Origin of the sequence: Lysobacter sp. ESA13C, from assembly GCF_019970005.1 — a bacterium.
Taxonomy (GTDB): domain Bacteria; phylum Pseudomonadota; class Gammaproteobacteria; order Xanthomonadales; family Xanthomonadaceae; genus Lysobacter; species Lysobacter antibioticus_B.
Genome location: NZ_JAHXYK010000006.1, coordinates 1 through 230,686, shown reverse-complemented (window position 1 = coordinate 230,686; position 230,686 = coordinate 1). Strand labels below are relative to the sequence as shown.

The 230,686-nt window shown below is 65.9% G+C and carries 146 protein-coding genes, 4 tRNA genes, 1 pseudogene and 1 riboswitch (1 of these 152 cut by a window edge); of the genes and pseudogenes, 73 read left to right on the top strand and 78 right to left on the bottom strand.

Annotation, left to right across the window (positions count from 1 at the left end; genetic code table 11):
• Nucleotides 1-810, bottom strand: the 5' portion of a protein-coding gene (locus LC490_RS14425; protein WP_223620607.1) for a TRZ/ATZ family hydrolase. The gene continues 531 nt to the left of window position 1, outside the view; the window shows 810 of its 1,341 coding nt (coding positions 1-810); the start codon lies at nt 808-810; its stop codon lies beyond the left edge, outside the window.
• A gap of 257 nt (nt 811-1,067) precedes the next feature.
• Nucleotides 1,068-1,634, bottom strand: coding sequence for an elongation factor P (gene efp, locus LC490_RS14420; RefSeq protein ID WP_031370552.1), 567 nt, complete (start codon nt 1,632-1,634; stop codon nt 1,068-1,070).
• 259 nt (nt 1,635-1,893) lie between these two features.
• On the opposite strand from efp, the gene epmB reads away from it, so the two are divergent.
• The gene (gene epmB, locus LC490_RS14415; RefSeq protein ID WP_223620606.1) at nt 1,894-2,949 is read left to right on the top strand and encodes an EF-P beta-lysylation protein EpmB; all 1,056 of its coding nucleotides are present in this window, start codon (nt 1,894-1,896) and stop codon (nt 2,947-2,949) included.
• Between the two features lie 176 nt (nt 2,950-3,125).
• The gene (locus LC490_RS14410; RefSeq protein WP_031370554.1) at nt 3,126-5,219 is read left to right on the top strand and encodes an EAL domain-containing protein; all 2,094 of its coding nucleotides are present in this window, start codon (nt 3,126-3,128) and stop codon (nt 5,217-5,219) included.
• Nucleotides 5,220-5,493: 274 nt separating this feature from the next.
• Here LC490_RS14410 and htpX read toward each other — a convergent pair whose 3' ends face one another.
• Entirely contained in the window at nt 5,494-6,405 is a 912-nt protein-coding gene (htpX, locus tag LC490_RS14405) for a protease HtpX (protein WP_223620605.1), read from the bottom strand.
• A gap of 222 nt (nt 6,406-6,627) precedes the next feature.
• On the opposite strand from htpX, the gene gluQRS reads away from it, so the two are divergent.
• From gluQRS to phbB (LC490_RS14385), 4 genes are all read left to right on the top strand, one after another.
• Complete coding sequence (gene gluQRS / locus LC490_RS14400; protein ID WP_223620604.1) at nt 6,628-7,545, top strand: tRNA glutamyl-Q(34) synthetase GluQRS; 918 nt, start codon at nt 6,628-6,630, stop codon at nt 7,543-7,545.
• A 42-nt stretch (nt 7,546-7,587) separates the two neighbouring features.
• On the top strand, nt 7,588-8,328 hold the full coding sequence (phbB, locus tag LC490_RS14395) for an acetoacetyl-CoA reductase (protein ID WP_031370557.1): 741 nt from the start codon (nt 7,588-7,590) through the stop codon (nt 8,326-8,328).
• Between the two features lie 332 nt (nt 8,329-8,660).
• Nucleotides 8,661-9,146, top strand: coding sequence for a polyhydroxyalkanoate synthesis repressor PhaR (phaR, locus tag LC490_RS14390; RefSeq protein ID WP_036147922.1), 486 nt, complete (start codon nt 8,661-8,663; stop codon nt 9,144-9,146).
• 127 nt (nt 9,147-9,273) lie between these two features.
• Nucleotides 9,274-10,014 carry an acetoacetyl-CoA reductase gene (phbB, locus tag LC490_RS14385; RefSeq protein ID WP_223620603.1) on the top strand — a complete coding sequence of 247 codons (741 nt, stop codon included), beginning with the start codon at nt 9,274-9,276 and terminating at the stop codon, nt 10,012-10,014.
• Nucleotides 10,015-10,284: 270 nt separating this feature from the next.
• Here phbB (LC490_RS14385) and LC490_RS14380 read toward each other — a convergent pair whose 3' ends face one another.
• A complete protein-coding gene (locus tag LC490_RS14380) occupies nt 10,285-11,208 on the bottom strand; it encodes a M48 family metallopeptidase (RefSeq protein ID WP_223620602.1) in 924 nt (307 codons plus the stop codon).
• A gap of 186 nt (nt 11,209-11,394) precedes the next feature.
• Entirely contained in the window at nt 11,395-13,215 is a 1,821-nt protein-coding gene (locus LC490_RS14375; protein WP_223620601.1) for a formylglycine-generating enzyme family protein, read from the bottom strand.
• 261 nt (nt 13,216-13,476) lie between these two features.
• Here LC490_RS14375 and rnd point away from each other — a divergent pair, with 261 nt between their 5' ends.
• Both rnd and LC490_RS14365 read left to right on the top strand, forming a co-directional pair.
• Nucleotides 13,477-14,580, top strand: a complete 1,104-nt coding sequence (rnd, locus tag LC490_RS14370; RefSeq protein WP_223620600.1) for a ribonuclease D — start codon at nt 13,477-13,479, stop codon at nt 14,578-14,580.
• Nucleotides 14,581-14,645: 65 nt separating this feature from the next.
• A tRNA-Ala gene (locus tag LC490_RS14365) sits at nt 14,646-14,721 on the top strand.
• Between the two features lie 1,438 nt (nt 14,722-16,159).
• On the opposite strand, the gene LC490_RS14355 is transcribed toward LC490_RS14365, so the two are convergent.
• From LC490_RS14355 to LC490_RS14305, 9 genes are all read right to left on the bottom strand, one after another.
• On the bottom strand, nt 16,160-17,506 hold the full coding sequence (locus LC490_RS14355; protein ID WP_223620598.1) for an ATP-binding protein: 1,347 nt from the start codon (nt 17,504-17,506) through the stop codon (nt 16,160-16,162).
• A 118-nt stretch (nt 17,507-17,624) separates the two neighbouring features.
• The gene (locus LC490_RS14350) at nt 17,625-18,092 is read right to left on the bottom strand and encodes a restriction endonuclease (RefSeq protein WP_223620597.1); all 468 of its coding nucleotides are present in this window, start codon (nt 18,090-18,092) and stop codon (nt 17,625-17,627) included.
• Nucleotides 18,093-18,107: 15 nt separating this feature from the next.
• The gene (locus LC490_RS14345) at nt 18,108-18,830 is read right to left on the bottom strand and encodes a hypothetical protein (protein ID WP_223620596.1); all 723 of its coding nucleotides are present in this window, start codon (nt 18,828-18,830) and stop codon (nt 18,108-18,110) included.
• 1,212 nt (nt 18,831-20,042) lie between these two features.
• Nucleotides 20,043-26,129 carry a DEAD/DEAH box helicase gene (locus LC490_RS14335; protein WP_223620594.1) on the bottom strand — a complete coding sequence of 2,029 codons (6,087 nt, stop codon included), beginning with the start codon at nt 26,127-26,129 and terminating at the stop codon, nt 20,043-20,045.
• A complete protein-coding gene (locus LC490_RS14330; protein WP_223620593.1) occupies nt 26,122-29,106 on the bottom strand; it encodes a hypothetical protein in 2,985 nt (994 codons plus the stop codon). The genes LC490_RS14335 and LC490_RS14330 overlap by 8 nt, the downstream gene beginning before the upstream one ends.
• A 26-nt stretch (nt 29,107-29,132) precedes the next feature.
• Nucleotides 29,133-29,585 (bottom strand): very short patch repair endonuclease, encoded by a 453-nt coding sequence (locus LC490_RS14325; protein WP_255610914.1) that lies wholly within the window; start codon nt 29,583-29,585, stop codon nt 29,133-29,135.
• A gap of 16 nt (nt 29,586-29,601) precedes the next feature.
• The gene (locus LC490_RS14320) at nt 29,602-30,639 is read right to left on the bottom strand and encodes a DNA cytosine methyltransferase (protein WP_223620591.1); all 1,038 of its coding nucleotides are present in this window, start codon (nt 30,637-30,639) and stop codon (nt 29,602-29,604) included.
• A 965-nt stretch (nt 30,640-31,604) separates the two neighbouring features.
• Nucleotides 31,605-32,099, bottom strand: coding sequence for a hypothetical protein (locus tag LC490_RS14310; RefSeq protein ID WP_223620589.1), 495 nt, complete (start codon nt 32,097-32,099; stop codon nt 31,605-31,607).
• Nucleotides 32,092-32,286 (bottom strand): hypothetical protein, encoded by a 195-nt coding sequence (locus tag LC490_RS14305; protein ID WP_223620588.1) that lies wholly within the window; start codon nt 32,284-32,286, stop codon nt 32,092-32,094. Before LC490_RS14305 ends, LC490_RS14310 begins: the two co-directional genes overlap by 8 nt.
• A gap of 217 nt (nt 32,287-32,503) precedes the next feature.
• On the opposite strand from LC490_RS14305, the gene LC490_RS14300 reads away from it, so the two are divergent.
• Complete coding sequence (locus tag LC490_RS14300; protein WP_305067583.1) at nt 32,504-32,854, top strand: hypothetical protein; 351 nt, start codon at nt 32,504-32,506, stop codon at nt 32,852-32,854.
• 145 nt (nt 32,855-32,999) lie between these two features.
• On the opposite strand, the gene LC490_RS14295 is transcribed toward LC490_RS14300, so the two are convergent.
• The gene (locus LC490_RS14295) at nt 33,000-33,281 is read right to left on the bottom strand and encodes a DUF5676 family membrane protein (protein ID WP_223620587.1); all 282 of its coding nucleotides are present in this window, start codon (nt 33,279-33,281) and stop codon (nt 33,000-33,002) included.
• Between the two features lie 130 nt (nt 33,282-33,411).
• Between LC490_RS14295 and LC490_RS14290 the strand changes: the two genes are divergently transcribed.
• Both LC490_RS14290 and LC490_RS14285 read left to right on the top strand, forming a co-directional pair.
• The gene (locus LC490_RS14290; RefSeq protein ID WP_343223018.1) at nt 33,412-33,630 is read left to right on the top strand and encodes a DUF2933 domain-containing protein; all 219 of its coding nucleotides are present in this window, start codon (nt 33,412-33,414) and stop codon (nt 33,628-33,630) included.
• Entirely contained in the window at nt 33,627-35,777 is a 2,151-nt protein-coding gene (locus LC490_RS14285) for a copper-translocating P-type ATPase (RefSeq protein WP_255610913.1), read from the top strand. The genes LC490_RS14290 and LC490_RS14285 overlap by 4 nt, the downstream gene beginning before the upstream one ends.
• A gap of 197 nt (nt 35,778-35,974) precedes the next feature.
• Here the strand turns inward: LC490_RS14285 and LC490_RS14280 are convergent, their stop codons facing one another.
• From LC490_RS14280 to LC490_RS14235, 10 genes are all read right to left on the bottom strand, one after another.
• On the bottom strand, nt 35,975-38,746 hold the full coding sequence (locus tag LC490_RS14280) for a type 2 lanthipeptide synthetase LanM family protein (protein WP_223620585.1): 2,772 nt from the start codon (nt 38,744-38,746) through the stop codon (nt 35,975-35,977).
• Between the two features lies 1 nt (nt 38,747).
• Nucleotides 38,748-39,383 (bottom strand): thioredoxin domain-containing protein, encoded by a 636-nt coding sequence (locus LC490_RS14275; RefSeq protein WP_223620584.1) that lies wholly within the window; start codon nt 39,381-39,383, stop codon nt 38,748-38,750.
• A gap of 9 nt (nt 39,384-39,392) precedes the next feature.
• Nucleotides 39,393-40,703 (bottom strand): ABC transporter permease, encoded by a 1,311-nt coding sequence (locus LC490_RS14270; RefSeq protein ID WP_223620583.1) that lies wholly within the window; start codon nt 40,701-40,703, stop codon nt 39,393-39,395.
• Nucleotides 40,700-41,902, bottom strand: a complete 1,203-nt coding sequence (locus LC490_RS14265) for an ABC transporter permease (protein WP_223620582.1) — start codon at nt 41,900-41,902, stop codon at nt 40,700-40,702. The genes LC490_RS14270 and LC490_RS14265 overlap by 4 nt, the downstream gene beginning before the upstream one ends.
• Nucleotides 41,903-41,913: 11 nt before the next feature.
• The gene (locus LC490_RS14260) at nt 41,914-42,603 is read right to left on the bottom strand and encodes an ABC transporter ATP-binding protein (RefSeq protein ID WP_223620581.1); all 690 of its coding nucleotides are present in this window, start codon (nt 42,601-42,603) and stop codon (nt 41,914-41,916) included.
• Nucleotides 42,590-43,825: an efflux RND transporter periplasmic adaptor subunit gene (locus tag LC490_RS14255; protein WP_223620580.1), complete on the bottom strand. Its 1,236-nt coding sequence runs from the start codon at nt 43,823-43,825 to the stop codon at nt 42,590-42,592. The genes LC490_RS14260 and LC490_RS14255 overlap by 14 nt, the downstream gene beginning before the upstream one ends.
• Nucleotides 43,803-45,932, bottom strand: coding sequence for a cysteine peptidase family C39 domain-containing protein (locus LC490_RS14250; protein ID WP_223620579.1), 2,130 nt, complete (start codon nt 45,930-45,932; stop codon nt 43,803-43,805). Before LC490_RS14250 ends, LC490_RS14255 begins: the two co-directional genes overlap by 23 nt.
• Before the next feature lie 891 nt (nt 45,933-46,823).
• Entirely contained in the window at nt 46,824-48,188 is a 1,365-nt protein-coding gene (locus LC490_RS14245) for a DUF1552 domain-containing protein (RefSeq protein ID WP_031370570.1), read from the bottom strand.
• Nucleotides 48,189-48,190: 2 nt separating this feature from the next.
• The gene (locus LC490_RS14240; RefSeq protein WP_223620578.1) at nt 48,191-52,324 is read right to left on the bottom strand and encodes a DUF1592 domain-containing protein; all 4,134 of its coding nucleotides are present in this window, start codon (nt 52,322-52,324) and stop codon (nt 48,191-48,193) included.
• Between the two features lie 557 nt (nt 52,325-52,881).
• Nucleotides 52,882-53,853 (bottom strand): alpha/beta hydrolase, encoded by a 972-nt coding sequence (locus LC490_RS14235; RefSeq protein WP_031370572.1) that lies wholly within the window; start codon nt 53,851-53,853, stop codon nt 52,882-52,884.
• Between the two features lie 142 nt (nt 53,854-53,995).
• On the opposite strand from LC490_RS14235, the gene LC490_RS14230 reads away from it, so the two are divergent.
• Entirely contained in the window at nt 53,996-54,868 is an 873-nt protein-coding gene (locus LC490_RS14230) for an AraC family transcriptional regulator (RefSeq protein ID WP_223620577.1), read from the top strand.
• A gap of 122 nt (nt 54,869-54,990) precedes the next feature.
• Here LC490_RS14230 and LC490_RS14225 read toward each other — a convergent pair whose 3' ends face one another.
• Both LC490_RS14225 and LC490_RS14220 read right to left on the bottom strand, forming a co-directional pair.
• On the bottom strand, nt 54,991-57,102 hold the full coding sequence (locus tag LC490_RS14225) for a S8 family serine peptidase (protein WP_223620576.1): 2,112 nt from the start codon (nt 57,100-57,102) through the stop codon (nt 54,991-54,993).
• A gap of 440 nt (nt 57,103-57,542) precedes the next feature.
• Nucleotides 57,543-59,642, bottom strand: coding sequence for a S8 family serine peptidase (locus tag LC490_RS14220; RefSeq protein WP_152566075.1), 2,100 nt, complete (start codon nt 59,640-59,642; stop codon nt 57,543-57,545).
• Between the two features lie 302 nt (nt 59,643-59,944).
• Here LC490_RS14220 and LC490_RS14215 point away from each other — a divergent pair, with 302 nt between their 5' ends.
• The gene (locus LC490_RS14215; protein WP_223620575.1) at nt 59,945-62,884 is read left to right on the top strand and encodes a winged helix-turn-helix domain-containing protein; all 2,940 of its coding nucleotides are present in this window, start codon (nt 59,945-59,947) and stop codon (nt 62,882-62,884) included.
• 410 nt (nt 62,885-63,294) lie between these two features.
• On the opposite strand, the gene LC490_RS14210 is transcribed toward LC490_RS14215, so the two are convergent.
• From LC490_RS14210 to LC490_RS14180, 7 genes are all read right to left on the bottom strand, one after another.
• Nucleotides 63,295-63,786, bottom strand: a complete 492-nt coding sequence (locus tag LC490_RS14210) for a PhzA/PhzB family protein (protein WP_031370577.1) — start codon at nt 63,784-63,786, stop codon at nt 63,295-63,297.
• A gap of 69 nt (nt 63,787-63,855) precedes the next feature.
• Nucleotides 63,856-64,710 (bottom strand): PhzF family phenazine biosynthesis protein, encoded by an 855-nt coding sequence (locus LC490_RS14205; RefSeq protein WP_031370578.1) that lies wholly within the window; start codon nt 64,708-64,710, stop codon nt 63,856-63,858.
• Nucleotides 64,711-64,723: 13 nt separating this feature from the next.
• On the bottom strand, nt 64,724-65,353 hold the full coding sequence (locus tag LC490_RS14200) for a pyridoxal 5'-phosphate synthase (protein WP_031370579.1): 630 nt from the start codon (nt 65,351-65,353) through the stop codon (nt 64,724-64,726).
• A 305-nt stretch (nt 65,354-65,658) separates the two neighbouring features.
• Nucleotides 65,659-65,997, bottom strand: a complete 339-nt coding sequence (locus tag LC490_RS14195; protein WP_036147925.1) for a hypothetical protein — start codon at nt 65,995-65,997, stop codon at nt 65,659-65,661.
• Complete coding sequence (locus LC490_RS14190) at nt 65,994-67,865, bottom strand: anthranilate synthase family protein (RefSeq protein WP_223620574.1); 1,872 nt, start codon at nt 67,863-67,865, stop codon at nt 65,994-65,996. Before LC490_RS14190 ends, LC490_RS14195 begins: the two co-directional genes overlap by 4 nt.
• The gene (locus tag LC490_RS14185) at nt 67,862-68,488 is read right to left on the bottom strand and encodes an isochorismatase family protein (protein WP_057918506.1); all 627 of its coding nucleotides are present in this window, start codon (nt 68,486-68,488) and stop codon (nt 67,862-67,864) included. Before LC490_RS14185 ends, LC490_RS14190 begins: the two co-directional genes overlap by 4 nt.
• A gap of 218 nt (nt 68,489-68,706) precedes the next feature.
• Nucleotides 68,707-70,125: a 3-deoxy-7-phosphoheptulonate synthase class II gene (locus tag LC490_RS14180; RefSeq protein ID WP_223620573.1), complete on the bottom strand. Its 1,419-nt coding sequence runs from the start codon at nt 70,123-70,125 to the stop codon at nt 68,707-68,709.
• Nucleotides 70,126-70,750: 625 nt separating this feature from the next.
• On the opposite strand from LC490_RS14180, the gene LC490_RS14175 reads away from it, so the two are divergent.
• The 6 genes from LC490_RS14175 (at nt 70,751) to LC490_RS14150 (ending at nt 79,023) form a co-directional block, all read left to right on the top strand.
• Nucleotides 70,751-71,776 (top strand): acetylserotonin O-methyltransferase, encoded by a 1,026-nt coding sequence (locus tag LC490_RS14175; RefSeq protein ID WP_223620572.1) that lies wholly within the window; start codon nt 70,751-70,753, stop codon nt 71,774-71,776.
• A 1,739-nt stretch (nt 71,777-73,515) separates the two neighbouring features.
• Nucleotides 73,516-73,842 (top strand): antibiotic biosynthesis monooxygenase, encoded by a 327-nt coding sequence (locus LC490_RS14170; protein ID WP_223620571.1) that lies wholly within the window; start codon nt 73,516-73,518, stop codon nt 73,840-73,842.
• Between the two features lie 249 nt (nt 73,843-74,091).
• A complete protein-coding gene (locus LC490_RS14165) occupies nt 74,092-75,315 on the top strand; it encodes a flavin-dependent oxidoreductase (RefSeq protein WP_223620570.1) in 1,224 nt (407 codons plus the stop codon).
• An 80-nt stretch (nt 75,316-75,395) separates the two neighbouring features.
• Nucleotides 75,396-77,021, top strand: coding sequence for an NAD(P)/FAD-dependent oxidoreductase (locus tag LC490_RS14160; protein WP_223620569.1), 1,626 nt, complete (start codon nt 75,396-75,398; stop codon nt 77,019-77,021).
• 346 nt (nt 77,022-77,367) lie between these two features.
• Complete coding sequence (locus tag LC490_RS14155; protein WP_223620568.1) at nt 77,368-77,646, top strand: hypothetical protein; 279 nt, start codon at nt 77,368-77,370, stop codon at nt 77,644-77,646.
• Nucleotides 77,647-78,240: 594 nt separating this feature from the next.
• The gene (locus tag LC490_RS14150; protein WP_223620567.1) at nt 78,241-79,023 is read left to right on the top strand and encodes a PAS domain-containing protein; all 783 of its coding nucleotides are present in this window, start codon (nt 78,241-78,243) and stop codon (nt 79,021-79,023) included.
• An 88-nt stretch (nt 79,024-79,111) separates the two neighbouring features.
• Here the strand turns inward: LC490_RS14150 and LC490_RS14145 are convergent, their stop codons facing one another.
• Complete coding sequence (locus LC490_RS14145) at nt 79,112-80,974, bottom strand: XVIPCD domain-containing protein (RefSeq protein WP_223620566.1); 1,863 nt, start codon at nt 80,972-80,974, stop codon at nt 79,112-79,114.
• A gap of 327 nt (nt 80,975-81,301) precedes the next feature.
• Here LC490_RS14145 and LC490_RS14140 point away from each other — a divergent pair, with 327 nt between their 5' ends.
• The 4 genes from LC490_RS14140 to LC490_RS14125 are packed head-to-tail and all read left to right on the top strand — an operon-like array spanning nt 81,302 to nt 87,209.
• On the top strand, nt 81,302-82,621 hold the full coding sequence (locus LC490_RS14140) for an alpha/beta hydrolase (protein WP_031373227.1): 1,320 nt from the start codon (nt 81,302-81,304) through the stop codon (nt 82,619-82,621).
• A 16-nt stretch (nt 82,622-82,637) separates the two neighbouring features.
• Nucleotides 82,638-84,425 (top strand): hypothetical protein, encoded by a 1,788-nt coding sequence (locus tag LC490_RS14135; RefSeq protein ID WP_223620565.1) that lies wholly within the window; start codon nt 82,638-82,640, stop codon nt 84,423-84,425.
• Nucleotides 84,422-85,828, top strand: a complete 1,407-nt coding sequence (locus LC490_RS14130; protein ID WP_223620564.1) for a CHAT domain-containing protein — start codon at nt 84,422-84,424, stop codon at nt 85,826-85,828. The genes LC490_RS14135 and LC490_RS14130 overlap by 4 nt, the downstream gene beginning before the upstream one ends.
• On the top strand, nt 85,812-87,209 hold the full coding sequence (locus LC490_RS14125; protein WP_223620563.1) for a hypothetical protein: 1,398 nt from the start codon (nt 85,812-85,814) through the stop codon (nt 87,207-87,209). Before LC490_RS14130 ends, LC490_RS14125 begins: the two co-directional genes overlap by 17 nt.
• Nucleotides 87,210-87,235: 26 nt before the next feature.
• Here the strand turns inward: LC490_RS14125 and LC490_RS14120 are convergent, their stop codons facing one another.
• The 7 genes from LC490_RS14120 to LC490_RS14090 all read right to left on the bottom strand — a co-directional run bounded on the left by LC490_RS14120 (nt 87,236) and on the right by LC490_RS14090 (nt 94,597).
• Complete coding sequence (locus LC490_RS14120; protein ID WP_223620562.1) at nt 87,236-88,756, bottom strand: serine hydrolase; 1,521 nt, start codon at nt 88,754-88,756, stop codon at nt 87,236-87,238.
• A 163-nt stretch (nt 88,757-88,919) separates the two neighbouring features.
• Nucleotides 88,920-89,756 carry a hypothetical protein gene (locus LC490_RS14115; RefSeq protein WP_223620561.1) on the bottom strand — a complete coding sequence of 279 codons (837 nt, stop codon included), beginning with the start codon at nt 89,754-89,756 and terminating at the stop codon, nt 88,920-88,922.
• A 209-nt stretch (nt 89,757-89,965) separates the two neighbouring features.
• Nucleotides 89,966-91,966: a carboxypeptidase-like regulatory domain-containing protein gene (locus LC490_RS14110; protein WP_223620560.1), complete on the bottom strand. Its 2,001-nt coding sequence runs from the start codon at nt 91,964-91,966 to the stop codon at nt 89,966-89,968.
• Nucleotides 91,963-92,775, bottom strand: coding sequence for a hypothetical protein (locus LC490_RS14105; RefSeq protein ID WP_223620559.1), 813 nt, complete (start codon nt 92,773-92,775; stop codon nt 91,963-91,965). The genes LC490_RS14110 and LC490_RS14105 overlap by 4 nt, the downstream gene beginning before the upstream one ends.
• Nucleotides 92,775-93,233: a hypothetical protein gene (locus LC490_RS14100; RefSeq protein ID WP_031373234.1), complete on the bottom strand. Its 459-nt coding sequence runs from the start codon at nt 93,231-93,233 to the stop codon at nt 92,775-92,777. The genes LC490_RS14105 and LC490_RS14100 overlap by 1 nt, the downstream gene beginning before the upstream one ends.
• Entirely contained in the window at nt 93,230-93,862 is a 633-nt protein-coding gene (locus tag LC490_RS14095; protein ID WP_223620558.1) for a hypothetical protein, read from the bottom strand. Before LC490_RS14095 ends, LC490_RS14100 begins: the two co-directional genes overlap by 4 nt.
• A 108-nt stretch (nt 93,863-93,970) precedes the next feature.
• The gene (locus LC490_RS14090; RefSeq protein WP_223620557.1) at nt 93,971-94,597 is read right to left on the bottom strand and encodes a hypothetical protein; all 627 of its coding nucleotides are present in this window, start codon (nt 94,595-94,597) and stop codon (nt 93,971-93,973) included.
• Between the two features lie 493 nt (nt 94,598-95,090).
• Here LC490_RS14090 and LC490_RS14085 point away from each other — a divergent pair, with 493 nt between their 5' ends.
• The gene (locus tag LC490_RS14085; protein WP_031373237.1) at nt 95,091-96,038 is read left to right on the top strand and encodes a Vps62-related protein; all 948 of its coding nucleotides are present in this window, start codon (nt 95,091-95,093) and stop codon (nt 96,036-96,038) included.
• A 1,168-nt stretch (nt 96,039-97,206) separates the two neighbouring features.
• On the opposite strand, the gene LC490_RS14080 is transcribed toward LC490_RS14085, so the two are convergent.
• On the bottom strand, nt 97,207-97,455 hold the full coding sequence (locus tag LC490_RS14080; RefSeq protein ID WP_031372798.1) for a hypothetical protein: 249 nt from the start codon (nt 97,453-97,455) through the stop codon (nt 97,207-97,209).
• A 503-nt stretch (nt 97,456-97,958) separates the two neighbouring features.
• Nucleotides 97,959-98,180: riboswitch (cobalamin riboswitch) on the top strand.
• A gap of 138 nt (nt 98,181-98,318) precedes the next feature.
• Between LC490_RS14080 and LC490_RS14075 the strand changes: the two genes are divergently transcribed.
• The 6 genes from LC490_RS14075 to LC490_RS14050 are packed head-to-tail and all read left to right on the top strand — an operon-like array spanning nt 98,319 to nt 104,553.
• Nucleotides 98,319-99,833, top strand: a complete 1,515-nt coding sequence (locus LC490_RS14075) for a CoA-acylating methylmalonate-semialdehyde dehydrogenase (RefSeq protein ID WP_223620691.1) — start codon at nt 98,319-98,321, stop codon at nt 99,831-99,833.
• Between the two features lie 11 nt (nt 99,834-99,844).
• Nucleotides 99,845-101,023 (top strand): acyl-CoA dehydrogenase family protein, encoded by a 1,179-nt coding sequence (locus tag LC490_RS14070; protein ID WP_223620690.1) that lies wholly within the window; start codon nt 99,845-99,847, stop codon nt 101,021-101,023.
• Complete coding sequence (locus tag LC490_RS14065) at nt 101,020-101,829, top strand: enoyl-CoA hydratase (RefSeq protein ID WP_223620556.1); 810 nt, start codon at nt 101,020-101,022, stop codon at nt 101,827-101,829. The genes LC490_RS14070 and LC490_RS14065 overlap by 4 nt, the downstream gene beginning before the upstream one ends.
• Complete coding sequence (locus tag LC490_RS14060; RefSeq protein WP_223620555.1) at nt 101,826-102,998, top strand: enoyl-CoA hydratase/isomerase family protein; 1,173 nt, start codon at nt 101,826-101,828, stop codon at nt 102,996-102,998. Before LC490_RS14065 ends, LC490_RS14060 begins: the two co-directional genes overlap by 4 nt.
• A complete protein-coding gene (mmsB, locus tag LC490_RS14055; protein ID WP_223620554.1) occupies nt 102,995-103,885 on the top strand; it encodes a 3-hydroxyisobutyrate dehydrogenase in 891 nt (296 codons plus the stop codon). The genes LC490_RS14060 and mmsB overlap by 4 nt, the downstream gene beginning before the upstream one ends.
• Nucleotides 103,882-104,553: an epoxyqueuosine reductase QueH gene (locus LC490_RS14050; protein WP_223620553.1), complete on the top strand. Its 672-nt coding sequence runs from the start codon at nt 103,882-103,884 to the stop codon at nt 104,551-104,553. Before mmsB ends, LC490_RS14050 begins: the two co-directional genes overlap by 4 nt.
• Nucleotides 104,554-104,601: 48 nt before the next feature.
• Here LC490_RS14050 and LC490_RS14045 read toward each other — a convergent pair whose 3' ends face one another.
• The 3 genes from LC490_RS14045 to LC490_RS14035 all read right to left on the bottom strand — a co-directional run bounded on the left by LC490_RS14045 (nt 104,602) and on the right by LC490_RS14035 (nt 109,056).
• Nucleotides 104,602-106,938 (bottom strand): YjbH domain-containing protein, encoded by a 2,337-nt coding sequence (locus tag LC490_RS14045; RefSeq protein WP_223620689.1) that lies wholly within the window; start codon nt 106,936-106,938, stop codon nt 104,602-104,604.
• 56 nt (nt 106,939-106,994) lie between these two features.
• A complete protein-coding gene (locus LC490_RS14040; protein ID WP_161786132.1) occupies nt 106,995-107,750 on the bottom strand; it encodes a capsule biosynthesis GfcC family protein in 756 nt (251 codons plus the stop codon).
• A 199-nt stretch (nt 107,751-107,949) separates the two neighbouring features.
• A complete protein-coding gene (locus LC490_RS14035; RefSeq protein WP_031372790.1) occupies nt 107,950-109,056 on the bottom strand; it encodes a polysaccharide biosynthesis/export family protein in 1,107 nt (368 codons plus the stop codon).
• Between the two features lie 1,069 nt (nt 109,057-110,125).
• On the opposite strand from LC490_RS14035, the gene LC490_RS14030 reads away from it, so the two are divergent.
• The 13 genes from LC490_RS14030 (at nt 110,126) to LC490_RS13965 (ending at nt 128,055) form a co-directional block, all read left to right on the top strand.
• A complete protein-coding gene (locus LC490_RS14030) occupies nt 110,126-110,560 on the top strand; it encodes a low molecular weight protein-tyrosine-phosphatase (protein WP_031372789.1) in 435 nt (144 codons plus the stop codon).
• Between the two features lie 36 nt (nt 110,561-110,596).
• On the top strand, nt 110,597-112,822 hold the full coding sequence (locus LC490_RS14025; protein ID WP_223620552.1) for a polysaccharide biosynthesis tyrosine autokinase: 2,226 nt from the start codon (nt 110,597-110,599) through the stop codon (nt 112,820-112,822).
• A gap of 121 nt (nt 112,823-112,943) precedes the next feature.
• On the top strand, nt 112,944-113,438 hold the full coding sequence (locus LC490_RS14020) for a hypothetical protein (RefSeq protein ID WP_223620551.1): 495 nt from the start codon (nt 112,944-112,946) through the stop codon (nt 113,436-113,438).
• A gap of 474 nt (nt 113,439-113,912) precedes the next feature.
• Nucleotides 113,913-116,174, top strand: a complete 2,262-nt coding sequence (gene wecB / locus LC490_RS24585) for a UDP-N-acetylglucosamine 2-epimerase (non-hydrolyzing) (RefSeq protein ID WP_161786131.1) — start codon at nt 113,913-113,915, stop codon at nt 116,172-116,174.
• Nucleotides 116,175-116,346: 172 nt separating this feature from the next.
• Nucleotides 116,347-117,603 carry a UDP-N-acetyl-D-mannosamine dehydrogenase gene (gene wecC, locus LC490_RS14005; RefSeq protein WP_031372786.1) on the top strand — a complete coding sequence of 419 codons (1,257 nt, stop codon included), beginning with the start codon at nt 116,347-116,349 and terminating at the stop codon, nt 117,601-117,603.
• Nucleotides 117,604-117,640: 37 nt separating this feature from the next.
• Nucleotides 117,641-118,927 (top strand): oligosaccharide flippase family protein, encoded by a 1,287-nt coding sequence (locus LC490_RS14000; protein WP_223620550.1) that lies wholly within the window; start codon nt 117,641-117,643, stop codon nt 118,925-118,927.
• Nucleotides 118,924-119,514 (top strand): acyltransferase, encoded by a 591-nt coding sequence (locus LC490_RS13995; protein ID WP_051885147.1) that lies wholly within the window; start codon nt 118,924-118,926, stop codon nt 119,512-119,514. The genes LC490_RS14000 and LC490_RS13995 overlap by 4 nt, the downstream gene beginning before the upstream one ends.
• Nucleotides 119,515-119,579: 65 nt before the next feature.
• A complete protein-coding gene (locus LC490_RS13990; RefSeq protein WP_031372783.1) occupies nt 119,580-120,911 on the top strand; it encodes a hypothetical protein in 1,332 nt (443 codons plus the stop codon).
• The gene (locus tag LC490_RS13985; RefSeq protein ID WP_223620549.1) at nt 120,908-122,005 is read left to right on the top strand and encodes a hypothetical protein; all 1,098 of its coding nucleotides are present in this window, start codon (nt 120,908-120,910) and stop codon (nt 122,003-122,005) included. Before LC490_RS13990 ends, LC490_RS13985 begins: the two co-directional genes overlap by 4 nt.
• Nucleotides 122,006-122,122: 117 nt before the next feature.
• Nucleotides 122,123-124,276, top strand: a complete 2,154-nt coding sequence (locus tag LC490_RS13980; RefSeq protein WP_223620548.1) for a bi-domain-containing oxidoreductase — start codon at nt 122,123-122,125, stop codon at nt 124,274-124,276.
• A 43-nt stretch (nt 124,277-124,319) separates the two neighbouring features.
• Nucleotides 124,320-126,002 (top strand): alginate lyase family protein, encoded by a 1,683-nt coding sequence (locus LC490_RS13975; protein ID WP_223620547.1) that lies wholly within the window; start codon nt 124,320-124,322, stop codon nt 126,000-126,002.
• Nucleotides 126,003-126,008: 6 nt separating this feature from the next.
• Nucleotides 126,009-127,262 carry a glycosyltransferase family 4 protein gene (locus LC490_RS13970; protein WP_223620546.1) on the top strand — a complete coding sequence of 418 codons (1,254 nt, stop codon included), beginning with the start codon at nt 126,009-126,011 and terminating at the stop codon, nt 127,260-127,262.
• A 10-nt stretch (nt 127,263-127,272) separates the two neighbouring features.
• On the top strand, nt 127,273-128,055 hold the full coding sequence (locus tag LC490_RS13965; RefSeq protein ID WP_223620545.1) for a YdcF family protein: 783 nt from the start codon (nt 127,273-127,275) through the stop codon (nt 128,053-128,055).
• A gap of 28 nt (nt 128,056-128,083) precedes the next feature.
• Here LC490_RS13965 and LC490_RS13960 read toward each other — a convergent pair whose 3' ends face one another.
• Nucleotides 128,084-128,773, bottom strand: coding sequence for a helix-turn-helix domain-containing protein (locus LC490_RS13960; protein WP_223620544.1), 690 nt, complete (start codon nt 128,771-128,773; stop codon nt 128,084-128,086).
• 104 nt (nt 128,774-128,877) lie between these two features.
• Between LC490_RS13960 and LC490_RS13955 the strand changes: the two genes are divergently transcribed.
• The 4 genes from LC490_RS13955 (at nt 128,878) to LC490_RS13940 (ending at nt 139,784) form a co-directional block, all read left to right on the top strand.
• The gene (locus LC490_RS13955) at nt 128,878-129,222 is read left to right on the top strand and encodes an NIPSNAP family protein (protein ID WP_031372776.1); all 345 of its coding nucleotides are present in this window, start codon (nt 128,878-128,880) and stop codon (nt 129,220-129,222) included.
• Nucleotides 129,219-129,566, top strand: a complete 348-nt coding sequence (locus LC490_RS13950; RefSeq protein ID WP_223620543.1) for an antibiotic biosynthesis monooxygenase — start codon at nt 129,219-129,221, stop codon at nt 129,564-129,566. Before LC490_RS13955 ends, LC490_RS13950 begins: the two co-directional genes overlap by 4 nt.
• Nucleotides 129,567-130,965: 1,399 nt before the next feature.
• The gene (locus LC490_RS13945) at nt 130,966-139,575 is read left to right on the top strand and encodes a glucoamylase family protein (protein ID WP_343223017.1); all 8,610 of its coding nucleotides are present in this window, start codon (nt 130,966-130,968) and stop codon (nt 139,573-139,575) included.
• On the top strand, nt 139,572-139,784 hold the full coding sequence (locus tag LC490_RS13940) for a hypothetical protein (RefSeq protein ID WP_223620541.1): 213 nt from the start codon (nt 139,572-139,574) through the stop codon (nt 139,782-139,784). The genes LC490_RS13945 and LC490_RS13940 overlap by 4 nt, the downstream gene beginning before the upstream one ends.
• Nucleotides 139,785-140,751: 967 nt before the next feature.
• Here LC490_RS13940 and LC490_RS13935 read toward each other — a convergent pair.
• Both LC490_RS13935 and LC490_RS13930 read right to left on the bottom strand, forming a co-directional pair.
• Complete coding sequence (locus LC490_RS13935) at nt 140,752-141,774, bottom strand: FecR domain-containing protein (protein ID WP_051885436.1); 1,023 nt, start codon at nt 141,772-141,774, stop codon at nt 140,752-140,754.
• Nucleotides 141,771-142,322: an RNA polymerase sigma factor gene (locus LC490_RS13930; RefSeq protein ID WP_223620540.1), complete on the bottom strand. Its 552-nt coding sequence runs from the start codon at nt 142,320-142,322 to the stop codon at nt 141,771-141,773. The genes LC490_RS13935 and LC490_RS13930 overlap by 4 nt, the downstream gene beginning before the upstream one ends.
• Before the next feature lie 304 nt (nt 142,323-142,626).
• Here LC490_RS13930 and LC490_RS13925 point away from each other — a divergent pair, with 304 nt between their 5' ends.
• Together LC490_RS13925 and LC490_RS13920 are read left to right on the top strand one after the other, a co-directional pair.
• On the top strand, nt 142,627-145,683 hold the full coding sequence (locus LC490_RS13925; RefSeq protein WP_223620539.1) for a TonB-dependent receptor: 3,057 nt from the start codon (nt 142,627-142,629) through the stop codon (nt 145,681-145,683).
• Nucleotides 145,684-146,478: 795 nt separating this feature from the next.
• Nucleotides 146,479-147,630, top strand: a complete 1,152-nt coding sequence (locus tag LC490_RS13920) for a metallophosphoesterase (protein WP_223620538.1) — start codon at nt 146,479-146,481, stop codon at nt 147,628-147,630.
• 57 nt (nt 147,631-147,687) lie between these two features.
• Here the strand turns inward: LC490_RS13920 and LC490_RS13915 are convergent, their stop codons facing one another.
• On the bottom strand, nt 147,688-148,422 hold the full coding sequence (locus LC490_RS13915; protein ID WP_051885418.1) for an FKBP-type peptidyl-prolyl cis-trans isomerase: 735 nt from the start codon (nt 148,420-148,422) through the stop codon (nt 147,688-147,690).
• A gap of 50 nt (nt 148,423-148,472) precedes the next feature.
• Nucleotides 148,473-150,134, bottom strand: a complete 1,662-nt coding sequence (locus tag LC490_RS13910) for a multicopper oxidase domain-containing protein (RefSeq protein ID WP_223620537.1) — start codon at nt 150,132-150,134, stop codon at nt 148,473-148,475.
• A 910-nt stretch (nt 150,135-151,044) separates the two neighbouring features.
• Between LC490_RS13910 and LC490_RS13905 the strand changes: the two genes are divergently transcribed.
• The 3 genes from LC490_RS13905 to pip all read left to right on the top strand — a co-directional run bounded on the left by LC490_RS13905 (nt 151,045) and on the right by pip (nt 156,420).
• Nucleotides 151,045-153,738, top strand: a complete 2,694-nt coding sequence (locus LC490_RS13905; RefSeq protein ID WP_223620536.1) for a PKD domain-containing protein — start codon at nt 151,045-151,047, stop codon at nt 153,736-153,738.
• Nucleotides 153,739-153,887: 149 nt separating this feature from the next.
• Entirely contained in the window at nt 153,888-154,394 is a 507-nt protein-coding gene (locus LC490_RS13900) for a hypothetical protein (protein WP_223620535.1), read from the top strand.
• 1,072 nt (nt 154,395-155,466) lie between these two features.
• On the top strand, nt 155,467-156,420 hold the full coding sequence (pip, locus tag LC490_RS13895; RefSeq protein ID WP_223620534.1) for a prolyl aminopeptidase: 954 nt from the start codon (nt 155,467-155,469) through the stop codon (nt 156,418-156,420).
• Nucleotides 156,421-156,459: 39 nt separating this feature from the next.
• On the opposite strand, the gene idi is transcribed toward pip, so the two are convergent.
• The 3 genes from idi to LC490_RS13880 form a co-directional block, all read right to left on the bottom strand.
• Nucleotides 156,460-156,999, bottom strand: a complete 540-nt coding sequence (gene idi, locus LC490_RS13890; protein ID WP_031373766.1) for an isopentenyl-diphosphate Delta-isomerase — start codon at nt 156,997-156,999, stop codon at nt 156,460-156,462.
• A gap of 228 nt (nt 157,000-157,227) precedes the next feature.
• Nucleotides 157,228-157,569 (bottom strand): hypothetical protein, encoded by a 342-nt coding sequence (locus LC490_RS13885; RefSeq protein WP_031373767.1) that lies wholly within the window; start codon nt 157,567-157,569, stop codon nt 157,228-157,230.
• A gap of 608 nt (nt 157,570-158,177) precedes the next feature.
• A tRNA-Leu gene (locus tag LC490_RS13880) sits at nt 158,178-158,262 on the bottom strand.
• Nucleotides 158,263-158,669: 407 nt separating this feature from the next.
• On the opposite strand from LC490_RS13880, the gene rnk reads away from it, so the two are divergent.
• Entirely contained in the window at nt 158,670-159,107 is a 438-nt protein-coding gene (gene rnk / locus LC490_RS13875) for a nucleoside diphosphate kinase regulator (protein ID WP_223620533.1), read from the top strand.
• 290 nt (nt 159,108-159,397) lie between these two features.
• Here rnk and LC490_RS13870 read toward each other — a convergent pair whose 3' ends face one another.
• The 5 genes from LC490_RS13870 to LC490_RS13850 form a co-directional block, all read right to left on the bottom strand.
• The gene (locus LC490_RS13870) at nt 159,398-160,801 is read right to left on the bottom strand and encodes a heavy metal sensor histidine kinase (RefSeq protein ID WP_223620532.1); all 1,404 of its coding nucleotides are present in this window, start codon (nt 160,799-160,801) and stop codon (nt 159,398-159,400) included.
• Entirely contained in the window at nt 160,798-161,514 is a 717-nt protein-coding gene (locus LC490_RS13865; protein WP_223620531.1) for a heavy metal response regulator transcription factor, read from the bottom strand. The genes LC490_RS13870 and LC490_RS13865 overlap by 4 nt, the downstream gene beginning before the upstream one ends.
• A gap of 49 nt (nt 161,515-161,563) precedes the next feature.
• Complete coding sequence (locus LC490_RS13860; RefSeq protein WP_223620530.1) at nt 161,564-164,710, bottom strand: multidrug efflux RND transporter permease subunit; 3,147 nt, start codon at nt 164,708-164,710, stop codon at nt 161,564-161,566.
• A complete protein-coding gene (locus LC490_RS13855; RefSeq protein WP_051885355.1) occupies nt 164,707-165,906 on the bottom strand; it encodes an efflux RND transporter periplasmic adaptor subunit in 1,200 nt (399 codons plus the stop codon). Before LC490_RS13855 ends, LC490_RS13860 begins: the two co-directional genes overlap by 4 nt.
• A 344-nt stretch (nt 165,907-166,250) precedes the next feature.
• Complete coding sequence (locus LC490_RS13850) at nt 166,251-167,075, bottom strand: glutaminyl-peptide cyclotransferase (RefSeq protein WP_081931280.1); 825 nt, start codon at nt 167,073-167,075, stop codon at nt 166,251-166,253.
• Between the two features lie 195 nt (nt 167,076-167,270).
• Between LC490_RS13850 and parC the strand changes: the two genes are divergently transcribed.
• Nucleotides 167,271-169,514 (top strand): DNA topoisomerase IV subunit A, encoded by a 2,244-nt coding sequence (gene parC, locus LC490_RS13845; protein ID WP_223620529.1) that lies wholly within the window; start codon nt 167,271-167,273, stop codon nt 169,512-169,514.
• 533 nt (nt 169,515-170,047) lie between these two features.
• Here parC and LC490_RS13840 read toward each other — a convergent pair.
• On the bottom strand, nt 170,048-174,289 hold the full coding sequence (locus LC490_RS13840) for an autotransporter domain-containing protein (protein WP_305067582.1): 4,242 nt from the start codon (nt 174,287-174,289) through the stop codon (nt 170,048-170,050).
• A 624-nt stretch (nt 174,290-174,913) separates the two neighbouring features.
• On the opposite strand from LC490_RS13840, the gene LC490_RS13830 reads away from it, so the two are divergent.
• From LC490_RS13830 to LC490_RS13775, 12 genes are all read left to right on the top strand, one after another.
• A tRNA-Arg gene (locus LC490_RS13830) sits at nt 174,914-174,990 on the top strand.
• A gap of 527 nt (nt 174,991-175,517) precedes the next feature.
• Nucleotides 175,518-177,605: a DUF11 domain-containing protein gene (locus LC490_RS13825; protein ID WP_223620528.1), complete on the top strand. Its 2,088-nt coding sequence runs from the start codon at nt 175,518-175,520 to the stop codon at nt 177,603-177,605.
• Nucleotides 177,606-177,726: 121 nt separating this feature from the next.
• A tRNA-Arg gene (locus LC490_RS13820) sits at nt 177,727-177,851 on the top strand.
• A 98-nt stretch (nt 177,852-177,949) separates the two neighbouring features.
• Nucleotides 177,950-179,482 (top strand): aldehyde dehydrogenase family protein, encoded by a 1,533-nt coding sequence (locus tag LC490_RS13815; protein ID WP_031373777.1) that lies wholly within the window; start codon nt 177,950-177,952, stop codon nt 179,480-179,482.
• A 123-nt stretch (nt 179,483-179,605) separates the two neighbouring features.
• On the top strand, nt 179,606-179,797 hold the full coding sequence (locus tag LC490_RS13810) for a hypothetical protein (RefSeq protein ID WP_031373778.1): 192 nt from the start codon (nt 179,606-179,608) through the stop codon (nt 179,795-179,797).
• A gap of 157 nt (nt 179,798-179,954) precedes the next feature.
• Nucleotides 179,955-180,176 (top strand): hypothetical protein, encoded by a 222-nt coding sequence (locus LC490_RS13805; RefSeq protein WP_223620527.1) that lies wholly within the window; start codon nt 179,955-179,957, stop codon nt 180,174-180,176.
• A 174-nt stretch (nt 180,177-180,350) separates the two neighbouring features.
• Nucleotides 180,351-180,641, top strand: coding sequence for a DUF4190 domain-containing protein (locus tag LC490_RS13800; protein ID WP_223620526.1), 291 nt, complete (start codon nt 180,351-180,353; stop codon nt 180,639-180,641).
• A 165-nt stretch (nt 180,642-180,806) separates the two neighbouring features.
• Nucleotides 180,807-181,865 carry a quinone-dependent dihydroorotate dehydrogenase gene (locus LC490_RS13795; protein ID WP_031373781.1) on the top strand — a complete coding sequence of 353 codons (1,059 nt, stop codon included), beginning with the start codon at nt 180,807-180,809 and terminating at the stop codon, nt 181,863-181,865.
• Between the two features lie 56 nt (nt 181,866-181,921).
• A complete protein-coding gene (gene murB / locus LC490_RS13790) occupies nt 181,922-182,962 on the top strand; it encodes a UDP-N-acetylmuramate dehydrogenase (protein WP_223620525.1) in 1,041 nt (346 codons plus the stop codon).
• A gap of 20 nt (nt 182,963-182,982) precedes the next feature.
• A complete protein-coding gene (locus LC490_RS13785) occupies nt 182,983-183,870 on the top strand; it encodes a DMT family transporter (RefSeq protein ID WP_223620686.1) in 888 nt (295 codons plus the stop codon).
• A gap of 419 nt (nt 183,871-184,289) precedes the next feature.
• Complete coding sequence (locus LC490_RS13780) at nt 184,290-185,693, top strand: pectin acetylesterase-family hydrolase (RefSeq protein WP_031373784.1); 1,404 nt, start codon at nt 184,290-184,292, stop codon at nt 185,691-185,693.
• Nucleotides 185,694-185,723: 30 nt separating this feature from the next.
• Nucleotides 185,724-186,338, top strand: coding sequence for a hypothetical protein (locus LC490_RS13775; RefSeq protein ID WP_223620524.1), 615 nt, complete (start codon nt 185,724-185,726; stop codon nt 186,336-186,338).
• Nucleotides 186,339-186,368: 30 nt separating this feature from the next.
• On the opposite strand, the gene LC490_RS13770 is transcribed toward LC490_RS13775, so the two are convergent.
• Nucleotides 186,369-187,439: a sensor domain-containing diguanylate cyclase gene (locus LC490_RS13770; protein WP_031373786.1), complete on the bottom strand. Its 1,071-nt coding sequence runs from the start codon at nt 187,437-187,439 to the stop codon at nt 186,369-186,371.
• A gap of 346 nt (nt 187,440-187,785) precedes the next feature.
• Between LC490_RS13770 and LC490_RS13765 the strand changes: the two genes are divergently transcribed.
• On the top strand, nt 187,786-188,154 hold the full coding sequence (locus LC490_RS13765; protein WP_223620523.1) for a hypothetical protein: 369 nt from the start codon (nt 187,786-187,788) through the stop codon (nt 188,152-188,154).
• 244 nt (nt 188,155-188,398) lie between these two features.
• Here LC490_RS13765 and LC490_RS13760 read toward each other — a convergent pair whose 3' ends face one another.
• The 16 genes from LC490_RS13760 to ispG all read right to left on the bottom strand — a co-directional run bounded on the left by LC490_RS13760 (nt 188,399) and on the right by ispG (nt 218,504).
• A complete protein-coding gene (locus LC490_RS13760; protein ID WP_223620522.1) occupies nt 188,399-188,737 on the bottom strand; it encodes a hypothetical protein in 339 nt (112 codons plus the stop codon).
• A gap of 326 nt (nt 188,738-189,063) precedes the next feature.
• Complete coding sequence (locus LC490_RS13755; RefSeq protein ID WP_223620521.1) at nt 189,064-189,591, bottom strand: hypothetical protein; 528 nt, start codon at nt 189,589-189,591, stop codon at nt 189,064-189,066.
• Between the two features lie 505 nt (nt 189,592-190,096).
• Nucleotides 190,097-190,465, bottom strand: coding sequence for an OmpA family protein (locus LC490_RS13750; protein WP_223620520.1), 369 nt, complete (start codon nt 190,463-190,465; stop codon nt 190,097-190,099).
• A gap of 138 nt (nt 190,466-190,603) precedes the next feature.
• Nucleotides 190,604-191,131, bottom strand: coding sequence for a hypothetical protein (locus LC490_RS13745; RefSeq protein WP_223620519.1), 528 nt, complete (start codon nt 191,129-191,131; stop codon nt 190,604-190,606).
• Nucleotides 191,132-191,518: 387 nt separating this feature from the next.
• A complete protein-coding gene (locus LC490_RS13740) occupies nt 191,519-192,139 on the bottom strand; it encodes a hypothetical protein (RefSeq protein WP_223620518.1) in 621 nt (206 codons plus the stop codon).
• Entirely contained in the window at nt 192,133-192,594 is a 462-nt protein-coding gene (locus LC490_RS13735) for a hypothetical protein (protein ID WP_223620517.1), read from the bottom strand. The genes LC490_RS13740 and LC490_RS13735 overlap by 7 nt, the downstream gene beginning before the upstream one ends.
• 262 nt (nt 192,595-192,856) lie before the next feature.
• The gene (locus tag LC490_RS13730; protein ID WP_223620516.1) at nt 192,857-193,168 is read right to left on the bottom strand and encodes a DUF5076 domain-containing protein; all 312 of its coding nucleotides are present in this window, start codon (nt 193,166-193,168) and stop codon (nt 192,857-192,859) included.
• Entirely contained in the window at nt 193,161-194,048 is an 888-nt protein-coding gene (locus LC490_RS13725; protein ID WP_223620515.1) for an RHS repeat-associated core domain-containing protein, read from the bottom strand. The genes LC490_RS13730 and LC490_RS13725 overlap by 8 nt, the downstream gene beginning before the upstream one ends.
• Nucleotides 194,049-194,063: 15 nt before the next feature.
• A complete protein-coding gene (locus LC490_RS13720; protein WP_223620514.1) occupies nt 194,064-199,397 on the bottom strand; it encodes an RHS repeat domain-containing protein in 5,334 nt (1,777 codons plus the stop codon).
• 344 nt (nt 199,398-199,741) lie between these two features.
• Nucleotides 199,742-203,056: a S8 family serine peptidase gene (locus LC490_RS13715; RefSeq protein WP_223620513.1), complete on the bottom strand. Its 3,315-nt coding sequence runs from the start codon at nt 203,054-203,056 to the stop codon at nt 199,742-199,744.
• Between the two features lie 496 nt (nt 203,057-203,552).
• Nucleotides 203,553-206,837, bottom strand: a complete 3,285-nt coding sequence (locus LC490_RS13710) for a S8 family serine peptidase (RefSeq protein WP_223620512.1) — start codon at nt 206,835-206,837, stop codon at nt 203,553-203,555.
• Nucleotides 206,838-207,133: 296 nt separating this feature from the next.
• A complete protein-coding gene (locus tag LC490_RS13705) occupies nt 207,134-208,402 on the bottom strand; it encodes a YadA-like family protein (RefSeq protein WP_223620511.1) in 1,269 nt (422 codons plus the stop codon).
• Between the two features lie 143 nt (nt 208,403-208,545).
• Nucleotides 208,546-211,824 carry a S8 family serine peptidase gene (locus tag LC490_RS13700; RefSeq protein ID WP_223620510.1) on the bottom strand — a complete coding sequence of 1,093 codons (3,279 nt, stop codon included), beginning with the start codon at nt 211,822-211,824 and terminating at the stop codon, nt 208,546-208,548.
• Between the two features lie 541 nt (nt 211,825-212,365).
• On the bottom strand, nt 212,366-215,665 hold the full coding sequence (locus LC490_RS13695) for a S8 family serine peptidase (RefSeq protein WP_223620509.1): 3,300 nt from the start codon (nt 215,663-215,665) through the stop codon (nt 212,366-212,368).
• Between the two features lie 852 nt (nt 215,666-216,517).
• Complete coding sequence (locus tag LC490_RS13690) at nt 216,518-217,258, bottom strand: phosphatase PAP2 family protein (RefSeq protein ID WP_223620508.1); 741 nt, start codon at nt 217,256-217,258, stop codon at nt 216,518-216,520.
• Entirely contained in the window at nt 217,233-218,504 is a 1,272-nt protein-coding gene (gene ispG, locus LC490_RS13685; RefSeq protein ID WP_036149614.1) for a flavodoxin-dependent (E)-4-hydroxy-3-methylbut-2-enyl-diphosphate synthase, read from the bottom strand. The genes LC490_RS13690 and ispG overlap by 26 nt, the downstream gene beginning before the upstream one ends.
• A gap of 208 nt (nt 218,505-218,712) precedes the next feature.
• Here ispG and xseA point away from each other — a divergent pair, with 208 nt between their 5' ends.
• The 4 genes from xseA (at nt 218,713) to LC490_RS13665 (ending at nt 226,488) form a co-directional block, all read left to right on the top strand.
• Nucleotides 218,713-220,074 carry an exodeoxyribonuclease VII large subunit gene (gene xseA, locus LC490_RS13680; RefSeq protein ID WP_223620507.1) on the top strand — a complete coding sequence of 454 codons (1,362 nt, stop codon included), beginning with the start codon at nt 218,713-218,715 and terminating at the stop codon, nt 220,072-220,074.
• 1,053 nt (nt 220,075-221,127) lie between these two features.
• Nucleotides 221,128-222,774 carry an acetolactate synthase large subunit gene (locus LC490_RS13675; RefSeq protein ID WP_031373723.1) on the top strand — a complete coding sequence of 549 codons (1,647 nt, stop codon included), beginning with the start codon at nt 221,128-221,130 and terminating at the stop codon, nt 222,772-222,774.
• Between the two features lie 38 nt (nt 222,775-222,812).
• Entirely contained in the window at nt 222,813-224,318 is a 1,506-nt protein-coding gene (locus LC490_RS13670; protein WP_223620506.1) for an aldehyde dehydrogenase family protein, read from the top strand.
• Nucleotides 224,319-224,523: 205 nt separating this feature from the next.
• Nucleotides 224,524-226,488 carry a VWA domain-containing protein gene (locus LC490_RS13665; RefSeq protein ID WP_223620505.1) on the top strand — a complete coding sequence of 655 codons (1,965 nt, stop codon included), beginning with the start codon at nt 224,524-224,526 and terminating at the stop codon, nt 226,486-226,488.
• Here LC490_RS13665 and LC490_RS13660 read toward each other — a convergent pair.
• A complete protein-coding gene (locus LC490_RS13660) occupies nt 226,478-229,525 on the bottom strand; it encodes an EAL domain-containing protein (protein ID WP_223620504.1) in 3,048 nt (1,015 codons plus the stop codon). The two genes, LC490_RS13665 and LC490_RS13660, sit on opposite strands and share 11 nt — an antisense overlap.
• Nucleotides 229,526-229,742: 217 nt before the next feature.
• Between LC490_RS13660 and LC490_RS13655 the strand changes: the two genes are divergently transcribed.
• Entirely contained in the window at nt 229,743-230,297 is a 555-nt protein-coding gene (locus LC490_RS13655) for an RNA polymerase sigma factor (protein ID WP_036149572.1), read from the top strand.
• Nucleotides 230,294-230,686: pseudogene (locus LC490_RS13650) on the top strand (hypothetical protein); the annotation flags it as partial. The gene LC490_RS13655 and the pseudogene LC490_RS13650, both read left to right, overlap by 4 nt.

The following is a 230,686-nucleotide window of genomic DNA, read 5'->3' as shown; positions in this document are numbered from 1 at the left end:
GATCTCGGCGTCGGTGAGCTGGGTCATGTGCACCGCGATCAGGCGGTCGGTGACCAGGCCGAGCCGGTCCAGGCGCGCCAGCGGACGCTGGCCGTGCAGCTTGATCGAGTCGGCGACTTCCTGCGCGGTCTCGTGGGTGTGCAGGTGGATCGGCAGGTCCAACTGGTCGGCGAGCATGCGGATGCGCTCGAAGTTCGCATCGCTCACCGTGTACGGCGCATGCGGCGCGAACGTGGTCGCGACCAGCGCATCGTCGCGCCACAGGTCGTGCACTTCGCCGGCGCGGTCGAAATATTCGTCGGAGCTCTTGGCCCAGGCGGTCGGGAAATCGATCACCGGCAGGCCGACCCGCGCGCGGAAGCCGTGGCGCTTGTAGACCGCGGCCTGCACATCGGGGAAGAAATAGTTTTCGTTGGCGCAGGTGGTGCCGCCGCGCAGCATCTCGGCGATCGCCAGGGTGATGCCGTCCTCGACGAACTCCGGCCCGATCACCGCGCCTTCGACCGGCCAGATGTGGCCCTGCAGCCATTCCATCAGCGGCAGATCGTCGGCGATCCCGCGCAGCAGGGTCATCGGGTTGTGGGTATGGGCGTTGACCAGGCCCGGGATCAGCGCTGCCTCGGGCCGCGACACCGTCTGCGCGGCGGCGTAGCGCGTGCGCGCTTCGGCGCTCGGCAGCAGGCCGACGATGACGCCGTCCTTGATCGCCACGGCATGGTCTTCGAGCACCACCGCATGCGGTTCGACCGGCACCACCCAGCCCGCTTCGATCAACAGGTCGCAGGCGATGGGCGGATGTTCGTGGGTCATATGCGCTCGCTCGTGAGGCTGTGGGCACCGGCCCGGCAGGCTCCGGTGGTGGCCGCCAGGCCGGCGGCATGGCGCCGATCGGGGTCGCTGCGCGGCCCGCGGTTGCGGCTGTACCGGCACCGATTGTGGGCCGGCGGGGTTACATCACGCTTTCTTTACCGATGACGACCGCAAGCGGCCGGCCCGGCGCCTGGCCGGCGCCGGAAGGCGCCGCGGCCAGACCGCGGCCGCCGCAGCGGCCACGGTTCGCAACAGGCTTACTTCGCGCGGCTGAAATACTCGCCCGAGCGCGTGTCGACCTTGATGATCTCGTCCTGGCTGACGAACAACGGCACGCGCACCACCGCACCGGTTTCCAGGGTCGCCGGCTTGCCGCCGCCGCCCGAGGTGTCGCCGCGCACGCCCGGGTCGGTCTCGACGATCTTCAGTTCGACGAAGTTCGGCGGCTGGACCATGATCGGCACGCCGTTCCACAAGGTCACCACGCAGGCTTCCTCGCCCTTGAGCCACTTTTCCGCGCCGCCCATGCCGGACTTGTCGGCCTGGACCTGCTCGAAGCTTTCCTGGTTCATGAAGTGCCAGTACTCGCCGTCGCTGTAGAGGTACTGCATGTCGGTGTCGATGACGTCGGCGGCTTCGAGGTCGTCGGTCGCCTTCATGGTCATTTCGACCACGCGGCCGGTCTTGATGTTGCGGTACTTCACGCGGGTGAAGGCCTGGCCCTTGCCCGGCTTGACGTACTCGGTATCGGTGATGACGCAAGGCTCGTTGTTGACGAGGATCTTCATCCCGTTCTTGACGTCGTTCATGCCATAGCTGGCCATGCTGAAACTCCTGCGAATAATGAGTGTGGCGTTGCGATTGGGTTCCGGCCACCCCCGCACCGGGCGGGTCGGCGGTGGCCGCGGCCGTCGTCCGGCGCGATCCCGGGCCGGCCTGCGACGGGCCCAGGGGTCCGCGAAACCGGGACCTGCCTGTGGCGGCGGAAGGCTAGAATGTCGGGCTGCGCCGGCCCATCCGCTGCGATTCACCGCGGCGGCGGGACCCGGGCGCCGTAATCGGAACCCTGAAGGCTAGCCCCGCATGATACCCGCTGCTCAAGCCTCCTTACAGCAGGCCCCCTCGCCCGCATCCGCAGCCGTCGGCCAGACCCCGCCGGTCGCCGGCGCGCGCTGGCAGGCGCTGTGGCGCGACGCCGTGCGCGACCCGCGCGAGCTGCTGGCCCTGCTCGGCCTGTCCGATGCGGCCCTGGCGCTGTCGGACGCCGCCACCGCGCAGTTCCCGCTGCGGGTGCCGCGCGGCTTCGTCGCCCGCATGCGCCACGGCGACCCGAACGACCCCCTGCTGCGCCAGGTCCTGCCGCTGGACGAGGAAATGCGGCCGATGCCGGGCTTCAGCCTCGACGCGGTCGGCGATGGCGCGGCCAAGGCCGGGCATGGCGTGATCCGCAAGTACAACGGCCGCGCCCTGCTGATCGCCACCGGCAGTTGCGCGATCCACTGCCGCTACTGCTTCCGCCGTCACTTTCCCTATGCCGAGGAAACCGCCGCGGCCGGGGGCTGGCGCGACGCGGTCGCCGCGATCGGCGCCGACGCCGGCATCGACGAGGTCATCCTGTCCGGCGGCGACCCCTGGTCGCTGGCCACGCCGAAGCTCGAAGAACTGACCGAGGCCCTGGCCCAGGTCCCGCACCTCAAGCGCCTGCGCATCCACACCCGCCTGCCGGTGGTCCTGCCCGAGCGCGTCGACACGGCGCTGCAGGCCTGGCTCGAACGCCTGCCGTGGCCGGTCGCGGTGGTGCTGCACGCCAACCACGCCAACGAATTCGACGCCGAGGTCGAGGCGGCCGCGCGCCGCCTGCGCGCCAGCGGCGCGACCTTGCTCAATCAGGCGGTGTTGCTACGCGGCGTCAACGACAGCGTCGAGGCCCTGGCCGCGCTGAGCGAGCGCAGCTACGCCGCCGGCGTGTTGCCCTACTACCTGCACCAGCTCGACCGGGTACAGGGTTCGGCCCATTTCGAGGTCGGCGACGAGCGCGCCCGCGCCCTGCACCGGCAGCTGGCCGCGCGCCTGTCGGGCTACCTGGTGCCCAAGTTGGTGCGAGAAGTGGCAGGCGACCCGGGCAAGCGTCCGTTGTAAGGTTGTAATCTGGTTGGGGTTTGATTGGGGAACGCCGAGGAACCGTACGCGGACGCAGATGCGCCCGCGGCGTACGTCCGCGGCGCGATCGAACTCCTCAACGGGTCACAGATTCTCGACCTTGCATGGACGAGGCCGGCGCTTCATGTCATAAAACCGGCCCACGGAGGTGGTCAATGCAATTCGGCAAAGACATGGTGCTGCGCTTGTTGATCGTCGACGACAGCGTCGAGGCGGCGGAGGCCATCGTCAGCGGGCTACGCAACAGCGGCATCGCGGTACGGCCGACACGGCCGGAAAACGAACAGGAAGTCGCCGCACTGATCCTGCAGCATCCACCGGACCTGGTGCTGGCGGCGCGCAACTCGCGCAACGTCTCGCTGGCCAAGTTGATGCAGAGCGTCGACGCCAGCGGCAAAGACCTGCCGGTGCTGGTGCTGTTGGAATCGATCGACGACGCCGCCCTGCTCGGCGCGTTGGAGATCGGTGCGCGCGGCGTGGTGCTGCGCTCGAACGTCGCCCACGTCCAGAATGCGGTGCGCGCCGAATGGGCCGACCTGGAAGCGCGCCGCTCGCTGCGGCGCCTCGAGGCCCAGGTGCGCGAGACCGAACGCCGCTGCGACGCGCTGATCGATTCCTCGCGCGACCCGATCGCCTACATCCACGAAGGCATGCACATCCGTGCCAATGCCGCGTACCTGGAAATCTTCGGTTTCGAGTCCTTCGACGACATCGAAGGCATGTCCCTGCTCGACCTGGTCGCGCCGTCCCAGGTCGACGGCTTCAAGCAATTGCTCAAGCAGCTCAGCAAGGGCGAACCGCCGCCGCCGAGCTACGAGACCCAGGCCCGCGCGCTCGACGGCAACGCCTTCCCGGCGGTCATGGAATTCACCGCGGCCACTTATGAGGGCGAACACTGCCTGCAGGTGGTGCTGCGGCGCCAGGAGATCGACCCCGAGCTCGCCCGCGAAGTGGAAGCGCTGCGCCAGCGCGACCAGGTCACCGGCCTGCTCAACCGCGCCACCTTCCTGCGCGCGCTCGAAGACGCGGTGTCGGATGCGGCGCAGAACTCGGCCCACCACGGCCTGCTGCTGCTCGAACCCGACCATTACAACCAGCTGCTGCAGGAAATCGGCCTGGACCAGGCCGACCAGCTCATCGCCGCCTGCGGCGAGCGTCTGCGCGCGGCGATCGGCCCGGACGACATCGCCGCGCGGTTCGGCGAGCACCAGTTCGCGGTGCTGACCCGGCACAGCGACCACATGCACACCTCCAACCTGGCCGAAGGCATCCGCGCGGCGTTCGCCGACCACGTGCTGGAGACCGACAGCCTGTCGCTGAGCGCCACCGCCAGCGTCGGCGGCGTGCAGATCGGCGAGAAGATCGCCAGCATCACCGCAGTGCTCGGCAAGGCCAGCCAGTGCCTGCAGTCGGCCAGCGACGTCGGCGGCAACCGCACCGAGTTGTTCGACCCGGGCGCAGCCGACCGCGCCGAGGAAGAGCGCATCGCCGCCTGGGTCGGACGCATCCGCGACGCCCTGGACGCCGACCGCTTCGTCATGAACTACCAGCCGCTGATCAATCTGCACGGCGAGCCGATGGAAATGTACGAGGCCTATCTGCGCATGCAGAACAGCCCCTCGGGCGAAGTCGGCGGCGAACTGGTGCAGCCGCTGTCGTTCCTGCAGATCGCCGAAGAACACGGCCTGCTGTGGGAGATCGACCGTTGGGTGGTCGGCAAGGCCATCCAGGTCATCGGCGAACGCATGCGCCAGGGCCGCCGCACCACCTTGCTGGTCAAGATCACCCAGGCCTCGCTGCAGGACGAAAGCCTGATCCAGCACGTGGTCGAACAACTGGCCAAGTACGGCGCCGACGGCAAGCTGCTGGTGCTGCAATTGCCCGAGTCCAAGGTCTTCACCAACCTGCGCGCCGCGCAGGAACTGCAGTCGCGCATCTCCCAGTACGGCGTACGCGTCGGCCTGGAGCAGTTCGGCGCCGGCCTCAACTCGTTCCAGCTGCTCAACCATTTCGACGCCGCCTTCCTCAAGATCGACCGCGGCTACATGATCGACCTCACCTCCAACCCCGACCACCAGCAGCGCGTGCGCGAAATCGCCGAAAAGGCGCGCGAACTGGGCCGGCAGACCATCGCCGAATTCGTCCAGGACGCCGCCAGCATGAGCCTGCTGTTCGGCGCCGGCATCGACTACGCCCAGGGCCACTTCCTGGCCGCCGCCGGGCCGGACATGGATTACGACTTCCAGTAATTCGGGAACCGGGAATCGGGAATCGGGAATCGGGAATCGGGAATCGGGAATCGGGAATCGGGAATCGGGAATCGGGAATCGGGAATCGGGAATCGGGAAAGGCTGAAGAACCGACCTCTCCGCCGCAACAAAAAACCGCCGAAAGGCGGCTTTTTGTTGGTGGCACCAGCCAACAGCGCCCTGCCTTTGCCGTTCCCCCCTTTGAAAAAGGGGGGCCAGGGGGGATTTGCTTCTGCTCTCAGCCGCGCAATTGCGGCCTATCGCACCGACGACCTCAACGCATCACCACACCCGACGAACGCTGCTCCGGCGCATTGCGCAGCGCCTCGATGCGCTCCTCCAGCGGCGGATGGCTGCGCATCAGGCGCGACAACCCATGCCCCACCGCGCCGCTGATGCCGAAGGCCTGCACCTGGTTCGGCAAGGTGCTCTGGCCGTAGGTCTGCGACAGACGCTGCAGCGCCGCGATCATCTTGTGGCGGCCGGCGAGCTGGGCGCCGCCGGCGTCGGCGCGGAATTCGCGGTAACGCGAGAACGCCATCGCGATCATGCTGGCGATCATGCCGAACACCACGTCCAGCACCATCACCACCACGAAATAGAAGATGCCCGGGCCGCGCGACTCGCGCTGGCCGCCGAGCATCGCGTCGATCCAACCGCCGACGATGCGCGCGGCGAACAGCACGAAGGTGTTCAGCACGCCCTGGATCAAGGCCATCGTCACCATGTCGCCGTTGGCGACGTGGCTGACCTCGTGGGCGAGCACCGCTTCGGCTTCGTCGCGGCTCATCGCCCGTATCAGCCCGGTCGACACCGCGACCAGGGCTGCGTTGCGGTTGGCGCCGGTGGCGAAGGCGTTGATCTCCGGGGCGTCGTAGACCGCCACCTCGGGCATGCCGATGCCGGCCGCCTCGGCCTGGCGGCGCACGGTCGCGAGCAGCCACTGCTCGGTCTCGGTGCGCGGCTGTTCGATCACCTGGGCGCCGGTGGTGCGTTTGGCGATCCACTTCGACATCAGCAGCGAAATCAGCGAGCCGCCAAAACCGAACACGGCCGCCATCACCAGGATGCCGCCGTTGTTGCCCAGGCGGATGCCGAAGACGTTCTGCAGCACCGACATGACGATGCCGAGCAGGATCAGCACGGCCAGGTTGGTGGCCAGGAAAAGGGCTATGCGTTTGAACATGGTCGTACGGCTCTGTCTTGCCGCGCACCGTGCGCGGCTTCAGTCGACGTCCCTGTCCAATGCGGCGTGGTCGCCGCCTGTCCTCGTGTGCGGCGCGATCGCCGCACTGGTCAAATGTGGCGAAACCACCGTTAATTCAACGAGAATCCCGCCATAACCCGTCCCAGCCGGAGCGCTCGTTCATTGTCCGGACATCCTTCACCGACCGCTTCGCCTGAGCGGATGCAGACGCCGTACCGGGGCCGCTTCGCGCCCTCGCCGACCGGCGACCTGCATCCGGGTTCGCTGCTGGCCGCGTTCGGCAGTTGGCTGCTCGCACGCCATCACCGCGGCACCTGGCTGGTCCGTATCGAAGACCTCGACCCGCCGCGCGAAGTTCCCGGCGCGGCCGAGCGGCAGCTACGCACCTTGGCTGCGTTCGGCCTGCACAGCGACGAGCCGATCGTGCGCCAAAGCGCGCGCGGCGCCCTCTACCAAGCTGCGCTCGACCGCCTGCTCGACGAGGGCCGCGCCTTCTTCTGCCATTGCAGCCGCAGCGACCTGGCGGCGAACCACGGCATCCATCGCCGCTGCGTCGCCCACGCAGCGCGCCACGGCCGCGCTGCGCCGCAGGCGGCGGTACGCCTGCGCGTCGCCGACGGCGCCGTCGCCGGCTTCGACGACGCCCTGCTCGGCGCGCAGTCGCAGGACGTCGCCCGCGACGTCGGCGACTTCGTCCTGCGCCGCGCCGACGGCTACTGGGCCTACCAACTCGCGGTCGTGGTCGACGACGCCGCGCAAGCCATCAGCGACGTCGTGCGCGGCGCCGACCTGCTCGACTCGACGCCGCGCCAGATCCTGCTGCAGGCCGCGCTCGGCCTGCCGACGCCGCGCTATGCGCATTTGCCACTGCTGCTCGACGCGCAGGGCCGCAAGCTGTCCAAGTCCGATGCCGCCCAGCCGGTCGACGCGGCCGATCCCCTGCCCGCGCTGCGCGCCGCCTGGCGCGGCCTCGGCCAGGATCCGCAGGCCCTGGACGCGGTAGCGACTGTCACGGAACTGCTCGAACGCGCACAGGTTTCGTTTAGTCCGGCACAGATTCCGAAATGTGCTAAGGCTCTCGCCGCGATGCACAACGATCCTTTGACGAATGCTGTCTAGAATCGGTCCGAGACCGCGCGGTCGCGGTCAAGGAGAGTACAGATGCAGTCACGCGTTGCACTCGTCACCGGCGGTACCGGTGGCATCGGCACCTCGATCGTCCAACGCCTCGCCAAGATGGGCCACAAGGTAGCGACCAATTTTCGAGACGAAGCCAAGGGGCGCGCCTGGCAGGCGCAGATGAAGGAATTGGGCATCGACGTGGCGATCGCCAGCGGCGACGTGTCCTCTCCCGAGCAGGCCGAAGCCCTGGTCCGCGACGTCGAGCGCCAGATCGGCCCGGTCGACATTCTGGTCAACAACGCCGGCATCACCCGCGACTCCACCTTCCACCGCATGACCTCGCAGCAATGGAGCGACGTCATCGGCACCAACCTCAACTCCTGCTTCAACGTCACCCGCCCGGTGATCGAGGGCATGCGAGAGCGCAAGTGGGGCCGGATCGTGCAGATCAGCTCGATCAATGGCCAGAAGGGCCAGTACGGCCAGGCCAACTACGCCGCGGCCAAGGCCGGCATGCACGGTTTCACGATTTCGCTGGCGCAGGAAAACGCGAAGTTCGGTATCACCGTCAACACCGTCTCGCCGGGCTACATCGGCACCGACATGGTGATGGCCGTGCCCGAGGACGTGCGCAACAAGATCGTCGCCCAGATCCCGACCGGCCGCCTCGGCACGCCGGAGGAAATCGCCTACGCGGTCAGCTTCTTCATCCCCGACGAAGCCAGCTGGATCACCGGCGCCAACCTGTCCGCCAACGGCGGCCAGTACATGGGCTGGTAAAACCCGAGGGCCGGTAACAGCCCGGCTTGGTAAAAAACCGGGCTGATGAAGCCTTCGCCTCACCGGAGACCTGTTCAGGGTCTCCGGTTCCGGCGCGCGATCGGCCCAGCCTGCCCGCTTCGACGCAACACCGCCGCGGCCGCGCCGCGCACTCGCCGTAGCCGACAGCCTTCGCCGCCCCTGCAACCGGCGTCCGCGGCTACGCCCAGGCCGCCGAAACCTCGCGCGCGCAGGCTCCGCGACGGCCGGTCGACGCCGGAGCGCCGTACCTGTTGCAAGCCCTTGCGCCCTGAGCCATGCTGCAAGGCACCACGTTTTAGAGCCAAAGCTCCATGGCCTCGACCCGAATTATCAAGAAGTATCCGAACCGTCGTCTGTACGACACGGAGATCTCCAGCTACATCACCATCGAAGACGTACGGCAGTTGATCGTCGATGGCGAAGAATTCGAAGTCCGCGATGCGCGCTCCGGCGACGACCTGACCCGTCAGGTCCTGCTGCAGATCATTTCCGAACACGAGCAAGACGGCGAGCCGGTGCTCTCCACCCAGTTGCTGAGCCAGATCATCCGGTTCTACGGCGACTCGCTGCAGGGCTTCATGGGCAACTACCTGGAACGCTCGATGCAGGTGTTCCTCGATCAGCAGCAACAGTTCCGCAACCAGATGGGCGGCATGCTCGGGCAGACGCCCTGGGCGATGATGAACCAGCTCACCGAACGCAATCTGACCTTGTGGAAAGAGTTCCAGCAGAACCTGTCCGGCAACGTAGGCCAGCCCACGACGCCGAAGCAGAAGACCGACAAGCGCGAGCGTTGAGCCGCGCTTTTTTGTTGCGCGCCGCCTGACCGCCTGTCGCGGTGGTGGCGCGTGGTTTCTTGTCGGGCCGTCGGGGGACGGCCCAGGCGCGTGCATGCACCGCGCCTTTCGCATGAGATGAAACTCCATGAATAAACGCATCGCCGTCGTCAGTGGCGGCATCGGCGGTCTCGGCACCGAGATCTGCCTGTCGCTGGCCCGTGCCGGCCGCCGCGTCGTCGCCCTCGACCTGGGCACGCGCGAGGAACGCATCGCCGAATTCGCCGACCTCACCCGCAAGCTCGACATCCGCTTCGAAGCGGCCAACGTCGCCGACTACGACGACTGCGGCGCGGCCATCGAACGCATCGTCGGCGACGACGGCGGCATCGACATCCTGGTCAACGCCGCCGGCATCACCCGCGACGGCAGCCTGCGCAAGATGGACAAACGCGCCTGGGACGACGTGCTCGGGGTCAACCTCAACGGCGTGTTCAACCTGTGCCGTCACGCCGTCGACGGCATGACCGAGCGCGGCTTCGGCCGCATCGTCAACATCAGTTCGGTCAACGGCCAGACCGGCCAGTTCGGCCAGACCAACTACTCGGCGGCGAAGGCCGGCATGCACGGCTTCACCATGGCGTTGGCGCGCGAAGTGGCGCGCAAGGGCGTCACCGTCAACTCGGTCTCGCCCGGCTACTGCGAGACCGCGATGGTCATGGCCGTGCCCGAAGACATCCGCAGCCGCATCGTCGACAGCGTCCCCGTCGGCCGCCTGGGCAAACCCAGCGAAATCGCCCGCACCGTCGAGTTCCTGACCGCCGACGACGCCGGCTTCATCACCGGCGCCAACATCCCGGTCAACGGCGGGCTGTTCATGAGTTTCTGAGGCGCTGGGAATCGGGAATCGGGAATCGGGAATTCGGGAATTCGGGAATCGGGAATCGGGAATCGGGAATCGGGAATCGGGAATCGGGAATCGGGAATCGGGAAAGGCTGCAGACCCGAAGCTGGCGCCGCAACAAAAAAACCGCCTCTCGGCGGTTTTTTTATGGCTGGCGAAGTCGCAGCAAACAACCCCTCTTCGCCCGTGCTGTTCCCCCCTTTGTAAAAGGGGGGGCCAGGGGGATTTGCTGTTGCTGTTGCTGTTGCTCTTCCCTCAACGCAACGGCCGATTAGCGCAATTGGCCTGATAGAACTGCAGCGCCTTCGGCATCAACGCCTGCAAGGTCTGGATGCGGTTGGCCGGGTCCGGATGGGTCGAGGCGAACTCCGCCGGGCGCTGGCCGCCGCCGAGCTGCGCCATGCGCTCCCACAACGGTATCGCCTGACGCGGGTCGTAACAGGCCGCCGCGGCCAACATCAAACCTACCTGATCGGCCTGGGTTTCGTGATTGCGCCCGTACGGCAGCACCAGCCCGTACTGCGCACCGGCGCCGAGCGCGCCCATCACCATCTGCTGCTGTTGCGGGTCCATGCCGCCGACCGCCATGCCCGCAGCGATCTGGCCCATCTGCACCAGCTTCTGCTGGGCCATGCGTTGCGAGCCGTGGCGCAACAGCGCGTGGGCGATCTCATGCCCCATCACCACCGCCAAGGCATCGTTGTTCTGGGTCACCGGGAACAAACCGGTGTAGACCGCCATCTTGCCGCCGGGCAGGCAGAAGGCGTTGGCCTCCTGCGAATTGATCACCGCCACGTTCCACTGGAAGTTGCGGTAGTCGGTCGGCGCGGTCTGGCCGTTGCTCGCCGCCAAGGACTCGGTTACCTGCGGCACCTTGCTGATCAGGCGCTGGGCGATCTCGCGCACGCCCTGGCTCTGCGGCGCGTTGTCCGGCAGTAACGCGCGCTGCGCATTGGCATCGCCGAGCACCTGCTGGAACGCCTGCGCGCCGAGCTGTATTTCTTCGTCGGCGCTGGCGCCGTAATGGGCCTTTTCGCCGGTGTAAGGGTCGGTCTGGGCGCTGCCGAACCACGACCACGCCGCGTAGATCGCGAACAGCACCAGGATCCACCAACGGAACCCGCCGAAGCCGCGCCGCCCTTGCGCGCGACTCGCGCCACCCATGGGATCGATCCTCATGTCCACACTCCCCACTGCCACGGGCCCAGGCCCGATCCGTTGATTGCCGGCCGCGGCCGAAGCCGCAACCACCGTACCCGCCTGCCTCCTGCGAGCGGCGCGATTCCATCATGAACCCTGTCGCGGGTCCGCGCCCACCCAACTCAAACCCATAAACTCAAACCGAACAACTCGAACCGACCCGACTCAAATTTCCCGCACGATCCGGAACCCGAGCCGCCCGTTGGTGGTGTCCGCGCTGGTGCCTTGCCGCCACGCCGCGCGCGACTGCGCCGGCGAGCTCGACCAAGAACCGCCGCGCAACACCCGCGTGCGGCAGCCCGGATTGAACCAGGCCGCGCCGTCGCGCGGGGCGCGGCGGTAGTTGTCGTGCCAGCAATCGGCCACCCACTCGCTGACATTGCCGGCCATGTCGTGAAGACCGAATGCATTGGGCGCATAGCTGCCGACCGGCATCGGCCCCCAGGCGCCGTCGCCGAAGCCCTGGAAGGCGTTGCGCCAATGGCGCCGGCTCGGCGACGCGTCGAGGCTGCCGGTGAGGTTGCCGACCCGCGCCGGCGGCGAGCCGTCGCCCCAGGGATAGGCGCCCTGGCTGCCGGCGCGCAGCGCGTACTCGAACTCGGCCTCGCTCGGCAGCCGATAACGCTGGCCGGTGATCGCCGACAACCATTCGACATAGGCCACCGCGTCCTTGGCGCTGACGTGCACCACCGGCAGGTTGTCGGCCGCCGGGTTGCCGGCGTAGTCGGAGCGCCAGTCGACCCCGCCGCGCCGCACCAGGTTGCCGCTGCGTTCGTCGTAGGCGGTGGAATAGCCGCGCCGCGCCGCGCGCGCCCGGTGCTTGGTCGAATTCATGAAACGGCGGAACTCGCCGACGGTGATCTCGTAGCGCGACATCGCCACGCCGCGCTCGAAGCGGATGTTGCGGGTCGGCCGCTCGGCGTCGCTGGACCCGGCCTCGCTGGGCTCAGCGCCCATGCGGAAGGCGCCGTGCGGGATCACCACCATCGCCGGCCCGCGCCCGCCCAGGTTCATCGCATCGGTGAACACCTGGCCGGGGCGGAACAAGCCGTAATGGGTCGCCAGCTCGATGCGCTCGCGCAGCTCGGCCGCGGCCGGGTCGCCGGCCGGGGCGATCCGCAGCAGAGTCGCCAGATGCCCGCGGGCGACGTCGATGCCGCCGAACTTCGGCAGCGCGGCGATGCCCTGGTCGCGCAGGCCGCCGATCCGCGCCCGCCGCTGCGCCGCAATGCGCCCCTGGGCGGTGGACGCCGTATCGAACTTGGGCCGGACCTGCGCCGCCGCCGCGAGCCAGCGCGCGGCGCCGGCGTAATCGTCGCGGTCGGCGGCGAGTTCGGCGCGCCGGATCAGCGCACTCTCGGCTGCGGCGATGCCCTGCAAGGCGCGCGCATCGTTCGGCCGCAGCTCCAAGGCCTCGCGGAACCGCGCCAGCGCCCCGCCCTTGCCGTTATCGCCGACGCGGCCGGCGTTCAAGTCTTCCTCGCCCAGGCGGTTGGCCTCCTGGGCCTGGTCGGCGCGGTCGACGCGTTCCAGATAGGCCACCACCTTGCGGTGCTCGGGCGCGGCCACCCGCGCCACCGCCGCCGCCTCGTGGGCGCCGCGCAGGGACAAGGGCTCGTCGTCGATGCCTTTCAACGCCGTGTCGCCTTCGACGAGCAACAGCGCCACGGCCTTATCCAGCCCCTTGGCGAAACGGCGGTCGTCCGGTGCGTAGGCGCGCAGGGCCAGATAGATCGGTATCGCCGAATCGGCGTCGGCATGCAGCCGGCCGGCGGCCAGCGCCGCCTCGCCGCGCTTGTTCAAGTCGTCCAGGTTCTCGGCCGTGACCGCGATGACCGGCGCCCGCCACGGCGGCACCGGCGACACCGCCTGGTCGGCGCTGATCGTCACGATCGGCGCACGCGCGCCGCCATCCTGCGACGACGCCTTACCGCCCCGATCGGTGCATCCGACCAGCAGCCCTATCGCGGCGATGCCTGACCACATCAATGCGCGCAACCTGCAACCTCTCCGGAACCGTCTTGGCGATCGATGGGACGCAGCATATCGCTTCGACCGCGGCGCCATGTTCAGGCAATGTGGTGATCCTGCAGAGGGCGGTTCGTCCCGGGCTTCGTCTTGTCCATGGCTTGCCTGCTCTGGCCGGCCTAAGCCGCCGCGCACCCGCCGCGACGCGTCGCCGCGAAAAGTAGGCTATTGTCGCCCGCCCCGGCAACCTCGACGCCGGCCACGCGAAAGAACCGAAACATGCCCGTCTGGATCAACACCCCCGCCGCGCTGCAAGCGCATTTCGAGGTCAAGCCCGAGCGCATCGGGCTGGACACCGAATTCATCCGCGAACGCACCTACTGGCCGCAATTGGCCTTGGTGCAGATCGCGATCGAGCGCGCCGACGGGGACGAACCGACAATCCTGCTGGTCGACCCATTGCGCCCCGGCATCGCCGAAGCGCTGGCGCCGATCCTCGCCGACGAGGCCATCCTCAAGATCGTGCACAGCCCGAGCGAGGACCTGGTCGCCTTCAAGCATGCCTGCGGCGTGGTGCCCAAGCCGCTGTTCGACACCCAGCAAGCCGCGGCCCTGGCCGGCATCGGCAGCGGCCTGGGCTATCAGAAGCTGGTCGAACAACTGACCGGCGTCGCCCTGGCCAAGGGCGAGACCCGCTCGGACTGGATGCGCCGCCCGCTGTCGCCGTCGCAGCTCGAATACGCCGCCGACGACGTGCGCCACCTGTTCGCCATGCTCGACGCCCTCGACGGCCTGCTCGCCCCACTCGGCCGCCGCGCCTGGCTCGACGAAGACGCCGCCCGCACCGTCTTCAACGCCGAGAACGAAGCCCCGGAACGCTGGCCGCATTTGTCCATGCGCAGCGCCCAGTTCCTCGACCTGCCCGCGCAGCGCCGCCTGGTGCGCCTGCTGCGCTGGCGCGACGCCTATGCGCGCGACAGCGACCGCCCGCGCAGTTGGATCCTCGACAACGAACTCGCCGTCTCGATCGCGCGCCAGGTCCCGGCCGACCGCGACGCCCTGCAGCGCCAGCTCGACGCCCACCCCAAGGCCCCGCGCAAACTCGGCGACGCCGTCTGGGCCGCACTGAGCACCGAGCTGGCCGACGAAGACCAGACCCCCGACGCCGGCGTCGCCGAAACCCGCGACAAACAACGCCTGCGCCAGCTGCAGGAAGCCGTAGCCACCCGCAGCGCCGCCCTCGGCCTGCCCGACGGCGTACTCGCTTCGCGCCGCTGGCTCGAAGCCCTGCTCGACCACGGCGACTGGCCCGACGCCCTGTCCGGCTGGCGCCGCGCCGCGCTGGAGCCAGACCTCGCCCCCTTGCTGGCCCAACAGAACTGAGCCGAGGAACCGAGCGCAAGGACTAGCGCCCCCCAGCCCGGCCCGCTACACTCGATCCCCGAAGTGGGGCGGTAGCTCAGCTGGGAGAGCGTCGCGTTCGCAATGCGAAGGTCGGGAGTTCGATCCTCCTCCGCTCCACCAATAAATTCAGTGATTTACGACGAAGCCGGCCTAGAGCCGGCTTATTCGTAACTGCACGGTAACAGCAGATTTAACCTTGGGCTGCCACTGCTGCCCAGCCCATGAAGTCTCGCGTAGACCACGGCGAAGCCGGTCAACTCCCTACGCCTAGCTTGGTTTTCACTGAAAGCCTAGCCACCATCCCTACGGCTTCATGCTGCCCAAGGGTATGGCTATCTAGACGAGTCAGCGGCGAAGTGTAGACAGTGACGTTTACGCCCAGGTCGCGACGCAGCGGCGAAAAAACAGTCAAGGCATCGCAGTAACCGATGCTGCCCCTAGGAGCCTTCGAGCGAAGGCGATAGCCCTGCTACCAGGCGCCGAGCTGGCGGCCGGAACAAGGCCGAACGCGTTCTGGCGCTACGGGGGGCTTCCTGCGCGACGCCTGCGGGCCGTGGGTTCGGGCGGAGGGGAAGTCCGGGAAGGCGACGGAGGGCGTTCGCTGCATTCCTTGAGCCGCCGGTTGGCCCTCGGCAAGACCGAATGGGGTGCCAGCCGCAGACCCGGTGGCCGTCGTCGCTCCAACAACTAACGCCCCCGACAAGTGTCCCTTTCCGACTCAGGTCATCGCGAAACCGCATCCAAATCGAGCTCCGCCGCTCGATTGGAAGACCGTATTAGCCAGAGTCTTCCGGCCCGCCGAACAGCCTACGCAGAGCGTAGAAACCTACCGACGGCCCTGAGTTCGCCGTCGACGAAGCTCTCTTGCGACGGCGATACAGACGTCCCGTGCCTGGTTATCGTTCAATTCCCCCAACGCTCCCACGATCAAGGCGAGACCGCCCGTCCTTGCCGTCATACGCTCCTCAAGTGCGCGTCGCTCAAGCTGGGCAAGCGCATTTAGCTCGAGGCCGCGAACAGTTCGAAAGCCCTTCCCGCTGACCGCACTAAAAAACCAACCTCGCTGAACGGTTATGTGCGCGCTGTACTGGTCAAAGTGCGGATGAACCCAACGATAAGCGCTCGGAACCACGGGAAAGGGGGAACGAGTTGGGATCGATGCTGACAAAGTAGGGCACCGTCGAACAGCAACCTTTGATGTCGCCTTCTTGCTAGCGCGCTTGCTGAGCGCGCCGCACAGGCGCAGAAAGTGGGCGTTCTTCCTTGAATTACACGTCACGCATGAAAGTGCCAGATTCCGAATTTCAAACGTAAACTCGGGGTGCACAGACTTCTCAACGATGTGTTCAATATGCGTCGCCATCGAATCAGGCAACATTCGTCGGCAATAACAGCAACGGCCTAATTGAACTTTCCGCAAGTCGCTTTTAAGACATTGCTTGAATGTCACTACATCCGCAGCCTTGCTAGCCCATGCATAAATGGACAATGCAGTAGCGTCGAGTCCAGCGGGGTATAGCGGCGCCGGATGTATGCTTTGAAATCCAATGTTCATCGTTTAACGATCCACTTCAAGCATTGCGTCAATCACATCAACAAGCGGATCGTTATCGCGTAGGCGCTCTCTTAGTACCCTCAAATCGCCTTCCATCTCCTCGAAATCCACGCTGTTCCGTTGTCCGCGCTCAATCAGATCCACGCCGCGCTGGACGACATCAATGATTTTTCGGTTCCTGCTTGATGCAATTCCGAACTGCTCAAATAGAATGTCATCGGCAGACGCGCCATAGAGATCAGCAGTAACCGCCTCTGGTTCGTCCGCACGCGCAAGATCCACAACCGTGCTTCCAGGGCGGACTGAACTCACAATCAGCGGCGAGTGCGTGGATATAACCACATGACCATCTCTTATGAAGTCGCATATCTCAAACAGCGCACCCATGAATTCCTGTTGCCATTGAGGATGAAGACTGTTCTCAGGCTCGTCTATCAAAACCACTGCTTCTGGCTTAACTGAGAAACCCAATCCTACAATTGTCGTGAGCATGTGATATTCGCCCGAGCTCAAATCAAATGCAGAAAAGGTCTTTTTGTGGCCGTTTGAGCTAACTCGAGCGTCTTGCAAACTCAGTACGTTGGCCAACAGCCCTAGCCTAATGGCGCCTAAACCACCGCTTTGGGATTCGGGGCCGCCCTCACCGAGGATCAACCTTATTCGACCCGATGTTCTACCCCGCACGATCTGCTCGAGTTCCATGAAATCTTCACGCGGGAATTCATTCAACAGATAACGGGCGACCGCTGGCGAGAGAGAGCGCCCATGCTTAGGCCCTTCTGCATTGGACCAGTCAGCTGCAGCAACACTGCTAATCACCCCCCAAAGATCGCCGGCCTGCTTTGCGGATGCCTTTGTCAAAAAGGTCAGATCTAGTCGCGGCTTGATCCCTGCAAATCGGCATGCCCTCGAATAGAAGGGCCAGTGAAAACGATCGCGAACGCTTTTGTCGAGAGCAAATGCTACCGCCGTCTCTAACGGTTGCTTCTTGCTTAGAAGGTTGGTCCCTACACGCTGCCCAAGGTAGACGTAACTTGGCACGGAAAATTCGGTATAACGGCCGCCGCTCTCTTTTGGAGGAAAGCGATCAGCGACTGAGCCTGATGCACAGATAACGTTGACAGGGTGTCCCGCGCGACTGAACCCAGTAGCGAGCTGCAAGCGGCCGCTGTGCTGAGGAACGGCTAGCTCCGAAACCAGCTCGCGGAGAATCGTGCTTTTGTGCGACCCGTTTCTGCCAGTCAGTATCGTGGTATGGAACCCCTGCTCGAGCGGCAGCGAGCCGATGAAGTCCAAGACCTGCTCGTCCCCATCCCATGTTCGATAGTTGAGCTTGTCTAATTTAGGCATGCCGCGTCGTTCTCCACCGTTGTTGAGCATATTCCAACCAGAACCGGCGCCGGGGGTTAATAGCACCTCCAAAACCCGATCGACCCTACCTTCATAGCGTATCGAGCAAGGCCACCAATCACAGCATGTTGAACTCTTGATTGAGGAGAGCTCGAACTCGCTCGACGGTATTGAAACCCCGCTTGATCATTATCTCGGCAATGTCGCGGCCACAAATAAAGACGATCGGATGTTTGTCTTCTCGAACTTCCTCGTAAGCCTGCCTTGCTATCGCCGACGTCGTGACAAGAACTCCAAACTGCCTGTGCCTGATTCGCGAAATTAGCCGGGAAACTTCCTTGACTCCGACGGTATTCGGTGATTTTCCGTCCAGGGCTGGCCGGTAACACTTTGCTTCCAGCGAGAATTCCGCATACACCGGATCTTCTGATAGACCAAGCAGATACCGCCCGACGGCATCTCTTCCGCCATCCACAGCTCCTCTGGTGACCTCGTCCACGATGACTCTAGAATCGATCATCTGAAAGATGCGCGCAGCAAAGGCCTCAAATTCGATCGGCGCGTCTTTGAAATGATTCCAGACCAATCGCAAAACCGTACTTTACAGCAGGGCATCTGGTACCTGCTGCTCAGTAGTGCGAATGATCGTATTAGGCGCGGCCGCCAGAGGCAGATACTTTCCAGAATGCTTCCAGGCCAGCCAAGCACCTGGCGCGTTCTCTGAAGACGGTTCACCGCCAGCGAGATCTGCAATCCACGCTCGTTTTACGACTGGGACATTAAGGATCGTGAATGTCGCGCGGTAATTCTGGAAGCGCTGTCCTGCAGACGACTTCCATACAGCCGTCAAATCTTCCGTCGCAGATAGCGCAGGGTATCCAGGAACTGCCAGTCCCTTGAACTGCACTGAACGCGCGCCAGTGGAAGTTGGATATTTCTTGAACACAAAAAACGGAGCAATCGCAGACCTGGCCCCGTCGTCAGCATGAAGATTGGCAAATGCGTGGCGTAGCACCTTATTTCCACCTGCACGGGTCTCGTGCAGTTCGTGTCCGGGCTCGCGGTTATCGCCGTAGTAATCGAACTTCCCCGTACTGAGGTCCAGAGTGTCTGGCCAGTCTGGATCCTCTCCCGTTGTAAACAAGACTACCCAGCTTCTAGAGCTGCCGCGGCCTGCGACACGAAAGCCCCCCATGTTTCCAGATCCAGGTAGCAACTTTGAAATCGGCTCCCCCGACAGCCGACCACCAAGGTCGCTCTCATAAACGGCATCAACAGTTAGGTCTGCTAGTGGAAGTTGATTGAAAGGCACAACTCTTGGCATCGCATTTGTCCTTTCAATGCTCAGGGGACTTAAGAACGCCTGGCACGTTTGCCACGTCACCGGTCTCTAAAAATATGTTCAACGACCAGGCTCGACGATCCAATCGATCCCTAGGCAGCTCATGAAAAGAGCGCGGGTGGTAACGCGCGCCATCGAATCCGCGAGTCAAACCGGAAGATTCAAGCCCAAAAAAAAAGGCACGTTCCCCAGGACTGATCACGCCATGTCGAGCATCGATACAGCTGATTCGAACCCGTCGATCTGCGAAATCCCTCAAGACAACCGTCCCACTCTCCGAGGACTCGATAACAGTGCCCCATGTGTCGCTCGGAAGCCTGTCGATGTCTGAGGGTTGCCGCTTCCACCAGTGAGGAGCGATCTCTCGGTAGGAGGAACAGACATGGCGCACCGGGCACCCCCAACAACTTTGACCAGCCCGGGCGACGGACGCCGCCGAGACTTGGCCGGCCCGCGGCATGCTGCCGGTTATTCGCTCAAGCCTAGCTCTTGCTTCACTCCTCGAATTATTGTCGAACGGGATCTCTCGTTCCGTCCCATCGTCGACAACCAGGCGAACCTCGAAACCCGGCCTTTGCTCAAGCACGAGAAGACCATACGCTTGTAGCTGCAGGACGATATCTTCCTTAATTGTGCCGTCTTCTGTAAGCGTAACTCCTGACTTGAAGTCGCGCACTTCGATTTGTCTATGCCCAACCAGCCGCACTCGATCTGCGCTACCACGAAGACGCAAAGATTGACTTTCGAGAGTGACTTCAGCCCCAGTGACAGACGGCATACCCCCTTTTGTCAACCCGACATTGCCAACGTTCGACGTAGGGCGAACAGAACGAGCTCGAGCAAGAACCCACGCCCGCTTCCTGATCCACTCGGCTAGTGGCTTCGTGGACGACAGATCCGCGAAGTGGGCTTTCCGCGGATCACGCCTCAACGCGGTAACGGCCTTCGCCAACTCATCCTCAAAAATATCTTCCTCACTAGACTCAGTCTCCCGCCCAGCACGCTCAAGAACACGATGGAGCAAAATTCCGATTGCAGCATCTGGTCCGACACTCAGCCGCTCCATATGCTCGCTGGTACGCGACGACATGACGATGAGCTTTAGTGCGCAACCCTGAGCCGATCCAATAGCAGAGGGAGAAAAAACGTCTGGCACCGTCACGTTGACTAGAGGAGGTGGAAGTAGATTCAAGGTCACCTCAGCTCTAGCAGAGCGCTCCGAATGGTCCATGGCCGTCGCGCCAAACTGAAGGAATCCGCGATTACATGCGGTTCACCATCAAGCGAATCTACAGCCTCCAAAAGTAAACCTGCCGGCTGCGTAGGATCCCAAAGCGGGTGAGATATCAGGCACCAACTTGGCACACCATCGAACTTCACCCCCCAAACCTGACCGAACTGCTTTGCTTGCATCCTTGGAAACTGGCGGCGCAGGCGCATCACATCTTGCTCGACCAGAGTCGGCCAGGTGCGGAGCGCGGCGCTAGCGAAGTCACCATCTAGTCCACACTTATAGGTGCCGACTTCCAATGCATGTAGAAACGACATGCCGAGCCGCCAATCCAACAGCCCATGATAAGGCTGGTTGCGATACCGCAACAGGCATCGATAACAAGCCTGCTCGCATGATTTCTCGTGATCGTCGCGGAGAAAGTCTATGAGTGGGTACTGGTCACCATCGTTCAAAACCGACGCAAGCAGTGAGCCAATGAGTGATTTCCCCGTTTCCTGATCGCGACGTTCAAGCGCCACACAAAATCCAGCGCCATTGACCAGATGGTCAGCGATCTGCAAAACCGGAACGGCTGCACCTCCCGCGATCCGCATCAGCCTTGGTTCGATAACATCGAATTCTTCTGGATCGACGTCCAGTGCCAGAGCAGCTCGATTTACCAATATGAAAGTCGCCGAAAGTGCCGACGCTCGAACCGCGGTTCTACCGAGTGCGTCTAACACCTCCAGGCCGTGACGACCGTCCAACGTACGCGGTCCTACGACCCGCTCGATGCTCAGGCCTGGCGGGACGACTGAGGGCGCGAAATAGAGCGAATCCGTTGTCTTAGGCGCAGCTAGCCACACTCCATTGATGGCCTGAGCGTTCGCGCCACCGTACGGCGAAAAATCATTTGGCGCCTCTGTCGTACCAATGAATTCGTCCGCAATCATTTGATTGTTGAGAAATGCTTCTCTCGGCCGACGCCGCAGAACTTGCTCGCCAAGCGAGGCGGAGTACCCGAGCCATTTGCCCGGGGTGTTCGTATCCAATGCCCCTCGATTTAGCCGATACGTTCGTACTGGGGAGCCAATCTTTAGGCTCAAATTGGACCCAGAACTTTCGCCAAAATTGAGATTGATGGTCTCTGACTGGATAGAGCGATGTCGACCGCTTGGCCCATCACTGTTCGCATCGGTGGAAGGCCGGAAGTTCGTGCGAAAACCAAGCGGCTCCCTACACTCGTTTGAACGCTCGGGTGAAAGTGGCTCGCCGCAAGAGTCGCAGTCGCCAATGTCGTCGACTGGCTTTGTGTCATGCCGAAACCAAGAACCACAGCTCACGCACTCAAGCATCCAGAATGGATCACCGAAGGCCGGTGACATGGGATCCACATGAATTCCTGGCGGCTTTTTGAAGAGAAAACTACGCAGTGGACCTGTGAACCCGACGCACAAGTGCTCGTGCTTGTCCTTGACAAGAACCGATCCTGGGGCGAACTCATACACCGCGAGATCCAAGTCTCTATCGATCGCCGTCCACTCAGTCTGGCGCGAAGCCCTGGCATCACGAGTGTTTACGTAAAGATTTCGAACGCGAGTTGGCATCCCGTACATTGGAAGATTGCCCTGCTCCGCAAGAGAATGCGCCAGCCCATCTCGTCTCGACTCCTTCCGCAATTCAAGTTGAGCAATTTCCTCAAGCAAGCATTTTGAATCCGCCCAAACATCAGCGGCACGTAGTACAGAGCCCTCACACATTAGGTCGACAAAAGCCCGCGCATCTTGCTCGGTACTGTCTAGGGCAACCTGCAAGGATTCGGACCAGCCATCTGCAAAATAGACATCCGTGGGCATGAACTCGCCATGGATATCTGGCGGACTCATTTGATCCGCCGGCCAAGGCGAGCTAGCGGCTCGCATAGTAGCAAATGCCGAGTTCAGCCACCACTTGCGCAGAAACCGGCGGGCAATTGTTGGCAGGTCCTTGGTAAGAAATGGCGGTGGCGGCACATCGCCTGTGATCTTTTCTGGCTCTCGAAAGTAGTAGAGGTCGTGGCTCTTCGTCCGACAAACCGTCAAGACAAAGGAAAACGCCTGACGTCTACGTCCGGCACGACCGACACGCTGTTGATAATTGAATCTTTGCGGCGGCATGTTCGCCTGAAGCACAGCCTGGAGGGGGCCGATATCAATGCCCACTTCCATAGTCGTCGTAACGGTTAAGATGTCGATCTCCTCCTTCTGCGGGAGGAAATGAGGGTCGTGCGCAACAAGAATTTCGTTGCCGTCTTCGTCCAGGATCTTCTTTCGACTTGCGTCAAGTAGCGGTTGAAACCTGGGGAACAGGATTCCGCGGAACTTTCGCTGACGATCAGGGCCGTCTTCGGTTTGCCCAGTTAGCTCTTCACAATGCAACCGGAAAGCACCTGACCCCGCTCGGACAAGTCGTTTAGAAAGGAAATTCCCTGACCAGAGCTCTCTAACGAGCCCGCTGGATTCGGTTGGCAATGGTGCGAAGCATCGCGTGCAAATCTCTGCGCCTCTGTGCAGGTGAACGCGTCCGCACTTGACGCAACGCCAGAACCTGTCCTCTCCGGAGGTCAGCTTGACCCTAAGGGCAGCCGTGGCTAGCAGCCCGCCTCGGTGACCGGCATCCCCCAAATGCTTGAGAACACCCGCCAGCTTCTTACGCGCATCGCCCCCCCACAGGGCTGTCGCAAACCGCATTACCTTGTTGGTTGGAAATATTGCGTTCTCATCCTGCCACGGGTCAGGCGGACGGTCATACGGGCTGTCTAAAAGACGATATGCATCTCCAAATACTCGGATAAAAGCGTTGATCTGTTCGAACTCACCCGCGACATTTCCGTGCGGCGCCTTTGAGACACAGAGATATCCTAGCCCTGCCTCTTCCAAGGAAAAATATGTGCGATTGAGGACAACCTCCGTGACTAGCTTTTGCATCTGTGATACGAGACGTTTTCTCGCATCGTCTAAGTGCTTTTGATCTCGCGCATCATCACGCCAGTCATAGGCATCGCCTCTCATCTCAAACAATTCATTCCAGGAGAACCATCTTGTTTCTCCATCAACGTCAGCCTTGAATCTCTGCGTTCCCGCGGGATGGACCGGATGTATGCCAAGCCGGACGAATTCCCGGATCAGCGGCCGGAGTGACGAGCGGTTTTCTAGCGGACCGGAGAACTCCCCAGATTTCATGGGGTTCTCGAGGATTTCACTAACGAGAACAGTCCCCTCCTCGGCATCCGTCTTCAGGGAGCGGACTCGTTGGATATCGCTTGAGATTCTGGCAATTTCATCGTCGCGATTTTGATCAACAGCTTCGACCATTTGTCGTCGCAGATCTGTCAGCTGATCATCGTATTGGCTAGTTGAACCCAGAGTCTCCGCAAAAATTCGAAGGGCATTCACCAAGACATCGCGGCGGACGTCGTCATGGTGACGACTCTCCACATCCAGGGCCGCTTTCGCAGCGTCTTGACGACTATCCGAGAACGAGACAAGTTTTGGCGAGTCCGCATGCAGCTTTAGCAAGTGAAAAAGATCGCTTGCTAGTAGCTGAGTTGTTTTGGCAAAGCCAGCTCGAAAGTGACGAACCGGCGAGAGACGAGCGCTGCCGTCACCTCGTCTAGGTGAATAGTCCGTTTCGCATGCGGGGCATGCGTACGGAACATTGGTGCCTGCGATTTGATTTGTCCGCCTGTGTCGATCCTGGCTATTGTTTCTTTGAAAGAGCCAGCCTCGCACGTGGTCATCTGGCGGAGTGCGCCCCGGGCCGATCACTTTAACGACGCCGGTAATAGGATCGAGGCTTGCTGCTGCCCAATCCTCGGGGCTGTTCCCTCGGGTAGCTGCGACGGAGGGTTTGGCCCGATCCGTCGGCCAGAAAACGCAGTATTTCTCGAAAGAAAGATCTTCAAATCTTTGGCCCGTAGCAGCATCGGGAAGACCATCCAGATCTGCTTCGGTCGGTAACAGCTCAGACTCACTGTTGCTACGTTTCCGCCGCATGCCGCCGACGTAGAGCTCTCCGCAGCACTCGCAGTAAAGCAGTTCAAGTAGGCGGTACGGTGGCTTCGCTACCCCTGCCGAAGCGCTATCAACTCCGGTGCTAGCTGCCCGCTCAATGGACAATTGGCCGATTTTCCTTGCTTCGCTTTGAAACGCTGCCTCGGAGCTAATGCCACCGTCAAGCGGCGCGTACATGCCCTCAATGCTGCGAAAGAAGGTATGAAGCCGAAAGGATGGCGAAGCAATTGGCGGGGAATTCTTGAACCATCGAGGAAATGCATCACCTAACCCGCGCGCCAGCAGAAGGCCGCGAATCGCATCGATATTCGGCCTTTCAGTGGCGAACAAGTCCAACGCCAACTTATCGATAGCAACGGCTCGCGGGCGGCCGTCCGCCGGGGACCAGCAAGCCGCGGCGAGCCTGCGACCAGATTCTTCGATCGACTCACGGATAACGAGATCTATCTCGCCGTCGTCCGCTAATCCCAGTTCTGCCGCGACAGCTCTCCATGCACCCTCAATGATCGGAGGGTCACCGACGAATGTCGAACAGGCAGGCTCCGCTGCCCTCCCACCATATGCCTGAAGAAAATCAACGAAGGGCTGGATTGCCAGGGGCGCGCGACTCTTTGGATGTTCTGGCTCTGGCGCACCTTGCACGATGGCTGCCTTCCAGCCCTCCTGATCTGTAGCACGCGTTTCAGAGTTTTCCCACGTACCAAAGTCTCCGAACATGTCCCAAAGATACTGCTGGCTTCGCGCCCCCTCCTCGCCCTCCACAGGTAGCGAAGCACTTGAGGCCAAGATTCGTAGTTTGTGGCGATGCTTTGGTTCACTCAGGCCGAGCCGGTGCAGCAAGAGTCTGACAAGGTAGGCGACCTCTGTTCCCGCGGCACCGCGTTGTAGGTGAAGCTCGTCCAAGACGAGGTAAAAATACGCATCATCGTTTGATGTCAACCATTGCCTTGTTTTCTCAAACAATGGTTCGTCAACCTCTCGATTCAGCATTGCGCCGAGCATGCTGACGTTCGAAATCAATATGTCCGGCGGATAAGCCTGCATGTCCCATCTTGATAGCAGCTCCGCACCATCAGCTGCAGGGAACAGAAACCTGCTGTCCCTCGATCCGTCATCGGTGAAGTCCTCGCGAGCTTTACGTTGCGTTCGCTCGAACTCGACCATCGACTCGAATAGCTTTTCCAGCTGCCCACCACGGCGCTCGCTATCGGCTGCTGGCGCGTTGCGGGGATGGACATTGAAGCCCGTTACTGGCGTCTCACTGGTATATCTGCCGAAGAAGATCCTGTTTCCGGAGAGTTCCTCCTCTAAGACGGCTCTGGCTTCGTCGGAATCCAAAGCCTTCCTTAGCCTTGATAGCTGGTCCTCAACCAATGCGTTCATCGGATAGAGCACTAGACAGCGTATGGCAGCATCCCGGCGCTCACCATCGCGATGCGGCACGAATGGATTAGCATTAGGGTTGCGTTTCAGCGGACGGTCTTGCGAGGGAATGGCCGTGTAGGACTCGAAGGGCTTCCCATTGCTGTCGTGCCACCATCTTCTCTTCAGATAGGAATCGCTTGGCGCATTCCATTCCTTTGCTTCGCGAACGATTTCTGCAAGCACAGGAAGGAGGAAAGACTCAGTCTTGCCAGAGCCTGTACCGGAGGTGACGACACCGGGTTGACCGCGGTGAGTACCTCGCTGAAGCATCGTCGCCTGATGCTCATACAGGTGAACCTCGTCGCTATCGAATAAACCAGCTGCAGCGAGCCGGCAGAATGTCTGACGTACTTCTTTCGGAAAGTGAGATAACGGACCTTCACTTAACGCAGGTAGATCGCGCAGCTCCCATGGCACTGATTTGTACCTAGGCATCGGTTCCAATAATGGATTTGTGCAAAGCGTACCCGGACTTTCAAGGAGTGCGCGGCGTTCCCGGCTCACACCATCGTCGCGAATGCGAAACGCCGTTTCCAGGTACGTGATGTAGAACTCACGAACTCGAAGAAAGCCACCGATCGGATCAAACATGAATCACCCTGTGGCCCGTAATGAACGTTGCAGTGGATACGGTTGATAGGTCAAAAGCATTGAACAACGTCTCAGCCACAAATTGATGCAGGAGCGGAGATCCAATTGGATAGCGGTAGCTACCGCCAGAACAGGGTCCAGACCTGCCCATACCCATGACGCCAATTGCTCGAGCCAACCGAAGGGGCATAAAGGCGTGATTCGCCTCGAAAGAATGACCTGCGGAATCTCGAAGCACGGAATCGCCGGTCATCACAGCAGCCCAAGACCTTGCGACGTTTAGACTGTATGACCAGGCGGTCGCTCCATTGCTTGATGCCACCCAGAAATCTGGTTTGTCTTTGTCTTTCCGAACGAAGTGTCGAAATTCAATGTCGGCAACTTCGCCTCGGGTCAATGACCATCGAGGCCACCGCGTATTGGCTTCGTAGTGTTCTGGAGGCAAGGAAGCCACAGAATGCTGATGAATCTTCTGGCCGAAAACACCTTCCAGATCGAGCCAACGGACCGCAAACCCAAGGGTGTTCCCGAGAGCCTCTAAGTCCTCGACGCTATGTAGTCGCAGTGCGACCGTGCTCGGTACAAATTCCGAAACAGAGCGGCGTTCTTCTACGAGGGCTCCTCGTTTCGCCGCGGCTCTGCGCACCTCGTCTTGGGTAGCAGGCAGCACCAGGCCGGCCAGACTAGCTCCTGTAAATTCGCCCACCTTGAATCCGACGAACACCGGGCGCCTCGCAAAGACAGCCTGGTGCCTCCATCTCGCGGAAGATGCGACATCAATCAGCCCTGCTTCTTCCCAAGCGCGCGTGAGTAGTTCCATTCTGGACTGGTCGACCTGCAATACCCGCAGCGCAAGTTCCGTCCATTCTCGCCAGGGCACTCCACTGCGTGACGACGCTCGGCCGGCCAAAACTTTCACGAGCCGATTGGCTCGGTCTGATGGGACCGGAAGAATCAGCGGGCTCATCTCGGGGACGACCTGCTCAAGGTCTACTTTCGGTAGGTCTTGGCTGATCGCTCTTCCCTTAATGCTGCGCCGCGCGCGGTCAAACCCTGGATCCAAGCGGGAAGGCGCACTCTTGAAGAGCATTGTCCGCCAGCGACTTCGCGTGTTGGCGTCAGAGACCTGTGTTTTCGGATGAATTTCCGATGTGTAGCCAGTTCCTCGCGCTCCAATGAACTGGTTACCGAAATGGATTACGCGCCAAGTAGCCAGATCTGGATTCACACAAAACGTACCGACATCTGCGCCCAGATAAGCTACTCGCTCTGCTAATACAACTTGGTCTTTTGCGCAGAAGTCGTCGGCGTATGGGTACGAGCTTGACAAGGTTGTCGTCGCCCCAGCGCCCTCAACGATCCACGCATCTGGCTCAACTGGGCCCTTAAACGCTTCGCTCCCGGGCGCTGAAACGAGCTGAATGGAGCGTCGTGCTTCCGCATGACCATCCCGCAAGGCGACGAGCGTGATTTCTCCGCTCATATCACGACTCGGCAATTTCCAACTTGACTCATCAACTTTCTCGAGCGTCTCGCGGCCTTTTTCTCCGTCCATGAGCATGTCTGACACACCAATTGCGACAACCCTTGGGAGGACTTCGCGCACCCCAAGCCAGCCGTCGTCTGCGCGAACGCCACCCGCAAGGCGAATGGACACCGGCGCCAATGACTCTTGAAGTATCCACGCTCGCTCAAGAGACGTTCCGCTCAGTTCTGCGAACGAAAGGATTGGTATCGATGAACACCTGACTTGTACCCACCCCTCGTAGTGGGACTTGCTAACGCGCCCATTGGGGCATACGAGGCGACCAAAGTCGCTGAGCAAGTCCTGCCGAACTAGAACTAATGTGGCCTCGCCGAGCTGCTCTCTGGCTGCCAACTCCCAGAATCCGTGGGCCTCTTCGACAAAAGGGAGAAGCCCCTGATCGACCTGGCTTGACACTTTTGGCAGTCTTGTCGTTCCACTCAAGATAGATGTCGCCGTTTTTGACAGCCCCTCTTCATCTACGCTGTCTCTTGCGCTTGGTACCAGGCCGAATGCCCAAGAGCCGTAAGCGAACGGCAAATCCAAGAAGTTGACCGTATCGATCGCCCCGCGGGCATCCGCATCCGCCACGGCAAAAATCGAGAGAGTGTCATCTTGCTCGTCAGCCAGGAGCGAGATTCGAACAGCGGTAGTCAAATCATCAGAATGGCCGCGCCCCCGGAGCGCGGCTTCGCGAACGGCAGTCCAGAACCGATGATCAAACAACGACTGCGTGTGCACACCACTTTTTTGAAATTGCAACCTGAACTCATCGAACGCGGCTTGGAATGCTGGCCGAAACTTGGCTCGATCCAACGCAACGGCGGAGAGAACTCGACCAACTGGGGGTTCGACGCCAGCCAACCCGGCCCGATCCAAAAGATCTGACAACTGCTTTTGATCTCGTCTATCTGGAAATGCGAGTTTTACGGTGTGTCCAATACGCGTGAAAGAACCCGGATTTGGCAACAGAAGCCGACGATATCTATCCTCATTTCCCTCCAACCACCGGGCTAGATTCGCCCATAGACGAGGAAGATCCTGAAGTGAGTTCCCAGGAAGTTGGTTTTCGGTCAACTCCCGCAGTCGGGCGATGAAGGAATCTTCGTTACCGAGGTCATCGGATGACTCCGACGCAGCAACGCAGGTGAAGAGCAAATGAGCTACAAACCGTGGCGTTGAGCCCCTGGGTGGCGGATTTGGCCACCCTTGGTAGTTCGAGGCGTTCTCTAGAAGGCTCTTCGGGGTCCGAATGCCGTTTCGGACTGCATTGATGAACGCATCGCGCGCTCCTTCAGGATCGGCGCCCGAATCACCGGTGACGCGAGCGAGCGTTTCCGACGTAACCAGCAGCGTTGTCACGGGAGCCTGCTGATCCTCGCGACGCTCGAAGAAGTATGACAGTAGCCTTTCGTTCCATGCCTGAAGCCCCCATCCCTGCCAATCGCTCATTCACTCCCCCCCGGGCGAATTTCAACTCAGCTAATTTTTCTGCCTACAGCAGCATCGTCTCGTCTTTCCTTAGCGGCACAGACTATACGAGCTACGACAGTTGCCACATCCATCGGTGACTCGTGCCCCCAGAAGCGCAGCACCGACCAACCCGCTTCACGAAGCCTCATATCCGTGTCCCGGTCACGGAGGCGATTCGCTTCAATCTTCTCTCGCCAAAAATCAGAATTTTGACTCGGCCAGGTGGCGTGTTCAGGGCATCCGTGCCAGAAACAGCCGTCTACAAAAACCGCTATCTTGAATCTTGTGAACGCAATATCCGCAATGCGGCGCGGCCTGCGTAACACTTGGTAGCTAACTCTATAGCGAAGCCCTCTCCGAAATAGCTCCCTTCGCAAGGCCAGCTCAATGTCGGTGTCCTTCTGCCGAACCCTCGCCATGCGGCGACTGGTTTGCGTGGTCGGAGGGAGAGAGCCCATTGGCATGACCCGTCGCTCAGCCCACGATCGATGCCAAATGTGAGTGGATGCTTCTTGCAATCGCCCGACCGAGGTTCACCGGAACCGCATTGCCAATCAGCCGCCCCAGAACCTTGAATTGCACCTCGCCATCCTTTGGCACGAAAGCATATTCGCGCGGAAAGCTTTGCAGGATTGCCGCCTCCCTCAACGAGATTGCGCGGTCTTGCTCCGGGTGTCCAAAGCGGCCACTGCCGAATCCGTAGCATTGGGTCGTCATGGTAGGCGCAGGCTTGTCCCACTCCATACGCCCATAAACCCCGGAGTAGGTGCGGCCTGTCGCTGCCTTATGACAATCAGCTACGAGATGCCGCGGCCAGTCTCGCCAGGTTCCTCCCGGTCTGGACGCCCTTATGCGGCGAAGGTTCTTTTCCGAAAGCGCCGAGGAGGCATGCAGCCTATCGTTCGTAGCAGTCTCGCCGGCGGCCAACGCACGCAATCGACCAATTGCCTGCCGGACGGTCTTTGGTTTGAACTTTTCTGGCTGAACTAGCTCGATAGGACCATGCTTCGATGCAAGTAAGACCATTCGTCGCCGCGTTTGTGGGACATCAAACCGAGCACTGTCGATTACACCAAACCAGACGTTGTAACCCAGGCGCTCAAGTGCGTCGACAAAGTCTGTGAAGACGCCATGCTTCGCAACAGTCGGGACGTTCTCCATCGTGATGACGTCAGGGCTGACCCCTTCTGCCAATCGAGCAAATTCGTACAAGAGCCCCCACTTCCCATCGTTGCCGTCTTGCTCATAGCGTTGCGCGTACGTGGAAAAAGGTTGACATGGCGCGCATCCCGCCAGGATCTTCAGTTCTACATCACCGAAAAGACGATTCAACTCGTCCGCGGTTACCGTACTAATGTCGCGCTCAAGAAACCGTGCTTTATTGTTGGTCTCATACGCGTAACGACATGCGGGATCGAAGTCGATTCCCGCAATAACCGGAATTCCCTCTTGTTCCAGACCGTGAGTTAGCCCCCCGGCTCCGCAAAACAGGTCGACGGCCGCAATTCTCATTCGCTTCCTACTGCCCACGCCTACGCCCCCTTTCCCGCTTGAGTCGGATTGTGCCATGTGCAGCCGAGCTCAGCTATCCAGCCGGATAGCCATAGGTCACAGGGATTTTTTAGCCACCATGGGTTGAAAGGCAAACCGCTTGATCCTCGGGGCTTTCGTCGCTCTTTTCGAGCCGCCGGATGTGCGATCAATGGTTTGAGCCACGTCGACCAGGGTGCGCTCGAGCGCCAACCTAACCGTCAAGAATGACCATCACGACGCGGGGACTATTGGAGGCACTTTTGCACGCCGAAATTGCGCGAAGGCGCTGTCGGGAGTTGTGCTTGATGATTGGACCGGGCTCCGGCCACGGCTTGAGGGAGTGAACCCAAGTTCTGCGGCGACCTTAATGATTATCTGGGCCTGCTTGTTTGCTATGGCCAAGTGCATATTTTGGATTTTCTGCTTCCTCGTCGATGAAAGCGCACCAGAGCCTTGCTGTACAGACGCCTCGATGGATTGACGATACAGGTCCTCGGCTACGACGAAGATCGTGAGCAAGGATCGGTCTATAAGTTTCAGTGAACCCGGTTGGGCATAGAGGACCGCGTAGGTCCATCCATCCCGTTGGGCGTCAGAGAGCCATATTGGTGCTGCGTGGAGATCGCCTGGCGTTAATAGGTCGGCTCGATTGATGCGCCTCTTGCCGGGGTTGCCGTCAAGAAGCTTGAGGTGCGTTGGCTGGGGTTTCCTGCCTCTCATGTCCTGTCCAGCAGTTGGTTTTAGCGTTCGTCGTCGTGCCCCCCCTTCTCAATTTCGCGGGTGCGCAATTAGCTGTAGGGGCACGTGTCATAGGTCAGAGAGGCTGAACTTTTACCCACCCCCTGCCCGCTTGTCTTGAACCATGCCCTTGGTAGAACTAAAGAGGTGTGCTGATTTCGGAGCAATCCAGCCTGGAAACGAGCCTGACTACTCCTGTTATCGGATCAATCAACTTCTTGCGACCACGGTATCTGGTCGGGTTGCTCCGATTTTGGGAGCAGTTGATTCCGGAATTCGGAACAAGGTTTGCGCCAGAGATGAGAGGCGACCTGCTGCGCCGCAACCTCAAGTTGCACGGCCTGGCATCGGTCGATCGGCTCCCACGTGATGGCATAAAGAGAGCAACGGTTTTTACCGCCATGCCGTGTGCATGCAAGAAAACCCGATGACAGCAGTTCGTGCTTGGCCCGGTGCGCCGTTCCCTGGCTGACCCACCCTCTTTGTGAAAGCCGGCTCCAGGCAAGGTTGAGATTGCCGTTGTTGCTGCCCTTGAATTCCGTGGCAGCATCGAGGAGCAGCTTGATCGCATTTCCAGAAAGGCGGGAAAACTCCGCAGAGTCGAGCAGGAAATGCGGCAGCCGGAGGATGCTGTGACCCTTTCCTCGACCGGTGAGTTTCGCCCGTTTACGCTCCGGGATGCGGTTACCACGCTCATTCATGGCCATCTTGCCGAAGCAATTCGCCGAGGTGCATGACATGCCTTGCTGCGCCCTGCAGTCGAATCGCCAACATCTCGCACGCAGCCGCATCGGGCCCGTTGTAGAGGGTCACAAAGGCACCGGCGAGCCCATCGCCCATGTCGGGAAGTTGCACCCTCAGGTGCTCAGCTGCGGTATTAAGGCTCATCCCTGCGCCCTCCGCTCGCCACAACGTGCGCGATACATAACCGGCCTGCCAGCGTTGCTCTGGGCTTCCAAGTAGTCGACCCAACGTTGCACTGCAGACGGCTTGGCGAATCTGCGGCGACCTACCAGAAACGTGTCGAGATGACCGGCCTTGATCGCGTCATGGATCACAGGAAGGCATTCCCCTGGTCCAACCGGGCACCCATGCCCGCACCGGCTTGCCCCAGTGGATCAGCGAGGCGGTTGCCACCTTCGGTTTGCTGCTGACCATTCTGTTGGGCATTCGCCACCGCCCCACGGCGGTTCCAGCCCTGGTGGCGAGCTATATCTTCGCTGCGTACTGGTTCACCGCCAGCACCTCGTTCGCCAATCCTGCGGTGACGCTGGCGCGCTCGCTGACCGAGACCTTCGCCGGTATCCGTCCCGAGGATGTGCTGGGGTTTGTACTGGCGCAGCTGCTTGGCATGCTCGCCGGCCGCACCGTGGCCGGCTGGCTCAACCCGGGCGACGCCGGTCTATCGGTTCAGGGAAAGTCCGGCGAAGGGGCTGCGGATATTCTGCCTCGATAACGATGCGCCGTCGGCGCGGGGCCCGCCCCGGTTCGATCGGGCGGCCTGCAAGGTCAGCGGACAACACCTGGATGGGCGATTCAGCCTGTCCTGTCCACACGCAGCCGCCCTGCTTCGCAGCGGCAGCGAGTTCAAGGCATCGAGCTCAGGGCAGCTTTCTGGAGACCAGGTTGGCCACCACGGCGAACAGGAATCCGACGAGGAACGCGAACGCGCTGATCGTGATCAAGCCGACGGCGACGCTTTGCGGCGTGACAGGAGGTGCGGTGCGGGCGAGCGTCGTCACATCCAGGCCATGCCACCAGCTCTGGAAGACGGCCAGCGTCTGCTCGGGCGCAATGGCTACCGATACGGCGCATAGGATGCTCATCACTGCCGCGGTGATGGCGAAGGTCAGGCCCAGGCCCAGGGGATTGATCGGTTTCATGGCTGCCTCCACAGGCCATCGCCCTGTTTGAAGCATGCGGCGAGCGCGAACGCGCATATTGATCTCGATCAATACCGCGCGCACGGGCCGGACGACGATACAGCCCATCCGCATGCGTAATGGCGTCGTCATGGCTACTCCCTCTGCGCCCATCGGAAAACGGATCTGGCGCGCCGCCGCGTTCACGATCGCGGTCATGGCGGTCTATTACCTGTTGACGCGTCATGCCGCCCACGCTTTCGGCGTTCTGCCCTATCTGTTGATCCTGGCATGCCCGCTCATGCACCTGTTCGGGCATCGCCGGCACGGCAAGCCCGAACATCGCGATAGCGGAAACCACAAGCAATGATCGCCAAGGACGGCTCCCGCCCGGCAACGCCCCCGCCTGCCGCGACGGGTACGACGGTGTACACCTGCCCCATGCATCCCCAGATTCGCCAGGCCCAGCCGGGCCAATGCCCGATCTGCGGAATGACGCTGGAGCCGGTCGTGCCCACCCTCGACAGCGAAGAAGACCCGGAACTGAGCGACTTCCGCCGGCGTTTCCGCTGGACCCTGCCTCTCACCCTGGCGGTGCTCGGCCTGGCGATGTTCGCCGACCGGCTCGCCGGCCTCGCCCCGTCCATCCGCTCGGGGCTGGAGCTGGCGCTGGCCACCCCGGTCATCGTCTGGGGAGGATGGCCGTTCTTCGTCCGCGCGGTGCGATCGGTGCGGCATCTTCGTCCGAACATGTGGACGCTGATCGGCATGGGGGTGGCCGTGGCCTACGCCTACAGCGTCGCCGCGACCTTGGTGCCGCAGCGGTTTCCGGCTTCTCTCATGCACGACGGCCGGCCGGGCCTGTATTTCGAAGCCGCCGCCGTGATCGTTTCCCTGACCCTGTTGGGGCAAGTGCTGGAACTCAAGGCCCGCTCGCAAACCTCGATGGCGCTCCGGCAGTTGCTGGGGCTCGCGCCGAAAACGGCGCGCCGCCTCGGCCACGACGGCAGCGAGCAAGACGTGCCGCTCGCCGATGTGCATGTGGGGGACCGCCTTCGCGTGCGTCCCGGCGAAAAGGTGCCCGTCGACGGGACCGTCCTGGAGGGCGAAAGCGCCGTCGACGAGTCCATGCTGACCGGGGAGCCCATGCCGGTGGGCAAACGCGTGGACGACAAGGTCACCGGCGCGACGCTCAACACTTCCGGTGCCTTCGTCATGCGCGCCGAACGGGTGGGCAGCGAGACGATGCTCGCCCAGATCGTGCAGCTCGTGGCCCAGGCGCAACGCTCGCGCGCGCCCATGCAGCGCATGGCCGATGCGGTGTCGGGTTGGTTCGTTCTGGCGGTCATCGCAGTCGCGGTCGCGACCTTCTTCTTGTGGGGGCTGTTCGGTCCCGAACCGCGCTGGACTTTCGCCCTGCTCAATGCCCTGGCGGTATTGATCATCGCCTGCCCTTGCGCGCTGGGGCTGGCCACGCCCATGTCGATCATGGTGGCGACCGGTCGCGGCGCGAAATCGGGGATTCTGTTCCGAGATGCGGCCGCCATCGAATCGATGTGTCGGGTGGACACCCTGGTGGTCGACAAGACCGGCACTCTCACCGAGGGTCGCCCGAGGTTCGAGCGGGTCATCGCCGCCGGAAGCCACCAGGCCGACGCCGTGCTCGGCCAGGCCGCCAGCCTGGACCAGGTCTCCGAGCATCCGCTGGCCCGCGCCATCGTGGACGAAGCGCGGCGGCGCGAAATCGCATTGCACGAACCGGAAGCGTTCGATTCGATACGCGGCTCCGGCGTTCGCGGCAGCGTGCAAGGCCGGCGCGTGCTGCTCGGCAATACTTCGCTTATGGATGACGCGGGCATCGACTGGGCGTCGTTGGAAGCGCAAGCCTCGCCGCTGCGCGAGAAAGGCGCGAGCGTGGTGCTGGTAGCCATCGACGATCGCCTCGCCGGGGCGGTGGCGGTATCGGACCCGGTCAAGCCGACCACGCCCGCGGCGATGGCGACGCTGCGCGCGGCCGGCGTCGAAGTGATTATGGCCACCGGCGACGGTTGGGCGACCGCGCACGCGGTCGCCGGCCCGCTCGGCATCAGCAGAGTCGTCGGCGAAGCCACGCCCGCGGGCAAGGTGGAATTGATCGAAGCGCTCAAGCGCGAAGGCCGCGTGGTCGCGATGGCCGGCGACGGCATCAACGACGCACCGGCGCTGGCGCGAGCCGATGTCGGCATCGCCATGGGGACAGGCACCGATGTGGCGATGAACAGCGGCCACATAACGCTGGTGAAGGGCGACCTGCGCGCCATCGCGCACGCACGCGAGCTGTCGGCGCAAACGGTGCGCAACATGCGGCAGAACCTGGGCTTCGCCTTCGTCTATAACGCACTCGGCATCCCGATCGCCGCCGGACTGCTCTACCCGTTCACCGGGATGCTGCTGTCGCCCCTGATCGCGGCGCTCGCGATGAGCCTCAGTTCGGTCTCGGTGATCGGCAACGCGCTGAGGCTGCGCTACCGTCCTTAGCCGGGGTGCTTCCCGGCAATCGCCCGGGTGATCGACCGGAACGACGGACGAACGAGTGCTGGATTTTCGCCGGTTCTCGACGCCCGTCTTTATCGCCTCCCGGGTTTCGCGCCCTGCGCGGTTGCGGGGTCGAAAACCGTACGGAAACCCAAGCTTCGACCTGGATCTCCAGCGGCCGCATGAGCCGCAAAGCCGCGCTAGCTCAAAGTCAGCGGGCAGAACCGGTGCGTCGCGCCGTCGCCATGACGATGCCCTTGCAACGGCGCCAGCCCGGCACCGGACAGCCCCACCATCAGCCCCAGATTGCCGCCGTCGTGGTTCCAGCCGGCGCAGTAGACGTTTTCGGCTGCCGCCGGCCCGGGCGGCGGCTCGAAAGCGAACCCGCGCCTGTCCGCGACCTTGGCCAAAGCCAGCCGAACCCCCGCGGTGCCATGGCACAACGAATCGTCCTGCAACCGTCCGAACCACTCGACGCTGCGCGCGAACGCGGTGCGCACATGCTCGCGCTGCCAGGCTTCAAGGTCACCCCAAACTTCAGCCCGCGCCAACAAAAACCCAGCGGCGCCATTGCACCAACCGAGCGAGTACTGCGGTTCGTCCATGCGGGTGTCCGGCCATAGGCCGATCTCAGAATTGAATAGCCGATCTTCGCGTCGCAATGCGTGCAAGGCGAGTTCGTGCAGGTTCGGGTCGCCGAGTGCGCGCGCGAGCTGGATCAGGGCGAAGGCGATGCCGCTGCCGCCATGAGCGAAGCCGGTGACGCAGCGGTCGACACCGTGCAGCCACCATTCGGGGCCGTCTTCGGTGTCGCGGGCGGCTTCGGTCAGGCGGTCGGCGAGTCTCCGGGCGACACCTAACAGGCGGGGGTCCGGGTGTTGGCGACGCAACGCGAGGGCCACCAGGGCGATGCCGGCGGCGCCGTCGATGAGGTCGTGGCGGGCGGGCTCCCATTGCGGTTCGCGGGCGAGGAAGGTTTCGAGCGCGAGCGAGGACAGTTCGTGGTCGCCGCGTTCGCCGGCGGCTTCACTCAGGCTGAGGATCAAGCCTTCCATGCCGGAGTAGGCGCCGCTGCCGAGCATGGGGCTGCGTTCGACCAGGATGCGGCGGCCGGTGGCGATGAGCCGTTCGGTCAGGGCTTGGTCGTCGGTGCTGGCGCCGTGCGCGCAGCGGCGCGATAGGAACAGCAGCAGGCCGGCGAGGCCGGTGTAGAGGTCGGGACCCATCGGCATGATCGCGAACTCGCCGCCGGGCGTGCCGACCGGCGGGCTATAGGTCCACAGCACGCTGCCGTCGCCCTCCCCTGGCACTGCACGCTCGGCGAGTACGGTGGCCACGGCGTCGGCGATGTCGGTTTGTTGCAGGCCGGGAGCGTCTTCGCAACCGAGCGCGGTGGCGACATAGCTCAGTTGTCGCGCTATCCAGCGCTCGTCGGCGAAACGCGTGAGGCGTTCGCGCACTTGCTCCAGCGCCGAGCGCTCGAAGAAGCCTTCGACGTTGCCGCAGGGGCTGAGCAGGTCACGGCTATCGAGCTGGGCTTCGAAGTACGGGATGTCGAACTGCAGCATCTGTTCGCGTTCACTGGCGTAGAGATGGCGCAGGAACGGCTTGCTGGCTTCCTCGCGGCGCAGCTTGAGCAACAAGGCGTCGGTCTTGGCCGGGTCGGCCAGCGCCGGATGGGTGGTCTCGGCCAGGAACAGGCCGTACAGATAGGTGTGGCGCAGGATCTGCCGCGAACGCAGTGCGGCGTTGTCGCGCAGCAGGGCTTCGATGTCGTCCGCATGTTCGACCATGGCCGCGGCGGCGCGGCGATAGCCGTCGCTGAAGCCGTGGAAATGCGCGGCGAATGCGGCCGGCTCGCCGTCGACCCGCGGCACTGGGCTGTCGATCCGGATCGCTTCCTGCACCCGCGACAGGCGCATGGTCGCGGTCTTGGCGTCCACCGCGACCTCGCGCGACACCGGCGCGGCGACCTTGTCGCCTTGCGCAGCGCCGGAGAACACGCCTTCGCGGGTGCGGCGCAATGACACCACGCCGACCGACAGCACCGACTCGCCGAGGCGCCGGTCGAGCTCGCGCTCGGCATCGAGCAGGGGCACGCCCGACGGTGGCTGCCGGTCGATGCGCGCGGTGTTGGTGAACAAGGCTTCGACGTCGACGAAGAACGGCTGCCCCTGCGCGTCGGTGACGATGTTCTCGAAGTGCAGGTCCGAGCCGCACAGCGCATGCGCAACCGCGGTGCAGACGCCGAGCGAACGGTAGAAGCGTTCGGCCGCCGCCCTGCCCTGGGCGCCGCCGCCACGCACGCCGAGTTGCCAGCCGTAATGGCCTCGGTCGATCGAGGCCAACACCGCCATGTCTTCGTCGACCAGGCGCTGCAAGCGTGCGAACAGCAGGTCCAGGCCTAACCCGCGCGGTTTGTAGTACAGGTCGATGCGCTCAAAGCGATAACGGACCGTGGCACGCGCGCTGCGATGCGGATCGCCCTGGCCGAACTCGACCCGCAAGGGCGCGTCGCCGGAGTGCAAGCCGAAGGCCGCCAAGGCGGGAAGATCGTCGGTCAAATGAGCCAGGTGCTCGCCGAAGAAGTCGATGAAGCCGGCGCAGAACCACTGCGCACGCTGGTACAGAAACCCGTAGCGTTCGCGCAGTTCGCGCGCCGCGTCGCCGCCGGCGATGGCCTGCACGAAGGCGACGAACACCGGGTCGCCGACCGCGGTCGGCGCCACCGCTGCGCCGTCGTGCTTCGGCGCGGCCGCGGCGTAGCGGTTGAGTTCGAACACGAACACCTTCTGGAACATCCAGCAAAGCCGTTGCATCAGATAGTCGCTGGCGCCGTCGGCGATCGGCGTGTGGAACGCCGCCGGCAAACCGCTTGCGGCGACGCAGGCGGCGACCTCGCCGCGCAAGGCCTCGGCTTCCGCGCGGCAGATCGCGGCGATGTAGTAACGATCGAAATCCAGGCTGCTCATGTCATCGGGCTTCCGTGGCGGCGGCGTTCATCGCCGCCTCGTAGTGGGCGAAGGTCCAGGGTTCGCTCAGGGCGACGCGGTCGATGACCACGGTCGGCACCGAGGAAATGCCGTGGACGATGGCGCGATAGCGTTGCTGCTCGACCCGGCGGGCGATGTCGGGGCGTTGCATGCAGGCGTTGAGTTCGGCGGCATCGAGGCCTTCCGTTGGCGCAAGGCGCTGGGCCAGTTCCATGCCGGCGATGCCGGTGAGGTCTTGTCCGTAGACGCGGTCGTACAAGGCCCTCGTGTCGCTGCCGGGGCGTTGTTGCAAACAGGTCACCGCATGCGCGAGTTCGGTCGAGCCTTCGCGGATCGGAAACGCCAGCACCCGGATCTTGGCGCCGCCGTTGTCGACGAAGCGCGCCATCAGCCGCGGCAGCATCTCGGCATGGAAGCGCTTGCACGCCGGGCAGCCGTAATCGGTGACCAGGACGATCTCGTGCGGCGCATCGCCGCGACCGAGCATCGGCAAGTCGTCGACCTGCATCCCCTGCAAGGGCTCGGAACGGCCCGCGGCCATCAGCACGAAGCCCAGTGATACCGCGAGCACCGCCACCAGGGCCGATGCCCCTATCCAGACCCACGGTCCTTTCACGTCTTCACCTCAGTGATGATGCAAACCGGCCACGGGGTCCAGGCGCGCCGCGCGCGCCGCCGGCCATACCCCGGTCGACAAACCGACCAGCAGCGCGGTGACGACCCCGAACAGACAACCCGACCAGGAAACGGTCGGCTCGCCGAAATAGCTGGAACCGGAGGTGATCGCCAGCGCCGCGGCGGCGCCCAGGACCACGCCGAGCACGCCGCCGAAGCCGGTCAGGATCACCGCCTCCAGCAGGAATTCGAGGAAGACGTTGGCGCGCGAGGCGCCGATGGCGCGCTTGATCGCGATCTCGCGGCGGCGCGCGTTGACGCCGGACGCCATGACGTTGCCGATGCCCAACGCGGCAACTGCGAACACCACCGCCATCAACAGAAACAGGCCGGCGCGCACGCTGGCCAGGGTGTCATCGAGATAGCCGCGCAGGCGTTGCGCGGTAACGACGATGAAGTCGTCCTCGCCGCCGACGACATGGCGCTGCTTGCGCAACTGCGACGACAAGCGCCGGCCGATGGCCTCGATGTCGTCCGCATCGGAGAAACCGGCGTGGATTTCCAGATCGCTGAGGCTGCCGTCGGCGTCCATCGCTCGTACCAGGCCGATCGGCGCGATTACCAGGCGCTCGGCATCGAAACCGAGCGCGCTGCCGGCGCCCTTGACCACGCCGACCACGCGACAGGAGCGTGCGGCCAGGCTGAGGTCGCGGCCGAGCACCGCGGCCGTACCGCCCAGTTCTTCGGCCAGGCTGCGCCCGAGCAGGCATTGCCGGCCGCTGCCACGCCAGTCCTGCCGCGACGGCCAGGCGCCGGCGATCAGCTCGACTTCGCCGAGCCGGAAGTACTCGACGGTGGTGCCGTAGATCGCTGCGCTGCCCTTGCGCGTGCCCAGGGCCACCGGGTTGTTGAACGCGCCGTAGCGCAGCAAGGGCGCGACCGGCCGCTGGGCGAAGGCCGTGGCGACCACGCGCAGGTCGCGCTCGGACAAACGGTTGGCGCGGCCTAGCACCAAGGATTCGTAAGACGGATCGGAGCGCACGATCAGCACCTGCCGCCCCATCGATTCGAACGAACGCACCAGGGTGCGCGACAGGCCCTCCGACAACGACGCCACCGAGACGATGCCGGCCACGCCCAAGGCCACGCTGAGCATCGCCACCGCAGTGCGCACCGGGAAGCTACGCAACTGGCGCAAGGCCGCCTGGAAGGCTTCGCTGAGCACGAACCACGCGCTCGGCGCCGCTTCCACGGCCGATGCGGCAGCGCGCTGCGGTGCGCGCACCGAACTCGTGTCAGCGGGGCGCGTGGTCGCGTTCATTCGGCGCGCAACACCCGCTTCGGGTCTTTGCGCGCGGCCTGCCACGCCGGCGCCAGCGAAAACACCAGCACCAGCGCGGTGGTCGCCAGCGCGACCAGCGCGCAGGCCTGCCCGCTCAACACCGGCGCGGAGTCCAAGCGCAACACGCCCTGGAGCAAACCGGCGGCCATGCGGCCCAGCACCAGTCCCAACGGAATCGACGCCAGGCACAGAAGCAAGGCCTCGCATAGGAACAACGCCGCGATGTCGGCGCGGGTCGCGCCGATCGCGCGGCGCAGGCCGATCTCGCCGGATCGCTCGTCGGCGCTGAGGAACATCATGTTCATCACGCCCAGGGCCGCGACCAGCGAGGCCAGCAGCGAGATCCACGCCACCGTGCGGCCTTGGCTCTCGGTCGCCGCGCGCGCACTCTGCAACAACGCCTGCTTGGCTTCGATGCGGAAGTCGTCGGCGTCGTAGCGACCGCCGTACTTGCGCAGCAGCAGCGCCTGCAGCTTCGTTCGCAATGCCTCCATGTCGACGCCCGGCGCGGCCTTGACCACCAGGCGGCCGCCGTCGTCGCCGGGCCGGACCAGGCCGCTGGCGCCGGCCAAGGGCAGGAACACCGCATCGTCGTTGGAGACGAACTTGCCCGGCTCGTCGGTCGCCGCGAGCACGCCGCCGACCGCATACCACTGTCCGCCGATGCGCAGGAACTTGCCCAACGGCGCTTGCCCGGGAAACAAACGGCCGGCGATGCGCGCGCCGAGCACGCACCGCTTGACCGAGGCTCCGCGCCCGCTCAACGCCTGGCCCTGCCCGATCGCGACCCGGTCGATGGCGAAGTAGTCCTCGCTCACCGCCAACACCTGCGCGACCTGGCGCGTGCCCGCGCCTTCCAACAAGGTGGCCGCGCCCGACAACTCCTGCACCAGCGCCGCGCGCGCGATCCACTGCGGCATCCGCTGCATATCGTCGAGATCGCCGCGGCCGGGCACGAAGCCGCCGCTGGCGGTGGACTGGCCGCGGATCACCAGGGTGTCGTCGCCCAGGCTCTCGAAGCGGCGGCCGAGCACCTGCGCCATGCCGTCGGCGATGCTGACCACGGTCGAATACGCCATCACCGCCAACACGATGGCGCTCGCGCACAGCAGGGTCTGGCGCGGACTGCGCGCCAGCGAGCGTGCGGCGTCCCACAGGTTGGCCAGCCAGCGGCGCATGCCGGTCGTGCTCAGGCGGCCGCGGACGCGGCGGCGTCGATCACCTGGCCGTCGCAGACCCGGATCGTGCGTTGGCAGCGTTCGGCGACTTGCGGCGCATGGGTCACCACGATCAGGGTTCGGCCCTTGGCATGGATGCGCGCGAATACGTCCAGCACCTCGTCGGATGTCTTCGAGTCCAGGTTCCCGGTCGGCTCGTCGGCCAGGATGATCTCGGGCTCGCCGACGATGGCGCGGGCGATCGCCACGCGCTGGCGTTCGCCGCCGGACAATTCGTCGGGGCGGTGCGCGCCGCGATGGGCCATGCCGACTTCTTCCAGCGCAGCCAGGGCGCGGCGCCCGGCGGCGGCACGCGCTTCGCCGCGATAACGCAGCGGCAGCATCACGTTCTCAAGCGCCGAGCAATTGCCGAGCAGATGAAAACTCTGGAACACGAAGCCGATGGTGCGGTTGCGGAAACCCGACAGGGCCGCGTCGTCCTGGCGCTGCACCGGCGCGCCTTGGATGCGGATCTCGCCGGCATCCGGCGTGTCGAGAAAACCGATGATGTTCAACAAGGTCGACTTGCCCGAACCCGAGGCGCCCATCACCGCGACGTACTCGTGTTGGGCCACGTGCAGGTCGACCCCGCGCAGCACCGGCACTTCGGTCGCACCGAGGCGATAACTCTTGCGGATGCCGCTGAGCTCAACCGCGTTCATACGAGATCACCCGCACCCGGGTGCCCGGTTTCAAGGACGGTTGGCCGCTCGCCGGCACCACGACCAAGTCGTCGGCATCGAGCCCGCCACGGATTTCCTGATGGGTCTCGTTGACGTCGCCCAGGCGCACGCGGCGCAGGCTGGCGACGCCGTCGCGCACCACCAACACTGCGCCGCTCGCGCCCTGCCCGGCTTCGGCAGCCAGTTCGGCCGGGTCGTCGCGCAGCGCGGCGATGGGCACGGTCAACACCGGCGCGGCCTTGCGGCTGGGGAACTCAACCCGGCAGGTCATACCGGTACGCAGGCTCGCGCGGCGGGTGTTGCGGATCTCGATCAGCACCTCGTAGTTCGCCGCACCGACTGCCGGCGCACCGGTGCCGGTGGTCGAACGCGCCGGCGCCATCGACACCGAGCGCACCGTGCCGGGCAAGGGCGTCTCGTCGAAAGCCGGCACCACCACGTTGGCGACGGCGCCGGGGCGGATCTTCCAGACGTCGTACTCGCCGAGCTTGGCGGTGGCGACCAGCACGCTGGTGTCGGCGATACGCGCGACGGTCGAGCCGCTGAAGCTCAAGGCGCTCGGCACCGCGGTTTCGCCGGCGGATACGTCGATCGACAACACCGTGCCGTCGATCGGCGAACGCAGGATGGATTTGTGCAGGCTGTCCTGCACCTCGTCGACCAAGGCGCGCTGGTTCTGGATGCGCGCATGGCCTTCGCGATAGGCCGCATCGGCCTGGCGGTAGGCCGCCTCGGCCTCGTCCAGGCCTTCCTCGCTGACCAATTGCTGCTTGCGCAACTCGGTGAACCTGCGCAGCTTGGCCGCGGCCAGTTCGCGGCTGGCGCGCTTGACTTCGAGCGAAGCCATCTCGCCGTCGCGCCCGGCCTCGCGCTGGGCCAACTGCGCCTGGTACTGCTGCGAACGCAGCTTCATCAACGGCTGCCCGCGCTTGACCTCGTCGCCCTGGCGCACGTAGATCTCCTCGACTGCGCCGAGCACTTCCGAGGTCATCGCCAGCTCGTTGCGATACGACAAGGTGCCGTCGGCGAAGACCGTGGTCGGCAAGGCGTCCAACGCCGGCTTCACGACCGCCACCGGCGCCACCGAGGCGACGGTGTTGCGCACCATCAACAAGCCGACCGCCAGCACCCCGAGCGACACCGCGCCGACAGCAAACGCGAGGCGTCGCGGGCGCCGCTCACGCATAGACGGGACGTTCATGACGTTGTCCTCCTTGCGCGATTTGGCCCAGGTCGTGGACGCGATCGCCCGGCTGGATCCATTGGGTACGGTGGGTGACGATGATCTTCATGCCCGGCCACAACCGCAGATGGCGCAGGATCGCGCCTTCGGTGGCGGCGTCGATATCGCTGGTGAATTCGTCCAGCAGCATGATCGGTGCGTGGCTGTACAGCAGGCGCGCCAGGGCGATGCGCTGGCACTGGCCCGACGATAGGCTCTGCCCGACCGCGACCACCGGCGTGCGATAAGCCAGCGGCCAGGCGACGATCTCGTCGTGGATACAGGCCGCCCGCGCGCAGCGTTCGATGCGCTCGATATCGGCCTGCGGGTCGAACATCGCGATGTTCTCGGCGACGGTGCCGGCGAACAAGGCCGGATGCTGGTTGAGATAGGCCACCGAGGCCGCGCCGGCCCCGGTTCCGCCGGCGCGCTCGCCGTGCACGCGCACCTGGATGCTGCCGGCATCGGGCAAAAGCAAACCGCCGATCAACTTGAGCAAGGTGCTCTTGCCGCAGCCCGAAGGCCCGACGATGACGTTGAGGCCGCGGTCGTCGAAGTTCGCCGACACGTCCTCCAGCACCGGCGTGCCGGTGCCGAGATAGGAAAAGCCGACGCCGCTGACCGCGACCTGGCTCGGCCCGGCCCACGGCGGCGCCTGCGCATCGGTGGCGGGTGCGGCATCTTCGAGGCTCATCAGGCCCTGGATCGACTCGATGCGGTCGGCATTGATCCGCACCACCACCAGTTGCATGAAGAACATCTGGATCGCACGTACCGACGGTCCGGTCCAACCGAGCAGGAAGTAGCAATAGAACGCGGTCTGGTCGGACAGGTCGATGCTCGGGAAGGCTACGAACAACAGCAACAAGGCCGCGATCGGCACGACCTTGTCCTGATAGGCGTACAAGGCCTCGAACACGGCGTTGAGTTTGCCGCGCGCCTCCAACCACTTCTGGTGCTCGCCGAAGCGGTCCATCAGCCGGTCGGCGAACACCTGTTCCTTGCGGTTGACCTTGACGTCGACCGCCATGGTCAGGGTTTCGGCCAGGGTGCTGTAGTAGCCGGAATACGCCAGCACCTCGCCGCCGGTGAGGCGCAGCAGGCGCTTCCAGCACAGGATCAACACCACCGTCGACAGCAGGGTCAGGGCGAGGAACAGCAAGGCCACCGGCGCGCTCTGGAAGGCCAGCACCGCCAGGGTCGCCATGAGCACCCCGGAGTCGAGAATCAGGCCGGTGATGCGCGCCGACAGGAAGTCGCGCACGCCCGACACCGAGTTGACCCGTGCGATCAGGTCGCCGGCCGGCAGCAACGAGAAGATCCGCAGCGGCAGCTTCAACAAGCGGTCGACGAACCGGGTGATCAGCGATCTGTCCAAACGCAACTGGATCAATAACGACACTCGCGCGCGCATCCAGTGCGCGACCACGAAGGCGAGCGACAACACCAGCAAGCCCATGCCGAGACCGGTCGCGCTGCCGCTGCCGCCGTAGGCCAGGAAGGTCACCGCCCGGCTCAGCAGCCAGGGGAAAGAAATGGTCGTGGCCACGGTCAGTGCGATCACGCTGAGCAGGAACAGCCACAGCGACCAGTTCTCGCCCAGGAATTCCTTGAACAGCTGTCCCAGCGGCGAGGTCGAGACCTGCGAGCGCGCGGTTTCGTCGCGTTCGGCGCAGATGAATACGCCGCTCCACATCGCCTCGAATTCGGCGTGGGCCATGCGGCTCTCGCCGGTGGCCGGGTCCAGCACCGCCACGGTCTTGTCGTCGACCGCGCCGACCACGACGAAATGCTCGTGCCGCAGATGCACGATGGCCGGCAAGGCGGCGTGCCGCAGCGCCTGCACGGTGCCGTCGGTGGCCCGCAGCGCCTTGGGTTTGACCCCGCACATGCGCAACACGTCGAGCATTTCCTTGGCCGACATGCCGCGCTGGCTGACCGGATAACGCGCCGCCAGCGCCAGCATCGGCATGCGCAAGCCCAGGCCCGACAGCAGCATCGAGATGCAGGCGTGGCCGCAATCGGCGGCCGAGGTCTGGCTGACGAACTTGGTTTTCGTGGTACCGCGCCGCGATGGCTTGTTCACGCGCTGTCCGTCCAGGCAAGACGCCCCGAGATTGGGAAGCAGCAGACCTTGCAAGCGAGTTCCGGCAACGCAGGGGCAAGCATCGGCGACACGCGCCCGCCGGCACACGCGACGCGCGTTCGCGCCCCGTCCGACGATGCGTGCACAACCCGACGCACGATGCCTGAAGCACCGCTGCGGGATTCGCTGTAAGGGCCGTACTTGAAAGGAGCCGCCCGTTACCGCCAGGCGGCTCCGGTTAACGGATCAGCAGTGGCCGACACATACCGAGTGGCCGTTGGAACAGCCGCACTCGCCAGTGAACGAACAAAGCCAACCGCAACCGCATACCACGGGTTTGCCACCGAACAAGGCTTCGAGATTGTCGTCCGAGAGTTCCTCGGCGAACGGCACGGCAGTCGTACTTGGATCCTGGACGAGATCGTGTTGCTGCAACATGGGGAAGTCCTCAGATTTGACCACCAGCGATGCGCTGAGTGGGTCGATGCCCCCTGACTTTCGACGTTGCACTTGTTATCACGATGCATCGTGCGGTTCCGTGGTCCGCGTCAAGATTCGTTTCGTATCGAACCCGGCCTCTTCGTTGCGGCTTGCACGCATGGCATTTGGCTATTTTTCTCGCATTGCGAAAACGGCATAACGAGCCGTTTAATCGTGAACTCGACACGATTCCGCGCGGACTTGGCGGTCGATCGGACGCGTTCGCCAGCAATCATTGCAAACACGACCGTTCAACGCCGATGCGAGCATGCGTCGTTCCATCCACCGTTGAATACTCACCCGTCCGGTAACCAGGCGAGCGCGTCGCGATGCAGACGCTATCGGCGCAGAACCGCCAGCCGCGCACACGCACAGCGCCGACCCACTGCGGCGCTGATCGAGGCAGAGCGGTCAGCCGACGTTGCTGAAGATGCCGGTCACCGGCGCGATATTGCCGGCGTACGGCACCTCGACACCGGCGGCCTTGCCGACGGTCGCCCAGATCCGTTGCATGTCGACGAAACGCTTGCCGATCACCGGGTTGCCGGTGTGATGGTCGCGATCGGCCTGTCCGGTAATCTTGAGATAGCGCCCTTGGCCGTCGCCGCTCTTCAGCAGGCCCGAAGCCCCGCCCAGCATCACCAAGGGCATGTCGAGCATGTGCTCCGGCGCCCCATCGGCCATCTCGCTGGTGAAGATCACCAACGTGTGTTGCAGCAGGTTGTCACTCGGCACGTCCGGGTCGGCGTGTTTGGCCAACTCGTCGAGGAACAGTTTGACTTGGCGCGTATACCACTGCCGCGTGCCTTTCCACGGCCCCTCGCCGGTATAGCGATGGGCGCAATCGTGCGGATTGCGGTCGTTGGTGACGTCGAGGATGTTCAACGACTCGGCCGAGCGGCCGACTTGAATCGTCGCCACCCGCACCACGCCGCAGGCCAGTGCGGTCGCGACGACCTGATGGTGAGCGGCCTGGACCTGGTTGCGGAACTCGGCCGAGTTGATCGGGTTGTGTTCCGGCCGCTGCGGATCGCATTCGAGCGGCGGCCGGGTGTCTTCGAGATCCTTGACCACTTTGTTGACCGCGTCGAGGTGGGTGGCGAGCTTCTCGCGTTGCGAACCGGCCAGTCGCGCGTTCAATTCCTGGATGTCGGCGAACACCGGAGCGAACACATCCTTGCTGCGGACTTGCTGGCCCCGGCCGGATCTCGCGGCGGATCGGAAAATGCTTTCGAACAGCAGCCCGGGGTCGTTCTGCGGAATGCGCATGCGGTTGTCGATCCACGAGACGTCCCAATGGGTGCCGTCGATACCGGCATGGGGGCCCGCGAATACCGCGCCGAGCGATGGGTCGGTGCCGGGCATCGCCGCGGCGAGCAGATTGTCGATCGAGGTCTTGCTCTCGGCGGAATCGCGCAGCACCCATTTCCAGCCGCTGTGGCCGACGTTGGCCGGCCCGAGGATGGTGCCGCGCAGGTACAGCGATTGATGACGGTAGGCCTCCAGCTCGCGGCTGACCTCGCCGAGGGTGAAGTCGCCGGTATCGTCGCCCTGCGCGTCCGGATGCCACAGACCGCGGCCGTCGCCGAACCCGCCGCCGGTGAACGAATCCACGGCCAGGCCGTCGGGCGTGACGAAGAACACCACCTTCAGGTTCGGCGCTTGGGTCTCGCCGCTAACGGCCATGCGCGCCAGACCGTACAGGCTCAAGGGCGCGAGCACGCCGGCGGCGGTCAGGCCGGCAAGGAAACGACGGCGATGCTTGAGAATGTCCATGGTCAATCCCGCTCTTTCTTGTAGAGGGTGGCGTTCGAGGTAGCCAGTTCGTGCAGCATCTTGCGCAGCGATCCGGAACTCTTCAGCTCGTCGCCCATCGCCTTGATGGTGCCCGCGGTCAAGGCGTCGGAATGGTTGCCGAACGCATAGCGGAAATAGCTGTCGGCCATGCAGGTCAATGCGGTCGAGTTTCCGGGTATGAACCTGGCGATGTCGCGCACGTCCTTGATCTGCGCCCACTCGCCGTGGCCGACGTTGTCGACGAAGGGGCCAGCGGCATTGATGTCGACGTCCACTGGGAACAGTTCGTGGTTGTAGGCGCGTTCCTTGAGCCGATAGCGCCCGGCGGCGTCGTAGTGCTCCATCGACGCGCCGGTGTCGTTCATGAACTGATGGCACTGCCAGCAACGGCCGCCGGAGGCATGCTCGCCATTGACCAGGTCCCAGCGTTCGCGCGTGGTGATCGGGCGGTTCGGGAAGGTCGGCGTTTCCGGGTCGGCTTCGACGGGCTCGCCGAACTCGCGGCACAGCAGCTGCTCACGGATCATGATGCCGCGCTTCACCAGCGAGGTCGCCATATAGTCCGAGGTCGCCGCCTGGGTCAGGCCGTGATGCAGCAGGCCGCCGCGCTTCTCATCCACCTCGACCTTGCGCATCGCCTCGCCGGAGACGCCGGCGATACCGTAGTGCTGGGCCAGGGTGTGGTTTAGGAAGGTGTAGCGCGGATCGAATAACTCGGTCATCGTGCTTTCGCCGTCCAACAGCACGTGGCGCACGAACGCCGACTGCTCTTCGCGCATGGCCTGGATCACCGGGTCGCTCAGGCCCGGTTTTTCCTGCAGGTCGCCGGCAGTCTTGGTGTAGTGACGGATGAAACGGACGAACTGCGCGACCCCGCGGTCGGTCGCGATCATCGCCGCGGCCTCCGCGCCGATCTGCTCCGGCGTCGACAGCCCTCCCGCTTCGGCCTTCTGCAACAATTCCAGGCTGGGCGTGGTGCCGAGGAAGGTGAACGACAGCGCCGTCGCCACTTCGCTCGGGGTGAGCTTGTAGGCGTTGATCCGGCCATAGCTGTCGTTGCCCAGCTCGGAGCGATAGAGGAAGTGCGGCGACAACAACATGCCCGCGACCATGTCCTGAAGGCCGTGCGCATCGAGCAAGGCGGTGTAGCGCTCGACTTCCTGCGCCGTCATCGGGCGACGGAACAGCTTGTGGCCCAGCTCGCCGACGAAGGATGCGGCCTGGGCTGTCTTGCGATAGCCCAGCGACTGCGGTTCGACCTGCCCGGCCACTTCCAGCGCGGCATCGTAGTAACGCTTGACGTCTTCGGCCTGGAGGACGCCGAGGTCGGCTTCGCCGGGATACTTGAATTGCTTGGCGGATTTGTCGGCAGGCAGTTTGGCCGGGTTGATCGTCACCCCGAACAGATCTCGCACGCTGTTGGCGTATTCGTTCGGCGTCAACTGGCGGATCTGGCGCTTGCCGAACGGGGTCTGCGGCCGCAGATACACGCTCCACACGGTGTCGAACAGGTAATCGGAGATCGACCCGGCGCAGACGCCGTCGCAGTGTCCCTCGATGTTCATGCTCTGGATCTTCTTGACCAGGGCAACGCGGCCGGCCTCGTCCCAGTTATGCGCCTTGTTCGGGTCGTCGAAGTATTTGGAGTCGTGGCAGCCGCTGCAACTGCTCTCCAATACGGCCAGGCCGAGGTTGGCCTCATAGACATAGCTCATCGCAGGCAGGTCGATGCGCTCGCTCTCTTCGTTGACGTCCACGCCATGCATGCTCGGCTGTGGGCGATAGGTGGGGTAATAGGGATAGACCACCCGGTGCTTGCCGTAGTCGAGCATGACCTCCACCTGGCCGCCCCAGGGCACCGATACCTCGCGCACCGCCTCCTTGGCATCGATCAACTTGACCACCCAATGTTCGCGGGCCGCCCCGCCGGGCTTGGCCGGCGCATGGATCGTCATCGGCACTTCGATGTGTTCGGGGCGCTCCCAATACGTCAGGTCGATGGCGTGAGTCGGTTGCCCGGCCGAGAGGGTGAAACGATTCGTGCGCTTGATCGGAATCCAGTTACCGACGTCGTTGAGCCGCACCTGGTAATCGCCATAGGCCAAGCCGGCGATCGCCATGGATTCGCTGCCCCAGGCCGCATGGAACAGGCGCTTGTGGCCGAGTGCATCGATCAGATGCCCGCTGACCCGCTCGTCGGCGATATCCGGCGAAGGCGCCGGAGCGGGCGTGAGCGTCAATGCCGTGGCCGGCACCAGTGCCGGGTCGTAGGGGCGGATCCGGTAGATAGCCCCGGCCACGTCATCGGACACCAGCAGGCTGTGATCGGGCAGTTCCAGGAAATCCACCGGACGGCCGATGCAGCCGCCCCGCAGGCAGTTCGGGTCCGCGTTCGCGCGATCCTGCAGCCAACCGTCGACCAACGGGATTTCATGGATCACCTTGCCGTTCTTGATCGTCAGCATGCGCAACTGCAGGCCGGGCTCATCGTTCGTGCCGAGAGCATGCGTCGCCACCAACAAGCGTTGCGTCCCGGCCGGCGGTGGATAGCCGCTCCAGAACTTGACCCCCAGCGGCGCGGAGTTGGAAGCGATTTCGAAGGCCGGCGGGGTGTAGCGCGAAACATCGATCTGCCCCAAAGGGATGTCCGACAGCCGCAAGCCCTCCAGCCATTTACCGTCGTTGGCCGACCTGGGGTTTTTCTCTTCCTCGACGGTGAAGCCGAGCGTGCTCCGGCCGAACACGTACGGCACGCCGAAGTGTTCGTCGTCCTTGCCGATGCGATTGACTTCTTCCGAGTTGGGGAAGAGTTGGCGGTTGTTGTCGCTGAACCAGATCTCTCCGCTGGCCGGGTTCCAATCGAACCCCAGCGAGTTGCGCACGCCCTTGGCGACGATAGTCGCCTGCTTGGTGGCCAGGTCGTAACGCAGGATGGTGCCGTAGCGCGGGTCCGCCGGCACCATGCACAGATTGCAGGGGATGCCGACCGCGGTGTACAGCCCCTTGTCGTTGGCATCGTGCGGGTTGAATCGCAACGGGTGCTTCTGATGCCAATAGAGCCAGTCGACCGTGACGTCGACGGGGGGCAAGGGAAACGGCGTGTCGCCGCCCGGCAACTTCAACAGCAGTTCCGGCTTTGCCTCTGCGTAACTGTTGTCCGCATCCGGAACACGATAGATCGCATCGGCGGTGGAGTAGAACAAGCTGCCGTCGCGATAGGCGACGCCATGCGGCTCCAACTGGCCCGATGCGACGACGTGGACACTCGTGGGTTTTCCCGAAGCGCCGTCCAAGGGCAAAGCGTAGATCTGCTTGGAGATCGGCGGCGGAAACACGCCCCCTACCCAACCGGAGCCGACGTAGAGTACGCCGTTGCCGAGCGCCATCTGCCTGGGCTGCGATATCCCCTCGGCGAACAGCTCGATCTTGACCCCGGGCAAGGGGCGCAGCTTGGCGACGTCCACACGCGGCCGGTAACGCACGACGCGCGTCTGGTGCTCGCCTTCTTCGGCCTCGAACGACACCGTCATCGGCGAGTTCATCGGCGCGAAACCTTCGGCGACGTCCATGATCAACGCATAGTCGCAGCGTTTAAGTTCGTCGATCTTGAGGCTTTCGCCCCATACCGCCCGGATCGGTATGGCTTCGCTGCCGCAACGCAGAACGCCGCTCATCGTCGCCGGGTGCTTTCCGGCCGATCTGGTCCTGGAGTCGTCGCTTTCCGGCTCGGCGAATTCCACGGTCAGGCGATTGCCCTCGAACCCGCCCTCGTCGCAGGGGCCGAGGTCTTTCCAGGCCTCCGGCCAGTTCACCGCGCCGCTGTCGGCCGGCAGACCGGGGTTATAGACCTGTAACGCGCACCAGGCCCAACTGCCCGGCCCCAACGGCGCTTCCTCGTCCTTCCAACACTGGTACTGATGCCCCAGGTTGGTGACCTCCTCGCCGGCTTGGTAATTAGTACCGGCCTGGTATTGCGGAGCCGCGCAAGCGCCCGCCCCTGCCGCCCTCGCCGATCCCTTTCCTCCGGGCCCGTCGCCATCGCGCGAGCAGGCCGCGAGGGTGAGGGCGAGCACTACCGCCGCCAACGACCACGAAACCGCCTTGGATGCCTTCATGCTTCCTTTCTCCCAAACGCTAGCGATGCAAAGACGCGTCGTCAGGCCAGGCTTCGATCGGCGATGTTTTCGAGAACAGGGGCGCGCGCTTGCACGCCCCAGGATCGTGCGAGGCCAAGCCGGTTGGATACGGGGTGGGGGCGATGCTGTGCGCAACGACGGCCATGCGCAGCCGTCGCCTCGATGGTGCTTATCGATACATCGATAGGTGTTCGAATATCGCTGCGGCTAGCCGCGTTCGCAGCGCGAAACTATCAGCATGAATCGCAGGCAACCGTGATTAGCATCGTGGATTGGGCATGCGTGAGTCAGCGGCCGGTCGGTGTCGATTCGGCCGCGGTTCGATGCTCGATTCGCGGGGCGATTGCGCAGCCCGCTTCCACTACCTGGGCTGCATTACGAATGTGACCCAATAGGGAATGCGCCGGGCGCGAAGGCCGGCAACATCACATTCTTCCTCATCGCATCCACGCGATGTCCGTGGATACGACCGCGCTGGACTTACCCCGCATGGCCCAGCGCGCGGCGGGCGTGCGCTCCGCCCGCCGCCGTTCGGTTCAGACCTTCCACAACCGCCGCGCCTCCTCGGCGATGACCTCGGGGAATTCTTCCGGGAAGAACAGCTTCGCCCCGGGCACGCGGCGCACGCCGCGCGAGTTCGGAAACACGCGGTCGAGATACTCGGCGTCGCTCTGGGCGAAGATATCGTCGGCCGCCCCCCAGACCACACGCAGCGGCACCGTGCTGCGCCTGAGCTCGGCTTCGATGCCGGCCAGGGGATTCGGCTCGAAGGCGGCATGGAAGGCGTTGTACTGGGCCCGGCGCAGCGGCGTGCTCAGCAAGGGTGCGATGTAGTACTCGATGGTCTCGTCGGCGAAACCGGCGGGGTCGCGAAACACCGCCGCGCCGAAGGTCGAACGCGCCAGCGACTTGTCGGTCAGCCACTGCGCGGTCATCTCGTCGAGGGTTCCGGCGCGCGCCATCTCGACGATCGGCTTGACCTTGGCCGGCGGGCTGTCGGGTTCGACGTCGCAATTGGTCAACAGCAGGCTGCGTACGCGCCCGGGATGGCGCAACAGGAACAACTGCGCGACCGCGCCACCGCTGTCGCTGGCGACGATGTCGACCGTGCCGATCGCCAGCGAGTCGAGCAAGGACGCCAGCATCTCGGCCTGGGCGTCGGCGGCCAGCGACTGATGCTCGGGAATCTGCGAATACCCCAGCCCCATGAAGTCGGGTGCGAGGCAGCGCCGATACGGCGAAAGCCGGTCGATGGCGCCGCGCCACTGGTAGCCGTTGAGCGGCGCTCCGTGCAGGAACAAGGCCGCCTCGCCGGAACCGCGCTCGACATAGGCGATGCGACCGAAGCCGAGTTCGGCGTAGCGCCTCGCCGCGGCGAACGCGACGACGCCGGTGGCCGGCCTCGCCGCGGCGGCGGCGCGGCGAGTCGATGCCAGCGGCGCGCAGGCCCCGGCCACGCCGGCGGCGACCACGGCTGCGGTCATCGCCATGAACTGTCTACGTTTCATTACAAAGTCTCCGTGCGACGGATGTCGTTGCGCCATGCTGGCGACGCGGCCGCAGGCGCGCGCGCACATACGGCCGACGCGCAGCACGCAGGGATGATTTTCGGCACTGTTGCGCGGCCGAGGCGCGTATGAGCATCCGCCCATGACCGACCGCCCCTCCTGCTATCCCGGCCCTTCGGCCGCGCTGCTCGCCAGTGCCGGCCCCGGCCGCGCGCCGCTGCTCGACGTGCTCAGCAAACCGGTGCCGTCGGGCCTGTTCGATTCCCCGCTGGATACCCGCCACGTGCTATGCCTGCACGAAGGCCATCCTGTGCCGGTGTCCTATCGCGTCCAGGGCCACGAGCGCCAGGGCGTGCGCATCCACGGCCAGTTCTGCGTGGTGCCGGCCGGGTCGAGCACGCGCTGGATCGTGTCGAAGCCGGCGCGTTCGCTGCTGCTTAGGCTGACGCCGTCGTTGCTGCGCGAAAGCGCGGATGCGATGGGTTTGGGTGCCTACGATGCCGACCTCGCGCCGTCGATCCACATCCGCGACCCGCAGGTCGAACGCATCGGCTGGATGATGCAGGCCGAAGACAACGACGCGTATCCGGGCGGCCGCCTGTTCAGCGACAGTCTCGCCTCCGCGCTCGCGGCACGCTTGCTGGCGCTGCAATCGCGCAAGGCGCTGACAGCGGCCAAGCCCGGACGCGCCCTGCCCGCCTGGCGCCTGCGTCACGTGGTCGAGTACATCGAGGCGCACCTCGACGAGGATCTGAGCCTGGCCGAGCTGGCGAGCGTGGCCGGCTTCAGCCTGTCCCACTTCAAGCCGCTGTTCAAACAGGCGGTGGGCATGCCGGTGCACCGCTTCGTGCTCGAGCGGCGCGTCGAGCGCGCACGTACGCTGTTGCTGCAAGGCGGCAAGAGCATGAGCGAGATCGCGCTCGAAGCCGGCTTCGCCCATCCCAGCCACATGGCCCGTTGCATGCGGCGCTTGCTCGGTGTCGGCCCCAGACAGATCGTGGACTCGCTGCACTGAGTGGACGGCGAGTATCACGGGCACACCCTGCAGCCTTGTCCGGAACGCGAATACAAACAAAAACAGCCCCGGCCAAAGCCGGGGCTGTTCGTTTTAACGGGCTGACGATGGCTAAACCTCGATCAGAACCTGATGCTCCAGCTTTCGAGCGTACCGGTGTCGCTGGCGTAATTGTCGCGCACGCGCAGCTTCCAGGTGCCGTTCAAGTCCTCGGTCGACAGATTCAGCGCCTGCGAGAGCCTGACGTCGTCGGCGCTGTCGCTGGTGTTATAGCTCTTCACCAGGTAAGTCGTACCGTCCGGCGCGACCAGGTCGATGCGCAGGTCGCCGCGGTAGCTGTGGTCGATCGCCACCGTCACCGTCGCATTGCTCGGCGCCTTGCCGGCGCGGCCGGCGACCGTGACCGGGCTTTCCAGCGTGGCGACGTCCTTGATCGCGAAGTCGGTGTCGTTGCTGTAGGTCTGCACGCCGGCAGGCGCGGCCACCGTGACCGAAGCGGTCTTGGTGTGGGTAGCCCCGGCGTTGTCGGTAACGGTCAGGCTGACGTTGTAGGTGCCGGCCGCGGCGTAGGTGCGACTGGGATTGGTCGCGGCCGACAGCGCGCTGCCGTCGCCGAAGTTCCAACTGCGCGAGACGATGTTGCCGTCGTTGTCGGTCGAAGCATCGGTGAAGGTCACCGTCAAACCGTTGACCTGGCTGTTGAAATTCGCCACCGGATTGAGATTGCCGCCGGCCGCGCCGCCGATACGGATCGCCTCGACAATGGCCGCGTTGGCGTCGACCAGGCCGGCGCCGCAACCACCCGGGCAAGCGGCCAGAGCAATCGCACGGCTGGAGTCCTTCAAGGCCTGTTCCACCTGCGCCGGGGTCAGCGGGGCGGCGACGGCCGACTGCATCAGCGCCGCGATGCCGGCGACGTGCGGGGCGGCCATCGAGGTGCCGTGATTGAACTTGTAGTCTGCGACGCCCTGCGCTCGCAGACCGGTATTGCCGAGCGACAGAACCCCCTGCTCGAGATGATTGACGTCGCAGTAAGGTTCCCGACCGAGCGCGAGGAAGCGCAAATTCGGGCTGCAGATTTCGCCGCCCGGGGCGGAGACGTCGATGGTTCCGCCGTAGTTCGAGTAGAACGCGCGGTCGCCGTTGCGGTCGGTCGCCGCCACCGCGATCACGCGGTTGCAGTTGGCCGGAGTGAAGCCGGACACGTCGATGTTGCTGTTGCCGGCCGCGACCACGACTGTGGCGCCGGCGTCGGCGGCGCGGTCGATCGCGGCTTGATAGGCCGGGTCGCATTGCGCTGACGGGCCGCCCAGGCTCAGGTTGATGATCTCGGCGGGATTCGGGTTGTCCGGCACGCCATCGACATGCAGGCCCGCGGCCCACATGATTGCATCGGAGATGTCCACGGTGGTGCCGCCGCATCGGCCGAGCACGCGGATCGGGACCACGCGTGCGGCGTGCGCTACGCCGGCCACGCCGGCGGCGTTGTTGGTCGCCGCGCCGATGGTGCCGGCGACGTGACTGCCGTGCCAGCTGGAGTTCTTCGCTTTCGACAGGGCATTGCACTCGCGATCCAGCGCCAGCCAGTCGCCCTCGTCGTTCGGATTATTGTCCCGGCCGTCGTTGTCGCGCGAACGTACCGGGTCGGTGATGAAATCGTAGCCGGGCAACAGGTTGTTGGCGGCACTGAGCTCGGCGTGCGGGGTGATGCCGGTATCGATCACCGCGACCACGGTGCCGGCGCCGCGCGCACGGTCCCAGGCGGTGTTGATGCGCGCGCCGGCGACGCCGGAGTAGTGCCACTGCTCGCCGTAACGGGTGTCGTTCGGCTCCATCGTGTGGTTCCACACGCGGTTGACCTGCACCGACTCGACGTTCGGGTCGGCGGCCAGTTGCCGCATCAGCGTCTCGGCGTCGACCCGGTCGAGCTTGGTTTCGGCGCGCACCAGGTCGGAACCGACCGCCAGGCGTCGCACGTGCTTCATGGCGATCAGCCGGCCGGCGATCTTGGCGCGCACGGCCTCGCGCAGGGAGGACGCCACCTTGGCGGTGTCTCGGCGCTGTAGCGAGCCGTTGCGATACTTGACGATGAAGCCGTCGTAGCCTTGCGGCGCCTGCAGGCCATCCAGATGAACCTGGCCGGCGAAGGCCGGGGCAGCCAAGGCGGACAAGGCCAATACCGTGGCGGCGGCCAGCGCGTTCTTGCGAATGCCGTTGTTCGTTGCAGTGGACATCTGGAACCCCTCTGAGCTAACGGAATATCGAGTCCCGGAGGACTCGCTGATGTCCGGCCTTCGTCGGCGGGCGACGCCATGAGACCGGTGTCTCAGGTGTAGTGGGATCGAGTCCCGCGCGGCTTCTAAGGAGATATCTCTTTTTCCTCATTTGTCGCGCGACGGTGGGTTTGCGCGGATGAATGGCCTTGGGCCGTGCCGTGGACGCGCGCGCAGCGGGCCGCCGCCACGGGCCGGGCGAAGCTTGGGCCGCGTGACGGGGGCTTGCGCGGACAGGAGCCAATCCCCCTGCCCCCCTTTTTCAAAGGGGGGGAATGGCCGAAACCGCAAACAAAACCGAAGCCGAGGCAGGGGCCGGAGCCCATGCCGCCGAAAACAAAACAGCCCCGGCCGGGGCCGGGGCTGTTTCGTCGTTACGGACTATCGGTGAGCTGTATCGATTAGAACTTGATGCTCCAGCTGTCGATCTTGCCGGTGTCGTTGGCGTAGTTGTCGCGTGCGCGCAGTTTCCAGGTGCCGTTCAGAGTCTCGGTCGACAGGTTCAGGGTCACCGTACCGCGGATGTCGTTGGCGCTGTCGCTGGTGTTGTAGTTCTTCAGCAGATAGGTCGAGCCGTCCGGTGCGACCAGGTCGACGCGCACGTCGCCGCGGAAGCTGTGCTCGATCGCCACCGTCACCGTCGCGTTGCTCGGTGCATTGCCGCTGCGACCCGACACCGTGATCGGGCTTTCGGTCGTGTTGAGGTCGGTGATCGCGTAGTCGGCGGTGTTGCTGTAGGTCTGCACGCCGCCGCCCGGCGCGGTCACCGTGACCGAGGCGGTCTTGGTGTGGGTGCCGCCGGCGTTGTCGGTGACGGTCAGGCTGACGTTATAGGTACCGGCCGCCGCATACGCATGGCTGGGGTTGGTGGCGGTCGAAGCCGCAGTGCCGTCGCCGAAGTTCCAGCTGCGCGAGACGATGTTGCCGTCGCTGTCGGTCGAGCTGTCGGTGAAGGTCGCGGTCAGGCCGTTGACGGCGGAGCTGAAGTTCGCCACCGGCTTGACGTTGCCGCCCACCCCGCCCTGCGCCGCCAACACCGCGGCCGCGGCGTCGATCAGGCCGGGACCGCAGCCGCCGGGGCACTTGGCTGCGGTGATCGGGCGAGCGGTCTGGCCGAGGATCGCAAGCACTTGCGCGGTGGTCTTCGGCACCGGTGCCACGGCCTGCATCAGCGCGACCACGCCGGCGACGTGCGGCGTCGCCATCGAGGTGCCCTGCATGAAGCCGTAGCCGTTGCCGTTGACTGTCGACAGGACGCCCTGGTTGTCATGACTCCGGGCGCAGCTGGGCGCTTGCCCCAGCGGCAGGAATTCGGCCAAGGGCGAACAGGTCTCGCCGCCCGGCGCGGTGATGTCGATGCCGGCGCCGTAGCTCGAGTAGAAGGCGCGATTGCCGCCGAGGTCGCTGGCGGCGACGGTCACCACGTTGTTGCAGCTCGCCGGGGTCGCGCCGGAGACGTTGATGTTGCTGTTGCCTGCAGCCGCGACCACGATCGCGCCGGCAGCGGTGGCGCGATCGATCGCGTCCTGGTAGCTCGGGGTCTCGCTGCAGGGTTGGTCTCCGCCGAGCGAAAGGTTGATCACTTCGGCGGGATTCGCATTGGCCGGCACGCCCGGAACCGCGATGCCTGCCGCCCAGAGGATGCCGTCGACGATGTCCGAGGTTGCGCCCAGGCCGTCCTTGCCCATCGAACGAATCGGCACGACCTTCGCGCCATAAGCCACGCCGGCGACGCCGGCGGCGTTGTTGGTCAGCGCGGCGATGGTGCCGGCGACGTGGGTACCATGCTTGATGTTCGAGGAGTCGGTCGCATTGGCGTCGCGGCCGTCGCCGTCGTCGGAACGACCGCAGCCTGCGGTCGCGCCGACCGTGGCGCACTCGGCGGCGCTGTAGCCCACCGCCGAGGTGACCATGTCGTAGCCGGGCAGGATATTGGCGCTCAGATCGGTGTGCGCCAGGATGCCGCTGTCGACCACCGCCACGACCACACCGTTGCCGTTGCTGCTGTCCCAGGCGGCCGCCACGTTGGCGCCGACGGCGCTGTTGGCGTAATGCCATTGCTCGTTGTAGCGGGTATCGTTCGGTTGCATCAGCAACCGCATCGGCAGGTCGGGCTCGATCGAGACCACATTAGGGTCGGCCGCGATCTGGCGCATCAGCGCCTCCGCCTCGATCCGGCCCAGCTTGCGGTCGGCACGGACGACGTCGGCGCCGAGCGCCATACGACGGAAATGCTGAAGGCCGAACTTCTTGCCGCCGGCGCGGCTCGCCTCTATCCGGGCTACGGCCTTGCTCAGCGAGGAACTCAAGGCGGTCGTACTGGTGCGCGGCGCGCTGCCATCGCGATACTTGACGATGAACTGGCCGTACTCGCCCCCCTGCTTGAGGCCTCCCAGGTGCGCCTGCCCGGCGAATGCCGGAGCGGCCAGTGCGGACAGGGCCAACACCGTGGCGGTGGCCAATACGTTCATGCGAATGCCGTTATTCGATACAGTGGACATCTAAAGAATCCCCTCTGAGCTATCGGAATATCGAGTCCTGGGACGGACTCGCTGAATCCGGTCTTCGTCGGTGGCGGACGCTGCGAGACCGGTGTCCCAGGTGTAGTGCGCTCAGATGCCCTTTGACCTCTGACGAGAGATCACTTTTTTCTCATTTGTGCTCTGAAACGGTAGTACTGTCACATTAATAGGGCGGCGCTCCCTCGCGGAGACGCCTGCCCCCAGCGATAGGCATGCGGCAGGATGTTGCGGCCTGGCGATCAACCGCCAGCATCGACTTCGTAAAGCGGCTGAGGCTACCGATGACAGACACGCGCACGCCGCCCTGGCCCCCCGATTCGCGCTATCTGCGAACCGGCGACCTCGTGATCGACCTGCGCTACCGCCGGGTCTGTTGCGGCAGCGTCGAGGTCGAGCTGCCGCAGCGTCTGTTCGACTTGCTGGTGCTGCTGATGGCCGAGCCGCACACCCTGCATGGCCGCGCCGAGCTGTTCGCACGCCTGTGGCCGGGCCTGGTGGTCGAAGACGCCAACCTCTCGCAGAACATGTGGCTGCTGCGCAAGGCGCTCGGCGAACCGCGCAAGGCCTGGATCCGCACGGTGGCTAAGGGCGGTTACGTATTCGAACCTCCCGAACCGGTCGAATGGTTCGCCGAACTGCCGGCGCCGGCCGAACCTGCACCGGCTGTCGCAGCGTCGGCCGATACCGGCGATACCGTCGAATCGGCCGGGGCCCTCGAAGCGCGACTGGCCGAGGAACCGAGCGCACCGGCGACGGCCGCCGCGCTCGAACCTGAACCCACGTCGGAACCGGCAGTACGCCGAAGTACGTCGGCGGTGCCGCGCTGGAAGCGTTGGGCGCGTCCGCTCGCCTGGGCCGCTGCGGTACTGGCCATCGTCGCCATCGCCGGCTCGCTGCTGTGGTTGCGCGATTCCAAGTCGCCCCCCTCGTCGGTTGGCACGCTCCCGTTGACGGTGGCCCTGATCGAAGTGGAAGACCGCGCCAATGCCGCGCGCTGGCCGGTGAAGCTGTTGCGTGAATGGTTGCGTTGGAAACTCGGCAGCCTGCCGGAAGTGACGCTGCTGACCGAGGCCGACCTCGCCGCCGATGGCGAGACGAGCTCGCCGAAGGTGATCTTTCTGTCGTCCGGCGTGGCCAGCGGCGATGCCTCGCAAATACTCATCAGGGCCCGCTTCCACGACGAAGGCCAGGAACAGCGACTTGAAGTCACCGGACCGATCTCGCAGGTGCCGGCGATGGTCGACACGCTGTCGCAGCAGGTGATGGCCAAGCTCGTCCCGGGCCGCGCCGACGGCTGGCCGGCGCTGAACCTGGCTGCGCCGGCCGCGCGCCGCTACGCCGATGCGGTCGAAGCCATCGATCGGCGCGACTGGATCGCCGCGGCGGCGATCTCCAACGAAGTCGTCCGCCAGGCCCCCCGCTTCGGTCTGGCGCGAATGCAGCTGGCGCGCGCGCAATCGCGCCTGGCCCAGGCCACCGCGGCGATCGAGCAGATGCAGATCGCCATCGAGTCGACCAAGCCGGTGCCGGCCGAAGTCGAGGAATCGATGCGCGCCGAAGCCCTGGCGATGGACCCGCGGCGCCATCAGCAGGCACGCGAGGCGTTCGCGAAACTGGTCGCGCGTTATCCCGCGCAGTCGAACTACGCCCTTCAATACGCCCATTTGCTGTCGCAAACCGGCGAGCTGCAGCAGGCCTTGAAGATGCTGTCGGCGCCCGAATGGGAACGCAAGCCGATGGGTACGCGCATCGCCCGTCTGCTGCAGATCAGCGAAATCCACCAGTTGATGGGCGATCCCGAGCGCATGCGCGAATACGCGCGCAGCGCCGAGCGCATCACCCGCGAGGCCGGCGCCGGTTGGGAACTGGAACACGGCAACGCCCTGCTGATGATCGCGGTGGCCGACACCATGCAATATAAGGAGCGCGCCGACGTCGGCCAGTACGAGCAGGCGGCCCAGCGATTGGAAGCGGCCGGCAACCGCACCCGGGCGCTGTTCGCGCGCTTCCTCGCCGAAGCCACCGCCGCGCCGGACGCGGCCTCCGCCGCGCGCATGCAGACCTTGTTGGCCCAGGCCCGCGCAGGCGGCTACCGCCGTCTCGAGATCGATATCCTCGCGCGCGCCGCCGGCCAGCACTACAAGGCGGGCGACTGGCCCGGTTATCGCAAGCTGCTCGAAGAAGCCTTGATGGTCACCCACGATTCCGGCGACGTGCTGATCGGCAACCGGCTCGCGATGGCCCTGCTCGTCGAGGACATCGTCGGCGCCCGCTTCGACAGCGCCGCCGAGCGCTTGCGCCAGTTGCGCAAGGCCGGCTTGCAGGGCCGCTGGGTCGTCGATCTGGCGCATTTCGAAGCGGCGCTGAGCTCGATCCACGGCCGCTACGCCTATGCCGTCGCGGTGCTGGACGGTGCCGAGCGCGAGCTGGCCAAGCTGCCGGACGGCGGCGCTGGCGAATTGCGCGCCCGCATCGCTTGCCTGCGCGCCGAGGCCCGCCTGCCGCTGGGCGATCTGCAAGCCGCGCGCAGCGACTGGTTGCGCTGCGGCGCCTCCGAGCAGCAATCCAACCAGGTCTCGCCCCTGGTCGGCCGTGCCCGCACCGAATGGCTCGGTGGCGACGAGCAAGCCGCGACAGAACTGCTGCGACATGCGCAAACCGAGCTGGCGAAGCTGGGCGATTCGCCCGAGGGCTCGGAAGCGGCGATCGAGATCGCCACGCTGTTGACGCGTACCGGCGCGCTCGCCGAATCCGATCGTCTCTACCAACGCGCCCTGCCCTTGATGCGCACGGCGCAATACCAGTGGTTGGTCGCCAGCGCCGAGACCGGCCTGGCCGAGAACGCCGCCGCACGCGGCGATTGGGCCGCCAGCCGTCGCCTAGTCGCCGATGCACGCAGCAAGATACCCGCCGATGCCTGGCCGTTGACCAGCCGCCTGGACTTGCTCGACATCGTCGCCGCCTTGGCCGGCGACGATAAGCAACGCGCGACGGCCTTGGCCTCGGCGCTGCACGCGAAAGCGCAGCGCAGCGGCGACCGCGTGACCCAGATGGAATTGCACAGCCTGATGCCGCACGGTGTGGTGGCCGCCGATTGCAGCCGCAACCATCGCGACAGCATGACCGCCAGCACCGGCATGCGCGGTGCAGGCCTGCTGTGGTTGAAGCCTAAATCGCAAGTGCTGGCGGCGGAACCGGCGCTAGAAACGCTGTCGCCTTGACCTCCAAAGCCTTCGCCGACAACGGCCAAAACAAATCCCCCGGCGCAGTTGCTCTATCCCGGCCTCGATATACGTGGGCGCCTGCCCCCTTTGTCAAAGGGGGCGAAATAACGTGTGCCTCCAAATCTTGTTCGCACAGTGCAAGGACCCCTGGGCCGCCCCTCCCGTGGGAGAGGGGCGAGCCGGTTCGCTGGAGGCCACGATGCTGCCGTCGCCCCCCATTTGGAAAATTGGGGGATGGGGGGTTGGCTCCTCGCAGCAACGGCCGAAGCAATCCCCCGGTATAACCGCTCTCCCCTTGCCGCCGTTCACGCGGGCGTCTGCCCACTTCTTCAACCCGGTCACGGCGACCGCGATCTTGCATCGTGCTGGGTGTTGCTACGTCGTACGGCGCCCTGGAACGAACAACCTCAAGCCGGAATGCCTTCGCGCTTGATCGCCGGAATCGGAATGCCGAGCGCGCGCATCTGCTGGTAGGGGTTCATGAACTCGCGGTTCTGCTTGATCTTTCCATTCTCCAGCAGGAAGGAATGGATGAAGTGGTTGCTGTAATAGCCCGGCGGATAACCGGGGAACAGGATCTGCCCTTCGCCGTCGCACTCGACCCAGAAACGGTTCGGGTCCTGGGTCTCGAAGATCTGCACGTTCTTCCATTCCCAATCCGGGAAGCACTTCAGCGACCAGGCGCCGTGCGCCTTCAGGCCTTCGTGGCCGCGCGAAACGATGGGCTCGCCGGTGTCGTTGGTCCACAGGCCGCCGCTGCCGTCGGGCGTGAACAACAGATAGCGAGTCAGCCGCGTCTCGCCCTTGCGGCTCATATAGTCCTCGACCACCGCCCGGTGCCTGCGACGCAGATCGTCGTCGCTGCTGGCCTCGGAAGTCTTGAATGCATGTTCAATCATGATGCCGTCCTCTGTGTATGGCATGAGTCGATCGGTACAAACTGCTTGCCGGCCGGATGCCGCCGGGCCTCAGACTTTCCAGCGCGTAAGTTCGCCGCGCGCGACCACGGTCGCGCTGCCGGAGACGCGGATCGGCCCGATCTGCGCCAGCGAACCTTCGACCACCGCGTGCATGACCGAGCGGCGGCCCATCTCGACGCCCTGGCAAATCTCGATCGGCTGGCCGAAACCGAGTTGGCCGTGACGGATCAGGTGCAAGGCCAGCGGCCCCGCCGCCGAACCGGTCGCGGCGTCCTCGGCCACGCCGTAAGCCGGCGAGAACATGCGCATGCGCCATTGCGAGCCCGAGCCGGCGAAGCAGTTCGCGGCCATGTCGGGCAAGGTGGCGAGGATGCGCAGGTCGGGTTTCACCGCCGACAGCGCCGGGATGCTCGGCAAACCCACGAAGACATGGCGCGGCCCGTTGCGGTAGATCTCCACCGGCAAGGTCGACGAGGCCAGGCCGAGGCCTTCGAGCAATACATCGGCGAGTTCGTACGGTTCCCAGGCCGGAATCGGCTGCTGCATGCTCGCAGTGAGGATGCTGCCGTCGTCGCTGCGCTGGAAGGTGAAAGGCACCGTGCCCATCGCGGTTTCCAGGCCGAACCCGGCGGCATCGCATTGCTCGCCGAGCACGATGGCGGTACCGAGCGTCGGGTGGCCGGCGAACGGAAGCTCGTTGACCGGGGTGAAGATGCGCACGTGGAAATCGCCGTCGGCGCCGGGCGGGAACACGAACGTGGTCTCGGAAAGATTCATCTCCCGCGCGATGCGTTGCATGTCCGCCGCTTCCAGGCCGAACGCGTTGGTGAACACCGCGACCGGGTTGCCTTCCAGCGGCCGGTCGGTGAATACATCGGCCACTACATACTTGCCTGCCGTCATGATCAGCACATCCTTATGGTTGAAGCCTGCGATGAGTCCAGCCCGACGGCGCGGCGTCGTAGCGCAAACGGCTGTGCAGCCGGTCGTCGGAGGCCTGCCAGAACTCGACGATGGTCGGACGCAGGGCATAGCCGTGCCAGCCCTCCGGCCGCACCAGCGGAATCGCCGAGCGGGTCAGGCGCTGGGCCTGCAGACGCAGCGCCTTCTCGTCTTCCAGCAAGGCGCTCTGGCGCGACACGGTCGACATGGAATTGGCCTCGGGCGGCCGCTTGGTCCACAGCAGGTCCGACTCCGCGCCCGACAGCGGCCCGATCGGGCCTGACAACACGATCTGCTGCTTGGTCTCGCGCCAATACAACACGCCCGAGGCCCAGCCGTTGAAGGCGATTTCGCGGCCTTTCTGGCTTTTCGCATGGGTGGTGAACACCAGCGAATCGCCGGTGATCTCGAGCAGATGGACCATGCGGTTGGAGGCGCGGCCGTCGATGCCGGTGGTCGCCAGGGCCAAGGTGCCGGGATCGCGCACACGATTGTCGATGGCCTGGTTGAACCATTCGCGCAGCAGCGGGATCGGTAGCTCGGGTGGAACATCGAAGATGGAAATCTCCATCGCCTCGGCTTGTGTGTGGTTGAGTTGACTCATGTCGGTTCGTCCGTTGAATGGGGGCTTGCGTGTTCGCATCGGCGTCCGCATCGCTGATCGCTCTGACGATGGCCGTCGATGCCCGCGCCGAACGCCAGGCGCGGCGATTGCTCGTTTTGTTGCCGGCGCAGCTGGCGCGGCCGGCGCCGGCTCCGATACGCCCGGCGCCGGTTCCGGCGCAACCGGGCGCCGGTTCCGGCGCAGCCGGGCGCGCGTACCGGTCCGTCGCCTGCACCGACGAACCCTGCGCGCTGCCCGGCTGCGCCGGCGGCCGAACGCCCGGCCATGCGCTTTGAAGCGATGTTTCAGGCGTGCTCTTCCTCCAACGCGTCGCCAACCAGCCAGGGGCCGGCGCGGCCGTTCTCGATCAACACCTCCATGTCGAAGGTCGTGCGCATGCTCGGCGGATAGCCGATCAGCTCGGTCGCGCGGTTCGGCGGCAGCGGCTGGCTCATCGCGTCGCTCGACTCCCACACCACCACCGCGCCCCACAGGTTGTTGGCCGGGTCGGAGATCCAGAACTTGGAATGCATGCCGCGCACGTCTTCCCAGGGCGCAACGCCCTCCTCCCTCAGGTAGTCGCGCATCGACTCTATGGTCTGGCTCGATTTGTCCAGGTTCCACCAACTGATCGTCGTTTTCATGTGGTCAACACTCTCTTTACGCTCGAAGCGATGATGTCCACGCCGCGGTGGGTCAGCAGGGACTCGGCATGGAACTGGATCGAGGCGAAGCTGGCGCCGCGCAGCGCGTGCACTTCGTTCGACTCGGCGTCGCGGCTGACCTCGATCAGGCTGTGGTCGCCGCGGGCGAACTGGCTGCTGTCGCACTTGGCGACATAGGTGTTGTAGAAGCCCACCAATTCGGGGCTGCCGAAGAAATCGATCTCGCGCTGCACGCCCTGGTTCGGCGAGGCGCGCTGGATCAGCTCCAGACCCAGTTCCAGGCACAGGATCTGGTGGCTCAGACACACCGCCAGGAACGATTTCTTCTCGGCGAGCAGATGGCTCATCGCGCGGCGGATGCTGGCGATGCGCGGGTCGTCCATATTGCGCGGGTCGCCCGGGCCGGGGCCCATCACCGCCAGGTCCCAGTCGCCCTTGAACAGCGCCGGTTCGTCGAAGCGGCACATGGTGACGTCCAGGCCGATCGACTTGAGCTGTTGCGCCAGCATCGCGGTGAACGCGTCCTCGGCGTCGACCATCAACACCTTGCGCCCGCTCAACGCCGGGTCGATGCGAATGCGGTCGTCGGCATCGGACAGCCAGAAGTCGGCGATGCCGCCGTTGCGCTGCTTCAGCGCCGCCTGCACGTCCGGGTCGAGCCCGAAGCTGGACTTGCGGCCGTGGCCGAGCGCGGCCAGCAAGGCCTTGGCCTTGGCGCGGGTTTCCGCGGCTTCCGAGGCCGGGTCGGAATGGCGCACGATGGTCGCGCCGACGCCGATGCGCATGCGCCCGCCGGCATCGATGTCGGCGGTGCGGATCAGGATCGCCGAGTCCATCATCGCCTGGCCGTTCGCATCGCGGCCGATGAGCGCGGCCACGCCGCCGTAGTAACCGCGGCCTTCCGGCTCGTGACGGGCGATGATCCGGCAGGCGTTCTCGATCGGGCTGCCGGTGACGGTCGGCGCGAGCAAGGTGTGGCGCAGGATGGTGCGCGGGTCGCTGCTGGTGCGCCCTTCGATGAAATACTCGGTGTGGGCGAGCCGCGACATTTCCTTCAGATAAGGCCCGACCACCTTGCCGCCTTGCGGGCAGAAGTGGGCCATCATCTTCAGCTCCTCGTCGACCACCATGTACAGCTCGTCTTTCTCCTTGGCATCGGCGAGGAAACCCATCACCCCCGACAACGACGGCCCCGATGGCGGATAGCGGTAGGTGCCGCTGATCGGGTTCATCGTCGCCACGCCGTCGCGCAGGCTGACCTGGCGCTCCGGGCTGGCGCCGATGAAGGTGCGCTCGCCGGTGTGGACGATGAAGGTCCAGTAGGCGCCGACTTCCTCCTGCACCAGGCGGCGGAACGCAGCCAGCGCGACGCGCAGCGAATAGCCGCTGATGTCGGCGATGAAAGTCCGTTTGAGCACAAAGTTGGAGCCCTCGCCGCGGCCGATCTCGTCGGCGACGATCCGCCGCACCTTGTCGGCGTAGGCCTCGTCGTCAATGTCGAACTCGCCGCCGGCCAGCTCGATCGGGGCGGCGGCGATGGTCTTCAGGGCTTCTTCGACGGAAACGCGCTCACGCTGATGGATCGTCATGACTTGCAGACGCTGGCCATCGTCGACGGACGCGAAACCGCGCTCGCGCAATTGTCCGTAGGGAATCAGTACCAACACTTCCTCGCCGACGGTTCCCGCGTCGGCCAGCGGAATCGATTCGAGCGTATCGAACTGGCCCATCTCGCCGGCGAACACGTCCAGCATGTCCTGGACGTCCGACTGCGGACGGAACAGCAGCGCGAACGCGGCTTTGCCGGTATTACCCGCGACGATGTCGCGCAGCAATGGGGTAGTCATGCGGCCACCTGTTCCGAGGTCACCACGACGGCGCAGCAGCGCGCGGCGTACTCGAGCGCCATCAGGTGACGTTCCAGGGAGAAATCGGCGACGGCGTCGCCGACCACGAAGGTTTCGATATCGTTGGAAAAGGCTTCGACCGCGGTCATCAGCACGCCGATGTGGGCGTAGACGCCGCAGATGATCAGTTGGTCGCGGCCGGCTTCGCGCATGCGCTTGAGCAGGTCCGACTTCCAGAACGCGCTGTAGCGCCACTTGGTCAGCGACCAGTCGCCCTCGATCGGGCTGAGCTCGTCCACCACGTTGCGGTCGACCGGGTCGACTTGCATGCCGCTGCCCCAGAAGTCCTTGAGCAGTCCGCGCTCTTCGGCGGTCATGCCGCCCGGCTGCGCGGTATAGGCCACCGGAATGCCGAGCGCCTGGCAGCGCCTGCGGATCGAAGCGGCATTCTTGACCAGCACCGAGCCCAGCCCTTCGGACGGGATCGGACGCAGGAAATAACGTTGCATGTCGTGCACCAGCAGCACCGCGCGATCGGGATCGATCTTCCAGCTCGCGATGTTGGCGGGAAGCTGGGCGGAGGTCGGCATCGCATAAGGCTGGATCTTGGGAATACCGGTCATGGTTGCTTCCATCGTCTCGGGCGTAACACCCTTCGTGGCGGTTGCCGCGGCGGAGCGAGCGCTGCCGCAGCTTGGGATTCGTAGCCCGCGCGCAGCCGCCGCCGACGGCGCGCGGGCGCGGTACGCGAGGACACGGCGGTCGTTCGCGGCGTTCGGGTTGGGCAGTGCGTGCTAGCTGCTGCGAGGGGCGGTCGCGCGGACGCGACCGCCCCTCGCGCTCACAGCGAACCGCCCATCGCCTGCAAGCGCGGCGCGATCGGCCGCGCCGACGGCGTGGCGCGGCTGGCGGAGACGATCAGCATCGACAGCTCCAGGGACTGTTCGTAGTTCAGGCGTGGATCGACCGCTGTCTTGTAGGCGCGGCTGAGGTCGGCCTCGGCCAGGTCGCGCGCGCCGCCCAGGCATTCGGTCACGTCCTCGCCGGTCAGTTCCAGATGCACACCGCCCAGGCGCGTGCCTTCGGCGGCGTGGATATCGAAGGCCAGGTCCAGCTCGCCGCGGATATTGTCGAAACGGCGGGTCTTGTAGCCGTTGCCCACACTCTCGGTGTTGCCGTGCATCGGATCGGCGACCCACAGCACCCGGCGACCGGCCTGCCGCACCGCCTTGAGCAGGCCCGGCAAGGCATCGGCGATGCGGCTCTTGCCCATGCGCGTGATCAGGGTCAAACGACCCGGTTCTTCGTAGGGATTGAGCACGTCGATCAGGCGCAGCAACTCGTCGGGCTTGGTGGTCGGGCCGACTTTCACCGCGATCGGGTTGCCGATGCCGCGGAACAGCTCGACGTGGGCGCCGTCGAGCGCGGCGGTGCGCATGCCGATCCAGGGCAAATGCGTCGACAGATTGAACCAACCGCCGCGTTGCGGAACGCGCCGGGTCAAGGCGGCCTCGTAGTGCAGCAGCAAGGCTTCGTGCGAGGTGTAGAAGCCGGTATGCATGCGGCTGTCGACGAACTGCCCGCCGACGGTTTTCATGAAGCGCAGCGAGTCGGCGATTTCCTCGACTACGCGCTTGTATTCGATGGCGCGTGGCGAGTGCTCGACCCAATCGAGTTTCCAGTACTCCGGATGATGGATGTCGCCGAAGCCGCCATCGACCATGGCGCGAGTAAAATTCAGGGTCAGCGCCGAGTGGGCATAAGCCTCGAACATGCGGTTCGGATCGGGGCGGCGAGAGGCCTCGTCGAAATCGGCGCCGTTGACGATGTCGCCGCGGAAGCTCGGCAGCGACACGCCGTCGCGCGTTTCCTCGTCGCTGGATCGCGGCTTGGCATATTGGCCGGCGAAACGGCCGACCCGGATCACCGGCTGCTTCAGGCCGTGCGCCAGGACGATGCTCATCTGCAACAGCACCTTGAGGCGGTTGGCGATGATCTCGCTGGTGCAGTCGACGAAGCTCTCGGCGCAATCGCCTCCGTGCAGCAGGAAGCGGCGCCCTTCCTGCGCTTCGGCCAGCGCCCTCTTCAACTTCAGCACTTCCAGCGAGGTCACCAGCGGCGGCAATCGCGCCAGCCGGTCGGTCGCCTTGGTCAGTTCCCCATCCGCCGCGTACTGGGGTTGCTGCTGCGCCGGACGCTGTTGCCAGGTCTGCGGCGACCAATCGTCCTCGTTTCTGACTACGCTCAACGGTCGAAACATGGATTCATCTCCCCACTAGGTTTGAGTGCCGGCACGCGATCAGTTCGCGTCGATCCCTGCATGCGAGCTTCTGTATCTGGCGCTGCACGCCATGGCGCCGATTGCGACGCGCCGTATATCGAGTGCGCGCCGAATCCGTCGCCCCATCCGTGTCGATGGGAATGCCACAAACCCCGCTGCTCGAACCGCGTCTTTCCTCGCTCGAATACAGCTCGCGACTTCCAGCAGTGAAGGCAAATTATCAGATGGAAAATGAGGGTTTAACCGTAGAAAGTACGTAACCGACATCGATGCGATCGATGTAGATTTGCAGCCGCCGGGCAGACTCATCGCGCGGTATGTACGGCACTTCATCGCAGTTTCCGATTTAGTGTGAGCGTTATCGGTTTTTTATTTTGATCAACGCACCGACGTTGTCCGGACCGCGCCTTGATAGCGTCCGCAAAGTCTCATAAACGAATCCGATGTTCGCAGGGGGGCGGTCATACATCGGACTTGTTGCGGCGTTTCAATCAACGGCTGAGCGGTTCCGCGCGTCGCATCGACTATCCCATCCCGGTTGGGCGATTCGCCCTTCGCCAGTGCCATCCGCGCTTGTTTGCGCATAACCACTCCAGGAGTGCATATGACTGAGAATAACCGTGCCGGCGCCGTACCCTTGTCGTCGATCCTGCTGCAGATGATCACCGGCTATTGGGTGACTCAATCGCTCTACGTCGCCGCCAAGCTCGGCATCGCCGACCTGGTCGCCGATGCGCCGAAGTCCATCGAAGAGCTGGCGGCGAAGACCGGCGCCAAGGCACCGCTGCTCAAGCGCGTCCTGCGCACCATCGCCAGCATCGGCGTGTTCACCGAAACCCAGCCGGGCATCTTCGGCATCACTCCGCTGGCCGCGTTGCTGCGCAGCGGCACCCCGGACTCGATGCGCCCGCAGGCGATCATGCACGGCGAGGAGCAGTACCGCGCCTGGGCCGACGTGCTGCACAACGTGCAGACCGGCGAGACCGCGTTCGAAAAGGAGTTCGGCACCAGCTACTTCGGCTATCTGGCCAAGCATCCGGAGGCCGACCGCGTCTTCAACGAAGCCCAGGCCGGCTACACCAAGCAAGTCGCCCATGCCGTCGTCGATGCTTACGACTTCTCGCCGTTCAAGACCGTCATCGACATCGGCGCCGGCTACGGCCCGCTGCTGTCGGCGATCCTGCGCAGCCAGCCCGAGGCCCGCGGCATCCTGTTCGATCAACCGCACGTGGCCGAAGCCGCCGGCAAGCGCCTGTCCGAAGCCGGCGTCGGCGATCGCTGCGGCACGGTCGGCGGCGACTTCTTCGTCGAAGTGCCCGCGGACGGCGACGTCTACATCCTGTCGCTGCTGCTGCACGATTGGGACGACGAGCGCAGCATCGAGATCCTGCGCAATTGCCGGCGCGCGATGCCGGCTCACGGCAAGCTGCTGATCGTCGAACTGGTGCTGCCCGAAGGCGAAGAACCCTTCTTCGGCAAGTGGCTCGACCTGCACATGCTGGTCCTGCTCGGCGCCCAGGAACGCACCGCCGACGAGTTCAAGACGCTGTTCGCCGCGTCGGGCTTCGCCCTGGAGCGCGTCCTGCCGACCGCATCCGGCCTGAGCATCGTCGAAGCGCGTCCGATCTGATCGCATCGTCCGGCCAAGCGCCGGATTACTCGCATGCAGCCGGCCGCCGATGCGGCCGGCTGCATGTCGTTACAGTTGCTACCCAATCGCATCTTGACCGACTTAGTGCCGCATGTTTGGACCGCCGTGCGCAACGCCCTGTCTGCATAGCGATCGCGCTGCGACGGGCTTGCAAGGTTTCGTTCAAGCAAGATCCAGATCCACATCCAGATCAAACGCCAAGAGCTTCCGCCACTAAAGCGGCGGGTTACTTTCTTTTGTCATAAGCAACAAAAGTCCGTCTGGATTCCCTTCGGTCAAAGGTAACCAAAGAAAAATGCTTTTCTTTGAATCAAGGGCCCGCACGAGCGATGCCTCCGCAGGGATTTTTCATACGGGACATCCCTGTCCCGATGAAAAACGGCCCGCATCCATGCGGGCCGCCCTCCGGGTCTTCTACTGCCTTCGCGAGCGCTCGGCGACGCCAAGCCAGAGCCATAGAAAAGGGCACGGGTGCGGTGAGGCCATCCCCTGTAGGAGCGGCGTGAGCCGCGACCACGAGACGCGCTGAGGCAGAAATGCCTATGTCGCCGATCGCAGCGGCGTGCTGTCGCCGGGTAGGAACGGCGTCCGACTGGGTTTCCTTCGGTCACAAGCCGCGACCGCGAATTTGCGGTTGCCGGCGCGGGTGGTCGAAGCTGCTTGGTCGCGGCTCGCGCCGCTCCTACCCAAGAGCAGACCGGAAGCCACCAATCGTTGCCGTTGCCGTTGCCGTTGCCGAGATTTTGATCTGCTTTGCCGCTTTGCCGGTCAAGTGGATACCCGGAGGGCGCCGCACAGGACGTGCGGCGTTTTTCGATAGGACAAGGATGTCCTATCGAAAAATCCCGGCGCGCGCATCGCACTCGTGGCCTGTGCCCTTGCAAGGAAAGCCCTTTTCTTTGGTTAGCTTTGACCGAAGGGAATCCAGACGGACTTTTGGGCTTAGCAAAAGAAAGTAACCCGGCCGCGTCAGCGGACGGAAGCTTTAGACCTTAATGTTACTTCACCGCTCTGCGACAAGACAAACCGCCACGGCAAGCAGCAGGGTCGCGGCTCACGCCGCTCCTACACAGGTTACGGCGAGATGCAGCGCGAGATTGAAAAGGCGCGGTCGCGACTTGCGTCGCTCCTACCCGTAGTCAAAGGGCGTCGCGACACGAATGTTAGGCAACGCGGCCGCAGCTCGCACCGCTCCCGCCAACCGCCGATCACCGCCTCGAACGGCGGCCGTCATCGATGCGTCATGGCCGCCTCACTTCTCATTCAGCGGCTTGCAGCGACTTGTTCTGGCGTTGATTTCTGCGAGGCCGCAGATCATGACGACATACTGATTGTTTATATGACAGATAACACTTGCATCGATTACCGCACAATTTCAGCACACCCACTAACCTAACCAATACCGCTGTTTTCAAGTGATTTTCCGGCAATCGGCGAACCCCTCAGATTCGGCACATTCACCCCGATGTCGCATTTCACAGCGAATGTCATCTTCGCCCGGCCGCCAAAATCTCCGCGCCGACATTCTCTATCCGTAGAAAATACAGATGTGCCGGCGATGGGCTCTCATTACTTTATCGATCGAAGCCCGACTGCGAGTTTCACTCGCGGCAAACGGACACAGGGTCTTCGAGATGCACGGCATGGCTCCCTGGCGAGTTTGCCGTGACCCCACCGACTGGCGTAGTCCACGCCAGATTAAAGACGAGAATCACATCATGGCCAAGAACGAACAGGTAATCCGCGCCGACGACACGGTGACCTTCATCAACGTTTTCGACGTCGAGCCCGCCAAGCAGCAGGAGCTGGTCAACCTTCTCAACGAAGGCGCCGACAAGGTGATCCGCCATCGCCCCGGCTTCATCTCGGTGAGCATCCTCGCCAGCAAGGACGGCAGCCGCGTCGTCAACTACGCCCAGTGGCGCAGCGCCGAAGACATCAAGGCCACCCGCGAAGACCCCGCCGCGCAGGACTACGGCAAGCGCAGCGCCGAACTCGCGCGCGCTACCCCGCACGTCTACTCGGTGGCTTCGGTCCATCGTTGATGTGCGCCGCCCGTCGCGGCGGCCCGGCGCGCGACCCGCTGTCGTGAGCCCGGCACCGCCGCCGACGGGTTGAAGGTGATGAGGGGTCGGGACGCTCTCGCGGGCGGCCCGGCCCCTCTGCTCGGTAGGTCTGCAGTCCAGCACTCGCTCGCCCTCGCCGACACCGTTGCATGAGCCTCGGGCGTCCTCGATCGAGCGGCTGCTGGAACCGGCAGTCCGACTACACAAGGTCGAGGAGCTTCCGCCGTTATGACCACCGCTACGCAAACCGACATAGTCATCGCCGGCGCAGGGATCGGCGGCCTGACGACCGCGCTGGCCTTGCACGCGCAGGGCATCGAACGAGTCGTGGTGCTCGAGAGCGCCAACGAGATACGCCCGCTCGGCGTCGGCATCAATGTCCAACCCGCCGCCATCGCCCAGTTGTTCGCGCTCGGCCTCGGCGAGGCGATCGCCGCGACCGGCATCGCCACCCGCGAGCTGCGTTATCTCGACCACGCCGGCACCACGCTGTGGACCGAACCGCGAGGCCTGGCCGCCGGCGATCCGTATCCGCAATACGCTATCCACAGAGGCGAGCTGCAGATGCTGCTGCTCGCGGCCGTGCGCGAACGGCTCGGCGCCGACACCGTCCGCACCGGCCTGCGCCTGCAGGACTTCGAACACACCCGCACCGGCATCCGTGTCCACGCCCAGGATCGCGGCAACGGCGGCTCGACGGTTTCCTTCGAGGCCACCGCCCTGGTCGGCGCCGACGGTCTGCACTCGGCCGTGCGCGCCCGTCTGCATCCCGACCGCTGCGAGTTGCTGCCCGCCAGGATCCAGATGTGGCGCGGCCTGACCGAAGTCGACGAATTTCTCGACGGCCGCAGCATGATCGTCGCCAACGACGACCGCTCCACCCGCCTGATCGCCTACCCCTGCTCGGCGCGCCATGCCCAGCACGGCCGGGCGCTGATCAACTGGGTCTGCATGGTGCCCGACGTCGCCCAGGACCTCACCCGCGAGGCGAGCTGGGACTGCTCGGGCCAGCTCAAGGACGTATTGCCCTACTTCGCCGACTGGAAGTTCGGTTGGCTCGATGTGCCCGATCTGCTTTCGCGCAGCACCCAGATCCTCGAGTACCCGATGGTCGATCGCGACCCGCTGCCGCGCTGGGGCATCGGCCGGGCGACCCTGCTCGGCGACGCCGCCCATCTGATGTACCCGGTCGGCGCGAACGGCGCTTCGCAGGCCATCCTCGATGCGGTCAGCCTGGCCAACGAACTCGGCGACAACAGCGACACGGTCGAGGCGTTGCAGCGCTACGAAGCGGTCCGGCGCCCGCCGACCACCGCGATCGTCCAGGCCAATCGCGACCGCGATACCGCCGAACGCGCCATCGCCACCCGCCCCGACCCGGAAAAAACCGCCGCGCTTGCCGCGATTACGAGCTCTTACCGCAGCATCGTCGATCGCTCGCACGTGCGGTGAAAACGTGGTTTCCCGAAACTACTCCAACGCCAGGCCTTCCGAGTGATCGGGGACGCTGAGGAGCACCAAGGAGTCAATCCGTGATCGACAATGACAAGACCCACTTCGATGCGATCGTAATCGGCACCGGCTTCGCAGGCATTTACATGCTGCATAAGCTGCGCAACGAGCTAGGCCTCAAGGTCCGCGCCTTCGACAAGGCGAGCGGCGTCGGCGGCACCTGGTACTGGAACAAGTACCCGGGCGCGCGCGCCGACACCGAAAGCTTCGTCTACCGTTATTCCTTCGACAAGGAAACCTCGGAAGGCTGGGACTGGCGCAACCGCTATGTCGACCAGCCCGAAATGCTCGGCTACCTGCAGGCGGTGGTCGATCGCCATGGCCTGGCCAAGGACATCCAGTTGAAGACCGGCATCGACAGCGCCGTGTTCGACGAGATCCACCATATATGGACCCTGACCACCAGCACCGGCGAACTGTTCACGGCCCGTTACCTGGTCAACGCGGTCGGCGTGCTGTCCAAGATCGTGATCCCGCAGATCCCCGGGCGCGACAAGTTCCAGGGCCAGATTGTGCACACCGGCGCGTGGCCGGCGGATCTGTCGCTGGAGGGCAAGCGCGTCGGCGTGATCGGCACCGGCTCGACCGGCGTGCAGTTCATCTGCGCCGCCTCCAAGCTCGCCCGGCACCTGACCGTGTTCCAGCGTTCGGCGCAGTTCTGCGTGCCCGCCGGCAGCCGCCAGGTCAGCGAGGCCTATGTCGCCGAGTACAAGAACAACTTCGAGCAGATCTGGGACGGCATCCGCAACTCGCGCATCGCCTGCGGCTTCGAGGAAAGCGGCGTCTCGGCCATGAGCGTGTCGGAAGAAGAACGCCAGAAGGTGTTCGAGCATCATTGGGAGATCGGCAACGGCTTCCGCTTCATGTTCGGCACCTTCTCCGACATCGCCGTCGACCCGGCCGCCAACCAGGCCGCCTCGGACTTCATCCGCGCCAAGATCCGCCAGATCGTCAAGGACCCGGAGACCGCCCGCAAGCTGTGTCCGACCGACCTCTACGCCAAGCGCCCGGTCTGCACCAACGACTATTACGAGACCTACAACCTGCCGAACGTGAGCCTGGTCAGCCTGCCGGAGAACCCGATCAAGGAACTCACCGCGAACGGAGTGCTGACCGAGGACGGCGTCGAGCACAAACTGGACCTGCTGGTGTTCGCGACCGGCTTCGAGACGGTCGAAGGCAGCTACAACCAGATGGAGATCCGCGGCCGCGGCGGCGAAACCCTGCAGCACCATTGGAGGGACGCGCCGAGCAGCTACCTGGGCGTCGCCACCGCCGGCTTCCCGAACATGTTCATGGTGCTCGGCCCGAACAGCGCCTTCAGCAACCTGCCGCCTAGCATCGAAAGCCAGGTCGAGTGGATCGGCGAGCTGATCGGTTGGGCCGAAGGCGAGTCCACGCCGGTCATCGAGACCACCCGCGAGGCCGAGGAGGCCTGGACCGCGACCTGCAAGGAGATCGCCGCCTACACGTTGTTCCCGAAGGTCAAGTCGTGGATCTTCGGCGAGAACATCGACGGTCGGAGCAGCCGCGTGCTGTTCTACTTCGGCGGCCTCGCCGGCTATCGCGCCAAGCTGCGCGAAGTGGCCGACGCCGACTACGAGGGCTTCATCCTGCACAGCGATCCCTCGTCGATGGTCGCCTGACGCGGCTGCGAATGCCGCGCGGCATTCGCGTAGCCATCGTTCGATCCAAGGCCGGCCCCATCGTTCGCGATGGGGCCGGCTTCGTTATGAAGAGTTATTCTTTTCCCATTTACTTTTTACCAAGTTATTCCTTATGCGCTGATGCCGCACAAGCATCAGCTGCGGCGACCTGATGCGCCTCGTAGCGACTCGCGCATAGGCACGACAGCACGCGCGACACGCGGCCCCACACGCGCGACGCGGTCGCCCGCCTGCGCGCAGAACGGCTTGTCGCCGCCGATGCCACCGATGTCATGCGCGAACGAGCGCAATCGCGAACCCCAACGCGATGACGATGGCGAAGCGGATGAATATGCTGAATCGATTGGCGTCGTCGGCAACCGGCTTTCAAACTCCCCACAAAACTATCGATGCAGACGATGAAATTCGTTCGTCGAAACCGATCGAGTTCACGCTCTTCGACTTTGTGTCATTTGTCACTAGCCAAGCGAATCCGATTGCTGTCGAGATTTCTAGACGCGACGCAATTTCCCTTGTTTCAAGGGATATTTATCGTCTTCACACGATCGTTCATTCGATTCTGAAAGCGTCATTGCGATCACAGACCGGTAACGAAATAGATTGATACTCGGCTTGCGCTGCACGATTCCCAATGCTTATCACACAATAAATCCATGCATCACGTTTAAATAGGTCGGCACGATTCCGAAGCAGCCACACCCTCGGAAGGTGCGCAATAGTCAGCCTGAAGTCCGGCTCAAGACGTGCAAGCCTGTCGCGCGATGTTCGATTGAACCAAGACTCGCGGACACGGTCGGATCCTTGCAGCGGCTCGCAAGGAACGGTCCCCGGCAGATTGCACGAACCAGCGGGAACTCAACCTGGATCACGCCGGTCCCGCATTGCGGGCAGGCCGCGCCCATCACTCGACCCATAAAAACCAGTGGGCGCGCGGATGGTGATCGGCAGGGAGCGTAGCGGCTGGCGGTACCGACGCGTCGACGGCAGGACGGACCACAGGACATACGCCGAAGTCGCCCAGCAGTGACCTGCCTCGGCCCCGCTGCGTTACGGCGGACCGAGGCTGCGAACGGCCCAATCCAGGCAACAAGGGTCTCCCTTGCTGCGTGGATCCCTGCGAACCGCGTTATCGAGGAAGTCCAACCTACTCGTTCCGGAAAGATTCGGAATTGCTGCCCTTCAACAAGGATGTCTCCCCATGGCAATCGCAATCAGTTCGGCGCTTTCTTCCATGATCGAGCAAATGCCCGGACCTTGCGCCTGCAAGGACCAGGATTCGAAATTCCTCTACGCCAACACCGAGTTCAAGGCGCTGGTCGGCCTGGAGCCCGACGAGGACGTGGACGGGCTTTCGGATTTCGACCTGCCCTGCGAAGTCGCTTCGCACGGCAAAACCTTTCGCGAACAGGACAAGTACGTGATGGAGCGGCAGATCTCCATCACCACCTTGAACGTGCATCGCTTCAAGTGCGCGAAATGGAGGGCGTTCCTGATCGTCAAGAAGCCGTTCTTCGACCAGGAGACCAACATCCGCGGTGTGCTGTTCCACGGCACCGACATCACCGCGATCAACGCCGGCGCGCTCGGCTCCTATTTCGGCAACCTCGGGCCGCACCAGGCCTCGATCAGCAACCTGCCGCAATCGGGACAGGCCCATGCCGATTCGGACGCCGACATCGACATGACCCGCCGCGAGTACGAGGTGTTGTTCTTCCTGCTGCGCGGCGGCACCTCCAAGCGCATCGCCGAGCTGCTGTCGATCTCTTCGCGCACGGTCGAGCAATACATCGACGTGCTGAAGGACAAGTTCGAGGTGCTGACCAAGCCCGACCTGATCGAGAAGGCCATCTGCAAGGGCTATCTGTACGTCGTCCCGGACACTTTGTTCATGAAGTGCTCGTCGAAGATCATCTTCCAGGGCACCCCGCCGCTGTCGCTGATGCAGCCCTCGAACGCCCCGTCCTACCTGCCCGCCAACTGAAATGCGCGGGTCGCCGGCGCCTCCGGGCGGCGGCGACCCGCCACGCTGCGGCCGGGTCAGTGCGGCTGCACGCCTGCCGGCACCGCGCCTACTTGGTCATGCCGGAGTTCTGCATCGGGCCGTGGCTCGACAGCGAGGCCACCGCGGTCGGCTTGCTCAAGGCTTCGCTGCTTTGTTCGATGGATTGCGCGATCGCCTGCTGGGTCGGCACTTCCGCCCAGCGCTGGAACGGCGAATGCGGCGAACCGGACACGGCGAACAACTTCGCGCCGTTGTCGCTGCGGGCGATGTAGTCGATACCCGGCAGCTGATTGTCGCGAGCGGCGCACATCAGGGCCCCGGCGGCATTGTGTTGCTGCTGCGACGACAGCCCCCCACCCGATTTCGCGACCAGGTCCCCGAGCTTCGCCACCGTGTCGCGAAACACCGCGTTGTGCGGGCTCGCCGACTCGTTGATCAGAGGCGCCTTCGCGACCGGCAGCGACGGCGTGGCGAACGCCGAGAACGGCGCGCTCGGCGAACCGAACGGCGAGGCGCCGAAGCCCGTGCTGCCAAAACCCGTGCCGCCGAAACCCTGGCTGGCCAGAGCGGGACTGCCCAATGCCGACGGCGATGGAGCCGACGTGCCGTGCGCACTCGGGTTCGAGCCGCCCAAGCCCGAGGCTTGTGAGGGAGCGAACGCGGAACCGCCGCTGTTCTTGGCCGGCACGCTCGCCGCCGGCGAATCCGACTGGTCCATCGGCGAGGCGCTCGAACTCTGCGAACCGCCGCCGAAACCCTTGGGCGCGGCGCTGGCCTGCGGCATCGATACGCTCGCGCCGTCGCCCTTGCGGCGTATGCCCGGCTGATGCACCGGGCCTTCTTCGCGCGTGTCCATCGCCGAACTCGGCGAGGCCTTCGGCGTGGTGTCGAAATGCGCGCTGATCAGCGAACTCACCCCACTGACGCCGGTGTTCTTGCCGACCATGAAACCGTCGAACTCGCCCGGGACTTCCGGCGCTTCGTCGTCGCGGTATTCGCCGGAGACGTTGAGTTCCCATTCGTGCGAGCTGTTGGCGCCGCGGCCCACCAGGCGCAGGTTCGAGGTGTCGTTGTAAGCGTCGAGCGCATTGGCCTTGGTCAGGCCGCCGGGCCCGGCGTGCTTGACCATCTCCTGGGCGACGATCTCGAACGGAATCCGGTGGTCGATATCGAGGGCGTCGCGGGTGACCAGCTGTTGGGTGGCGGCGCAGCGGAACAAGGGCACGTTCTGCTTGGAGCCGTCGATCGGGCTGGTCGCCACCACCGTGCCCACGTAGCTCTCCTTGAGCTGCTGCTCGAACCACTTGCCGCGCACGCCGGCATCGAAGGCCAGGCCTTTGCGCCCGTCCTCGGGCGACCAAGCCTGGCCCAGGGTGGCGCCGGTACGCCGGGCGATGTCGCGCTCGGGATCGAATTTCGGCGGCTCGGCGGAAGGGTCGAAGCCGCAGCGTTCTTTGGTCCAGGCCTTCCATTGGCTGGAGTCGGGGCCATGCAACAGTATCCGGTCGGCGCTGTCGCGCGCCCGGTTGTATACGGAAGGCAACAGGCGCAAGTTGCCGACGTCGTTGTAAGCGCGATGAGCGTCGGCGTAGTTATTGACGCCCAGGCCGGTCAGGTGCGCCTTCCACGGCTTGACGTGGTCGACGTCGAGAGCGTCGGCGGAATGCCAGGTCTTGGTGCCCGCGCTGTAGAACAGCAGCAGGTTTTCGCGCCCCAGCGAAACGTGCTCTCCGGGCATGTGCTTCTGCGCCCAGTCGTTGCGCATGTAGTGCACGGTCGAGTCGTAGAACGCCATGCCGTCGCGCGCGCTCGCGGCGGTCCAGCGCTTGTTCTGCAGGCCGTCTCCGTGCACGGGCGGTTTGTACTCGTCCCATTCGGCCAGGACGACCTGGCGACCGCTACGCAGACTGACCTTCACTTCGCCGCCCATCCCGCTTCTCCCCGCCAACGGCGTTCGACTCGTAGCACCGCAGGGCCGGAACGGCGCTCCCCCTGCGGCATCCTCGGTCGGCACCCTGACCGAGTGGTCAAACGCATTCCCTGCACGGTGCAGGCCATGGCCGATGCCCGCGACACCGACACGCCGCCCCGACACGAATGAATGCGCCCGTCCCACATTGATCGCACCGGCACCGACGGCCGGCACGCTGCCCCGCCCGCAATGGCCGCCCCGCAAGGCTTTCGCCGTTTCTTTGATCAGGCTAGGGAGTCAGCCCGGCGCCGTCGGCGCCGCTCCCTTCGAGAAGGGGGACTCGGAATGCCATCGCTGATACCGGTTGGACCGTACAAGCAATTCACCACCGCCGAAGGCACGGTGTTTCCTTACTACATCGTGCCGTTCGACAAGAACGGCACCTGCGAAGGGCCGTTGACGCGCCAGCATGTGCTCGACCATCTGGATGGGCACAGCGACATCTTTTTGTTCTCGCACGGTTGGAACAACGACTGGGAAGCCGCGAGCGAGCGCTATGCGAGCTTCGTCAACGGCTATATCGAGCAGCGCCGGCAACTCGGCCTGCCCGCGCCGGCCGGCTACCGGCCGCTGTTGATCGGCATCTTCTGGCCCAGCCAGGCCTTGACGTGGTTCGACAGCGAAACCGGTCCCGGCTTCGCCGGCGCCAGCGACGATGTCGAAAGCGGCCGCCAACAGATGGCCGACATCGCCGCGATGCTGGCGCCCGAACAACGCGAACGCTTCCACGCGCTCAGCCAGACCCCGGCCTTGTCCGAAGCCGAATCGCGCGAACTCGCCGACCTGCTGGCCAGCGTGCTGTCGCCCGACGACGAGGGCCACGACGACGCCCCCGCCTCCGCCGACGACCTGCTCGCCGCGGCCGCCTCCTTGACCGAGGCGCCGCCGGATTTCGACGACGTCGGCGCCGTGGCGACGCCGGGCGCCGGCGGCCCGGCCGCCGCCGGCGGCATCGGCGATGCGCTGAAGAAACTCGACCCGCGCAACCTGATCAAGCCGTTCACGGTCTGGCAAATGAAAGACCGCTCCGGCAAGGTCGGCAGTCGCGGCGTATCGCAACTGCTGGCCGAGTTGCTGCGCCGTTCGCAGGCGCGTATCCATCTGCTCGGGCATTCCTTCGGTTGCAAGGTGGTGATGTCGGCCACCGCGTCGCTGCCGGACGGCCTGCGCAAAGTGCATTCGGCTCTGCTGTTGCAGCCGGCGATGTCGCAGTACGCCTTCGCCGCGCAGGTGCCGGAAACCGGCCGGACCGGCGGCTACCACCGCAACCTGCAGCGCATCGAACGGCCGGTGGTCGCGACCTTCAGCGGACGCGACATCGCCCTGAGCAAGACCTTCCATCTGGCCTTGCGCCGCGATCACGATCTCGGCGAGCAACCGCTCGCCGCCGGCGACTCGCCGAGCAAGTACGCGGCCCTGGGCGGTTACGGCCCGCAGGACTCGGGGCAGACCCTGGTCGACATCAAGGACCCGGCGAGCGCCTACGATTTCGGCCCCGGCGGGCGCATCGTCGGCGTGCGGGGCACGCGCACCATCAGCGGCCACGGCGACATCAGCAACGCTTCGACCTGGTGGCTGGCGCACAGCCTCGCCTCCAGCCGTTGAGCGCCGGCACCGCGCCATGGCCGAACTGCTGAAGCGCGAGAACGACATCGTCACCCTGAAAATGGAGCTGACGAGGCCGCAACACGCACGCGCCACCCTGCAGTTCCAGGCCGGCGGCAGGCTACAGAGCCTGCCGCTGTGGGAGGGCGGCCTCGACGAATGGGGGCTGGCGCCGTCGATCGCATCGGATCTGCGCACGCGGCCGGACGAGTCGCAGTTCCATATAGCGCCACGCCTGCTGCCGAGCCTGCACTCGGCCTGGCTGCAGCACGCAGCACCGCAACGCCCGCTGTGGATTCACCTGGCCAAACCCTACGGCGCGCTGCGCTACCTGCCGTGGGAACGCCTACTGGTCGACGCCCTGCAGACGCCGGTGTTGATGCTGCCGGATTTCATTTTCCCGCCGCCGCGCGAAAGCGCGACCATGCTGGACATCGCCGTCTGCGCCAGCGCGCCGCTCAACTGCGAGCACGCCCATATCCGCGACGGCCTGGTCGATGCGATCCAGGCGATCGTGTCCGGCATCGACCGGCCGGTGCGCCTGCACGTGTTCGCCGACGCCGAAATGGGCGAACCGGTGCGGCATCTGTCGCCGGGCTCGGCCGAGCTGATCCTGCACCCGCCCGCCGATGCCGAGCGCTACGTCGTCGAGGACCCGTCCTCGCGCCTGCTCGACAGCAGCGGCACCCTGCGCTCGCCCTGGCTGCTGTGGATGCGCCAGGCGCTCAAGCCCTACAGCACCGATGCGGTGCACTTCGTCTGTCACGGCCATCTGTCCGGTGCGTCCGGGGCGATGTTGCTGGCGCAGTCGCCGCTGGGCCGCACCGAGAATTATCTGGCCGGCCCGGTCGGCGCCTGCGAACTCACCAGCTTCCTGACCCAGGTCGGCGCCTGGGCGACGGCGTTCTCGGCCTCGCGCGACAACCACAACCCGGTCGGCCTGCGCGCCCTGGCCGACGAAATAGCGCAATCGCTGCCGGGGCCGATGCTGTTGTTCAATGCGGCCTACGATGCGCCGACGGCATTGGCGCAGAGCTATCGCTTCATCCACGCGCAGTCGGCGCAACCGCCGCCGCGCTCGCGCGCCGTTTATCTGTATTGCCAGCCCTATCTGGTCTCGCCCACGCGCGGCGCCTCCGACGACGGCGAGTTGTCCGAGCAGGTACGCAGCCATATCGAGCTGTACTCGCGCAACGACAGCCAGCGCGATTCGGCCTTGAAGTCGCTGCCACTGTCGGCCGCCGCATCCGCGACGCGCAGCCCTTCCTTCGTCCAGGCCGCCAGCAAAAGCATCTCCGCGGTCACCGCCGCGACCGAGCGCCTGGCCGAACAAGTGCAAGTGCAATACCAGCAGGCGATGCGCGACGAAGTCCTTCCCGAAGCCATCGTCCAGCGCGACCTGGACACGGCCATGGACACGATCGATCTGCTGCGGCAGGCGGTGGGCGACATCGAGCGGCGCCGCATCCACGGCGAGATCGAGCAGCGCCTGGTCGAGATCGAACAGGATGCGCCGCCCACGGTCGAGGCCTTGGTCGAAGCGCCGATCGAAGGGCCGGCTGACGCCGGTATCGAAGACCGTTTCGCTATCGGCTTCGGTGTAACCGACTCCGCGGAGCAGGCACTGTTGCAGGCCCAGATCGAACGCATGGACCAGATCGTGGACTACCGACTGCAGGTCGAACAACTGCCCGGCGAAGCGACCGAATCGCCATTGGATCGACGCATCCGCAAGGCCCAGTTGGATATCGAGCAGCGCAAGCTGCAGTTGTCGGACTCCGACGAACTCGAGGACGCGCCATGAACGAGCGCACCATCCTCTCGGTCGATATCCTCGACGACGACCTGATCGCCAGCGTGGTACGCGCGCCGTTCCCGGTTCACGGCGGCCGCGCCCTGGGCCGGGTGAAACTGCGCGCCGACCAGTTGCCGGGGCTGGACACGCAGACCGCGGTGCTTGCCCGCGGGCGCATGGTGCGCGACGCCCTGCGTCAGCACCAGGGCATCTCCGGCGTGCTCGACAGCCTCAGCCAGACCTTGCCGACCCAGGTCCGGCCCCTGTTCGTCATGCTCAATCCGTCCGAGGCCGAGCTGATCAACTGGGAGATGCTGTGCGACAGCAACGAGCAGTTCGTGGCCCTCGACCCGCGCTGGCCGATCGCCCGCATCATCGATCCGATCAATGCACCCAGCCGCCTGCCCGGCGAACTGACCACGCCGGTGCGGCTGATGGCGGTGATCTCCGCGCTCGGCATCGCCGATCAGCGCAAGGAGTGGGAGCTGCTGCGCGATGCGGTGCTGGCGGCGCGCCAGGACGGCCTGCCGGTGCTGCTGAAGCTGTTGGTCGGCGACTCCGCCCTGCACACGCGCATCCGCGATGAAATACAGCAGGACCCGGCCGGCCTGGCCGACATCGAAGTGGCGGCGATCGACGAGACCGCGGCGCGGCTGACCCAGCGCATCCGCCAGTGGTCGCCGAACATCCTGCATTTCTTCTGCCACGGCCACGCCGGCAGCGCCGGGCAATGGCTGGAACTGGCCACCGCCAACGATCACGTGCAATTCGCCGCGCACGACCCCGACACCCTCGCCGGCTCGATCAACCTGCCATCGCAGGACCTGGTGACTCTCGGCGCGTCGCTCGGCAATCCCTGGCTGATGGTGCTGAACTGCTGCTCCAGCGGACAAGGCGGCAACGGCCTGCAGTCGATGGCGAACCAGGTCGTGTCGGCCGGCTTTCCGGCGGTGGTCGCGATGATGGAACCGGTCGAGGCCAACGACGCCTACGAGTTCACCCGCGCCTTCTATCCCGAGGCCCTGGCCGCGCTGCTGCGCGCGCGCGAGGAACTCAAGCAACGCGCCAGCACCACCCTGGAATGGACGCCGATCATGTTCCACGCGCGCAGCGCCATCTCCCAGCTCGGCAACCGCGACGCCCAGGCTTCGCCCGAGTGGTCCCTGCCGGTGCTGTACGTGCGCGGCGTCGAGGCCCAGGTATTCGTTCGTCCGCTCGGCATCGAGCAGGCCAAGTCCGACGAGTTCCGCATCCGCGCCGAAACCACGGCCTGGTGGCTGCGCACCGCAGGCCAACAGTTCAGCGAAGCCGAACGCATCGAAGCGCTGGAACGCACCCTCGCCGAAAAAGGCGTGCCCCGGGCGCTGTGGCCCTCCGCCGACGGGAACTTCGACCATGTCGGCGGACAATGAGCTGGCATTGCTGCTGAGCAATGCCTGGTGCGGCGATGCCGTCGCCAGCGGCGCCTGCTCCGAACACGCCACGGCCTGGGCCTTGCGCGGCGCCATGTCGTCGCCGCGCCAACTCAGCGGTGCGGCGCCGGCGCTCGACCTGACGCAGTGGCAGGACCCGCGCGTCGGCTGGGGCGTGGTGCTGCCCGATCGCGACGGCCTCGGCGATGCCGACAAGGCCGCCGCCACCGACGCACCGGCGGCGATCCGCAGGCTGATCGCCGCGCGCGGCAACGCACCGGTGTTCCGCTATCGCCCCGAGATCGCCAAGGACGGCCGACTGCAGCGTTATTACCCGCATCGCGGGCCGGCCAGCCTGCGCCTGTCCGGCACCCGCGGCACGGTCGGCGACGCCGCGGTGCCGCGCTATCTGTTGATCGTCGGCTCGCCCGAGCAGATTCCCTGGCGTTTCCAGTACCGCTTGCAGACCGATGCCTTCGTTGGCCGTCTCGACCTCGACGAGGCCGGCCTGGAGCGCTACGTCGATGCGCTGCTCGACGACTGGCCGGGGCAACAGCGCGATGTCGATGCGCCATTGTTGTGGGCGGTGGATCACGGCCACCCCGACATCACCTTCCTGATGCGCAAGACCATCGCCGAGACCCTGTTCAAGGCCTTCGATGCCGACGGTTTCCACCCGCTGCTGCTGACCGGCGCGCAAGGACGCCTGGAGGATTTCTACGCCGGCCTGAAGCAACGCCAGCCGGCCTTCGTGCTGAGCTCCAGCCACGGCGCCACGTTTCCCTTGCACGACCTCATACAGCTCAAGGCGCAGTTGGGGGCGATGCTCGACGTCGACCACGCCTTGCTCGATATCAGCGCCTTGCTGCGGGCTTGGAACCCGGCCGGCGCGATCTGGTACGCGCATGCCTGCTGCTCGGCCGGCGCCGACCGCCCGTCGACCTTCCAGGGCCTGGTCGACGAGCAATCCAGCCTCGGCCGCATGCTTGCCGCGGTGGCCGGGATCGGCCCGTGCACCGCGCCGTTACCGCGCGCCCTGCTCGGCAGCGAACGCCCGTTGGCGGCCTTCATCGGCCATGTCGAACCGACCTTCGACTGGACCTTGCGCGACCCCGACACCGGCCAGCGCATGACCGATGCGCTGATCGTCGACACCTTGTACACCGCCCTGCATTCGGCGCAGCGTCCGCCGGTCGGCCTGGCCATGGACGGCTATTACGACGCCGTCGCCGGCCTGCTGCTCGATCACCTCGATGCCATCGAGGCCTTCAACAACCACGAACACGATGCCGAAACGCGGGCGCGCAAGGCCAAGTTGCTGGCGATGGATCGCCTAGCGATGGTGGTGCTGGGCGACCCGACGGTGCGCTTGCCGAGCTGAGGCGCGAGCGTTGCTGGCGAAAGGGCTTACTTGGCGCCGGCGGCGGCCGGCGCCTGGGCCGGATCGAGCTTGCGCAGATGCTCGACCGCGTTCGAGTTGGCCGGGTTGAGTTCCAGCGAGCGCCGATAGTGGCTGGTCGCATTGGCGACGTCGCCGAGCAGTTCGTAGCATTCGGCGAGGCTGTCGAAGGCATTCCAGCTTTGCGGCCAGCGCTCGGTGTTGTAGCGGAACATCCCGAGTGCCAACTGCGGCTTGTCTTCGCCCAGCAAGCGGTAGCCCCATTGGTTCGCGTGCTCTTCGGTCAGACGCAACTCGGGAAACGCTTTTCCGACCTCGGCAACGGTCCGGCCGACATCGCGGTACGCGCTGGCCTGCAGGGCGCTCTCGAGCTTCGCGAGCACCGGCGGACGGCCCCACACGGCTTCGGCCGCCTGGCTGGCCAGGTCCTGCAACTGACCCTGGGCTTCGCCCGGGCGGTTCGCGAGCAGGACGATGCCGTAGCCGCGCTGCGGATACAGCTCGATGTAGCTGGAAAAACCGTAAGTGCCGCCGGACGCGCGCAACCAGGTCTGGTCGTCGACAGTCTTGCTGACGGTCCAGTTGTAGCCGACCGCCAGATTGTCCGGATCGCCCCAGGCCGGCTTCTGGCTCAAGCGTACCGAGGCATCGCTGGCGGCGAGTTCGGCGACCAGGAACCGCGCCATGTCCGCGGCGCTGTAGCGCAATCCGCCTGCGGCCAGGACCGAGCGCGCATCCAGGGCCGGCATCGCGACGTGAGTCTTGCTGTAGCCGGTGGCGACGAGAGACGAACGCGTATCGCCGGTGCCGGCGCCCATGCCGAACGGCCGCTCGACATAACGCGTCAACAAGCTTTCGTAAGGCGCGTCGTAAACTTTTTCGAGGATGTCGCCGAGCAGGTTGGCGGCCAGATTGGAGTGCCGCGGCGAGGTGCCGGGGCGATCGAGCAGACGGGCCGAACCGAGTTCGGCGAACACCTGCGCATCGGTGACGCGTCTCAAGGCGTCGACCGCCAGGAACGGCGCCTTGTCCGGCCCGCCCTCTTCGATCTGCGGCGGAAGCACCGGCAGATTGTCCGGCAAGGCCGAGGTGGTATTGACCAGATGGATCAGGCGCACCGGCGCGCCTGCAAATTCCAGTTGCGGGTATTCGCCCGGCAGGTAACGCCGGATATCGTCCTGCGGATCGACCTTGCCCTCGCCGACCGCATTGGCCAGGATCAATGCGGTGAGAATCTTGCTGATCGACCCGATCTCGTAGACCGTGTCCTGGGTCGGGGCCCGCGGCGTATCGCGCGATACGCTGCCGAAGTTGTAGAAGCGGGCCTTGCCGTCGCGGACCACCGCGATGGAAAGCGCGTCGCTATTGCCGGCCTTGACGAAGTCGGCGCCCAAACGCTCGAAGATCGGGTCGTCTTTCGCGGCGGCTTCCGCGACGACGCCCGGCTTGGCGCGGTGTTCGGCCGCGATGGCCGGAGCCGACAGCGCATTCAAACCCGCTACGGCCAGAACTACGGCAAGACGTCTCATGGGCGCTCGGTCGAATGCGAAGGCCGCAGCCTATAGGCGCCCGCAGAGGCTTACAAGGGGAAGGCGTCGCGGCGATCGCGGCGATCGCGGCGGCGGCGAGCGTGGCGCAAGTCGCGATCGAGTCGCGATCGACATCGCCGTGCAGGGCGAGCGATGGCGCGAATCAATCCTTGGCAGCGGGCTTGGCGGCGCGGCGCGCATCGCCGAGCGTCGCATAGGGCTTGCCGTCGCTGGACGTCCACCCGCTCAGCGACAACGAATCCGGCAAGGCCTGGGTCGGCGTGTGCAGGCCGATGACCGCGGTGAAGCCCGAGCCGACCGGCGCCAACTCGGCCAGGCGCGCGGCGCGATCCTCGGCGGTGCTGAAAACGAAGGGCTGCTCGCAGCGCCCGGCCTTGGCGTCGGCATCGCTGCACTCGCCGGCCTGCGGCGCAGGCTCCTCGGGCGCTTCGCCGCCGACGGTGGCGGTCTTGGCCAGGTCGATGCGATAACGCCCCTCGCCCTGCGCTTTGACCTGGACCCGGTACTTTTCCACGCCGTAGGCCCAGCTGTTTTCTCCGACGGCGTCGACGTCGTGCCCGGGCAAGGGCAACTCGAAGTTTTCGCCGAGCAGCAGGCCGAGCCACATCACCGGGGTACTGGCGAGCAAGGGGCCGAGTTCGGCGGCGCTGCCGGTCTGCTGCGGCTTGAGGTTCGTCTTCGTGAAATGTCGGCCGTCGCTCAGCACGATCGACTCGACGGTATTCTCGCCGAGTTGCACCGTGGCCTGGCTTTCGTTACCGCGATAGCGCTGCCAACGGCCGCGATAAGGCTGGTCCGGCGGCGCGTGCGAGCTCATCTCGACCGAGGCGATGCAGCGGCTCAACTGCAACAACTTCCGGCACTCGGCCTGCGCCGTCGCTGGCGTGGCCTCGCTCGCCACGACGGCCTCGGCGGCGTCGCCGCGCAACGGCGCCAGTGCAAGCAGCCCTGCCAGGACGGTGATACGAATCGGGTTCATGCGGTCGGTCCTTGATCTGTGCAGGCTCCGTTCCGATCCGGCGCCTGCGTGCAGACGCTGCCAGAGCGAATCGGCGAAAGGAGCAGTGTAACTCTGCGCAGTCGATCGACCGCGAGCTTAGGTCCCGGGTATATGAAGCATGGGCAGCGTACGAACCGCTCCGTACGGGCGGCCGCATCGGCGCTTCGGTTCGGCGGTTCGGTCTTGCCTCAGCGTTGCCGCGTCGCCGGAATATCGACGCGTTGGCTGCGCCGCACGCCGACCTCGATCGATTGCAGGCCGCGGTCGTCGCGCACCGCCCACGGCAGCGGCAGGTTGTCGGGAATCACCGCGATCGTGTGCTTGCCGATCGAGACGCGCGGGAACGAGAACTGCCCGTTGCTGTCGGTGCGCACCGCATAGCGGCCGTCGAGCACCACGGTGACGTTCGGCGCGGCCTGTTCGGACGCGGCGCGCACACCGTCGTCGTTGTCGTCTAGGAACAGCGAACCGTCGATGCTGCCGACCGCCGAGCCGGGTGCCCCGCCGATCACCGGCAGCGCGCGGCCGGCCTGACGCTCGTAACGCAGGGTCAGGAAGGCCGAGCGTTCGCGCGGCAGCGACAGGAACGGCGAGTCGACGATCAGCGGATCGAGCGCGAACGGCGAACGCTGCGAGCCCTGGCTCTGGTACAGCGCGGCGGTCAGCGACCAGCGCGGTGCGATGCGCCAGTTGATGCCGAGGTTCATGTCGACGCCGCGCATCGCCGCCGGGCCTTCGCCGTGGGTCCAGCGCGCGGTGCCGTCGACGGACACGCGGTCGCCGAGCTCCACGCCGCCGTACATCGAAAAGGTCGTGGTGCGGGTCGTGGTGCGGACCGCAACCCCGGACGAGGTTTGGTTGCGCTCGCCCCATTCGCCGTACCCGAGCGAGACCGACAAACGCCGGCCTTCGCGCAAAGGCAAGGCCTGGTCGATGCTCGCCTGCCAGCTGCGCCCGACCCCGCCTCCGCCGCCGGCGTGATCGAACTGGAGGCGAGTCTGGCCCCAATCGCTGCGACGGTCGGCGAACAACTGCGCCGCGTAGGTGTCGTCGTCGGCGTGGCGCAGGCTCAGGCTGGCGCCGTAACCGAACACGCTGCTGGCCTGGTAACGCGCGAACGCAGTCGCGTACTGGCCGTCGAAGCCGGCGCCGCTGATCGAACGGATGTCGTCGACGCCGGTATTCCAGCTCCAGCGGCCGTACTGATAGGCCAGCCGGTAATAGCCGCCGCGTACGTCCTGGTTGATCGGCGACGCGCCCCAGGTCAGGCCCGGGTCGAGCGAGAACAGGCCGTAATGGTGCCGATAGCGGCCGCGCCGCGAGCTCGCGTCGATCCAGGCACCAGTGGCGTTGCCGCGGCCGTCGTGACTGCCGAGCAGATTCAATTGCACCGCATCGCGATCGGACCGCCACGCGCTCGCCCAATGCGCGGCCTGGCTGGGCCGGTCGATCAGGCCCGGTTCGCCGACGTCGTCGGGCACGATGCGTCCGTCGGTGCTCAGCGCCGAGACCGCGTGGGTCCAGCCGGGCGCGCCCTGCCATTGCGCGCCGAACGCGCCGACGTGGCCGTCGGCAACATCGAAACCCACTACGCGAGTGCCGTTGTAGAGCCCGGCACGCCCGACCGCGCCGTACACGCTCAGGCCGCTGGCGTCGCGGGTCCATTGCGTGCTCAGGCCGGCCATCGCCACGCTCGGCAGGAAGAACCGGTATTGGTTGCGCTGCAACTGCGAGGACGGCGTGTTGATCACGCCCAGGCCGTTGTCGAGGCGCCAACCGCCGTCGACGAACAGATTGCGCTGCCATAAGGTCGCCGCCCCGCCCCAACCGCTGTCGTCGGCGAAGCGGTCGCGGTCGCTGTGGAAGACGGTGGCGTCGAGCGACAGGCTGCCCCAGTTCGCGGTTTCCCAGAATCCGCCGGCGGCCAGGCCTTGCTCGCCGAAGTGCTCGTCGCCGCGCTCGGTGTAGGCGGCGTTGAGCTCGAGCCGGAACGAACGCGGCAGGCCGTCGCCGTCGACGGTCTCGTCTTCGTCGGGCGGCAGCGGCGCCAACGCTTGCGCGGCGATGATGCGGTCGCGGTAGACCAGCGGCGACGCGTCGGCCGCCGACGCCGCAGGCGCGGCCGAGGCAAGCGTACAGGCGACGCAGATCGCCAGTCTGCGCCGGGCGAGCCGTCGGGCGGGCCTCATTTGTCGATGCGTACGTCGAGTTCGAGGCGCTGGCGGCCCCATTCCAGTGCGCCCTTCAGGCTCAGCGGATAAACGATCGGCGGCGCCGGCGTGGCCGGGTCGTCGCCTTCCGGCACCAAGGCGATCGAACGCGTTTCGCCGGGAAGAATCGGCAAGCTGGACGGTGCGAGGGCGAACTTGCGGCCGCTCGCGTCGACGCCATCGACCAGCCCTTCCAGACGGGTGTGGGCCTTACCGGTGTTGCGAATGTCGAGCACCGGCAGCCGCCGGCCGTCGACCTCGCGCACTTGGCTGGCGACGTGCTGCAACTGCGCGGCGACCTCGCCGATACCCAGGTAGACGATGATGCCGATGCGCCCGGACACGGGCACGGTGAGCTGATCGCCGACCATCTCCGGCGCGCCTTCGAGCAGGATCGCAAAACGGCATTCGCTGGGCGCCGCTTGTTCCGGCACCACCACCTCGAAGCGATAACGGCGCTTGCCGTTCGGCGCGATCTCGATCTGCGCCGCTTCCAGGCCGACCCAAGGCCGGCAACTGTCGGCCGCCAAGGCGTCGTCGAATACCGCCGCGCCCTGCGCATCGAGATGCCAGTCGGCGGTCTTCAGAGTGTAGTGGCCGACCGCATTGGAGATGTTGGAAATCTCGACCACGTTGCGATAGGTAGTGCCGGGCTTGGCCGTGTCTTCGAAGCGCGGCGGCGAGACCAGGGCGGAGAAGCCCTGAGCGAAGCTCGGACCGGCGATCGACGACAGCGCGAGCGCGAGCGCCGCGAACGTCGAGGCACGGCGCAGGACAGCGGTACGCATCAGAGGTCTTCCACGTCGATTTCGAAGGAGAAATTGAGTTGTTCGGTACGCACCAGCTTCTGTCCGTCGGCCTGGATGGTCAGGCGGATGGTGTCGTCGAGCAGGCCGGCCGGCATGATGCCGCTGTAGACCAGGGTGCGTTCACCGGCGCGCAGCGTGCCCGGCAGCAAGCGGCCCTGGGTGGTCCAGGTGGCGGTGATCGGGCCGGTCGCCTGTGGCGGCAAGGTCATATAGACGCGGCCGCTGCGGCCTTGCCAAGGCGCGAGGTTCAAACGCACCCACACGGTCAGCGCGCCCGACACCGTCGGCCGTTCGCCGCTGCGCGGCGCGACCGAGTCCCATTGCATGCGCAAGGTATTGGCGGTGACTTGGCTGGCGCTGTCGTCGACGCGATGGGTGCCTGCCTGGGACGGCAACATAGCGGCGAACAGGGCGCCGGCGGCGATCGCGCGCTTCATGGCGCGCTCAAGGTGTAGACCACCTGGCCGGTGTAGGTACCGGAGGCGACGACGGCGTCGTTGGCATAGCGGAAGGTGTGGCAGCTTTCGCGCCAGGTGTTGACCGGAAAACTCGCCAAGGTCTGGGGGCCGCCGGTGAAAGTGCCGGCGAGGATCGGCTGAGCGGCGGTGTCGTTGTTGCCGCTGCTGGTCCAGCTGATCTGCGAAAACGGAATGGTGCTGCCGGCGCCGTTGCTGAGGCCCGCCGCCGGTGCGGTCGCGGTCAGGGTCGCGGTGCCGGTGCTGCCGGGCAGACGGTAGAAACCGCCGACGTAGATCTGCGCCGGCACGTTGCAGAAGGCGAAGCCGTCGTAGGAACTGTTGGCCTGGGTGGCGTCGGTGGTCATGACCTGGTCGGTGCCGTTGCCGAGCACCGCCGCGGGCACCGCCACCGAGACTTTGTTGATCGCCCCGCCGCGGCCGGGCGTGCCGCCGCTGGAATAGTTGCCGGTGAACACGCCGTTGCCGACCCGCAGGTAGACCATGCGTGCCCCCGGGGAGATCGTGACGACGAAGGCCTGGGCGGTATCGAACCAGCCCAACGCAAGCAGGAGCAGCACCCAGCACGCCGGGCGTAAGGGCAAAGCCATGTCGGGCCTCTGAAGTCGGAGCCGTTGCCGCGGGTGCGGGGCGAGTCGGGACCGTTCCCGCGGCTGTGCGGGAACGGAGAATGTCGCAAGGGACGTCCGGCTTGCGGCTTACGGCATCGATGCGGTGTAGGTCACGCGGCTGTTGTTGGCGTTGACGCCACCGTAGACGCCCGGAGCGGCGACATTAGCGTTGAGGTAGGTATAGGTCCAACGCGCATCGCGGTTGACCAGCTTGCCCGCGTTCGGCGGCACGGTGGTGGTGGTCGTGGCACCGTCGACCAGGGCCGGATGCGGCAATGCGGTGGCCGAAGCGAGCGTGGCCACGGCGGTGTTGATCTGGCCGAACGAGATGCTGTCGCCGGCGGCGCCGTTGCTCAGAGCGCCGAGCGTCGTCGAGCTCAACGAAATCGTGCCGTTGTTGCCGACCAGCTTGGCGGTGACTGCGCCAGCACCCAGGTCGCCCGACGCAGGCGTGGCCGTCACGACCGAGCTGTCGCCGACGTTAGCCGCAGGAACGCTGAACGCGATCTGGTTGATGGTGGTGTTGGTGGTGTAGTCCGCACCGCTGCCGACGCGCAGGAACAGGATCTTCGGGATCGTGATCTGGAAGTCCAGCCGGGCGCTGGCGGTGATCGGGGTACCGGTGCCGGTGGTGTACTGCGACTCGGCTTGGGCGAGCATAGGTACGGCGGCAAGCAGCGAAAGGGCCAAAAGGGACTTCGTGAGCGTTCGCATTATTGGGTTCCAGGGAGGTCGAAGGCGTGCCGGGGCTCCGGGCGCAGGCCATAAAAACGCACAAAGTATGCCAAGGAGTGACATTCGGCATATTGCTTGTTAAGTATACGTAAACTTCGCGCGACCGATGTCACACTGCTGACGTTCTTCGTCACACCTCGCCCTGCCCGGTCAATCCCGGTCACACTCTGTACAGGTCGCCGCTTCCACAGAGTTCGATACCGTACGTGGCCGGTTCGAACGCGCGCTGCCAGGCCCGGTTGAGGTGCCCGCAGCCCGCGTCCGGCTCGCCCGCGCTCCTGTCGATTCGATTGCGTACGGCCCCGCGCCCGGCCCGTCCTGCAGGGACATTCGGGCCGCCCTGCGACGCAGGTTGCCGGTTTCGCGGTTGCACTCGCATTCGCGCCGCCCGCCCTAGGGTCAGCCCGACTGCTGCAGGCCGATCCGGCTTACTAGACTCGTACCGCGACCTCCCGCGCGCTGGAGCAGTGCCATGTATCCCTCCGATATTTCCGGCCCCTCCCGTCAATGCCTGCCGCCGACCGAACCGGTCACCCCGGCGCCGCTTACTCCCGTTCAGCAGCAGGAACTCGCCCAGCGATACGCCCCGATCCTCTACTTCCATCCACAGGAAGAAAATTTCCTGCAGGACCCGAACACCTATATCGAGCAATCGACGCTACGCCAGGAGCGCGACTTCTGGGGCGACAAGGAACTGCATGGGCTAGGCGAAGTGCCGGCGCAGGAACTGGCCGGCATCGGGCCCGACAACAAGGACGCCGACAGCCAGTTGTTCCTCGACCACCAGAACGAAGAACTCGGCGACGGCATCCGCGACGGCGACCTTGCCAACAGCAAAAACCTTTACCAATACGACCCCGAAAGCAACACCATCACCTACCACCTGTTTTATTCCTACAACGACGGCCCGCCCGGCCTCGGCGACGTGCAGAACCACGAAGGCGACTGGGAAAAGATCACCGTGCAGCTCGACGGCCAATACCAGCCGACCGCGGTGCGCTACAGCGCCCATGGCGGCTTGAACGCCGAGCGCTCGTGGGCGGACACGCCGAAAGAGGACGGTCGCCCGGTGTCCTACGTCGGCCAGGGCTCGCATGCGAATTTCCCCGAGACCGGTTCTTGGGAAACCAAGGCGCCCGGCATCGACGACTCGGCCAAGAGCGGCGGCGTGCGTTTCGACCTGGCTGGCCAGCCGGCGGTCGATGTGACCACGCAGGCATGGTATGGCGGCCACGTGCTGTGGGGCGAACGCGGCAGCGGCCAAGAACTGGGCATCGGCGAGACCACCGGCCCGACCGGGCCGTCGGCCGACAAGGGACCGATCGTGGCCGGCGACGCCGATCCGTCGCTGCAGCCCAACGACGAGAAACCGGGCTTCCCGTTCTATGGGCCTTACCCACCGTTCGTGTTTCCGCCGTGAATGTGGTGAGCTAAGTGCCGTGTCGGCGACGGACGCTTTCGCGCTTGCTCTTGAGCTTGCTTGAGCGATACGCCGCGAGGCCTCGACTCACGTCGCTCCTACACATGCAGACTCTGCGCAGGCCCCGAGCGACGCTGTGCGGCGCCCCCCCCCAATGTAGGAGCGGCGTGAGCCGCGACCGCGGGACGCGCAGAGGCGACAACGCCGATACCACCCAGCGAAGCGGCATTTTGTCGCGGGGTAGGAGCGGCGCGAGCCGCGATCACGCTGTGGTGCTCTCGCGGCGTATCGGTCCCGCAGGATCAACATCCAGATCAAACGCTAAAAGCTTCCGCCACTAAAGCGGCGGGTTACTTTCTTTTGTCATAAGCAACAAAAGAAAGGTAACCAAAGAAAAATGCTTTTCTTTTGAATCACAGGCCCGCACGTTCGATGCCGACGCAGGGATTTTTCATACGGGACATCTCTGTCCCGATGAAAAACGGCGCGCATCCTTGCGCGCCGCCCTCCGGGTCTCCATTGGTCTCGCCAGTGCATGGCTACGCCAAGCTTCTCAATGGCAACGGCAACGACGAATCTCGCTCTAAGGGTAGGAACAACGTGAGCCGCGACCACGAACTGTGGATGGCGACGATATTTCGCAGGCGGCGTCAAGTCCCGGCCTCGGTCGTGGCTTTGGCCTTGGCTGTTGTTGTGCGACGTCTCGCACTAGCGAAGGCAACAGAAGACCCGAAGGGCGGCCTGCATGGATGCAGGCCGTTTTTCATCGGGACAGGGATGTCCCGTATGAAAAAGCCCTGCGTTGGCATCGATCATGCGGGCTTGTGATTCAAAACAAAAGCATTTTTCTTTGGTGACTTTCTTTTGTTGCTTTAGACAAAAGAAAGTTAGCCGCCGCTTTAGTGGCGGAAGCTTTTGGCGTTTGATCCTGATCCTGATCTCGCTTGAACGATGCGCGGCGAGATCGCAAGAGCGCGGTCGCGGCTCGCGCCGCTCCTACTCCCGCGAAGGCACGCTGCTTCGATGAGCGATATCGGCGCTGTCGCCTCTGCGCATCCCGCGGTCGCGGCTTGTGACCGGAGGAAATCCAGTAGGACGCCGCTCCTACCCTCAGAGCCCCCACCGCGATGCCACGGACACGAACCAACCCGCGCCACCGGCAACCCCCTCAGCGGCGTATCTCGAACCCCGGGTTCTCATTGAGCGAACCATCCGCCTCCAACACCGCGTAACGCTCGCCATCGGGATGGAATACCACCGGAATCGGCTCCAGGAACAGCGGCCGCCGAACGAAACGCAGTTCCCAGCGGAAATGCTCCAGGGTCGTCAACGCGTCCAGTTGCTCGCGGGTCAGCCCTGCGCGCAAGGCCACGGCACTGGCCTGCTCGGTGCCGTTGCGTCGTTCACGGTTGGTCATCGGGTGCCGCTCCTTCAGGAATGCCGTATTGCGCTCTCGCCATGATCTTGCAACGGCATGCGAATGTCACCCGAGCGGCCACTGCCCGCGGGATGCTTCAGCGCCGACGCTCGACGACGAACCCATCCACCGCCACCGATGCTCCCCATCGTGGCGATGCGCCCATGCCGATCCGGATGCCCCAGTCACAGCAGCCCCCGCCGCACCAGTCATTTCGCCCGCATCGTTTCCAGGAATACACGCTACCCATCACAGTATCGAGCGATGCCCGGCGTTTCGCCCGAGCCTCGCACACAGGCGAACGCGATCTCCTACGCAAGCAAGCGAACAGGGCGCATTCGTCGCGATGCATTCCATTCGCCGTGGTGCGGTGCCGTGCAGAGGCGTCACACATACGCGCGACGACAAGATGAATGCGGCGTTCGAAGCAATCCGACCATGCCGTCGTGCGAGCAAGCGCGCAGCTTTGCGCAGCGCAGCTTGTCCGCTTTCGATCCGACGCCTACACTCCGCCGGCCACAGGTGTCCTGCCGCCGTACCGGCGAGCAGGGTGAAACGGGAAGCCGGTGCGAGTCGACAGACTCCATTCCGGCGCTGCCCCCGCAACGGTAGGCGAGAACACCCGACTCAATACCACTGCGATTTCGCGGGAAGGTGTCGGGGTGATGCGGATCGCTCCGCATCGCTCGCAAGCCCGGAGACCGGCCAGTGGCGGGCATCGCATGCGATGCCATCCTCGGGTGTTGCGGTGGGCAACCGGACGGGCTGGCTCGACGCGGATGTCCGTTGCGTGGAACCGACTTGTCTTGCTCCGCAATCCCCGTCACGCGGGTGAGCGACACGGAGCTGAAACAATGAACGATATGAATCGCGTCGCGACCGAAGTCGCGACGGTCAAGCTGCTGATCGACGGTGCATTCGTCGAATCCCGATCCCAACAATGGCGCGATGTCGTCAACCCGGCTACACAGGCGGTGCTGGCGCGGGTGCCGTTCGCGACTGCGGACGAAGTCGACGCCGCGGTGCGTTCGGCGCAACAGGCCTTCAAGAGCTGGCGCAAGACCCCGATCGGCGCGCGCGCGCGCATCTTCCTCAAGTACCAGCAACTGATCCGCGAGCACATGGGCGAGCTCGCCGCGATCCTCACCGCCGAACAAGGCAAGACCCTGGCCGACGCCGAAGGCGACGTATTCCGCGGTCTGGAAGTGGTCGAGCACGCGGCGGCGATCGGCAACCTGCAACTCGGCGAGTTGGCCAACAACGTCGCCGGCGGCGTCGACACCTACACCCTGTTGCAACCGCTCGGCGTCTGCGCCGGCATCACCCCGTTCAACTTCCCGGCGATGATTCCGCTGTGGATGTTCCCGATGGCCATCGCCACCGGCAACACCTTCGTGCTCAAGCCGTCCGAACAGGACCCGCTGGTGACGATGCGCCTGGTCGAACTGGCGCTGCAGGCCGGCGTGCCCAAGGGCGTGCTCAACGTCGTCCACGGCGGCGAAGACGTGGTCAATGCGATCTGCGACCACCCCGACATCAAGGCGGTGTCCTTCGTCGGTTCGACCAAGGTCGGCACCCATGTTTACAACCGCGCTTCGCTGGCGGGCAAGCGCGTGCAGTGCATGATGGGCGCGAAGAATCACGCGGTGGTGCTGCCGGACGCCAACAAGGAGCAAACCCTCAACGCCCTCGCCGGCGCAGCGTTCGGCGCCGCCGGGCAACGTTGCATGGCCGCTTCCACCGCGGTGCTGGTCGGCGAAGCACAGGCCTGGATCCCCGAGCTGGTCGCCAAGGCGCGCACGCTCAAGGTCAATGCCGGCACCGAGCCCGGCACCGATGTCGGCCCGGTGATTTCCTGCGCTGCGCGCGAACGCGTCGAAAGCCTGATCGCCTCCGGCGTCGAGCAAGGCGCGAGGCTCGAACTCGACGGCCGCAAGCCGTCCGTGCCGGGTTTCGAGCGCGGCAACTTCGTCGGCCCGACGATCTTCTCCGGGGTCGAGCCCGGCATGCGCATCTACGACGAAGAGATCTTCGGCCCGGTACTGATCGTGCTCGCCGCCGACACCCTGGAAGCCGCGATCGACCTGATCAACGCCAATCCCAACGGCAACGGCACCGCCCTGTTCACCCAATCCGGCGCGGCCGCGCGCCGCTTCCAGGAAGACATCGACGTCGGCCAGGTCGGCATCAACGTGCCGATCCCGGTGCCGGTGCCGCTGTTCTCGTTCACCGGCTCGCGCGCCTCCAAGCTCGGCGACCTCGGCCCCTACGGCAAGCAAGTGGTGATGTTCTACACCCAGACCAAGACGGTCACCGCGCGTTGGTTCGACGACGACACGCTCGGCCACGGCGTCAACACCACGATCAGTCTGAAGTGATGGCCGCCGTCATGAACCTGCAGGCGGTCAGTCCACCGCCATCGCAGCTCGGCGAAGACCAGCTCGCCTTCCGCGAGGCCGCGCGCGATTTCGCCCTGGCCGAACTGGCGCCGCACGCGGCGCACTGGGACGCGCAAGGCATCTTCCCGCGCGAGGCCATCGGCAAGGCCGGCGAGCTCGGTTTCTGCGGCTTGTACGTCGACGAGGCCGCCGGCGGCTCGGGCCTGACCCGGCTCGATGCGGTGGTCGTGTTCGAGGAACTGGCCGCGCTCGATCCGTCGACGGCGGCGTTCATCAGCATCCACAACATGGCCACCTGGATGCTGACCGCGCACGCCTCGCCCGCCGTGCGCGACCTCTGGGGGCCTCGGTTAGCCTCCGGCGAATACCTGGCGTCGTACTGCCTGACCGAACCCGGGGCCGGCTCCGATGCCGCGTCCCTGCGCACCCGCGCCGAGCGCGACGGCGATCATTACCTGATCAACGGCGCCAAGGCCTTCATTTCCGGCGCGGGCGCCACCGACATGCTGGTGGTAATGGCGCGCACCGGCGGCGACGGCGCACGCGGCATCAGCGCGTTCGCGGTGCCGGCCGACAGCGCCGGCATCGCCTATGGGCGCAAGGAAGAAAAGCTCGGCTGGAACAGCCAGCCCACGCGCGGCGTCGTCTTCGACAACGTGCGGGTGCCGGCCGCGCATCTGCTCGCCGGCGAAGGCGACGGTTTCAAGATCGCCATGAAGGGCCTCGACGGCGGCCGCCTCAACATCGCCGCGTGCTCGCTCGGCGCGGCCCAGGGCGCACTCGACGCCGCACGTCGTTACCTCGGCGAACGGCGCCAGTTCGGCAAACCGCTCGCCGAGTTCCAGGCGCTGCAGTTCAAGCTCGCCGACATGGCCACGCAACTGGTCGCGGCGCGGCAGATGGTGCATACCGCGGCGCGCAAGCTCGATGCCGGCAGCGCCGACGCCATCGTCTGGTGCGCGATGGCCAAGCGCTTCGCCACCGATGCCGGCTTCGCCATCTGCAACGAGGCCCTGCAAATCCACGGCGGCTACGGCTATATGCGCGAGTACCCGATCGAGCGGCTGCTGCGCGACTGCCGCGTGCACCAGATCCTGGAAGGCACCAACGAAATCATGCGCGTGATCATTGCGCGCCATCTGCTGAACACCGAAGAGGAATTGCGATGAGCCGTGCGGACAAGCAGCACACCGGGAAGGTCTATGACGGACTGAAGCTCGACATCGACGGCCACACCGCCGTCGTCACCCTGAGCAATCCCCCGGCCAACACCTGGACCCGCGACAGCCTCGCCGCCTTGCGCGAGCTGGTGCGCGACCTCGATGCCGACCGCGAGGTCTACGCCCTGGTCGTCACCGGCGAAGGCGAGAAATTCTTCTCCGCCGGTGCCGACCTGAAGCAGTTCGCCGACGGCGACAAGGCCTTGGCGCGCGAGGCCGCACGCCGCTTCGGCGAAGCCTTCGAGACCCTCAGCGCGTTCCGCGGCGTGTCGATCGCCGCGATCAACGGCTACGCCATGGGCGGCGGGCTGGAATGCGCCCTCGCCTGCGATCTGCGTATCGTCGAGGAGCAGGCCCAACTGGCCCTGCCCGAAGCCACCGTCGGCCTGCTGCCCTGCGCCGGCGGCACCCAGCACCTGCCGCGTCTGGTCGGCGAAGGCTGGGCCAAGCGGATGATGCTGCTCGGCGAACGCGTCGACGCCGCCACCGCCCTGCGCATCGGCCTGGTCGAAGAGGTGGTCGGCAAGGGCGAAGCCAAGGCGCGCGCACTGCAGTGGGCCAAGCAGGCCGAGAAGCAGAGCCCGACCAGCGTCGCCGCTTGCAAGGCCCTGATCCAGGCCACCCGCAGCCAGAGCCACGACACCGCCCTGGTGCGCGAGCGCGAGGCCTTCGTCGATCTGTTCGACAGCGCCGACCAGACCGAGGGCGTGCTCGCCTTCCTGGAAAAGCGCGCGCCGCAGTGGAAGAACGCATGAACGCCGTGCTCGAAAACGAAGCAGTCGCCGCGCCGGTCCTGTTCGAAGAACGCGGCACCGCCAACGGGCGCCGCATCGGCTTCGCCACCTTGAACGCAGCGGCGACCTTGAACGGCCTGTCGCTGACCATGGCCGAACTGCTCGATGCGCAGTTGCTGGCCTGGGCCCAGGACGACGCCGTCGCCGTAGTCGTGCTTCAAGGCGCGGGCGAGAAAGCCTTCTGCGCCGGCGGCGACCTGCACGGGCTGTATCGCGGCATGCTGGAGCATCGCGCCAGCGGCAGCCGCGACATCCTCGACAACGTCCACGCGCGCGAGTTCTTCGAGACCGAATACCGGCTCGACCACCGCATCCACACCTACCCCAAGCCGCTGCTGTGCTGGGGCCATGGCATCGTCATGGGCGGCGGCATCGGCCTGATGGCCGGCGCCAGCCACCGCGTGGTCAGCGAGCGCTCGAAGCTGGCGTTTCCGGAAATCACCGTCGGCCTGTACCCGGACGTCGGCGGCAGTTGGCTGTTGAACCGAGTGCCGCAACGCGCGGGCTTGTTCCTGGCCTTGACCGGTGCCCCACTCAACGCCGGCGACGCGATCCGCGCCGGCCTCGCCGATCACTATCTGCAGGAAGCGCAACGCGAAACGGTGTACGCCGCACTCACCGCGGTGAACTGGGCCGACGACGGCGACGATGCGCGCCGGCTCAGCGCGGTACTGAAGGGTTGCGCCGAACCCGCCCCACCCGGCCCTTTGCAGCACCACGCGGCCGCCATCGCCGCGGCCTGCGCGCACGACGATCTGCCCGCGGTAGTCGAAGCGATCGCCGCGCTCGACAGCGACGACGCCTGGCTGCAGAACGCGCATAAGACCCTCGCCGCCGGCGCGCCCGGCTCGGCCCGGCTCGGTTACGAGTTGCAACGCCGCGCCGCCACGCTGTCGCTCGCCGACACCTTTCGTCTCGAATACACCGCGTCCCTGCATTGCGCCGCGCACGGCGATTTCGCCGAGGGCATCCGCGCCCTGTTGATCGACAAGGACCGCAGTCCGCGCTGGAACCCGGCCCACCTGGCCGAGGCCACGCCGGCCTGGGCCGAAACCTTCTTCACCGCCCCCTGGCCGGCGCAGGCGCACCGGCTCGCCGATCTGGGCGCCCTTACGGAGACCACCGCATGAGCCGCATCGCTTTCATCGGCCTGGGCAATATGGGCGGGCCGATGGCCGCCAACCTGCTCAAGGCCGGCCACAGCCTGCGCGTGTTCGATCTCGCACCGGCCCTCGTCGCCGGCGCGGTCGTGGCCGGCGCCCATGCCGCCATCGACGCGGCCGATGCCGTGGTCGATGCCGAGGTGGTGATCTCGATGCTGCCTGCGAGCCGGCACGTCGAAGGTCTCTACCTCGGCGATGCCGGCCTGCTCGCGCAGATGCCGGCGGGCGCGTTGGTGATCGATTGCAGCACCATCGCCCCGGCCTCGGCGCAGAAAGTCGCCGCGGCCGCGACGGCACGCGGCCTGCAGATGATCGATGCGCCGGTGTCCGGCGGCACCGCCGGCGCCGCCGCCGGCAGCCTGACCTTCATCGTCGGCGGCGAAGCCTCGGCGCTGGAACGCGCGCGCCCGCTGTTGCAGGCCATGGGCAAGAACATCTTCCACGTCGGCGCCAGCGGCGCCGGCCAGGTCGCCAAGCTGTGCAACAACATGGCGCTCGGCGTGATCATGGCCGCGACCGGCGAAGCGCTGGCGCTCGGCAGCGCCCACGGGCTCGACCCGAAGGTGCTGTCGCAGATGATGGCGGTCAGCACCAGCCGCAGTTGGGCGACGGAAGTCTGCAACCCCTGGCCGGGCGTGCTAGAGAACGCGCCGGCCTCGCGCGGCTACAGCGGCGGCTTCGGCAACGATCTCATGCTCAAGGACCTCGGCCTGGCCGCGGAAGCGGCGATGAGCACCGGCGCCTCGATCCCGCTCGGCGAACTCGCGCGCAATCTGTACGCGATGAACAGCCGCGCCGGTCACGGCGGCCTGGATTTCTCCAGCGTGGTCAAGCTGGTGGCGAAAGACCTGTGAGCGCAGCGACGCTGAGCCCGGGCCGCGAGCGGCTGCGCCTGCCCGGCGACGGCGGCCGGCTGCTGCTGCACTCGTGCTGCGCGCCGTGCTCGGGCGAGTTGATGGAAGCCTTCGTCGAGTCGCAGATCGACTACACGGTGTTCTTCTACAACCCGAACATCCATCCGCTGAAGGAGTACGAGCTGCGCAAGGAAGAGAACATCCGCTTCGCGCAGAAGCACGGCGTTCCCTTCGTCGATGCCGACTACGACACCGACCATTGGTTCGCCCGCGCCAAGGGCATGGAGAACGAACCCGAGCGCGGCATCCGCTGCACCATGTGCTTCGACATGCGCTTCGAGCGCACCGCGCTTTATGCGCACGAGCACGGCTTTCCGGTCATCACCAGTTCGCTCGGCATCTCGCGCTGGAAGAACATGGAGCAGATCAACGGCAGCGGCCACCGCGCCGCCGCGCCGTACGAGGGCCTGGTCTACTGGGACTACAACTGGCGCAAGGCCGGCGGCAGCCAGCGCATGATCGAGATCAGCAAGCGCGAACAGTTCTATCAGCAGGAATACTGCGGCTGCGTGTACTCGCTGCGCGACAGCAACCGCCACCGCAAAGCGCAGGGACGCGAGCGCATCAAGATCGGGCTGATGTATTACGGCAACGACGGCGGCGATTGAGCCACGGCCGCAGGGCGCCGGCCGTTCCGCTGCGAACGGCTTCGCTGCTTACTCGACGATGCGGTGCAGGTTGCCAGAGAAGCTGGCGCGGTCGCGATCCTCGGTCAGCGAGTACAGGCCGTAGCGCTTGTTCAAGCGCGCGCCGTTGTCGCGGATGCCCGGCGACCAGGCGAAATCGGCGCGGCTGCGGCTGGAACGCTGTCGCGCCAGGTCGAACGGAACCGACAGATACAGGCCGCGGTCGAAACCGCCGTCGCCGGGCTGGCGCGGCGAGTACTCGGTGAAGGTCGCATAGGCGCCCATGCGCACGCCGTTGTTGAATTGGCGCGAGACGTCGACGGTCGCGCCCCAGTCGCGCGCCAGATAACGCCCGGCACTGACCTTCAAGCTGATGTCCTTGTAGCCGGTGTCGATGTAGGCGCTGACATGGCCGGTGACGGTGCGATAGCGGCGGAACGAGAAATCCTGGTCGAAGCTGCGCTGGCGCACCCAGTTGACGTCGGCGCCGATCGCCCAGCGCTGCCCGAACGGCCGGTACAAGGTCTCGGCGCCGGCGCCGCCGTACATGCTTTCGAGCATGCCGACATACGCCATGCCGTACCAATCGGCGCCCAGCGAGCCGGCCGCGGTCAGTTGCAGCTGCGGCATGGTCACGCGCGAGGACGTCACGTACTCGCGCACGTCGCTGCGCACGCGCGGCAAGGCCGTGACCGGGCCGCCGTCGTAGCGGTCGTAGTTGTCGGCGATCAGGGCCTCGATGCGGCCGCTCAACCACAGGTTCGATGCGAACCGGTAGTCGGCGTCGTAGGCCATGCCGATCTTGTACAGGGCGGCGGTGTCGGGCGCACCGAGTTCGTGACCGACGCTGAGGCCGAACCCGCCGTCGTAGCGGTCCAGCGGCGCCCGATACAACAGCTCTTCGCGACGCGCCTGCGGGCGGTTGCGCTCGACGCCGAGGCGGAAGGTCTTAAGGTCGGCCTCGCCATCGAGCAGTTCGCCGAAGCGTTCGCGCTGCACGCTGGTCTCGACCACTTCCATGCCGGCGCGGGTCGAGACCAGGGTGTACCAGTCGACCGAGCCATCGACTTGGTTATCGAGGATGCGAGCGGTGCGGCCCAGCCCCTTCGCCGAATGCCGATAGCGGGTCTGCTCGCCGGTAACGAACAATTCGCTGCCGCGCCGCGAGATCTTGCTGACCCTCACGCCGGCGTTGTCGTACAGCTCGCGGCTGACCTGTTCCCAGTCGACCTGCTCGGGCGCGGCCGGCTCGGGCCACGTTTGCGTCGTTGAGGCTGGTGTCGTCGCGATTGGCGGCAGACCGGTTTGCGGCGTTACGCCGGCCTCGCTGACCGCGGTGAGCGGAGCGAGACCCGGGGACGGTGCCGCCTGCGGCAACGGCGGCGAAGCGGCGCTCGTCGCTGCGATCGCCCCCGAAACGAGCGCGGTCGGAGCCGCCGGTCCTGCAGCGGCGGTCGCCGAGGCGGCCGGCACGTGCACTGACGCGGCTGCCGGCGTAGCCGCCATCGTCGGAATCGCCGGCGCATCGTCGTAACGACGTGCGACCGGCGGCGGGTCCTTGGCCTTGATCGGTTCGGCCAGGCGGGCCGCGTTGGTGTGCAGGGTCAAAGCGAACGAGGCGGTATTGCCGCGCTGCAGGCCCAGGCTCAGGTCGAGATGGCGATTCGGGCGATAAACCACGCCGACGTTGAAGGGCGAACTCTGCTTGATGCGGCGCGGCCCGGGCTCGTGCCGGTAGTCGTTGCCGTCGTATTCGACTTTCACTTCCCAGGGCTTGCCGGCCGGGCGATAGGCCACGCCGCCGAACACCGCGGCGCGGCCGTGAAAGTAGCGCGGTCGGTCGAACTGATAGCGGGCATCGGAAAAACCGCTGCGCGAAGGACGATGGTCGAAGCGATCGTCGAGCGCCGACAAGGGATTGGCCAGGTTGCCGCGCGCGCCCAGATTGCCCCAGGCGACGCCGAGGCTGGCGTCGACCGGGCCGAAGCGCTTGTTGGCGACCACATATTCGCTGGAGAAGTAGCGCTTGCCGGCGATGTCGCGCGCACCGACCGCCACCTCCGGCAGGTAGCGGCTCTCGCGGCTCAGGCGGATCTTGGCGTCGAAGGCCTTGGCCGAGTTCGAACGGCCGCCGTCCGCGACCGGCGCGGCGTCGTTGTCGAAACGGGTGTAGCGGAAGCTGCCTTCCAGCCACGACAAGGGCTGGGCGGTGAAGTTGTAGCGCGAGTACGGCTCGACCCGGCTGACCGACAGCGCGAGTTCGCCTTCGTCGGCCATGCGCGCGGTCGGCGTCTGCCACAGGCCGGCGCCGCCGAAGTCGCCCTGGGTCGGCGCCTGATCGCCGGCATGGGCGAAGCGCGCGGCCAGCGTGGCGACGACCAGCAGCGCGATCTGGCTGTGGCGCGGAGGCGGTCGGCCGGTATTCAGAACGGCCTCGCATCGGCCGCGGAGGCATGGGCCGCGACCGCTTCGGCTTGCGGCGCTGCACCGCCCGCCTCGGGCAAGGGTTGAGTGGCCAGGAACTCGGCGTATTCGCGATTGAGGTCGGGCGCGGTCCGCCGCACACGCCGGTCATCGATCGGTACGTAGATCGTCGTGCCCGGCGCCAGGCGCAGGGGCTCGCCGCGATTCCACAGGGCGATGCCGTACTCGCTCACCCGTCCGTCGGCTTGGACCAGATAGACCCAATCGCGGTCGGCCTCGGCCGTCGCCGGGCAATCGCCGAGATAGTCGCGGACGCCGCGCCAGCTCGCATACGGCAGTACGCAATCCTTGCCGACCGCGCCGACGATGCGAAGCGACTTCGGCAGTTCGGGATAATGCAGGCGGTCGCCCTCGGCGAGCGGTGCATTGTTCGCCCGCTCGCTTTCCAGCGCTTTCGGATCGAGCGAGACGATGCGACGTCCGGTCGCCGGCATCGCCCGCACGCCAGCGCTCATGCGTTCGGCGAGCGCCAGCAGGCCCTCGTCGTTGCGCGCGCTCGCCTCGGCGATCACTTGCGACAGATCGAACAGGACGCCGGTCTTGAAACGGCGCTGCGCTTCGACCAGGCCAGGACGCAGCCAGGCCGCGCCGGCCACATAGGCCTGCGGCCGCACCCGCGCCGCCAGCACCGCATCGCGCAGGCGCGCTTTACCCGCATACACCTGCTCGCCGGGATGCTCGACCGCACCGCTCACCGAGACCCGTGTCTGCGCGCCGGCCGAGGCGCCGCACAAGGCAAGCGATACGAACGCCGCCAGCGCGAATCGCGCAGCGGGCGCGCAGAGCAACGCACGGGCGAACGCAGGCGTCCGAAGGAATCGGCCGCCCACGAGCCCTGCATTGGTGCTGCGATTACCCATCCGCTCGATCGCCTTACTGCTCAAACCTGCCGGCTCAGCGCTCGAGCAGGTCCTGCGTGTTCGCGGAGTTGTTGAGGATGTTGGAGAACGGCAACAACTGGTTGACGAATCTGTTCCAACGCGTCACCCCGGCCGGCCCGACGAACACCACGTCGCCGGCCCGCACCGTGAACTGGCTGGCCAAGGCGTACGACGCCGGCGACTTGGCGCTGAGGTGATAGATCTTGGCCGGCTGCTTCTGCATGTCCTCGACGCCGCGGATGACATAGACCGCATCGCCCTTGGCGGTCAGCGGATTGAGGCCGCCGGTGCGCCCGAGCGCCTGCGACAGGGTCATGTCGCTGGTCTTGAAGTTGATCGCCATCGGCCGGATCACTTCGCCGACCACATAGACTTCCTTGCGGTCGTTGTACGGCAGATAGATATGGTCGCCGGCCCTCAGATAAATGTCGGGCGCGATCTGCTTGCCGCGGTTGAGCGCGTCGAGATCGATGCGGTAGTGCTGGCCGGCGCGCGTCAGCACCAGGCCGGACAGGTCCGCGCGCAAGGGGTCGATGGTGGCGCTGCCGATGGCCTGCGACAGGGTCAGCGGCGTGGCGGTGATCGACTGGCGCTCGGTCTTCACGAACGCGCCCTGTAAGGTCACGCGCTGGCTGCCGTAGTCGATGATGCTGACGTCGACCTGCGGGCTTTCGATCACCTGGGCGATCTTCGCGGTGATCAAGGTGCGCAGTTCGTCGATGGTCTTGCCTTGCGCCTGCAGGGAGCCGATATAGGGATAGAACAGCGTGCCGTCGGGCCCGACCATGCGGCCGTTGGCGGCGGTCTGTTGCTGGGTGCCGGCCGGCGAAGTCAGTTCGGGGTGGTCCCAGATGGTGATGTAGAGGGTGTCGCCGGCGCCGATGCGGTAAGGCTCGGGCTTGTAGCCCAACAACTCCGCCGGCACTTCCGCCACCGGCGCGTCGGCCTTGTCCATCGCCAGCAGCTTCGGCGTGATCGGCACGATCTCGACGTGGTCCTCGTCGAGGGACGCGTCGCTCACGAACTGCTTCGGGCTCATATGTTGGCCTGGGGCCAACATGCAGCCGTTGAGTCCGACGACGGCGGCGGCGATCGCCACCCAGCCAGAAAGCTTTCTCATATGCGATTCAGTCTCTCGATGTCGCGGGCGCGGACAGCGCGCCGGACGGGTTCGTACATCGGCCTGTCGATGGACGGCCGACTTCATGGATGTCGATGGGGAGGTCGTTGAGTCGGCCGGTGCCGACGTGGCCGCGTCAGAGAACCTTGCCGGTTCGATTAACGCGATGGCCGCCGGCACGCGCACCCGGTTCGGGCTGCAGCACTGCGGCGGACGAAGGGCCCGGGCGATCCGGCGCGGCCCAATGCGTTGCGGTAGGCGAAGCCGGGGGCGCGGTCGGGTGGAACGGCGCGGTGGCCTGCGGCAACAAGGGCGAGGTACTTCATGAGACGTGGGCTCCTAGCGGATACGATCGTTAGCAGTGCAGTCCCCTGTCCGAAGTATAGCGACAGCGCGCGGCGATTGGCCCCTCGCCGTTCACGCGCATTCGGGCAAACGGTACCTGATCACGTTTTTCGCGAGCGCGCGATACGGCGCGAAGCGGCCGCAACGCTCGCAGCAAGGCCTTGCGCGCCTTGCGCATACGCCATATCGCGCCGGCGATGTTCAGCGAAGGCTTAAGTTTCGCGTTGCGATACGTGACCGCATCGCCGATCCTCCATCGCCGATGCAATTCGCATTGCACACGTATGACATCGCCGACGAGCGGCTTCGACAGAAGCGGGCGTCGACCGGTTCATCGTCGACCATGGCGTATCGACGGCAACGCGATGCGGATAACGCAATGCGGTTAAATCCAAATCCGTCAAAATATTCCGTTAAAACACCGTATTGCCAAGGAATTCGTTTCGGGCGTACGCAATCGCCAAGTGACTCGCGTCACGTCTTTGAAGTCGCGAGCTTGCTTCGTGTTGACCCTGCAAGAATCAGCTCTTACATTCCGCACCGTCACTTTCGGCGCACTGCAACATGTTGCGTGCACCGAGTCGCCGACGGCACGGAGCCGGACGAAAGGCCCGAACCATGCACCCTCGGGCTCTGAGATTCTGCAGCCGCCGGCATCGCGCACGCGAGGTCGAAACTTTCCCGGGCCGTTCCGACGCCCCCTTCAAGGTGAGACCTACCGCACGTGTTCAACCGGGTTTTGATGGTCTGCATCGGCAACATCTGCCGAAGTCCGACCGCTGAAGTACTACTGCGGCACCGCCTGCAAGGCAAGAACATCGTCGTCGAGTCGGCGGGCCTGGCCGCGGTGGTCGGCCATCCGATCGACGCCACCGCGCAAGTCCTGCTCAACGAGCACGGCTTGAACGGCGAGTCGCACGTGGCGCGGCAGATCGATCGCGCCATGATCGATTCGGCCGACCTGATCCTGGCGATGGAGCGCAAACACCTCGACGCGGTGCTGCAGTTGGCGCCGCACGCACGTGGCAAGACCTACCTGCTGGGCAAATGGCAGGACGACACCGCGGTTCCGGACCCGTACCGGAAACCGCGCAGCGCTTTCGAACAGGCCTATCAGCTGATCAACTCAGGGGTGAGTAGCTGGGCGGCCCGTCTTTGACATAGCACGATCCACTCTTCAGCAGGTCTCACCCCAATGTCGAAAACATCCGCGGCTCCTGGTCCGTCTCAGGACGATAACGATGAGATCGATCTGGCCGCGCTACTCGGCACGCTTATCGACCACAAGTGGCTGATCGCCAGCGTCACCGCGGCCGGTTTCGCCCTCAGCGTCGCCTATGCCCTGCTCGCCGCGCCTGTGTACCAGGCCAACGCGATGATCCAGGTCGAATCCAATACCCCCACCCTGCCCGGCCTCAATGCGGTCTCGCAGGTGCTGACCGATTCGGCGCCGCAGGCGGTGACCGAGATCGCGCTGTTGACCTCGCGTGCGGTGGTCGGCAAGGCGGTGCAAGACCTCAAGCTCGACGTGCAGGTCGAACCCAGGCAGTTTCCGCTGATCGGCGGCGTGCTGTCGCGTGGTTTCAGCCCGTCGACGCCGGGCGAAGTCGCTTCGCCGTGGTTCGGCCTGAGCAGCTACGGCTGGGGCGGCGAGCGCCTCGACGTGTTCCAGTTCGACGTCTCCAAGGAACTGCTCGGCCTGCCGCTGACCTTGGTCGCCGACAACGCCGGCGCGTACCGCTTATACGACGAAGACGACACCCTGCTGCTGACCGGCAAGGTCGGCGAGCCCGCCGCGGGCGGCGGCGTCAAACTGCAGATCAAGGAGATGGCGGCCAACCCGGGCATGCGCTTCGACCTGGTCAAACTGCCGAGCCTGGCGATCATCACCGCCCTGCAAAAGAACCTGACCGCGACCGAGCGCGCCAAGGACTCCGGCATCATCCAGCTGAGCTATCTGCTCGGCGACCCGGGCCAGGCCGCCGCGACCCTGGACGCGATCACCCGCCAGTACACCCGCCAGAACGTCGAACGCAATTCCGCCGAAGCCGCCAACAGCCTGGAATTCGTCAAGGGCCAGTTGCCGAACGTGCGCCGCGACCTGGAGAAGGCCGAGCAGGCGCTCAACGCCTATCAGTCGCAAGCGCATACCGTCGACATCACCGTCGAGACCAAGTCCTACCTCGACCAGATCGTCGCCCTCGACAACAGCATCTCGCAATTGAAGATGCAGCAGGCCGAAGTCAGCCGCCGCTATACCCCCAAGCACCCGGCCTACCGGGCGCTGCTGGAACAGCTCGGCGAGATCGAAGCGCGCAAGAAGGAACTCAGCGACCGCATCGGCGGCCTGCCCGAGACCCAGCAGGAACTGCTGCGCCTGACCCGCGACATGCAGGTCAGCACCCAGACCTACACCAACCTGCTCAACCAGGCCCAGCAGCTCGACATCGCACGCGCCGGCACGGTCGGCAACGCTCGCGTCATCGACCCCTCGGTGGTCGACGTCAACGAGCCGGTCAAGCCCAAGCGCCTACAGTTGGTGCTGATCGGCACCTTCCTCGGCGCGTTCGCGGCGATCGGTTGGGTGCTGGTGCGGCAAATGCTCAACCGCGGCGTCGAGGAGGCCAAGGAAATCGAACAACTGGGCCTGCCGGTCTACGCCTCGATTCCGATGAGCCAGTACCAACGCGACCACGAAAGCCTGGGCAAGCAGCTGCGCAGCAACGGCAAGCGCCACGACAAGCCGCACCTGTTGTCGCTGGATGCGCCCAACGACCTGGCGATCGAGGCCATGCGCAGCCTGCGCACCGGCCTGCACTTCGCCATGATGGAGGCCAAGAACAACATCCTGATGATCTGCGGCTCGGGCCCGAGCGCCGGCAAGACCTTCGTCTCGACCAACCTGGCCACCGTCATCAGCCAGGGCGGCCAGCGCGTGCTGCTGATCGACGCCGACCTGCGCCGCGGCACCCTGCATCGGGTCATGGGCCACACCAACCAGAACGGTTTGTCCGATCTGCTGGTCGGCCGCGTCGACATCGCCGACGCGACGCGTCATTCGACCATCCCCGGCCTGGACTTCATTCCGCGGGGACAGGTGCCGCCGAATCCGTCCGAGCTGTTGATGCACCCGAACTTCGCCACGCTGTTGAACACGGTGTCGCAACGCTACGACCTGGTGGTCATCGACACCCCGCCGATCCTGGCGGTGACCGACGCGGCGATCATCGGCCGCTACGCCGGCACCAGCCTGCTGGTCGCGCGTTTCGGCTTCAACTCCGCCAAGGAACTGGCGCTCGCCAAGCAGCGCTTCGAGCAGAACGGTATCGAGCTCAGGGGCGCCATTCTCAATGCGGTCGAGAAGCGCCATGACAGTACCTACGCCTACGGTTACGAATACCAACCGATCGCCGAACGCTGATCCGCACATCGCTGCGCCGGCAGGACCCGCGCGCAGCGAACGCCGTCGATGCGCCGCTCCGCGCTCGCTGCGATCGGGTGCTGCGAATGCCGTCGGTTCTGCCGATGCGGTCGCAGGCGCGATGCGAACCGGATCGAGAGCGAAACTCGATCGGCGTACATATGCACGACGCGCTTTCGCTTATGCAAAAGCGCTATTTGGAACCGCCGACGGCTGCGGCACAGTCGCAGGGTCGGCGCGGTTTGATGCAAGGCGAACGTTTCCGCTCATTCGCCGCAGCGATGACATTGCAGCGTCATGCAAGCAGAGCAGCCTGTCGGCGCTGCGGTATCGCCGCAAGGAGCGCACGCGGACAGCCGACCGACTGCAGCGATGGAACATACAGCGGGCGGCACCGGCGATCGCGAAACCCAGTTGCCGGATCCGCAAAAAAGCCGCTTTTTTCGAGGAAAACGACGATACGCAAGGCGACGGCAACGCATGGACACTTCTTGGCCATTGGATGTTTTTACGCAGCGCTAACCAATGCGTAATCGAACGTCGCAGTTCGCATGCGAAGCGCAACCCAGAACAGAATCACGCTCGCTCACTCGCCGCGAATGCGAACGACAAATGAACGAAACATGAGATTCGTTCGCGACGGGACGACGTCACCGTGAAAGCCCTTACGGATTCACAGTATTTCCTGAACTCGAGATGGCAACCTAGGCGCACGTATGCAGCTCACCGTGTAGTACACAGGCAAGCAGTCGCGCACGAGCACGCATGCAAACGGACGCTGCCGCAGGCAGACGATCCCAGCGACATGCGATGCACAGCGCATCTGCACCCACGGCCGCCGGACATGTCGATCAGTCATTCCACTTTTGTTTTTGAAAACCATTATTCGAATCGACCGGCATCGACCGGCCGACGCACCGCGAACAACCGCAAGAACAACTAGAAACGCCAAAGGGACGATCACCGTGGGGGGCGGCGATTGTCGGCCAGGTCAACGAAGACTACCCCCGGACTCATCGTCATGCTGGATGAAAAATTTGCGATAGCGTGCGCCCTCGCGCTATTCGTCACCTGTGTCGCGATGTACGCGATGCATCCTCTGGCCGAGCACATAGGCCTGGTCGACCGGCCCAATGCGCGCAAGCGGCATCAGGGGCATATCCCGGTCATCGGCGGCCTGTGTTTCTTCGCCGGCCTGCTCGCCGGCGCGGTCTACCTCGGCCTCGCCGACCGCTATGCGCTCTCGCTGCTCGGCAGCGCCGCGTTGATCGTGGTGGTCGGCGCGATCGACGACGCCAAGGACCTCAGCGTGCGCTCGCGCCTGTTCGTGCAGGTGCTGGCGACCGGCCTGATGATCACCGGCAGCGGCCTCTACCTCAACGACGTCGGCAACGTCTTCGGCACCGGCCCGATCCGCCTCGGTCTGCTCGGCATTCCGCTGACCGTGATCGGCGTGGTCGGCCTGATCAATGCCTTCAACATGCTCGACGGCATCGACGGCCTGGCCGGCAGCCTGGCCCTGGTCAGCATCGCCGCGATCCTGCTGTTCGATCGCGCCGGCCTGCTCTCGCAAGGCGCCCTGCCCTTGTTGCCGGTGCTGTTCGCGGCCTTGATTCCTTACCTGTTCGTCAACCTCGGCGGCTGGCGCGGGCGCAAGATCTTCATGGGCGACGCCGGCAGCATGCTGCTGGGCTACGTGCTCGCATGGAGCCTGATCTACATGAACCAGCGCGGCACGCCGCGCATCCACGCCGCCGCCGTGCTGTGGTGCGTGGCCCTGCCGGTGATCGACACCTTGGCGGTGATGTACCGCCGCGTGCGCCAGGGGCGTTCGCCGTTCAAGCCCGACCGCCAGCACCTGCACTACATGCTGCTCGATTCCGGCCGCTCGCCGCGCGCGACTCTGCTGATTTTGATCGCCGCTGCCTGCGTCCTGACCGCGCTGGGTTACTCGCTGCGCGGTGCGGGGCTCGGCCTGAACCTGTTGCTGTTCTTCGGCCTGCTCGGCGGTTACACCACCGCGACCACCCACGGCTGGAAGCCGCAGCCGGCTTCGGCCTGGCAGCCCGAGGGCGAGACCGCAACCGCTCCCGCGCTCGCCGAAGCCGCGACCCTGAGCTTCGGCCGCAACGAGTTGTTCGGCGACGACGCCGCGACCCTGCCGGCGATGGCCTCGACCGCGGCGATGCCGCAGTCGGCCTACCGCATCAAGACCTTGTGCGTGTTCGGTACGCGTCCGGAAGCGATCAAGATGGCGCCGCTGGCTTTGCTGCTCGCCGGCGACCCTCGCTTCGAGGCGCGCGTGTGCGTGACCGGCCAGCACCGGCAGATGCTCGACCAGGTGCTGACCCTGTTCGACATTCAACCCGATTACGACCTGGCGATCATGAAGCCGGGCCAGGACCTGACCGACGTCACCACCGCGATCCTGACCGGCATGAAGCGTGTGCTGTCGGAGCTCAAGCCCGACGTGGTGCTGGTGCACGGCGACACCTCGACCACCATGGCCACCACCCTGGCGGCGTATTACCAGCAGATTCCGGTTGCCCATGTCGAAGCCGGCCTGCGCACCGGCAATCTGTACTCGCCGTGGCCGGAAGAAGCCAACCGCAAGCTCACCGGCGCCCTCGCCGCGATCCATTTCGCGCCGACCGAGTCGTCGAGCGACAACCTGCGCGCCGAAGGCATTCCGACCGACCGCATCGAGATCACCGGCAACACCGTGATCGACGCGCTCAAGCAAGTGGTGCAGCGCATCGAGCGTACGCCGGCGTTGCGCGCCGAGTTGTCCGCGCAGTTCGCTTTCCTGCGCCCGGAACGCCGCGTGGTGCTGGTCACCGGCCATCGCCGCGAAAGCTTCGGCGGCGGTTTCGAGCGCATCTGCCACGCCCTGCGCGACATCGCCCTGCGCCATCCGGACGTCGACATCGTCTATCCGGTGCATCTCAACCCGCAGGTGCGCGAGCCGGTCAACCGCCTGCTCAGCGACATGCCGCAGATCCACCTGATCGAGCCGCTGGACTACCTGCCGTTCGTGTATCTGATGAACGCGGCCCACATCATCCTGACCGACTCCGGCGGCATCCAGGAAGAAGCGCCCTCGCTCGGCAAGCCGGTGCTGGTCATGCGCGACACCACCGAGCGTCCGGAAGCGGTCGGCGCGGGCACGGTCAAGCTGGTCGGCACCGACCGCAAGGCGATCGCCGACGGCATCACCGCCTTGCTCGACGATCCCGCCGCGTATCAGGCCATGAGCATCGCCCATAACCCCTACGGCGACGGCAAGGCCTGCCAGCGCATCGTCGAAGCCCTGGCCGGCCTCAAGACCACGGCCTCGCAATTGGCGGCCTGACGTCCGCATCCACAGGCGCCGCGGGCTTGCGCCTGCGCGCCGCATGCGCACCGGAGGCGGCCCGTCCGCCTCCGCCGTGCATTGGTACTTTCCCGTTCGTACGGCCCCTTTTCGCAACGTCTCTTAATCGAGCAGCAACGCCCTCCCCCGCGGGCATTCAACGGAGTCTTTCATGAGTTTCGAAACCGTCTCGGTCATCGGCCTTGGCTACATCGGATTGCCCACCGCCGCCGCGTTCGCCGCAGCGCGTAAAAAGGTGATCGGCATCGACATCAACCGCCATGCCGTCGATACCATCAACCGGGGCGAAATCCACATCGTCGAACCGGAACTCGACGTCGCCGTGCGCGCGGCGGTCACCGGCGGCTTCCTGCGCGCCTCGACCCAGCCCGAACCCGCCGACGCCTTCCTGATCGCCGTGCCGACGCCGTTCAAGGGCGACCACGAGCCCGACCTGGCCTACATCGAAGCCGCCGGCAAAGCCTTGGCGCCGGTGCTCAAGAAGGGCGACCTGGTGGTGCTGGAATCGACCTCGCCGGTCGGCGCCACCGAGCGCCTGGCCGACTGGCTCGCCGCGGCGCGCCCGGACCTGAGCTTCCCGCAGCAGGCCGGCGAACAGGCCGACGTCAACGTCGCCTACTGCCCCGAGCGCGTGTTGCCGGGCCACGTCATGCGCGAGCTGATCGAGAACGACCGCGTCATCGGCGGCATGACTCCGCGTTGTTCGGAACGCGCCTGCGAGCTCTACAAGAGCTTCGTGCGCGGCGAATGCGTGGTCACCAACGCCCGTACCGCGGAGATGTGCAAGCTCACCGAGAACGCCTTCCGCGACGTCAACATCGCCTTCGCCAACGAGCTATCGATCATCTGCGACAAGCTCGGCATCAACGTCTGGGACCTGGTGCGCCTGGCCAACCGCCATCCGCGCGTCAACATCCTGCAGCCGGGCCCCGGCGTCGGCGGCCACTGCATCGCGGTCGACCCGTGGTTCATCGTCGACAGCGCACCGGAAGAAGCGCGCCTGATCCGCACCGCGCGCGAGGTCAACAACGGCAAGCCGGCCTGGGTCATGAACAAGGTCGAGGAAGCGATCGAGCAGGCGCAGGCCGACGGCAAGCAGGGCAAGGACCTGACCATCGCCGTGTTCGGCCTGGCCTTCAAACCCGACATCGACGACCTGCGCGAAAGCCCGGCGCTCGACATCGCAATCGAACTGGCCAACCGCCACCCGGGCCGCGTGCTCGCGGTCGAGCCGCACATCTCGGTGCTGCCGGACAAGCTCAACTCGCCGAACGTGATCCTGGTGGACCTGCCGACCGCGAGCGCGCAGGCCGACATCGCGGTGTTGCTGGTCGATCACAAACCCTTCAAGGAGCTGTCGATGCCGGCGCACCTGAAGATCATCGACACCAAGGGCATCTGGACCTGAGCGCCGCAAGGCGCTCGACCCGGACACGACCACGATGATGCGGCGACTGATCACCACGGCCAGCCTGTCGGCGTTGAGCGCCATGGCCTCGCGTGGCGCGGTGTTCGCCGGCATCTTGTTCACCGCGCATTCGCTGGGCCCCACCGCGTTCGGTCAGTTCACCCTGATCCAGACCACCGCGCTGTTGTTCACCACCTTCTGCGCGTTGAGCCTGGGGCAGATGGCGACCAAGATCGTCGCCGAGGCCGCGGCCACCGATCCGCGCCGCATCGCCACGGCGCTGACCGTGTCCTACGGTTCGGCGCTGTTCGCCTCGCTGCTGTTCGCGGCTTTGTTGCTCGCCCTGTCGTACCCGCTGGCAGTCAAGGTCGGCGGATCGAACGATCTGGTCGCGGTGTACGCCGCCTCGGCGCTGTTGGTGCTGACCGGCTTCCTCACCGCGATCCAGAACGGCGTCGCCCTGGCCTTGCACAAGGTCAAGGAACAGGCGCTGGCCAATCTGCTCAGCGCGCCGCTGGTGTTCCTGGCGATCGTGCTGGCCGCGTTGCGCCGCGACATCGCCTGGGCGATCTACGGTTACATCGCCGCGCAGATCGTGATCGTGCTCGGCCAGGAACATGCGCTGCGCCGCTATCGCCGCGAGCAGGGCCACCGTCTGTCGCTGCGCGCCACCGAACGCGGCGACTGGACCGTGCTGTGGAAGCTCGGCCTGCCCTCGTCGGTGTCGGGCCTGCTGACCATGCCGAGCATCTGGCTGTCGATGGTGATGCTGTCGAGCAGCGTCGGCGGCGCCACCAGCCTCGGCAATTTCTCGCTCGGCAACCAGGCGCGTTCGATCCTGATGTTCGGCATGGGCGTGGTCGCCAACGCCACTCTGCCGTTGCTGGCGGCGGCGCTGGCGCGCGGCGACAAGCACGAGGCCAACACCGCCTTGCGCCACTCGATCCTGCTGCTGGTCACGGTCACCGCCGTGGTCGCCGGCCTGGTCGCGGTGGCCGCGCCGCCCTTGATCCATCGCTTCGCCCCGGCCTACGCCGGCGCGATCGTGCCGCTGCAGTGGCTGTTGCTGTCGACCGTGGCGATGGCGCCGACCACCATCCTGATGCGCAAGGCCACCGCCGACGGCCGGCCCGGCGTGCTGTTCGCCGGCAATGCGGTGTTCTCGGCCGCCCTGCTCGGCGCCAGCGTGCTGGCCCTGCGCCTGCACGGCGGCGCCACCGGCCTGGCGATCGCCTACGTCGTCGCCACCACCGCCCAGTTGTTGACCTTCGCATTGTGCAATCGCGGCGAGTTCCGCAAAGCGCTGCCTGGAAGCCCCCAATGAACGTATCGCGCCTGCTCAAGAAATCCGTCGTGCTGTCGGTCATCCGCATCGGCTGGTTCATCAAGCCCGGCCTGGTGACGCGCTTGTTCACCTGGTTCCTGCGCTCGGAAGGCGCGCACATCGAGGGCATGCCGAACTATCTGTCGGCCAAGATCTGGTTCGACGGCACCGACTATTCGCTGATCACCCTCGGCGAGGGCTGCACCATCTCCAGCAACGTGCGCATCCTGACCCACGACGCGGCGATCAACACCGTGGCCAAGGAGCTCGGCATCCGCTTCGACAAACCCGAGATACGCATCAAGCCGGTGCGCATCGGCCGTTTCAGCTTCATCGGCACCGGCTCGATCATCATGCCGGGCGCCGACATCGGCGCCGGCTGCATCGTCGCCGCCGGCAGCGTGGTGCGCGGCAAGATCGCCCCGCTCAGCATCGTCATGGGCAGCCCGGCCCAGGTGGTCGGCTCGGTCACCGACTACCTCGCCAAGACCCACCCGCATCTGTTGCCGAGCGCGGTGCGCGAGACCGCCCATCCGCACCCCGAACCCGAACCGAGCTCGTGGCGCAACCGCGGCAACGCGCACTGAGCCCGGTCCCTTCTTTCAGCCCCTTCCCTCCACCGCAGCACTGACGGATCAATCACGGCGTCGTCTTGGCGATTCTCTATTTCATCTTCTTCACGAGCCTGACCCTGGTGACGTTCCTGCGCGTCGGCGGGCGGATGGACCGTATGTTCGTCAAGCCGATCTACGCCTTCCTGCTCGGCATGGCCTTCATCTACGGCTTCATGCCGTGGGTGAAGGAACTGCGCGGCATCCAGTCCTACCCGTTCTACTACTCGACCGACGCCAAGGCCATGGCGCTGATGCTGTCGGTGATGTTCTGCATCTCCGGCATCGGCGGTTACCTGGCAATGGGCGGGTTCTCGACGCCGTCGCTGCCCAAGGTACGCAGCCTGACCGCGCGCGAACGCCGCCGCGTGCTGGTGTTGGTCGGCATTCCGGCGATGGCGGCGGTGCTGTACCTGGCGCGCACCATCGCCAGCCACGACCTCGCCGACTACATGCGCGACCGCATCGTGATCCGGCGCGGCCTCGGCCCGGCGGTGGTGCTGGCCTTCGCCGCGATCTGCTACGGCGCGATCCTGGTCACCAATTATCTGGCCGAAAAGAAAGAGCGCGGCCGCAGCCCGGCGCTGTGGCGGCTGATCGCGATCTCGGCCACGGTGCTGGTGATCGCCGTAGCGTTCGTGGCGATGGGCAACCGCAACTTCGTCTTCAGCCTGATCGCGATCATCTTGTTCGCCTCGCTGTCGATGTTCCCCGGGCGCTTGCGCAAGGCACTGATGCTGTTGCCGGTGATGCTGGCGCTGGCGCTGGGCTTCTCGGCCTGGGCCAAGATCCGCACCACCCTCGACAGCGCCGGCCCCTCGGCGCTGAGCGGCCAAGACCCGACCGAGCTGCTCGTATACGGTTTGAACGGCGCCTTCGGCAACAGCGAAAACCTGATCTGGCTGGCCCAGCACGATTACGCCTGGCATCCGCTGTGGGGCGAGACCCTGTTCGCCGCCGCGGTCAATCCGGTGCCGCGCGCGATCTGGCCCGACAAGCCCTTCGGCGGCGGCCCGGCGTTCCGCAACATGATCTATCCCGGCAGCTACACCCTCGACGGCGAAAAGCTGACCTCCTACACCACCGGCCTGCCGACCGAGGGCTACATGAACTTCGGCATGCTCGGCCTGATCCTGTTCGGCGCGGCCAACGGCATCTGCCTGGCCTTGATACGCAACGCGTATTCGCGGATGCGCACGGTCACCCCGGTCGGGGTGGTGATCTACAGCTTCTCGATCTTCATGTTCTCGATTGGATTTCTGTATATGGAACTGCTCGGCGGCTGGAGCCGTTATTTCATCACCGTGTTGCTGCTGTTCGTGGTGAGTTACCTCGGTAACCGGCCGATCCGCTCCAGGCTGGTGACGGCATGAACGCGATCATTCTCGGCCAGGGCAACCCCTACCTGAAGAATCCGTATCTGAGCAAGCTGTCGAAGGTGCTCGAAAGCGCGTCGATCCCCTACGAGTTCTGGATCTGGAGCCGCGACAAGCAGGCCACCGAACTGCCGCGGGTGAAGGTGCTGCTGAGCTTCGGCTCCTGGGGCGGCGGCGCGGTCAACGCCCTCGGCTACGCCCTGTGGGTGGCCTGGCTGACCTTGCGGGTGTTCGTGCAGCCGCGCGCCGGCATCTATTTCTGCTCGCGGCTGGACGCTGCGCTGCCCTGCGCCCTGGTCGCTTCGGTGCGCCGCTGCCAATACGTCTTCCTCGACCGCGACAAGCTGTCCAAGAGCTACGCCTGGCCGAAGCCGGTCAAGCGGATCATCGAATGGGTCGAGGGCTTCGTCGGCCGCCGCGCTTCCCTGCACGTGCTGCCGGGCGCCTCGCGCGCGGTCGACGGCGACGCCGCCAACATCCGCATCGTCCGCAACACCCCGCACACCGACGTGATCGAGCGCGCACGCAGCCTCGCCGCCGAGCTGCCGCCGAAGAGCGGCCGCCTGCGCGTGCTGATCAGCGGCCTGATCTCGCCCGAACGCGGCGCGACCATGATGCGCGAAGCGGTCGAGCAGACCGCCGGCCGCATCGAGTTCGTCGCCGCCGGACGCCTGCTCGGCGACGACGCCAAGCGCCTGGCCGAACTGCTCGGGCCGCATTACCGCGGCATCGTCAGCAACGAGGACGCGCTGGCGCTGTTGCTGAGCGCCGACGTGGTGCTGGCCTTCTACGACCCCTCGCTGGAGATCAACCGCCTGGCCGAGCCGAACAAGTGGTTCGATTGCGCCGCGCTGGAGATTCCGTTCTTCACCAACCCCGGCCTGAGCACCTCGCAGCCGTTCGAAGACGCGCAGGCCTGTTTCCTGTGCGACTACGGCGACAGCCGCCAGCTCAGCGAACAGCTGCTGCGCATCGCCGAGGCGCCGGCCCTGCTCGAACAGCGCCGCGCCGGCCTGCGCACCCTGCGCTACGAAGCCTGGGACACGGCGATGGCGCGGGTGATCGCCGAATGCGCGAGCCTGCAGCCATGAGTCTTCCGCGTGAAACCCCGCTGATCTGCCTGCGTCACTGAGCCGGCCTACCGATCGGCCGCGCGGCTCCCTCCAGCCGGCGCGGCATCCCCCCTCTCGATACGTACTGGAATCACCATGCAACAGGTCCTGCAAAACCTGCGCGACGGCAGCACCGAAATCGCCGACGTGCCCGCCCCCGCCCTGCGCCGCGGCCATCTGCTGATCCGCACCCACGTCACCCTGGTGTCGGCCGGCACCGAGCGCATGCTGGTCGAGTTCGGCAAGGCCAACATGCTGCAGAAGGCGCGCCAGCAACCCGACAAGGTGCGCATGGTGCTGGAGAAGATCCGCACCGACGGCCTGGCCACCACCGTCGACGCGGTGCGCAGCAAGCTCGACCAGCCGCTGGCCCTGGGCTATTGCAACGTCGGCACGGTGATCGGCGTCGGTGCCGGCGTGACCGGTTTCGAAATCGGCGACCGCATCGCCTCCAACGGCAAGCACGCCGAAGTGGTGGCGGTGCCGTCCAACCTGTGCGTCAAGATTCCCGACGGCGTCGGCGACGAAGCCGCGGCCTTCACCGTGCTCGGCGCGATCGCCCTGCAAGGTATCCGCCTGGTCCAGCCGAGCCTCGGCGAAGCGGTGGTGGTGACCGGCCTGGGCCTGATCGGCCTGATCACCGTGCAACTTCTGCGCGCCCACGGCTGCCGCGTGCTCGGCATCGACTTCGACAGCTCCAAGCTCGCCATCGCGCGCAGCTACGGCGCCGAGACGGTCGACCTGTCCAAGGGCGAAGACCCGCTGGCCGCGGCGCAGGCATTCTCGCGCGGACGCGGCGTCGACGCGGTGCTGATCACCGCCTCGACCAAGAGCAACGAACCGGTCTCGCAGGCCGCGCACATGTGCCGCAAGCGCGGCCGCATCGTCCTGGTCGGGGTCACCGGCCTGGAACTGTCGCGCGCGGATTTCTACGAGAAGGAACTGTCGTTCCAGGTGTCGTGCTCGTACGGCCCGGGCCGCTACGATCCGTCCTACGAGGAACGCGGCAACGACTATCCGGTCGCCTTCGTGCGCTGGACCGAACAACGCAACTTCGAGGCCGTGCTCGACATGATGGCCAGCCGCGCGATCGACGCGCCGCCGCTGATCAGCCATCGCTACTCGATCGCCGAGGCCGAACAGGCCTATGCCCTGCTCGGCGGCCACGAGCCCTCGCTCGGCATCGTCCTCGACTACGGGCGCGACAAGGCGATTCCGGAGACCCTGGTGCGCCGCACCGTGCCGCTGTCGGTCAAGACCCCGGCCGCGACCTCCGATACCGACAAGGGCGGCGACGCGATCGCCTTCATCGGCGCCGGCAACTACGCCGGCCGCGTGCTGATCCCGGCTTTCGCCAAGGCCGGCGCCGAACTGCACACAGTGGTGTCCAGCGGCGGCGTCAGCAGCGTCCACTTCGGCAAGAAGTTCGGTTTCCGCAACGCCAGCACCGACACCGACGCGACCCTGCGCGAGAACGGCGTGGGCTCGGTGGTGATCGCGACCCAGCACGGCAGCCATGCCGAGCTGACCCTGAAGGCGCTGCGCCACGGCAAGCACGTATTCGTCGAAAAACCGCTGTGCCTGACCCTGGACGAGTTGCAGGCGATCGAAAAGGCCTACGCCGAGCATTCGATCTACGGCCGCCCGCCCGTGCTGATGGTCGGCTTCAACCGCCGCTTCGCCCCGCAGGTGCAGAAGATGCGCACGCTGCTGGCCGGCGTGCGCGAGCCCAAGTCGTTCGTGATGACGGTCAACGCCGGCGCGATCCCGGCCGACCACTGGACCCAGGACAGCCAGCTCGGCGGCGGCCGCCTGATCGGCGAGGCCTGCCATTTCGTCGACCTGCTGCGCTTCCTCGCCGACTCGCCGATCGTCGGCCACCAGCTCACCGCGGTCGGCAACGTCCCCGGCGCCGGCATCCGCAGCGACCGGGTCAGCTTCACCCTGAGCTTCGCCGACGGCTCGTTCGGCACCGTGCATTACCTCGCCAACGGCGACAAGAGCTTCCCCAAGGAACGTCTGGAGGTGTTCACTGCCGGCCGCGTGCTGCAGTTGGACAACTTCCGTCGCCTGCGCGGCTACGGCTGGCCGGGCTTCAAGAAGATGAACCTGTGGCGCCAGGACAAGGGCCAGGCGCAGTGCGCCGCCGCCTTCATCCAGGCGGTCAAGGGCCAGGCCGCAGCGCCGATCCCCGCCGAAGACGTGTTCGAGGTGGCGCGCGTCACCATCGAACTGGACGCCTCGGTCTGAACGCCATGCGTCGCCTCGTCGCCTCTCCGAGCGGAATACGGTCGTGACCTCGTCATCGCGAGTGCCGCGCCTGTGGCACACGGTGCGCCATCTGCGCGCCGTGCAGATCTACGGCCGCGCCTGGCATCGCCTGCACCGCCCGCGCATCGACGATTCGCCGGCGCCGCCGCCGGCGGTCGTGCGCGATCGCTGGCGCGGTTGCGCACGCGCGGCCTCGATGCTGAGCGCGCAGCGCTTCCGTTTCCTCAACGACGAACACGAGATCGCCGGCGACGATTGGAACAGCACCGCCCTGCCGAAGCTGTGGTTGTACAACCTGCATTACTTCGACGATCTCAACGCCGACGACGCGGCTGCGCGGCTGGCCTGGCATCGCGACCTGATCCGGCAGTGGATCGCGGCCAATCCGCCGGCCGCCGGCAACGGCTGGGAGCCGTATTGCCTGTCGCTGCGCATCGTCAACTGGGTCAAATGGTGCTGCGCCGGCGACACCGTCACCGACCCGGCGCTGCGCCGCAGCGTGCTCAACAGCCTGGCGACGCAGGCGCGTTATCTGCGCGGTCGCCTGGAACGGCATTTGCTCGGCAACCATCTGTGGGCCAACTACAAGGCGCTGCTGTTCGCCGGCGCCTTCTTCGACGGCGCCGAAGCCGAACGCTGGCGCAGCGTCGGCCTGCGCGGTCTGCGCGCCGAGATCGACGAGCAGATCCTCGCCGACGGCGGGCATTTCGAACGCAGCCCGATGTACCACGCGATCCTGCTCGAGGACTTGCTCGACCTGGTGCAGTTGGCGACCTTGTTCCCGGGCGCCTTCCCCGAACGCGACATCGAGCTGTGGCGCCAGCGTGCGAGCCGCATGCTCGGCTGGCTGGCGGTGATGACTCATCCCGACGGCGGCATCGCCTTCTTCAACGACGCCGCCCACGGCATCGCCCCGACCCTGGCGCAGTTGCAAGCCTATGCGCGCTTGCTCGGCGTGGCGGTGCCGGCGGCCTGCGACGATGCGCTGCAGGTGCTGCCGGTGTCGGGCTATGTACGGCTGCAATGCGGACCCGCGGTGCTGATCGCCGACGTCGGCGAAATCGGCCCGGCCTATCTGCCCGGCCATGCCCACGCCGACACCCTCAGCTTCGAGCTCTCGCTCGGCGGCCGCCGGGTGTTGGCCAACGCCGGCACCTCGCGCTACGACATCGGCGCCGAGCGCCTGTGGCAGCGCGGCACCGCCTCGCATAACACGGTCGAAATCGACGATGCCGATTCCTCCGAGGTCTGGAGCAGTTTCCGCGTCGCTCGCCGCGCCCATCCGCTTGCGGTCGAACACGGCCGCAACGACGAGGGGCTGTGGCTCAGCGCCGCCCACGACGGCTACCGGCGCCTCAAGGGCCGGCCGCTGCATCGCCGGCGCTGGATACTGCAAGCCGGCTCGCTGCGCGTCGAGGACCGCATCGAAGGCGAGTTCGAGCGCGCCGTCGCCCGCTTCCGCTTGATGCCCGACGTCCGCCTGGACGGCCCGCAGCTGCGCCTGGACGAATCGCGCCTGGGCGAATCGCGCCTGGACGAATCCGGCGCGGTGCGCTGGCAGGTCGAACCGGCGAACGCAACGACCGCCGCGGCCCGCAGCACCTATCACGCAGGCTTCGGCCTGAGCGAAGCCTGCGATGTCCTCGAAATCGCGCTGCCCCCCGAGGCCGGCGCGCTGACCACCACGTTCCATTGGGATTGCTGAGTTCTCATGCGCATTCTGTTTCTGTCGGACAATTTCCCGCCCGAAGGCAATGCGCCGGCCACGCGCACCTACGAGCACGCGGTGCGCTGGGTGCGCGCGGGGCACGAGGTGACGGTGATCACCTGCGCGCCGAATTTCCCCGAGGGCAAGCTGTTCGACGGCTACCGCAATGCCTGGCGCAGCGTCGAGACCGTCGACGGCATCCGCGTGGTCCGGGTCAAGACCTACATCACCGCCAACGAGGGCTTCGTCAAGCGCACCCTCGACTATCTGAGCTTCATGGCCGCCTCGGTCGTCGCCGGCCTGTTCGAGCCGCGCCACGACGTGGTGGTGGCGACCTCGCCGCAGTTCTTCTGCGCGCTCGGCGGCTGGGCGTTGGCGCGCTTGCGCCGGCGGCCGTTCGTGTTCGAGCTGCGCGATCTGTGGCCGGCCTCGATCACCGCGGTCGGCGCGATGAAGCGCAGCGCCGCGGTGCGCGCGCTCGAACGCCTGGAGATGTTCCTGTACCGCAGCGCCGACGCGATCGTGCCGGTCACCCACACCTTCCGCGAAGAACTCATCCAGCGCGGTATCGCCGCCGACAAGATCCACGTCGTGCTCAACGGCGTCGACCTGCAACGCTACGCCCCGGCCGCGCGCGACGAGACCCTGAGCCGCCAGTACGACCTGGACGGCCGCTTCGTGGTCGGCTACCTCGGCACCCACGGCATGGCCCATGGCCTGGAGAAGGTCGTCGACGCCGCCGAGCGGCTGCAGCACGATCCGCGCATCGCCTTCTTCTTCGCCGGCAGCGGCGCCGAGCGTGCGCGCGTCGAGCGCCTGGTCGCCGAGCGCGGGCTGAGCAACGTGCGCATGATCCCGCGCCAGCCGAAGGAGATGATGCCGAAGCTGTGGAGCCTGTGCGACATCTCGCTGATCCCGCTACGCAACAACCCGGTGTTCTCCGGGGTGATCCCGTCCAAGCTGTTCGAAGGCATGGGCATGGGCATCCCCGCGCTGATGTCGCTGCCGCGCGGCGAAGCCACCCGCATCGTCGAAACCACCGACTGCGGCGTGTGCGTGCCGCCGGAAGACGCCGAGGCGATGGCCGCGGCGATCCTGGCGTTGGTCGAAGACCCCGGCCGTATGCGCCGCCTGCGCGATTCCAGCCTGGCCGCGGCGCCCTCGTATTCGCGCGACCGCCAGGCCGCGTTGATGACCGACGCCCTGGCGCGACTGCTCGACGACGACACCGTCGACCTGGCGCGGGTGGCGAAGTAAGCCTGCGGCCATGACCGGCATCGGCCGATGGTTGGCGTGGCCGCTGGAACCGCTGCACTTGTCGTGCTGCCTGCTGGTGCTGGCGTTGCTGGCCTTCGCCTTGCGCAGGCGCCGTGGCGCGCTGGCCTTAATCGGGATCAGTCTGGCTTGGTCGTTGCTGTGGTCGCTGCCGGCGGCCTCCAACGCGCTGCGCAATAGCCTGGCGCTGCGCTATCCCCCGCAATCCGCACAGGGGCTGCCGACGGTCGATGCGATCGTCGTGCTCGGCGGCGGTATCGGCAGCGTCGCCTGGTTCGAACAGGGCGATCCCAACGATCCGCGTCTTGCCGGCAACCGCGTCGCCCTGGGGGCGCGCGCCTGGCACGACGGCCGCGCGCCATGGGTCTTGCTCAGCGGCGGCCCGACTTCGCGCACACACGGCGTCAGCGAAGCGCGCGAGATGGCCGCGGCGATGCACGCGCTCGGCGTACCCGAGCGTGCCCTGGTGCTGGACGAGCGCAGCCGCAGCACCGGCGACAACGCTCGCAACAGCGCGCAGTGGGCACGCACGCACGGATGGCGCAGGGTCGCTCTGGTGACCTCGTCCCTGCACATGAGCCGCGCGCGGGCGCTGTTCGAGCGACAGGGCCTGCAGGTGCTGCCGCTGGCTTCGGCGGAGAAAGATTTCGAGCCGGTGCCGAAGCACGGCGCGGCGTCGCCGTGGTGGCCGACCCGCCGTGCCCTGCGCCGCAGCGGCGAGGCGTTCAAAGAGTACGCCGGCCTGCTCGCGGCCAAGCTCGGCGTCGGCGGCTGAGCCGGGCTGGGTTGAGCCGGGTTGCGCGCTAGGGCGCAGGCTCTTCCACGAATGCAGCCAGACCGCGTTGCCCTCGCGCGGTCACGTTCAAGGCGCGCGAGTATTGGATGCGGCGCAGCCAGCCCTGGGCGATGAAACGATCCAGCAAGGCCGCGCCAAGCACGCCGGCCAGATGATGGCGGCGTTCGCTCCAGTCCAGGCAGGCTCGGCACAGCGGCCGACGGGTGCGCGGCAAGGCCTCCAGCGCGATCCCGGCTTCGGCGACGAAACCCCGGCCGCGCTCGGTGAGCTGCAGGTCGTCGTCGCCCAGATGCAGAAAACCGCGGCGCACGAAGCTGTCGTGCACGCGCACGCCCCACTCGCCGGCGAGGTGGTCGTAGCAGACCCGCGCCTTGCGCAGCGCCAGGTCGCTCGGCCCGACGCTGACCGGCGCATCCGAGATGCGGTACGCCACCCGCATCAGATCTTCGAGCAACCGCACCACATCGTCGTCGGCGATACGGAAGTAACGATGGCGGCCCTGCTTCTCGACGCTGAGCAGGCGCGCTTCGGTCAGCGCCGACAAATGCGCGCTGGCGGTCGGGCGGGCCACGCCGGCGGCCTCGGCCAGTTCGGTCGCGGTGAGGGCGCGACCGGCCATGAGCGCGGTCAGGATGTCGACGCGGGCGCGGTCGCCGATCAGCGCGGCGACCCGGTTGAGGTTGGCGGAAATGTCCATGCGGCGATCCTGCATCACGCCCGGCGGGAATACTTCGATACTGAGCGAAGCATCGCCCCGGCGGCAATCGCTATGGTGCCGGCCACCTCTCCCGGAGCCCAACGATGCGCATCGCCTGCATGATCCGTTACCGGATCGACCCCTTCCAGCTCGACGCCTTCCGCCGCTACGCCGAAGCCTGGGGCCGCATCATCCCGCGTTGCGGCGGCGACCTGGTCGGCTACTTCCTGCCGCACGAAGGCAGCAACGACATCGCCTGGGGACTGATCGCCTTCGACAGCCTGGCCGACTACGAGACCTACCGCGCCCGCCTCAAGACCGATGCCGAAGGCCGCGACAACTTCGCCTTCGCCCGCGAACACCGCTTCATCCTGCGCGAGGAACGCAGCTGGACCGAAATCGTCGATGGCGCGTTCCGTATGCCTGCAACCATGGGCGTGCCGGCATGATCGCGGTGATCTTCGAAGCGCAGCCGCATCCGCAGGCCCGCCCGGATTACCTCGACGCGGCCGAACGCTTGCGGCCCTTTCTCGCCCAGATCGATGGTTTCGTTTCGATCGAGCGTTTCGAGAGTTTGAGCCAACCCGGCAAGCTGTTGTCGCTGTCGTACTGGCGCGACGAGGATGCAGTGAGGCATTGGCGCAATCTCGAAATGCACAGGCAGATCCAAAAGGCGGGCCGGGACTCGATCTTCGCCGGCTATCGGCTGCGCGTGGCGGAGGTTGTGCGCGATTACGGCCTGTATGATCGCGCGCAGGCGCCCGAGGACTCGCGCATCCGGCACGACGAGTAATCGCGACAAACGCTTTAGCTTTAGCTTTAGCCGTTGCCGTTGCCGTTGCCGTTGCCGAGGTCTTGATCTGCTTTGCCGCTTTACCGGTCAAGTGGAGACCCGGAGGGCGGCGCACAGGACGTGCGCCCAGCCTTTAAAAAGGAATGACTCGATAGGACAAGGATGTCCTATCGAAAAATCCCGGCGCTGGCATCGCACTCGTGGCCTGTGCCCTTGCAAGGAAAGCCCTTTTCTTTGGTTACCTTTGACCGAAGGGAGTCCAGACGGACTTTTGGGCTTAGCAAAAGAAAGTAGCCCGGCCGCGTCAGCGGACGGAAGCTCTGCACTTGCTTGAAGGGAACGTCGGAGGCCGGCAGGATGTGGTCGCGGCTTGCGCCGCTCCTACTCTTGAAGCGGCGACCGTTACGCCTCAACCTCGTGACGCCCCCGGCTGGAATCCAGGGTAGGAGCGGCGCAAGCCGCGACCGCGCTGTAGCGGATTCGCGGCGTTTCGCTCAAGCAAGATCCAGATCCAGATCCAGATCCAGATCCAGATCCAGATCAAACGCTAAAAGCTTCCGCCACTAAAGCGGCGGGTTACTTTCTTTTGTCATAAGCAACAAAAGAAAGGTAACCAAAGAAAAATGCTTTTCTTTGAATCACAGGCCCGCACGAGCGATGCCGACGCAGGAATTTTTCATACGGGACATCCATGTCCCGATGAAAAACGGCCCGCATCCCTGCGGGCCGCCCTCCGGGTCTTCTTCTGCCTTCGCGAGTACGGGGCGACGCACAGCAACGACAACAGCAACAGCAACAGCAACAGCAAAATCTTTACGGCAACGGCAACGGCAAGGGCGAGAACTCATGTAGGAGCGACGTGAGTCGCGACCGCGCGGCTTGGGTCTCCGGCCAGAACTTGGGAACCGATCAATTCTCCAGGCGACGACCGGCGCCGGCGCCCCCCTTCCCCAACCGGCCAAAGCGCCAGCCTCGCCGCAATCGGCGGCGCATGGCGATGACGATATCGCTGCCGAGGATCATGCGCCGGCGGCACAGCGAATGATCGCGACGCTCCACGCCCCTCGCCGACCCGGCCGCGGAACCGCCGCATCGGTCGCCTTTCGCGCATTCGCTCCTGCGATCGCTCGCACATTTCGCCCGCGCACAGCCCACAAGCCAGTCAGCACGGCGTATTGGCCGCGCTCGGCGGCGACTTCACAATCGCCTGCCCGTGCAAATGCAATGATCCCGCTCTTGAAGGCTGAAGTGCCTGGGATCTTGCATGCCCAATGTATGGCGAATATTCAGTCAGTGGTTGCGCTTGCGCCGACGGCTGTGGCGATGGGGACGTGCGGCGACGAGCAAGCCGTGGCAAGCGGAACAACCTTTGCGCTCGCAGTTGTTCAGCGCCGAGCAGATGGAACGGCACGGCAAATCCCTCGCGCATGCGCATCGGGTGCGGGCGCGCACGGGTTCGGACTTGTTGCTGGGCCGCCTGCGCGCGAACGAAGGCATCCTCGACGCCGCCAGCACCCTGCTCACCCAGATGGTCCAGGACGAGGTCCGCATCACTCCGGCGGGCGAATGGTTGCTCGACAACTATTACCTGATCGAAGAACAGATCCGCACCGCGCGCCGCCATCTGCCCAAGGGCTATAGCCGCGAGTTGCCGACCTTGAGCCTGGGCCCGTCGGCCGGCCTGCCGCGGGTCTACGACCTCGCGATGGAGGCCATCGCCCACGGCGACGGCCGCATCGACGCCGAAACCATGACCCGCTTCGTCGCCGCTTACCAGACGGTGACGCCGCTCAAGCTCGGCGAGCTGTGGGCGATTCCGATCATGCTGCGCCTGGCCTTGATCGAGAACCTGCGCCGCATGGCCGTGCGGGTGATGCGCGACGGCGCCGATCATCGCCGCGCCGCCGAATGGGCCGAACTGCTCAACGACACCGCCGACGCCAACCCGAAGAACGTGGTGCTGGTGGTGGCCGACATGGCGCGCTCGAATCCGCCGATGTCGGGCGCGTTCGTGGCCGAGCTGACCCGCGGCCTGCACGGCCGCAGCGCGGTCCTGGCCATGCCGATGAGCTGGATCGAGCAATGGCTGGCCGATAGCGCCCACGGCGTGGAAGAACTGGTGCGCGCCGAGAGCCAGCAGCAGGCCGCCGACCAGGTATCGATCAGCAACAGCATCGGCAGCCTGCGCTTCCTGGCCAACATGGATTGGCGCGAGTTCGTCGAGACCATGAGCCTGGTCGACCGGACCCTGCGCGAGGATCCGATCGGCATCTACGCGAAGATGGATTTCAACACCCGCGACATGTACCGGCACGTGGTCGAGAAGATCGCGCGCCAAAGCGGCGTCAGCGAGATCGACGTGGCGCGCCTGGCCCTGAGCCTGGCGCTCGAGTCCGGCGAGGTCGATGATGGCAAGGCCCACGTCGGCTATTACCTGATCGACGACGGTACCAGCGAGATCAAGGCCGCGGTCGCCGCCTCGCCGGACGCGCGCAAGCCGGTCCGGTTGCGCTCGCGCAGGATGCCTCTGTCCGTGTATCTGCTTCCGATCGCCGCGATCGCCGCGCTGTTCGGCTACGGATTGTTGTCCGAGCTATACGCAGCGCCGCTTCCGGCGGTGGCCTTGTGCCTGTTCGCGGCGCTCAGCCTGCTGGCTTTCAGCGAACTGGGCATCACCCTGGTCAACTGGATCGCTACCGTGCTGGTCGCGCCAAAGCCGCTGCCGCGCCTGGATTTCTCCAAAGGCCTGCCGTCGAGCTCGCGCAGCCTGGTGGTGGTGCCGAGCATGATCGGCAGCGTCGATGCGATCGACGGCCTGGTCGAAGGGCTCGAAGTCAGGTTCCTGGCCAATCGCGACGCCTACCTGCATTTCGCCTTGCTGACCGATTTCCTCGACGCCGACCAACAGGACTTGCCCGGCGATGCGGCCCTGGTTGCGCATGCCTCGCGCCAGATCGAACAACTCAATGCGCGCTATGCCCCGGAAAGCGGCGACCTGTTCTTCCTGCTCCATCGTCCCCGCACGTGGAACCCGCTGGAAGGCAAATGGATGGGCTACGAGCGCAAGCGCGGCAAGCTCGCCGCGCTCAACCGCCTGTTGCGCGGCGGTGCGCGCGAAGCCTTCATGGCGGTGACCGGCAACACCGAGGTGCTCGCCAACGTCCGCTACGTGATCACCCTGGACACCGATACCCGCCTGCCCCGGGATGCGGCGCGCGAGTTCATCGGCACCCTCGCCCATCCGCTCAACCAGGCCCGCTTCGACGAACGCCGGCGGCGGGTGACGCGCGGCTACGGCATCCTGCAGCCCAGCGTGGGCACCGGCATGAGCGAACGCCGCGGCTCGCGTTATGCGCGCATGTACGGCAGCGAAGCCGGCATCGATCCGTATACGCGCACGGTCTCCGATGTTTACCAGGATCTGTTCGGCGAGGGCTCGTTCGTCGGCAAGGGCATCTACGACGTCGACGCGTTCGAGTACGCCCTGGAAGGCCGCTTCCCGGAAAACCGCGTGCTCAGCCACGATCTGCTCGAAGGCTGCTATGCGCGCGCCGGCCTGATCAGCGACGTGCGTCTGTTCGAGGACTATCCCTCGCGCTATGCCGCCGACGTGAAGCGCCGCTATCGCTGGATCCGCGGCGATTGGCAGTTGCTGCCCTGGCTGTTGCCCTGGGTGCCGCGGATGAAGGGCGGCTACGAAGCCAATCCGCTGTCATGGCTGTCGCGCGGCAAATTGCTCGACAACCTGCGCCGCAGCCTGGTGCCGGCCGCCGCCACCGCACTGCTGGTCGCCGGCTGGGCGATATTGCCGCAACCCTTGGCCTGGACCCTGTGGCTGCTCAGCCTGTGGCTGGTGCCCACCTTCGCCCTGGCATGCTGGGACTTGGCCACCCGCCCGGTCGACATGGCGCTGGAAACCCATCTGATGCAGGTGGTCGGCTCGATCGCGCGACAGATGCAACGCGCCGCGGTCAATCTGGCTTGTCTGCCGTACGAAGCCTTCTTCAGTCTGGGTGCGATCGCCCGCAGCGTGTGGCGGATGGCGATCAGTCGCCGCCGCTTGCTGCAATGGAATCCGTCGAGCGAAGTCGAGCGCAGTCTCGGCAGCGGCGTCGGCGCGGAACTGCGCAGCATGTGGTTCGGGCCTGCGTTCGCGCTCGCCGTCGCGGCCGCGCTGTCGCGCATCAACCCGGCGTCGCTGTGGGTCGCCGCCCCAGTCCTACTGCTGTGGCTGTTGTCGCCGCCGCTCATGGCCTGGCTGGGACGGCCGCCGAGACAGCGTCGCGCGAGTCTGTCGCAGACCCAGCTGAAGTTCCTCGGCCGACTGGCGCGCCGCACGTGGGCCTTCTTCGAGATCCACATCCGCGCCGAGGATCATTGGCTGCCGCCGGACAACATCCAGGAGCATCCGAGCCTGGTGGTGGCGCGGCGCACCTCCCCGACCAACATCGGCCTGTCGCTGCTCGCCAACCTCGGCGCTTACGACTTCGGCTATCTGCAGGCCGGCGGGCTGATCGAGCGCACCCGCCTGGCGCTGACCACGATGGAGACCCTGCCGCGCCATCGCGGCCACTTCTACAACTGGTACGACACCGAAACCCTGCTGCCGCTGCCGCCGCGCTATGTGTCCACGGTCGACAGCGGCAATCTTGCCGCGCACCTGCTGACCCTGCGCCAAGGCCTGCTGGCGTTGATCGACGAGCCGGTGTTGGCGCGGCATACCTTCGACGGCCTGGCCGATACCTTCGGCGTGCTCGAAGAAACCTTGCGCGCGGCCGGCCGTATCGACGCCCCACTCGAACAAGCCCTGAGCGCATTCCGCGAACGCATCGACGCCATCCGCGCGCAGCCGCCGGCGTCGCTGCCGGAAGCCGAACGCGTGCTGGCGGGGCTGTCGTCGCGGGCGCTCGCGATCGAATCGTCGTTGCCGCCGCCCACAGCCCCACCGGAAGACGCGTCGGCCCCGCATTGGCCGACGATGCTGTCGGCCGCCTGCCGCGCCGCACAGGACGAATTGCTGCACTTCGCGCCGGGGATCGGCACACCGGAGGAAGGACAGAGCCGGCCTTCCGAGGCCGACCTCATGGAACGCATGCCGACCCTGCGCGCCCTGCAAATGGCATCGCAGGACGGACTTGCGCGCGACCGCGCCCGCAAACGCGTGCACGAGCTCGAACGCCTTGCGCATATCGCCGGGCAGTTGTCGCTGATGGAATACGAATTCCTCTACGACCGCGGCCGCCATCTGCTGTCGATCGGCTACAACGTCGAGGAACGGCGCCTGGATGCCGGCTATTACGACCTGCTCGCCTCCGAAGCGCGCCTGTGCAGCTTCGTCGCCATCGCCCAGGGCCAGTTGCCGCAGGAGACCTGGTTCGCCCTCGGCCGTCTGCTGACCGAGATCGACAGCGGCGCCACCCTGCTGTCGTGGAGCGGCTCGATGTTCGAGTACCTGATGCCGCAGTTGGTGATGCCTAGCTATCCCGACACCTTGCTCGACCAGACCGCGCAACATGCGGTGCTGGCGCAGATCCGCTACGGCCGGCAGCGCGACGTGCCCTGGGGCATCTCCGAATCGGGCTACAACACGGTCGATACGCGGATGAACTATCAGTACCGCGCGTTCGGCGTGCCCGGCCTCGGGCTCAAGCGCGGCCTCGGCCAGGACCTGGTCATCGCCCCCTATGCCAGCGCGATGGCCTTGATGGTGCTGCCGGAAGCGGCTTGCCAGAACCTGCAACGCCTGACCGAACTGGGCTTCGCCGGCCATTACGGCCTGTACGAAGCGATCGACTACACCCCGACGCGGGTGCCGCGCGGGCAGGATCATGCGGTCGTCCGCTCGTTCATGGCCCACCACCAGGGTATGGCCTTCCTGTCGCTGGACTATCTGCTGCGCGACCAGCCGATGCAAAAACGCTTCGTCGCCGATGCCGAGTTCCAGGCGACGCTGTTGCTGCTGCAGGAACGCATTCCGCGCACCGGCGTGTTCCATCCGCACGAGGCCGAAGCCAGCGGCGCACGCGCCGCGCCCGCCGCCAGCGAGACCCAACTGCGGGTATTCGCCAACCCGAGCACCGGCCGGCCTGCGGTGCAGATGCTGTCCAACGGCCGCTATCACAGCCTGCTGACCAGCGCCGGCGGCGGCTACAACCGCCTCGGCGACATGGCGGTGACGCGTTGGCGCGAGGACGGCACGCGCGATCACTGGGGCTCGTTCTGTTATCTGCGCGACGTGGACAGCGGCCAATTCTGGTCGGCGACCTATCAGCCGACCTGCGTGCCGGTGGACCATTACGAGGCGATCTTCTCCGACGCCAAGGCCGAGTACCGCGGGCGCAAGCACCGCTACGAGACTCACCTGGAAATCGCCATCTCCGCCGAGGACGACATCGAGCTGCGCCGTCTGCGCATCGGCAACCGCTCGCGCCACACCCGCACCATCGAGATCACCACCTACGCCGAAGTCGTGCTGGCCTCGTCGCTGTCGGACGAGTTGCATCCGGCCTTCAGCAATCTGTTCGTGCAGACCGAGGTCGCCCGCGACAAGCAGGCCCTGCTGTGCACGCGGCGGCCGCGCTCGCACGACGAGGTACCGCCGTGGATGTTCCACCTGGTCGCGGTGCACGATGCCGACATCCAGACGATCTCCTACGAAACCGACCGCTCGCGCTTCCTCGGCCGCGGCAACACCCCGCGCACGCCGCAGGCCCTCACCGCGACCGAGGCGCTGTCGGATTCGGTCGGCTCGGTGCTCGACCCGATCGTCGCGATCCGCACCCGCATCGTGCTCGCGCCCGAGCAGAGCGTCATCGTCGACATGGTCTCGGGCGTGGGCGTCGACCGCGCGGCCTGCAGCCGGCTGATCGACAAATACCGCGACCGGCGCCTCGCCGACCGCGTGTTCGACCTGGCCTGGACCCACAGCCAGGTGGTGCGGCGCCAGATCAACGCCTCCCAGGCCGATGCCCAGTTGTACGAACGGCTGGCCGGGCTGATGGTGTATGCACATCCGTTCCTGCGCGCCGATAACGCGGTGCTGTTGCAGAACCGGCGCGGGCAATCGGGACTGTGGGGCCACTCGATCTCCGGCGACTTGCCGATCGTGCTGCTGCAGATCGCCGAGGCCGGCAACATCGAGCTGGTCCGGCAGATGGTGCAGGCGCATGCGTATTGGCGCCTGAAGGGGCTCAACGTCGACCTGGTGATCTGGAACGAAGAACAGGGCGGATATCGCCAGCAACTGCAGGAGCAGATCCTCGGCCTGGTCTCGGCCGGCCCCGAGGGCAACGTGCTCGACCGGCCTGGCGGCATCTTCGTGCGACCGAGCCAGCAGATGTCGCAGGAAGACCGCATCCTGCTGCAGGCGGTGTCGCGGGTGATCATCAGCGACAAACGCGGCACTCTCGCCGCGCAGGTCAGCCGCCACGTGCCGCCCGAGCGCGAGATCCCCTTGCTGCTGCCCGATGGCCCGCCCGACGAGCCCGAGCCGATGGACGAAGCCGCGGCGATGCATCCGGCGGCGTTGCCGGGCCTGCCGCCTCCGCGCGCCGACACCGACGAAGACCCGTGGCCGTTCGAAGCGGTGACCGAGGCCTTCGTGTTCGACAACGGAACCGGCGCGTTCGCCGCCGACAGTCGCGAATACGTCGTGGTGCTGCGCGAAGGCGCGCCGACCCCGGCGCCCTGGTCGAACGTGATGGCCAATGCGCAGCTCGGCACCGTGGTCAGCGAGAGCGCGCCCGGCTACACCTGGTTCGAGAACGCGCACGAGTTCCGCCTCACCCCCTGGCATAACGACCCGGTCGCCGACACCGGCGGCGAAGCCTTCTATCTGCGCGACGAGGACAGCGGCCGGATCTGGTCGCCGATGCCCTTGCCCTGTCGCGGCAGCGGCGCCTACCGCACCCGCCACGGCTTCGGCTACAGCGTCTACGAGCATATCGAGGACGGCATCGCTAGCGAGCTGTGGATCTACGTGGCGCTCGACGAGGCGATCAAGTACTCGGTGCTCAAGCTGCGCAACCTGTCCGGCCGCGCGCGGCGCCTGTCGGCCACCGGTTACGTCGAATGGGTGCTCGGCGATATCCGGGTCAAGTCGCAGATGCACGTGGTCAGCGAGCTCGACGGCGCCAGCGGCGTGCTGACCGCGCGCAATCCCTACAACACCGAGTTCGACGGCCGCGTCGCCTTCTTCGACGTGGACGGCGAGCAACCCGGCTTCACCGCCGACCGCACCGAATTCCTCGGCCGCAACGGCAACCTCGGGCAACCGGCGGCGCTGCTCAAGCAGCGCCTGTCGGGCAAACTCGGGGTCGGGCTGGACCCGTGCGCGGCGCTGCAGGTGCCTATCGCACTGGCCGCCGACGAGAGTTACGAAACTGTATTCCGCCTCGGCATCGGCGCCGACTATGCCGCCGCCGTGCAACTCGCCCAAGCCAGCAAGGGCAGCGGCGCCGCCCACGATGCGCTGGATGCGGTGCGCATCCATTGGATGCATACCCTTGGCACGGTCCGGGTCGAGACCCCCGACCCGAGCGTGGACGCGCTCGCCAACGGCTGGCTGCCCTACCAGGCCTTGGCCTGTCGTTACGTCGCGCGCAGCGGCTACTACCAGTCCGGCGGTGCATTCGGCTTCCGCGACCAACTGCAGGACACGATGGCGACCGTGCACGCGATGCCGGCGCTGACCCGCGAACACCTGTTGTTGAGCGCAGCGCATCAGTTCCCGCAGGGCGACGTGCTGCATTGGTGGCATCCGCCGCTCGGCCGCGGCGTGCGCACGCGCTGCTCGGACGATTACCTGTGGCTGCCGCTGGCCGCCTGCCGCTATCTGCAGGTCACCGGCGATCGCAGCGTGCTCGACGAGCGCGTGCGTTTCGTCGAGGGTCGCCCGGTCAACGCCGACGAGGAGTCCTACTACGACCTGCCGTTGGTCTCGGCCCGCCAACAGCCGTTCTACGACCATTGCGTGCTGGCGCTCAAGCGCGGCACCGAACTGCTCGGCGAACGCGGCCTGCCGCTGATCGGCAGCGGCGACTGGAACGACGGCATGAACCGCGTCGGCGACGCCGGCAAGGGCGAAAGCGTGTGGCTGGGTTTCTTCCTGTTCGACACCTTGAACCGCTTCGAGCCGGTCGCGCGCGAGCGCGGCGACGCCGCCTTCGCCGATTACTGCGTCGAACACGCGCAGCGCCTGCGCGGGAACCTGGAAACCCATGCCTGGGACGGCGACTGGTACCGGCGCGCCTGGTTCGACGACGGTACGCCGCTGGGCTCGGTGCACAGCGACGAATGCCGGATCGATTCGATCTCGCAGAGTTGGTCGGTGTTGTCGGGCGCAGCCGATCCCGAACGCGCGCGCCAGGCTATGGAGTCGCTGGACCAATACCTGGTGCGGCGCGATGCCGGCCTGATCCAGCTGCTGCAACCGCCGTTCGACAAGACCAGCAAGGACCCCGGCTACATCCGCGGCTACGTGCCCGGCGTGCGCGAAAATGGCGGCCAGTACACCCATGCCGCGGTGTGGGCGGCGATGGCCTTCGCCGAACTCGGCGACAGCACGCGGGCCTGGGAACTGGCGCGCATGATCAACCCCATCCACCACGCCCGCGACGCCGAAGCCACCGCCGTCTACAAAGTCGAGCCCTACGTGCTCGCCGCCGACGTCTACGGCGTCGATCCGCACACCGGCCGCGGCGGCTGGACCTGGTACACCGGCTCGGCCGGCTGGATGTACCGCTTGCTGACGGAATCGCTGCTCGGCCTGCAGCGCCACGGCGACACGATGCGCCTGAAACCCTGCATTCCGGCCGATTGGCCTGAATACCGGATCCAGTACCGCCACGGCGACAGCCTGTACCGGATCCACGTGCGTCAGGTCGATGCCGATGGCGGCGCTGCGCAACTGCAACTGGATGGTGTCGTCCAGGAGGGCCTGCAGTTCTCGCTGCTCGGCGGGCGGACGATCCACCACGTCGAGATGATCTGGCCGCAGCCGCAGCCATGAAGACCCGGGCGCAACTGGATGCCGGACTCGAGCGTCTGGCGCAGATGCTGCCGCCTTGGTTGGAATCGCTGCGTCACGAGGCGCAGTTCTGGCCGCAGTTCAGGGCACTGGTAGACGAGCTGATGGCGGACGCCGATCCGGCCGATCGCGCGCATGCGCAGCGGCGTATCGATGAGATGTTGGCGAGGCATGGGCTGCGCTGGCGCTGAAGTTCACGCCGTTGCCGTTGCCGAGATTTTGATCTGCTTTTCTGCTTTTCTGCTTTTCTGCTTTTCTGCTCTGCTGCTCTGCTGCTCTGCTGCTCTGCTGCTTTGCTGCTTTACCGGTCAAGTGGAGACCCGGAGGGCGGCGCACAGGACGTGCGCCGTTTTTCGATAGGACAAGGATGTCCTATCGAAAAATCCCGGCGCGAGCATCGCACTCGTGGCCTGTGCCCTTGCAAGGAGAGCCCTTTTCTTTGGTTACCTTTGACCGAAGGGAATCCAGACGGACTTTTGGGCTTAGCAAAAGAAAGTAACCCGGCCGCGTCTGCGGACGGAAGCTCTGCTCTTGCTTGAAAGACACGCCGGAGGCCGCGAGAACGCGGTCGCGACTTGCGTCGCTCCTACCCTTAAAGCGGCGACCACTACGCCTCAACCTCACGACGCTCTCGGCTGGAGCCCAGGGTAGGAGCGGCGCGAGCCGCGACCGCGCTCTCGCGGTGTTGCGGCGCATCACTCAAACAAAATCCAGATCCAGATCCAGATCCAGATCCAGATCAAACGCCAAGAGCTTCCGCCACTAAAGCGGCGGGTAACTTTCTTTTTTCTAAAGCAACAAAAGTCCGTCTGGATTCCCTTCGGTCAAAAGTAACCAAAGAAAAATGCTTTTGCTTTGAATCACAAGCCCGCACGAGCGGTGCATCCGCGGGGATTTTTCATACGGGACATCCCTGTCCCGATGAAAAACGGCCCGCATCCCTGCGGGCCGCCCTCCGGGTCTTCTCTAGCCTTCGCTAGTGCGAAACGACGCACAGCCACAGCAACAGCAACAGCAACAGCAGAATCTTCGCGGCAACGGCGATAACTTTTGTAGGAGCGACGTCAGTCGCGACCGCGCAGCTTCGGTCTTGCGGCGAAACCCGCCAAAACCACCACACATCCAGCTGAGGGGCGATAGGGCAAGCCCTTCCCCCAATCAACGCCGCGCAGCGATGACGATATCGCCGCCTGAGGACTCGTCGACCGCGACCGGGTACAACTCCTCCAAGGCCTCGACGAAAGCATGCGGGTCGTCGCTGCGGAACACGCCGCTGACACGCAGGCGCGCGACTTGCTCGCCGCCCAGGACCATGCGCCGGCGGCTATAACGGTTGAATTCGGCGACCGCGGCCGATAAGGCCTGGTCTTCGAACACCAACTTGCCCGACAACCAGGTCGGTAAGGCGCCGGGCGCCGCCGGTGCCAACCGGTGTAGCGGCTGGTGCTTGCGGAAGCGCGCCTTCTGCCCGGGGTCGAGCGTGCCGAGCGCAGCCTGTCCGGCATCGGCGGTCGGCGCCGCCAACAAGGCGACCCGGCCTTCGACCAGGGCGACCTCGGTCGTGTCGTTACGCCGGTAAACCTCGAACTCGGTGCCGACCGCGCGGACGCTGCCATCCTCGGTATGCACCAGGAACGGCCGCTTGGCCTTGGCCACGCGAAAATAGGCGCGACCGCGATCCAGGACGATGCGGCGCTCGGCGCCGGAAAAATCGACGACCAGGCGGCTGTCGGTGTCCATGCTGACGCGCGAACCGTCATCGAGGGCGATGGTGCGGCTTTCGCCGACCTGGGTGACATACACGGTCTCCGGCACGGGCCGCTCCAACCAGCGCGGCACCACCGCAGCCAGGGCCAACACCGCAGCAAGCGCGCCGGCGCCCAGGGCATAGCGCGCCCAGGCGACAGGCGCGCGGCTGCGGCGCTTCGGCGCTGCCGGCACCACCGCATCGCGCAGGCGTTCGGCGATCTGCGGATGCTGGGCGTGCTCGCCGGCCGCCGACCACAGCCGCTCGATGCGCTCATAGGCGGCACGATGGCGCGCATCGGCGGCCATCCAGTGCTGCCAGCCCTGGCGGTCGCTTTCGGCGACGTCGTCGGCGCGCAGGCGCGCGAACCAGGTCGCGGCCTGGCGACGGAACGGGTCGCCGCCCTCGATCACGTTGAGACGCGGTGGTTTCACGAGCCTCCCAGACGCGTATCGAAATGCAGCAAGGCGCGCATCATGTTTTTCTCCACTGCGCTCACACTGATCTCCAAACGTTTGGCGATGGCGCTATAGGTCAGGCCTTCGTAGCGCTGCAGCAGGAACACCTGGCGGCAGCGCGGCGACAACTCGTCCAGCGCCGCCAGGAACGCCTGCAGGCGGCGGTTACCTTCGTAGACGCATTCGCCGTGCGGGTCCTCACTCGGCCAGTCCTTGGCGACCTCGTCGATCGACACGTGCTGCAGCACCTGATGGCTCTTGTCGCGGCGGAAGCGGTCGCGCAGCAGGTTCGAGGCGATCTGCAACAAGAAGGCCTCGACGTTGAGCACGCCGCTCAGCGACGGCATCCGCACCAGGCGCACCAGGGCTTCCTGGGCCAGGTCCTCGGCATCGTCGGCCGATTGCAGATGACGCGAGAAATAGCGGACCAGGGCCGGGCGGTAACGGGCGATCAGCAGCGGCAGATCGGCAACGCACGGGGCATCGCAAGCACCCAGCGTATCGCCGGCTTCGCCGCTGTTCATGACCCCTCCCCCGCTATCGGACAAGCGGACGCTACGGCACCGGCCGGCCGCCGGCAAGCCTGCCGAAAGGCGAGTGAGGGATCCGTGGCAAGCTGCGTCTACATCGGTGGGGAAAGGACAACAGTCGAAGGATCGAGTTCGCAGTCACTCATCGGGGAGCGTTGCAATGGGGATCGTTTCACAGCGTCGCGCAGCACAAAGCAGTCGGTCTAACGGTACGGATTCGAACAAGCAGGCATCGGCGGGGGCCGATCCGGGACACACACTGAAAACGAGCGCGCACACGCATTGCGCTCGGCGCCCGTTGTCGGTCGCGCTGAGCCTGGCGCTCGGTCTGTCGACCCTGGTCGCCGCGGCGCCGGCGCTCGCCCAGCAGGCGCAGGACAGCGCGCATCACTACGCCTTGCCGAGCCAATCGCTGGCCGCGGCGCTGAACCAAGTGGCGTCCTCGTCGGACGCGCAAATCCTGATTCCGCCGGACCTGGTGCGCGGCCGCATCGCCCCAGCCCTGTCCGGCCGCTACACCACCCGCGAGGCGGTCACCCGCCTGCTTGCCGGCAGCGGCCTGAGCTTCCGCGTCACCCAGAGCGGCGTCATCGCGATAGTGACTGCGCGCGAACCGGCGCCGCCCAAGGCCAAGCCGGCGAGCTCGCGCGAGCCCGCGGCCAAGGCCAAGGCGGAGCCCGATCCGACCGAACTGGCGGCGATCCAGGTCACCGGTTCGCGCATCAAACGCGCTGAAATCGAAGGCCCGTCGCCGGTCACCGTGATCACCGCCGAACAGATGGAACGCGAGGGCCACGCCACCGTGTTCGAGGCGCTGGAAACCCTGGTGATGGCCAACGGCGCGGTCGAAACCGAACTGTCGGGCGGTTTCTCGGCCAACGCCCATCCGCTCAACCTGCGCGGCCTGGGCCCCGGCCGTTCGCTGTTGCTGATCGACGGCCGCCGCGCCGCCGACTACCCCTTCCCGTACGAAGGCCGCAGCAACTTCCAGAACTTCGGCAACATTCCGTCCGGCGCGGTCGAGCGCATCGAAATACTCGCCGGCGGCGCGTCCGCCATCTACGGCGCCGATGCGGTGTCCGGCGTGGTCAACATCGTGCTCAAGCGCAATTACCAGGGCGACGAGGTCAAGCTGCGCGCCGGCAGCAGCACCATGGGAGGGCGCGACCGTTTCGACCTGCAATGGACCGGCGGCAAGACCGGCGAGCGCTGGGGCGTCACCTACGCCTTCCAGGCCTACAACCAGGAACTGTTGTACGGCTTCCAGCGCGACGACTGGGACCTGCGCGCCAATCCGAGCCCGGACCCGCGGCTCGGCGTGCAGCCCGACGCCGGTCTGCGCATCCGCCGCGGCAGCAGCAGTAGCAGCAGTCCGCTGATCGCGCCGCCGGCCGGCACCTGCGAGCGCTGGGGCGACGAGTTCCAACGCCACACCTACAAGCGCATCAGTTCCGGCAACGTGCAGAGCCTCGGCGATGCCTGCGGCACCTGGAAGGACGTCGGCTACCAGCACCTGAGCAAGGGCAAGAACGAACTCGCCGGGTACGTGTTCGGCACCTGGGATTTCTCCGACGACCTGCAGGGTTGGGGTTCGGTGCAGGCCTGGCGCTCGCGGGTCGAGTCGCTCGGCGGCTTCGAGAGCATCACCGGTCCGCATACCGACGGCGTCGGCCGTCGCGGCGATTTCTACGACCCGCAGTTCAACGCGGTGATCGCGCCCACGCGTTTGCTGACCCCGGTCGATCTCGGCGGCGTCGAGCAGATGAACCAGCACTACCGCGAGCGCTCGCTCGACGTCGCGCTCGGCCTGCGCGGCAAGATCGGCGACGGCTGGGATTGGGACGCCACCGTCAGCCGCGCCGAGTACCAGTTCGAACGCACCCGCCGGCGCATGGTCGGCAACCTGGTCAACGATTATTTCTTCGGCAAGCAACTGGGCACCCGTCCCAACGGCGTGCCGATCTATCGCTTGAACCTACCGCGCTGGTACCGGCCGATGACGCCGGAGGAATACGAGTCGATCTCCACCCTCGCCAAGTACGAGGCCGAGTCGTGGGTCAACACCGCCAGCTTCGTGCTCACCGGCGATCTGTTCGAGTTGCCGGCCGGCCCGGTCGGCGTCGCCACGGTGCTGGAAGCGAGCTCGCAGGGCTACGACCTGTCCAGCGATGCGCGCGTGCAGCCCGGCGTGGTCCAGCTCTACAACCTCACCGGCACCAACGGCGGCGGCGAACGCGACCGCTATGCCGCGGGCGTGGAGTTCAGCATCCCGATCCTGAGCACGCTCAAGGGCAGCCTGGCCGGCCGCTTCGACAAGTACGACGACATCACCGCGGTCGACGACGCCAAGACCTGGAACGCCGGCCTGGAATGGCGCCCGACCGACAATCTGCTGATCCGCGGCGCCTACGCCACCAGCTTCAAGGCACCGGACCTGCACTGGGTCTTCAGCGAAGGCAGCGGCAGCTTCGGCAGCGCGGTCGACCCCTGGCGCTGCATCGCCGCAGGCGCCAACCCGGGCTGCTCGGGCTATAGCTACAACGTCTTCAGCTTCACCGAGGGCGACCCGAACCTGGAAGAGGAAACCGGCAAGTCCTGGAGCGTCGGTGCCGTGTGGGACGTCTTCGACGGCTTCTCGGTCACCGCCGATTACTGGAGCATCGAACTCGACGGCGCGATCGAACGGCTCAGCCCGACCAGCATCCTCGAAGGCGAAGCCGGCTGCCGCACCGGCAAGCAGCTCAATGGCCAGCCGTTCGCATTCGGGCCCGACTCGGGTTATTGCCGCAACGTCACCGCCCTGGTGACACGGCGCCCGGAAGGCAGCGAAGCCATCGACCGCATCGCCGAGGTCAAGTCGGCGCCGCTCAACCAGTCCTACCGCCGCGTCACCGGCATCGACGCCAGCGTCAACTGGCGGCTCAAGACCGAGCGCTACGGCGACTACCGTTTCGACCTGAGCTGGTCGCACACGCTGAAGTCCGAACGCCAAGTGTTCGCCACCGACCCGATCGAAAAGGACTGGCGCGACGACCCGACCAACCTCGACTTCCGCAGCCGCCTGCGGGCGGGTGCGAGCTGGCGCGCCGGCGACTGGTCGTCGAGCCTGTTCATGACCCGCTACGGCAGCCTGCCGAAGGCGAACGGCCTCGGCCGCACCGGCGTGTATTTCCTTTGGAACGCCAACATCGGCAAGCAGATCACCGACCAGGCCACGATCAAGTTCTTCGTCAACAACCTGTTCAACAGCACCCACCCGGACGACGAGACCAACACCTCGTTCCCGTATTTCTACGATGCCTACAGCCCGATCGGCCGCGAGTTCGCGATCGAGTACGAGTATCGGTTCCGTTGATTTGGGTGCGGGCGTGGCGGCGACGGCAGCGAGCGCCGCGTGGCCATAGCCGCAGTTTGCCGTTGCCGTTGCCGTTGCCGTTGCCGTTGCCGTTGCCGAGATTTTGATCTGCTTTGCTGCTCTGCTGCTTTGCCGGTCAAGTGGAGACCCGGAGGGCGGCGCACAGGACGTGCGCCGTTTTTCGATAGGACAAGGATGTCCTATCGAAAAATCCCGGCGTCAGCACCGAACTCGTGGCCTGTGCCCTTGCAAGGAGAGCCCTTTTCTTTGGTTACCTTTCTTTTGGGCTTAGCAAAAGAAAGTAACCCGGCCGCGCAGCGGGCGGAAGCTCTGCACTTGCTTATGGCTTTCATACAAACAAGATCAAACGCTAAGAGCTTCCGCCACTAAAGCGGCGGGTTACTTTCTTTTGTCATAAGCAACAAAAGAAAGGTAACCAAAGAAAAATGCTTTTCTTTGAATCACAGGCCCGCACGAGCGATGCCGACGCAGGGATTTTTCATACGGGACATCCCTGTCCCGATGAAAAACGGCCTGCATCCATGCAGGCCGCCCTCCGGGTCTTCGATGGCCTTCGCGAGGCTTAGGCGGCGCAAAGCAACAGCAACAGCAACAGCAACAGCGATAGCGACAGTTCGCGGCTTCGATCAGTGACGATGGCACTGCAATGCCTGCCCATCCCTTGGTCGCGGCTCGCGCCGCTCCTACCCTTGGCTGCGGCCATTAACGGCGCAGATGCGTCAGTGCGGCCTCAAACAGCGACAATGCCGATCAGGCGAATACACGAGCACCCCGATGACCAAACTCTCCCGCCTTGCCTCCACCCTGCTGGCCCTGTCTCTGACGGCCACGACCGCCGTCGCCGCAGGCCAGGAACGCGCGCCTGCGGCGTCGGAGAAGACAACGACGGCAAACATGCCGGGCTTCGACGACGGCCCCTACCTGCGCTACACAGCCGACCGCGTCGAGGCGCGCTGGGTCTGCGACGGCAAGCCGGTCGAGCGCTCGTTCCCGGCCCCGCGTTGGCCGGTCGTGGTGCCGGCGCAATGCGGTCATGCCGAACCGGTCTCGGTACGCGCCCCGGCCGAAGCCGAGGCCGAGGCCTCGCCGCAGGGCGTCGAGCGCATAGCCGCGCTGTCGGACGTGCACGGCCAGTACGAGCTGATGGTCCAACTGTTGCAGAACAACGGCATCGTCGACCGCAAGCTGCGCTGGCGCTATGGTCGCGGCCATCTGGTCATCGCCGGCGACGTGTTCGACCGCGGCCCCAAGGTCAACCAGGCCCTGTGGCTGCTGTACGGCCTGGAACAGCAGGCGCGTGCGGCCGGCGGCGCGGTGCATCTGCTGCTCGGCAATCACGAGATCATGGTGCTGGCCAACGACCTGCGCTACGTCAACGAAGGTTACCAGCGCAATGCCGGCCTGCTCGGCAATTCCTATGTCGAGCTGTACGGCCCCGACACGGTGCTCGGGCGTTGGCTGCGCAGCAAGTCGGTGATCGGCCAGGTCAACGACCTGTTGTTCGTGCACGGCGGCATCGCCGCGAGCTATTTCGAATCCGGCCTGAGCCGGGCGCAGATCAACCAGCGTTATCGCGCCACCCTCGGCACGCCCAAGACCGTCTGGCAGCAGGACCCGTCGTTGATGCCGCTGTACAACGGCAAGACCAGCCCGATCTGGTACCGCGGCTACTTCATCGACCCGGCCCTGACCCAGGATCAGGTCGATGCGATCGCCGCGCGCCTCGGCGTCGGCCGCATCGTCGTCGGCCATACCTCGCACCAACGCATCGGCAGCTATTTCGACGGCCGCGTGATCGCAATCGACAGCAGCATCAAGAACGGCAAGTACGGCGAGCTGTTGCTGATCGAGCGCGGCAAGATCAGCCGCGGCACGCCCGACGGCAAGCGTTTGCCGCTGACCGCCGGCGAAGCCCTCTCCGACTGAACCAGCGCTGGCGACGCGAACGACGCTGTCGCCGCTCGCGTCATTCCCGGGCCTCGTTCAGCGCGCGATCTCGAGCAATTCCAGGTCGAACACCAGGGTCGCGTTCGGTTCGATCTGGCCGGGCAATCCGGTCTCGCCGTAGGCCAGCTTCGCCGGCACCCAGAAACGGTGCTTCGCGCCCGGCGACATCAGCATCAGCCCTTCGCGCAGGCCCGGCATGATCTGGTTGAGCGGAAATTCGGCCGGGTGATCGGTGGCGTAGGTGCTCTCGAACTCGCTGCCGTCGAGCAGGCGGCCGACATAATTGACCCGCACCGTGCCGTCGGCCGCCGGCCTGGCGCCGCGGCCGGCGCGTTCGACCCGGTACTGCAGGCCCGAGGCGGTCGTGACCACGCCCGCTTGTTTGCCGTTGTCGGCCAGGTAGCGGCTGCCTTCGCCTAGGTTCTTCTGCGCCAGTGCCTGTCGGCCGGCCTCGCGCTTGCGCTGCAGGTGTTCGACGAAGTCGCTGCGGACCTTGGCGACCTGCGCCTCGTCCAGACGCGGCGGTGCGCCGGCATGGGCTGCGCGCAGTGCGCTCACGACGGTGTCGATGTCGACCTCGTCCTTGATCGGCGCGAGCCGCTTGGCCATGTCGAGACCGACCATGTAGCTGACTTGCGCGCGCGAACCGTCCAGGGCGGTCGGCGCGGGGGCGGCTGTCGGCTTCGCGGCCGCGGCCTGTTCGGCGTCGGAACGACAGGCCGCGGGCAACAACACGAGGCACAGGACGATGGCAGGGGCGGAGCGGTTCATGGCGCGGCGTTCTCCTGGCGGTGAGCCGAGCGACGATCGGAAGGGCTGCATCAGTTGGTCACCGCGAAGGCGACCATCATGCCCATGTCCTCGTGCTCGAGGTTGTGGCAATGGATCATGTAGCGATGCGTGCCCGACAGTTCCTGGGCGAAGTCGATGGCGATGCGGACGATCTCGCCGGGCCAGATCACCACGGTGTCGTTCCAGCCGGTGTCCTGCGGATTGAGCCCCTTCGGAGCGACGGCGCGGCCGCGGATGTCGGGCGGGCTGATGCTGCGCGACACCACCCGGAAGCGGAAGCCGTGGACGTGGATGGGGTGCGGCATGCTGGTCATGTTGTTGCGTATCTCCCAGACCTCGCGGCTGCCGCGCTTGATCCGGAACATCGGCTCATGGCCGACCGTGTGCATGTTCCAGTCGTTGATGAACCAACTGCCCTCCTGATTCATGCTCAGCCGGATCGGCCGCACCGTCCAACCGGTCGTATCCGGCGGCGGCGCCAGGTCGCTCAGGCGCTCGGGCAACTTCGCCGGCGGACGTTTGGCCGGCTTAGGCGCGGTGTCGCTGCAACCGGCGATGCAGAACTGCATGAGGTCGAAGGCCTCGCCCATCGCCGCGGCGCCGGGGTGCTCGCCCATCGGGTCGGGCGCGAACGCACCGGATTCGTCCTCGTTCTCCATCGCCAGGTATTCCAGGCTGCGCAGCAGCACGCGCTCGCCGGCGGCAACCGCGCTGAAATCGACTAGCACATCGATGCGTTGCGCCGGCGCCAGGAACACGTCCTCGACCGCCCAAGGCCGCGCCAACAATCCGCCGTCGCTGCCGATCAGATGAAACGGCAGGGATTGCCCGCGATGCTCGAAAGCGAGCCGCAGCATGCGCGCATTGGCGACATTGGCGATGCGGAAGCGATACAGCGCCTGCAACACGTCGAGGAAGGGTTCAGGGGTCCAGTTGACCAGCAGCCGGTTGCCGATCCAGTCGTCGGCGCCCTGCCGATAGACGATGGCGTTGTCGGCGTTCACCTGTTTGTCGGAGATCATCAGCGGCAGATCGCGCACGCCCCAGGGCAGAGCGAGGCGCGCGGCGAGCGCACGCTCTTCGTCGTCGTCCACGCGCAGCAGGCCGGCCAGGCCGTGTTGCAACTGCGCGCCGGTGCGTCCGTGCGGATGCGCGTGGTACCAGTACAGACCGGCGCGATCGGCGACCCGGAAGCGATAGCGCTTGCCCTCGCCGGGTGCGACCGGATGCAGGCCGCTGCCGTCGTTGGCTTCGTCGACGCTGAGGCCGTGCCAGTGGATCGTGGTGTCCTCGCCGAGGCGGTTGTCCAGACTGACGTCCAACTCCTCGCCGCGGTCGATGCGCAACAAGGGGTTGATGCCAACGCCCGTGCTCGCGGCATGGGCGTAATGCCAGATCCGGGTCGGCGCACCGTCGAAGATCGGAAACGCCGCTTCCGTCGCCGCCAACACCAGCGGCGCCGACAAATGGGTTTCGGCGAGCAGGCCGGTCGCACCGGGAATGCGCAGCGGTTGCCGGAACGGTGCTGGCGCCGATGGCGTCGCCGCGTCGGCGGCCTGCGCACCGGCGTCGGCATGCGCTGCGTGCGACGTGCGGCGAGCGCGTTGCGACAGCGCATACGGCAGCGCGACCGCCGCCGCAGCGGCCGCCGACAGACCCAATACCCACTTACGGCGATTCGTGTTGACCATGGAGCGGGACACCCTCGCTAGCGATGCGTCGACGAGTCGCGCTGCCGATGCATTCGTCGTTGCACGGACTCGTTCGTCGCTGACCGATCGCAGAAAACACGACCCGCATATCGCGCCGGATCGAGTCTCCGCTGCACCTCAGTCGGCATGAATTACGGGCATCGATCACGATTTACGCGCCGTCGATGTACGCCGAAACCCCTTGATTCGCAGCGTTTGTTTCATTCTCGACGCGGCCGCGTCAAATAACCAAAGATCATGAGAAATCCGGCCATTCGCAACTGAGGTATCGGCTAGCCGCGCCGTCTGCATCTCAACAGGGGTGCACTTCAGTCATTCGATGCGAGGCAACCACCATGTCCATGAATGGCGGCGAGACCGCTCGTCCGCAATCAGGCACCGCAGTCGTCGTTGCCGGCGCCAGCAGCGCTTCGCCGACTCCGCCGATCCGGCAATGCTTCGCCCGACCCGCTGTTGTCATCGATGTCCGACACGTTGTCGTGCGGCGTTCTTCTGTTCGACGCGTCTTCGTCCGGCACGCTTTCGACGGCCCCGGCCTTCTCTCGCCGATGCCGCCTGCGGCATCCGGCCTGCCCATCGCGCTTCGCGCGGGAACCAGCGCCCCACTGCGTCGGCCGAGTCGTCGGCCGACGCATTTCTCCGCAACAACCTACACCGGTCGCCGAAACCAGGCCTGACGACGACACAGGCCTGTGCGTGCGGATCGGGCGACGACTTCAGCGCCCGGCCACCGATGCGCGGGCGACTTCCCTTCAAACACGGAAGCTAAGAGGAGACTCTGATGGCCACCCCAGGTGCAAGCGGTTTTCGCCGGCGAATCACGCTCGGCGCGTTGTTGTTGTTCGGAAGCTTGATCGGATCCCAGTCCGCGTTCGCGGCGCAGCGGACTGTGCAACTCAGCGAAGACGATGTCGTCACCAAGCGCGTGCCGACCACGCGCTCGGCGCTGTTGGCTTCGCCCGGCAACCGGGTCTGCGAAGCCGGCGCGAAATGGGTCCGGGTCGGCTTCAAGGAACTGGTGCTGCAGGGCTACGACTCGCTCAAGATCACCAGTTCCGGCGGCGACCGCTACATCTTCCAGGGCGATCACTGGAACGACCGTGCCTTCCACTCGCGCGCCTTTCGCGGCGAGTGCGTGGTCATCGAGCCGTACTTCGGCAGCCCCGACAGCCGCTACACCGTCGACAGCTACGACTTCGGCACCAAGGACCTCAACCTGACCACGGTGACCGTGGCCGGCGCCGGCGACATCTGCGACAGCTCGCCGGCCGATTGCGGCAAGACCTCGGACCTGATCGTGGCGATCAACCCGACCGCCGTCTTCACCGCCGGCGACAACGCCTACGGCAGCGGCACCTTGTCGGAATACAACAACCTCTACCACTCGCGCTGGGGCCGATTCAAAGGCCTGACCCGGCCCACCCCCGGCAACCACGACTATCAGACCACCGGCGCAAAGGGCTATTTCGACTATTACAACGGCACGGACCAAGCGACCGGTCCGGCCGGCGATCGCAGCAAGGGCTATTACAGCTACGATGTCGGCGACTGGCATTTCATCGCCCTCAACACCATGTCCGGCGGCAGCGTCGCCTCGGCTCAGCTGACCTGGTTGAGCAACGACCTGGCCGCGAACACCAAGCCCTGCACCGCGGCGTATTTCCATCATCCGCTGATCAGCCGCGGCAATTACGACGGCTATAGCTCGGTGAAGCCGATCTACGACCGCCTGTATGCGGCCAAGGCCGACCTGGTGATGGTCGGCCACGACCACAACTACCAGCGCTACGGCAAGATGGACGGCAGCGGCACCGCCAAGACCGACGGCTTGCGCCAGATCCTGGTCGGCACCGGCGGACGCGATTTCTACTCGCTCAGCGGCAGCCATACGCTGTTGCAGGCCAGCCAGGCCCATACCTGGGGCGTGCTCAAGCTGACCCTGACCGCGACCGGCTATACCGGCGACTTCGTGCCGGTGGCCGGCAAGACCTGGACCGACAATTTCTCCGGCACCTGCAACAAGGCGCAGACCGGCAACCTGCCGCCGGTGGCGAACTTCAATTCGGCGACCAATGGCCTGACCGCCAACTTCACCGATGCCTCCAGCGACAGCGACGGCAGCATCGCCTCGCGCGCATGGACCTTCGGCGACGGCAGCAGCTCCACCGCGACCAATCCGAGCCATTCCTACGCCAGCGCCGGCACTTACTCGGTGTCGCTGACGGTCACCGACAACGGCGGCGCCACCCACAGCGTGACCAAGTCGGTCACGGTCGTGGCACCGGGCAACGCCAATCCGGTCGCGGCCTTCACCTTCACCACCTCCAACCTGACCGCGGTGTTCACCGACGCCTCGACCGATTCGGACGGCAGCATCGCCGCACGCGAATGGAATTTCGGCGACGGCATCACCTCGACCACCACCAGTCCTTCGCATACCTATGCGGCCGCCGGCACCTACACCGTGTCGCTGAAGGTGACCGACGACGACGGCGCCACCCACACGGTGAGCAAGTCGGTGACGGTGAGCGCCGCGCCGACCGGCAACGTACTCAGCAACGGCGTGCCGGCGACCGGCATCGCCGGCGCCAAGGACAGCGAGCAGTTCTGGACCCTGGACGTGCCGGCCGGTGCGACCGGCCTGAAGTTCGTCACCGCCGGCGGCAGCGGCGATGCCGACCTGTACGTGAAGTTCGGCGCGAAGCCGACCACCGCCAGCTACGACTGCAAGTCGGACGGCAGCAGCAACGCCGAAACCTGCTCGATCGCCACCGCCCAGGCCGGCACGTATCACGTAATGATCAAGGCCTACGCGGCGATTTCCGGGGTGTCGCTGACCGGCAGCTATGCCAGCGGCCCGTCCGACGGCGTGGTCTGGAGCAACGGCGGCCTCAGCACCGGCGCCACCGCCAAGGACGGCACCGCCGCGCCCTCGGGCACGAGCTGGAGCGAGTTGCAGAACAACAACGGCAACACCGCCGAAAGCAACACCACCACCGGTTACGCCGTCAGCAACGCCACCTATCGCGTGGCCGACGATTTCGTCGTGCCGAGCGGGCAGAGCTGGACGCTGTCTTCGGTGGACGTCTACGCCTACAAGACCAGCTACAGCGGTTCCAGTTCGCCGTTCACCGCCGGCGTCCTGCAGGTCTGGCGCGGCCGGCCGGGCGATTCGGGCAGCACCTTGCTGTGCGGCAGCACCAGCAGCAACGTGCAGGCGTCCTCGACCGATGCGCGGATCTATCGCACCGGCAACAGCCTGTATCCGTCCCCGGGCAGCGCCACGGTCACCACGCGCAAGGTCTGGCGCAACCGCCTGAGCATGCCGGCGGCCTGCGCGGGCAGCGGCTTCTTCAGCGCAGGCAGTTATTGGCTGGTGTGGGGCAGCACCGACAGCAGCGCCGGCGCGCACTTCGCCCCGCCGATGACCGTCGTCGGCGCGCGCGGCCGCAGCGGCGCCAACGCCCGCCAGTACGATGTGTCGGCGGACACCTGGAGTTCCCTGATCGATGTCGGCAACCCGTCCTCGGCACCGGACGTCGCCCAGGAGCTACCCTTCGACCTCATCGGCACGACGCAGTAAAGGGCAGGTCCGGGTCGTCGCCGTCGGCGATCCGGGCTGTCTCAAGCACGGCCATCTCGAACATGGCCACCTCAAGCATGGCTGCCCATGCATGGCCGACGCAGGCGGGGTTTCGACCTCGCCTGCGTCTTCGCGACAGAGAGACTCGAATGAAACACCGGACTTACCTCCTCACTGGCGCATCCCTCGTAGTCTTCGCCTGCTTGCTGGCCGCTTGCGAACGCCAGGGCGCGACGCCGCAGCGCGCGGCCGAAGCGCCCTCGCCGGCCGCCGTGCTGGGCAAGGACAATACGGTCATGGCGGTATCGACCTCGCCGGCGGTGTCGATCACCGGCGTCGAACTCGGCAGCGCAGCGATGCGGCCGCAGGACCTGCCCAAACGGCAGAAGAGCTTCACCACCGGCGACACCGTGGTGGTGACGATCAAGACCGCGACCCGCGACGCGCAGGCACGCGTGCCGGGCCGTTTGAAAGTGCGCTGGATCGACCCGGCCGGCAAGGTCTTCAACGAAGAAGCCAAGCCGGTGACCTTCAAGGGCGCTGGCGTCGACGATTTCCGCGTCGCCGAGCCGATGGGATGGAAGTCCGGCAACTACCGCGTCGAGGTGTCGCTCGATGGCGGGCCGGTGGTGCAGGAGGGATTTTTCGTTCGTTAGGCTTGCGCCGCCAAATGAAGCCCCAGGCTTCAGGGTAGGAGCGGCGCGAGCCGCGACAACGTTGTGACGGTCTTGCGGCGCATCGTTGAAGCAAGACCAGGATCAGGATCAAACGCCTAAAGCTTCCGCCACTAAAGCGGCGGGTTACTTTCTTTTGTCATAAGCAACAAAAGAAAGCTAACCAAAGAAAAATGCTTTGTTTTGAATCACAGGCCCGCGCGTTCGATGCCTCCACAGGGATTTTTCATACGGGACATCCCTGTCCCGATGAAAAACGGCCCGCATCCATGCGGGCCGCCCTCCGGGTCTTCTATAGCCTTCGCTAGTGCGAATCGGCGCACAGCAACAGCCAAGGCCAAGGCCAAGGTCAAAACCATGGCCCAGGACGGGATTTGACGTCGGCTGCGAAATATCGCTGCCATCGACGGTTCGTGGTCGCGGCTCACGCCGCTCCTACAGTGGTCGATCACCGTTGCCCGTTGCCCGTTGCCCGTTGCCCGTTGCCCGTTGCCCGTTGCCCGTTGCCCGTTGCCCGTTGCCGAGATTTTGATCTGCTTTGCCGCTTTACCGGTCAAGTGGAGACCCGGAGGGCGCCGCACAGGACGTGCGGCGTTTTCCGATAAGACAGGGACGTCTTATCGGAAAATCCCGGCGACAGCTTCGCACTCGTGGCCTGTGCCCTTGCAAGGAGAGCCCTTTTCTTTGGTTACCTTTCTTTTGGGCTTAGCAAAAGAAAGTAACCCGGCCGCTTTAGCGGACGGAAGCTTTAGATGTTGCTTTACGCTTCTACGGCAAGAAACGCCGCAACGACAAGCAGCGCGGTCGCGGCTCACGCCGCTCCTACAGGGAGCTACGGCTAGTAACGCCGCTAGGCCGAAGCGACGCGGTCGCGGCTTGCGCCGCTCCTACCCTTTTAAACCGCTACCACGACACCCCTATCACACGCCGCAGTGCGAACCGCAACGCCTCACACCGTGCGGGATCGGTCAAAATTGCGACGCGAGGTTCGCGGCTGATGACGCGCACGGAACCCTGGCGCTATGCTCGGACGATTCCCTGCAGGAGACCGTCCGTGCGCGAGCTGTATCCGGAAATCGAGCCTTACCGCACTCATCGCCTCGCGGTCGACGAGCTGCACGAACTGCACATCGAGGAATGCGGCAACCCCGACGGCTTGCCGGTGATCTTCTTGCACGGCGGCCCCGGCGCCGGCGTCTCGCCGTACCACCGCCGCTTCTTCGATCCCAAGCGCTATCGCATCGTGCTGTTCGACCAGCGCGGCTCCGGCCGCTCCACGCCGCACGCCGAACTGCGCGACAACACCACCTGGCACCTGGTCGCCGACATCGAAGCGATCCGCGAGCATTTCGGCATCGAGCGCTGGGTCGTGTTCGGCGGCTCCTGGGGTTCGACCCTGGCGCTGGCCTATGCGCAAACCCACCCCGAGCGCACGCTCGGCCTGGTCTTGCGCGGCATCTTCCTCGGCAGCACCGGCGAGCTGCGCTGGTTCAACGAACTCGACGGCGGCGCGCGCTGGATCTTCCCGGAACGGTGGACGCGCTATCTCGACCACATTCCGCCGGACGAACACGAGGACTTGACCGAGGCTTATTGGCGCCGGCTCGACAGCGACGACCAAGCGGTGCGCCTGGCCGCGGCGCAGGCCTGGAGCTATTGGGAAGGCGGCAGCACCACCCTGGTGCACGACCCCGACGAGGTCGGCAATTTCGAGGAGCCGCATGCCGCGATCAGCGTCGCGCGCGCCGAGGCCCACTACTTCCGCAATCGGGTGTTCCTGGAACCGGACCAGTTGCTGCGCGGGGTCGAGCGTATCCGCCACATCCCCGCGACCATCGTGCACGGGCGCTACGACATCATTTGCCCGGTCAAGAGCGCCTACGACCTCGCCTGCGCCTGGCCCGAGGCCGATTTCCGCGTGGTACTGGCCGGCCACAGCGCGGCCGATCCGGCGATCGTCGACGTACTGGTGAGCGCAACCGACGCGCTGGCCGATCGCTACGGCTGAGGCTCGACCGCAGCAAACAGGACCGCAAAGCCGGCGGCGTTATCGCGTCGCCAGGCTTTGCCAGCGTTCGAACTCGGCGCGCCCGGTTTGGTCGGCGATATGGCGCAGCCAGCGGCTGAACTCCTGCGGCCGTCCGGCCAGGGCATCCCACAGCTCCGGCAGCGGCTTCCAGGCCCAGTCGGAAGCTTCCGCGGGATCGGGCAGCGGCTGGCCGTCGTAGCGGCCGACGAAGACGTGGTCGCATTCGTGTTCGACCAGGCCGTCTGAGACGTCGAGGCGATAGGTGATGCGGGCCACGTGCCTGAGCTCGCACTCGAAACCCATCTCCTCGCGCAAGCGGCGCCGCGCCGCGGCATCGGTGGCCTCGCCTTCGCGCGGATGGCCGCAGCAGCTGTTGCTCCACAAACCGCCGGAGTGGTATTTGCCGTCGGCGCGACGCTGCAGCAGCCAGCGTCCCCGGGCATCGAATACGAACACCGAGAACGCGCGGTGCAGCAGCCCTTGCCGGTGCACCTGCATCTTCTCGCCGACGCCGATGGCCTGGTCTTGCTCGTCGACCAGGATGAGCATCTCGTTCATATCGCTCTCGTTCGCTGCATGAGCGCGACTATGCCAGCCCCTGCGTTCGGGTACGTGCGCTCAATCACGGGCGGGGCATGAAACCGGCCGAATCGGCACAGCGCGGGAATGGCCGAGCGGGCTTGCGAAGCGCGACCGCCGCGCCTCCTGCGGCTCGCTTGCGAATCCGCATAGCGAACGGCCCCGCCAAGGCGGGGCCGCTGCGTTCGAACCGATGTCGCGACCGGCTTACTTGTCGATGCGGGCCGGGTCGCGGCTGGTGGAGCTGGCGCCCTTGGTGTCGGTGGTCGGAGCCGGCGGCTCGCCGCCTAAGTCGGCGTCACCCATCTTTCCGTCGAGAAACGCTTGCTTGCACACACGTGCGAACAGGTTGGCCGAATAGGGATTGAAGCACTTGCGGTTGACGACCTTGTACTCGCCGGTGGCGGGATTGACCGGCCTCCAGCAGTCCTGCGGCACGCCGATCTTGCAGAACAAGAAGGGGTTGTTGCCGTAGTACGGAATGAACTCGTTGGCGAAGGCGCTCGAGGACGCCATCAGCAACACGATCGACAGACAAAGCTTTTTCATGAGACCTCTCCTTAGTGTGAACTCGATTTCCTGTATTGCAGACCGGCGCGTCGTTCCCCTCGCCTGGATTCGCGGTCGAAACCGTCGAATCGGCCCCCGGGGCCCTACGCTTCCCCTTGCCGCCACAGCCTTCACGGCTTGAGCTTCGTGGCGAAGACTAGCCGATGAGCCTGGGCCAGGCAAAGGCCGGCCCCGGATAAGACTATCGCCGAGCCCGGTCGCAGGGGCCACGACGGCCCGGTTGGCAGGGGCCGACATCCTGGCGCCCCGTCGCCGGCACACCGAATACCGCCATCCGGCCACCCTGCGCCGTCCTTGGCCGCCGGAGGCGGTCCCGACCCTGCAAACGCCCGAAACCGTCGATCGGCCGGCCGGAACGGTCGCGACCGCCGATCCATGTGGACAAATACGGCAGCCCTGGCCCGGACCGGTCAGGCCTGGTGGCCGCGGCAGGATGAATAAGGGGGCGGCGGCGCCGCGCCGGCCGGGGCCCGGCGGGTCGCCGCGAGGGGTTGCGCCGGCAAAAATCGCAGGCAACAAAAAACCCCGCCGGGGCGGGGTTCTTTGTTGGATCGCCGCATCGGTGCCGACTGCGATGATCGATGTAGTGGTGCCCAGGAGAGGACTCGAACCTCCACGGTTTTACCCGCTAGTACCTGAAACTAGTGCGTCTACCAATTCCGCCACCTGGGCCTGCCGCAACACGTTCAGTACTGCGGGGCGCGTATGTTGCGTTGCGGCGGGTCGGCTGTCAACGGTTTTGTCGCAACTTATTTCAACCGGCATTTAAGGCAAGGTCGGGAAGGCCGCGTCCGAGCCGTTGCGCTCGCGAGGACTGCAGCGCAAGGCCCGCGCCATGCGCGCGCCGACGCAATCGCGCCGCCGTCGGCGCCGGCGAACGGTGCTGAACGCTCCGCTTGCTGCGCTCCATCACCGAGGCCCGGTTCCATCCGATTCCTGCCGCGTTCGGACCGCGCAGCGGCGCGGCAGGGCAGCGCCTGCGGCTTGATGCCCCCTCGCCGCCGGGCTAAGGTCCGCGAACATCCTGAACCGCGGGCGGCGCATCGTGCGTCGCCCGTTCTTGCTTTGGAGATCCACGAATGAACCCGAACCACCTGCCCCATCCCTCGGGACTGCCTCCTCCGCTGACCCTGTCGCGCCTGGACTGCGACCGGCTCGAAGCCCTGCTGGAACAGCCGCTCGCCGCCGCTCTCGACACCCGCGGCCTGCGCCGCGAACTCGACCGCGCCGACCTCGTCGAACCGGCGCAGATGCCGGCCGACATCATCACCATGAATTCGGTGATCCGCTTCCTCGACGAGAGCAGCGGCGAAGAGCGCGAAGTCACCTTGGTGTATCCGCGCGACGCCGACGGCAGCGCCGAACGCATCTCGATCCTGGCGCCGATCGGCACCGCCCTGCTCGGCCTGTCGGTCGGCGCCCGCATCGACTGGCCCCTGCCCGGCGGCCGCAGCGCACGACTGCGCGTGCTCGCCCTGCGCTACCAACCCGAAGCTGCGGGCGACCTGCACCGCTGAGTCGCGCGGGCGCCACTAAGGCGGAGAACCAGTTGGCTATACGGCAGACCCCGCCAGATTCGCGGCGATCTGAAACCGCGTGGTCGCGGCTTGCGCCGCTCCTACCCTTTGCTGCGTCGCTCCTGGGTAGGAGCGGCGCGAGCCGCGACCGCGAAACCGCAGCCAGCTGCGACACATCGGCGGCTAGCAGAGAATCAGCGATGCGAGCGACGCCCATCGATGGGTTCACGGCAATCTGAAACTGTGTGGCCGCGGCTTATGACCGAAGGAAATCCAGCAGGACGCCGCTCCTACCCTGTAGCGCTGGTGCAGGCCGCCGGTGTGGCGAGGTTGAAGCCCACCGTCGTCGCACCCTCTTCACTGCTCGCGAATACTTCGCCGCCGTGCAGGACCGCGATGGCCTTGACGATCGACAGGCCCAGGCCGTGATGGCGTTCGCCGCGGTGTTCGCGCGCGGCGTCGACGCGATAGAAACGATCGAACATGCGCACCAGGTGCTCGGAGGCCACCGAGGAGCCCTGGTTGCGCACCGCGACGCGCGCGCCTTCGCCGCCGTTGCCGAGTTCGACCACGATCTCCGAGCCCGGGGTCGCGTGCTGCACCGCGTTGTGCAGCAGGTTGGTCATGGCGCGGCGGAACAGCGCGGTGTCGATCCAGGCATCGGCGGTGCCGTCGATGCGCAGACGCATGCCGGCTTCTTCGAGCAGGTACTCGAGGAACTCGCCGGTCTTGGCGACTTCGTCGGCGAGCGCCACGCAGACCCGATCCAGGGCGATGTCGCCCTGGTCGGCACGCGACAGGAACAGCATGTCGTTGACGATGCAGCGCATGCGTTCGAGCTCTTCCAGGTTCGACTGCAGCACGTCCTCGAGCTGGGCGGCTTCGCGCGGCCGCGACAGCGCGACCTGGGTCTGGCCCATCAGATTGGTCAGCGGCGTGCGCAGTTCGTGGGCGACGTCGGCATTGAACGCATCCAGGCGGGTGTAGGCGCCTTCGAGCCGGTCGAGGGCGCCGTTGAAGGCGCCGGTCAGATGGCCGAGCTCGGGCGGCAACTGCGCCGGCTGCAGGCGTTGCGAGAGGTTGCTCGGGCTCAAGGCCTGCGCCTGGCTCGACAAACGCTGCAAGGGCCGCAGGCCGACCCGCGCGATCCAGTGGCCGAGCAAGGCCACCACCGCGGTGCCGACCACGCCGAGCACCACCAGCGCCAGCACGAACGAGCGCAAGGCCGACACGTAAGGCCAGGAATCGATGCCGATCCACAACCGCACCGCCGGCCGCTCGCCGTGCGCGGGAATCAATTCGTTGAGGGTGCGGTACGGCGCCGAGTGGCCATTCAGCCACAGGCGGCCCATGCCATGGTCGCCCTTGCGCGGCACGTCCACTTCCGGCTCGCCGCTGCCGATGCGGAAACCGGCATCGCCGCTCCAGGCCCAGATGCGGATGCTGCGATCGCTGGAGGTCAGGTTCTCGACCTTGTCCTGCACCTTGTACCAACGCTCGCGGGTGTCGCACATGGCGACGCTGCCGGCGACCGAACGCAACTTGGTCTCCAGCTCGGCGCGCTGGTAACGCACGATCTGGTTTTCCAACACCTGGTACAGAGTGACGCCGACCAGAGTGAACACCAACAGCGCGGCGAGCGCGAACATCGCCGCGAGGCGTTGGGCGATGGAGATATCGCTGAAAGGCCTCATGCCGAGGCCCGCCCCGACTGCGACGGGCCCTCGCCCTGCTCGCCCTCGCGCGCCTCCAGCACGTAGCCCATGCCGCGCACGGTGTGCAGCAGCTTGTCGCGGAAGGGACCGTCGATCTTGGTGCGCAGGCGCTTGATCGCGACCTCGACCACGTTGGTGTGGCTGTCGAAATTGATGTCCCAGACCTGTGCGGCGATCACCGTCTTCGACAGGATCTGGCCGCGGCGTTGCGCCAGCAAGGCCAGCAAGGCGAATTCCTTGCCGGTCAGATCCAGGCGGCAGCCGTCGCGATGGGCGCGGCGCGCGATCAAGTTGATCGACAGATCGCCGATCTGCAGCTCGGTCGGCTCCTGCTGGCGGCCGCGCCGCACCAGCGCTTGCAAGCGCGCCAACAACTCGATGAAAGAGAACGGCTTGACCAGGTAATCGTCGGCGCCGGCGCCGAGGCCATGCACGCGGTCGTCGATGCGGTCGCGCGCGGTCAGCATGATCACCGGCGTCTGCTTGCGCGTGCGCAGTTCGCGCAGCACCGCGAAGCCGTCCATGCCGGGCAGCATCACGTCGAGCACGATCACGTCGTAGTCGAGTTCGCGCGCCAGGTGCAGGCCGGACACGCCGTCGCGGGCGACATCGACCGCCCAGCCCTGCTCGGCCAGGCCGTCGCGCAGGTAATCGGCGGTCTTGATTTCGTCTTCGACGATCAGCAGCTTCATCGCGACACCGAGCTTGCGGGCAGTACCTGGGCCGACATCGTACCGCCGCTCAGGCCGTCGCCGCTGCGGCCGGGTCGGCCGAGCGGGCCGGGTCGACCGGCCCGGGCGAGGCCGCCTGCGCCGCCTCGCGGCGACGGCGCAGGAACAGCCGGTCCAGCGCCAGATAGATCACCGGCGTGCTGTACAGGGTCAGGACCTGGCTGATCAGCAGGCCGCCGACCACCGCCACGCCGAGCGGCTGGCGCAACTCCGCGCCTGTGCCGAAGCCGATCATCAGCGGAATCGCGCCGAGCAAGGCCGCCAGGGTGGTCATCATGATCGGGCGGAACCGGGTCAGGCAGGCCTCGTGGATCGCCGCGGTCGGCGACAGGCCGCGCCGGCGTTGCGCATCCAGGGCGAAGTCGACCAGCAAAATGCCGTTCTTCTTGACGATGCCGATCAGCAACACGATGCCGATCAGGGCCATGATCGAGAAATCCAGGCGCCACACCCACAGCAGCAAGACCGCGCCGATGCCGGCCGACGGCAGAGTCGACAGGATCGTCAGCGGGTGGACGAAACTCTCGTAGAGCACGCCGAGGATGATGTAGACCGCGAGCAAGGCGGCCAGGATCAGCAGCGGCTGGGTCGCCAGCGAGTCCTGGAAGGCCTGCGCCGAGCCCTGGAAATTGCCGCTGACGCTGCTCGGCATGCCGATCTCCGCCTTGGCCCGGTCGAGTGCGGCGACCGCATCGCCGAGGGCGACGCCGGCGGCGAGGTTGAAGGAGATGTTGACCGCCGGCGACAGGCCGTTGTGGCTGATCGACAAGGGCCCGTTGCCGGGCGGTTCGACCCGCGCCACCGCCGACAACGGCACCATCTGCCCGGTGGTGGCCGAACGCAGATGGAAGTAAGCCAGGCTGTCGATGCTGCCGCGCATGCGCGGGTCGATTTCGAGAATCACCCGGTATTGGTTGGTCTCGGTCTGGAACTCGTTGATCTGGCGCTGGCCGTAGGCGTCGTACAGCGCATTGTCGATGTCCTGGGCGCTCAGGCCGAAACGCGCCGCGGCGGTGCGGTCGATCGCCAGGCGCACGATGCTGGCGCCGATCTTCTGGTCGTTGGACACGTCGCGCAGCTCCGGCAAGCTCGCCAGGCGCTGGGTCAGGCGATCGGCCCACAGCCCCAGTTCGGCGCTGTCGGCGCCGCGCAGGGCGTACAGGTATTGGGTGCGCGAGGGCCCGGCGCCGATGTTGATGTCCTGCGCCGAGCGCATGAAGATGGTGATGCCCGGCACCTGCGACAGCTTGCCGCGCATGCGGTCGATGAACTCGTCGGCGGACACGTCGCGATCGCCGCGGTCCTTGAGCACGAACCAGAACCGGCCGTTGGACATGGTCGAACTGCCGGCCGTGGCGCCGACCGAATGGCCCCAGCTCTGCAGGGCCGGGTCTTCGGCGGCGAGCTGCGCCAGTTGCTTGTGCTTGGCGACCATGTCCTCGTAGGAAATGTCCTGCGCAGCTTCGGTGGTGGCGAACACGAAGGCGGTGTCCTGCGACGGAAAGAAGCCCTTCGGGATCAGCGCATAGGAAGCGACCGCGATCGCCACGGTCAGGCCGAAACCGGCGAGCATCAGGCGTTGATGGGCCAGCGCCCATTGCAGGCTGCGGTCGTAGCCGGCGAGCAACCGTCCCGACCAGGTGCCGGCGGCATCGGCATGGCCGGAGGACTTGCGCATGAAGCGCGAGGCCAGCATCGGCGCGAGCGTCAACGACGCCACGATCGAAATCGCGATCGCCACGGTCACGGTCAGCGCGAACTCGGCGAACAGGCGCCCGACCACGCCGCCCATGAACAACAAGGGGATGAAGGCGGCGATCAGCGACACGCCGATGGTCACCACGGTGAAGCCGATCTCGCTGGCGCCCTGCAGCGCCGCCTGCAGCATCGGCATGCCGGCTTCGCGATGACGATGGGTGTTCTCGACCACGACGATGGCGTCGTCGACCACGAAACCCACGGCGATCACCAGCGCCACCAAGGTGAGGTTGTTGAGAGTGAAGCCCAGGGCGTACATCGCCGCGAACGTGGCCACCAGGGCCACCACCAGCACCGCGCCGACGATCAGGGTGGCGGAAAGTTCGCGCAGGAACAGGCCCATTACCACGATCACCAGCAGCACGGTCAGGACCAGGGTCAGCTCGACGTCGTGCAAGGAGGCACGAATGGTGCGGGTGCGGTCGTTGAAGACCTCGACCTCGACGCTGGCCGGCAGATTGGCGCGCAACCGCGGCAACGCTTCGAGCACCGCGTCGGTGGTCTTGATGATGTTGGCGCCGGGCTGGCGAAACACCACCAGCATTACCCCGTCCTTGCCGTTCGGCCAAGCGCGTACGTAATCGTTCTCGCCGCCGAAACTGATGCGGGCGACGTCGCCCAGCCGCACTGGCGCGCCGTTGCGATAGGTCACCACCAGGCGCTCGTAGTCCTCGGCCTTGAACAACTGGTCGTTGGTTTCCAGGGTCGACATGCGCCGCGCGCCGATCACCGCGCCCTTGGCCTGGTTGACGCTGGCGCTCTGGGCGACGTTGCGCAGGTCGGCCAGGGTCAGGCCGATCGCGGCCAGGCGCTCGGGCGCGGCCTGGATGCGCATCGCCGGCCGCACCTGGCCGGCGACGAAGACTTCCGACACGCCGTCGATCTGGCTCAGGCTGCGCGCGAAGCGGGTCTCGGCGAGGTCGCTGAGCTCGGTCAGCGGCATCAGCGGCGAATGCATGCTCAGGATCAGGATCGGGCTGTCGGCGGGGTTGATCTTGGTCCAGCGCGGCAGGCTCGGCATGTCGCGCGGCAGGCGCCCGGAAACGTTGTTGATCGCCGCCTGCACTTCCTGGGCGGCGGTGTCGATGCTTTTGTCGAGCACGAACTGCAAGGTGATCGAGGTGCTGCCCAGGGCGCTGGTCGAGGTCATCTCGCTGATGCCCGGCACCGCGGTCAGCTGCGTCTCCAGCGGCGTCGCCACCGCCGAGGCCATGGTCTCGGCACTGGCGCCGGGCAGCGAAGCATCGATGCGGATGGTCGGGAACTCGGCCTGCGGCAACGGCGCCACCGGCAGCCGCGGCAAGGCGAACAAGCCGAGCAACAGCACCGCTGCGGTCAGCAGCGTGGTCGCGACCGGATGGCGAACGAACCAGCCGGAAATCGAGACGCGACCGCTCACGGCGCCCCCGCCACGCGCGCCGCCACGGCGTTGCCCGGCGCGGCGCGTACGGTCGGCGCGGTCGGCGCCACGGTCATGCCGGGTTTGAGTCGCGACTGGCCGTCGCGCACCACCACGTCGCCGGCCTGCAGTCCGCTGACCACGGCGAGTTTGTCGTCCTGGTACTCGATCCGCACCGGCACCAGCGCGACCTTGTTGCCGGCCTCGAGGCGGTAGACGAAGTGGTCGTCGGCGCCGCGCTGCACCGCTTCGCTGGCGACCACGGTCGCGGCCGCGCTGGTGCCGGTGCGCACGCGCACGCTGACCAATTGCCCGGGCCACAGGCGGTCCTGCGAATTCTTGAACACCGCGCGGATGCGCACGGTGCCGGTGGCGTCGTCGATCTGGTTGTCGATCACGCTCAACTCGCCTTGCGCCAGCACCACGCCGGCGTCGCGGTCGAGCGCCTGCACCTCGACCGCGCCGGCGGCCTGGGCTTGGCGCAGGCCCGGCAATTGGTCCTGCGGCAGGGTGAACATCACCGAGATCGGATCGACCTGCTGCACCGTGACCAGGCCGTCGTCGTCGCCGGCGCGCACCACATTGCCCGGATCGACGCGGCGCAGGCCGACGCGGCCGTCGATCGGCGACAAGATTCGGGTATGCGACAGTTGCACGCGAGTGGCGTCGATCGCCGCCTGGTTGGCCTGCGCGGTGGCCTGCAACTGCTGCACCGAAGCGGCCTGCTGTTCCAGCATCTGGCGGGCGATCAACTGGCTGCCGGACAACTGGCGGAACCGGTCGAGGTCGGATTTCGCCGCGCGCAGTTGCGCCGCATCGCGCGCCAATGCGGCCTGGGCGCCGTCGAGATTCGCGGCGATGCTGCGGTCGTCGATGCGCGCGAGCAACTGCCCGCGCTTGACCTGCTGGCCTTCGCGGAACAGCACCTGGGTCAGCACGCCATCGACCTGCGGGCGCAGCACCGTGCTCTGCAGGGAGGTCACCGTGCCGATGGTTTCCTGCCAATGCGGCACGTCGCGGCGCTCGACCCGCATCGTCGTCACCGGAACCGGCGGCGGTGGCGCCGGCGGCGGCGCGCCGCGGCTGCCGAAAGCGCCCCAGGCCAGCCCTCCGGCGACGACCGCGAGCGATACAGCGGCGGCGAAAACGGTCTTGCGGGCGCGGGGCGAAAGCGTGGAGACGGGCGTGGGCGACATGGCGGCATCCGTGGCGGGTCGATGGAGCGGCGCACCGGAGCGCGCCGCGACGGCCCGCGAGGGGAGGAAAGCAGACCGTGCGACGACTCTAGGCGGCGGCCACGGACAGCAAGCTGTCGCTTGGCTGACAAATTCGTCAGCTGGCGCGGTTATCGCCGGCCGCGCCCATATCGGCCCGTACGACGACAGTGCCTTTCGGCACGGTCGCATCAAACGGTCGCATCAACCGGCCATCGTGCTTTGCAGATCGCGCACGGCGCGAAGCCGCGCCGGAACGGCGCCCCTCGCCTCAAGGACGCTTGCCCAAGAAGACCGTGTTCAACAGGTCGGTCTGCGAGGTTCTCTCAGCGCGGCTTGACCGCGCGCGGCGCCGGCGGCACCAGTTCGATCTCGAACAGATCCGGCCACAACTTGCCGGTCACGAACAGACGCTTGCGCGCGCCGTCGTAAGCGATGCCGTTGAGCACGTCGGCGCCGCGGCTGCGGGTGCCGTGGCGCGCGAGCAGGCCGCCCAGGTCGATGCGACCGACGACCCGGCCGCTGTTCGGGTCGATGCGGACGATGCTGTCGGTCATCCAGACGTTGGCGAACAGCTCGCCGTCGACCCATTCCAGTTCGTTGAGCTGCGGCAGCGGCTTGCCGTTGAAGGTCACCCGGATGCGCGAGCGCTCGCGCAGCGACTTCGGATCGAGCAAACGGATCTGCGCGGTGCCGTCGCTCATGTAGATCGTGTCGGCCGAGCGCGCCAGGCCCCAGCCCTCGCCCGGATAGGCGAAGTTGCCGGTCACCGCGAGCCCCGGCAGCTTGACGATGTAGCCGGTCTGCGTGGTCCAGGTCAGCACCAGCAACTGCTGGCCGCGGTCGGTCAGGCCTTCGCCGAACACCGAGGCCGGCAGATCGGTCTTCTCCAGCACCTTGCCGTCGGCCAGGCGGACCTTGCGCACCGACGAGCGCCCGTACATGCCGGTGCTCTCGTACAGGAAACCGTCCTTGAAGATCAAGCCCTGGGTGAACGCGCCGGCATCGTGCGGATAGCGCGCGACCACCCGGTAGGAATACACCGGCACTTCACGCCCCGGCGCCTGGGCCGTCGCCACCGGCAGCACACTCGCCCCGATCAAGGCCAGGCAAGGGATCAGCGAGGCGGGAAGGCGTGCGCGCAAGGGCATGGCAGTCTCAACGTGGGCGATCGCGGATGCCGAGAATACCGCCTCGCGCCCGAACCGGCTGCCGCACGGCTGCCGCACGATGCCCGCGCCGGTCCACGCTCCGTCCACATCGCCCGTCCACGACACCCCGTCCACATCCGCCCAGCCGTCCCCGGTTAGAATCCCGGCTCAGCCCTACCCCGCCTCAAAGGTTCCATGACTGATCCCGTACGTCCGGTTTTCCACGGCTTCGAACAGATTCCCCTGCGCGAGTACGCCGAGCGCGCCTACCTCGACTACTCGATGTACGTGGTCCTGGACCGCGCCCTGCCCTTCCTGGGCGACGGCCTCAAACCGGTCCAGCGCCGCATCATCTACTCGATGAGCGAACTCGGCCTCAACGCCGGGGCCAAGCCGAAGAAATCCGCGCGCACCGTCGGCGACGTGATCGGTAAGTACCACCCGCACGGCGACAGCGCCTGTTACGAGGCGATGGTGCTGATGGCGCAGCCGTTCTCGTACCGCTATCCGCTGGTCGAGGGCCAGGGCAACTTCGGTTCCAGCGACGATCCCAAATCGTTCGCGGCGATGCGCTACACCGAATCGAAGCTGACCCCGATCGCCGAAGTGCTGCTCGGCGAGCTCGGCCAGGGCACGGTCGACTGGACCCCGAACTTCGACGGCACCCTGGAAGAACCGACCTGGATGCCGGCGCGCCTGCCGCACCTGCTGCTCAACGGCACCACCGGCATCGCGGTCGGCATGGCCACCGACGTGCCGCCGCACAACCTCAACGAGATCGTCAGCGCCTGCGTGCGCTTGCTCGACGACCCCGACGCCACCACCCGCGACCTGTGCGAGCACGTGCTGGGCCCGGACTATCCGACCCCGGCCGAGATCATCACCTCGCGCAGCGACCTGCTGGCGATGTACGAGACCGGCCTGGGCAGCGTGCGCGCGCGCGCCATCTTCGAGAAGGACGGCCCGAACATCGTCGTCACCGCGCTGCCCTACCAGGCCTCGCCGGGCAAGGTCATCGAACAGATCGCGACCCAGATGCGGGCCAAGAAGCTGCCCTGGCTGGAAGACATCCGCGACGAGTCCGACCACGCCAACCCGACCCGCATCGTGCTGGTGCCGCGCTCCAACCGTGTCGACGTCGAACAGCTCATGGGCCATCTGTTCGCGACAACGGACATGGAGAAGAGCTACCGGATCAACATGAATGTGATCGGCCTGGACGGCCGGCCGCAGGTCAAGGGGCTCAAGGCCTTCCTGAGCGAGTGGCTGAGCTTCCGCACCGACACCGTCACCCGCCGCCTGACCCACCGCCTGGAAAAGGTCGAGCGCCGCCTGCACTTGTTGGAAGGCTTGCTGGTCGCGTTCCTCAATCTCGACGAAGTGATCCGCATCATCCGCAGCGAGGACGAACCGCGTCCGGTGCTGATGAAGCGTTTCGGCCTCAGCGAAGAGCAGACCGACTACATCATGGAAACCCGGCTCCGCCAGCTCGCGCGCCTGGAAGAAATGAAGATCCGCGGCGAGCAGGACGAACTGGCCGCCGAGCGCGAACAACTGATCGCCACCCTCGGCAGCAAGGCCAAGCTCAAGAAGCTGATCAAGGACGAATTGCTGGCCGACGCCAAGAAGTTCGGCGACGCGCGCCGTTCGCCGCTGGTCTCGCGCAACGCCGCCCAGGCCCTGTCGGAAACCGAGCTGGTCGCCAGCGAGCCGATGACCGTGGTCATCAGCGAAAAGGGCTGGGTGCGCGCGGCCAAGGGCCACGAGATCGACGCCGCCACGCTCAGCTATCGCGACGGCGACGGCCTGCTCGGCGCGGCGCGCGGACGCAGCACCCAGCAGGTGGCGTTCCTGGATTCGACCGGCCGTTCCTACTCGACCCTGATCCACGGCCTGCCCTCGGCGCGCGGCAACGGCGAACCCTTGACCGGCCGTTTCTCGCCGGCACCGGGCGCGTCGTTCCAGACCCTGGCGGCTGGCGACAACGATCAGCGCTTCGTTCTCGCCAGCAGTCATGGCTATGGCTTCGTGACCCGCTTCGAGAACCTGACCGGCCGCAACAAGGCGGGCAAGGCGATGCTGTCGCTGACCCCGAATGCGAAGGTGCTGCAACCGGCGCAGGTCGGCGATGTCGAGCAGGATCGCGTGGTCGCGGTGACCAACGTCGGCCATCTGCTCGCCTTCCCGGTGTCGGAGCTGCCTGAGCTCGACAAGGGCAAGGGCAACAAGATCATCGACATCCCCAAGGCCAAGCTCGGCACCGAACGCGTGATCGCCGTCGCCGTGGTGGCCCCGGGCGGCACCCTGACCGTCAAGTCGGGCGCGCGCACCATGAGCCTGTCCTGGAAAGACCTGGAGCCCTATCTCGGCGCCCGCGCCACCCGCGGCGGCCTGTTGCCGCGCGGCTGGCAGAAGGTCGAAGGCTTGTCGGTGGAGTAAGCCTCCGCAGGCCCCGTCGCAAATACGACAACGCCCCGCTTCGAGCGGGGCGTTGTCGTTATGAGTCCGGTGGCGGCGATACGCTCTTGGGTAGGAGCGGCGCAAGCCGCGACAGCCGAAGCGGTGCAATACCACGCCAGCAACCGAAGTCAGGACGCAATCGGACATCGCTGTAAAGCAGCCGCTTCCCTGCAGCTTCGGCTGACTACGCTTGCGAAAATTACTTCGATTGGTCGCGGCTCGCGCCGCTCCTACCCGATTGCGGCGACGCGCTTTTGGGTAGGAGCGGCGCAAGCCGCGACAGCCGAAGCGGTGAAATACCAAGCCGGTGTCCGGAGCCAGGACGCAATCGGACATCGCCATAAAGCAGCCGCTTCCCTGCAGCTTCGGCTGACTACGCTTGCGAAAATTACTTCGGTTACCCGAAAAGCAGAACGCTCCGGGTGCGAGCCCGGAGCGTTCTGAGTGCATCGTTTCAATCAACTTCGCGGTTGCGCTTTGCAGCCGGCTAACCGCGACTCAACAGCGCCCACTCAGCGCCCGGTCTCCGGCGTCTTCGTGGCCGCCGCCTCCGTCTCCATCGCTACGTCCTGCGCGCTCGGGGCCATCATCGCCGCGCCCGACTGCAGGCCCGGCGAGAACGACAGCAGCAGGCCGAAGCTGGTGCTCGGGTCCTGGCCGCTGCCGTGCTGGCGACGCATCAGCAGCGACAGCTTCCAACCTCTGGAGAAGGTCATGTCCATGCCGGCGCCGTAGCTCAACGCGTTGTCGCCGTAGCTGCGCAGGCCCAGCACGTAGTCGTTGGCGACCGGCATGATCACGTAGTTGAGGTTGACGTCGCTGCGGTTGTCGATCGACTCGCGGTATTCGAGCAACCAGTACGGACGGAAGATGTTGCCGCGTGCGGTCACGATCGGCAGGCTGCCTTCCACGCCCAGCGATGCACCGCTGTTCTCGACGGTCTGCGAGCCGTAGCTCAGGTCGTAGATGCCCAGCCCGGTCTCGCGATAGCCGTCGAGCTTGGTGCGGCTGCTGTCGAGGCGGCCGTAACCGGTCAGCATCATGCCGTTGCCGCCGCCGTGTTCGTAACCGGCGGTGAGCGAACCGAACACCTGGTCGCCTTCTCGCTCGGCCGAAGCGGTGGCACCGGCCGTCGCACTGTAGCGGCGGATGTCGAAATCCAGGCGGCCCCAACCGAGGATGCCGTCGACGAACCAGCGTTCGCTCGGGCGCCACAGGCCGTACAGCGACAACGCGCGCTGCTCGGCATCGAGCTTCGAGCGGCCGTCGTCCAGGTCGGTGTCGTTCCAGCCGAAACCGCCGGCGACGCCGAGCAGGAAGCGCTCGCCGATGCGCCAGTCGGCACCGACGGTGAGGCCGTCGCTCTGGAAGTCGAAGCCGTCGCTGCGCGCGTTGCGTTCGCGCTGGCCGTTGGTGATGCTGCCGGCCGTCCACAGGCCCCAGCCTTCCGGCAGGCGCACCGGATCGATCGACATCACCTGGCCGGCGGTCAGCGACATCGCCCCGCCCGAGCGGCTGCTCAGGTTGAGGGCCATGTCGTTGCTGGAACGGTTGGCGCCGGCGAAGCGCTGCTGGCGCAGGCGGTCGTGGATGTTGGACTGCTGCGCCGAAGCGAAGCGCACGCTGGCGTCGACTTGCGCTTGCAAGCCACCGACCACGCTGGGATCGCGGGTCGGGTCGGGTCGGCCGGTCACCGTCAAGGTGGCATCGATCGAAGCCTGCAGGTAACTGCCGCTGGCCGCCTGGGTCGCGACCAGGGTCGCCACGCCGGCACCGACGATCGTCACCCTGCGTCCGCTGACCGTCGCCACCGCCGTATTGGCGCTGCTGAAGCTGAAGGCGCCGTTGCTGTTGCTGCTCGGGTCGGGCAGATCGAAGGCCGCCTCGCCGACGGTCTTGGCGAGGTCGCCGATCCAGGCCAGGTTCGGCGTGGCGCCGGCGATGATCACTTGCAAGGCGACTTGCGGCGCGGCGGTGTAGTTGGCGTTGCCGGCCTGGTCGGCGGTGAGCGAACACGTGCCCGATCCCAGCGTGCTGACCGTATTGCCGCTGACGGTGCAGATCGCCGGCGAAGTGCTGGCGAACACCACCGGATTACCCGAGGCTCCGCCGCTGGCCGACACCGTGAAGCTGCCGCCCGGCGTGTACACCGGCGCTGCCGGATTCGCGCTGAAAGCGGTGATGGCCTGAGCGGCCGCGCCGATGGTCACGTCCAGCGTCAGTTGCGGCGCGGCGCTGTAGTTGCCGTCGGCGGCCTGGTCGGCCGTCAGCGAACAGGTGCCCGCGCTCAACATCGTCACGGTGCTGCCGCTCACCGTACACACCGAACTCGTGATGCTGGCGAACACCACCGGACTGGTCGAGGCGCCCGGTGTGGCCGAGACCGCGAAGCTGCCGCCGGCCGCGAACACCGGCGCCGCCGGGTTGGCCGCGAAGTCGGTGATCGCCTGGGCCGCCAGGGCAATGATCACGTTCAAGCTGACCTGGGGCGAAGCGCTGTAGTTACTGTCGCCGGCCTGATCGGCGGTGAGCGAACAGGTACCCGCGCTGAGCATCGACACCGTGCTGCCGGCCACCGTACACACGCTCGGCGTAACACTGCCGAACACCACCGGGCTGCTCGACAGGCCCGGCGTCGCCGAGACCGTGAAGCTGCCGCCCGGCGCGTACACCGGCGCGGCCGGATTGGCAGCGAAGTTGCTGATCGACTGCGTCGCCACGCCGATCGCGACCGCCAAAGTCGCCTGCGCGGCGGCGCTGTAGTTGGCGTTGCCGGCCTGGTCGGCGGTCAGCGCGCAATTGCCCGCGCTGACGATCGTCACCGTGTTGCCGCTCACCGTGCAGACCGCCGGCGTGGTGCCGGCGAACACCACCGGATTGCCCGAGGCGCCGCCGGTCGCCGAGACGGTGAAGCTGCCGCCCGGCGAGTACACCGGCGCGGCGGGATTGGCCGCGAACGCGCTGATGGCCTGACTGGCAGGGCCGATGGTCACCGCAAGCGTCGCCTGCGGCGCGGCCGTGTAGTTGGCATTGCCGGCCTGATCGGCGGTAAGCGCACAGTTGCCGGCCGCCACCGTCGTCACCGTATTGCCGGCGACGGTACAGACCGCAAGCGTGGTGCTGGCGAAGACGACCGGGTTACCCGATGCGCCACCGGTGGCCGAGACGGTGAAGTTGCCGCCCGGCGCGTACACCGGCGAGGCCGGATTGGCGGCGAAGGCGGTGATCGCCTGGCTCCCCTGCGCGATCACCAGGGTGTAGGCGCGCGTGCCGCTGAAACCGTTGCTCGAAGTCGCCTGCACGGTGAAATTGAACGAACCCGCGGCGGTCGGGGTGCCCGACAACGCACCGCCGTTCGACAGGGCCAGGCCCGGCGGCAAGGCGCCGGCGGTGACCGCGAAGGTATACGGAGCGACGCCGCCGTTGCCGCTGGTGGCGCTGAGGGTCTGCGAATACGCGGTCGCGAGCGCGCCATTGGGCAAGGTGGCCGGATTGACCGTCACCGCCACCGTGACGCAGCTCAGCACGAGGTTGGTCACGTCGGCGGCGATCGCCGCACCGCTGGACGGCGCGACGCTGCACAGCTGGCCGGCGGGATTGCTGAGCACGCTGACGTTCCAGTTCGCGCCCTGTGGCAGGCGTGTGGCGAAGACGAAGCTGCTGGCGGCCTGCGCCACCACCACCTGCTGCGAGCTGACCGGATTGGTCGCGGCGAGTTGCAGGGTGACCGGGCCGGTCTGGCCGCTGGCCGAACCGCCGACCGCGAATTGGGTCGGGGCGAAGCAGACCAAGGCCGCGCCGTTGCCGGCTTGCACGCCGTTGTTGATGGTGACGGCGCTCAGGCCGGTCGCGCCCGAGCTGCCGCCCGCACCGCCGCCACCGCCGCCGTTCCAGTTCTGCTGGCAAGTGACGGTACCGACGCCGGCACCGCCGCCGCCGGCACCGACCGTGGCACCGCCGCCGCCGCCGCCGCCGAAGCCGGCACCGCTGAAGGAACCGGAGAAGTTGAAGGCGTCGCCGCCGTTGCCATTGGCCGCGTTGCCGGCAGTGGCCGGAAAGCTGCCGCAGCCACCGCCGCCCGCACCGCCGGTGCCGACCGCTCCGCCACCGCCGCCGTAGGGGCCGGGGCCGCCCGGCACGTCCGCGCCTGCGCCGCCCGTGCCGCCGCCGCCGACACCGCCGGCACCGCCCGCGATGACGTTCGCGGTGCTCCAGCCGGCGTTACCGCCGCCACCGCCGCCGCCGGCGATGCCGACGCGGTTGCCGATGCCGTTGCCGCCGACGCGCAGGTCGGTGGCGCCGCCGCCGATGCCGTCGACGCCCTCGCCGATGCCGCCGGGATTGACCGCCTGCGAGCCCTGCCCGCCGACCCAGATCGACAAGGTCGCGCCGGGCGTGACCGCCAGGGTGCCGCGCACCCGCCCACCCAGGCCGCCGGTGCCACCGGGTGAGTTCGGGCTGCCGCCGATGGTGCCGGCGCCGCTGCGACCGGCGCCGCCCTGGGCGCCGCTGAGGTAGACGGTCAGCGAATGCACGCCGGCCGGCACGGTGAGGGTCTGCTCGCCGCCGGTGAAACCGAACGCCGCCGGCGTTTCGCCGACACCGCAACTTTGCGCTTGCGCCGTACCGGTAATGCCGAGCCCCGCCAGCAACAGCAGGCCGCTCAGCCGGGCCATGGCGCCGCGAGCCGCGCGCAGGGCCGGATCGAGACACAGGCGCGTGGTCGCGCCCGCACGGAATCGCAACGTCTTCATAAGCATCATCTCGCCCCCTAGGCGAACCGCATCGCGGTTGCACGAAACCCTCGCACACGCGATCGCGCGCACGGCCTGTGCGCCACGAACGCGAGTGCTCCCCTGCAAAAAGTCCTGGGCCTATGCGCTCGCGGCCTACCCCAAGGCCCGACGAGCGTCCGGTCGAAACCGGTACCCGGAACACAAGCGCCCCTCCCTGAGGCGCTTCGTTGGAAACAGTTAACGCGGAACGAGCCCGTTTGCGGACAACTCGTCACAATAAAAACTGTGCCAAGCGACACATTAATCCAGATGACCCGGATTTTCCGTACCGCTGGTCCGACAACCCCGGACTCGGCTTCACGATGCCGGCCGCGGCACGTTGCAGCCGAGCTTGCCGACTCGGACGCGCCGCTACGCGCGATCGGGCGCGCCGTGGCCTGGCCCCCGCGGGACCAGCCGCCTGCGACGAACCCGGCCGCGAGCGTTGTAGCGCAGCGCGCAAGCACGGCTATGCGGCGTCCCGGCCCAGCCGCCGGACACGGTCGTGGCCGGGCCACGGCCGCCCCGGGTACAATCCTCCGGCTCGCTGCACTCAGGCGCAGCGCGGTCGTAGAGCAGCCGGCTACACCGTGAAATCGCAACGGCCCCGTAGCTCAGCTGGATAGAGCATCCCCCTCCTAAGGGGAAGGTCACACGTTCGAATCGTGTCGGGGTCGCCAACCTAAGGGCTGGGCGAGACAGCAAGCAAGCGCGCGCTTCCAAGTCCCGATGGCTCCGCTCATCGCATTCGACTCGGACTTCACCCGGTCGGGCAACGGCCCGACGGCGGCAAACACGCTGCCGGCACCAATGCGTCACGTCTGCTCGGCCGGCACGAACGACACATCGAACACTCGCCATCTTTGTGCGGTTCGATCCGCCCCGGCCACTTACCTGCCGGCATCGCGCACATAACGTCGAACAGCGCCGTCTTCGGCCAGCGGCCATGAACAAAAAATAAGTGTGATTGCCCTGAATTTGGCGTATTTCTCTACGTACGACGGAACATGCGGCCCTATGCTTGCGCTCTGTCGGAACAACCGACGAACCGCTGGCATCGAGTTGCTACAGCCGTTCTCAGGGGGAAGGTTCCATGCCGAGGTCATCCAGTGCCCTGCTGCCGCCAGGCGCAGCCCTGCTTTCTGTGAGCCGGCGCAGGCCGGGCATACGATTTTCGAGACGCGCCTTCCTCTGCCTGTTTGCGGCGATGTCGGCATTCGGATTCGCCGGCGGTGCTTTCGCGCAAACCAACTGGGTCACCTTGTCGGGCGGTAATCCGGGCATTTTGAACAGCGGCCAGACCGCCACGCGAACCTGGCTGTGGGCGCCCGGTGGAAGCTCTATTACCGGCACGGTCGATATGACCCGCACCGGCGCCGGGCAGGTCTATGGATTCACCGAGAATCATCAAACCACCATTACCGCGAGCGGCTTCGGCGCCCCCGCTTACTCCGACGCATACGCCAACTCTGTCGGCGGCGTGACCGGAATCTTCCACTTCGGTTTCGAGGGCGAATTTCCGCGCGCACCGGACGATGCGCCGCCCGCGGCGGTTTCCACGACCGTCGTCGACTTCAAATTCAACGGCAGCGTCACCTCGCCCGACAACACCATCATTTCGTTATTCGACCCCGGTTCCGGCGATACCGGCGTCACCGGGCCGTTCACTTATAACTTCGATGCCTACTATCAAGGCGTTCCGATCAACACCAGCACCTGGACAGTGACGGTCGTCGACCCGTATCCGCCCACCGGCACGCCGACGAACTACACCTGGAACGCATCCACCGCGACCTACACGCTGTCGTCGTTTCCGTCGGCGACCGGCGGCAACTATCCCGACACGCTGGTTTTCATCGATACCCATAACACCACCTTCGACCGTCTGGTATTGACGGCGGTCGGTCTGGTGACGGACAACCTGGGCGTCGGCTTCGGCTCGGCCAATGTGCCCAACCTGCCGATCACCCTGGGCAAGACCTGGGTCAACGGCAAGAGCGGCGATACCGTCAGCCTGACTCTCGCAGGAGCGGGCGCAGAAAATCCTACCGCCGGCACCTCGACGCCGCCGGCCACGACGACCGCGGCGACCGCGAACGGCTTGCCGAGCCAAACGGTCACCCTCAGCGAAACCTTCACCACCGGCAGCGCGGCGAACTACACCATCACCTGGGAATGCCGGCGCATCTCGAACAACACGCTGGTGGCGAGCGGCACCGGCGCTAGCGGCAGCTTCACCATGCCGACCGACTCGGGCGTCGGCTGCGCGTTCACCAATACCCGCATCGCGCAGCAGATCAATCTGGCCAAGACCTGGCAGAACGCCACAGTCAACAATGCGATTACGGTGACGACGACGGGCGGCACCAACAACCCGACGCTCGCCTCCACTGCGAACACACCGAACGAGACCGATACCGGCGCGGCGGTCACCGTGTATGCCGGCGACAGCGTCGTGCTTCCGGCGGAAGCCTTTTCCAACGGCAGCCAGGCGAACTACCTCACGACGGTCGCCTGCGCCGGCGGCTCCACGCTCGCGTCGGGCGCGACCGGACGCTCGCTGACGATCTCGACCAGCACCACGGCGACCACCTGTACCTACACCAATATCAAGCGACCGGTGATTCGCCTGCAGAAGTCCTTGCCGCTCGGACGCTTCGTTGCCGCCGATCAGTTCGCACTGAGCGTGGCCGGCCCGGGCGCGCCGGCGCCGGTGACGACCACCGGCAGCGGCAGCACCGCCACCGGCACCGTGACGGTGGACCCGGCCACGATCGGCTCGGCCTATACGCTGTCGGAAACGGCGGCGGCCGGCGCCAATCTGGCGAACTACACCACGGCCTGGAACTGCAGCAACGCCTTTTCGGGCGGACAGACGCCCAGCGGCAGCGGCACCAGTTTCAATCTCACTCCGGTAGCCGGCGACGACCTGACCTGCACCTTCGCCAACACCCGCGCACCGCTCGCGGACTTGTCCATCACCAAGACCAACACCCCGGGCGTGAACGGCGACGTCGACCAGGCCAACGACACCTTGATTCAAGGCGCCATCACCACCTACACCATTGTGGTGACCAACAACGGCCCGGACGCGGTGACCGGCGCGGTATTGCGCGATCCGATCGCCGGCCGCAGCGAGCTGATCTGCCCAGGCCCGGCAGCTTGCTCGGGCGCGGGTTGCCCCGCACCCACCCTGACCATCGCGCAACTGGATGCAGGGGTGGCGCTGGCAACCTTGGCGGCGACGGCACCGAACAATCAGGCGACCGTAACCCTGAGCTGCACGGTCCAGTAAGCAAGCCGACCGCCGGATCGACAGCGGCCGGCGCGGCCCGCCGCGCGGCCGTGATCGGCCTAGCCATGCCGGCCATGACGGGCAATCAACATGCAATAACCGGCCATAAGCGCCCGTTACCGGCCGTTGCCGAGCACCGCCGCGGCCCACCGGCTACAATTCGCCGGAGCACCCCACGCTTCGATTGGACGCGGCGCCCCCCTCCTAAGGGGAAGGTCACACGTCCGAATCGTGTCGGGGTCGCCAACCACGCAGCGCCGCTCATGCGCGCTGCCGGCGCCCGCGAGGGCGTCCCCTTTCCGTCTCGCCGCGCCACGGCGCGACCATCACTTGGAGCTTTCGGTATGACCCACCCCGTTCTCGCCGCCCTGGGACTCAAAGACAACGAGTCCGGCACCTACCTCGGTCATGGCGAATGGTCGAAGACCGCCGACGCCGGCGTGCTGGAGCCGATCAATCCCACCGACGGCGAAGTGCTGGCGCGCGTGCAGGCGTCCTCGCAGAGCGATTACGACACCATCGTCGAACGCGCCCAAGCCGCCTTCGCGGTGTGGCGCACCACCCCGGCCCCGCGCCGCGGCGAAGCGATCCGCCTGTGCGCCGACGCGCTGCGCAAGCACAAGGACGCGCTGGGTTCGCTGGTCGCGCTGGAAATGGGCAAGTCCAAGCCGGAAGGCGACGGCGAAGTGCAGGAAATGATCGACATCGGCGATTTCGCCGTCGGCCTGTCGCGCCAGCTGTACGGCCTGACCATGCACTCCGAGCGCCCGGGTCACCGCATGTACGAGCAGTGGCATCCGCTCGGCCTGGTCGGCGTGATCTCGGCGTTCAACTTCCCGGTCGCGGTGTGGGCCTGGAACTCGTTCATCGCGGCGATCTGCGGCGACATCACCATCTGGAAGCCCTCGCCGAAGACCCCGTTGTCGGCGATCGCCTCGATGAAGATCTGCAACGAAGCGCTGCGCGCCGCCGGTTTCCCGGACATCTTCTTCCTGTTCAACGACGCCGGCACCGAGCTGGCCTCGAACTTCGTCGACGACAAGCGCATCGCGCTGGTCAGCTTCACCGGTTCGACCAAGGTCGGCCGCGTGGTCGGCGAGCGCGTCGCGCGCCGCATGGGCCGCTCGCTGCTGGAACTCGGCGGCAACAACGCCATCATCGTCGACGCTTCGGCCGACCTGAAGCTGGCGATCCCGGCGATCGCGTTCGGCGCGGTCGGCACCGCCGGCCAGCGTTGCACCACCACGCGTCGTCTGTTCGTGCACGAGTCGATCCATGACGACGTGCTGGCCAAGCTGGTCGCGGCGTTCAAGCAGGTCGAGAAGAAGATCGGCGACCCGACCGACCCGGCCAACCTGATGGGCCCGCTCAACAGCCGCGATGCGGTGCAGGCCTACCTGGATGCGGTCGAAAAGGCCAAGGCCAGCGGCGGCAAGGTCGAGACCGGCGGCGCGCAGATCGAGCGCAAGGGCAACTTCGTCCTGCCGACCATCGTCACCGGCCTGAGCAACGACGCCGAAGTGGTGCAGACCGAAACCTTCGCGCCGATCCTGTACGTGATGAAGTTCAAAACGCTGGACGAAGCCATCGCGCTGCAGAACGACGTGCCGCAGGGCCTGTCGTCGTCGATCTTCACCGCCAACCTCAAGGCCGCCGAAGCTTTCCTGTCGGCGGCGGGTTCCGACTGCGGCATCGCCAACGTCAACATCGGCACCTCCGGCGCCGAGATCGGCGGCGCGTTCGGCGGCGAGAAGGAAACCGGCGGCGGTCGCGAGTCGGGTTCGGACGCGTGGCGCGCCTACATGCGCCGCCAGACCAACACGATCAACTACTCCGACGCATTGCCGCTGGCGCAGGGCATCAAGTTCGATCTGTAAGCGCGGGCGGCGATGCCGTTCTCCGATCGAACGCCAGGTCCGTTGCCGCCGGGGTATCCCCTGGCGGCAACGGATGCCGCGGGCCAGCCCATCGGTGCAGGCACGCGGGTATGCATTCCCTGTTTGCCCGACTGGTTGATCCACGACCTGCCCGAGCCAGAGGTCGCGGAGCTGCGCCGCTTCGAAGGCCAGTCACTGCCGGTTTTGCGCATCGACGCTTACGGTTACCTGTGGTTCGGCGAGAACTCTCCGCGGTTTTGCCTCAGGCCGGCCGAAGTGTTGGTCGAGCCCATCGATTCCAGCAGCCCGGGCTAGCGCAACGCAGTCCCCGGCAACCACACCGTTTTGTGATCGCAAGCGCAAAAGTCCGTCACACCGGCGATCGCAGACCGCGACGTATTCGGCGTAATCGCCGCGCCGCCGCCCCTAGCATGGGCTCGCCAGATGGACTGGCGACGGTGAAGGACGTCTTGTGGACACACGGAACCGCAGCATCCGCTTAAGCGCACTGGCCTTCGGCGTATTCGGCTTCGCCGCCGCCCTGACCGCCTACGCCGCGCCGCAATGCGAGCACTGCCTGGCCGGCTATTACGCCTGCCGAAGCAACAGCCCCGGCGACACCCAGCCCTGCCTGGAAGCCATGTGGGACTGCGAGACCGCCAGCGGCTGCGCGATGAGCTATCCGCCGGATTGATCTATCGCGGGCATCGGCACGCGCCCGGTACCGGCCATGATCGAACGCGGACCGCGAACGCGCTTTGCGGACCGCTTCGTCTTTGCGTCGTCGCGATAACCCGCGGCGAACATGCCGGCGCGGCGAGCCCGTCGTATGCTGTGACGATATTCACATCACGAGGGAACGTCCCCCATGCAAATGCCTGTCCGCCAGACCAATGTCCTGGCCATCATCAGCCTGATCGCCGGCATCCTCGGCTGGACCCTGCTGCCCCTGGTCGGCAGTCTCGGCGCCATCATCACCGGCCACATGGCGCGCGGCCAGATCCGCCGCGAACCGGACCGCTACGACGGCAACGGCCTGGCTATCGGCGGCCTGATCCTGGGCTGGGGCTCGGTGATCATCGCCCTGCTCAGCCTCATCGTCATCGTGCTGTTCTTCGGCGGCCTGGCCACGATCGTGGCCCTGAGCGGCAACCAATAACCTCGCCTGCGCGATGCGTCCCCGGGCGCATCGCGCAACCGCCGCGCCATCCCGCCGGCTGCGGCCCAGCCCGCCCGCCGCCAACCGCCACACGCCATGCTCGCCCCGAGCCACCCGCTTGGGCGATAATCGGCGTCCCCGTCCCCGAGCGCCCCCGACGACCTCGTGTACAGCCTTGCCCGACCCTTTCTCTTCGGACTGGATGCCGAACGAGCGCACGGCCTAGGCCTGACGGCGCTGGAAACCGCTTATCGCAGCGGCCTCAATCCACTCATGGCGCGGCCGCCCAAGCCGCTGCCGACCAAGGTCTTCGGCCTCAGCTTCCCCAATCCGGTCGGCCTGGCCGCCGGCCTGGACAAGAACGGCGCCCACGTCGACGCCCTGCTCTCGCTGGGTTTCGGCTTCATCGAGATCGGCACCGTCACGCCCAAGCCGCAGGCCGGCAACCCGCGTCCGCGCATGTTCCGCCTGCCCGAACAGCAGGCCGTGATCAATCGCCTGGGCTTCAACAACGACGGCGTCGACGCGCTGGTGCGCAACGTCGCCAAGGCGCGGCGCAAGCGCGGCCTGCTCGGCATCAACATCGGCAAGAACAAGGACACCCCGAACGAGAACGCGGAGAGCGATTACCTCTACTGCCTCGAACGCGTGTATCCGCTGGCCGACTACATCACCGTCAACATCTCCTCGCCCAACACCGCCGGCCTGCGCGAACTGCAGGAGGAGCAGTCGCTGCGCCGCCTGGTCGGCAGCCTGCGCGAGGCGCAGGAGAAATTCGCCGCGCGCGAAGGCCGGCGCGTGCCGATGCTGGTCAAGATCGCGCCCGACCTGTCCGACGACGACATCGAGGCCGCCGGCCGCGTGCTCGGCGAGTTGCAGGTCGACGGCGTCATCGCCACCAACACCACCATCGCGCGCGACGGCGTCGAAGACAGCCCGCATGCGAAGGAAGCCGGCGGCCTGTCCGGGCGCCCGCTGATGAGCCAATCGACCACGGTGCTGCGCAAGATGCGCACGCGCCTGCCGGAAAACATTTCGATGATCGGCGTCGGCGGCATCCTGTCGGGCGCCGACGCGGTCACCAAGATGGCCGCGGGCGCGAGCCTGGTGCAGTGCTATTCGGGGCTGGTCTATCGCGGGCCGGCCCTGGTCCACGAATGCGTCGAAGCGATCCGCCGCCGCAAGGAAGCGCCCAGCCGCGGCAATGTCCCGCCGACGATCTGAGCCCGCCGTCATCCACCCGATTCCCTATCGCAAGCATGATTCGCAGGCATGAGCGCATGAGCCCGAGCGTGCGCGTGCTGCGCGATGCATCCCTGAAAGACCGCAACAGCTTCGGTGTCGCCGCGCGCGCGCCGTGGCTGGTCAGCGTCGACGAGGCCGCGGCCCTGCCCGAGGCGCTGCAACGCCCCGAACTGAGCGACGGCCTGGCCCTGGTGCTCGGCGGCGGCAGCAATCTGCTGTTCGCCGGCGACCCGAGCGGTGCGGTGCTCGAACTCAGCGGCCGCCAGGTGCGCATCGTCGAAGACGACGGCGAACGCGCGATCGTCCGCGCCGATGCCGGCTTGCCCTGGCACGGCTTCGTCATGCAGATGCTGGCGCAAGGCTTCGCCGGCCCCGAAAACCTGGCCCTGATCCCGGGCACGGTCGGTGCCTCGCCGATCCAGAACATCGGCGCCTACGGGGTCGAGGTGCGCGACTTCGTGCACGCAGTCGAAGCCTTCGAGCCGGCGACCGGGCGTTGGTTGCGCTTCGACAACGCGCAATGCCGGTTCGCCTACCGCGACAGCCTGTTCAAGCAATCGCCGGACCGTTACCTGATCAGCGCGGTCGAGTTTTCGCTGTCGCGCGTGCCCGCGCTCAGGCTCGACTACGCCGGCATCGGCGATGAGCTCGCGACGATGGGCGTGCATGCACCGACGCCGCAGGCGGTCGCCGACGCGGTGATCGCGATCCGCCGCCGCAAGCTGCCCGACCCGTCCGTGCTCGGCAACGCCGGCAGCTTCTTCAAGAACCCGATCGTGCCGATCGCGCAAGCAGAAGCCTTGCTGGCCGAGCATCCGTCGATGCCGTCGTTCCGCGGCAACGACGCCGACACGCGCAAGCTGTCGGCGGCCTGGCTGATCGACGGCTGCGGCTGGAAAGGCCATCGCGACGGCGACGCCGGCGTGTCGGCCGCGCATGCGCTGGTCCTGGTCAACCATGGCCGGGCCAGCGGCGTGCAACTGCTCGACCTGGCCCGCCGCATCGCCGCCTCGGTGCAGTCCCGCTACGGGGTCGCGATCGAACCGGAACCGCGCCTGATCGGCGCCACGTGGTGAGCGCCGCGCCGGCGCATCCGATGCGGGCCGCCAGCCTGATGCTGGCCAGCACGATCTCGTTCGGCGTGATGACCATCGCGATCCGTTTCGCTTCGCAATCGCTGCATACCTTCGAGATCGCGTTCTTCCGCAACCTGTTCGGCCTGCTCGCGGTGTTGCCGCTGTTGCTCGGCGCGCAGCGCGCGGAACTGCGTACCCGGCAATTGCCGAAGTATTTCGTGCGCTGCCTGATCGGCATCTGCTCGATGCTCGCCGGCTTCTGGGCCATCGGCCACCTGCCGCTGGCGCAGGCGATTTCGCTGACCTATTCGACGCCGATCTTCGTCACCATCGCCGCAGTGCTGTTCCTGCACGAACAGGTGCGCGCGCGGCGCTGGCTCGCGGTGCTGGCCGGTTTCATCGGCGTGCTGGTGATCGTGCGGCCGGGCTCGGCGGATTTCTCCATCGACAGCCTCGCCGCCCTGCTCGCCGCGGTGCTCGGCGGGGTGATCTCGATCCAGATCAAGCAGCTCTCGCGCATCGACTCGGCCAACACCATCGTCCTCTACACCTATGCGTTCTGGGTGCCGATGTCGTTGGTCCCGGCACTGTTCGTCTGGCAGTGGCCGCAGGGCACGGTGTGGTGGTGGATCATCGCCGCCGGCATCTTCGGCACCGGCGGGCAAGTGCTGTGGACGCACGCGCTCAAACTCGGCGAAGTCTCGGCGCTGACGCCGATCAGCTTCATGCAACTGCCGTTGGTGGCGCTGGCCGGCTGGCTCTGGTTCGGCGAAGGCGTGGACGCCTACACGGTGACCGGCGCGGCGATCATCCTGGCGTCCAACGCCTACATCGCCCATCGCGAAGCGGTGCTGGCGCGGCGCGCGGCGTCGGCCGCGGCGACGGCGGGGGCCGTGCCGGGAGAGTGAGTTGCTGCGCCTGGTCGTAGCGTTTGTAGGGTCGCCGGTCAGGCGGGGCCTCACGATCTGGCGCAAATCCCCTCTGCCCCCCTTTGCAAAGGGGGAACAGCACGGTGGCTTTGAAGGCACGAACGCTCCTGGTGGCTCATACCAGCGATGCATCGACTCCGCGTGTTGCAGCGCACGAAGGCGCCGACCGCACTCGGCGATTCCGTGATCGGGGTCCGGGCATTAGCGGACAGGCGCGGCCGCATTAGCGGTCAATCTGCGCAGATCGGGTCCGGCGCACGCCGGCGCGATTGACGCGGCCGTACGGCGGGCGATATCCAGACGCGGCAGTACGGAGGGGAACCGGCCTCGCGCACGCCCTAGCGCGCGCCGGTAACGCGACCCGCTCCTCCCTTCATGACGATCCAAGGAGAGAGATCATGGCACTGAGCCGTCACGTGGCCGTCGCCCTTCTGGGCGGCGCCGTCGCCTTGTCCAGCCTGCCCTCGCATGCCGAGCAAGGCGATTACGGTTTCTTCGAAACCATCCGCAACCTGTTCTCGCCGCCCAAGGCCGACAACAAAGTCCAGCCGGCGCAACGCAGCGGGCAGTACCCGCTGCTCAGTCGCGACGCCGCACGCGCCGACGGCTTCGACCCCGGCGCCTACTACCAGTGGCAGACGGTGCAGTTGCCCGCCGAGACCGGCGCAGTCTGCGGCAACGGTTCGCCGTACAAGATCTTCGTCAACCGCGTGCCCGACACCACCAACACCATCATCTACATGGAAGGCGGCGGCGCCTGCTGGGACTATGCGAGCTGCTCGGGCCAGGGCGGCGTGCGCGGCGCGCGCAATCCCAACGGCGTGCCCGACGACTACATGAAGCTGCTCAATCCCGGCGCGAGCCTGGTCAGTCCGTTCGTGACCCGGGTCAGCCCGTTCGACGGGGTCAAGACCCAGGGCTGGAACATGGTCTACGTGCCCTATTGCACCGGCGACCTCTACGGCGGCGACAAGGTCGCGGTCTACGACGACCCGACCGGGCAAGCGCAACCGCTGGTCTGGCACCACAACGGCCTGCGCAATTCGCGCGCGCTGACCGCCTGGCTGAAGGACAACCTGCCGCGGCCCGGGCAGATGCTCAGCACCGGCTGCAGCGCCGGCGGCGCCGGCAGCCTGATCAACTACGACCCGCTGCGCCGCGATCTGTCGCCGAGCCGCGCCTTTCTGATCGACGACTCCGGCCCGATCTTCCCGACCCCGCGCAACGGCAACCCGGCGCAATATCCCTCGCAGCCGTTGATGGCGCATATCCGCGGCGCCTGGGGCCTGGACGCGCCGAACGGCCCGCTGGCCTATCTCGCCAGCGGCCTGCCGCAGCTCGACCTCGACGAACTCGGTTCGATCTACCCCGCACTCGCCAACAAGCACGGCAGCGACCGGCTCGGCGCGACCCACTTCTGGCAGGACCTGAATTACTCGTCGTACTCCTACGAGCGCTTCCACGCCGACATCCAATCGGCGCCGAACCAGGCCGCGAAAGAAACCCTGATCCACGCCAAATGGGCTTCCGACACCCAACGCCTGTCGGACCGCCTCAACGGCCTGGACAACTTCGGCGGTTACTTCCCGCAATACCGCGCCTTGAACGAAAGCCATTGCACGACCATCGTCGATTTCAAGAACGGCGACGTGCAGGAGCAGAGCCTCGAGCTGAAGCACTTCATCGACAGCGTGCTCGACGGCAGCGGCAAGGTGCGCGACGCTTCCGAGCAGAACGACAGCCGCGACAAGGCCAAGCCGTTCAACCTGCTGTACTGGCTGGTCGACCAGTTGCTGGCCTGACCGGCTCACACCTGATAGAAGCAGGCACCGATGCGCACGACCCTCTTATGGGTGCTCACCCTGACCGCCGCGGCCATCGCCGCGGCGGTCGGCGGCGGCTGGCTGCCGCTGTCCAAGGCGAAAGCCGATACGGTAGCGGCCAGCAACGCTCAGGGCACGGGCGCGCCGTCGCAGATGCAGGCCCTGCTGGCGACACCGCAGGCCCGCGACTACCGCCAGCGCCAACAGTTCCAGCGCGATGCGCAGCGCTTCTTCCGCGATGCGCGCAACCTGGGGCCGGTCGCACGCAGCCAGCGCGCGCAAGTGTTGGAGCGCAAGATCGATGCCTATGAGAACGCCGGCGAACTCTCCGCCGGCGAAACCATGCTGCTGCGGGTCGGGCTGATCCAGGCCACGGTCGTCGACCCCGCCGAACAGGCGGCGCAGGTCGAAGCGCTCGCCCAGCGTTACCGCGCCGAGGCCGCGCGCCGTAATGCGCAGTGGCAAGACCAGCAACAGCGAGACCCGCGTTTCCGGGACTACAAGCAGCGCGAACGCGACGTGGTCGCCGAAGTCCTGGCGATGCAGCGCATCCCCGGCGGGCTCAGCCGCGACGAGTACCTGCGCCAGCGCCTGCAGGCCGAACGCGAACAGGCCTATCGTTAGCCGTGCTGCTATCGGTTGGCGGCAACGCGCTCAATCGCCTTCCGCCACCGCCACACGATTGCGCCCGCCGCGCTTGGCCGCGTACAAGGCCTGGTCGGCGCGCGCGAACGTGGCCGCCGTGTCCTCGCCGGCGCGGTGCGTGGCCAGGCCGATGCTGATGGTCAGCGGCAACCCGACCGGCAGATTCGCGACCGCCTCGCGCACGTACTCGCATTGCAGCTGCGCTTGCGCCTGACCGCACTCGAACATCATCAGGAACTCCTCGCCGCCGTAGCGCGCCACCCCGCCCGGCGCGGCCGCGTACAGACGCAAGGCCTCGGCGACCGCCAGCAGGACACGGTCGCCTTCGGGGTGGCCGTGGACGTCGTTGATGGTCTTGAAGTGGTCGATGTCGAGCACGGCGACGTGCAGCGCGGCCGGCGCCTGCTGCCGCGCCAGCGCCTGTTCCAGCGCCAGCGCGAACGCGCGCCGGTTCGGCAGGCCGGTCAGCGGATCGGTGCGGGTCAGCGCAGTCAGATCGGCGTTGCTGGCTTCGAGCTCGGCCTGGTACTGCAGCAGCTTCTGCTCGTACCAATCGCTCTCTTGCAACTGCCGTGCCAAAGCGTGGCTGACCCGGCGCAATTCGAGCAGGCGCGAGGTCTGGGTCGACAAGGCCTGCAAAGCGACGTACTGGTGTTGGCGTAACTCGCGCGGCTGGCGGTCGATCACGCACAGCGTGCCCAGCGCCTCGCCGCCGGGCGTCACCAGCGGCGCCCCGGCATAGAAGCGGATGTTCGGGTCGTCGACGACCAGCGGGCTGTCGGCGAAACGCGCATCGTTGTGCGTGTCCGGCACCACCATGGTCCGGTTCGGCTCGAGGATAGCGTGGGCACAGAACGCCAGCTCGCGCGGTGTCTCGCTCGCGGCCAGGCCGATGCGCGCCTTGAACCACTGCCGGTCGGCGTCGACCAGGCTGACCAAGGCGGTCGGCACATCGCAGATCGCGGCCGCGATCGCGACCAGATCGTCGAAATCCTTTTCCGGGGCGGTGTCGAGGATGTCGTAGCTGCGCAACGCCGCCAGGCGCGCGGCTTCGTTGGCGGGTATCTCGGGTTTCTGCACGACTCGGTTTCCAGGCGTCGGAGCTGTCGAACCCCATCCCCTGTCATGGCTTCCGACCTGTCGAGTCTAGCAAGGCCTCGCCGCCGCCGGATCTGACCAGAGCACGGACCAGAGCACGGATCGGGCAGGCCGCCCTGCCCCGGAACCCGCGTCATGCGCAAGTGCAGGACCGCTCCGAACCCCGTTTCGCCGACCACCGTCACGGCCATTGCGCGATGCCGTACTTCCAAGCGATGGCACTGCTTGCAATGTCGGCCCGCTAGAATCGAACCTGCCGTGCAGACGCGCCAGCGGCCTGCGAACGACAACCTGGAACGACCGCACCCATCGCCACAGAGAGGGCCACGTGCAAGTGGAAACGAACGATTACGTCGAACTCAAGAGCGAGATCCTCGACGGCATGCGCAGCTACATGGAAGAGCTCAAGGAAGACGGCAGCGACGCGGGTTACACCGCCCAGGACATCGACGACTGCGAAGGGATCATCGATCGTTTCCTCGACGCCATCGCCCACGCCGCCGGCGACAACGCCCGCGCCAGCGGCGCGGTCAAGGACACCGTGCTCGCCCTCAACGCCCTCAACGCGCGCTGCGGCCACAGCCTGATCGAAACCGACCAGCGCGAAGGTCTGTGCGAACTGATCATCGGCGTCGCCGCGACCGCCGGCGTCGGCTCGGGCCAGGACGACATCACCGAGGAATGGCGCGAGTGGTGAGGCTTGTCGGCTCCTGATAGTCGCCATTCCGGCGGCATCTCATGCATTCGGAGCGTAGAACGCGAGCCGTTCTACCTCCAGCTTGGGCGCATGCATCGCCCCTCCAGGCAAAGCTCATAGCATTCGCAGCACAGGCCTCGCTGCGCTAGGGCGGGATGATCTCAGTCTTTCTAATGCCCTGCCTGATATTTGTCTTGCCGAAATTGCACTTACCGCGATACTGAATCGATCTACCGCCGTAGCTTTAGACAATCGACGAGCGGCCACCTATTTCGATCAATGCCGTTTCCTGGCCAGCCGGACAATTCGACGGAACCGCGTCGCGCAAGTGCTGGACTACAGGCCCCATCAGGCGGGCGCAGTTCCCTCCACACTGACGCCTGATCAAGAGCGTGGATTGCTCCTTAATCTCGTCGCGCGTGTACGAGTATTCCCCCGTGCGCGACACGTAGTAGACCGAGACCGAACTCGATTCGCGCAACTCTTTTGAAAGCTCAGCGGAAGCCGCACGACCGGCATCGCCCGCCTGTTGGGAACCCGCAATAGTCAGGAAAAGTGCGGACAAGCTCGTTGCAGTCAGCATCGCTTTACGCTCGTTGGCTCACAAGTATTAGCGGTCCGGCAGAGTAATCGGCGACAACGCCGCGATAAAAGACACCACGTTCGCGTTTAACGCCCATAACGCTCGCTACAGCTCCCGCCTGATCGAAACCAACCGAAAACCTGCGCGAACTTATCGACGGCGGCGCCACGACCGCCGACGTGGACTCGGGCCTGAATGATATCGCCAAGGAATGGCAGGAGTGGCGCGACTGGCCATTGCGTGATGTCAATTTTCCGAGAGCCGTGCCTTGCGTCAGAGCCGAGCGCCGGCAAGCGCAGCCATGACCAACTTGTGCATTCCGGCCTCTATTTACGGGCCTTTTCGCTACCACCACATGAAGAACGATGACATCGTTTCTTCATGCCAATGGAAGTTCCAAAGCGCTTTATGAAATTCGGCTCAAGCAGGCCAACCGCATATGCGTCGCCGCGGTCGGACGCCACCACTGGACCGTCAAACGAAATCAGCCGATAAAACTCGTTGAAGGGAAAAACCAACAACACAGCATCCGGCTCGAAAACTATGTCGCCGCCCGGATGTTTATTAGCCGCCACAAGATACCGATTCGATAGCAGCAACGGCGCGTCCCCACAAGCCTTGACGTCACTCTTTTCAAGCCGCCCCTTCGTAACCTCGGTCACTCTAATAATGTAATAGGAACGCCGATCTTCATAACCCGCGCAAGGCCCGACCCCTGACCCAACAACTGCGCCAAAGAATATATATTCCGATTCTGCAAAAACCTCCTCCAGGGGCCGGACATCACCTCCCTCTTGAGCAAAGCCACTCCCAAAAAAAATGAGCCAAAGAACAAAAAACGATATGATTCGCATGGCCAATTATCCTCCCCCGGCCTGTCGCCGTATGGCTCGTTGCGGGTTACAGCTCCGTCGAAATCAATTGGCATGAAAGCCAGAACTAACTCAATGACGGCATCTCGGTGATCACCCGCATAGGACTCGGGCCAGAACGACGTTCGTATGGACAAGTCCAGACAGGCAGCTTCCAAACACTCTCTTTCGTCAGCAAACCCTATGACCTCGGCGCCGAGTCCCTGCGTTTCTTTCAAGGCACCAGAATTTTCTTTCAAAAGCCTGATCTGCTCCGAACTTGGTTCCCTTAAAGAATCGACAAGCAAGTCATCCGCCAATGGACGGCCGACCTTAAATTCGACCCTATTGAATTCAAAAGAAGTAGCGCGAACATCTCCTGGCCCAAACCCAATTTATTTTACCGGCGTTGTACAACAGGCCAAAAACATCAGAACAGCCATCGCAACATCGCGACGCATGTTAAGCCCCCAACAAAAATGATTTTGTCATACTTATACAGGCGTAGTCAGTCGACGCTGACATTTATCTCGACGCGCCGATTTTTCTCCCGCCCCTCATCCGTACCGTTGTCAGCGATTGGCATCTCACTGCCATGGCCGACAGGAGGCTTTAGTGATGCGGGCGCTATACCGTTAGAAATCAGCCAATCGTATACCAGCCTCGCCCTTCGAATAGACAGATCTCGACATTGATTATCGATGCACTCAATATCATCCGTGAAACCAAGCACCTCAAACTTCACGTGAGAGTAGTCCTTTATTATCTTCGCGTCTCGCTTCAGCGCACTTAAGAAGTACTCCTTCGGGTCTCCCAATATTGACTCGAGGCTTTCGCTGCCTTTGGGATGACCGGACTTGATCTCGACAGCGGTCATCTCCAAACCGGAATGCAGGGTCGCTGCCTCTTGACGATAGCTCTCATTCAATGAAGCGCATGAGACAAGCATTAACGCCAGAAGAGCAGAACAACAAACCTCTCGGAGAGCAGTCACCCTCATCATCTAAAGGCCTCACTATCGATTCGAACTTTTCCTCAGCATGAAGCCAATTAACTCTCGGCTCCATACACCATCTTTCGGGCAACGTTGCCCACCAGACTTAACTGGATAGCAAGGACGGAAGCTGGACAGCAATTCAGCGACCTTTGCCCGATCGCTCACCTCAGCTTCTAATGAAATGTGGGTCGCCGATTTTGAACGCGCCTTAGGTAAAATGTAAGTTTCAGACACTTCGCCGTCCTTCGCGGCCCCCATCTTCAACACCCACCCCGGCACTTTCCTTTTAATCAACAGCTCGTCGCTTTCAATCCTCTGCGGGGCACCTCCGACATAAACTGTCGCTACCGCGAGCCCTCCTTTCCTCACGGTATAGAGATGGAAATCAGACGGAATGGAATAGTCTAGCGACATCCCTCTTGGGAGCCTGAAACATACGTCCGCATTGAACACTGTGCACGGATATTTCGACAGATCTGCCGCATGAGCCTGCAAAGCAGGCGACATAAACAGCACGATCAATAGAAATAAAATATTACCCTTCATATTAATCGCCCTCGCTGCGGTAGACATTGGATTTACTACCTCATCACCGCTGGCATATTTCCATCCTTTAGCACCCGGGCACGACACTCATAATATTATTTCCGTAGGGATTCTTCGTTTGGGCTCTTCTGTCGCACTTATCATTAGCGCCCGCCAAATGGCGCACCTCATGAAGGCACCACCATTCCCACATAACGATCATTGCCCCCCTAAAACAACATTACTGGACCCATCTTTCTCGAAGAAAGCACATCAGTTACAGGCCAGCCACTTAATAATTTCGGTAGAGCACGAAACTCGGAAGCACTCAACACCGTCGAACGAGAAGCCTGACCAACGATCTAATAACAAAGAAACTCGCAAATACAGCCTGCCGCATACAGTGAATCAGTCGTCCAGCATCCTCAAGAACGGGACTGCAAAGCCTTCAAAGTAAGCGCAATGGCCCTGCAAGAACTCTTCAACGAACGAACGCGCCTCTTCCTTACGCCCCATCAAATACAAACAAGACGCCACCCGTTCCGGATAAGCGCCAAGCATCGACACACGCTCTCTCAGCAGAGGAAGTAACCGCTCATAGGTACCGATTGACAGGGCATATGACAAACCTATATCCGAATACAAACATGCCAACCGATTTGCTTCTGCAGCAATATCAGTATGGCGTGTAAATTCAAACACCGGCTCATGCGGCACGAGCTCCCCCATATGTATGGCATAGGTGGCGTGACCTCGACTGTACTTAACTGCATTCCTTCCCAGATCTAAACGGGTCCAGAATTTCTCCACCTGAACAACATGCACACCAACGAACGGATTGATTCCGACTCGCTCTTTCTCTAAGCCCGAATTCAGGCCTACCCAGCAATGAAAGCCGCCTTCCATGGGCCAATCCACGCCCTCTTTCCGAAAGCGCGTGAACCCAGCCAGCGCAAGCGCGTCGTAGCACTTAAGGAGCACGACCTTCTTGAAATCAGCGTCACAAGGTTCAATCGGATTCTTTAGCATCGTTTCACATCGCAGCACTTCATTACGGTGGGCTTTCCAGGAATTAGGCCTGCATTTTTTGCGTTCTGACCTCTTGGAGTTACCGGCCGACCCGCATCAATGTCCGCTTTTACCGCTTTTTTCCCTGGACTTAGTTGGGCTTCGCCGCTCTTCACCTCCACAACGCCTTTATCGTTTGTGACGATATCGGTGACGCTACGCTTGCCCGTACTGGATTCCAGTGTGACTCGCTGACCAGCGACTTTCCCGCCGAGTTCTTTAGCAACCGCTTGCTCTGCTTTAGCACCCTGCCTCACATTGTCGGCAAGCCTAGCGGCTTTTATAGCGGTACCCGCACCACCGAGCACGCCTGGAACAAACGTGGCAGCCGCATCGACAATCAAACCACCTGCATCAACAGCAGCCCCAACATAGTTTCTGGCCGCTACATTCTTGCCAAGACTAGCCACTTCCATTACGACGTTGGCTCAGGCCCGCAACTCATGCTTGCCGAGAACTTAGCTTGCGCCTTGGGCCATCCCACTTAACTTGGCCCCATGCATTCGTCGATGGAATCCAATCGACCCCAAGGCCTTCGCTCATGCCTCAATGGGGCGCGTCCTTGGTGCGGACAACTCTGCCCTGAGCACTATGACATCTCACGCATTCAGTTCTTGGGCACGCGCTTTAGGGCTAACCCCACATCGCACGTGCACAGCCGAGTTAAGCACCAAGACATCAATGCTTAGCCAAGAAATCTCCTTTTACTTTTGTCGTGGGCTTCGCCATCTCCTCATTGAAACGTTTACATATAGCGAGGAGCGCAACGTCATGGCTTCTCCCGTAGCCTACTTCCAATGCATCAGCCAAATGGCGGGCTATATCAGCGAGAATCATGCCCCATGCTTTTTCTTCAGGTATAGACATGGTCTCTTCATACATTCCAACCTTCATCGAGCAATGAAGCCCTTTTTTTGCGATCCATACGCGCAGCATCTCAACTGAATCACTATCTTCAAGCGCAACAGGCGGAATAGGCTGCTCATTCATTGTTTTTCCCCGGATCTCTAATGTGCGGTATGCCTCGATCATCCCATTTTCCAGCAGCCACTTCATCCCGACGATTGTCTAGAGCTTCCTTTCCGCCTCGCTCGTTCATCCCCTTCTGCTCGGCATCTTGCCGTCTGGTCCGATCGCCTTTTGGATACGAGCCTATTTTTTCCGCTCCAGAGCGGTCACGACCGTCCTTAGCCGTCTTTGCCCGTTTTTCAAGGTCATCGGCTGAGCCTACGTATGGCTTTCCTGACCTAGTCTTCTGCCCATCGACACAGTAGATACAGCCTTCATCACTCTCTGCCGTGCCTGGCTCGGGTTTGGTCTCTGACGATTCATTCCTCTGAGTTAGATTCCGGATGAATTGAACAACCGCCCTTGCCTGTTGCTCCTTTTGCTCTGGCGTAGTGCTAGCTTGCCATGTGAAAACGATAGCCGCCCCCACTATCGCTGCAGGAACAGCGACCTCTGCCAGCACAATGATTCTGCCATCCGCATCTCTGAACTTGTATGGATTATTTCCGGCATAGCAATAACGGCAGAAATTCCAAGCAGTTACGGAGTTTACGGTTACAGGGTCTGTCGAGAGAAACACTCCGATACTTGGGTCGTAGTATCGCTGCTGCATATACGACAAGCCGGTCGCTGCATCGCTGACGTGGCCGGTGTAGCCTGGACCATCCTGCATCGGTCGATTCAGCAGCACCCCATACGGCTCGTACTCGCTGCGCTCAACAACATTCTGATTAACGTCCGTCACGGCCACCGGGCTGCCGAGCGCATCCGTATGGATGTATTCGACTACGGTTTCCGCTTGCACCCCAAGCGAGGCGAAGCTCAGCAAGGCCGCTGCGACGAGGTTCGAGATCCATTTCATGTCATCGCTCTCCGTTCAGTCCATGGCTTCGGTTCGGCGCGTTGCCGGGTATGGCGGACTCGACCAGGCCGAGCAGCCACCGGAGCCGCAGGCGCGGACGGCGTAGTTGTAGGCACAGTACTGGCCGCTGGAACTGGACTGGATTTGAGTGGCCGCTCCGCTATACAACACCGCGCCGGTATCGGTGGACTGAAGTTGGTAGCTGCTGGCCTTGGCCACTGCCCCCCAACGGATCGTGCAGGTATCCATCACGATCTTGCCGCGCAGCGTATTGCGCAGCCAATCCGCCAAGCTGATCGCCGGCGTGCCCGGCGGATGGTCGATGCTGATGAATCCGGGCTGGGAGTACGGGCCGCAGCCGGCAGCGTTGCATCCGCGCACGCGGTAGCCGCGGGTGCCATCCGGCCGCCCCCAGATCGTCGCGCCGCCGGTGTTCTCCTGATAGATCAGGGTCCAGGTACCACCGCCAGCGCTCTCTTCGAGCTGGTAGGTCGTTGCCGTGTCGACGCCGTTCCAGCCGACCCAGAAGGTGCCGTTGTTGCTACTGGCCGGAACGCTGATCCCCGGCGCGGCCGTCGGCGGGCCGATGACGTAAACGTTGGCATCGCCGGACGTGGGGCCGCAGCCCGCGGCATTGCAGGCGCGCACTCGGTACGAATAGGTGCCGGTGGAACCGCCGTAGACAGTGCGACTGGTCGCTGCGCCGTCCTGGATCAGCGCCCACCCCTGCCCCAGCGCGTTCTGCTCCAGCTGATAGTTGCCAGCACCCGCGACGCTGCTCCAGCTGACATTGAAGCTGCCTTGGTTGCTCTGCGCCGGCGCCGAGATCGAGGGTGCCGTGGCTGGTGGATAGACGACCTGGACCGCACTTTCGGCCGAGTACGGCCCGCATCCGGTGGGATTGCAGCCTTTCGCTCGATAGCGGTAGCTGCCCGCCGCCTTGCCGGCGAACGCCTTCGATAGCCCGGTACCGCTGTAGGCGGTGGTCCATGACCCGACGTCCGCGCTTTCTTCCAGTATGTAATCGGTGGCGCCTCCGACGCTGCTCCAACCGACGCTGTATTGGCCGTTGAGCGCGGTGCCCGGCGCGGACAAGGTCGGCGCCGAAGATGGCGGACGTTGCAGTACGACGGTCGCGACCGCACTCCAACCACCACAGCCCACCGCGTTGCAGGCCCGGACCCGATAACCATAGCTGCCGTCGGCTCGCCCGGACAGCGTCCGGCTGCGGTCCGCGCCGCTATAGATCCCTTGCCAGGACCCGCCGTTGGCTTGCTCTTGAAGCTCGTAACTGCCCTGGGCCGAGGTCAGGCTCCAGCTCACCTCGAAATTGCTCTGCGCGACGAAACTCGGCGCCATCAACACAGGCACGTCGGGTGCGACCGGGGTGCTGGCACGAGCGACCAGGCTGCCGTTGAGCTGAATGTAGGCGATGTCCTTCTCTTTGCGGAAGTCGCGCTGGTAACGCAGCACGCCATCCTGGCCGTACATCGAGACGATGCCGCCCAAGGTGGGACTGGTCGCCAGTACCCGCCTGCCATGGCCGTCGTAACGATACGTCTCGGCACCGACGGCTTCGCGCAAACGATTGCCGAAATCGAACTTGAACTGCTGGCCGTTCTTGTTATCCAGATTGCCTTGGACGTCGTAGCCCAGCCCGATCACGGATTGACCGGTGCTGGTCAGCTTGACGTTGGTCAGGTGATTGGAGCCATCGTAGTAATAGGTATGACTGCGCCCCGCGACGTCGACCGTGCGCAGGTTGTCCAACACATCGTATCCATAGCTGGCCGAGCCGAACATGGCCGAGCTCGCTGCGGTCAGCCGATCCACGCCATCGTAGGTCATGCTGCGGTTGCCTCGGGCGCCCGGCAAACCGTCGCTGATGGCGGCCACATTGCCGTTGGCGTCGTAGTCGTAACTGTCGTCGTGGACGACGGCGTTGCCGGCGTCGCGACTGCGCTCGGCAAGCCCTCGAAGGTTCTGCTCCAGCGTGTGGACGATCCCGTTGCCGTACGTGAAGCGAGACATGCCGCCATTGGCGAAGTAAGTCACGCCCGTTGCGTAGGTTCCGGCCTGTTTTGGCTGCCCCAAGGCATTGACGGCGTAGGCGACCGTCTGCCCATTGGGATAGGTGTGCGAATCCAGATTGCCCTCGTTGCTGTACGCCAGACCGATGGCCCAATCGATGCCGTCGAATTGCAAGCGTTCGCGGGTCAAGAAGCGGCGCTTGTTGTACTCGTAGCTATTGGTGACCGAAGCCGCGCCGCTGCTGTTGTTGGTGACGATCTGCCTCACCTGGCCATCCGGGTAGTAGTCCCACCACTGATTGCCGCGGCCGTCCGGGAATGCGAGGGTCTTGACGCGGTTGCGGCTGTCGTAGCTGCGAGTGACGGCCCGGCCGGAGGCCAGAGCCTCGTCGCGGTTGCAGCTGTTCGTCGCAGGCGCCGCCACGCCGGCCGCCGACCAGGCCACATTGTTGGCGGCGTCGTAGTCCACGACGGTGGCGCCGGTTTCCGGCTCGATCGATTTGCACAGGCGCTTGCGGTCGTCGTACACGTACTGGCGAACCGCCTGCACGCTTCCGTCCGAGTTCCTGCGTTTGATGCTATCGATCGCGCCGAACAGATCGCGATGAAGTTCGGTGGCGATCCCCTCGCCTTGCACGACACCGACCGGCACGTCGTAGGCAGGCTGGTCGTACGCCTGGAACAGCGTGACGGTCTGTTGCTGGCGCGGATTGGTCGTGCGCGTCGTCAACTGGGCCAGATACTCGGTACGGGTGGTCAACTGACCGAGCTCGCTGTCCTGCTTGATCAGCACGACGCGCCCGAGGGCGTCGTATTCGGTGTGCGTGCCCTGCGCGGGCCCGGCTCCCCAGTCCAGTCCCGGGTAGCTCGTGAAAGTCGGCCGCCCCTTCTCGTCGTAGCGCGCCGCGGTCATGCGTATGGTGCCGAACAGATCGGCGCCGTCCCATTCATGGGTCAGTACCGGCCGCCATAGCGCATCGAGAAAGACGTTCTTCGCCCGATTCCCGGTGACGGTACTCTGCATCCAATGGCCGGGCGGCAGACCGTACTCGGCCATATCCCGGCGCGACAAGGTGATGTTGGTGGGGTACCAGGCGTTCGAGTCCGCACCCGGATAGGTGATCGATGTCAGCCGCCCCCCTGGGTCGTAGGAATAGGCGGTAGTGAACGCGTTCTCGTCGGTAACCGAGCTGATCCAGCCGTTATCGTCGACCACCGCGGATTCGCTGGTCTGGTCGGGATATTGGATCGATTGCGGCAGTCCCCGCTTCCAGCCGCTCAAAGAGACCGCGTTGCTGCGCCCGTCCCTGACCTCGGCCAGCGTTCCGTCCGCATGATAGGCATAGCTTTCGACCAGCCGGCCGAAGGTCAGTCTTTGAATCGCTTGGGCGTTGTCGTTATAGCGCGTCTCCGACATCACCCAGCCGGTGTCGGCGTTGCTCTCGCTCTTGACCTGACCGAGCACCCATAGCGCCAGATCATCGTGATACGCGGTCGTATCGCTGCGGCTGCGGTCGCTCAAGGTGCCGGAAGCCCACTTGCTAACGCTGAGGGGACGGACCAAGGCATCGAAGCTGTTGAAGCTGCGACTGAAGGTGGCGCCGTCCTGCGTGGTTACAACCGACTTCAAGGGTCGATTGGCATTGGGAAGCCGGTCGGAGTACTCGTCGCCGTTCGAGCCCATCCAGTCGGGAAACGGCTGACTCGCCGCCTCTGCGTCGGAAAGGTAATTGTTCTGGACGACCTTGTAGATCACCCCGGCTTTGCGGGTGACGACGGTGAACAGCTGCCCTTCGTTGATGTCCCGGTCGCGGCCGAAGGTGTGTACGTTCTGCGTACCATCCGGCTCTGTCACCGTCACCGTCTTGTAGTTCGGCGCCGACGGTGCGTACTTGGCGTTCCAACCCGGCCCGATGTCCCAGCGCGATTCGTCCTGGGTCTCGTAGCCCTCGCCCAAGCCGTCATAAGAATAGGTATAGACCTGCTCGGCAACACCGGGGCCGGAAATATGTTTCTCGACCAGCGACCAGGTGTCGTGATGGGTGGAGTAACGATTGCGCTGGCTGTTTCCTTCGTCGTTTCCGGTCTCGCACAGGTAGGGAACACTGGTCCGGCCGTGCCGCATGCCTTTGAAAACGTACTCCGCTACCGCACCCGACGGATGAGTGATCCTGGCTCGCGAAGTCGTATCTTTCAAGATAGCCCCGGGCGAGCACGGAACGTTCTTCTTCGGGTAGGTCTGATTGGTATCCGGGTTCAACAGATACTCGGCCACGTCCAGGCGATGCGTATTGAACTGCGCCGGCCCGTCGTACTTCCATTCGGTCCCATCCGGGTTCTGGACGTTGCCGCCATAGCCATAGGGATAGGTGAACGTCCAACGCCGGCCGTTCACGGTCGCGGTGAGGATATTGGTCTGGAAGTTCCCGGTGAATAAATACGGCGCCGGGTCCGTATAGGTCATGCTGATCTCGCGACCGTCGCTGGCATAGATACGCTTGGGATGATCGAGCTCCCATTCGTACTTGACCCAGTTACCGAAGCGGTCTTCGATCTTGCTGACGTAGAGCTTGAGCTTGTATCGATGGAGCAGTGCGTTGGGAACGTTGTAGCCCCACGGATGGGTGATCGACGAATAACGCCGATAGACCAACCAGTCGAAGGTGTATTTCGTGCCGTCCGGCGCATAGCCGATCAGTCCCTTGCCGGGACCGTTCTGCACGCTGGGCAATTCGGAGAAGAACCACCCGTCCTTGGTGGCATAGGTGTAGTTGATCGAATTCACCGGTTTGACGCGCTTCGGGTCCGCCGGGATGCTCAGCAAGTCCCCACCGCCGCCGCCATCGATGGTGAGCCGGTTGCCGCTCCAGAACATCGAGCGGTCGAACTCGACATAGCCGTTGTTGACGTTCGCGGGTACCGGCACCCAGCCATTCTGCTGAGAGCTCTTGCTCTCGTGGACAGCGCCGACATAAGGGATGTCGAGGTCCCAGTTGCCATTGAGCTGTCCCTGGGCGATGTCGTGCGGGTCGTAGAAAATACCCAGCGCCACGCGCAACCCGCTGTTTCCGGGCACAGCGACCAGATCGTGGCTGAAGCGGACGGTGCCGTTGAAGAGGCTGACCTTGTCGCCGAACGCTTCGTCGCCCAGCGGCGACACGTTCTCGGTAGAACGAACCCGCTTGGCGTATTCGTTAGGCCAATCGGTTCCTTGGGCCCGTACCGAACCGAGCGCCAGCGCCAGTCCGAAAAACGCCATCCAGGCCAAGGCGCGCCGCAACCATTGATTGCGATCGGTAGTTCCGTTTGAAGTTCTCATGGTTCATCCGTGCCAGTCAGCCGTTGCAGCTGAAACCTTCGATGCGGGCAACCTTGTCCGCTTCCCGTCGCAATCTTTCTTCGTATGAAATGTGCTTTGCAAGCCTTCGAAATACGGCAGGAAACAGACGATGAATTCGTTGAATATGAATGCGCAGATGGCACATCTATCGGCGCTCAACGGTCGGCAGTCGATAGCTGACGAAGGCGAGAAAACAGAAGCGGCCGATCGATAATCATCGATCGATGCACGACCACATCGCAGGCATCCTCGCCGCCACGCAGGCACAAAAAAACCGGGCCCGCGAACGGGCCCGGTCTGGATGACGCTTCAGCCTGCGATGGTTACGGAGTGACGGTCAAGGCCACCCGCAACGCCACCTTCGGCCGCACCGGATCGTCGCTGGCCACGCAGACATAACCCACGTGTCCGCCCGGCGCGAGGCCGGCGGTGTTGATGCGCACGCGATTGGCGATCGTGCCGTGTCCCGGCACGGTGCCGAAGGCGCGGGTCGGCGCACCGATCCACGGCGCACCGCAAGCGCTCAGGCCCTGGATGTCGTAGGCCAGCCCGGCGAAACCGGCACCGGCCAACCAGGTGCCGACACCGCTCGCGTTCGGCGCGATGGTGCGGAACTGGCTGTCGCCGCTGTTGGAGGCGAACCAGACCCAGCGGTTGGCGAAGCTGGTACGCGCATTCACCACCAGCCAGTAGCGGCCCGGAGCGAGTTCGACGTTCTGCCCGGCCGCGACCAGGTCCAGCGCGATGTTGGCGCCGTCCAGGGTCACGCCCGTGCCGTTCGGCGCGGAGGTGTAGCTCCACACCGCACTGCCGGCCAACGGGTTGCTGCTGGGATTACCGCCGTTGTCGGCATACACGCTCCAGCTGATGTTGGTCGCCGTGCTCGCCAGGGACGCACCGCTGGACACGAAGCCCTCCGAGAACAGCTTGGACAGGCGAGTGGTGTCGGTCAGGGTGAAATCGTCGCTGGAGAACTGCGCCGGCAGACCGCCGGCCGAGGCCGGGTCGGTGTAGATCGTGCTGCGGAAGCCGCTGGCGACGCCTTCGCTGCTGGCGTTGACGACGGTGCGCGATGCCGAACCGGTGTTGTCGACCTGGAACTCCAGCGGCGAGGCGCTGGTGTTGCCGATGCTGAAGTCGGCGAAACCGCGGCTGCCGGCCCTCAGGCTCAGCGACACTTGTTCCGGGCTCAGCGCGATCGCCGGCGGCTGCACCGCGACCGCGATCGGCAGATGCAGATCGGGCGATGCGCGGGTCAACAGCGGCTTGAGGTCGAGCTGACCGAAGTGCCAGCTTCCGTCCTTGGCGAAGCCCTTGCTCAGCACGATCACATGCACTGTCGTGCTCTGCCCGGGCGCGGACAGGAACACCGGCGGGAAGGCGATGCCGTCGAGCCCCTTGACCTGCGCCAGCCACAACTCCGGCTTGCCCTGGGCATGGCGGAAGACGCGCTTGAACGTGCACGAGCCATAGCACTCGCGCTTGTCCAGGCTGGCCAGGTTGAGCTTGGAGACGTCGCCGCCGGTGGCCGGATCGGCTGCCAGGAAGTTCGCCGTCGTCTCGTTGAGCACCAGGCCCGAGCGCAAGGCGCGATCGACCTGGATGCGGCCCGCTCCCTTGGCGAAGGCGTCGGCCGGGGTGACTTCGTCTTCTTTGAAGACCTCTTCCTTCGAGGTCATCATCAAGGCCGACTTGATCTCGTGCGAGGTCCAGTCCGGCTTGGCCTGGCGCAACAGCGCGGCGGCGCCGGCCTGATGCGGCGAGGCCATCGAGGTGCCGCTGAGCAGGCCGACGATGTTCTCGCTGCCGGTCAGGGTGGTGCCGGAAATCACCGCGAGTATGTTGACGCCGGGTGCGGTGACGTCGGGCTTGATCAGATCCAGGCCGTCGGTCGGTCCGCGCGAGCTGAAACCTGCGAGCACGTCGGGCGTATTCGGAATCGGCGTCGGCGGGAAGTTGATCCCACCGGTCGTCGTATTGCCGTTGCCGGTGGCGAAATTGCGCAAGGCATCGCTGTCGGTCTGCGCGGCGAGGAAGGTCGGGATCGTCGTGCCCGGGACGCTGGGCGAGGTGGCGCCCGGCTGGTTGTTGGCGATCACCACCGCGACCGCACCCGCGGCGGCTGCGTTGTTGACCTTGACCGTGAAGTTGCAGGTGCCGCGACGCACCACCGCGACCGCATTCTGGAAGGTGGCGGCCGGGAACGCGGCGCAACCGTCGGCGGCGGTGTCGATGCCGGCGCTGACGCGGACCGGCGTGGTCGGCGGCAACGAGGTGGTGAACGCCGCGCCGGACGAGCCTTCGGTCAATACCACCGCCTGCAACGCCGGCGGCACGGCGCCGGGGCCGGTCACCTGCAGCAGATAGGCGAAGGTGCCGCGGCCGTGCTGGGAAGCGGCGGTCGTCGAGGTCCACGGTTCCTGGTGGCCCAGCGTGTTCGGGCCGGGGCCGCTGTTGCCGGCCGAGGTGGCAATGTAGATGCCGGCATCGGCCGCGTTGAGGAAGGCCAGCGACACCGCTTCGCCCCACGGCGAGGCGCCGCCGCCGATCGAGTAATTGATCACGTCGACGCCGTCGGCGATCGCCTGGTCGACCGCGGCCACCGCCGAGGTGTTGGGGCATTGGCCTTGGTTGGTCGCGATGATCGTGTAGCAGATGTCGTAGGCGATGATGTTGGCGTGCGGCGCGACGCCGGAAATGCGGATGTTGCGGCCCTTGTAATTCGCAGTCCAGGCGTTGCCGGCCGCGGTCGACGCGGTGTGGCTGCCGTGGCTGTTGGTGTCGCCGAAACCGGGCTCTTCGCGCAGGCCCGCAACGCCGCAGGTGTTGCCGGGCGGCCCGCAGACGAAGTCGTAACCGCCGATCAACTTGTCGTTGCAACGGCCTTCGTCGACGCCGCCGGGGGCACAGGTGCCGAGGTAGTTGCCGCTGCCGTTGGGATTGATGTGCTGATAGCCGGTATCGTCGACCGCGGCGAACGCCGGGCTGCCGAAGTTGATGCCGGTATCGAGCACGCCGACCACCACGCCTTCGCCGCGGAACTGAGTCGGGCTGGCGTTCCACAACGCCGGCGCGCCGATCAGCTGCGGGCCGACGTCGGTCGCCAGCGGATACTCGCGGTATTCCTCGACCAGTTCGACGCCGGGCAACTTGGCGATGCGCGCGGCTTCGTTCTGGGTCATGCGGGTGACCACGCCGTTGACGGCGTGATGCATGCGGCGCTCGATCGCCAGCGGACGACCGATCAACGAACTGATGCCGCGCTCGTGATCGCGCTGCACGGTGTCGAGATGGCGTACGTAGCTGCGCGCTTGCGCGCTCTGTACGTCGATGCGATTGCCGTCCGCGCTGTTGGCGGCAGCGCTGTTCGCGTTCTGCGCGCCGGCCAGGCGTTGCGGCGCGGGCAGGCCCGCGACTTCGCCGTGGTAGGTGCTGAGCGGTGCTTCCTTGTACAACACGATGTAACGGCTGGTCTGGGTTTCCAGGCCGTTATGGATACGATTCGGCGATGGTGCGCCGCCGATCGCGCCGGCATCGGCCGGGCTGTCGTTCGAGAGACCGCGGATCGCGGCCCCCGCGAGCGCCGCCAGCCCGACCAGGCTGATGGCGATCGTCAATCGGTTCAGTGCAGTTGGCATGAGAGATCTCCTCGTCCGTTCGCGAAGAAACCGCCCCACGCCTGCCCCCTCAGGCATGTCGCGGTTCGAATTCAGGAAGGTAAAGATCGTCGGCGACGAACGGCGGCCCTGCTCCGTGCCCGCAGCCCCCCAGCGCCCTTCCAAGCGCCGGAACTACCGCAAACGCAACGAGGCGTTGCCTCCCCTCCCAAGCCAGCAGCCTGCTGGAGGCTCGAACGTTGCGGCGTGATGAGTAACACATTTTCGATGCGCCCACAGATGCTTTTTCGGCATGTTGCAGTGCTGAAACCTCAGTTCCGGGGCAGGCGCGGACGTGCGGCCGATGCCGGCCAGCGATGGCAGCGAGGCCGAGCGAACCTGCGAGCCCTCGGCGAGGTTGCCGCTAACGACGACGGCGCCCGGTGGGGCGCCGTCGTTTTGTTGCGCCGCGGCAGAGTCGCGGTATTCACCTTGCATCGCAGCACGAGCCGCGAGTGAGGCGCGCTGCGGTGCGGCCTCAGGGCGTCACGGTCAACTCCACGCGCAAGGCCGAGTTGGGGCGCTCGGGATCGTCGCTGGAGACGCAGACATAACCGACGTAGTGCCCAGGGGCGAGACCGTTGCTGACGACGGTGACGTCGTGGTCGTCGCCATTGCCGATTCCGACTTGGCCGCTGCCCAAGTTGGTGAGTATCCAGCTCGCTCCGCAGGTATGCCGCGTCTCGACGCTCCAGGCCAGTCCGGTCCCGCCGGGCCCGGGCAAGCCATTTCTCCAGTTATAGAAACCCAGACGCATGGCGCGATAGCCGTTGCTGCCGGCCGAGTTCGATTGCAGCCAGATCCACTGCGTGGCTTGCGCCGTGCGCACGTAAGGCACTAACCAATACCGTCCAGGCGCCAAGTCGAGCGTCTGATTGGCCGCAGCGAGATCCAAGCCGATATCGCCCCCCTTGAGACGCAGACCGGGCGCGGTCATCGAAGCGGTGGAGAAATTCCAGACCGCCGGTGGATTGCCCACCGTCATCGGGTGTCCGGATGGGTTGCCGTTGAAATCCGGATACACGCTCCACCCCAACATCATGGCCACGTTCGCCAACGGCGAGCCGCCGCTATTCGCGCCTCGCACGAGCACTGTGCCGATGCGTGTGGTTTCGGTGAGGGTGAAATCCTCGGCGGCGAAGGCCGCCGGCGGATTGAGGTTGGGATCGGTGAAGATCGTGCTCACGTCTCCATACGCGATAGGCGAGGCGCTGGTGTCCACCAGCGTGCGCAGTGCGGTGCCACCGAGTTGGAACTGATACAGCAAGGACGAGCCGCCACGATTTTCGACACGGAACGGCACGGTCGCGTTGCTGCCCGCGGCCACGCTCAACGACACCTGCGCCGGATTGAACGCGATCGCCGGCGGCGGCACCGCGACCGCGATCGGCAAACGCAGAACGGCCTGAGTACTGCCGCTGCCAGAGCTCAGTTCCAAACGGCCGTGACGCCACGAGTTGTCTTTCGGCACGCCGCTGCTGTCGATGGTGACGAGCACCGCCTGGCTCGCGCCCGGCGTCAGCGTGAACTGGGTCGGCGCGACCGTGCCGGGAAAGCCATACAGAACCAGGTTCCAGGTCTGCGCGTTCGCCGAGGTATTGCGGAAAACCCGGGTGAAGCTGCAACTGTCGGGACACTTCGCCTGCGCCAGGCTCGCCAGGTTCAAGTTCGCCGGGTCGCCGCCGTTGGCCGGATTGGCCGCGCGGAAGTTCGCCGCGGTTTCGTCGAGCACCAGGCCGGCGCTCCAGGCCTGATCGACGCGAATGCGGCCGGCACCGATCGCATGCGCATTGCCGGGCGTGTACTCGTCGGGCAGGAACACCTCGGGCTTGGCGGTCATCATCAAGGCCGACTTGAGCTCGGCCGCGCTCCATTGCGGCCGTGCCTGACGCAGCAACGCCGCCGCGCCGGCATTGTGCGCGGTCGCGATCGACGTGCCGTTCGCCAACGCGACCGCGGACTCGCTGCCGCTGATCGCCGTGCCCGACGTCGCCGCCAGCACCAGCACGCCGGGTGCGGTCAGGTCGGGCTTGAGCACGGAGAAACGGCCGGCCGGCCCGCGGCCGCTGCTGCCGGCCAACACGTCGGGCGTGTTCGGGATCGGCGTCGCCGGATAGCCGATGCCGGCGGTCGCCGAGGCCTGGGCCATGGCGAAATCGCGCAACTGCGTGCCATCGGCGGCGGAAACGTGGAAGGCCGGGATGGTCGTGCCTGGATAGGTCGGCGCGAACGTGCCCGGCACGTTGTTCGCCATCACCACCGCGACCGCACCGGCGGCAGCGGCGTTGTTGACCTTGATCGAGAAGGTGCAGGTGCCACGGCGCATGATCGCAATCGCGCCCTGGAACGTCCCGCTTGGAAATGCACTGCAACCATCGGACCCGGTGTTGATGCCCGGACTCGCACGCAACGGCGTGCTCGCGTCTATCGCCGCAGTCAGCGCTACACCGGTACTGCTTTCGCCCAGGACGATCGTCTGCACCGCCGCCGGCACCGGTGCGGGCCCGGTGACCTGCAGCAAGGAAGCGAACTCGCCGCGCCCATGCTGCGCGGCCGCGGTCGTCGCGACCCAGGGTTCGAGATGCTCGACCTTGCCCGCCTCCGAGCCCAGGTTGCCTGCCGGCACCGCCACATAGATGCCGGCTTCGGTGGCGTTGAGCAACGCCAAGGACACCGCTTCGCCCCAAGGTTCGAGACCGCCGGTGATCGACAGGTTGAGCACGTCGACGATGCCGTCGGCCACGGCCTGGTCGACCGCCGCGACGACCGACACGCTCGGGCAATAGCCCTGCCCGGTCGAGACCGCGCTGTAACAGGCGTCGTAAGCGATCAGATTGGCGTGCGGAGCCACGCCGGAGATGGCGACGTCGCGGCCCTTGTACTGGACCGTGCGCGCATTGCCCGCGGCCACCGATGCCACCTGCGTGCCGTGGCCTTGGCTATCGCCGAAACCGGGCTCTTCGCGCACCGTCGAGATGCCGCAAAAATTGCCCGGCGCGCCGCAGATGAAATCGTACCCGCCGATCAGCTTGTCGTTGCAGCGCCCTTGGTCGACGCCGCCGGGAGCGCAGGAACCGAGATAATTGCCGCTGCCGAGCGGATTGACGTGTTGATGATTCGCCGCATCCACGCCGGCGAACGACGGGCTGCCGAAGTTGATGCCCGAGTCGATCATGCCGATCACCACGCCATCGCCCTGGAACGAGGTCGGGACGGCATTCCACAACTCCGGTGCGCCGAGCAACGCCGGTCCGGTGTCGCCGGCCTGGGCGTATTCGCGATACGGCTCGACCAGCAAGACTTCGGGGTGTTCCGCGACGCGCGCAGCCTCGACGGCGCTCAAGCGCACTACCGCGCCATTGAGCGCGTGACGCAGGCGCCGCTCGACGTGCAGGCGGCGTCCGAGCGCACGGCCGATCTCGGCCTCGTGCTGCGCCTGCAGGCGCTCGAGGTGATCCAGATAGGCGCGTGCGCCATTGCCATGCACGTCCAACCGTCCGCGGCCGGCAGGGCCGGCCTGCTGTCGCGCCGCTGCCGGCAGATAACCCGACTGACCGCGATAGGCGCTCAGCGGCGCCTCGCGATAGACCACGACGTAGCGCACGGCGTCGCCGCCGCTGCCCGTACTCAAGCCCGGTGGCGGAGCGCCGCCAACCGGTCCCGAATTTCCTGCCTCCTCGCGCGACACCTTCATGGCCGCGAAAGCGAGCGCTGTCACCGCCGCCGCGGCTAGCGCCACGGCGATCGAAATCTGCTTCGACATCCTGTTGTCTCCCCGGGTGATGGGACGGTACGAGCGCACCGCCCGGCCGCGATGTTCGCATTGCGCCATGCGGATGTCCGCTGCGGCCGCGCGCATTGCGGTGGCTTGCAAAGGCACAACCAAGCTGCGCCCGACCGGCCGCCGAGGCTGCGATGCCGGGACCCGCCCCGCAGCCTGCGCGCCTAAAAAAAGCGGCGCCCTTACGAGCGCCGCCTAGAACTTGCCGCTTTTTGAAATCGCGCTTCAACGATCGGACATGGACTGCCCTGGGTTACGCGATAACGATGCGAACCGCCTTACCAGCCGAAGCCGACGCCCACGCCCGCCGAGCTTTCCGAATCGCTGAACGCACCGCCGACGGTGACCGTGGCGCGGTCGCTGATCGCGCGCTGATAGCCGATCGACAAGGCCTGCTCGCCGCCCTGGAAACCGGCGCCGACCGCGATGCGGTTCTGGGTGCGCAGGCCGGCCGCGCTGGCCGACATCTGCACCATCGCCGAAGTCATCGCGCCCAGCTTGTCGATGCGTTCGTCCTGCTTGTTGAAGCGCCAGTTCATGTCCTCGCGCAGTTCGTTGATCGCCGCGGTCGGCGCCGCCAGCATCTGGTTCATGCGCGCATCGGTGTAGGTGTTGGCGCTGCGCAGCGTCTGCGCATCGCCGGCCTGCACCTGGGCGACGTTGGCCGCATCGGTCGGCGCGGTGCCGGTGGCGACGTTGGACACGCGCGTGCCGCCACCGCCCTGCAGAGTGACCTGTGCCTTCGAAGCGTCGTCATAGGTCACCGACGAAGCCACGCCGGCGCCGACCCGCGTGTAGAGATCGGTCAAACGGCCGTCGACCGCGGAGAAGGCCGCGCCGACGTCGTTGTAGTTGCCGCCCTGGATCACATAGGTCGGCGGCGTGAACACGCCGCCGGCGAAGCTTGCGCCGCCGCCGAAGGCGCCGCTCAGGGTGTTGAGCTGCGAAAGGTTCACCGCATCGGTGTCCTGGGTCGCGGCGGCGACGTTGACCAATTGCCGCTCGCTGCCGGCGGCGCCGAAGGACACGCTGTTGGCGCGGTCGGCGATGGAATCGCTGCCGAGCGCGACCGAGCCGACGGCCGATGCCGAGCTGTTGGCGCCCAACGCGGTGGCGTTGTCGACGCTGGCCGAACTGCCGGCACCGCTGGCGGTGGAGAAGCGTCCGCCGGCCGTGCTGGCCGAGCCGCTCGCGGTGGAGAACTCGCCGGCCGCGGTGGCGCTGTCGCCGATCGCGCTGCTGTTGGCGGCCGAAGCGGTCGCGCCGGTGCCGACTGCGGTGCTCTGGTCGCCCGCGGCGGTGGTGCCCGCGCCGACCGCAACCGCGCCGACCGCGCTGGCGGTCGCGCCGGCGCCGGTGGCCACGGCGAAGTCGCCGTCGGCGCTGGCGCCCTGACCGCAAGCGATGGCGCTGCCGCCGGCGGCGGTGGCGCCGCCGGTGGTGGTGCCGCCGAAGCCGTCGTCGAGCACGCAGGGCTCGCCGGCCCAGACGGTTGTGCAAGCCAGCGAAAGAGCGGCGGCGAGAAGAGTCTTGTGCGAAATGTTCAAACTGTCCCCCAGTAGGATGTCGTGCGCCGCCGCGGATCCGTGCATCGGCGCGGCGGTGGAAAGAGGCATCGACGCGGACCGCACAAGCGGCCGCGCCGGGTTTTGAGGTGCCGGACCCGAATGCGGGTCCGGCACCCGGAGCGTCACGGCGAGGGCGTGACCGTCAGGGCCACCCGCAGCGCCGCCTTGGGACGCAACGGATCGTTGCTGGCCACGCAGACATAGCCGGAGTAGCTGCCCGGCGCGAGGCCGGCGGCGCTGATCTGCACCTGCGTGTCGACGTTGGCGCCGACCGCGAGGCGGCCGAACGCGCGCGACGGCGCGCCGATCCAGGTGGCGCCGCAGGCGTTGGCGCCCTGCAGCTGATAGGCCATGCCGGGCGCACCGGCCGTCGCCGTCCAGGCACCGCTGCCGTCGGGGACAATGATCGCGCCGCGGTAGATGTTGTCGCCGCTGGTGGCGTTGAACCAGAACCAACCGGTCGCCAAAGGCGCGCGCACCGATACCACCAGCCAGTAGCGACCGGCCGGCAGATTGACGTTCTGACCGGCGGTGGCGAGGTTGAGGTTGATGGTGGCGAAGCCCGAGGTCGACACGCCGGCGCCGTTCACCGTGGAGGTGTGGCTCCACACTGCCAACTGCGGCGTCGATTCCGGATTGCCTTCGGGGTTGCCGTCGACGTCGCGGAAGATCGACCAGTTGATGTTGGTCGAAGTCGCCAGAGAACCGCCGTTGACGAAACCATCGGCGACGATCCGGGTGATACCGGTCGCATCGCTGAGGGTGAAGTCATCCGCCGACAGCTGCGCGCGCGCGCCGACCGTGGCCGCGTCGGTAAAGCGAGTGGAACGACGGCCATTGGCGTTGTTCGGCAACTGCGCGACCAGCGTGCGTCCACCGCTGCCGGTATTGTCGATCTGCCAATCCAGGTTGGACCCGCCGATGTTGCCGAGGCGGAAGGTCACGTTGCCGCTGCTGCCTTGGGCGAGGGTCAGCGCGGTGGCCGGAGTGGCATCCAGACGCGGCGGTTGCACCGCGACCGCGATCGGCAGGCGCAACAGCGGTTGGCTGGTGTCGCCGCCGGACGGCGTCAGCACCAACTTGCCGAAGTTGAAGTTGCCGTTCGAGGGCAAGGAACTGGTGCTGACCGTGATCTTGACCGTCTTGCTCTCGCCCGGATTGAGCGTGAACAGCGAGGGCGAGACCAGTGCGCTCAAGCCCTGCACCTTGCCGGTCCAGGTCTGCCGGGTCGACAGCACGTTACGGAAGGTGCGGGTGAACGAGCACGAACCGGCGCAGCTGAACTTGGCCATGCTGGCCAGGTTCAGCGCCGAGACCTCGCCGCCGCCGGCCGGATTGGCCGCACGGTAGTTAGCGGTGGTCTCGTTGAGCACCAGACCGGCGCGGATCGCTTGCTCCAGTTGCAGGCGGCCGGCGCCCATCGCGTGCGCATCGGCCTGAGTGACGCCGTCCTCCTTCAGCACTTCCTGTTTGGCAGTCATCATCAGCGCCGACTTGACCTCGGCCACGGTCCAGTTCGGACGTGCCTGGCGCACCAGCGCGGCGGCGCCGGCATGGTGCGGCGAGGCCATCGAAGTACCGCTGATCAGGCCGACCAGGTTCTCGCTGCCGCTGATCGCCGTGCCCGCGGTGACGGCCAGGATATCCACACCCGGCGCGGTGATTTCGGGCTTGATCACATCCAGGGTGCCGGCCGGGCCGCGCGAGCTGAAACCGGCGAGCTGGTCGGGCGTGTTGTTGACGATCACCGACGGGAACGGAATGGCGCCGACGCTGGTGTTGGCGTTGGCATTGGCGAAGTCGCGCAGCAGGTTGCTGTCGGCCTGGCTGGCGACGAAGGCCGGAACGGTCGCGCCGGTCACCGTCGGGGTCAGCCCCGTGACTTGGTTGTTGGCGATGACCACCGCCACCGCACCCGCGGCCGCGGCGTTGGCGACCTTGTCGCTGAAGTTGCAGGTGCCGCGGCGGACTACCGCGACCGAGTTCTGGAAGGTATTGGCCGGGAATGCGGCGCAACCGTCGTTGGCGGTATCGATGCCGGCGCTCACGCGCACCGGCGTGTTGGCCGGAATGGCGACGGTGAACGGCGTGCCGCCGCTGCCTTCGGTCAGTTCGATCGCCTGCAGGTCGTCGGGCACGCTGCCCGGGCCGGACACCGACAGCACCCATGCGAAGGTGCCGCGGCCGTGCTGCGAAGCGGCGGTGGTGGCGACCCACGGCTCCAGATGGCCGGAACTGTAAGACCCCGGGCCGTCGTTGCCCGCAGCGGCGGCAACGTAGATACCGGCATCGGTGGCGTTGAGGAACGACAACGAGGTCGCTTCGCTCCACGGATTGGAACCGCCGCCGATGGAGTAGTTGATGACGTCGACCACGCCGTCGGCGATGGCCTGGTCGATCGAACGCACCGTGGCGGTGTTCGGGCACAGGCCGCGGCCAGTCGAGATCTGGGTGTAGCAGGCGTCGTAGGCGATGATGTTCGCGCGCGGCGCGACGCCGGAAATGCGGATGTTGTGGCCGCGGTAGCTCGCGGTCCAGGCGTTGCCGGCCGCGGTCGAGGCGACGTGGCTGCCGTGGCTGTTGGTGTCGCCGAAGCCGGGCTCTTCGCGGATGTCGGCCACGCCGCACTGGTTGCCCGGCGCGTTGCAGACGAAATCGTAGCCGCCGATCAGCTTGTCGTTGCAACGGCCTTCGTCGACGCCGCCGGGGGCGCAACTGCCCAGGTAGGTGCCGGCGCCGAGCGGGTTGACGTGCCGATAGCCGCTGTCGTCGATCGCGGCGAAGGCCGGGCTGCCGAAGTTGATGCCCGAGTCGATGATGCCGACCACCATGCCCTCGCCACGGAACCCGGTCGGAGCGGCGTTCCACAGCGCCGGCGCACCGATCAGCGCAGGGCCGACGTCGGTGGCCTGCTCGTATTCCTTGTACGGCTCGACGAAGCGCACTTCGTCGAGTTGGGCGAGGCGATCGGCCTCGCGCGGGGTGAGCTGGGTGACCATGCCGTTAAGGGCGTGGCGCATGCGGAAGTCGATGCGCGGGCTGCGTCCGAGCAGGCCGCGGATGCGCTGCTCGTGCTGGGCCTGGACATCGCCCAGATGCTGCACGTAGCCGCGCGCCGCCGCGCTTTGGACGTCGATGCGTCCATTGCCGGCGACCGTGCTCGGCAGGCGCTTGGGCGCCGGCAAACCGCGCACTTCGCCCTTGTAGCTGCCCAACGGCGCCTCGCGGTAAACCACGATATAGCGCTGATAACCGTCCAGCGCTGCCTCGCTCGGCAGCGACGGCGGCGGTGCGCCGCCGATCGGCCCGCTCGGGCCGGCATCGCGGCCCGACATCAGCGCGCTCGCCCCCGCGACGGCGGCAACCGCGGCGATCGCCGCCGCAATGGAAGTCCTCTTCATCACTTTCCGCATTCCCCTAGCCCCTCTTTGCTGACGCATGCGCTAAGCGCAACGCCTGGCCAACGCGACCGGCATTGCGCACTCGTGTAGGGGAAGGTGGATCCGTCGCGGCGCCGGCGTGGACACGGCCCAGGTGCTGCGTTGTTCCTTCCCCCTGAAGTCACAACGCAGGCGGAACGGGATCCCCCCACCCGCGTCACACTTTATTTGTGGAATAACTTTGCGAGCCGTGGCGAAACCGGCCGAACGATGGCCGCCGAAACCCTTGCTCGCCAGCTTTGAATCAGGTAAAGGCACGCAACGAGCGCAACGACCGATCGGATACACCGTCGGAACCCTGGCGACGACGTCGCTTGGGCAACGAACCACGGCGCTCTTGCGAACGGCGCCGGGCCCCTGCCGTCCGCGCCCGTCCCGCGCTCCCGATGCCGCGACCGCCCAGAAGGCGGCGCGCCGAAATCAGCGCCGGCCGGGCCTGCCAGGCCCGGCCGAGCGGATCATCGAGTGCCTGGCGCCAAGCGCTGCACCGAAGGCATCGCGACTAGGGGGTGACGGTCAAGGCGACACGCAAGGCCGCCTTCGGCATCGCGGCATCGTTGCTCGCCACACAAACGTAGCCCACGTGATTACCCGCAGCCAGGCCGGCGGTATCGATCTGTACCTGGATGTCGACGGCTCCGCTGCTGGGAATGCGGCCGAACGCGCGGTTCGGCGCACCGATCCAGCTCTTGCCGCACTCGTTCGTGCCCTCCAAGGTGTACGCCAATCCGGCGTGCCCGGCGGCTGCGCGCCAGGCTCCGGTTCCGTCGCCGGCGACGGAAAGCGTGCGCAACACGTTGTCGCCGTCCAGCGAACCGAACCAAGCCCACGAAGTGGCGGTCGGCGTGCGAGCGGATGCCACCAGCCAGTAACGACCGGCGGCCAGGTTGAGGTTCTGACCGGCAACCGCGAGATTCAAGCGAATCGCGTCGCCGCTGATCGACACGCCAGTCGAGTTCGGCGCGGCGGTGTATCGCCACACCGCCAATTGCGGCGTGGTTTCCGGATTGCCCTCGGGGTTGCCGTTGACGTCGCGGAAGATCGACCAATCCAGGTTCGTCGCGCTTTCCAGCTTGCCACCGCCGGTCGTGAAGCCGTTGACGACGATCCGCGCGATGCCGGTCGGGCTGTCGAGGGTGAAATCGTCGGCCGCCAGCGAAGCCCGACCGCGCGTAGTCACGTCGGTATTGCGGTTGCTGTAGAACCCCCTCCGGTTCGGATTGATGCCTTGCGCGACCAGCGTGCGTCCGCCGAAGCCGGTGTTGTCGATCTGATAGTCCAGCGCGACGCCGCCGACGTTGCGGGTGCGGAAGTTCACGCTGCCGCTGCCGCCCACGGGCAGGGTCAAGGCGACCTGCGCGGGTTCCAGCGCCGCCTTGGCCGGGCGTATCGCCACGGCGATCGGCAGACGCAACACCGGCTGAGCCGTTTCGCCACCGGAAGGGCTCAACACCAGCCTGCCGTAGCTGAAGGCCCCGTTCGTGGGCAGCGAACCGCCGCTGACGCTGACCTTGACCGCCTTGCTTTCGCCCGGATTGAGCGTGAACACAGACGGCGAGACCACAGCGGATAACCCCTGCACTTTCGCGATCCAGCTCTGGCGCGTGTTCAAGACGTTGCGGAACGTGCGGGTGAAGGTGCACGAATTGACGCAGTTGAACTTAGCCATGCTGGGCAGGTTGAGAGCCGCGGCATTGCCGCCGGCGGCCGGGTCGGCGGCTAGGAAGTTCGCCTTGGTCTCGTTGAGCAACAGGCCGGCCTTGATCGCCTGGTCGACCTGGATGCGGCCCGCGCCCATCGCATGGCCGTCGGCGGGCGTCACCGAGTCTTCTTTGAACACCTCTTGCTTGGCCGTCATCATCAAGGCCGACTTGATCTCGGCGACGGTCCAGGCCGGGCGCGCCTGACGAACCAAGGCAGCCGCCCCGGCATGCTGCGGCGAAGCCATCGAGGTGCCGCTGGAAACACCGACCAGATTCTCGTTGCCGGCGAGCGTGGCTCCGGATTTCACCGCCACAATCGCGACGCCCGCCGCGGCGAGGTCGGGCTTGACCAGATCGTACTCGCCCGCCGGACCGCGCCCACTGGAGGCAGCCAACACGTCGGGCGTGTTCGGCACCGGCGTCGGCGGATAGCCGATGCCGGCCGTGGACGTATTGCCGTTGCCGGCGGCGAAATCGCGGATCGCGTTGCCCTCGGCCATCGGCACGCCGAATGCCGGGATGGTGGTGCCGGGCACTGGCGGCGCGATGGTGCCGGCGACGTTATTGGCGACGACGACGCCGACGGCACCGGCGGCCGCCGCATTGTTGACCTTGATCACGTAAGTGCAGGTGCCGCGCCGGATCACCGCGATCGCGCCCTGGAAAGCGCCGGCCGGATAGGCCGCGCAGCCATCGTCGGCGCTGTCGAAGCCCGGGCTCACCCGCAACGGCGTAGTGTTCGGCAGCGCCGCCGACAGCGCCGTGCCGCTGCTGCCTTCGGTCAACGACACCGCCTGCAGGGCGGGGGCTATCGCGCCGGGACCGGTCAACTGCATGAGGAAATCAAAACCGCCGCGACCGTGCTGGACCGACGCGGTCGTGGCGACCCAGGGCGCGTTGTGGTTCACGCTGAAGGCGCCCTGCGCGCCGTCGTTGCCGGCGGCCGCCGCGACATAGATGCCGGCGTCGGTGGCGTTGAGAAACGACAGCGCGACCGCATTGCCCCAAGGGCTCTTGCCGCCGCTGATGGAGAAGTTCAGCACGTCGACGACTCCGTCGGCGACCGCCTGATCGACCGCGCGCGCCGCGGCCGACTCGAAACAACCGCCGCCAACCGCAGGCTTGGAACAGACGTCGAAAGCGACGATGTTGGCGCGCGGCGCCATCCCGGAAATCGAAACCGCCCGGTCCTTGTAGCGCGCGGTCCAGGCATTGCCGGCGGCGATGGAGGCGACATGGCTGCCGTGATCCATGTTGTCGCCGAAACCGGGCTCCTCCAGTACGTCAGGCTTGTCGCACTGGTTGCCGGGTTCGCCGCAGATAAAGTCGTAGCCGCCGATCAATTTGTCGTTGCAACGGCCCTCGTCGACGCCGCCGGGCGCACAGGTGCCCAGATACTTGCCTGCGCCGAGAGGATTGACGTGGCGGTAGCCGCTCTCGTCCACCGCCGCGAATGCCGGGCTGGCGTAGTTGATGCCGGTATCGAGAATGCCGATCACGATGCCTTCGCCGCGGTACTGGCCCGGGCTCGCGTTCCACAAGGCCGGCGCGCCGACCAGTGCGGGGCCGGTATCGGTCGCGGGTTCGTACGCCGCATCGGGCTGGACCAGTTGCACCTCGGGCAAGGCCGACAGACGCTTGGCCTCGGAGACGGTCAGTTCGGTCACCACTGCGTTCAGCGCATGGCGCAGGCGGTGTTGAACCTTCATGCGACGACCGAGCAAGGTATCGATCCTGCGCTCGTGGCGAGCCTGCACCTGGCCCAGATACTGAACGTACTGGATCGCTGCGGGACTGCGCACGTCGATGCGATCGCTGCCCTTCGACCCACGCACCCGGCCGACGCCGGCCAGCCGCCCGGGTGCAGGCAATCCCGCCACTTCGCCCTTGTACGTGCTCAACGGCGCTTCGTCATAGACCACGATGTAGCGCTCGTACTGCGCCACCGCGGTGTCGGCCTGACGACTCGGTATAGGAGCACCGCCTATCGCCAGACCACGATCGGAGTCGCTGCCCGACAAACCCACCGTCGCACCGGCGATCGCTGCCGCACCGGCGATCGCAATCGCGATCGATGTCCTGTTGAATACCTTCGGCATTTCCAAGAACCCCTGCAAGTTGCCCATAAGAACGAGTGCACCGCTCCGTTTCGGCGGAAGCGCGCAGTCGCGCACGCAAGGAACATTCCAGGCTTGCGATCGTCTTGCACCGCATTCTCAACTTCGCCGACATGTTCCCTACCACTTGAACAACGCCGGCGCCGCGCGACCACCCTACCCAGGTAGAAAACTTATTCCTCGGCGCGTATCACACATGCAAGGGACATCGATACGGATACGTGAACGTGTGACATTTACTTTTGAGAAAAGAGGAGGGATGAAAACGCGCATTTCCATGAAGAACCCGTCGATGCAGCCACTTACTCGATACCGCGACGGAGTGTTTGTGCGATATATGGCGCAGATGAAGCGCCATCTATCCGAACCCCACAAAGCCTCCTGTTTTTTATTCTTAAACAAGAGCAGGCCGGAACGCTGGCGCGTTCGAACGGCTGGCGGCCCTCCCCCGCCCGACGCGAAGCCATGCCCATCGCAGGCGTGATATTTAGCGTAGATGGAACGTGACCGCGGAAATTTCTCGATGATCTCAGCATCAATCTGAGGGTGCGGGAACCAGAAAGAACCGATCGCGTCGCTTCTCGAAACTCGTTCATACCTCGGCCAGGAAATTGAGCAACTTCCGCGATAGTCCGCACGAAGGGGCCGCCGAACTCATCAGCCGTGAAGCCGGCATGTCCGATACAACCAGAAATACGAACTTGAGCCAGCCGAAACCGACACGACGAAACCGTCGCGCGGCTCACACGGCCAAGGAACCGCTCGGGATCGGACCGGAGTGATGATGCAGGCGCCTGTCAGGCCGGCAGGGGCGCATGCCGCAGCGCTGGCGGCTCAGGGGCGCTTGAGCGTCCATGGCCGCAGTTGTGCGCCGCGGTAGACGATCAGATACACCGCCACCACCCAGGCGGTGGCGACTGACCAGCCAGCGAGAATGTCGGAGGGGAAATGCACGCCGAGATACAGGCGCGAGAAGCCGACCAGGGGCACGAAGGCCGCCATGATCGCCAGCACCGGCCAGCGCCAGCGCGTGTTCCAGCTCAACAGGATCAAGGTCGCCGCGAGCGTCATCGAGCCCATCGCGTGGCCGCTGGGGAAACTGTAGTTGTGCTCGGGCGCGATCGACTCCCACAGCGACGGCCGCTCGCGGGCGAAGAACTGCTTGGCGGCGATGTTGAGCAGGGCCGAGCCACCGAGGGCGAGCGCGGCGAAACTGCCTTCTCGGAAACGGCGGCGCGCGATGAGCGCGGCCACCAGGGCGATGTCGAACGGCACCACGCCGTGAAGGTAGCCGATCCGGGAGATCAGCACGAAGAACTTGTCGTAGCCCTCGCGCGCCAGGCCGTGGGCGTATTCGAGGATGGGTACGTCGAAGACGATCGCTTCCTGCTCGTGGATCTCGTCGGCGAGTTCGGCGAAGCCCCACAGCGGCATCAGCAGACCGATGAAGACCAACAGCAACAGCCAGCCGTGTCGACGCAGCAGCGCGGCGCCGAAGCGCGCTTCCTGCTGGAGGGTGTCGCCGCCCTCGTGGGCGGCGACGCTGGATTCAGACGCCTGCGGCGCGGGCGCCATAATTGCGCTCGACGTAGGTGTCGATCAAGGCGACGAATTCGGTGGCGATGTTCTCGCCGCGCAGGGTCACGGTCTTCTGGCCGTCTTCGAACACCGGCGCCGACGGCGCTTCGCCCGTGCCCGGCAGCGAAATGCCGATGTTGGCGTGACGCGATTCGCCCGGGCCGTTGACGATGCAACCCATCACCGCCAGGGTGAGGTTCTCGGCGCCCGGATGGGTGATCTTCCACTCCGGCATCTTGGCGCGCACGTGTTCCTGCACCTTCTGCGCGAGTTCCTGGAAGAAAGTGCTGGTGGTGCGGCCGCAACCCGGGCAGGCGGTGACCATCGGCGTGAACGCGCGAAGGCCCATGGTCTGCAGCAGTTCCTGGGCGACGATGACTTCGTTGCTGCGGGCCTGGCCCGGTTCGGGCGTCAGCGAAATGCGGATGGTGTCGCCGATGCCTTCCTGCAGCAGTACGCCGAGCGCGGCGCTGGACGCGACGATGCCCTTGCTGCCGATACCGGCCTCGGTCAGGCCCAGGTGCAGGGCGTGGTTGCTGCGGTTGGCGAGTTCGCGATACACCGCGATCAGTTCCTGCACGCCGCTGACCTTGGCGCTGAGGACGATGCGTTCGGCCGCCAGGCCGAGTTCGACCGCACGCGCGGCCGAGTCCAGCGCCGAACGGATCAGCGCCTCGCGCAACACGCGGCCGGCATCCCAGGGCTCGGCGCGCTCATGGTTTTCGTCCATCAGCTTCGCCGCCAGGGCCTGGTCGAGCGAGCCCCAGTTGGCGCCGATACGCACCGGCTTGCCGTGTTTGATCGCCAGCTCGATCAGAGTGGCGAACTGGCTGTCCTTCTTCTTGCCGAAACCGACGTTGCCTGGGTTGATGCGGTACTTGGCCAGGGCCTCGGCGCAGGCCGGCTCGGCGGTCATCAACTGATGGCCGTTGTAGTGGAAGTCGCCGATGATCGGCACCTCGATCCCCATCATCGCCAGCTTGTCGACGATGCGCGGCACCGCCGCGGCCGCTTCAGCGGTGTTGACGGTCACCCGCACCATCTCCGAGCCCGCTCGCCACAGTTCGGCGACCTGCTTGGTGGTCGAGGCCACGTCGGCGGTATCGGTGTTGGTCATCGACTGCACCACCACCGGCGCGCCGCCGCCGACTTCGACGCCGCCGACCTTGACCGTACGGGTCAGACGGCGCGGGAGGGGGCCAAAACCGGAATGAGCGCAGGGCAGGACGAGGTCTGAATTCATGCCCGCTATTGTAGCGCCGAGGGCCGGGCTTACGTGTCGCGCAGGTGAAGCGCGGTTCGATGAACGGCCCCGCGCAAGGGCCGAAGCCGCGGACCGGCGCTGAGACCGGGCCGGCCCATCGCGATACTATCGGCGCCTGCGCCCGTCGGCGCCCCTTGCGGCGCCATGCCGTCGCTCCCGCCTGCCCGCCGTCTCTCCAGTCTCTTCCATGCCCCCCAGCGACCCCGATCACGTCCTGACGCCAAGCCAGCTCAATACGCTGGCGCGCAACCTGCTCGAGGACACCTTCCCGCTGATCTGGGTCGAAGGCGAACTCGGCAACCTGTCGCGGCCGTCCTCCGGGCATCTGTACATGACCCTGAAGGACGCGCGCGCCCAGGTCCGCTGCGCGATGTTCAAGCCCAAGAGCAGTTGGCTGAAGTTCGTCCCGCGCGAAGGCCTGCGGGTGTTGGCGCGCGGCCGGCTGACCCTGTACGAAGCGCGCGGCGACTACCAGCTCGTGCTCGACCATATGGAAGAGGCCGGCGAAGGCGCGTTGCGGCGCGCGTTCGAGGAGCTCAAGGCACGGCTCGGCGCCGAAGGCCTGTTCGACGCCGAGCGCAAGCGCGAGCTGCCCCGTTTCCCCTCGCGCATCGCGGTGATCACTTCGCCGAGCGGTGCGGCGGTGCGCGACGTGCTGAGCGTATTGGCCCGGCGTTTTCCGCTGGTCGAAGCCGAGGTGTTGCCGGTGCCGGTGCAGGGCGATGCCGCGGCGGCGCAGATCGTCGCCATGCTGCAACGCGCCCAGGCCTCGCAACGCTACGACGTCATCGTGCTGGCCCGCGGCGGCGGCTCGCTGGAGGACCTGTGGGCGTTCAACGACGAACGCCTGGCGCGCGCGATCGCCGCATCCGAAGTGCCGGTGGTCTCGGCGATCGGCCACGAGACCGATTTCACCCTCGCCGATTTCGCCGCCGACGTGCGCGCACCGACACCTTCGGTGGCGGCCGAGCTGCTGGTGCCGCAACGCGAAGACCTGCTGCACCGCGTGCGCGTGCTGGAGGCGCGGCTGCGCAATCTGCAATTGCAGCGCCTGCGTCAGGCCATGCAACGCGCCGACCGCGCCGGCCTGCGCCTCAACGCCTTGCGCCCGCAGGCGCGACTGGCGGCCCTGCGCGTCCGTCAACAGGACGCGCTGCGCCGCCTCGAACAGGCCTGGCGCCGCCAGCTCGAACGCGAACGCGCGCGCCTGCGCCACGCCGACGCCGTGCTGCGTGCGCACCAACCGCAGCGGCGCATCGCGCGCTTGCGCGAACGCCTCAGCGCCCTCGCCCACCGCCCGCAGGCGGCGATCGCCCGGCGCCTGCGCAGCGATGCCCTGCGCCTGCGCGGCCTGGCGCGCTCGCTCGAAGCCTGCAGCCCCTTGGCCACCGTGGCCCGCGGCTATGCCATCGTCCAACACGAAGACGGCCGCGTCGTGCGCAGCGTGCTCGATGCCGCCCCCGGCGACCGCCTCAACGCGCGGGTCAGCGACGGACAATTGCGCCTGGTAGTGGAAGCGCCGGTCGGCGCCGACGGCGAGCGCGGGTAACCGAAGCACCCGACCCGATCGCGGCCTGTAGCGTTTCTACGTAGTCTGCGGCCGGTGACGGTGCGAACGGAATCATCACGGTCGCGGCTCGCGCCGCTCCTACCCGGAAGCAGGTTGCCGTTGCCGTTGCCGTTGCCGTTGCCGTTGCCGTTGCCACATGAGCTTGGCGCAGTATCGAACTTGCGAGAACGCCTGGAGACCCGGAGGGCGCCGCACAGGACGTGCGGCGTTTTTCGATAGGACAAGGATGTCCTATCGAAAAATCCCGGCGACAGCATCGCACTCGTGGCCTGTGCCCTTGCAAGGAGAGCCCTTTTCTTTGGTTACCTTTCTTTTGGGCTTAGCAAAAGAAAGTAACCCGGCCGCGTTAGCGGGCGGAAGCTCTGCACTTGCTTGATCGACACCCTGCGAGATCGGTCGCGACTTACGTCGCTCCTACAGGGGTGACAGCTCTGCACTTGCGTGAGGTTTTCAGAAACAAGATCAAACGCCAAAAGCTTCCGCCACTAAAGCGGCGGGTTACTTTCTTTTGTCTAAAGCAACAAAAGAAAGGTAACCAAAGAAAAATGCTTTTCTTTGAATCACAGGCCCGCACGAGCGATGCCAACGCGGGGCTTTTTCATACGGGACATCCTTGTCCCGATGAAAAACGGCCCGCATCCATGCGGGCCGCCCTCCGGGTCTTCTATTGCCTTCGCTAGTGCCAACCTGCGCACGGCAACGGCAATGGCCGGAGCTGCGGCACGACGCAAGGGGCCTCGCCAGCTTGGAACCCCGCGGTCGCGGCTTGTGACCGAAGGAAATCCAGTAGGACGCCGCTCCTACTCAGCGATAGTTCGTGGTTTCAATCAGCGACGACGGCGTTGCGAAATCCGCCCGTCCTGCCGTCGCGGCTCACGCCGCTCCTACAGGGGTTCGGCCCGTACCGCCGCACTCCGATTCCGCTACGCGACGCACTGTTCCGCCCACGCGCGCCCGATCATCGCCCACCGCTAACGCCATTTGCGCGACCATCGACGGGCTCGGGCTCCGCCGCCCGATACGGAGTCCCGCATGACCAAGGCGTCCGATCTGTTCGTCGCCGCGCTCGAGGCCGAAGGCGTCGAGTACGTGTTCGGTATCCCCGGCGAGGAAAATCTCGATCTGCTCGAATCGCTGCGCACCTCGAGCATCCAGTTGGTCTTGACCCGCCACGAACAGGCCGCCGGCTTCATGGCCGCCACCTACGGCCGGCTCACCGGCAAGGCCGGGGTCTGCCTGTCCACCCTCGGGCCGGGTGCGACCAACCTGGTCACGGCCGCCGCGTACGCCCAGCTCGGCGCCATGCCGATGCTGATGATCACCGGCCAGAAGCCGATCAAGACCAGCAAGCAAGGGCATTTCCAGATCATCGACGTGGTCGACACGATGCGTCCGCTGACCAAGTACACGCGCCAGATCGTCGCCGCCGACAGCATCCCGGCACGGGTGCGCGAAGCCTTCCGCCGCGCCGAAGAAGAACGCCCCGGCGCCGTGCATCTGGAGCTGCCGCAGGACATCGCCGGCGACCCGACTCAGGCGCGCCTGATACCGGCCTCGTTCTCGCGGCGTCCGGTGGCCGAGGACAAGGCCATCGAACGCGCGGCCGAAGCCATCGCCCAGGCCCGCCACCCGATCCTCATGATCGGCGCCGGCGCCAATCGCAAGACCACCGCCAAGACTCTGCACGCGTTCGTCGCCCAGCTCGGCATCCCCTACTTCACCACCCAGATGGGCAAGGGCGTGCTCGACGAGAACGGCCCGCTGTGGCTCGGCAATGCCGCGCTGTCGGACCACGATTTCGTCCACCGCGCCATCGATGCCGCCGACTGCATCGTCAACATCGGCCACGACGTCATCGAGAAGCCGCCGTTCTTCATGCGCGAAGGCCGGCGCACGGTGATCCACGTCAACTACGCCAGCGCCGAGGTCGATGCGGTGTATTTCCCGCAGATCGAAGTGGTCGGCGACATCGCCCACTCGGTCTGGCGCTTATCGGAGGCGCTGCAGCCGCAGGCGCATTGGGACTTCTCGTTCTTCGACCGCGTGCGCAGCGCGTTGTCGCAGCAACTGCTCGACCGCAGCGAAGACGACCGTTTCCCGTTGGCGCCGCAGCGCCTGGTCGCCGAAGTGCGCGCCGCGCTGTCGCCGCGCGACGTGGTCTGCCTCGACAACGGCCTGTACAAGCTGTGGTTCGCACGCAACTACCGCTGCGCCGAGCCCAATACTTTATTGCTCGACAATGCCCTGGCGACAATGGGAGCGGGCTTGCCGTCGGCGATCGCCGCGCGCATCGTCTGTCCGGACCGCAAGGTCGTCGCGGTCTGCGGCGACGGCGGTTTCATGATGAATTCGCAGGAGTTGGAGACCGCGGTGCGGCTGGGCCTGGACATCACCGTGCTGGTGCTGCGCGACGACGCCTACGGCATGATCAAGTGGAAGCAGGCCCACGAACGCTATCCGAGCTTCGGCATGGACCTCGGCAATCCCGACTTCGTCGCCTATGCCCGCAGCTACGGCGCACGCGGCCATCGCCCCGAGTCCAGCGATGCCTTCGCTCCCTTGCTGCGGCAGGCCCTCGACACGCCGGGTATCGACCTGATCGAAGTGCCGATCGACTACCGCGACGACGACCGTATCCTCAACGAAGACATTCCGCGCCTCGCCGCCGCCGTGCAGTGACGCGGCGCAGCGCCCCACTTACGACCCAGGAGCATTCCATGGCCCGATCGCCGAAACCGTCCGAGCGCGGCAAAGCCGCCAAACCCGCGAAGCCGGGCAAGGGGTTGAAACCGAGCTATCCCTACTACCTGGCCAACCGCCCGGTCGCCGCCAATACCGCGCTGGAAGTGCTCGACAAGTACAGCGGCAAGCGCGCGACCCGGGTCGCGATGGCCGACGCCGCGGCGGTGCGCAAGGCGATCGTCGCCGCGCACAAGGCGCGCGAAGCGATGGCGGCGTTCACCCCCGATCGCCGCCGCGACGTGCTCGAACACTGCGTGCGCCGCTTCAGCGAGCGCTTCGAGGAACTCGCCTTGGCGTTGTGCATCGAGGCCGGCAAGCCCATTCGCGATGCCCGCGGCGAAGTCACGCGCCTGATCGATACCTTCCGCATCGCCGCCGGCGAAGCCACCCGCAGCGGCGGCGAACTCATCGAGCTGCAGATCTCCGAGCGCACCCGCGGTTATCGCGGCATGGTCAAGCGCGTGCCGATCGGGCCGTGCAGCTTCATCACCCCGTTCAACTTCCCGCTCAACCTGGTCGCGCACAAGGTCGCCCCGGCAATCGCCGCCGGCTGCCCCTTCGTGCTCAAGCCGGCGATCAAGACCCCGGTCGGCGCGCTGATCATCGCCGAGGTGCTGGCCGAGACCGACCTGCCGGAAGGCGCGTTCTCGGTGCTGTGTTGCTCGAACGAAGACGCCTCGCTGTTGGTCGAGGACGAGCGCATCAAGTTGCTGAGCTTCACCGGTGGCCTGATCGGCTGGGACCTCAAGGCGCGCTCGGGCAAGAAGAAAGTCACCCTCGAACTCGGCGGCAACGCGGCCTGCATCGTCGACGCCGACCCGGGCGCGAGCCTGGACCACGTGGTCGAGCGACTGGTGTTCGGCGCCTACTACCAGAGCGGGCAGAGCTGCATCAGCGTGCAGCGCATCTACGCCCATGCCGATATCTACGACAAGCTGCGCAAGAAGCTCAAGGCCGCCATCGCCGCCCTGCGCATGGGCGACCCGCGCGACGAGCAGACCTTCATCGGTCCGGTCGTCGACGTCGATGCCGCCAAGCGCATCGAATCCTGGATCGACGCCGCGGTCAAGGGCGGCGCCAAGCGTATCGTCGCCGGCCCGCGCGACGGCAACATGATCCCGGCGACCTTGCTGGAGAAGGTTCCGCGCAACTCGGACCTGTACCGCAAGGAGGCGTTCGGGCCGGTGGCGTTCATCGAGCCCTTCGACGATTTCGACAAGGCCCTGAACACCGTCAACGACAGCGATTTCGGCCTGCAGGCCGGCGTGTTCACCGGCCGCCTCGACCATGCGATGAAGGCCTGGGACCGTCTCGACGTCGGCGGCGTCATCGTCGGCGACGTGCCGAGCTTCCGCGTCGACAACATGCCCTACGGCGGGGTCAAGGATTCCGGCCTCGGCCGCGAAGGCGTGCGCTATGCAATCGAGGACATGAGCGAGCAGCGGCTGTTGGTGATCCGCGATCCAACCGAAGCGATGTAACCCCGGAACTCCCCGAAGCCCGGCCCCTCCCGCTTAGCGGCCGGGGCCGGCTCACCCGCCCGACAACGCCCTAACCTCGCGTTCGGGCCGAGCCGGGTCGAGGGCAAGCACCGCCCTCCCCCCCGCAAAAAATTTCCGCAGGCTCAACCCCTCGGCCATCGATGGTCCGTTCCACTTCCCAGGTCCACACACCAGGGAAGCCGCCATGAACGTCCGAGCCACGCCGCAGTCGTCGTCGAACCTCCGCTCCATCCGTCCCCTCACTGCGGCCTTGCTGACCGCGCTGGCTTTCTCGATCGCCGGCTGCCAGGCTCCCGGCGAGCTGGCGCAGTCGCGCGACAAGAGCGAAGGCGACACCCTCGTCGCCGAAGTCGCCCCTCACGATGACACCGCCGCAGCGGCCGATGCCGCCGCCAGCGCCGCGGCGGCTCCTGCGGCACCACCGGCGCCGCTCGCCGAAGCCGCCAAACCGATTCGTGCCGATGCTCGCGCCAAGGGCGCGGCCGAGCAATCGCGAGGCCAGGTATACGCAGAAGCCAAGGCCATGCCGGCCGGTAACGCCGCGGCGCAGGGCGCGAGCCTCGACCGCATCGAGGTCACCGGCAGCCGTATCGGGCCGGCCCCGCGCATGCTCAAGCGCAGTCAGTTCGCGCAGATGGCGGCTCCGTCCGTGCTCGCGCCGCCGGCACCCCCGCCGCCGCCGATGCACCAGGCCAGCGTCGACACCGAAAAATACGCCGAGCGCGACGACAACCCGGTGCAGCGCACCAGCGAACAACCGCTGTCGACGTTCTCGATCGACGTCGACACCGGCAGCTATGCCAACGTCCGCCGCATGCTCAGCGACGGTCAGCGCCCTCCGGCCGATGCGGTGCGCGCGGAAGAATTCATCAACTACTTCGACTACGGCCACGCCGCGCCGGCCTCGCTGGCCACGCCGTTCCGGGTCAGCACCGAGCTCGCGCCGGCGCCGTGGAATGCCCAACGCCAGTTGCTGATGATCGGCATCAAGGGCTTCGACGTGCCGAAAAAGACCCTGCCGCCGGCCAATCTGGTGTTCCTGATCGACACCTCCGGTTCGATGGACTCGCCCGACAAGCTGCCGTTGCTGAAAAGCTCGTTCTCGATGCTGGCCAAACAACTGCGTGCGCAGGACCGCATTTCGATCGTGGTCTATGCCGGCTCGGCCGGCCTGGTGTTGCCGCCGACCCCGGGCGACCGCAAGGAGGAGATTCTCGCCGCGCTGGATCGTCTGCAGGCCGGCGGCAGCACCAACGGCGGCGACGGCATCCGCCTGGCTTATGCGATGGCCAAGCAGGCCTACGTCGGCAACGGCGTCAACCGGGTGATCCTCGCCACCGACGGCGATTTCAACGTCGGCACGGTCGACAACAACGCCCTGGAAACCCTGGTCGCCGACCAGCGCAAGAGCGGCATCGCCCTGACCACGCTGGGCTTCGGCCGCGGCAACTACAACGACGAACTGGCGGAGAAACTCGCCGACGTCGGCGACGGCAATCATGCCTACATCGACACCCTGCAGGAAGCGCGCAAGGTGTTGGTCGAGGAAATGGGTTCGACCCTCATGACCATCGCCCGCGACGTCAAGATCCAGATCGAGTTCAACCCGGCCCTGGTCGCGGAGTACCGCCTGATCGGCTACGAAAACCGTCTGCTCAAGCGCGAGGACTTCGCCAACGACAAGGTCGACGCCGGCGATATCGGTGCCGGCCACGAGGTCACCGCACTGTACGAACTTACCCCGGTCGGCTCCAGCGCGATGCGCCTGCCCGCGCTGCGCTACACCGACAGCGCGCCGGCGGTCGGCCAGGGCGGCGAAATCGCCAACCTCAAGCTGCGCTACAAGCGCCCGGGCGAAGACCGCAGCCAGCTGATCGAAACGCCGATCCGCCGCTCCAGTCTGCGCATGGTCGCGAGCGAGCCGATGCGCATGGCGGCCTCGGTCGCGGCCTTCGCCGACACCTTGCGCGGCGGCAGCCAGTACGACGGCTGGGGCTGGGACCAGATCATCGCCACCGCCCGCGGCCTCAAGCTCGACGACCGCTCGGGCCAGCGCGCCGAGTTCATCGGCCTGGTCGAACGCGCCAAGGTGCAGATCGGCGAGATCGGCCGGGTCGGCCCGGTCGCAGGCGTGGCGGTCAGCGAATGAGGGTCGAGGCCGCCTTCGCGGCGGCCGCTTCGACCCGATCGGAGCCGATCGGGTCGACCTCTGCAGGCAGTGCCTCATCGGCGCCGAGTTCGATCAGGCCCGATCCGTCCGCCAGTGCAGCCACCGCGTCCGATCCGAGCAGGCCCGCGCGATAGCTTTCGGCGATGCTCGCCGCGCTGCGGATGTGTTCGCCGGGATGGCCGAACAGATAGCCCTGGCCGTAGGTGCAGCCCAGCTCACGCAACGCCGTGCGCTGGGCTTCGGTCTCCACACCCTCGCCGATGGTGTGGATGCCGAGGGTGCCGGCCAGCGCCTGGATCGCGCGCACCACCGCCACGCTTTCCGGACGCGATTCGCCGACCAAGCCCGCGACGAAACTCTGGTCGATCTTCAAACACTCGATCGGGAACCGATGCAAGTACGACAACGCCGAGAACCCCGTGCCGAAATCGTCCAACTGCGCCAGCACCCCGTGATTGCGCAGGATCCGCAGCATCCGCAACGCGCGCGGCACGTCGTCGAGCAGGGCGACCTCGGTGATCTCGATGCGCAAGCGGCGCGGATCGGCGCCGGCCTCGTCGATCATCCGCAACAGCCGGTCGGCGAAATCGCCGGAACGGAAATGCCGCGGCGAGACGTTGACCGAGATGTAGCCATCGCCGCCGCGCGCCAGTTCGGTGACCACGCGGCCGTAAAGGATCCAGTCGGCCTCTTCGATCAGGCCGCTGTCCTCGCCCAGGCCGATGAATTCGCGCGGCAGCAACAGGCCGCGTTTCTCGTGGCGCCAGCGCAGCAGCGCTTCGTGGCCGATCAGGCCGTGATCGTCGAGGCGCACGATCGGTTGGTAATAAGCGATGAAGGCATCGCCGTTGATCGCGCGGCGCAGGTCGGCTTCCAGGTCGAGGATGCGCATCGCCTGTTCGCGCATCTCCTCGTCGAACACCGCGCAGCGGCCGCGGCCGGCGCCCTTGGCGCGGTACATCGCCGCATCGGCGTCACGCAGCAGTTCGATGCCGTTGCGATAACGCGGGTGCCACATGGCGATGCCGATGCTGGCCGACGGAAACACTTCGCGCCCGGCCACCCAGCACGGCTCGCCCAGCGTGCGCAGCACGCGCGAGGCCAGGTCTTCGGCGACGCCGAGCCCGTCGATGTTCTCGATCAGGATCGCGAACTCGTCGCCGCCCAGACGCGCCACGGTGTCGTTGCTGCGCACGGTCGAGACGATGCGGCGGCTGCTTTCGACCAACAGCTCGTCGCCGGCCGAGTGGCCGACGCTGTCGTTGACCAGCTTGAACCGGTCCAGGTCGAGGAACAGCACCGCGAACGCACGCTGCTCGCGGCGCGCGCGGGCGATCGCGTCGTCCAGGCGTTCGAGCAGTTGGCCGCGGTTCGGCAGGCCGGTCAGGGCGTCGTGCAGGGCCTGGTGGGTCAGCTTCTGTTCGGCGCGCACGCGTTCGCCGATCTGGGCGAGCAGTTCGGCGTTGGTGTGGGCCAGCTCGCGGGTGCGCGAGGCGACCCGCTGTTCGAGCTCGCCGTGCGCGGTCACCAGCCGGTCCTGGGCCTGCTTGCGCGCCAGGCCGATGCTGATGTGATGGGCGACGAAGGTCAGCAGTTCCTGGTCGCGGGCGTTGAAGCTGATCGCGCGCGAATAGCTCTGGATGGCGATCACCCCGACCACCGAGTCGTCGCGGTACAGCGGCACGCCGAGCCAGCAATGCGCGGCCGAGCCGTGGCTGCGCACTTCGCCGCGGCTGTTCAGCTCGGCGATGCGGTGGCGGTCGGCCAGCAGCGGCCGGCCTTGGCGGATCACGTACTCGGTCAGGCCGCCGGCAAGCTGGCGGCTCTCGCGGATCATGTCGCGCTCGTCGATCGAGTACGGGAACTGCAGGCGGTCGCCGTCGTCCGACAGCAGCGCGATGTAGAAATTGCGCGCGTACAGCAGCTCGCTGACCACGTCGTGGACTTGCGAATAGAAGCGGCCGAGGGTGTCGGAGGTGATGGTCAGCTCGGCGATGCGGAACAGCGCGCGCTGCAGGCGTTCCGAGCGCTGGCGCTCGATGATCTCGGCCTGCAGGTCGCGGTTGCTGAGCTGCAATGCATAGGTGCGCTCGGCGACGTGGCGTTCGAGCTCCTCGCGCGCGCCGAAACGGTCGAGCGCGGTCAGGATGTGCTGGGCCACGAACGACAACAAGGCCCGGTCTTCCTCGCCGTAGCTGCCGGCGCTCTCGTAGTTCTGCACCACGATCGCGCCGCAGACGCGTTCGTCGCGGCGCATCGGCACGCCGAGCCAGTCGGCGCTGTCGGGGCCGTGATACTCGTCGGGCGGCACGCCGAGCAGGTCGCGCAACGCCGCCGAACTGCCCTGCAGCGGCTCGCCGTGGCGCAGCAGCGCCAGGGTCAGGCTGGTCGGCATCTCGTCGCCGCGGATCACCCGCTGCGGATCGGCCACGTAAGGATCGTTGCGGTCGGCGAAATACAGAAAGCGCATCGTGTCGGCGACGTCGTCGTAGAGCACGATGTAGAAATTCTCGGCGTACATCAGGCCGCAAACCACGCCGTGGATGCGGCTGAGCAGGTCGGTCATCTCCAGCCCGGAGCCGGCCAGGTCGGCGATGCCGTACAGCGCCTGCTGCAGGCGTTCGGATTTTTCCAGGGCCTCGGCGCGTGCGTGGGCGCGCACCGCCGACAGATCGGCGGCGACGATACGCCGCGCCATCGCCAGCCAGGCGGCGCGCAACGGCGTCGGCAGGGCCTGCGGCAAGCAGGCGACGATCGCCGCGCGGCTGCCGTCCTCCAGCCACCAGGCCGCCTCGATGCGGTCGCCGCCGCAATCGTCGGAAGCGCCCACCGCAGGCGGATCGCGTTCGAGCAAGGCGCCGGCATCGGCGCGCAAGGGCGCGTCGACACCGGGGGTGAACGATTCGGACAGGCGGCCGTAGGCCGAACGCCAGCAGACCACCACCAGGGAGCCGACCGGCAGAGCCTCCTGCAACGCACAGGCGAGCGCCTCGCCCGCGGACGACCTATCGCTCACCGTTGCCCCTGGTAATACGTCACTGTGCACCGCATCGCCGCCTTCTGCGCAAGGCGCAGGATAACGCGAGCTTTACAGGATCGGCAGACGGCAACCCCACCGGGGCTCCCGGACCGTTGTTCCGAACATGCAACTGGCCCTCCCATCGCCGCTATACGACGTCTCTCCCGTGCGCAACCGCTTCCCGTCTGCGTCGCCAGGCCGTACCCTGCCGCGGATGAATTCCGGTGCGGACGCTAGCGATGACGTGCTGATGCTGGCCTGGACGGGCGGCGACGCCGCTGCGTTCGAGGTCCTGTATTCGCGTCACCGCGGCCCTTTGTACCGTTTCTTGCTGCGTCAGATCCGTGATTCGGCGCTCGCTGACGAGTTCTTCCAGGATGTCTGGCAGCGCGTGATCGCCGCGCGCGAGGGCTGGAAGCCCGATGCGGCGTTCAGCACCTGGCTGTTCCGGATCGCCCACAACCGCCTGAACGACTACTGGCGCGGCCTCAAGCACCGCCCGCCGGCGCCTGCCGACGGCGACGAGCGCGCCGCCCGGGTCGCCGACCCGACCACGCCCGAGCGCGAACTGTCCGAGTTCGAACAGCGCCGCCGCCTGCAGCGGGCGATCGAGGAATTGCCGGAGGAGCAGCGCGAAGTGGTGCTGCTGCGCCTGGAACAGGAATTGAGCCTGGAGGACATCGGCGCCATCACGGGGGCCGGCAGGGAAACGGTGAAGTCCAGACTGCGCTACGCGATGGACAAGTTGCGCGCGAGGTTGACCGAATGAACCGCCGTCACGACGCCCCCGATCCGCTGTCGCCCGAGGAACGCGAGCTGGCCGAGCGCCTGCTACGCCTGGGACCGCACGACGGTCCCTCGCCGGCGCTCGACGCCAGGATCCTCGCCGCCGCCCATGCCGCCGTGGCGCAGACCCCGCGTGCGCGCAGCAAAACCCGCTGGCCGGCCTGGATCGGCGTGGCGGCCTCGCTGACGCTCGCGATCGGCGTGGCCTGGCAGTTGCGGCCGATGGACAAGGCGCTGGAGTCGGTCGGCGAAGACCAGGCCACCGCCGCCTCGGTGAGCTCGGCCGACGCCGCGGCCGATGCCAAGGCCGAATCGGCCTCGGCGGCGGCCGCCGCGGCCGCCCCGGCCGCCGCCGAAGCCTCGGACTACGCC

Bases quoted from the DNA above. Each gene is read 5' to 3' on its own strand.
- LC490_RS14305 (WP_223620588.1), bottom strand. From the start codon at position 32,286: ATGAGCCTTAATACCGCAGCTGAGCACCTGAGGGTGCAACTTCCCGAC.
- LC490_RS13755 (WP_223620521.1), bottom strand. From the start codon at position 189,591: ATGCGAATCATATCGTTTTTTGTTCTTTGGCTCATTTTTTTTGGGAGT.
- LC490_RS13885 (WP_031373767.1), bottom strand. From the start codon at position 157,569: ATGAAAAAGCTTTGTCTGTCGATCGTGTTGCTGATGGCGTCCTCGAGC.
- LC490_RS14170 (WP_223620571.1), top strand. From the start codon at position 73,516: ATGGCCAAGAACGAACAGGTAATCCGCGCCGACGACACGGTGACCTTC.
- LC490_RS14245 (WP_031370570.1), bottom strand. From the start codon at position 48,188: ATGGACATTCTCAAGCATCGCCGTCGTTTCCTTGCCGGCCTGACCGCC.
- LC490_RS14065 (WP_223620556.1), top strand. From the start codon at position 101,020: ATGAGCCGTGCGGACAAGCAGCACACCGGGAAGGTCTATGACGGACTG.
- LC490_RS13735 (WP_223620517.1), bottom strand. From the start codon at position 192,594: ATGGAAGTGGCTAGTCTTGGCAAGAATGTAGCGGCCAGAAACTATGTT.
- LC490_RS14285 (WP_255610913.1), top strand. From the start codon at position 33,627: ATGATCGCCAAGGACGGCTCCCGCCCGGCAACGCCCCCGCCTGCCGCG.
- gluQRS (WP_223620604.1), top strand. From the start codon at position 6,628: ATGCAGACGCCGTACCGGGGCCGCTTCGCGCCCTCGCCGACCGGCGAC.
- murB (WP_223620525.1), top strand. From the start codon at position 181,922: ATGAGCCCGAGCGTGCGCGTGCTGCGCGATGCATCCCTGAAAGACCGC.
- LC490_RS14220 (WP_152566075.1), bottom strand. From the start codon at position 59,642: ATGTCCACTGTATCGAATAACGGCATTCGCATGAACGTATTGGCCACC.
- LC490_RS13760 (WP_223620522.1), bottom strand. From the start codon at position 188,737: ATGCTGACTGCAACGAGCTTGTCCGCACTTTTCCTGACTATTGCGGGT.
- LC490_RS13690 (WP_223620508.1), bottom strand. From the start codon at position 217,258: ATGGCGCCCGCGCCGCAGGCGTCTGAATCCAGCGTCGCCGCCCACGAG.
- LC490_RS13775 (WP_223620524.1), top strand. From the start codon at position 185,724: ATGCGCACGACCCTCTTATGGGTGCTCACCCTGACCGCCGCGGCCATC.
- LC490_RS13910 (WP_223620537.1), bottom strand. From the start codon at position 150,134: ATGGTCAACACGAATCGCCGTAAGTGGGTATTGGGTCTGTCGGCGGCC.
- LC490_RS14000 (WP_223620550.1), top strand. From the start codon at position 117,641: ATGCGGCGACTGATCACCACGGCCAGCCTGTCGGCGTTGAGCGCCATG.
- LC490_RS14155 (WP_223620568.1), top strand. From the start codon at position 77,368: ATGAATATGCTGAATCGATTGGCGTCGTCGGCAACCGGCTTTCAAACT.
- LC490_RS14330 (WP_223620593.1), bottom strand. From the start codon at position 29,106: ATGAGCGATTGGCAGGGATGGGGGCTTCAGGCATGGAACGAAAGGCTA.
- LC490_RS14260 (WP_223620581.1), bottom strand. From the start codon at position 42,603: ATGAACGCGGTTGAGCTCAGCGGCATCCGCAAGAGTTATCGCCTCGGT.
- LC490_RS14165 (WP_223620570.1), top strand. From the start codon at position 74,092: ATGACCACCGCTACGCAAACCGACATAGTCATCGCCGGCGCAGGGATC.
- phbB (WP_031370557.1), top strand. From the start codon at position 7,588: ATGCAGTCACGCGTTGCACTCGTCACCGGCGGTACCGGTGGCATCGGC.
- LC490_RS13960 (WP_223620544.1), bottom strand. From the start codon at position 128,773: ATGGACATTTCCGCCAACCTCAACCGGGTCGCCGCGCTGATCGGCGAC.
- LC490_RS13675 (WP_031373723.1), top strand. From the start codon at position 221,128: ATGACCAAGGCGTCCGATCTGTTCGTCGCCGCGCTCGAGGCCGAAGGC.
- LC490_RS14145 (WP_223620566.1), bottom strand. From the start codon at position 80,974: ATGGGCGGCGAAGTGAAGGTCAGTCTGCGTAGCGGTCGCCAGGTCGTC.
- LC490_RS13930 (WP_223620540.1), bottom strand. From the start codon at position 142,322: ATGAACAGCGGCGAAGCCGGCGATACGCTGGGTGCTTGCGATGCCCCG.
- LC490_RS14070 (WP_223620690.1), top strand. From the start codon at position 99,845: ATGAACCTGCAGGCGGTCAGTCCACCGCCATCGCAGCTCGGCGAAGAC.
- LC490_RS14225 (WP_223620576.1), bottom strand. From the start codon at position 57,102: ATGTCCACTGCAACGAACAACGGCATTCGCAAGAACGCGCTGGCCGCC.
- LC490_RS13850 (WP_081931280.1), bottom strand. From the start codon at position 167,075: ATGCCCTTGCGCGCACGCCTTCCCGCCTCGCTGATCCCTTGCCTGGCC.
- LC490_RS14115 (WP_223620561.1), bottom strand. From the start codon at position 89,756: ATGAACCCGATTCGTATCACCGTCCTGGCAGGGCTGCTTGCACTGGCG.
- LC490_RS14110 (WP_223620560.1), bottom strand. From the start codon at position 91,966: ATGAGGCCCGCCCGACGGCTCGCCCGGCGCAGACTGGCGATCTGCGTC.
- LC490_RS13785 (WP_223620686.1), top strand. From the start codon at position 182,983: ATGCGGGCCGCCAGCCTGATGCTGGCCAGCACGATCTCGTTCGGCGTG.
- LC490_RS14345 (WP_223620596.1), bottom strand. From the start codon at position 18,830: ATGCCAAGAGTTGTGCCTTTCAATCAACTTCCACTAGCAGACCTAACT.
- LC490_RS13825 (WP_223620528.1), top strand. From the start codon at position 175,518: ATGTCGGCATTCGGATTCGCCGGCGGTGCTTTCGCGCAAACCAACTGG.
- LC490_RS13865 (WP_223620531.1), bottom strand. From the start codon at position 161,514: ATGAAGCTGCTGATCGTCGAAGACGAAATCAAGACCGCCGATTACCTG.
- LC490_RS13700 (WP_223620510.1), bottom strand. From the start codon at position 211,824: ATGAAGAGGACTTCCATTGCGGCGGCGATCGCCGCGGTTGCCGCCGTC.
- LC490_RS14210 (WP_031370577.1), bottom strand. From the start codon at position 63,786: ATGATTGAACATGCATTCAAGACTTCCGAGGCCAGCAGCGACGACGAT.
- LC490_RS13985 (WP_223620549.1), top strand. From the start codon at position 120,908: ATGAACGCGATCATTCTCGGCCAGGGCAACCCCTACCTGAAGAATCCG.
- LC490_RS13665 (WP_223620505.1), top strand. From the start codon at position 224,524: ATGAACGTCCGAGCCACGCCGCAGTCGTCGTCGAACCTCCGCTCCATC.
- LC490_RS14120 (WP_223620562.1), bottom strand. From the start codon at position 88,756: ATGAGACGTCTTGCCGTAGTTCTGGCCGTAGCGGGTTTGAATGCGCTG.
- LC490_RS14100 (WP_031373234.1), bottom strand. From the start codon at position 93,233: ATGAAGCGCGCGATCGCCGCCGGCGCCCTGTTCGCCGCTATGTTGCCG.
- mmsB (WP_223620554.1), top strand. From the start codon at position 102,995: ATGAGCCGCATCGCTTTCATCGGCCTGGGCAATATGGGCGGGCCGATG.
- LC490_RS13730 (WP_223620516.1), bottom strand. From the start codon at position 193,168: ATGAATGAGCAGCCTATTCCGCCTGTTGCGCTTGAAGATAGTGATTCA.
- LC490_RS14025 (WP_223620552.1), top strand. From the start codon at position 110,597: ATGTCGAAAACATCCGCGGCTCCTGGTCCGTCTCAGGACGATAACGAT.
- LC490_RS13745 (WP_223620519.1), bottom strand. From the start codon at position 191,131: ATGAAGGGTAATATTTTATTTCTATTGATCGTGCTGTTTATGTCGCCT.
- LC490_RS13725 (WP_223620515.1), bottom strand. From the start codon at position 194,048: ATGAAATGGATCTCGAACCTCGTCGCAGCGGCCTTGCTGAGCTTCGCC.
- LC490_RS13950 (WP_223620543.1), top strand. From the start codon at position 129,219: ATGATCGCGGTGATCTTCGAAGCGCAGCCGCATCCGCAGGCCCGCCCG.
- LC490_RS14095 (WP_223620558.1), bottom strand. From the start codon at position 93,862: ATGGCTTTGCCCTTACGCCCGGCGTGCTGGGTGCTGCTCCTGCTTGCG.
- LC490_RS13710 (WP_223620512.1), bottom strand. From the start codon at position 206,837: ATGTCGAAGCAGATTTCGATCGCCGTGGCGCTAGCCGCGGCGGCGGTG.
- LC490_RS13995 (WP_051885147.1), top strand. From the start codon at position 118,924: ATGAACGTATCGCGCCTGCTCAAGAAATCCGTCGTGCTGTCGGTCATC.
- LC490_RS14130 (WP_223620564.1), top strand. From the start codon at position 84,422: ATGAACGAGCGCACCATCCTCTCGGTCGATATCCTCGACGACGACCTG.
- LC490_RS14255 (WP_223620580.1), bottom strand. From the start codon at position 43,825: ATGAACGTCCCGTCTATGCGTGAGCGGCGCCCGCGACGCCTCGCGTTT.
- LC490_RS13855 (WP_051885355.1), bottom strand. From the start codon at position 165,906: ATGTCGCCCACGCCCGTCTCCACGCTTTCGCCCCGCGCCCGCAAGACC.
- wecB (WP_161786131.1), top strand. From the start codon at position 113,913: ATGCATCCTCTGGCCGAGCACATAGGCCTGGTCGACCGGCCCAATGCG.
- LC490_RS14060 (WP_223620555.1), top strand. From the start codon at position 101,826: ATGAACGCCGTGCTCGAAAACGAAGCAGTCGCCGCGCCGGTCCTGTTC.
- epmB (WP_223620606.1), top strand. From the start codon at position 1,894: ATGATACCCGCTGCTCAAGCCTCCTTACAGCAGGCCCCCTCGCCCGCA.
- LC490_RS13815 (WP_031373777.1), top strand. From the start codon at position 177,950: ATGACCCACCCCGTTCTCGCCGCCCTGGGACTCAAAGACAACGAGTCC.
- LC490_RS14035 (WP_031372790.1), bottom strand. From the start codon at position 109,056: ATGAGAAAGCTTTCTGGCTGGGTGGCGATCGCCGCCGCCGTCGTCGGA.
- LC490_RS14240 (WP_223620578.1), bottom strand. From the start codon at position 52,324: ATGAAGGCATCCAAGGCGGTTTCGTGGTCGTTGGCGGCGGTAGTGCTC.
- LC490_RS14125 (WP_223620563.1), top strand. From the start codon at position 85,812: ATGTCGGCGGACAATGAGCTGGCATTGCTGCTGAGCAATGCCTGGTGC.
- htpX (WP_223620605.1), bottom strand. From the start codon at position 6,405: ATGTTCAAACGCATAGCCCTTTTCCTGGCCACCAACCTGGCCGTGCTG.
- LC490_RS14080 (WP_031372798.1), bottom strand. From the start codon at position 97,455: ATGACCAACCGTGAACGACGCAACGGCACCGAGCAGGCCAGTGCCGTG.
- LC490_RS14290 (WP_343223018.1), top strand. From the start codon at position 33,412: ATGGCTACTCCCTCTGCGCCCATCGGAAAACGGATCTGGCGCGCCGCC.
- LC490_RS14380 (WP_223620602.1), bottom strand. From the start codon at position 11,208: ATGAGGATCGATCCCATGGGTGGCGCGAGTCGCGCGCAAGGGCGGCGC.
- LC490_RS14295 (WP_223620587.1), bottom strand. From the start codon at position 33,281: ATGAAACCGATCAATCCCCTGGGCCTGGGCCTGACCTTCGCCATCACC.
- LC490_RS13720 (WP_223620514.1), bottom strand. From the start codon at position 199,397: ATGAGAACTTCAAACGGAACTACCGATCGCAATCAATGGTTGCGGCGC.
- LC490_RS13800 (WP_223620526.1), top strand. From the start codon at position 180,351: ATGCAAATGCCTGTCCGCCAGACCAATGTCCTGGCCATCATCAGCCTG.
- idi (WP_031373766.1), bottom strand. From the start codon at position 156,999: ATGAACGAGATGCTCATCCTGGTCGACGAGCAAGACCAGGCCATCGGC.
- LC490_RS14180 (WP_223620573.1), bottom strand. From the start codon at position 70,125: ATGTTTCGACCGTTGAGCGTAGTCAGAAACGAGGACGATTGGTCGCCG.
- LC490_RS14105 (WP_223620559.1), bottom strand. From the start codon at position 92,775: ATGCGTACCGCTGTCCTGCGCCGTGCCTCGACGTTCGCGGCGCTCGCG.
- LC490_RS13970 (WP_223620546.1), top strand. From the start codon at position 126,009: ATGCGCATTCTGTTTCTGTCGGACAATTTCCCGCCCGAAGGCAATGCG.
- LC490_RS14320 (WP_223620591.1), bottom strand. From the start codon at position 30,639: ATGAGAATTGCGGCCGTCGACCTGTTTTGCGGAGCCGGGGGGCTAACT.
- rnd (WP_223620600.1), top strand. From the start codon at position 13,477: ATGCCCGTCTGGATCAACACCCCCGCCGCGCTGCAAGCGCATTTCGAG.
- LC490_RS13780 (WP_031373784.1), top strand. From the start codon at position 184,290: ATGGCACTGAGCCGTCACGTGGCCGTCGCCCTTCTGGGCGGCGCCGTC.
- parC (WP_223620529.1), top strand. From the start codon at position 167,271: ATGACTGATCCCGTACGTCCGGTTTTCCACGGCTTCGAACAGATTCCC.
- LC490_RS13955 (WP_031372776.1), top strand. From the start codon at position 128,878: ATGCGCATCGCCTGCATGATCCGTTACCGGATCGACCCCTTCCAGCTC.
- LC490_RS14310 (WP_223620589.1), bottom strand. From the start codon at position 32,099: ATGAATGAGCGTGGTAACCGCATCCCGGAGCGTAAACGGGCGAAACTC.
- LC490_RS14375 (WP_223620601.1), bottom strand. From the start codon at position 13,215: ATGTGGTCAGGCATCGCCGCGATAGGGCTGCTGGTCGGATGCACCGAT.
- LC490_RS14355 (WP_223620598.1), bottom strand. From the start codon at position 17,506: ATGCCTAAATTAGACAAGCTCAACTATCGAACATGGGATGGGGACGAG.
- LC490_RS14085 (WP_031373237.1), top strand. From the start codon at position 95,091: ATGTATCCCTCCGATATTTCCGGCCCCTCCCGTCAATGCCTGCCGCCG.
- LC490_RS13695 (WP_223620509.1), bottom strand. From the start codon at position 215,665: ATGCCGAAGGTATTCAACAGGACATCGATCGCGATTGCGATCGCCGGT.
- rnk (WP_223620533.1), top strand. From the start codon at position 158,670: ATGAACCCGAACCACCTGCCCCATCCCTCGGGACTGCCTCCTCCGCTG.
- LC490_RS14135 (WP_223620565.1), top strand. From the start codon at position 82,638: ATGGCCGAACTGCTGAAGCGCGAGAACGACATCGTCACCCTGAAAATG.
- LC490_RS14235 (WP_031370572.1), bottom strand. From the start codon at position 53,853: ATGAAACGTAGACAGTTCATGGCGATGACCGCAGCCGTGGTCGCCGCC.
- LC490_RS14140 (WP_031373227.1), top strand. From the start codon at position 81,302: ATGCCATCGCTGATACCGGTTGGACCGTACAAGCAATTCACCACCGCC.
- LC490_RS13915 (WP_051885418.1), bottom strand. From the start codon at position 148,422: ATGAACCGCTCCGCCCCTGCCATCGTCCTGTGCCTCGTGTTGTTGCCC.
- phbB (WP_223620603.1), top strand. From the start codon at position 9,274: ATGAATAAACGCATCGCCGTCGTCAGTGGCGGCATCGGCGGTCTCGGC.
- LC490_RS14270 (WP_223620583.1), bottom strand. From the start codon at position 40,703: ATGAACGCGACCACGCGCCCCGCTGACACGAGTTCGGTGCGCGCACCG.
- LC490_RS13980 (WP_223620548.1), top strand. From the start codon at position 122,123: ATGCAACAGGTCCTGCAAAACCTGCGCGACGGCAGCACCGAAATCGCC.
- phaR (WP_036147922.1), top strand. From the start codon at position 8,661: ATGGCCTCGACCCGAATTATCAAGAAGTATCCGAACCGTCGTCTGTAC.
- LC490_RS13870 (WP_223620532.1), bottom strand. From the start codon at position 160,801: ATGAGGCCTTTCAGCGATATCTCCATCGCCCAACGCCTCGCGGCGATG.
- xseA (WP_223620507.1), top strand. From the start codon at position 218,713: ATGCCCCCCAGCGACCCCGATCACGTCCTGACGCCAAGCCAGCTCAAT.
- LC490_RS14215 (WP_223620575.1), top strand. From the start codon at position 59,945: ATGACAGACACGCGCACGCCGCCCTGGCCCCCCGATTCGCGCTATCTG.
- LC490_RS13655 (WP_036149572.1), top strand. From the start codon at position 229,743: ATGAATTCCGGTGCGGACGCTAGCGATGACGTGCTGATGCTGGCCTGG.
- LC490_RS13670 (WP_223620506.1), top strand. From the start codon at position 222,813: ATGGCCCGATCGCCGAAACCGTCCGAGCGCGGCAAAGCCGCCAAACCC.
- LC490_RS14195 (WP_036147925.1), bottom strand. From the start codon at position 65,997: ATGAAAACGACGATCAGTTGGTGGAACCTGGACAAATCGAGCCAGACC.
- LC490_RS14335 (WP_223620594.1), bottom strand. From the start codon at position 26,129: ATGTTTGATCCGATCGGTGGCTTTCTTCGAGTTCGTGAGTTCTACATC.
- LC490_RS14280 (WP_223620585.1), bottom strand. From the start codon at position 38,746: ATGAGCAGCCTGGATTTCGATCGTTACTACATCGCCGCGATCTGCCGC.
- LC490_RS13900 (WP_223620535.1), top strand. From the start codon at position 153,888: ATGAAACACCGGACTTACCTCCTCACTGGCGCATCCCTCGTAGTCTTC.
- ispG (WP_036149614.1), bottom strand. From the start codon at position 218,504: ATGAATTCAGACCTCGTCCTGCCCTGCGCTCATTCCGGTTTTGGCCCC.
- LC490_RS14175 (WP_223620572.1), top strand. From the start codon at position 70,751: ATGACTGAGAATAACCGTGCCGGCGCCGTACCCTTGTCGTCGATCCTG.
- LC490_RS13740 (WP_223620518.1), bottom strand. From the start codon at position 192,139: ATGCTAAAGAATCCGATTGAACCTTGTGACGCTGATTTCAAGAAGGTC.
- LC490_RS14185 (WP_057918506.1), bottom strand. From the start codon at position 68,488: ATGACCGGTATTCCCAAGATCCAGCCTTATGCGATGCCGACCTCCGCC.
- LC490_RS14205 (WP_031370578.1), bottom strand. From the start codon at position 64,710: ATGACGGCAGGCAAGTATGTAGTGGCCGATGTATTCACCGACCGGCCG.
- LC490_RS14150 (WP_223620567.1), top strand. From the start codon at position 78,241: ATGGCAATCGCAATCAGTTCGGCGCTTTCTTCCATGATCGAGCAAATG.
- LC490_RS14200 (WP_031370579.1), bottom strand. From the start codon at position 65,353: ATGAGTCAACTCAACCACACACAAGCCGAGGCGATGGAGATTTCCATC.
- LC490_RS14265 (WP_223620582.1), bottom strand. From the start codon at position 41,902: ATGCGCCGCTGGCTGGCCAACCTGTGGGACGCCGCACGCTCGCTGGCG.
- LC490_RS13945 (WP_343223017.1), top strand. From the start codon at position 130,966: ATGGAACGGCACGGCAAATCCCTCGCGCATGCGCATCGGGTGCGGGCG.
- LC490_RS14230 (WP_223620577.1), top strand. From the start codon at position 53,996: ATGACCGACCGCCCCTCCTGCTATCCCGGCCCTTCGGCCGCGCTGCTC.
- LC490_RS13965 (WP_223620545.1), top strand. From the start codon at position 127,273: ATGACCGGCATCGGCCGATGGTTGGCGTGGCCGCTGGAACCGCTGCAC.
- efp (WP_031370552.1), bottom strand. From the start codon at position 1,634: ATGGCCAGCTATGGCATGAACGACGTCAAGAACGGGATGAAGATCCTC.
- LC490_RS13940 (WP_223620541.1), top strand. From the start codon at position 139,572: ATGAAGACCCGGGCGCAACTGGATGCCGGACTCGAGCGTCTGGCGCAG.
- LC490_RS14190 (WP_223620574.1), bottom strand. From the start codon at position 67,865: ATGACTACCCCATTGCTGCGCGACATCGTCGCGGGTAATACCGGCAAA.
- LC490_RS14325 (WP_255610914.1), bottom strand. From the start codon at position 29,585: ATGGGCTCTCTCCCTCCGACCACGCAAACCAGTCGCCGCATGGCGAGG.
- LC490_RS14410 (WP_031370554.1), top strand. From the start codon at position 3,126: ATGCAATTCGGCAAAGACATGGTGCTGCGCTTGTTGATCGTCGACGAC.
- LC490_RS13840 (WP_305067582.1), bottom strand. From the start codon at position 174,289: ATGAAGACGTTGCGATTCCGTGCGGGCGCGACCACGCGCCTGTGTCTC.
- LC490_RS14020 (WP_223620551.1), top strand. From the start codon at position 112,944: ATGCGAACCGGATCGAGAGCGAAACTCGATCGGCGTACATATGCACGA.
- LC490_RS13715 (WP_223620513.1), bottom strand. From the start codon at position 203,056: ATGCCAACTGCACTGAACCGATTGACGATCGCCATCAGCCTGGTCGGG.
- LC490_RS14090 (WP_223620557.1), bottom strand. From the start codon at position 94,597: ATGCGAACGCTCACGAAGTCCCTTTTGGCCCTTTCGCTGCTTGCCGCC.
- LC490_RS13750 (WP_223620520.1), bottom strand. From the start codon at position 190,465: ATGACCGCTGTCGAGATCAAGTCCGGTCATCCCAAAGGCAGCGAAAGC.
- LC490_RS13920 (WP_223620538.1), top strand. From the start codon at position 146,479: ATGACCAAACTCTCCCGCCTTGCCTCCACCCTGCTGGCCCTGTCTCTG.
- wecC (WP_031372786.1), top strand. From the start codon at position 116,347: ATGAGTTTCGAAACCGTCTCGGTCATCGGCCTTGGCTACATCGGATTG.
- LC490_RS14075 (WP_223620691.1), top strand. From the start codon at position 98,319: ATGAATCGCGTCGCGACCGAAGTCGCGACGGTCAAGCTGCTGATCGAC.